Origin of the sequence: Rhodoferax sp. U11-2br (assembly GCF_018619435.1) — a bacterium.
Classification (GTDB): domain Bacteria; phylum Pseudomonadota; class Gammaproteobacteria; order Burkholderiales; family Burkholderiaceae_C; genus Rhodoferax.
In genome coordinates this window covers 56,606-256,233 of record NZ_JAHFZF010000002.1, presented here as the reverse complement: position 1 = coordinate 256,233, position 199,628 = coordinate 56,606, and the positions used below count along the sequence as shown (strand labels likewise).

Genomic DNA, 199,628 nt, shown 5'->3' with positions numbered 1-199,628 from the left:
GCAGGGGCGGGCGGGAAAAGGGCTGGCGATTGTCTGAGGGAAGCGAGTTCGAGCCAGACCCCGCCTGACACGAGCAGCGCAAGGCACCGCGCAGCGGCCCGGACGTCGGCTCGCCTTTTCTTTGGCTACTTTCATTTGGCGAAGCAAAAGAAAGTAGCTCGCCCGCCGGGGCGAGACCCGGCCAACAGCGCCGTCAGCTCCAACTGAATCAACCACCCCTTCACCCGTGAGGAACACCAAATGACCACAACCACCACCGACATCTCCACACTGCGCATCAACGGCCAGCGCCTCTGGGACTCTTTGATGGAACTCGCCAAAATCGGCGAAACCCCAAAAGGCGGCGTCTGCCGACTCACCCTCACTGACCTCGACAAACAAGGCCGTGACCTGGTCACAAAATGGGCCAGAGAAGCCGGTTTGACCGTCACCATCGACAAAATCGGCAACGGCTTCATGCGCCGCCCGGGCCGCAACAACGCGCTGCCACCCATCGTCACCGGCAGCCACATCGACACCCAGCCCACGGGCGGGAAGTTCGATGGCAACTACGGTGTGTTGGCCGGGTTGGAGGTGATGCGCACACTCAACGACCAAGGGATCGAGACCGAGGCGCCGATGGAGGTCAGCTTCTGGACCAACGAGGAAGGCTCGCGTTTTGTGCCGGTGATGATGGGCTCGGGGGTGTTCTCCAAAACCTTCACGCTGGAACACGCCTACGCAGCCAAGGACATTGACGGCAAAACGGTCGGTGAAGAACTGGCTCGCATTGGCTACATCGGTGAGCAGGAGCCCGGTGACCACCCGATTGGCGCGTTTTTCGAGACCCACATCGAACAAGGCCCGGTGCTCGAAGACAACGATGTGACGATTGGGGTGGTGCAGGGTGTGCTGGGCATCCGCTGGTTTGACTGCACCGTGACCGGCATGGAAGCGCATGCGGGCCCGACGCCGATGGCGTTGCGCAAGGACGCGATGCAGGTTGCCGCGCAGATCATGCAAGAGGTGGTGGCGACTGCGATGCGCCACCAGCCGCATGGCCGTGGCACGGTGGGCATGGTGCAGGTGTTTCCGAACAGCCGCAATGTGATCCCGGGGCGCGTCAAATTCTCCATCGACCTGCGCAACAGCACAGACGCGCTGGTGGACCAAATGGCCGATGAGGTGAAAGCCTTCGCCGCCAGCATCAGCACCAAGACCGGGCTGGACGTGAAGATTGAACTGGTCTCCAGCTACCCGGCGCAGGCCTTCCACGAGGACTGCAAAGGCGCGGTGGCCAAGGCAGCGACCAAGCTGGGTTATTCGAACATGCCGGTGGTGTCCGGCGCCGGGCATGACGCGGTCTACATGTCGCAACTCGCACCCACCGGCATGATCTTCATCCCGTGCAAGGACGGCATCAGCCACAACGAGATCGAGTCCGCAACACCTGAGCACATCAGCGCAGGCTGCAACGTGCTGTTACACGCGATGCTGGAACGCGCCGGGGTGGTATAGGTACCGTTGGAGACAGGTCAACCATCTCGTGATCTGTCTGTCATGTGCGCTGGCGAACAGCCGACGCGTTACCCGTGGTGAATACTCGGAGCCCTCTTTGTTGTCCGGGGAAACCCATGCCATGTTTGCCAACCTGCCGCGCCTCGGTGTCCGGCTTGAACCACCGGATGGCTTGAGGTGCCCTGGGATATCCGAGCCTTCTGGCACTTGCTGACACAGACCGCGCAGTCCTGGCTGGCCGACTATGCCCTCAGCATGGGTGCGGCGCTGGCCTACTATACCCTGTTTTCTCTGGCTCCTTTGTTGCTGATCGTGATCTCGGTGGCAGGCCTGGTGTTTGGTGAAGACGCGGCGCGTGGCGAAATTGCGCACCAGCTCAGCAGCTTGATGGGCGATGCGGGTGCCAAAGCCGTGCAGGATTTGCTGGCCAGTGTTGACAAACCGCTGGAAGGAACGCTTGCCACCGCGCTGGGGCTCTTGATGTTGTTTGTTGGCGCCACCTCGGTGTTTGGTGAATTGCAGGATGCGCTGGACCGCATCTGGCGTGTGGCGGCGCCGCAGCCCAGCCGGGGCTGGCTGGCCCTGGTGCAGGCACGCTTGTTGTCTTTTGGCATGATTCTGGCCATTGGTTTCTTGCTGATGGTGTCCCTGGTGGCCAGTGCGGTGCTGGGTGTCATGGGCAACTGGCTGCAACCAGTGTTTGGCGGCTGGCTGGCGCTGGCGGCGGTGGTCAATGCTTTGGGCAGTTTTTTGCTGGTAGCCGCCATGTTTGCGCTGATCTACAAGGTGATGCCGCGGGCGCAGGTTCAGTGGCGGGACGTCTGGACCGGTGCGGTGTTCACCGCCACCTTGTTCACCTTTGGCAAATTCCTGATTGGTCTGTACATCGGGCGCAGCGGAGTGATCTCGGGATTTGGAGCGGCGGGTTCGCTGGTGGTGGTGTTGCTCTGGGTCTATTACTCGGCGCAGATTTTCCTGATCGGCGCCGAATTCACCTGGGTGTATGCCAATGCCTATGGCTCGCGCCGGGCGGTCACCACACAGCCGTCCAGCCCTTGAGGTCACGACGTTTGGCTCGATGCCAGCTGCGTGTGACAGCGCACAAACAAGCGGGCGGGTGCTGGGTACCATGCGCGATTTGGTCGTTTTACCAGACAGCAAACTGCTGCAACACCCATGTCTTCCCGCCGACCGCAGAAACCACGTCCAGCTGCCGCCAAGCAGCTTGAATCGCTCACCCAGTTGATGGGCCATGCCGAGGATGTGAAAACGCTGATGGAGGAGTTCGCCGAGGGGCTGTCTTCGGTGAATCTGGTGCTCAAGCAGGAGCATAGTGCCCCCAACCGCCAGTCCAGCATTGACACCGCCATCCAGCACAGCGAGATCCTGGAGAGCAAGGTGCAAGACGCAACCGACAAGCTGGCTCTGATGAACGAGGCGCTGGAGACCGAATGGCAGTCACGCTACGACCTGGAGGAACAGCTGGCCGCCGTGATTCTGGACGAAGCCGCCGCACGCCACGCCTCTCTGCACGACCCGCTCACCGGCCTGCCCAACCGCTCCTTGTTCGAGAACCGGCTGACGCTGGGGCTGGCGCAGGCCAAACGGTATGACCGGGCGCTGGCAGTGATGTTTTTGGACCTCAATGAGTTCAAACAGATCAACGATGTGTATGGGCACGATGTGGGTGATGTGGTGTTGCAGACCATCGCGGACCGCCTCAAGGAGACCACACGCCAAGCCGACACCGTCAGCCGCCTGGGGGGTGACGAGTTTGTTTACCTGCTGGCCGAGTTTGCCGACTTGCGCGACGTGCTGCGGGTGGCGCAAAAAATCATCCAGGCCATTCAAATCCCTTGCCAGCTGGCGCAGGGAGTCCTCGTGGTTCAGGCCAGCATCGGCATTGCGATCTACCCCAAACACGGCGAATCGGCCCAGGCCCTGCTCAAGAGCGCCGACCACGCCATGTTCAAGGCCAAACGCAGCAAATCTAGCTACGCTTTCGCGGGTTAAGGCTATCCATGCCCCAACACGGCTTGGGGATATGGCGTTTGGCATGCCTGGCCGCGCTTGGTTAGCATGTGATGCGATCTAGGCGGCGCCGCTTTTGCGCAGGCAGAGTTGGCGACCAGGATACTTGCAACAGCACACGAATGGGTGACGATGAAACAGTATCTGGTGTGGATTCTGAGCAGTGCCCTTGGCGCACTGGGTGCCAACGCCCAGGTAGCCGGGGCACAGCAGCCACAACCAGACATCCTGGTCAAAGGCCTGGAACACCCTTGGGGGCTGAGCTTCATCGACACCCAGCGCCTGCTGGTCAGCGAGCGGCCCGGGCGCCTGCGGGTGGTCACGCTGCAGGGCCAGGTTGGCCCCGCCATCACCGGGCTGCCACCGATCCAGGCGGCAGGCCAAGGTGGGCTGCTGGATGTGCTGGCCGACAGCCAGTTCACCAGCAACCGCATGCTCTATTTCTGCTACACCGAGCCCGACGCCACCGGCAGACTCAACTCCACCGCGCTGGCCTCGGCCAGACTGTCGGAGGATGAGCGCCGCCTGGACAAGGTCCAGGTGCTCTTCAGCCAACAGCCCAAGCTCTCTGGCAGCGCCCATTTTGGTTGCCGGATTGTGGAAAGCCCGGACGGCAAGCTGTTCCTCACGCTCGGTGACCGTTTCCACCACATGCAGGACGCCCAGACCCTGGACAACCACCTGGGCAAGGTGGTGCGACTGAACAAAGATGGCAGCGTCCCCGCCGACAATCCGCTGGTGGGGCGTGCCGGGGTGATGCCAGAGATCTGGAGCTGGGGCCACCGCAACATGCAAGGCGCGGCCTGGGGACCGGACGGCGCCCTGTGGACCACAGAACACGGCCCGCAAGGCGGTGATGAACTCAACCGCCTGTTGCCGGGCCAGAACTACGGTTGGCCGGTCATCACCTACGGCGAGCAATACGGGGGTGGCCCGATTGGCCAGGGCATCCAGGCCAAGGCTGGCATGGTGCAGCCACTGCACCAGTGGACGCCGTCGATGGCGCCCTCTGGCTTGGCCTTTGTCACCAGCGCACAGTACGGCCCGGTCTGGCAAGGCAGCTTGCTGGTGGGCTCGTTGAAATTCCGCTACCTGGCCCGGCTGGAACTGCAGGGCGGCCAGGTGCTGCGTGAAGAGAAGCTGCTGCAACAACTCAATGAACGCATCCGCGCGGTACGCCAGGGCCCGGATGGACTGATTTATCTGTTGACCGACAGCCCCCAGGGCATGTTGTTGCGGCTCAGGCCGCGCTGAAGCCTGGCCCGCAGCGGGCGGGTTTGCGCTATCGCGATGATTTGGAAAAACGATCCCGCTGAAGGCGGGATCTTTCTACACTGATCCCCGACAGCGACGAACCCGATTGACCACGTACCCAAGGAGATGACCATGAGCACAACCCCTCCCACCCCTGTCGGCCAATGCCCTGTGATGCACGGCGGCAACACGACCACCGGCCAGTCCACCATGGCCTGGTGGCCCAATGCACTCAACCTGGACATCCTGCACCAGCACGACAGCAAGACCAACCCGATGGGCCAGGCCTTCAACTACCGCGAAGAGGTCAAAAAACTTGACGTGGCCGCCCTCAAAGCCGACCTGCGCGCCTTCATGACCGACAGTCAGGACTGGTGGCCAGCCGACTGGGGACACTACGGCGGCCTGATGATTCGTATGGCCTGGCACTCGGCCGGCTCCTACCGGACGGCGGACGGCCGGGGCGGTGGTGGCCACGGCAACCAGCGTTTTGCGCCACTGAACTCCTGGCCCGACAACGGCAACCTGGACAAGGCGCGCCGCTTGCTGTGGCCCATCAAAAAGAAATACGGCAACAAACTCAGTTGGGCTGACCTGATCCTGCTGGCGGGCACCGTGGCGTATGAATCGATGGGTTTAAAAACCTTTGGTTTTGCCTTTGGTCGCGAAGACATCTGGCACCCAGAGCAAGACACCTACTGGGGCGCCGAGAAAGAATGGCTGGCACCCAGCGGCAGCACGGGCAGCCGCTACTCGGGTGAGCGTGATCTGGAAAACCCGCTCGCCGCAGTGATGATGGGCCTGATCTACGTGAACCCTGAAGGCGTCGATGGCAACCCCGACCCGCTCAAAACCGCGAACGACATGCGTGTCACCTTTTTGCGCATGGCCATGAACGACGAGGAAACCGTGGCCCTGACCGCCGGTGGCCACACCGTAGGCAAGGCGCACGGCAATGGCAGCGCAGCCAACCTGGGCCCGGCACCCGAAGGTGCGGATGTGGATGAACAAGGCCTGGGCTGGGTCAACCACACCAGCCGTGGCATCGGTCGCGACACCGTCACCAGCGGCATCGAAGGTGCCTGGACGACCCACCCAACCCAATGGGACAACGGCTACTTCCAGATGCTGCTCAAGCACGACTGGGAACTCAAAAAGAGCCCGGCCGGGGCCTGGCAGTGGGAGCCAGTCAGCATCCGTGAAGAAGACCGGCCGGTGGATGTGGAAGACCCCAGCATTCGCCTCAACCCGATCATGACCGATGCCGACATGGCGCTCAAGATGGACCCGGCCTACCGCGTGATTTCAGAGCGCTTCGCCCAGGATCAGGCCTATTTCTCAGACGTGTTCGCCCGCGCCTGGTTCAAGCTGACCCACCGCGACATGGGCCCCAAGGCCCGTTACATCGGCCCCGATGTGCCCGCTGAAGACCTGATCTGGCAAGACCCGGTGCCCGCAGGCAGCACTGACTACGACGTGGCGGCGGTCAAAGCGAAGATCAACGCCAGCGGCCTGTCGATCAGCGAGCGGGTGGCCACCGCCTGGGACAGCGCCCGCACCTTCCGGGGTTCGGACAAACGCGGTGGCGCCAACGGTGCCCGCATCCGCCTGGCGCCGCAGAAGGACTGGCAAGGCAACGAGCCAGCGCGCCTGGCACGGGTGCTGGCGGTGCTGGAAGGCATTGCGACTGAAACCGGCGCCAGTGTGGCCGATGTGATTGTGCTGGCTGGCAACACCGGAGTCGAGCAGGCGGCCAAGGCGGCGGGCTTTGAGGTGACGGTGCCGTTTGCGCCGGGTCGGGGTGACGCCACCCATGCGCAGACCGATGTGGAGTCATTCGAGCCGCTGGAGCCGGTACACGACGGTTTTCGCAATTGGCTCAAACAGAACTTCACGGTCAAGCCGGAAGAACTGCTGTTGGACCGCAGCCAGTTGATGGGCTTGACCGCGTATGAGATGACGGCGCTGGTGGGCGGCCTGCGCGTGCTGGGCACCAACCATGGCGGCAACAAACATGGTGTGTTCACCGGCCGCGAAGGTGTGTTGACGAATGATTTCTTCGTCAACCTGACCGACATGGCCTACAGCTGGAAGCCAACTGGCCGCAACTCTTACGAGATCGTGGACCGCAAGACCGGCCAGGTGAGGTGGACCGCGACGCGGGTGGACCTGGTGTTTGGCTCCAACGCGATCCTGCGTGCTTATGCCGAGGTCTACGCGCAGGATGACAACCAAGCCAAGTTTGTGCAGGACTTCGTCGCCGCCTGGACCAAGGTCATGAACGCCGACCGTTTCGATCTGCTCTGAAAGAAACAGCGCAAGTTGCCCGGATGGCTTGCGCTGTTGTTATCGCTTCTGGCTGCTGGTTAATATGTAATTTATAGCTATTGGCTCTTGATTTATAAGGACTAGAGGCCCAAAAGCCTTGTAAAGCTATTTGGGGGCCAGCACCGCCATGGTCAGGCGGGAGACACAGCTCAGTTCACCCGCATCGTTGCGCAACTCAATCTGCCAGACCTGGGTCGTGCGGCCAATGTGTACCGGGCGTGCTGTGCCGGTGACCCAGCCGCTGGTGACACCGCGCAGGTGGTTCGCGTTGATGTCCAGCCCCACCGCCTGGTGGCCGACCGGGCAGGCGTAGTTGGCCGCCACCGAGCCCAGGGTTTCGGCCAGCACCACACTGACCCCACCGTGCAACAGGCCAAAGGGCTGGCGTGTGCGGGCATCCACCGGCACGCGGGCGCTGATGAAGTCCTCACCCACCTCCAAAAATTCAATGCCCAGGTGGCTGACTGCGGTGTTGCCGCTCAGGGCGGTGATGGCTGCGACGGAGATGGGTTGTTGCCAGAGGCGCATGTGGGGGTGAGTCAGAGAATGAAAGGCAGCGGCACTATATGTCATGTCAGGCGTGGTCAGGTCGTGGCAACGGCTACCATCCATCCCATTTTTGAACGCGCTGAGGTGGCTACAGATGATTGACGGATTGATTGCAGGCAAGTTGTTGGGAGACCCGGAGCAGCGTCTGGGCAAGGGGGAGAGTCGTTATGTGGTGGCCAAAGTGCGCGCGCAGGCCGGGGATGGTGAGCACCTGATCGTCAACGTGATTGCTTTTGAGGCGATGTGTTGCAGCGACTTGCTGCTGCTGCGTGATGGTGACTCAGTGGCCTTGTCGGGCAGCCTGACGCCCAAGGCCTGGACCGACAAACAAGGCAACGTCAAACCCGCGCTGGACCTGGTGGCGCAGCGTGTGCTGAGCGCTTACCAGACTGACGACTGAGACGCTGCCCTGTCACACAAGCATGAAAAAGCCCCGCCGCGCTGGTCTGCAGCGCGGCGGGGCTTGTTTTTGGGATGCGGTGCTTAAGCGGCGTTAGCGGCCACCGGTTTCTTCAGGGCGGCCAAAGCCAGGGCACTGACCACGGTGCCAGCCACGATGGCGATCAGGTAGGCACCCAGATGGGTCACCGCATTGGGAATCGGCAGCACAAACACACCACCGTGCGGCACGCGCAGTTCAGCACCCATCACCATCGACAAGGCACCGGCCACAGCCGAGCCAATCATCAGCGCCGGGATCACGCGCAGCGGGTCCTTGGCGGCAAAGGGAATCGCACCTTCGGTGATGAACGAGATACCCAGCACGGCGGTGGCTTTGCCAGCTTCACGTTCGTCGACGGTGAAACGGTTCTTGAACAGCACGGTGGCCAAGGCCAGCGCCAGGGGCGGTGTCATGCCGGCGGCCATCACAGCGGCCATCGGTGCATAGACTTCGCTGGCGATCAGGCCAGTGGCAAACGCGTAGGCGGCTTTGTTGACCGGGCCACCCATGTCAAAAGCCATCATCGAACCCAGCAACAGGCCCAGGAAAATCGCGTTGGTGCCTTGCAGGCCTTTGAGCCAGCCGGTGATGGCGGCCAGCGCGGTGGCAACCGGCCCACCCAGGACGTAGTACATCAACAGGCCAACGATGGCCGTGCCAACCAGGGGCAGGATCAACACCGGTTTCAGGCCATCCAGGTTGCGGCCGAGCTGGATCTTGTCGTTGAGGAACTTGACGGTGTAACCTGCCAGGAAACCGGCTGCAATCCCACCAATAAAACCGGCACCAATCGAGGCAGCGATCATGCCGCCGATCATGCCCGGTGCCAGACCGGGTCGGTCAGCAATCGAGTGCGCGATGAAGCCCGCCAAAATGGGCACCATCAATGCAAAACCGCTCTTGGCACCAATCGTGAACAGAGTCCAGGCCAGCGTGCCCTTGTTGGCATCTTCGTAGACATAAATGCCGCCCAGCGCGAAGCCCAGGGCGATCAGCAAACCACCGGCCACCACAAACGGGATCATGTAAGACACGCCGGTCATCAAATGCTTGTAGGCACCGGTGCGGCTGGCGCTTTGCTGCGCCTTGGCGGCCTTGACCTGGTCGGCGTAAGCCGGGCCAGTGGCGGCGCTGGCGACCTTGGCTTCTGCCATGGCGGTGCGAACGACCTGTGCGCCGTCCTTGATGGCGGCCTTGGTGCTGGTCTCATAAATGCGTTTGCCGGCAAAGCGGCTCATGTCGACATTGGTGTCGGCAGCAATCAGCACGATCTCGGCGTTGGCCACGTCGGCGGCGGTGAGTGTGTTTTGCGCACCGACCGAGCCCTGTGTTTCCACCTTGATGCTGTAGCTGTTGGCCTTGGCGCCGGTCTCCAGGCCTTCGGCGGCCATGAAGGTGTGGGCGATACCGGTCGGGCAGGAGGTGATGGCCACAATTTGCGGCAGGCTCGGGTCGCGTGCGGGTGCAGCGGCGGCGGCAGTTTGTGCACCTGGGTTGACCTGGCCCAGGGCATGGCGGATCACGGCCTCGGCATCACGGATGGCGGCGACGGTGCTGACTTCGAGCATGTATTTGCCCGCAAAACGTGCGGTGTCGACGCGGGTGTCGGCCGCAATGATCACCGCATCGGCGGCGGCAATGTCCTCGGCACTCAGGGTGTTGCGGGTGCCGACGGAGCCTTGTGTCTCCACACGCAAGCTGTGGCCGGTGCGGTCAGCAGCCTGTTGCAGGGCCTCGGCGGCCATGATGGTGTGAGCGATGCCGGTCGGGCAAGCGGTCACTGCGACTATTTTTGACATGGTTTGTTTCCTTGGGTCAGTGAGGGAAAGGGAGTCAGCCTGTTCAGCTGAACGAACTGATATGGACCATTTGGGCCAGTGCCCGCACGGTGTCCGGTGCGGGCAGATGGGGCCCGAGCCGCGCCAGCTTGCCGGCCGCAAACGCGGTTGCCAGGCGGGCACAGTCAGACAAGCCCAGCCCGGCAATCTGTGCTGCAACGATGCCTGCCACCATCGCGTCACCAGCACCCACGGTGCTGATCAGCTCGGTTGGAATGGGGTGCGCCAGCAGGGCCTCTTTGCGGTTGACAAACAGCGCACCGTCGCCGCCCATGGACACCACCACGGTGCCCGGTGCGTTGGGCCGGGCCAGCAGCTCACGCGCAGCTGCCACCACTGAGTCGGCGTCGGTCAGCGTTTGCCCGATCAGCTCGGAGAGTTCAGCGCGGTTGGGTTTGATGATGTCGGGCGCCGCGCCCACACCGGCGTTGAGTGCCGCGCCACTGGCATCCAGCAACACATGGGCGCCCAGGCTGTGCACATGGGTGATCAGGCGCTGGTAGGTGTCGGCCGGCCACTGGGGTGGCAAGCTGCCCGAGGCGACCACCCAGCTGCCAGGGCTGACCATGCCGTCAATACGCGCCAGCAAGCGGTCAAACAAGGCCTGGATGGCCTCGGGTTCCAGCGTTGGCCCGGGCATGTTGATGTCGGTGGTGTCCCCGCTGCGTTTGTCCACCAGCTTGGTGTTGATCCGCGTGAGGCCATCGAGGTAGAAGAAACGGTTGTCAATGCCTTTGGCATGGAACAGGGTCTCGAACTGGGCCGCGTTGTCGCGGCCGATCTGGCCGGTCACGGCGGTAGCCACACCAAAGTCAGCCAGGCAAGAGGCGACATTGATGCCCTTGCCACCCACGTCGACCTGCATGCGCACAGCGCGGTTGACCTCGCCCAGCCGCAGCTGGTCGACTTCCAGGGTGTGATCCAGCGCCGGGTTCAGCGCCACCGCGACTACGCGCGGGTGGCTGTTGTGCATGGAGGGGTTCATAAGGCACGCACCTCATCGGCGCTGCCTGCGGCCAGCGCACGTTGTGCCAGCTGTTGCATGGCGTTGAACGAGTCACCACGCAGGGTGGCTTTGACAGAAGCGATGTCCTGGGCACTCATCGAGAGCTCATCCACGCCCAGCCCAGTGAGGATGCGGGCACCCAGCGGGTCACCGGCCAGTCCGCCACAGACACCGACCCAGGTGCCGTGTTTTTTGGCAGCGGCCACGGTGCGAGCGATCAGGTCCAGCACGGCGGGGTGCAGGCTATCGGCCTGGGCGGCCAGCGCCGGATGCTGGCGATCAATCGCCAGGGTGTACTGGGTCAGGTCATTGGTGCCCACCGAGAAGAAGTCCACCAGCGGGGCAAACTTGTCAGCCATCACCGCCACCGCAGGCACCTCAACCATGATGCCGATCTTGAGTTCGGGGCCGTTGACCTGGGCGCGGGCACGTTCGCAGTGCTCGCGCAGCGCTTCGATCTCGCTGGTGTGGGTGACCATCGGGAACATGATCCGGATCGGGCCGTGGGCAGCGGCGCGGTACAGCGCGCGTAACTGGGTGTAAAGCAGATCCTGGCGGATCAACAACAGACGCGCGCCACGCACCCCCAGAAACGGGTTTTCTTCCTGTGGCAGGTTCAGGTAAGCCACTTTCTTGTCACCACCGATGTCCAGCGCACGGATGATCAGGGTGCGCCCGCCCATGGCTTCGGTCATCTCACGGTAAACACGGTACTGCTCGTCTTCGTCCGGTGCGCTGTTGCGCTCCAGGAACAGGAACTCGGTGCGCATCAAGCCCACCCCTTCGGCACCGGCTTCGATGGCGACGCTGGCCTGTTTGGCGTTGGCCACGTTGGCGGCGATCTCGATGGTGTGGCCATCGCTGGTGGTGGCGGGCAGGTAACGGCTTTCACGCAAGGTGTTGCGTGCGGCCAGCTGGCGCTCGATCACCGCGGCGGCGGCGTCCTGGTCGGTTTGTGAGACGTCCAGGTAAACCGCGCCAACGCTGCCGTCGATCACCGCGAGCTGGCCTTCCGGTGCCGCCAGCAAGGCGCTGCCGGCAGCCACCACCGCTGGCAGACCCAGGGTGCGCGCCAGGATCGCGGTGTGCGAGGTCGGGCCACCGCTGCTGATTGCCAGGCCCACCACAAAGGCCATGTCGAGCTGCAAGGTGTCAGACGGGGTCAGGTCTTCGGCCACCAGAATGCTGGGTTGTGTGAGCACCAGGCGCTGGCGCTCGATGCCCAGCATACGTGCCAGCACCCGCTCACCCACATCGCGCAGGTCCAGCGCCCGTGCGGCGAGCAACGGGTCAGCCACACCCTGGAGTTTTTCGACCCGGGTCTGTAAGGCGTTTTGCCAAGCCCAGGCGGCACCATGGCCGCGCAGGATGCTGGCCAGCGCGTCGCGCAGCAGGTCGGCATCGGCAATGAGTTCGCGGTGCGCTGCAAAAATGGCTGCCTCGGTGGCGCCAAGGCGGCTGCGGGTCTGGGCCTCCAGGGTTTCGAGTTCCTGGCTGATGGCCAGCACCGCAGCCTCTAGCGCTTCACCTTCGGCCACCACATCACCCGGGATGTCGTGCACATCAAACTGGTGGCTGACGTGCCGCACCAGGGCGCCAATCGCCAAGCCGGGGCTGGCACCAATACCGTAAATCGCCTGCGGACTGCCACCCGGCAGCCAGTCGGGGGCGCTGCGCCGAGCAGCGAGCGCGTTGCGGCGGGCACGTTCGGCATCGGCCTTTTCTTCGCTGGACAGGGAGTGCACCACGTCCAACAGGGCGTCGACCGCGCGCCGGGCGTCCGGGCCACGGGCGGCGAAACGCAGGCTGTCGCCACGTGACGCGCCCAATGACAACAAACCGGTCAGCGCCTTGGCGTCGGCAAATTCCTGGCCTTTGTAGACACGCAGTTCACAGGCAAAACGTTTGGCGGTGTCGACCCAGCGCGTGGCCGGGCGAGCATGCAGGCCATTGGGATAGTCCAGCGTCCAGACCGATTGCGCATCGTTGGGCCATTCCTGCACGGCAGCGACAGGGCTGGCGGTTTGAACCGGTTCATCAGCCAGGGTGCCCACAATCAGTTGGGCGTCGTTGGTGGCCACCAGGCTCTCGATGCTTTGTGGCCGTTGCATCAGGCGTGTGAGGCGGCGCAGCAGCACGATGTGTTCGTCCGATTTGGCGGCAATCGCCACCACCAGTTGCGCCCGGTCGCCGTCTTTCCAGCTCACGCCATCACGGAACTGCACCACCGCCACGCCGGTGTGGTGGATCAGATGCCGGTCTTCCACCATGCCGTGCGGAATTGCCACGGCCGAGCCCAGAAAGGTGTTGGCGACCTCTTCGCGTTTGAGCATGCTGTCGACATAACCGGGGTCGATATAACCCGCATCCACCAGCAGTTGCCCGGCAAGGCGCACCGCTTCGGTCTTGTTGCTGGCCTGGGCGTTCAGTTTCACGCAGGCGGTTGTCATGGTTTCCATCCGTGTCTCCTTGCAGATCAATGGCGTACTTCGAGATTTTTGCTAAATGATGTAATCGTTTACATATTCATTGTCGACCAAATCATCGGATTTCTGTGCGCTTTTTGGGCGAAAAATACTAGGGTTTACCCTAAATTTGGAGCCTTGAGGATTTGAAATGGCGCATCAGAACTGGTTCTGATGCACAATAAATGGAATCGATTACATGGTAAGTTCGGAGGCGTGATGGTCAAGATCGTGGATGTGGCAAAGCAGGCTGGGGTGTCCACAGCCTCCGTCTCCCGGGTCATTTCAGGTTTGCCCGGCGTCAGCGAAGAGACCCGTAAACGCGTCAATGCGGCGGTCAAGGCACTGGGTTACCGTCCCGATCTGGCCGCCAGGCGCCTGCGCTCCGGGCGCACCGACACGCTGGGACTGATCGTGTCGGACATTCGCAACCCCTTCTTCACCGAAATCAGCCGCGCAGTGGAAGATGTGGCCTACCAACACCGCATGCGGGTGTTGCTGTGTAATGCCGACGAAGACCCCGAAAAAGAAGCTTTTTACCTGGAGATGATGCGTGATGAAAACGTCAGCGGTGTCATTCTCTCGCCCACCTTGTCGCTGCTGACGGATTTTCGGCCACAGGATCACCCGTTTCCGATGGTGCTGGTGGACCGCTGCGAGCGCGATGTGGAAGCAGATGCGGTGATGTTGGACAACTTTGACGCCGCTTACCGCCTGACCGAGCATCTGATCACACAAGGTTACCGCCGTGTTGTGTTCTTGTATGGCTCGGTCGGCTCCACCGGTCCGCAGCGTTACCAGGGTTACTTGGCCGCCATGTCAGTGGCGGGCATCACCCCCGAGGCCGAGCCGATCATCCCGCGCAGCGAACGCGCTCGCGAGGTGGCCGAACGTATGCTGCGGCGCAGGCCCCTGCCCGACGCACTGATGGCCAGCAGTGGGCTGGTGTTGCAAGGTGTTGTTGAGGCGGTCAAGGAGGCCGGGGTAACGGTGCCCAAGGACATCGCCATCGCGGGTTTTGACGACCTGCCCTGGACCAGTCTGGTGACGCCGGACATCACCGTGATCCGCCAACCCACCAATGAAATCGGCCAGACCGCGCTGCGTTTGTTGCTGGAGCGGGTGGTGATGCCCGAGCGGGCGGTGCGCCGGGTGGTGCTGCGTGGCGAGTTGATGGTGCGCGGATCAACCCAAGCCAGGGTCTGACAGCTAGCGCATGCCATGCGACCTGACTGCGCATTGGGGTTATGATGCTTTTCGGGCTGTAGCCCTTTTATAGATTGCTCAAGCAGCTATTAACCGTGTAGCAGTTTTGATCCGCTGATTTTTTGCCTGCCTATGCCAACAGACGCCCTGCTGACCCTCAAATTACCCGAGGGTTACTCTTTTGCCGATCTCAAGCTGCGCCGCTGCGCGGACGACGCCATTGACCTGGACATGGATCTGGTCAAGCTGATCTGCGGCATCAACGGCCTGGACTTTGACAAGGTCTGCCAGGACCCCGGGCCGGTGGTGACCAGCATTCTGACGGTCTGGTACAAAAGCCACCTCGCGCAAGGTGGCCAGCCAGATGCACTGATGGAGCAGCTCCGCCAACCGCAGCGGCACTGAACTGAGCGTCTGGGCTCAGCTGTCCCAGTCTCCACCGCCGACGTCGCCGCCCGCGTCATCGTCCCACGCTGTGTCACTGATGCCGAAGTTATTGCCGCCCAGGTCGGCGTTTTCTGCCAAGGGTTCATATCGGCTGTTGTCAGGCTGAAGGGACTGCGGCACAGTGGCACTGTGATCACCCATCACCTGGCGCCCTATGGCCTCGGCCGCCATCACACCCGCACCAACGGCCAAGCCAGTCGCCACACCCCCCATGATGCGGCCACCCAAACCGGTTCCGGCTGAAGGCGGGTAACTTTGTGGGTAAGTCGATGGCGGATATGGGGTCGAGCTTGGCGAGACACCGCCGCCCAGACCCCAAGCCTGGGCACCATTGAGCCCGCCTGGCTCCACCGCTGCGGGTGCTTGCCCCCCTGGCTGGGGCACCCGGCGCTGGAAGATGAGGTAGCCGCCAAGGATCACAGCGGCGGCCAGCAGCAGCGGCAACCCCCAGGCACTGGCCGAAGGCTGTGCCGCCTGAGGCCCGGCATCAGACACCAAAGAGCTTCGCGTGGTTGGGGCCTGGTGCTTGGCTGCCAGCTGCGTGCGAAGCGCCTGGACAGACTCTGACTTGGCGAACGGTAAGCCGGGAGCCAACTGGTCTGCGGTGGCCAAGGACTCGCGCGCCAAGTCCAGTTTGCCTTGGCGCGCGTACAGCTCTGCCTGGACAAAAAAGGCCTTGGCACTGCGGGGATGTGCAATCAGCAGTTGCTGCACCATCAGCTGGGCAGCATCGAGTTTGCCGGCCTGCGCCGTGGCGTAAATCTGGCTCATCGACGGCTCAGCCTGCGCCATGGCCAACCCGGCGCCCCAAAGAGAGGCCACCAGAACCAACTTGGCGAGCACTCTGAACATAAACGGATGCATGAAGCTGCCTTTCTGATTGATACAGACCGCCGGGAAACTCACCGGCGGACATTCAGATGTTGTGCGGGGCGTTGTGTGACACCACAAAGCAAAAAAGGCCCGCAGACTGCGGGCCTCGTTGCCAGATGGGTTTTGCCCATCGCTGTTGTTGATTTACTGTGCAGCAGAAGCCTTGGCAGCGGCTTTCTTGGCGGCGTGTTTCTTGACTTTTTTCTTGGCGGGTGTGGTCACGGGTGCAGCTGCATCAGCAGGTGCGGTGGTTGCGGCCGGTGCTGCGGGTGCAGCGGTGGCTGCAGGCGTTGCGGCAAATGCCAGGCCAGAGCCCAAAACAGCGGTAGCGATGCACAGGGCGGTAATACTTGATTTCATGAGGAGTCCTTTCGAGGGCCAGTGGTTGTCTGTGACGGTTGTGTTGGCTGTCAACCAACTGGGGACAACTGTACGGACGCCAACTTAGGACGGCCTTAGGGAAAACTTAGTCCTGGCTTAGGCCAGCTCTACCCGCCTACGCACGCCCCTTGTTGGGCCACACTTGCGCCACAACCACCGCAGCAGCCAGCAGGGCCATACCGCCCAAAGCGATACCGATCCAGAACGTGACCGACTCGCCCAGAAAGGTCCAGCTCACGGTGCCACACATGGCCCGTGGCTCAAACACATTGGGCAACCATTGCTCCAGCGGCAGCCAGTCCGGGAAACCCTTGAAACGTTTGCAACTGGCGTCGCCGCCCGCAGCCACGATGCGCTCCAGGTCCAGCAGCAATACCACCCGCGACAGACTCCAGCCCAAGGCGCCCACCCAGGCGACCAAGGCCAGCAGCCGCATCGGCCAGTATCTGGGGGCCAAGGCACCGATCAGCCCGGCAAGCGCGATGCCCAGCACCCCGGCACGGATGTAAATACATTCGTTGCAGGGTTCGACGTGCAACACATGTTGTAAAAACAGGGCGATGCCATCCAGCGCCAGCGCCAGGGCAGCCAGCAGCAACCAGGAGCGGCGTTGGGTAGACAGGGTATGAAGGGATCTGAGCACGTTGTGGACCTCTGTGAATCTGCCGCAAGCAGCGCGGCAAGCCAAGAAACACAGACAGTTTAGTGGGCGGCGGTGGCGATCTCGCCTTGAGCCGCGTTCATGGCTGTGGCCTTGGCGGCATCACCCATGGCCAGACCTTCGGCGCGCACGATGCGCACGTCGGTGATGCCAAAGAAGCCAAACACCACCTTCAGGTAACTTTCCTGGTGTTCCATGGCCTGGCCACCTTCGCTGGTGGAATAGGCACCACCACGGGTGGAGGCCACGATCACCGTCTTGCCGGTGGCCAGACCGGTCGGACCTTTGTCGGTGTAGGTGAAGGTGCGGCCCGGCTGGGCCAGTCGATCAATCCAGGCCTTGAGCTGGGTCGGGATGGAGAAGTTGTAAAACGGTGCGCCCACCACAATCACATCGGCAGCCAGGAACTGGCTCACCAGCTTTTCAGACAAGGCGTTCTCGGCACGTTGTGCCTCGGTCGGCTCAGCTTGGGCCACACCTTTGATGGCCAGCGCATCAGCACCAAAATGGGCAATCGGGTTAGCGGCCACGTCGAGGTACTCAACCGTGGTGTCGGGATGCCCTTTGAGCCACTGCGCCACCACCTCGGCGGTGAGCTGGCGCGAAGCAGAGTAGGTGCCCAGGATGCTGGAGTCGATATGCAGTAATTTCATGGTGAAAGCTCGGGTTGGGTGGAAAACCCAGCACAGCGGTGCTGAGGGTTCATTGATTCTATTTTTGGCGATATGTTTTGATAACCAGCTGATTTGGGAAATACTGTTCCAAATTCGAAACAATGAACCCTTGATGGGCCTGGGTTTCCCCAGGCCTGGTGGCCAGATCGGCCACTGCTATCTCAGTGGTGGCCGTAGATCTTGCTGAAGTCGTCGCCACTGCGTTGTGCTTGTTCCAGCTCGGCCAGCACTTGGGCACGGGTCACGCTTGATGTCACAGCCTTGGCCGGGTATTGGCTGGGGTACAACTCATTGAGCAACTTGCCGGAGTCACCGTCGGCCACGATGTCACCCGTGCGTTGCGCTTCTGCCAACTCGGCCAGCACTTGGGCGCGGGTCTTGCCTTGGGTCACGGCTTTGGCTGGGTATTGGTTGGGGTACAACTCGTTGAGCAACTTGCCAGAATCACCGTTGGCCTGGATGTTGCCGGTGCGTTGGGCTTCCAGCAATTCAGCACGGACTTGGTCACGTGTTTTGGGGGCGGACAAGTCGGCAGCGAATGTATTGCCAGCCACCAAAGCAGCCAAAGAGAGGGTCAGAGCAGAGAGTGTTTTGCGGTTCATGATGAATTTCCTGAAAGAGTTTAAAAATCTCGGCAGACAATTTTTTGAGGTCTGTCCGGGTTCTTCGAAACACGGTGTTGAAGGTGTTTCGTCGATGGGATGAACTGTAAAGTTTCTGTTTAAGAAGAAAAATAGCGTCTGTGTCATCGCTGTGTTGCTATTTGCGAAATAATCAAAGCCTTGAAATTTCATCTCGAGGCACCATGGACCGATTGCTGTCAATGCGGGTTTTTCAAAAAGTCATCGACGAAGGTGGCTTTGCGGCTGCCTCACGCGCGCTCGACATCTCGCCTGCGGTGGTGACGCGCCTGGTGGCTGACCTGGAAGACCATCTGGGCACCCGTTTGTTACACCGTAGCACCCGGCGTTTGTCACTCAGCGTGGCGGGTGAAGCTTATCTGGCGCGGGTGCGCCTCATCCTGCAGGACATTGACGAAGCCGATAGCCTGGCCAGTTCACAAACACACGAGCCCGAAGGCATCTTGCGGGTGTTGGCACCACCGGTGTTGGCCACCCATGTGCTTGCGCCACTGATTGCAGATTTCAGGCAGTTACATCCGAAGATCCAACTCAACATCGAGGTGGCCTCGTTCAAGGAGCCACCGATTGAGGACTACGACATCACCTTGCTGCCCACCGAGGCGGACTTTGATGCCGACCTGATTGCCCGCAAGATTTCCGCCACTGAGGCCATCCTGGTGGCCTCACCCGCCTACATCCAGCGCAAGAATGTGCCTGTGGTTCCGCAAGACCTGGCCCACCATGAGGTGTTGCGCCTGACCATGTCGAGCCGACCACAAGGCACCTGGCGCCTGTTCAATTCGGCGCGTCAGGACGAGGCACTGGATGTGGCCGTGCAGCCCGTCCTGTGGAGCAACCACACCGACACCTTGATGCGGGCGGTGCTGGATGGCGCGGGCATCACCTCGGTGGCGGTGGACCTGGCTGCCCCCTACCTGTCGAGTGGCCAACTGATCCGGGTGCTGCGCCCCTGGATCACTGGCCGCCTGGCCATTTACGCGGCCCTGCCCAGTCGGCAGTTCCTGCCCGAGCGCACCCGTGTGTTCCTGGAGTTCTTGACCGAGCGCACACGCCGGGAAGCCAGTAGCGCTGTGTTGGCCTGCGAGGCTTGCTGATCCGCGATGACCAGCCGCCCAGCCATACCCATTTCCTCTGCCGCCAGCGCCGAGTTCTGGCGCGACCCGGCCTTACCGTATGCCGAGAGCCGCCGGGCCTGCCACAGCCGCGCCTGTTACAAACCCCACAGCCACCCGAGCTTTTCTGTGGGCGCGGTGGACCAGGGTTCGAGCCGTTTCACCGGCGCAGGCACAGGGCCCTCGGTCATCCAACCCGGCACGGTTGTGTGGGTGCCAGCCGCCCACGTCCATGCCTGCAATCCCCTGCCCAACACAGCCTGGAGTTACCAGATGCTGCATCTGGAGGCCAGCTGGCTGCAGGCCCTGTGGCAGGAATCCGGCGTGCCTCCACTGCAGACGGTGCAGCTGACCCGGGATGCCGGTGTCTACGCGCAGTTCTGCCAGCTCAATGCTGTTTTGTTTTCTGACGTCAGCGCGCCAGAGAAGGAAATCGCCCTGATCGAGTTCCTGGGTGAATGCGTCAGCCAGGGACAGCCAGCCTCGCCGCCGTCCCTGACCCAACACCGCCGCAACAAATTGCAACCCCTTCTGGCGCATGTGCAACACGAGGCGGATGCCCTGATCTCGTTGACGGAGCTGGCCAAGATGGCCGACATGAGCCGTTACCAGCTGATCCGTGCCTTTCGCCACGCCACCGGTTTGACTCCCCATGCCTACCAGCTGAACCAACGCATCAACCAGGCCCGCCATCACTTGCGTGCAGGTGAGCCGCTGGCCGACATCGCCTACCGGCTGGGCTTTGCCGACCAAGGGCATTTTCAGCGTGTGTTCAAGGCCCATGTGGGTGTGACACCTGGGCGTTACCGGGCCTAGTGTCGAGGTCAGCCCGGCACCCAAGGGTGCAATTTTCTTCAAGACAGCGGCAGCGCTGGGCGGCAGACTCCGGGGCTTTGCTCTTGAGGAAGTTGGACCATGATCCAGTCGTTTGTGATGCTTGCCCTGGCCCATTTTCTGGCCTTGTTGTCGCCCGGGCCGGATTTCTTTCTGGTGGCCCGCACCAGCGTGTCTGCTGGGTGGCGCGTGGCAACCGGGGTTTGCCTGGGCATCGCGCTGGCCAACGGGGTGTTCATCGTGGCAGCGTTTGTCGGCGTCTCCGTCTTGCAGCCGGGGAACGCGCTCTTTATGCTGCTGCAGCTGGGCGGTTGCCTGTACCTGCTGTACATGGGGGTGATGTTCATCCGCCATGCAGGTCACAGCCCGTTGCGCCAGATGGCACGCAGCACCGGGCCAACGGCCGCATCGGTCCGCCTGTGGTGGCGAGGCGCGGGCATGGGTTTTGTGTCGGGCATCCTGAACCCGAAGAATGCGCTGTTTTATGCCAGCCTGGCCACCGTGGTGGGTGCCAGCCAAAGCAGCCCGGCCCTCAAGATCGGTTACGGCCTGTGGATGTTCAGCGTGGTGCTGTTGTGGGATATTTTGATAGCAGCAGCCATAGGCAACAAAAGGGTTCTGAGCCAATTTTCCAAAACACTGCCGTGGCTGGAGCGGGTGTCGGGTGGGGTGTTGGTTGTGTTGGCGATGGGGGTGCTGGCCACGATGGTGATGGGACGGATATCAGGCTGGCACGCTTGACTGGGTTGACGCCACAAATACCAGCATACTGCAGGCACCACCTGCCGCGGCGATGCCCATGGCCAGTAGTGGCCGCCAGGCCCACAGGCCAGCCACCAGCAAAGCGCCTGTTGACAGATAACCCAGCCAGGCCACCCAGCCGACGCCTGGGCCCCAACCGTCGATGCAGACGCGTAATGAGGCGAGCAGCAACAGACCAGCTGACAGCCGCAGCGCCCAACGTAGGCGAAACGGCACGTCGCGGCGCCCTGTAAGCTGTTCATGGTGGCGGTCCATGGCCATACACAGTCCAGCCATGCCTGCGTAGGCCAAGCTCAGGGCCAGTGCGGTTGCGGGCAGCAGGTTCATGGTCTCTCTCCGGCTGGACCCAGAGAGGGGTGTACCGTACGACGCGGCTGCCCTGCCTTGCCTGTGCGCAGCAGCAGTGCGCCCCAGCCAGCCAGCAGGCCGAAGGCCATGCTGGTGAGTTCAACCCCCGCGCTTTCCCAGTCGCCGCGTGCCATTTCGGTGACAAGGTGCTCACCCGTTGTCAGCCCGTTGAGCAGTGGCAGCAGCAGGCACGCTGTCGCCAAGGTCCAGAGTTGCTCACGCCAAGCCGTGTGTGGTGGCCGTAACCATGCGTGGACGAGTGTCACCAGCCAGATGCCGAAGAAGACCCGCAATTCCCAGCTGGCGCGCTGCTCGATCATCAGCGGCAACAGCCGGTTGGCCCAGAGGTAGCCGATGCAGGCGAGCGCCAGGCCGGTGATGGCCGCGATGTTGAGCGCCTCGATGCATCGGTACACCTGCGCGGTTTGTCCGCCGAACTCGTGCAAGGACTTGTTGCGCCGCTTGACCATGAACAGCACCGCGCCCGTGCCCATCATGGCGGTACCGGCCAGGCCGCACAGGAAATACAGCCACTTCATGGGCCATCCGCCCAATCCGGCCATGTGCAGGTTGCTCATGACCTGGCTGACGAAGCTGGCGCTGCCATCGGCACTGCCCCCTGGTAGCCGCAGCTGCAGCACCCTGCCATCGGGTGCAAATGCCACCATGCCGGTGGTGTCTGACATACGCCGCACCAGATCCTCTGGATCGTTCCAGCCATAAACGCTGATGCGCATGCTGGCATCTCCCGGATGATCCACCACCACAGCACGCACCGGCTGTCCTATCAAGGCTTCAGCCTGCGCCGCGAACGGATCCAGCGCGGGTACGGGCAAAGGTCTCCCGCTACGTGGCTGCAGTCCCGGCGCGCTCAACTCAGTTGTGTAACGCAGGTGCGCTCCTGTGTCGTTGCCATAGTGCGCCCAGACACCGGCTGGCAAGTAGGTGGTCGCAGTGAAGACGATGCCGGTGTAGGCGATCATGAACTGGAACGGCAAACTCAGCACGGCCACGGCGTTGTGTGCATCCAGCCAACTGCGCTGGCCCTTTTTCGGCCGAAAGGTGAAAAAGTCTTTGAAGATGCGTTTGTGAGTGATGACACCAGAAACCAGCGCCGCCAACATCACCATGGCGGCGAAGGCCACCACCCACAGACCCAATGTGCCGCTGTGCAGGTTGTAATGAAAATCGACGAAATGCTGCCCGCCCAAGGTGCCGCGCGCAGGCAGCGCCGGGGGTGGTTCGGGTTGTGGCGCACCAGTGTTGGCAGCCAACTTGGCCTGGGCATAACGGTGCTGGTCATCGAACCAATACACCTTGAGTTCACCGCCACCTTCGGCATCGGCTGGCCAGATCTCCCACATGTCTTTGCTGGGGTGGTGTTGGGCCATGTAGTCGCTGGCGTAGGCCAGGCGCTGGGCCCGGCTGGCAACCGGGGCGGTGGCTGGCAAAGAGGCGCGGGCAGCTTCTTCTGCTTCTTCTTCGGCATGGTGTTCGGGCGACATCCAGTGGGTGATCGGCTCCTCGAAAACCGCCAACGACCCCGTCAGGAATACCGCAAACAGCAGCCATGAGAACCACAGGCCACACCAGGTATGTAGCCAGGCCATCGCCTGGCGCAAGCCGCCCGTCGCCGCCCCGGTTTCAGGCAGGTGTGTCGCCCTCATGTGGCAGTCTGCTGCAGCGCCAAGCCCAGAGCTGTCAGCAGGACAGCGGGCAACAGCAGGCCCGCAGCCACACGCCGCAAGTCGGGCTCAGTGAACACCCAAAGTGCCGCCACCAGATGCACCACAAAACCCAGCAGTGTGGCCGTCAGCACGGCCTGCGCGCGCGGCTTGGGCAACAGCGACGGCAACGCCATGGCGAAGGCCGAGGCCAACGCATAGCCGGCGAAGACCGCCAGCAGCACGCGCACGGCAAGACGTTGACCAGGTCCCCCTGTCACGGCTCGCCTCAGAACGCCATCCGTGCCGACAGGCTCAGCGTACGCGGTGCACCGGGCACCGCGTAGTTGTCACCGTTGTAAACCCAGTACTGGCGGTCAGCCAGGTTCTGGATCGCACCGGTGAAGGTCACCTCCTTGCCGCTGATGCGTGTGACGTAATTGGCGCCTGCTTCGAGCACTGTATAAGCTGCGATGTTGTAGCTGTTGGTGGTGTTCATCGCGGCTGAGCCGACGTACTTGCCGCCCAGCGACAGGCCCAGGCCAGGTACCCCGGCCACCCGCCAATCGGCGCGCAGTGCGGCCTGCACATGCGGCGTGCCGGTGGTGCGTTTGCCTTCCAGCCCCGAAGTGTTTTGGACATAGGTTGAATCCAGCAGCATCACACCACCTGCCAGCGACAGATCACGTGTCAGGCTCAGGCGGCCATTGATGTCCAGACCCTGGTAGCGTGTGATGCCGTCCTGGACGTAGTAGTTGGCGGCGTTGGTGTATTCGGCCGTGCGATCCAGCCAGAACAGTGCGGCGGAGCCGCTCCAGTTGCCGTGTTCGATTTTGTAACCCACTTCGTATTGCCGACTCGTGATCGGGCCCATCACTTCATACGCATTGGCGGTTGTCACACCGGCGGTCCCACCTTGTTCCAGCGACTCGACAGCGCTCACATAGAGCGTGGTGTCGGTGCTGGGTTTGAACAGCAGCGCGACGGTAGGCGTGAGCGGGTTGCGCTCATAACGCTTTGTTGTGGTACCCGCCTGGTTGAGGCTGACCTGGTCGAACTTGGTGTAACGTGCGCCCAGGATCAGCGACCACTTGTCGTTGAACGACAGCGTGTCACTGGCAAACAATGCCGTTTGTGTGATGACGCTGCTCTTATAAAGCGGATGATCTGCCGCACTGCCGGTGATGGCGAGAGTTGAGTCGGTGTAGATGTTGCCAGAGCCAATGTTGGCGGTGTAGCTTGACGCGCTGTCTGAGTGAGTGGTGAGTTCCTGGCGCGCTACACCAAAGGTCAGGTCATGATCGATACCGCTGGTGTGCAACTTACCTTGGACCATCGCTTGCAGCACATCGTAGTCTGAACCGAAGCGGTAGTCGCCTCGGTCGGCGGTGTAGTTGCCGTTGAGGTTGTTCACATACAGTGTGCTGTAGTTGTAGTCGATGTCCCGGCGCGTGGTGCGCCAGGAGAAATTGGCGTTCCAGTCGGGCGCGAAACGCCACTGCAGGCCAGCGGTGGCAATGCGGTCAACGGTGTTGTAGTAGCTACCCTCTGGCTGAGTGGCCAGTGTCGGGTCGACCGGCGTCGGCATGGCTTGCAGCGCACTCAGGTCAACACCCCAGAAGTTGTTGCCGCTGGACCGGCGTTTTGAATACAACACGTCGAACGTCGCCGTGAGGTCGTTGGTGAGGCGTGCGTCCATGGCCAGCGAGACCGTTGTCCGGTCCAGCTTGCCGCGATTGACATAGGTGTCGCCTTCTTCATGGGCCAGGTTAAACCGGTAGCCGAATCGTTTGTCCTCGCCGAAGCGCCCCCCCATGTCCAGGTGTTCAGACCAGAGTGAACCAGACTTGTAGCCCACGGCCACACTGGCTTGGGTTTCCTCGGTTGGTCGCTTGAGAACATAGTTGACGGTGCCGCCGGGCGCACCGAAGCCATACATGAAGCCGCTCAAGCCTTTGAGCAGATCAACCCGCTCAAACGGCTCCATCGGCATGGTGTTGCCCCAGCTGGCCACAGGCAGGCCGTCGACCTTGAAGCCGTTGCTGCTGTCCAGACCCAGACCGCGCACACTGAACGAGGCACTTTGGCCGTATTCACCACCGGTTAGCTGTGTGGAAGCGTCGTAGCGCAAGGCCTGCTCGGTGGTGGTGACCAGCCGCTCCTCCAACTCGTCGCTGCCGACCGAGCTGATGGAGAACGGCGTATCCAACACACTGCGACTACCCAATGCGCCAGAGGAGGTTTTGCTCTTGAGGCTGGTGGCCAGGCCGACAGCTTGTGAAGTGACGGTCACAGGCGCCAGAGTGGCATCGCTACCGGACGGTGGCACATCACGGCGAACCACGACCTCCGCACCTTTCACGTCCGCCACCAAACCACTGCCAGCCAGCAATTGGCCCAGTGCCTGGCGCACCGTCAGGTTGCCCAGTACCGCTGGCGCCTGTTTGCCGTCCACCAGTGCGGGGTTGACCAGCAATTGCAGCCGGGCTTGGCGGGCAAGTTGGTTGAGCGCACTACCCAAGGGCTGCGCCGAGAGCGAGAGGCTGACGATCGGTGCGGGTGCCGCAGACTGGGCAACAGCGGTGCCAGTCAGGCTGGCAAGTGCCAAGGCCATGGCCAGGGCGACAGGGGCGGGGCGAAAATGGGGGTGCACCATGTGGGTAAAGCTCCAGAAGCAGAAAAATGAGGTTCTGCTTTGGAGACGCAGCAAGTGCCTGCGTGTTGAGGTCCGACGTGAAATATTTTGCGTTGTGTGCAGCCTCACACTGGCGCCATGCTTCAGATCCGGCTGGCAACGATCTCGGTCACGCCGTCTGCGTTGTGCAGTCGGACCGGCAACACCTGTGGCAACGCCCGCTCAAAGGCGTCAAGTCGGCGCAGGTCGAAGCTGCCGCTGATACGCAACGCCGCAACCTGCGGGTCACGAACCAGCAGGCGAACATCGCTGTAACGAGCGAATTCGGCCAAGGCGACGGCCAGCGGCGTGTTGTCAAAGTTGACGCGACCCTCACGCCACAGAGCGGCTTGAACCGTGCCCTCTTGTTGCACCGGGCCGAGCCCGTTCATGGCGTTAGCCACAAGCGATTGCCCGGCCGTGAGGTCGGCCATGCTGGACTGGTGCGCGCTGGCAGGGGCCTTGCTGCTGGTCGCCACGCGCACATGGCCCTGCTCCACTACCACACCCACATCGCCTTCGTGCAAACCAGAGCGGGTGTTGCGCACCGAGAAGCGTGTACCAACAACAGTCACACGAACCGCACCGGCCAAAACGGTGAATGGGTGGTCAGGGTCTGGCTGGACAGCAAACTGTGCCTGGCCTTCGGGCAGCTTGACTTCTCGCCGATCACGGTAGTACGTGACCTCAGCACGGGTGGTCGTGTCCAGCCACAGTTGGCTGCCGTCAGGTAGGCGGATTTTTTTCTGTTGGCCTCGCACGGTGGCGTAGCTTTCTGTGAAAGTGGGCGTATCACGCCACTGCTCCCAGCCCCACCAACCCCCACTGACCATCGCGAAGGCGATGGCTGCGGCCGAAAGCTGGGGCAGCCACGCGTTCAGTGTCTCGCCAAAACGCCAGCGGCTTTGAGCCACCTTCTGCTTGACGGGTGCCGGGGGCAGTGCCGACGTGGTGGGCAGTCGCTGCCAAAGCCGCTCAAACTGCTGGAAGGCTTGGGCATGGCGGTCATCGGCCGCCAGCCAAAGCTGGAACTGCCTCTCCTCCTCCGGTGTGAGTCCATCCTGGCGGCGGACCAGCCAGTCGGCCGCTGCCGCGTCCAGCGGGTCCTGTTGCGCCATGAACGCCGAGTGTTCGTCCGCTTCGTCCGTATGCAGGCGATGGGGCGAAGAAGGCGGAGTAGGACGGTGGGGCATGGGTCGTGATGCAGGCTGTTCAAAGAGTAGACGCATGAGCGTGGCATCAGTGGATGTCACCGTCCACAAGCCACACGTCAAGCACGAGTGTGCCAGCCTTTTGCAGCATCCAATGGGGTCTAGAGCTTGCCGTTGTGGTTGCCCTGCATTTGCGCATCACATGCCTTGCAGGCCAGGACCGCCCGGATGACGTGTTGCGCCACCATGTTGCGCGAGATGCCCATCTGGTCGGCAATTTCCTGGTGCGACAGGCCGTCGAATCGGTTCAGCATAAAAGCTTCACGGCAGCGCTTGGGCAACTTGTTGATGACGTCGAGCATGGCTAGGGCTTGTTGGCGAGCGTCCAGCGCCTGCTCCGGCTGGCACATCTGCGGCGCGTGCGGATGCTCCTGTTCGCTCAGCGCGTCCAGGCTGTCGTGCAGACGCAAGGTATCGCGCCTGTGCTGGTCTGTCAGCAGGTTGCGCGCCACGCGATAGAGCAGCGCACGTGGTTCGGTCACGATCTGTGAGCGGCTGAGTGCGATCACGCGTGCGTAAGTTTCCTGCACCACATCAGCCGCAGCGTCGCGGTCCTTGAGTGCCTGGGCACAAAAGTTCAGCAGTTCTCGGTAATAGTGGATGTGCATGAGGGGCGCGCAAGGAAACATGTAAATGCGAATTACTCGCATCATATGCGATGCGACTTGTGGCTCATTGACGGCGTCATTCCTCAAACACAGGCTGATGACAAAGGGTCAATGGTGAGTGCCCGGATGCACAAGGCGCGATGAGTGTGATCAGAGGCATACTCAGAGAAAACGAACCCTTTGTTCTCAGCCACTTTTTTTTAACCATGTTCCAGTACCTCACCATTCCCGTCACCGCGTTTGATCAAAACTGTTCCCTGGTCTGGTGTGACCAGACGCAACAGGCTGCGGTGATTGACCCGGGTGGTGATCTCGATGTGATCCTGGCTGAAGTCAAGCGCCTGGGCTTGACGCTGGGCCAGATCTGGCTCACGCATGCGCACATCGACCACGCGGGCGCTGCAGGTGAGCTGGCGCAGCGCCTGGGTTTGCCGATCATCGGCCCGGGTGAGGGGGATCAGTTCTGGATCGACGGCCTGCCCAAACAAAGCCAAATGTTTGGTTTTCCACCGGCCCAGCTGTTCACGCCGACGCGCTGGCTGCACGATGGTGACACCGTCACCGTGGGCAACTGCACGCTGCAGGTGCGGCATTGCCCGGGGCACACGCCGGGGCATGTGGTGTTTTACTCACCCGAGGCCAAACGTGCGTTTGTCGGTGATGTGTTGTTTGCGGGCTCGATTGGCCGCACTGACTTTCCGCAGGGGGATCACGCCACGCTGATTGCCAGCATCAAAAACCGCTTGTGGCCGATGGGGGACGACACCGTGTTCATTCCCGGCCATGGACCCGAGAGCAGCTTTGGCCGCGAACGCCGCACCAACCCATATGTGACCGACCAATGATGCTGCGAATTAGGTAGCTATATGCCCTTATGAATAAAGGGCTAGAGGCCAATTTGACATAAAAAAAGCCCGGAGGTTCCGGGCTTTTTTGTGAGTGGCAGGTGGTGCTACATCATGCCCAGCATACGCGGGAACCAGGTCGACATCGCAGGCCAGTAAGTCACCAGGCCCAGGAAGGCCAGCATGGACAGCAGCCACGGCCACACCGCCACCGTCAGCTCGGTGATGCCCATCTTGGTGATGCCCGAGGCCACGTACAGGTTCAGGCCCACCGGCGGGTGGCACATGCCAACCTCCATGTTCACCACCATGATGATGCCAAAGTGCACCGGGTCAATGCCCAGCTTCATTGCCACCGGGAACAGGATCGGCGCGAAGATCAGCACGATGCTGGACGGCTCCATGAAGTTGCCCGCCAGCAGCAGGATCACGTTCACCGCCAGTAGGAAGGTGACCATGCCCAGGCCGTTGCCCAGCATCCAGTCGGCCAAGGCCTGCGGGATGTTTTCGTTGGTCATGATGAAGCTGAACAACACCGCGTTGGTGATGATGTAGAGCAACATGGCCGACATGTTGGCCGAGTTCAGCAGCACCTTGGACACGTCTTTCAGGCCCATGTCCTTGTAGATAAACACCGCCACGATAAACGCATACACCGCGCTGATGGCCGCCGCTTCCGTGGGCGTGAACATGCCGCTGTAGATACCGCCCATCACAATCACGATGAGCAGCAGACCCCAGACCGAGGCCTTGAAGGTGCGCCAGCGTTCACCCCAGCTGGCCTTGGCCAGGCGTGGGTAGTTGTATTTGCGGGCACGGTACCAAGTCACGCCCCCCAGCACACCGGCCAGCGCCAGCCCGGGCACCACACCGGCCATGAACAGGGCACCGACCGAGGTGTTGGTGGCCACCGAATACATCACCATCACGATGGACGGCGGAATCAGGATGCCCAACGCGCCCGAGGTGGTGATGACACCGGCACCAAAGCTTTTCGGGAACCCGGCCTTGACCATGGCTGGCAGCAGGATCGAGCCAATCGCCACCACGGTGGCCGGGCTCGAACCCGACACCGCGGCAAACAGGGCACAGCCCAGCACCCCCGACAGCCCCAGGCCGCCGTACCAGTGCCCGACCATGCTGGAGGCAAAGTTGATCATGCGCCGCGCCACACCGCCGTGGGTCAGGAAGTTGCCCGCCAGGATGAAAAACGGGATCGCCATGATCTCGAACTTCTCGATACCGGTGAACAGCTTGAGCGCCACCGACTCCAGCGGCACTTCGGTAAAGCCAAACAAGAAGGTCAGCACGGTCAGGCCGAGCGAGATCGAGATCGGCATGCCGGTGAGCATCAGCGCCAGCAGCAGGATAAAAATGATGGCAGCGTTCATTTGCGTTGGCCCTCTTCGCGGGCTTTTTGGCTGGCGGCGTGCAAGCTACCGTCCGGACGGTGATGCAGGTCACGCGGGTGCAGGTTGTCGCTCATGGCATACGGGTTGGCGTCCACGGCAATGGGTTCGTCCTCTTCCAGACCATCGACATGACCATGGTCATGGTGTGGCAACTCGCCGGTCTTGGCAAAGGTGACCAGCACCTGCAGGAAACGAAAACACATCAGGCTGGTGCCCAGAGGGATGGCGCTGTAGACCATCCAGGTCGGCCACTCCAGGTCGGGGGTGGTCGGGCCTTCAGGTACATCGGTGAGTGTCAGCCCGAGCCAGGTGTAGATGTCGTAGTGGGCGCCGTTCTCCCAGACAAAACGTGTGCCCAGCACCGCCACAATGGCGGTGAACAAGGCGCCGGCAGACAGGCCAAACATGACAAATTTGCCACGTGTGGGCTTGCTCAGCCGGTTGATCAGCACATCCACACCGACGTGGATGCCGGTGCGCACACCGTAGGCGGCGCCGAACTTGGCCATCCAGACAAACATGATGATGGTCAGCTCTTGCGCCCAGCTCATGCTGATCGACAACAACCAGTCCTGCAGGCCCGGTATGGCCAGCCCCGCAGCATAACGGTGCAGCACCGCCACAAAGATGATCAACGTGGCGCCGGCCATCAAGAAGGTCACCAGCCATTCTTCCAGGTGATCGAGGAGTTTCATGGGAGCAAACACGGCAGAAACGTCTTTATCGGGATGAACAACAGATCAACTCAGAGCGTGCTGGGGTCAAAGCCGGTGGCTTGGTAGATCTGTTGCAGGGTCTCCTTGCCAACACGATCTGCCATCTTGGTGTGTACCGGTGCCATGGCTTTTTTCAGGGCCAGGCGTTCGTCCTTGGTCGGCACATAGACCGTGGTCTTGCCGCTCTTCTTGACACCATCCAGCGACATGTCGTTTTCTTCCTGGGCAATCTTGTTGGCGTAGACCGTGGCTTCTTTCATGGCTTGTTCCAGCTCGCCGCGCACATCGGCGGGCAAACCGTCCCAGAACTTCTTGTTGACGATCACCGCGTAGCCCAGGTAACCGTGGTTGGTCAGGCTCAGGTGTTTTTGCACCTCATGCATCTTCTGGGTGTAGAAGTTGGAGATCGGGTTCTCGGTGCCATCCACCACGCCGGTCTGCAGGGCCTGGTAGACCTCCGAGAAGGCCATCACCTGGGCAATACCACCAATGGCACGGATCTCTTCTTCCAGCACCTTGGAGGACTGGATGCGGAATTTTTTGCCCTTGTAGTCAGCCACGGCCTTCAGAGGTGTGTTGGCCGAGAACGACTTGAAACCGTTGTCCCAGTAAGCCAGGCCCTTGATGCCCCGGGGTTCCAGCTTGGCCAGCAGCGCTGCGCCCACCGGTCCTTGGGTGACCTTGTGCAGGTCGGCCGTGTCATCAAAAATGAAAGGCAGGTCAAAGGCCTCGAACTCTTTGACACCCAGCGGGCCAAATTTGGCCAGCGACGGCGCCAGCATCTGCACCGAACCAATCTGCAGCGCCTCCATCTCTTCCTTGTCTTTGTACAAAGCGCTGTTGGCATACACCTCCACCTTGACCTTGCCCTTGGTCAGCTCAGCCGCCCTCTGGGCGAAAAAGACCGAGGCTTTGCCCTTGGGGGTGTCAGCCGCCACCACGTGGCTGAATTTGATGATGGTCTGGGCGCTGACGCTCATGCCGACAGCGAGCAAGGCAGCGGCGAGGATGGCTTTGAGTTTCATGTTTGTCTCCTGTTGTAAGGGATGGATTTTTTCGAGCAGACGTGAGCGTACTGGTTGCACTCAAGCGCCACAACTGTGGCCTTCAACAGCTAGGGAAAACCCCTAAGTTGCTGGCGCTCAGGCGCTGGGCTGCGCCAACGCGTCTTGCAGCGCCTGGAACCAGTCGGGCCCGATGCGCCGCGCCAGGGCCTGGTGCACCGGCTGCACGGCCTGTTGCAAGCGCGCGCGCTGGCTGGGGCTCAGGCTGTGGATGCGGGTGGTGTTGGACTGGCGTAGTGCCGCCAGGGCGGCGTTGTTCTGGGCGTCGGCAATCTGGCGTGCGTCATCCAGAGCCTCCTGCAGGGCCTGGTTGATCAGCTGGCGGTCACCCACTTGCAGGTGTTCCCAGAAACGCTGATTGGTAACCACCGCATAACCCAGGTAACCATGGTTGGTCAGGCTCAGGTCACTTTGCACCTGGTGCATGCCTTGTGTCCAGAAGTTGGAGGCCGGGTTTTCGGTGCCGTCCACCACGCCAGTAGCCAAGGCGCGGCGGGTTTCGCTGAAAGCCAGTGTCACCGGGCGTGCGCCCAGGGCCCGCATCTGGTCGGCAATCACCCGCGAGGCCTGCACCCGCATGCGCAGGCCCACAAAATCGGCCGGTGCCAGCAGGGGCCGGTTGGCACTCATCTGTTTGAAGCCGTTGTCAAAAAACCCCAGCCCCACCAGGCCCTGGCGTTTTAAGCCATTGAACAGGCGCTGGCCCAGCGCACCCAGGGTGACGCGTCGCACGTCCGATAGGTCCTCAAAGAGAAACGGCAAGTCAAACAGCTCAAACTCAGGCAGGCCAATGCGTCCGAACTTGGACAGCGAGGGCGCCACCATGTCCACCGCCCCGAGTTGCAGCGCCTGCATCTCGTCATGGTCACCGTAGAGTTGGCCATCCGGAAAAACCTGCACCGTGATGCGTCCGCCCGAGCGCGCCTCCACCAGCGCCTTGAAGCGGCTGGCGGCCCGACCCTTGGGCGTGTCTTCGGTCACCACATGGGAGAAACGCAGGGTGATGGGCGCACGTGTGTTACTCAGGCCCGCCACCGGTGCCAGCAGGCCGGTGGCCAGCGCCCCCAGCCAGTGGCGGCGCCTGGCAAGAAGGGGGTAAGAAAAGCTGGGCATGATGGCTATTATGCGCAGGCACATGCCACGTTCTGCCCCCCCCGTCGCTGACCATGCCCTGGACTTTGCCCTGCTACAGCAGTCGGTATCGCGCCAGCCTGGGCGCAACCGAAGGGCGGTGTGGTGGCTGCTCGGGCTGCTGGCGCTGCTGCTGGGTTCGGTGGTCACGCTGCTGCTGTATCTGAACAATTTTGAGGCCGAAGAGTCGGCCCGGCGCCGTGCAGCGGACGCGCAGTGGCTGGAGCAAAGTGTGCAGTTCCACTTTCGCCGCCTGGAAGATGACCTGCTTGCGCTGGCGCGCCAAGCGGCCAGCCCGACCGCCAGCGTAACGCCAGCACCGGTGCCCAAAGGGGGTTTGTTGTCGCTGGAGCCGGGGGTGTTGCTGGACCGCGGCTGGATCGCTGTCGGTCAGTCTGTGGCAGCCACGGGCGGGCCCGCGCGCTGGTTCACCGACGCTGTGGCCCACCCGGCCAACGCCCAGGCCCAGCAGACCATGCAGGCCACCACCGAAGGTTTGCGCCGCGCCGCTTTTGCCGGCGTGATGCTGCGCGCCGACGGCTCTCCGACCGATGTGGTGTGGCTGGCGGTACCGTTTTTTGACCGCGGCCAGTTTGTCGGCAACTACCTGGCGGCGGTGTCGCTGGAGCGCGCACTGGCCGCGCTGGTGCCGACCTGGTTTTCGCAAGACCACCAGGTGCGTCTGATCGTGGATGACACCTCAGCCAGCCGCTCCGGCTACCGTGTGGCGCTGAACCTGCCGGGCACCGACCTGTTTGTCCAGGTCGATCGCACCCAGGCCGAGCCAACCACCGTGCCTCGCATCTTCTTCCTGGTGGCACTGCTGTTTCTGCTGGGCATGCTGGTGGCCCTGTTTGCGCTGCGGCGTGACTTTGTCAAACGCCGCCAGGTGCAGGCCCTGCTGCAGGCCCAGGTGGCGCTGCGTACCGCGATGGAAAACTCGGTCACCACGGGTCTGCGCGCCTGGGACCTGCAGGGCCACATCTTGTATGTCAATGAGGCTTTCACACGCCTGGTTGGCTTCAGCGCCAGCGAGTTGCTGGGTTTGAAGATGCCATTCCCGTACTGGCCACCCGATCAGCATGATTTTCTGGTCCAGGTACACGAGGGCATCATCGCGCGCGGCACCTCGGGCAACGGGGTTGAGGTGCAGTTTGCCCACCGCGATGGTCACCTGATCGATGTGTTGATCCACGAATCACCGCTGACAACCGCCGACGGTGAGCAGATCGGCTGGATGAGCTCGGTGCTGGACATCAGCGAGCGCAAGCGTGCCCAGCGCATGGCCGCCCAGCAGCAGGAAAAATTGGAGGCCTCGGGCCGCCTGATTGCGGTGGGCGAGGTGGCCTCGACGCTGGCGCATGAGCTCAACCAGCCGCTGGGTGCCCTCAGCAGTTTTGCCAATGGCCTGCTCAACCGCCTGGCCGACGGCAACATCACCCTGACCGAACTGCTACCGGTGGTGCAGCGCATGGCGCGGCTGGCGGACCGGGCGGGTGGCATCATCCGGCGTGTCAATGACTTTGCCCGGCGTCGTGAACTGGTGCGCCAACGGCTTGATTTGGTGGCGTGTCTGACCCGTGTGCTGGCGGCGCGCAGCGATGGCGACGGCATGCCCGCGCAGTGGCTGGCTCCAGCGCAGCCGATGTGGGTGGAGGCCGATGAGCTGCTGCTGGAGCATCTGGTCAACAACCTGGTGGGCAACGCGCAGGACTGGGCACCACACGGCAGCAGCCCGGCCCAGGTGTGGATCGATTTGCGCCAGGACAGTGTGCTCGGTCTGGTCGCCCTGTCGGTGTCCGACACCGGGCCGGGGGTCAGCGACGAAGCGCTGTCGAGCATCTTCAACGCCTTTGTCAGCCACAAACAAGGTGGCATGGGCATGGGGCTGGCGATCTGCCGCTCCATCGTCGAGGCCCACCACGGCCGCCTGGAGGTCGGGCGCGACCCGGTGCTGGGCGGCGCCCGTTTTACCGTCTACCTGCCGCTGGCCCAAGGGCTGGCGCAGTTGCGTGAAGGAACAGCATGAAACGACCTGGATTGCACATTGTTGATGACGACCCGGACGTCCGCGACGGACTGGCCTGGCTGTTTGACTCGCGTGGTTATGCACCCACCACCTGGGACGGTGGGGCGCCTTTTCTCGACGCGTTGCGTCAACGCACCGGCGACTGGGCGGCCTCGGTGGTCTTGATGGACCTGCGCATGGCACCCTTGTCGGGCCTGGCCACCTTTGAGCAGCTCAAGCTGCTGCGCTGTCCCTGGCCGGTGCTGTTTCTGACTGGCCACGGCGATGTCAGCATGGCGGTGGCGGCGGTGAAGAACGGTGCCTGGGACTTTCTGGAAAAGCCGTTCCAGGACAACGAACTGGTCGACCGGGTGGCACAGGCGCTGGTGGCCGCCAGCGCGGTGCAGGACGATGATGCTGAGGCCAAACGCCTGCGCCAGGCGCTGGCGGTCTTGAGCCCACGCGAACGTGAGGTGCTTGACGAGCTGATCCGCGGCCACTACAACAAGACCATTGCCGAGCACCTGGGCATCACGGCGCGCACGGTGGAATTTCACCGCGCCAACATTTTCGAGAAGATGGGTGTGAGTTCAGCGATTGAGTTGGCGCACAAGCTGGGCCGCCTGCAGCCTATGGGTTCTCAGTGAATAAAGTGACAAAATGGCCTCTATCCCTTATTAATAAAGGGTGAGTAGCTATCTTTATTGATATCAAGTTGTTTTACGAATGTAACTGGCGGGGTACAAATGGCCGAGGGCTTGCGGCACAATTCAGGCACTGGACCAAAGATCAAATTTAACTGAGGACCCTTCGCATGACTAAACCTATCAAACGTATTGCCGTCTGCACAGGCGGCGGTGACGCCCCCGGCCTGAACGCCGTGATTCAATCGGTGGTGATCGCCGCCGACAACATGGGCTGGCAGTGTTATGGCATTCGCGACGGGTTCAACGGCATCATGTTCCCCGAGCGTTACCCCGAAGGCGGCGTCTACCGCCTGACCCGTGACAAGGTGCGGGGTATCGGCCACCTGGGTGGCACGATTCTGGGCACCACCAACAAGGGCAACCCGCTGCATTTTCCAGTGAACATGCCCGACGGCACGGTGCGTGAGATCGACCGCTCCGATGAGTTGCTGACTTACTTCGCCACCCACGAGATCGACGCGCTGGTGTCCATCGGAGGGGACGGCTCCCTGACCATTGCCGATGCGCTGCACCGCAAGGGGCTGCGTGTGGTGGGTGTGCCCAAAACCATTGACAACGACCTGGATAAAACATACACCACCTTCGGTTTTGACACCGCCGTGGGTTTTGCCACGGAATGTATCGACCGCCTGCACAGCACCGCTGAGAGCCACCAGCGTGTGATGGTGGTCGAGGTGATGGGCCGTTACGCCGGCTGGATTGCCCTGCACGCCGGTATTGCGGGCAACGCCCACGCGATTCTGATTCCAGAGATCCCGTTTGACCTGGACCAGGTCACAGCCAAGCTGCTGGAACGCGAGGCCGATGGCCACCTGTATTCCATCGTGGTGGTGGCCGAAGGTGCACTGGCCAAGGACGGCAAACGTGAACTGCTGGCGCCGGCCGAGGCCGGTCGCGCCGAGCGTCTGGGCGGCATTGGTGAGAACGTTGCCGAGGCTTTGGGTCGGAGCACCGGCAAGGACACCCGTGTGGTGGTGCTGGGTCACCTGTTGCGCGGCGGCAGCCCCACCGCGTTTGACCGGCTGGCAGCTCTGCGTTTTGGTGCCGCAGCGGTGCGGGCGCTGGATGCGGGCCAAACCGGCGTGATGGTGTCTCTCGGCGTCAACGGTGTGGACTACGTGACGCTGGAAGAAGTGGCTGGCCACATCCGCAACGTGCCGATGGACTGTGACTCCCTGCAAACCGGGCGTGACCTGGGCATTGCTTTCGGCGACTGAGGGTCTTTCGCACCACGGGTGCCCGAGGCACCCGGCCCGCTTGGGGTTTTCTGGTGCAGATGCGTGTTGGGTAGACCAGATTAGGGGTGTGCAACTGGGTCAATTCTTGGCCCGATTGCTGTTCAATTTCGGTACACTCTTTTTGCCATCACTGCCCTTGTTGTAGAGGGGTGTCGGCATCGGGGTTGGTCTATCAGCATGCACATCGCTCATCCTTATCGCGCAAACAAGCCTTGGCCACTTTGGCAACGGCTTGGCGTCAGCGCATCGGTCTTTCTGAGTCTGAGTTGTCCGGGCGGGGTCTGGGCGCAGGATGGGCTGGCTGCGCCTGATTGGCCCAGCATCAGCCTGCATGGTTTTGGCACCCTGGGTGCCACCCGCGCAGACACCGACAGCGCCCAGTTTGTGCGTGATCTGTCGCAACCCAATGGCGCGGGCACACGCTGGACCAGCAAGGTCGACAGCCTTCTGGGCCTGCAGGCCAATGTCCAGTTCAGCCCCAGTACCGAAGCTGTGGTGCAAGCGGTGACCCGCTACCATGCCGATTCAAGTTACCGGCCAGAACTCACCTGGGCGTTTTTGCGACACGATTTTTCCTCCGACCTTTCCTTGCGCGCCGGTCGCCTGGGCACCGAGTTCTACATGCTAGGCGACTCCCGGTTGGTGGGTTACTCCAACATCAGCGTGCGACCTGCGCCCGATTTTTACGGTTCGCTGGTGTTCTCCTACATCGATGGTGTGGACCTGAGTGCCACCCTGCCGGTGGCGTCGGGCTTGCTCACGGGCAAAGTTTTCTGGGGGCAGTCCCCGGAGAAAACGCCCTATGCACCCGGCATCCTGTGGGACCTGCATGGCTCCACCTTGATGGGTGGAAACCTGGATTACAGCGTTGGCCCCTGGCAGGTTCGCTTGAGCCATGTCCAGGTGCGCTTCAACCATGAAATGCCGGTCGACGCCTTGTTGCGGTCCATTGGCGATCCCCTGCGGGGTGTCTCCTATCTGTCCTTGGTGCCGCAAATGGCCATGGCAGATAGCCAGACAAATTTCAACTCGCTTGGGCTGGTGTATGACCAGGGGCCACTGAACGTCCAGCTGATGTTGAATCAGATCAAGCATGACGGTGCAGCCTATGCCGACACCAAAGCCGCTTATGCACTGGCTGCCTACCGCTTGGGTGCGGTAACACCTTACCTGGGCGTGTCACGAAGTTTTTCCGATCTGGAAGAACTTCCCTCCAGCGTGGTGCCAGGCGTCAATTCGCTGACCTCCTTGCTGGTAGCGCAGAGCGTTACCAACCAGCACACCTACACCTTGGGAGGCCGCTGGGATGTGCAAAAAAATCTGGCACTCAAGGCACAGGTGGACTGGGTGCATGGCCAGCCAATCTCCAAATTCCCGTTCAAAAGCGTCCAGTCTGACTGGGATGGCCGCATGACCATCTTCAGCCTGACGCTGGATTTTGTGTTCTGACCCGCCATGAAGATCTGGCGACTGACCTTATTCGTAGCGCTGTTGGGTCTGGGCGCGGTTGGCTGCGCGGAACCAGTAGTGGTGGTGAATACCGCCAGCACCATCACCCGGCTTGGCCAGGACGATGTTGTCAATATTTTCTTGGGGCGTTATCGCAGACTGCCCTCAGGTGGCACAGCCGTGCCCATTGATCAGCCTGAAAACACGGCCTTGCGTACCGAGTTTTACCGCAAGCTGGTCAACAAAGAACCCAATGAGATCAGCGCCTACTGGGCACGCCTGCTGTTTTCAGGCAAAACCTCACCACCGCTGCAGGCAGCCAATGCCAATGAGGTGATGCTTTTGTTGGCGGACCAGCCGGGCGGCATTGCCTACATTGATCGCAGCCAGGTCGACCGGCGTTTTCGTATCGTGATGGAATTCCCTCGATGAGGCAGCCCCCACGCGCACTGACGGCGGCTTGGCGTCTGCGCGGATTGTTGGTGCGCTCGACCTTGGCGGTGATCGCCACGTCCTTGCTGGCCGGCCTGATTGCCGTGGCCTACACCGCCCATGCCACCAGCCAACGTGCCCATCTGGCGTCACAGACACGTCTGGCCGAGCTGCTTGACACCATGGAGAGCACCCTGGCGGTGGCGTGTTTTGTCAAGGACCAGACGCTGGCCTACGAGCTGGCACAGGGGTTGTTGAACAACTCCGATGTGCTGGCGGTCAGCATCTCGACTGAAGAAGAGTTGCTGGCGGACAAACGCCGTGGACCATCCACCGGCAGCACCAGCGGCCCCTCACTCAAACGCCTGATCTACTCCCCCTTTGACAAGCAAAAACTGGTTGGCCGGATTGTGCTGACCCCCGATCCCAAGGTGATCAACGCCCGCATCAGTGAAGAGGTTTGGCTCGCGGCAATTCAGCTCAGCTGGCAACTGGGCATGGTGACCTTTGCGGTGGTGCTGATGATGCTGTTGTTCATCGTACGCCCGATCCAGGCCATGTCGGACCGCCTGCACCGGATGGACCCCACGGCCGGTGAGCGCCTCGCCATACCGGCCAGGCATGGCAGCACCGAAATCGGCCAGCTGGTGGTGGACATCAACGCCCTGTCGGATCGCCTGACCGGCGCCCTGGCGACCGAACGCGAGCTGCGTTTGCAGGGGGAAATCGACGAAAAGAAATTCCACACCATTTTTGACAACGCGGAGTCGGGCCTGTTCCTCATGGATGACCACGGTGACTTGTCGTCCTGGAATCCGGCTTTTGCGAGACTGTTTGGCATCAGCCAGCAGTCTTCACATGGGATGTTGCCCGCACTCAACATCAAACAGCTGCCCTGGCACAGCCCGGACCAGATGGACGGGCTGCTGCAAAGCGCGTTACGCCAGAACAATGCGGTGACCCAGGACCTGCAGGTGCAGATGCCTGGCAGTGGGCGCAGCTGGATCAATATGGTGCTGCGCTGCGTGGGTGACAAGCTGCTGCAAGGTGTGATGCACGACGTCAGCCACCTCAAGGAGTCGGAAGCCTCTGCCCGGCAACTGGCCATCACCGACCTGCTCACCGGACTGGCCAACCGTCAGGGTTTGCAAGACCGTCTGCACGCCTATGTGCAGGACTATGCTGCGTCTAAAAAAGGCGGCTTTGCGCTCTTGCTGGTGAACCTGGATGAGTTCCGGCGCATCAACGAAGGCATGGGGCTACCCGCTGGGGATGCAATCCTGCAGGCCACCACCCGCCGACTGTCGGCATGTGTCAACAGTGACGACACCCTGGCCCGTCTGAGTGCAGACAATTTCGGCATCATCTTGAACCACATCACCCAGGGTGAAGCCGTTGACCGCATTGTCAGCCGCATCGTGCAGGCGATCCGCCAGCCCTATTTTGTGGATGGTTCTCCGATCAGCCTGCATGCCAGCATTGGCGTGGCCTTGTTCCCGAGTGACGGCTTTGATGTGCCATCGCTGCTGCGCCAGGCGGAGCTGGCCATGGACAGCGCCAAATCGGCGGGCGGCGACAGCCATGTGTTCTTCAACCCGCTGCTGACCGAAGCCGCAGAACAACGCCGGCACATGGAAAGTGACCTGCGCAGTGCCATCCGCAACCATGAATTTGTGCTGTTTTACCAGCCGGTGATTGATCTGGTCACACAGCGACTGTGTGGTGCCGAGGCTCTGATCCGTTGGCGGCACCCGACCCGTGGGCTGGTCATGCCCGACAGTTTCATCCCGCTGGCCGAAAAAACCGGCTTGGTGGTCGAGATGGGCCTGCTGATGCTGGAGGTGGCCTGCCAGCAACTGGCCACCTGGCAAAACCAGGGCTTGGACTACAGCTTGTCGCTCAATGTTTCCGGCAGGCAGATCCCGGACGGGCTGCCGCCAGCCAAGCTGCAGGAGATGGCGAGGCGTTATGGCATTTCACCTTCGAAACTGGCGCTGGAGATCACCGAAGGCGTGATGCTGCACGACATCGAGAAGTCGCTGGGCTGGCTCAATGCGGTGCATGAACTGGGGTTCAAGGTCTACCTGGATGACTTTGGCACCGGTTACTCCTCACTGTCTTACCTCAAACTGTTTCCGGTGGACACCTTGAAGGTCGACAAGTCCTTTGTGCGTGACATGCAAGACGGCAGCAACGAACACACCCTGGTGGGCGCCATCATCGCCATGGGCCGCAGCCTGGGCCTGGACATCGTCGCCGAAGGGGTGGAGTTACAAAGCCATTTGACGGCGCTGCAACGCATGGGCTGCCACTATGCACAGGGTTACTATTTTTCACGGCCCGTGCCAGCTGAAGAGTTTGACGCGGTCGCCACCCGGGTCACGGCGCTATTGGCGGCACCCCAGCCCTGATGTGATCTGGACCATTCTGAACTGATGTCAACAACTTCCCCTTCCCCCGATGCGCTGCTGGTGGTGTGCCTGTGTGCCGCCTGGTGCAACGTCTGTGAACAATACCGCAGCACCTTCACCCAGGTGCAGGCCAGTGTGCAGGCGGATCACCCGCACACCCAGTTTCTCTGGCTCGACATCGAAGACGAGTCCGAGGTGCTGGACCCGCTGGATGTCGAGAACTTCCCCACCCTGCTGCTGAGCCGGGGTGCTGCGCCCCACTTTTTTGGCACGATCACGCCACAAGCTCACACCCTGGAGCGTCTGGTACGCGCGGCATTGGCAGACCCCGCTGCTAGCCCGCTGGCCGACCCGGCCGTGGCGGCCCTGGTGGCGCGTGTGGCGGCCTGGCGCCGTTAAATACCCTCACCCTCGGCCACAAACACCCGTGCCCGGCGCGGTGTCAACAGCACCGTGTCACCTTCCTGAAAACCCTGGTCGCGGTAGAGCTGGGCCGGGATATGGGCTTCGATGATGTCGCCACTGCCGGCAGCGGTGGCATCAGCCGGCACCAGCTCCAGTCGGGCTGTGGGGCCAACCACCATGGCGCGTGTCAACTTGGCCACAATACCGCGTGATGGCTGAGCCGCGTCCGGGCTGCTCACATAGGGCAACACCTCCAGATCATGCGGGCGGACATAGGCAAATGCCTTGCTGTCCTGCACCGCACTGTGCTCGGGGGTGACCAGGCGCAGACCCTGCTGGTCTTCACCAATCAGCATCTCACCCTCGTGGGCGCGGCCATGGAACAGGTTCACATCGCCCAAAAATCCGTAGACAAACGGGCTTGCCGGGTGGTCCCAGACCTCTTGCGGCGAGCCAATCTGCTCGACCTGGCCGCTGTTCATCAAAACCACCCGGTCCGCCACTTCCAGCGCCTCTTCCTGGTCGTGGGTGACAAAAATGCTGGTCACATGCAGGTCGTCATGCAGGCGGCGCAACCAGCGGCGCAATTCTTTGCGCACCTTGGCATCGAGCGCACCAAAGGGCTCGTCGAGCAGCAGCACCTGCGGCTCCACGGCCAGCGCACGCGCCAGGGCAATCCGCTGGCGTTGCCCACCCGACAGCTGGGACGGGTAACGGTCGGCCAGCCAGTCAAGCTGCACCAGGCCCAGCAGTTCGTGCACCTTGTCCTTGATCACAGCCTCTGAGGGGCGAACCGCCTTGGGCTTCATGCGCAGGCCAAAAGCCACGTTGTCGAACACACTCATGTGGCGAAATAACGCGTAATGCTGGAACACAAAACCAACGTTGCGCTCGCGCACATGTTTGTCTGTGGTGTCGTTGCCGTTGAACAGGATATGGCCCCGGTCGGCCGTTTCCAGCCCAGCAATGATGCGCAACAGCGTGGTCTTGCCGCAACCGGATGGCCCTAGCAGCGCGACCAGTTCGCCGGAGTTGATCTCAAGGGACACATCACGCAGGGCGTGAAAGTTACCAAAGTCTTTGCTGACGTTGCGGATTTCAATGCTCATGGTGATTCTCTAAAAAAGCAATGTGAGTGTGAGCTATGGGGCGATCAGGAACACCGTGGAACCGGCTCTGCCGGGCCTCAGGTGTTGCCCCTGCAAGGGGGTGGCGTAGCGACACGAAGTGCGCGAAGCCTGGGGTGTGCGTCATGTGCTGGGACGCTCAGGCGGCAAATCGGCGGCGGCTCTCTGGTCACGCTCAAACTGCCACTCGACCACCGACTTGATCAATAAAGTGAGCAATGCAAGCAAGGCCAACAGGGACGCGACGGCAAAAGCAGCCACAGACTGGTACTCGTTGTACAAAATCTCCACATGCAAGGGCAGCGTGTTGGTCTGGCCACGGATGTGGCCCGAGACCACCGACACCGCACCAAACTCACCCATGGCGCGTGCGTTACACAGGATCACACCGTAGACCAAGCCCCACTTGATGTTGGGCAGCGTCACATGCCAAAAGGTTTGCCAACCGGTGGCGCCCAGCACAATGGCTGCCTGTTCCTCGTCTGTGCCCTGCGCCTGCATCAGCGGAATCAGCTCACGCGCAATGAACGGGAAGGTGACAAACACCGTGGCCAGGATGATGCCGGGCACAGCAAACACGATCTTGATGTTGTGCTCGGCCAGCCAGGGGCCAATCCAACCCTGTGCGCCAAACATCAGCACATAGATCAGCCCTGCCACCACCGGTGACACAGAAAACGGCAGGTCGATCAAGGTGGTCAAAAACGCCTTGCCCTTGAACTCGTACTTGGCCACCGCCCAGGCAGCCGCCACACCAAACACCAGGTTCAGTGGCACCGCCACGGCGGCGGTGAGCAGGGTCAGGCGGATGGCGCTCCAGGCATCGGGTTCGCGCAACGCTTCCAGCGCGGCGGGCAGGCCTTTGCGCAAGGCTTCGGTGAACACCGCCGCCAGCGGCAGCAGCAGGAACAAAAAGACAAAACTCAGGGCCAGCGTGATCAGTGACCAGCGCACCCAGGTGGGCTCGGTGGTGCCGGCATCCGCACGGCGCAAAGTGCGCGTGCTCATGTCTTGCCTCCGGCGCGGCGGCGCTGCCAACTCTGCAGGCCGTTGATGACCAGCAACAGCACAAAGGAGATACCCAGCATCACCGTGGCCACCGCAGTGGCACCGGCGTAGTCGTATTGCTCGAGTTTGCCGATGATGATCAGCGGGGTGATCTCGGACACCATGGGCATGTTGCCGGCGATAAAAATCACCGAGCCGTATTCACCCACCGCACGCGCAAAGGCCATGGCAAAACCGGTCAACAACGCGGGGGCAATGCCCGGAAAAATCACATAACGAAAGGTCTGCAAACGTGAGGCACCGAGGCAAGTGGCGGCTTCTTCCAGCTCTTTCTCAGCATCTTCCAGCACCGGCTGCACCGTGCGCACCACAAACGGCAGGCTGATAAAAATCAGCGCAATGACCACCCCGTTGGGGTTGAACGCCAGCTGGATGCCCAGTGGCTCCAGGTACTGCCCGACCCAGCCATTACCCGCCAGCAGGGCGGTCAGCGAGATGCCCGCCACGGCCGTGGGCAGTGCAAAAGGCAGATCCACCAGCGCATCGATGATCTTTTTGCCCCAAAAGTCGTAACGCACCAGCACCCAGGCCAGCAGCAGTCCGGCAAAGACGTTGAACAGCGCTGCCAGAAACGAGGCACCAAAGGTCAGCCGGTACGAAGCCAGCACACGCGGGCTGGCCACTGCGGTCCAGAACTCGGCCCAAGTCAGGGTGAAAGTCTTGAACAACAAGGCTGACAGCGGGATCAGCACAATCAGGCTCAGGTAAAACAGCGTGTAGCCCAGCGTCAGGTTGAAGCCCGGCAGCACGCGTCTGGCCGAGCGCTTGCCCGGTCCGGCCAGCGCTTGGGGCGAGATGGGTATGGTTGCGGTGGTCATGGAGTGTCCAGTGCATGCTGATCCTGCCCGCCGCCATGTAAGCCAGGCTTGCCCGGCCAGACCGCACTTTGCGCGGACTGACCAGTGGCACAGATCAGAAAAGGCGGTTTACTTGACGGTGTAGAGCTTGTCGAACTGGCCGCCGTCGTTGAAGTGCACTTTTTGCGCTTCGGTCAACGAGCCAAAGTAGTCACTCACCGCAAACAGCTGGATCGGCTTGAAGGTGCTGCTGTACTTGGCCAGGATCTTGGGGTTGCTTGGGCGGATGCCGTGTTTGGCGGCAATTTCCTGGGCTTCATCGGAATACAGGTAATCCAGATAGGCCTTGGCCAGCTCAGCCGTACCCTTCTTGGCCACGGTGCGCTCAACCACCGCCACCGGGTTCTCAGCAATGATGCTGACCGAGGGGTGAACCGCATCGACCTTACCTACGCCGAACTCGCGGTCCACTGACACCACTTCTGACTCGAAGGTGATCAACACGTCACCAATATTGCGTTGCAAAAAGATCGTGGTCGCATCACGCCCGCCTTTGGCCAGCACCGGTACGTTTTTGAACAGCTTGCTCACAAAGTCAAAGGCCTGGGCATCGGTGCCGCCGGTTTTGCGCACATAACCCCAGGCGGCCAGGTAGGCCATGCGGCCGTTGCCACCGGTTTTGGGGTTGACCACAATCACCTTCACATCGGGTTTGACCAGATCGTTCCAATCCTTGATGCCTTTGGGGTTGCCGTTGCGTGTCAAAAACAGCATGGTTGAGGAGGTGGGGGCCGCGTTGTGCGGGAAACGTTTGGCCCAGTCCTTGGCCACGATGCCGCTGCTGGCCAGGAAATCCACGTCGGTGGTGGTGTTCATGGTGACCACGTCCGCGTCAAGCCCGTCATTCACCGCCCGCGCCTGGGCGCTGGAGCCACCATGCGACTGGTCGATCTTGACGTCCTTGCCGGTGGTCTTTTTGTAGTTGGCGACAAAAGCGGTGTTGTAGTCCTTGTAGAACTCGCGCGCCACATCGTAGGATGCGTTCAACAAGGTGGTCTGTGCAGACACAAAAGTTGTAGCTGTCAGCCCAATGGCGGCAAGGGCTAGAGTGATATTTTGCTTAAATTTCATGGATATCCTTGGCAGAAAAAGAGGTGATGTCAAAAGGCTTGCGATAGGTATCAGGCGGCTACAGCCACCGGCGGTGTCTGGCTGTCGGCCTCGATGATCAGTGACTGCAGCAGCGCCAGCCCCAGTGGCCAGGGGCCAAAGCCCGCGTCCAGGTTGATGTGGCCGGCATTTTGCAGCCGAACAAATTCACTGCCCCAGGCACGGGCATAAGCACCAGCGGTGCGCACCGGGCAGAACGGGTCGGTGTTGCTGGCCACAATGATGCTGCTGTAAGGCAGGCGCTGGTAAGGCACCGGTGCAAAGTCGGCCAACACACCACGACGCTCGGGGTCGGCCGGGGCCACCAACAGGGCGCCCTGGATGTGGGCAGCCACCTCAGGCGGCAAATGGGTGATGGCGATGCAGCCCAGGCTGTGCGCCGCAACCACCACGGGGCGGTCTTGCGCCAGGATGGTGCGGCTGATCGACGCCACCCAGGCTTCACGCGACGGCGTGAGCCAGTCGTCCTGCTGCACCCGCACCGCACCCGGCAACTGCGCTGCCCAGAGGCTTTGCCAGTGGCCGGGTGGCGAGTCTTGCCAGCCAGGGACGATGACGATCGGGACCATGATGTGCGGTGCTTGATGAAGGTTAAGAACGAAACAAGGCCGCATTGTGGTGTGGCTCAGTTCAAACACAAACGACTTAATTTCTATTTGCTTATCTGCATTCCGACATATCAAACGTCTGGTCGGCCGCTCTTTGGCAGCGTCCTCCTACAATGAACGCTCCTTCTGAACACCGCCCGCATGTCGTTTTGCACCAGACTGTTCTTTGTCTTTGTCACCCTGTTTGTGCTGGTGGCGGCGCCAGCTCGGGCGTGTGAGCAAATGCCATCAACCAACGTTTCTGCGGCGGCACACCACCCGGCTGCGATACCCGTGGCGGACTTGCAGGCAGTGGCTGGTTCAGCTGACGCTCAGGCGCCCTGCAACACTGAAACCTCCGACTGTTTCAGTTGCACCAGCTGTGCGGTGTGTGCCTGCCTGTGTGTGGGTTTGGCCAGACCTCTGAGCTGCGTTGTGGCGATCTCAAGCGCCATGGCCCTGCCGAACTGGACTGCTGAGCCGATGGCCAGCCAAGTTGCCGCGCCCGAACTCAAACCCCCTCGCGTCTGATTCTCCTGTTCTTGCTGTGACCCCCTTGCATGCTGCAGGGCGGTCGTTTCACTCGTTCACATTTGGAGAATTCATCGTGTCTATGACGCATTACATGGAGTTGCTGGCGCAAAACCAGCCCTGGAACCTGATCCTTTTTATGGCCATCCCGGTCATCCTGGCCGAAACCGTGGCCATCACCGAGCTGTACATCCTTTTCTCTCGCCAATTCCACGGCGGTGTGCGCCAGATCAATCGCAGCGCCAGCATTGTGGGCGGTGTGTATTTTTGTGGGGTGTTTGTCTACCTGATCGCCACCGCCGTGATCCCGCTGACCACCTCGGGTGGCTGGCGTGGTGCGGCAGATGTCATCGCGGTGGGGTTTTATCTGTCGGGCATCGTGCCGCTGCTGGGCCTGGCCTTGCTTGACCTGGGGCTGATCGGCAAAGGACGCACAGAGGAGGGCAAGCTCAAGTTACATGCTACCTTTGTCGCCATCTTCCTGGTGGTGGCACACGTGGCCATGATTTTTGGCATGCTGGACCCGACGCTGCTGATGCATCAGGCGCCAGCTGCGGTGCATGACATGGGCAGCATGCCCGGCATGAACCACTGACGGTCAAAAAAAGGGGTGCCGCACCCGGTGCGAGCACCCCCCATCGCGATGTCAGTGGTTCAGTGGGGTCGCGCTGCCGCCAGCTGGCGCACCACCGCCACCAGCCGGTCCACCTCGTCAAAGGTGTTGTAGAACGCCAGAGAGGGCCGTACCGTGGTCTCCAGCCCCATGCGCCGCAGAATCGGCTGGGCACAGTGGTGACCAGTTCGTACTGCGATGCCTTCCTCGTTGAGCGCCTTGCCAACCTCGGCGGTGCTGTAGCCCGCCAGCACAAACGACATCACGCTGGCCTTGTCGGCTGCGGTGCCAACCAGGCGTACGCCCGGAATGGCGCCCAGTTGTTGCATGCCGTAGACCAGTAGTTCGTGCTCGTAACGACCGATGTTCTCGATGCCGACCCGGTTGACATAGTCAATGGCGGCCCCCAGACCCACGGCGTCGGCGATGTTGCCGGTGCCCGCCTCAAACTTGTTGGGAATCGGCTGGAACACGGTTTTCTCGAACGTCACGTCGGCGATCATGTTGCCACCACCTTGCCAAGGTGGCATGTTTTCGAGCACTGAGCGTTTGCCCCACAGCGCACCAATGCCGGTTGGGCCAAACACCTTGTGTCCGGAGAACACAAAGAAGTCAGCACCAATGTCCTGCACATCCACCCGCATGTGCGACACCGATTGGGCGCCATCCACCAGGGCCACAGCACCGGCGCGGTGCGCCAAAGCCACGATCTCCTTCACCGGTACCACCGTACCCAGCGCGTTCGACACCTGGGTGACCGCCACGATTTTGGTGCGGTCGTTGAGCAGCTTCGCATACTCATCAAGTAGCACTTGTCCAGAGTCATCCACCGGGATCACACGCAGCTTGGCTCCTTTGCTTGATGCGAGTTGCTGCCACGGCACGATGTTGGCGTGGTGCTCCAAGTGGCTGACGATGATCTCGTCACCCTCACCCACATGTTGCCCGCCCCAGCTCTTGGCCACCAGGTTGATCGCTTCGGTGGTGCCGCGCACAAAAATCACCTCGTTCACATCGGGCGCGTTGATGAAGGCGCGCAACTTTTCGCGTGCGCTCTCATAAGCATCGGTAGCCCGAGCTGCCAGTTCGTGGGCAGCGCGGTGGATGTTGGAGTTCTCATGCGCGTAGAAATGCGCCAGACGATCAATCACCGACTGAGGTTTCTGAGTGGTAGCAGCGTTGTCAAACCACACCAGCTGCCGACCATTCACGCGCTCCTGCAGAATCGGGAAATCGCGCCGGATGGCATTCACGTCAAACGGGGGATGTTGCCCCGAGCCTGCTGCAGGAATAGTAGCGCCTGGTGCAGGTTTGGCAGGGGTGACATACCCATTTGGCAAGACAACCGAGTCCACAAAATAGTATTTGGGCTCAGAGCTGATCACCCCAGCCGCTGTTGGGGTGGTGGCCGGTGCTGCTGCGGGTGCGTTACTGAGTGCTGTCGCAGACGCTGGCAGCGACGGTGTCTCGGCAAAGTAGTCTGCCACCGGCGCATTGGCTGGCAGTCCACCCGCTGACGGATGGCCAAAACTGTCGCTGACAAAGTAAAACGGCGACGCGCTGGCCGCTGCCGAATGGCGAGAGGCTTCAGACGCAGATGCACCTGAGGCTTCGCGCACACCCAGCACACCACTGCCAAAACGGGGCTCGTACGCTGGCAGCTGGGTGACCACGGTGTCGGGCAGCCCATTGCCCGCCTGGGCATGGGGTAATAGCGAAGGAGCGCGGTGCGCCAGAGACAGCACCGGTGTCGGTGAGGCCGGAACCAGGTTGGTGCCGGGCACTTGTCCCTGTGGAATGGGTGTCCCTGGTACACCGGGGCCGAAACCGGCCGGGCTCACCAGGGGTGAACCCGCAGGTGCCAGATTCACCGGCGCCTGCACGCCCGGCGCCCTGGCCTGCTCACCTGGCAGCGCGCCAAACAGGGCAGACGCCATGCTGGCCAGTAAAGCCGGGTCGAACGGCGGCGCCGTGCCTGGCTGGGCCCCTGTTGGGGGGGAGAAAGCGGTCGTCATGACGGGCGCTTATTTGTAGGTGTCGGCGTAGTCGTGGTACTTGCCGACTTCCACATCGTCCAGCACCGCCAGCGCGTCCGGTGTCAGCACGGCCAGCGAGCAATACAGGGAAATCAGGTAGCTCGAAATCGCCTGATCGTTGATGCCCATGAAACGCACCGACAGTCCTGGGCTTTGTTCACCTGGCAGACCCGGCTGGAACAGGCCGATCACACCCTGGCGCTTGTCACCCACACGCAACAGCAAGATCTTGCTCTTGCCATCGGCCACTGGAATCTTGTTGGACGGGATCAGCGGAATACCGCGCCAGGTGATGAACTGCGAACCAAACAGGCTGACGGTCGGCGGCGGGGTGCCACGGCGTGTGGCTTCACGGCCAAAGGCGGCAATCGCCAGCGGGTGTGCCAGGAAGAAGGCCGGTTCTTTCCAGACCTTGGTCAGCAGTTCGTCGAGGTCGTCCGGGGTGGGCGCGCCACTCAAAGGGAAGATGCGTTGGTCATCGGTGACTTGCGACAGCAGGCCGTAATCCGGGTTGTTGATCAGTTCACTTTCCTGGTTTTCTTTGATCGTCTCGATGGTCAGGCGCAGTTGTTCCTTGATCTGGTCGTGCGGGCTGCTGTACAGGTCGGAAATGCGGGTGTGCACGTCCAGAATTGTGCTGACCGCGTTCAGGAAGAATTCGCGTGGTTTTTCGTCGTAATTGACAAAGGTGCGCGGCAACTGATTCTCAGTCTGGCGCGCGGTGCATGTCACCTTGATCGATTCCGGGTCCTTGACGGTGTTGAGGCGGAAGATGCCCGCTTCCACCGGCACCCATTGCAGCAAGTGCGTCAGCCAGCGTGGCGAAATGGTCGAGAGTTGCGCCGTGGTTTTGGTGGCGTTGGCCAGCTGCCGTGCGGCATTGTCGCCCAGCGTGGTGTGGACTTGGTTTTTGGTCATGAAAGACTCCGTGAAGTGAAAAAAGAAAAACGGGTATGGGGCAAAGTGTCGGGAGTCTGCAGCCATCCATCAACATGCTATAGACGTCAATTCGATGCCTTTGACGGCGTGTGTCTGGGCGATACGCTCGGTATGGGCCAGCAGATTGGCCAGACTCAAGCCCAGGGCCTGACTCAGTTTCTGCAGGGTCAGCAGCGACGGAATGGCCTGGCCGCGTTCGAGTTCGCCGATGTAGGAGCGGTTCAGGTTGGCACGCTCGGCCAGCACCTCCTGCGACCAACCCTGGGCTTCGCGGAGCTGGCGCACCGTAACGCCAAAACTGCTGACGATCTGTGTCATTTACCCGCCAACGGCCTCGTGTTGTGCACGTGCCTGGGTGATCACCGCGCCAGCCGGTACGTCATGGGTCACCCAGACGTTGCCGCCAATGCTGGCACCGCGCCCGATGGTGACGCGGCCCAACACCGTGGCGCCCGCGTAAATGATGACTTCGTCTTCGACAATCGGGTGGCGGTTCTGGCCCTTGATAGGTTTGCCGGCCGCATCGGTTGGGAAACTCTTGGCGCCCAGGGTCACTGCCTGGTAAATCCGCACCCGTTCACCAAGGATCGCCGTCTCGCCAATCACGACACCGGTGCCGTGGTCGATGAACAGGCCCGAACCAATCGTGGCGCCCGGGTGAATGTCGATGCCGGTTTGTGCATGCGCCAGCTCGGCCACGATACGCGCCAACAGCGGCACCCCCAACACGTAGAGCTGATGCGCCAGCCGGTGGTGGATCATGGCCAGAATACCCGGGTAACACAGCAGCACCTCGTCCACACTGCGCGCCGCCGGGTCACCATCAAAAGCGGCCAACACATCGGCGTCGAGCAGACTGCGGATTTTGGGCAAGGCCAGTGAAAAATCCTGCACCAGCTTCACCGCATCGGTCTCCATACCCAGCGCATCCTGGTACGGTTGGTGCCGCACCGCGTAATGCAGTTCCAGCCGCACCTGCGCCAACAGCGCGTGCAACACACTGTCAAGCGTGTGGCCCACAAAGAAGTCTTCACTCTCCTGGCGCAAGTCGGCTGGACCCAGGCGCATCGGAAACAACACGCCGCGTAGTCCGTCAATGATCTGCGCCAGTGCATCGCGCGAGGGCAACTCGCGCCCACCAGGCTCGGTGGAGCGTTTTTGTGATGCGCGCCAGCGTTGGCGCACGTCGGCCAGCTCTGCGACGACCTGTTTCAGCTCGAACACCGGCGGGCGGAACTCGCCTGGTCGCAGGGCAACAACGCTCATACAGCCACCGCAACAGGGCTAGGTGCTGTAGGTGCGGACACTGCGGTGGCTTCTGTCGCCAGACCTGCGGCATCAAACAGCCCCTCAAACAGGATCGAGCTCAAATAACGCTCACCGGAGTCAGGCAGAACAACCACAATCGTCTTACCAGCGTTCTCGGGCTTCTTGGCCAAGCGCACCGCCACTGCCGTTGCGGCACCACAAGAGATACCCGACAGAATGCCTTCTTCACGCGCCAGGCGGCGGGCAAACAACACGGCTTCCTCGTTGCTGACCTGCTCAATGGCATCCACCAAGGACAAGTCCAGCACATCGGGCACAAAACCAGCACCAATGCCCTGGATCTTGTGCGGGCCGGGTTTGATCTCGTCACCCGCACGGGCTTGTGTCAACACCGGGCTGGCGGTCGGCTCCACTGCCACCGAGGTGATGGGTTTACCTTGGGTTTTTTTGATGTAGCGCGAAATGCCGGTGATGGTGCCGCCCGTGCCCACGCCAGAGACCAGGATGTCGATCTGACCATGGGTGTCTTCCCAGATCTCCGGGCCGGTGGTGGCTTCGTGGATGGCCGGGTTGGCCGGGTTCTTGAACTGCTGCAGCAACACGTATTTGGGGTCGCTCGCGGCAATTTCTTCGGCCTTGGCAATCGCCCCCTTCATGCCCTTGGCACCTTCGGTAAGCACCAGTTTGGCGCCATAGGCCAGCAGCAGTTTGCGCCGCTCGATGCTCATGGTGTCGGGCATGGTCAGGGTGATCGGGATGCCGCGTGCCGCCGCCACAAACGCCAGCGCAATGCCGGTGTTGCCGCTGGTCGGTTCCACAATTTCCTTGCCGGGCCTGAGCAGACCCTTCTTTTCGGCGTCCCAGACCAGGGCGGCGCCGATGCGGCATTTGACCGAGTAGGCCGGGTTACGGCCTTCGATCTTGGCCAGCACGGTGGCGCCTGCGCCATCGGTCACCCGGTTGAGCTTGATCAGCGGTGTGCGGCCGATCGACAGAGAGTTGTCTGCAAAGAAGTTGCTCATGGTTTGTCCTTCGTGGTGGTTGGTTAATCCTGGACCCAGGGCAGGTCGTGGGCGCGCCAGCCGCCCAGACGGCCACGGTGCCGTTGTTCGTCGATCTCGCCTTCAAAACCTTCGAGCACGTTGAAGACGTTGGTGAATCCTGCTTTGGCGGCGGCCTCGGCGGCCAGGTCTGAGCGTTTGCCGCTGCGGCACAACAACAAAATGGTGGCATCCTTGGGTGCCTTGGCCTCCAGCTCGCGCACAAACCGCGGGTTGCGAGTCAAGGCGGTGCCACTGGCCCAGGCCACATGCAGGCTGCCTGGCACGTGGCCAACAAACTTGCGCTCTTCGGTGGTGCGCACATCCACCAGCACCGCCTCACCGGCTTCCACCAGGGCCCAGGCCAACTTGGGCGGGACCCCTCCGGCGTAAGGCAGGGCAGTGGCCAGGGCGACCTTTCGCACTGCATTTAATTCTTCGTTCAGAGGGGTGGCTTCGATGACATGACTCATGGGTTTTATCCTTGTATTGACGGGTTGTCGGAGTGGTTCAAATCACCTGAACTTGGTGGCTACAGGCAGTGCTTGGGACTCTAAAGACAGTCAGTCAAAACACAAACAACAGTTTTCTTAGTTCTTCATTACCAATTCATCTGATGAGGTGGGTGGTTTGGTCGCTGTGTGCTGGTCTCGATGCCGCTGGTCAAGCCAGCGTTGCAGGCCGGCCCCGAGCAGTATGGCGGGCAGCAGCCACATCGCTTCGGGGTTGGCAAAACCCAAGGAGGCCACAGCCGGTCCGGGGCAGTAGCCAGCGACACCCCAGCCCACGCCAAACAGTGCCGCACCGGTAAGCAGGCGTGCATCAATCACCGAGGTTGTCGGCAGATGAAAGTGGTCGTCCAACACCGGTGTGGCGCGCCGCAGCACCAGTCGAAACAGGATGGCCGTCAGCGTAACCGCGCCACCCAGCACCAACAGCAGGCTGGCATCCCACGCACCTGCCACGTCCAGAAACCCCAGCACCTTATTTGGATCGATCATTTGGGCGACTGCCAGCCCCACACCAAACACCGTGCCCGCAAGCAGGCTGACCAGCCCCTGCAACACTGGCTTGGCGCGGCTCATGTGCCTACCTCGAGAAGATGCCGCGTCAGATAGGTCGTGAACAAGGCCACCCCCAGAAACGTGACCGTTGCCACCAGTGAACGCAGCGATAGGCGCGCCAGCCCACAGACACCGTGGCCGCTGGTGCAGCCATTGGCGCGAGCGGTGCCAAAACCGGTGAGCAAACCCGCCAACAGCAACAGTGGCACCGGGAATCCCTGGCGCACTGGCGCTGAGGTGAGGGTCAGAGCTAGGTAGCCGGCCGTGCCAAGCACCAGCCCCAGCACAAACAGGCCACGCCAGACACGCTCAGGCAAAGAGCCCGACAGCAGCCCGAACAGGATGCCACTGACGCCAGCGATGCGGCCATTGAGCCACAGCAACAAGCTCGCTGACAGGCCAATCAGCAGGCCCCCCAGCAGCGCCGAGACCGGTGTGAAATGGTTCATGAGGTTTGCAGTAACAGAATTGACGCTCAGAACTTCCAGCCGTAAGCGATGCCGATGATGTTTTCCTTCAGGCGCACATTGGCCTCGCCGCCGCCAAAGCCGGGCGGGTTGCCCGGTGTGATGGAGCCTGAACCGTTGACCGTTTCACCCAAGCCATGGGCAAAAAATCCGGTGAGTTCACCGCCGCTCGGGCTGGTCCAGGTGGCGCCCAGCGTCACATGCCGGGTGATCACGCCTGGCGCCAGAATGTTGAAGAAGGTCTCAGACTGCGGCACCGGCTGATTGGCAAAACTCAGGCCACCCCGTAGGACCAGGTCAGAGCGCAGTTGGTGGCTCACCCCGAGCTTGAGTACCGTCACATCTTTCCAGCCAAAGCCAGGGCCGTTGGCAGCACCTAGTTGTGACTGGCCCGCAAACAGGCTGGCCGCCGAATTGCCAACGGCGCTCACTTTGCTGTAAAGAATGGTTTGCACATCAGCGGCCAGGGTCCAGGCCGGTGTGGCCTCAAACGCCAGTCCCAGCCCATAGTTCTCGGGCACATCAAAACTGCCACCATCGGCAAACAGCCCTTTGTACTTGTCGAACTTGCCGGAGATCTTGGAGGACCAGGTGGCGCCCAGTGTCAATTGCGGCGTCACTTTGCCAATCCAGCCGAGTCGCACACCCACACCGGTGCTGCTTTCCACACCCTGGTCGCTGACATTCGCTGGTGATGTTGAAAAGCCACTAAAAAGGCCGATGCCCTTGGCCTCAAAACGCTGGTAAGCCACATTCAGCGCGGCGCCAAAGGTGTGGGTGTCGTTGACCTTGTAGGCCACCGAAGGAGAAATAAACAGCTGCTCCAGGTTGACGCCTGCCGAACCCGTGGCGCCAAAACGGGCATACGGGTTCTGGCCGTAGTCGGTGTTCATGCCGCCATTGCCATACACCGCCACACCGACCGCCAGGTCGGGATTAATCTGGCGGGTGTAGCCAAAGTCCGGGATCAGGAATGTGCTGGTGTCGTTGCCGCTGTAGCTGGCGTCGGCGCCAAAGCCGTTGCCAATGATGTCTGTACTGCGCTTCGGTGCAAACACCGTCAGCCCGAAGTCATATCGGTTGCCCACCAGTGCGGTGCCCGCGGGGTTGGTGGCGGCAGCCAGGCCATCCTGCGGCAGCGCAATACCAACACCGGCCATGCCTTGAGACTTGGCGCCGTAACCGTGTGAAAAGTAGCCATTGGTGGCGTTGGCCACCAACGGCGCCGCCAGAGCCAGGCCCAAGGCCAGGGTACGAAGAGGGAGTGGAAGCGAGGTCATACGGCGAGAAACAGGTACTTGAAAAGAAGAACTGTCCCGCATCACCCGCGCCATGCCAACGAAGAATTCCGCATAAGTTAACGCGAAATGGGCACTTGCCTTCGGGTTGGGCGCCTTATTGACCTCTGGCCCTTGTGGATGCTCAACAAGTCATTATCAAAACAGGAGCATTTTCAGCATCGACCGCAGTTGCCCTGCTTATGCAGTTTTCAAACATGCATCCTCGAAATCCTTCGTTCCCTGCTGCTACAGGTCTGGCTAGCATTCGCCGGGTTTGCCGTTTCCGAGAAAAACATGCTCAGTCCCTACGATCCGCATTACGACCCGCTGGTCTCGACCAGCCCCGGCGTCGGCAGTGCCCATGCCCCCACCTATTGGACTGCCACCGCCGGTCTGCCTCCCCAAGACGATGGCCCCATTGCTTCTGACCAAGAGACCGAGGTGATCATCATCGGTGCTGGATTGACCGGCATCGCCACCGCGCTCTACCTAGCGCGTGAACACGGCATCCAGGCGCGGGTGCTGGAGGCCAACCAGACGGTCTGGGGCTGCTCCAGTCGCAACGGCGGTCAGGGTCAGAACGCCGCCGGGCGCCTGACCCGCTCCCAATGGATCACCCGTTGGGGGCTGGACGTGGCCAAACAACTCGATCACGAGGTGCGTACCGGCTATGACAACTTCTCTGACCTGACGCGTCAGATTGACTGCGACGCCTACGCTGGTGGCCACCTGTATCTGGCACACCGGCCCGAGAAACTGGCCTACCTGCGCAACGAAGCCCGTGTTCGCCGCGAGGTGTTTGGCTATGACCCCCGTTTGTTGACGGCAGAGGAGTTGCATCGTGACTACTGCGACGAGCGTGATGCGGTGGGCGCCATGCTGGAATCGCAGGGCATTGGCATTCATCCCATGAAGTTTGCTTACGGACTGATCAACCAGGCGCGCGCGCACGGCGTCAAGTTCCACCCAGCCAGTCCAGTGCAAAGCTGGTCCACAGTGGGCGACGAACAGTTGCTGCGAACGCCCGGCGGCACGGTTCGGGCAAAACGGGTGGCCGTGTGCACCGGCGGTTACACCGGGCAGGGATTGCATCCGCAGCTCACCAACAAGATCATGCCGATCCTCTCCAACTCGGTGGTGACCCGGCCCTTGACCGATGCGGAGATAGCGGCGACGAATTTTCAGACCCGCACCTTCCTGACCGACACCCGCACCTTGCGCTTTTATTACCGTCTGTTGCCCGACAAGCGCTTGCAAATTGGCAGCCGCAGCGCCATCCATGGCGCCAACGCCTCTGCACCCAAACATCTGAAATTGCTCACCGACGCCATTGCGCGCAAATTTCCGCCACTCGCAGGCATTGGCATCGACTACTCGTGGTGGGGTTGGGTCGATGTCAGCCACGACATGATGCCGCGCATCACCCAGCCTGACCCGGCCCAAACCACTTGGTATGCCCTGGGTTATGGCGGCAATGGCGTGGCTTTTTCGACTTGGGCGGGCAAACGGCTGGCCGAACGGGTGGCCGGCAAGGACGCCGGGCAGGAGGTCTTCAAGCTGCCCATCTACAACGCACCGCTACAGGCCCCGAACCTGTTCGGCGTGGTGCGCTCACCAGCGCTGGCGCCGTTTCGCCGCCTCGGGCAGCGCATCCTGTACCAGTGGTACAGCTACCGGGACGAGCGCTGACAACTCACAGGCGACCTGCCCGACACGTTTGAGGGCGTCTTCAAAGCGGGCATCCGCGAGTTGGCCGTAGTTCAGGCGCAGGCAATGACCAAAGCGTTGGTCGGCAGAGAACAGGTGACCGGGCGCGATGCTGATGCGTTGGGCCAGCAACCGACGCTGTAACACCAAGGCATCCACCTGCGGCGGCAATTCCAGCCACAAAAAGTAACCACCCTGCGGTCGGGTGACCCGTGTTCCCACCGGAAAATGCGCTGCAATCACCTTCAAGGCGACATCCTGTTGTTTGGCCAGGCTGAGCCGCAATTGCCGCAAGTGGCGCTCAAACTGGCCGCCTTGCAGGTAGTCTGCTATCGCCAGCTGCGAAGGAATCGCGCTGGACAGGGTGGTCATCAGCTTGAGACGTTGCACCTGCTTGGCAAATCGGCCAGCGGCAGCCCAGCCCACCCGATAACCTGGCGCCAGGTTTTTGGAGAATGAACTGCAGTGCAACACCAAACCGTGCTGGTCGTAGGCCTTGGCGGGCGGTGGGCGGTTCAGGCCAAAGTACAACTCGCCGTAAACGTCGTCTTCGATCAAGGGCACCTGGTGCTCTGCCAACAATTTGACCAACGCCTGTTTGCGGGGTTCGGGCATCAGACTGCCCAGCGGGTTCTGGAAGTTCGGCATGAACCAGCAGGCTTTCACCGGGTGGGCCTGCAACACAGCCTCCAGCGACGCCAAGTCGATGCCGTCGCGCGGGTGGGTGGCCACCTCGACCGCGCGCAACTTGAGCCGCTCCAGCGCTTGCAGGGCCAGATAAAACGTGGGCGACTCCACCGCCACCACGTCGCCGGGCTGGGTCACCGCCTGCAGGCACAAGGTCAAGGCCTCCATCGCACCGTTGGTGATGACCACTTCGTCCATCTTCACTGCGGTGCCGTGGCTGGCATACCGCAGGCTGATCCATCGGCGCAGGCGCTCGTTGCCCTGGGTCAGGTCTTCCACCAGACGCTCGGGCGCCAATTGCCGCATCGCGGGTGTCAGGCAACGCGCCAGTTTGTCCAGCGGGAACAGCGCCGGGCTCGGAAAGGCCGAACCCAGCGGCACCACATCGGGCTGGCGGGTGGACTCCAGCACCTCGAACACCAGATCACTGATGTTGACGGCGGTGGCGTCTGCACCGGGCGGCGCGGTGCTTGGCTCGGCCTGCAGCGGCTGGGCTTGTGTCGTGACGTAGTAGCCCGAGCGGGGACGCGCCTCGATCAAGCCCTGCGCTTCCAGCAGGTAATAGGCGGCAAACACCGTGGCCGGGCTGATCTGGCGGCTGGTGCTGGCCTGGCGCACCGACGGCAGCCGGTCACCAGGGCGCAAGGTCTGGGCCTTGATCAGCCGGGCGATGTCCTGGGCGTAGTGTTCGTAGCGTTTCATGGTGGAAACTGATATGGTTTTTTTCTTAAAAACTGAATCTACCATTTCAGATGAGTCTGCGGCATCCTTGACGTATGTCAAAAACGATCATTCCCATCCTACCCGTTGCTGACAGCGCTACCGAGGGTGGCCTGTTTGTGATGGATGCCAAAAACAAGATTTATGTACGTGCCGTCACCGGCCGGTTTGCTGCCTGGCGCTGGGCGGCGGTGTGGCTGACCCAGCTGGTGTTTTACGGCCTGCCCTGGTTGTCCTGGAACGACCGCCAAGCGGTGTTGTTTGACTTGGGGCAGCAGCGCTTCTACTTGTTTGGCCTGGCCTTGTACCCGCAAGACCTGATTTACCTGGCGGTGTTGTTGATGCTGGCGGCTTTGCTGCTGTTTTTTGTGACGGCCGTGGCCGGGCGCATCTGGTGTGGTTTCGCCTGCCCGCAAACGGTCTACACCGAGATTTTCCTGTGGGTGGAGCAGCGCCTGGAAGGCAGCCACCACGCCCGCAAACGGCTCGATGCGATGCCCTGGACACCTGAAAAGCTGGCCCGCAAGGGCGGCAAACAGGCGACTTGGCTCTTGATCAGCCTGTGGACCGGTTTCACCTTTGTCGGTTACTTCACACCAATCCAGACCCTGGGTGCGCAAGCTCTGACCCTGGCCTGGACCTCGTGGGAGCTGTTCTGGGTCGGTTTTTATGGCCTGGCCACCTATGTCAACGCGGGCTATTTGCGTGAGCAGATGTGCAAACACGCCTGCCCCTATGCCCGGTTCCAAGGTGCGATGATGGACCGCGACACCCTGGTTATCGGCTACGACACAACACGGGGTGAGGCACGCGGCGCACGTTCGCGCAGCGCCGACCCCAAGGCGCTGGGCTTGGGCGACTGCATTGACTGCACCTTGTGTGTGCAGGTCTGCCCAACCGGCATCGACATACGCGATGGTTTGCAAAGCAACTGCATTGGTTGTGCCGCCTGTATTGACGTGTGTGACACGGTCATGGGGCAAATGAATTATCCCAAGGGTTTGATCCGTTATTCGACCCAGAACGGCCTGGCCAACGGCTGGGACCAGCCGACCATGCGCAAGCGGGTGTTGCGCAAACGGGTGCTGATTTACGCAGCTTTGCTGTTGGCAGCGGTGCTGGCCTTTGTGAGCAGCGTCGCCCTGCGCAGCCCGATGCGGGTGGATGTGGTGCGTGACCGCGGTGTGATGGCCCGGGTGGTGAATGGGGGCGCGGTGGAAAACGTCTACCGCTTACATGTCATGAACGCCACCGAAGAAGTACAGCGTTACCGGGTGACTGTGCTGGGTCACCCCGATTTGTCCATGGGTGAACCGCTGGAGCTGGCATTGGGCCCGGTTGAGGCCCGCACCGTGCCCCTGAGCGTGCGCCTGCCGTTCACCGACGCCAGCAACCTGGCCGGGCAGACCTTGCCGATCCAGCTGGAGGTCACGCAGCTTGGGTCAGATGAAGAGCTGGTCAAGGTGCGCGAGAAAACCACCTTTCATGTGCCGCAGTGAGGGGTTGGCTGGTGTAAGCGATCAGTCACTGCCTTCAGGCCAGGCTGCCCAGCACGCGCGACGCCAGCTGACCCAGAGCCCGCTCCAGCGCAGAGCGGCTGGGCATTTCGACAAACAGGCAAGGTTTGCCGGTGCGTTTGCAATGCTCCTTGACGCGCCAGTAGGCGCCGTGGCTGATACAAGCCACCTGGCAAATCACCACATCGGCCGCTTGTAGCTGGTTGCCCAGGCGGCTGGCCTTGTCCTCTTCGCCGCCGTCGTGGTGCATAAAGCGTGCACCACGGTTCTCGATCACCTGGCGGTAGATGGGGATGCCTTGGGTGCGACCACCGACACACAACACGGCGCGGTCGGTCAGGTCCACAGTTGATGGGGGGCTGGTGTCGAAAGTGGCACCTTTAGCCGCCTCGGTTTCTATGGATGTGCGGTCGGGCTTACCAGGTCGCACCGCGTTGGCCTGTGCCTCGGCCTCACGCCGCAACTTTCGCATCAACAACTTTTCGTTGTGATCTGCCAGACGCTGTTTGCCCTCGGCCTGACGCTGCCGTGACAGGCTTGCAATATCTGAACCCTGAGCAGCCACGGCTTCAGATGGTGCCAGGCTGCGCGCAGCTTCGGCACGGATCAGGCGGGCTCGAAGTTGGTTGCACTCGGTCCGCAAGGCGTCCAGAGTGGCAGCCTGCTCTGCTGCCTGGGCTTGCAAGCGTTGTCGTGCAGCCGCCAACTCCTGGATCAAACACTGGTTGTGCGCCAACACCTCGTTGAGCCGGGTGATGTCAGCCCGCGCTGCCAGACCCATCTGGTGCTGCAGCATGTGCACCTGGCCTAACACTTGATTCTCCAGATCGGCAGAGCAGTGCGGGTGGGTCAACAGCGCCCAGAAATCGCCGGCCCAGTCGGAACCCAGGCTAGTGTGTGTCCAGCCTTCAGCCAGGGCCTCAGTGGTTTTGAAACGATGGGACTGTTGGATCTGCCGGGCATAACGGCGGTCCAGCTCGCGCTGGAGTTGTTCGGCCAGGGCAGATCGGCTGCGGCAGGCCTGCAGCACCAGGCTGTGCACTTCGTAGTCGGAGCAGCCATCAACGGACAGGCCGGATTTGCGCGCCAGCTTCTGCAGCTCGGGAAGGTCCAGGCAGACGCCAGTGACCGGGCAGGCGGCGCTGTGGCCCATATCCCAGAGCCTGCGCCGTCCCGAGCCAGTGACGGATTCGCAGGGAACAGCCAGTGACGTGTCTGGCAGCGTATTGCTCTGGGTCGTGCAGTCGTTTTGCATCACCTCGCTGAGCAGCACCGCAGCCGAGTGAATATGCACGCGTGACAGGCCATGGGCCTTGAGCACCTGCTCTGCCTGATGGGCCTGATTGCTGGTCAATAGGGTCATTGTGTGTCCTGCAGGAGTCAAGCAAAGGCCCATGCTAGAGACCGACGCACCCAGCCGCAACGAAGGAAATCAGCCAAGCTCAGGCGTGTATCTTTTGTGCATTTGCTTATGCCTGAAATGACGGCTTGTGCCAAGTCCGGGCGCTTACCTGCCGGTGGGCGATGTTGTCCTGCCTGTCTTCAGGCGCTCAGCGGTGCGAGCTGCGCGGGTGCGGACGCAGCTGAGTTGTCCAGACCCTGAAAAACAGCCTCCAGCCGGTCCCGCTTGGGTGGCAAACCCTGGCACTTCTTGACCGCGAAACCCGCCTGTGTCAGACCATCACGCACCCGCCGTGCGATGGTGTAGGTGGCCAGCGTGGTTCCGCGGCGGCACAAGCCTGCCACCGCCTGCAGCGTGGCCGCTGACCACATGTCGGGGTTGATGCCGGGGCTGAAACCGTCCAGGAACACCGCGTCAGCCACCACGTCCAGCCCTGGCAACACCTGCACCACATCAGCCACAGCCAGTGTCAATTGCACCCGGCCCTGGGCAAATTGAAAGTGATGTTGGCCCGGTGACAGGTTTTGCCAAACACCCGCCAGTTCGTCGGCCAGCGGTCCAACCGGCACCAGCGGCAGGGCCAGTTCACCAAGACCCGCCTCAGCCGCTTGTGCGGCACGGACCAAGTCAGCCGCAGCCACCGGATACGCCTCCACCGAGACAAAGTGCAATTGCTGGCAGCGCTGTGGGTCGGCCAACCACGCGGCCCAGGTGGCCAGAAAGTTCTGGCCCAGGCCAAAACCGGTTTCCAGAATGGTGAAGTGGTCCTGCTCATGCCAGCGCTGTGGCAATCCACACCCCCGCAAAAAAACACCCGCAGCCTGCGCCAGGCCACCGGTGCAGGAGTGGTAACGGTCCTGGAAACGCGGGCTGTAGGGACAGCCGTCTTCCAGCCAGTTGATGGATTCGGGCACGGACATACAGCAATCAATCGGGAAAAAGGCGCATGCACACACTGTAGCAAGGCCAGTAGCTGGCAAGCTGCGGTTTAACGTCGGCCTGGATGGTCTTCGCGAATCATGTCCACCGCCTTCTCGGCCAGCATCACCGCTGCCGCATGGGTGTTGCCCGACACCAGGGTGGGCATCACTGAGCAGTCCACCACGCGCAGGCCCTGAACACCGTTGACACGCAGTCGGGGGTCCACCACCGCAGTGACATCCACCCCCATGCGGCAGGTGCCCACCGGGTGGAAGATGGTGGCGCCGTGCTGGCGGCAAAAGGCCAGAATATCGGCATCTGTGTTGACGTCGGGGCCGGGTTTGACCTCGCGGTGCACCAAGGGACTAAGGGCGTTGCTGGCAGCGACAGCGCGCGCCGTCTTGACCGCAGCCACCACGGTGCGCTGGTCCAACTCGGTGCTCAGGTAGTTGGGGGAGATATCCGGTGCCTCCAGCGGGTCGGCACTACGGATGTGAATCTGACCACGTGACTCGGGGCGCAACTGGCAGACCGACAGCGTGAAGCCCGAATACGGATGCACCTGGCCGCCCGCCATGTCGGCGGACAGCGTGGCCACATGGAACTGGATGTCGGGCGTCGTCGACTCTTTGGGCAGGGCACGCATGAAACAACCACCCTGGTTGATGCCCACTGCGAGCGGGCCGCTGCGCTGCAACAACCATTGCAGACCGATTTTGAGCTTGCCGACCCATGAGTTGAGCTGGTCGTTGGTGGTGATCGGCTGGCTGCATTCAAACCCTAGCCGAATCTGCAAATGGTCTTGCAGGTTCTCGCCCACTTCAGGCGCGTCATGGATCAGCGCAATGCCGTGTTGCGCCAGCAAAGCCTTGGGGCCGATTCCTGAGACCTGCAGAAGCTGCGGTGACTGCACTGCGCCTGCGGCCAGCAACACCTCGATCGTGCAGCGAGCCTCCTTGGCCACCCCGTCCTGGCGGTAGTGCACACCCACGGCCCGCTTGCCCTCGAAGATCAGGCCAGTGCTGATGGCGTTGGTCTGAATCGTCAGGTTGCGGCGTCGGCGTGCGGGTTTCAGAAACGCGGTAGCGGTGCTGCAGCGCCAACCCCTGAAGGTGTTGAGTTGGAAATAGCCCGCGCCAGTCTGCTCAGGCCCGTTGAAGTCCTCATTGCGTGGCACCCCGAGTTCGCTGGCCCCCTGGATGAAAGCCTCGATCAGCGGGTGTTTGGCGCCGATGTCACTCACTTGGAGTGGCCCGTCAGCGCCGTGGTACTCAGAGGCTCCGCGCTGGTTGCCCTCAGAGCGGATGAAGTAAGGCAGCACATCGGCATAACTCCAGCCGGTGTTGCCCATGCTGGCCCAGCGGTCGTAGTCCTGCCGCTGGCCACGGATGTAGATCAGGCCATTGATGGCGCTGCAACCGCCCAGGGTTTTGCCACGCGGCCAGTAGATGCGCCGCCCGGCCATGCCAGGTTCGGGTGTTGTTTCAAAACGCCAGTTGTAGGTCTTGCTCCACATGGTTTTGCCGTAACCGATGGGCAGGTGCAACCACAGCGAATGGTCCGGCGGCCCGGCTTCGAGCAGCAGCACACGGGTGGCCGGGTCTTCACTCAGACGGCCCGCCAGCACGCAGCCGCTGGAGCCTGCACCCACGATGATGTAGTCAAATTCTGGGGGCATGGTGAATCAAACGAAGGCGTTGGCAAGTGGCGTCATGGTGCTATGTTAAATATAGCTATTGGCCCTCTATAAATGAGGGCTAGGGGCCAAAATGGCTTATAGACCTTGCGCTCGTGGTGCGCCAAACGCTCACACGTAGTCCTTGTACTTGTCCAGAAAACGCACTGGCTTGGACAGCGCGTCGCGGCGGAACGGATCACCCAGCTCCTGGGTCACCAGAATCTCGATCACCGTGGTTTTGCCTAGGTTCATCTGGGCGTCGATGGCTTTTTGGAGCGCGGGCCCGACGTCTTCCAGGCGGTCCACCACCACGCCTTCGGCGCCCATGGCGATGGCAATCCCGGCAAAACTTGGGTTGTCGAGTTCACCGGCGACAAAACGGCGGTTGTAGAAGTCCACCTGATTCTTCTTCTCGGCGCCCCATTGCCGGTTGTGGAACACCACCGCCGTCACCGGAATGTCGTGGCGCACGGCCGTCAAAATCTCGGACATGCTCATGCCCCAGGCACCGTCCCCCGCATAGGCCACTGCCGGGCGTTCGGGTGCCGCACGTTTGGCACCGATGATGGTCGGCAGCGCATAACCGCAGTTGCCAAAACTCATCGGCGCGAAGAAGCTGCGCGGCTCCTCAAAACGCAGGTAGCTGTTGGCCACCGAGTTGATGTTGCCGATGTCGGTGGACACCATCACGCGCGGCGGCATGGCTTTTTCCAGCTCGCGCAGCACCTGGCGCGGGTGCAACCACTGGCCGCCGTTGAAGGTGGGCTCCTTGGCGTTCTCGGCAATGATGTCCAGGCTAAATGGGTCGCGCTCGTGGGTCCAGGCATCCAGCTCTTGTTCCCAGGCGGCCTTCTCTGCTTCAATAACAGTAGCGCGTTGCTCCCGATTCGCATGGGCTACAAGTGTTTTTCCTTCCAAACGCTGCAACAGCGCCTGCGCCGTGGCCCGGGCATCACCGTGAATGCCGACGTTGATTTTCTTGACCAGCCCGAGGTTGGTGTGGTCGGCCTCGACCTGGATGATCTTGGCGTTCTTGGGCCAGTAGTCCAGCCCGTGTTGCGGTAGGGTGCCAAACGGTCCCATGCGCGAGCCCAAAGCCAACACCACGTCGGCCTGGGCAATCAGCTTCATCGCAGCCTTGGAGCCCTGGTAACCCAGCGGCCCGGCCCACAGCGGGTGGCTGGCCGGAAAGGCGTCGTTGCGCAGGTAGCCGGTGGCCACCGGCGCACCCAGATGCTCGGCCAGCGCTGTGAGTTCTTCCACCGCATTGCCCAGCACCACCCCACCCCCGGCCAGGATCACCGGGAATTTGGCGTTGGCCAGCAGCTCGGCAGCGGCATTCAGGCTGCTCTCACCCCCGGCGCCACGCTCCACCCGTTGCGGCTGCGGGATCTCGGTGGTGATCTCGCCATAGAAGTAGTCGCGCGGGATGTTGAGCTGGGTCGGGCCCAGGTCGCTCAAGGCGCGGTCAAAGCAGCGCGCGGTGTATTCGGCAATGCGTTTGGGGTTGTTCACATGGCCCTGATACTTGGTGAACTCCTGGAACATCGGCAGCTGGTTGGCCTCTTGGAAGCCACCCAGGCCCATGCCCATGGTGCCGGTCTCAGGCGTGACGATCACCACCGGGCTGTGCGCCCAGTACGCGGCGGCAATCGCGGTGACGCAGTTGCTGATGCCCGGGCCGTTCTGGCCAATTACCACACCGTGGCGGCCACTGACGCGGGCGTAGCCGTCGGCCATGTGGGCAGCACCCTGTTCATGCACGACCGACACCAAGTTGATGCCAGCGGGTTCAAAAATGTCCATGGCGTCCATGAAGGCTGAGCCCATGATGCCAAAGATGTCGGTGACGTCATTGGCCACCAGGGTTTCGACAAAGGCCTCGGACGGGGTCATTTTTTGCGGGCCGGTGGCCACGGTGCGTGCGGGAGAGGTGGGAGTGCTCATCGGGGAAGTGGTGTGTCTTGAAGGGAGGTCGGGAAGAAAAAGGGATGCAGGCCAGCAGCTGCTGGCCAAATCTCGGCACGCAGGCCGCAGCGGTGTTCAAACCGCAGGCCGGGCAGACAGTGGCTTTAGCTCTTGCCTTTCCAGGGCACCAGCACACGCTCCAGCAGCCGCATGGCGAGTGAAAAGCTGAAGGCACAAGCGGCGATGATGCCGATGCCAACAAACACCGCATCGGTGGCCAGAAAGTGCGAGGCTGACATCGTCATGTAACCAATGCCACGGGTCGAGGCAATCAGCTCGGCCGCCACCAGCGTGCCCCAGCCCACCCCCAGCGCAATGCGGATGCCGGTCAGGATCTCGGGCAGGGCCGAGGGCAGCACCACCTCGCAAAACAGCTGCCAACGGCTGGCGCCCAAAGTCAGCGCGGCGTTGACGCGTTCAATCGGCAGCGAGCGCACACCGGCCTGCGCCGACAGCACAATCGGCGCAAACATGGCCAGGGTCAGCAGGGCAATTTTGGAGGTCTCGCCAATGCCCAGCCAGATGATCATCAGCGGCAGGTAGGCCAGCGGGGGCAGCGGCCAGTAGAACTCGATGGGCGTGTCCAGAATGCCTTTGGCCCAGCGGTTCAGGCCCATCAGCAGACCCACCGGAATACCCAGGCCAACCGCAATGGCCAGGGCGCTGAGGATGCGGGTCAGGCTGGCCGACACATGTTCCCACAGCGTGGCGTTGGCATAACCGTCCTGGAAGATGGAGGTCGCGGTGGCCAGCACCTCGGCTGGAGTTGGCAGAAACAGGTGGGGCACCGAGCCAGTTTTGGCGACGAGCCACCATAACAACAGGATGGCTACACCGGTGGCGATGCTGATGCTGACCGTGGCCTGGCCGCCGATACCAAAGGAGCGCATCTCAACCAGTTTGGGTCTGAAATCGACGGGTTTGTCCTGCTCCGCCCGGTCGCCGCGCCGTGAACCCACGTGTGCGGCAGGCTTTGCTGGGCTGGGGATGTCCTGGCTGGGTTGTTTCACGTTCACAAACAGGGGGTCTGCTGCAATGTCTGTCATGACACAAGCTCCTTCTGGTCTTCCGACTGGTGGATGATGGCGCGGATGTCTTCCCGCAAGCCTGTGAACGCGACGGATGTCTTGACCGCTCGCGGGTCACCGTCACGGGCGATGGTGCGGACAAAATCCAGGTCAAACCGCGCCACGATGCGCCCTGGGCGCGGCGACATCACCACCACCTGCGTGCCCAGCACCAGCGCCTCGTCAATCGAATGGGTGATGAAAAAAATGCGTTTGCCGGTGCGTGACCAGACCGATACCAGCAACTCCTGCATCTGTTCACGCGTCATGCTGTCCAGCGCACCAAACGGCTCGTCCATCAGCAGAATGGCAGGGTCGGGTGCCAGCGCCCGGGCAATACCAACCCGCTGGCGCATGCCACCAGACAACTCGTAGGGCGCTGCATTGGCAAAGTCCTGCAGACCCACGAGTCGCAGCAGTTCCATGGCCCTATCACGGCGCTCGGTGCGCGAGATACCGGCGAATTTCAGGCCCAGAGCCACGTTGTCCAGCACCGATTTCCAGGGCAGCAAGGTGTCTTTCTGAAACACGACGCCGCGGTCGGCACCCGGCCCGATGATGGGGCGGCCATCCAGCGTGATACTGCCATGAGACAAGGGCAAAAAGCCCGCCATCGCATTGAGCAGGGTGGACTTGCCGCAGCCCGAGGTGCCCAGCGCCACCACAAAGCTGCCCTCGGGAATGTCAAGCGACACCCGGTCCAGCGCCTGCACGGCGCGGCCATCGCGGGCGGCAAAAAAAACAGTGGCCTGGTCAATTCGAAGCATGTTGTTTCCGGTTGGTATCGCAAACACGCCGCGAAGCCAGGACTGGCCCGGTGAACGCGGCGTTGACAGGAAGAAAACTGATTACTTGTGGGCAGGCAGATAAACCGGCGACACGTAAGCGGCGTAGCTGGGCAACACCTCAGAAATCTTCTTTTGCTCCTTCAGGAACAGTGCGGTGTTCTTGAGGATCTTGGCGATGCCTGAGTTTTCGCCCCCACCGAGCCAGGCTTCAGTGCTTTGCACCGGCAGCGGCAACAGCGACAGGTTCAGCAGCGCAGCGGCCTGATCTTGCGGTGTGCCGCCGAGGAATTTGGCCAGGGTCTTGGCATTGTCACTATCCGGTCCCCAGGCCGCTTTGTTGGTGACAAAGGATTGCGCATACTTGTCCGTGACAGCGGCAAACTTCTTCAGAAATTCCGGATTGGTCTTGGCAAAAGCACCGGTGGCCACCCAGGCACTGAAGGTCGGAGCGCCCTTGTCGGCCACGTCTTTGGAAGTCACCAGCACCTTGCCGTTTTTCTTCAACTCAGTCAGCGCCGGGTCCCAGACGAAACCACCGTCCAGGTCGCCCCGGTTGTAAGCGGCGACGATTTCAGGTTGCGGAATGGCGAACACCTGCACGTCTTTTTCGGTCAGGCCCTGGCTTTTGATCAAAGCCAGCAGTTGGTAGTGATCGGTCGACACGGGTGCGGCGGCCAGCTTTTTGCCCTTGAGGTCGGCCAGCGAGTTGATGCCCGAGCCGTTACGCACCACCAGGGCTTCGTCAATGCCAGAGATCGAGGTGATGTAGAACGCCTTCACATCCAGGCCGCGCGAGGTGGCTGCGGCATAAGGGCTGGAGCCGACATAACCGACCTGCACGTCACCCGATGCAATCGCGGCAAAGATGTCCGCGCCGGAGTTGAATTTGCGGAAATCGATCTGGTAGCCGGTGGTTTTGGCAAAGTCGCCATTGGCAATACCCACCTGGAACGGCAGGGCGTCGGTCTGGTAGGCAACCACAACCTTGTTGTCCGCTGCGAGTGCCAGTGAGCTCGTGACGACCATCAGCCCACCCACAACGGAGGCCAGCAGATTTTTCATCAATTTCATGTTTTTCATTCCTTCTAGGGGTTCAAAGCGATGACACACGCTCGGCAGAAAATAGTAGTTGCCGATGTGCTGGGCGCCAACGAACAAAACCACGCTTGCTTATTCGGAAATCATGTTTGTGGCTGGCGACGGCGGGTCTTACAGTCGCCCGCCATATGATCAAAGACATTCAGTGCTATCCGGAGATGGCCAATCCGCAACTCAGGCCGCGTTATTCCGGGCTGGCGAGTTTTTTTCGAACCCCCCTGGTGGACCAACTGGACGGTGTCGACATTGGTGTGATTGGTGTGCCGTTCGACGGCGGTGTGACCAACCGCACCGGTGCCCGCCATGGCCCACGTGCCGTGCGCGAGCAGACCACCCTGGTGCGGCGTTACAACCAGGCCAGCGGTGTTGGCCCGTTTGATCTGGCACGGGTGGCCGATCTGGGCGACGCCTGGCTGGAACAACCCTATGAGCTGACCGCCGCCCTCAAGGAAATCCAGGCTTTTTTTGACAAGGTGCATCAGAGCCGCGTGGTCCCGCTGTCGGTCGGGGGTGACCACTCGGTGACCCTGCCGATCCTGCGGGCACTGGCCAAGGAACGTCCACTGGGCATGGTGCACATCGATGCCCACTGCGACACCGGAGATGACTACCTGGGCTCTCGTTTTCACCACGGTGCGCCTTTTCGCCGTGCGGTCGAGGAAGGTTTGCTGGATCCCAAGCGGGTGATCCAAATCGGTATTCGCGGCTCCTTGAACCACCCTGACATGTGGCAGTTCAGCCATGACAGGGGCATGCGGGTGGTCTACATGGAAGAGTTCACCGACCGTGGCTGGCGCTGGGCCGCTGAAGAAGCGCGCCGGGTGGCAGGCAGCGGCCCCACCTATCTGTCGTTTGACGTGGATGGGTTGGACCCGGTGTTTGCGCCGGGCACTGGAACCCCCGAATCCGGTGGCCTGACCATGGTCGAGGCCCAGCGGTTGATCCGTGAACTGGCTGGGCTGGATTTTGTTGGGGGTGATGTGGTCGAGGTGTCGCCGCCGTTTGACCCTTCGGGCCTGACCGCCCAGAACGCCGCCAATGTGCTCTTTGAAATTTTGTGCGTGCTGGCGCTGGCCTTCAAGCAGCGCCAGGGAGCTGTGTGATGCCTCAGAAAAACATCCTGATCCTGATGGCGGATCAGCTCAACCCGCGCTATTTGTCGGCCTACGGTGATGTCACTGGCAAAACCCCGCACATTGACCGCTTGGCCAAAGAAGGGGTGGTGTTTGATTCAGCCTACTGCAACAGCCCGCTGTGTGCACCCTCGCGTTTTGCACTGATGACCGGGCAGTTGCCGTCAAGCATCGGCGCGTTTGACAATGCCTGCGAGTTGTCGGCCGACAAACCCACCTGGGCCCACTACCTGCGGGCGGTGGGTTACCACACCATCTTGGCCGGCAAAATGCATTTCTGCGGGCCAGACCAGTTGCACGGATTTGAAGAACGTTTGACGACCGACATTTACCCGGCAGACTTTGGCTGGACGCCAGATTGGCAGCAGCCGCACAAGCGTCTGGAGTGGTACCACAACATGAGTTCGGTCACCGATGCGGGACCATGTGTGCGCACCAACCAGCTGGATTTTGATGATGAAGTAGTGGCAGTCACCCGGCAAAAACTGTTTGACCTGGCGCGCACACGCGACGCTCGGCCGTTTTGCCTGACGGTGTCGTTGACGCATCCGCATGACCCGTTTGCCATTGCGCAAAAGTACTGGGATCTGTTCGAGGGCGTGGACATTCCAACGCCGCGTGTGACGAGGGAGCGGACTGAAGACGATCCGCAGTCGGCGCGTATTCGCGCCATGTGCGCCATGGATCAGCAGCCGGTGAGTGCTACGCAGATCCAGCGTGCCCGTCGCGCTTATTACGGTTCCATCGCGTATGTGGACGAACAGTTCGGCCTGATTCTGCAAACCCTCAAGGACATCGGGCAAGCGGATAACACCATTGTGGTGGTGATGTCCGACCATGGCGAGATGCTCGGTGAGCGTGGCCTTTGGTACAAGATGAACTTCTTTGAAGGTGGCTGCCGGGTGCCGCTGATTGTTCACTCGCCAGCAGAATTTGCGGCCAAGCGCGTGTCGCAGTCGGTGTCGCATGTCGATCTTCTGCCGACGCTGCTGGAACTCGCCGGCGCCCAACCGGCGAGTGACCCGCAACTGGCCGGGCGCAGCCTGTTGCCACATCTGCGGGGACAAGGTGGGCATGACGCGGTGATTGGCGAATACCTGGGCGAAGGTGCGCTGGCGCCGATCGTGATGATCCGGCGTGGCCCCTACAAATTTGTCCATTCGCCTGCCGACCCCGACCAGTTGTATGACCTGTCCCGTGACCCGGACGAACTGCATAACCTGGTGGCCGATCCGTCGCAAGCTACACGGCTGGTCTCGCTGCGCCAGGAAGTGGCTGAGCGCTGGGACTTGGCAGACCTACAAAGGCAAGTGTTGCGCAGCCAGCACAACCGACGGCTGATAGATGCCGCACAGAACCAGGGCCAGGCCATCAGCTGGGACTACCAGCCACATCAGGATGCCAGCCGACGCTATGTTCGTAAACACATTCCGCTAGACGACATCGAAGCCATGTCCAGGTACCCGCACGTTGTGCATTCCTGAAATAGCTTATTCGAATTCCTTCGTTCCCTTGCGCCAGGGTGCTGGCTAAAGTTACCCGAACAAGCCGTGCTGGGCGCCTCGAGTCCCCAGGTGACCAGTTCAAAACAACCTTGTATTTTTCAACCTCTCTCATTTTTAGGAGCTTACTTCTTATGCGTCTACCCGCAATCCTGACGGCCTTGCTGGCCTCGTTGATTACCTTCACCAGCGTCAGCGCCAACGCCGACCAATTGGCCGACATCAAGAAAAAAGGTGAGATCGTGTTTGGCGTGCTGGGCATTGATGAACCCAACAGTTTTGTTGACCCCAAAACCCGTGAATTTATTGGCTACGAAATTGATTTGGCAACTGACGTGGCGAAGGCGCTTGGTGTCAAACCAGTGTTCAAGCAACTGGCTGTGGCCGCACGTATTCCGGAACTGCAGCAAGGCCACGTGGATGTGTTGGCTGCATCGCTGACCCACAACAAGGAGCGTGAGTCGCAAGTCGATTTTGCGCTGACTCACTTTGTCACTGGCTCAAAGGTATTGGTCAAGAAAAGCAGCGGTATTAAAAACGTGAGTGAACTGGCTGGCAAGAAGGCGCTGACCGTCAAGGGCGGCACCCAGGGCCCGAACCTGCTGAAGGTGGTGCCAACCGCTGAGATCGTGACCTTCGAATCCACCCAACAAGCCTTCCAGGCCTTGCAACAAGGCAAGGGCACGGCCTACATCAATGATGAGGTCAGCCTGCTGGCCGACTTTGCCAAGCTGGGTGACAAGAGCAAGGACTACCAGATCCTGCCGCAAAACCTGAATGTTGAGCCTTTGGCCTTTGGCATCAAGAAGGGTGAGACCGCCGTGAAAGCGGCCGTGGATGACGCGCTGCGTGGGCTGGAAAAATCCGGCGAAGCCAACAAGGTGTTCCTGAAATGGTATGGCCCAGACTCCAAGCTCAAGCTGTTCCCCAAACGTGACTTCAAGATCGACTCGGACAAGATCGAAGGCTGATCCTGCAACTTGATTGGCATGGGCTTACCGCCTCGGTGCGGCCTGCCATGTAGCTATCCCGCAGACCTTCCTGTCGCCAGGTTTCTGGTGATCGGAAGGCTTTGTGACATTGGATCTTGATAACCGTGTTTGACCTTTCCCTCATCACTTCCGGCCCCTACCACGACATGCTGCTGGCAGGCTTGAAGCTGTCTTTGCAATTGTTGGGTGTGACTTTGTTGCTGGCGCTGACGCTGGCTTTGGTGGTAGCCATGATGCGACTCTCCGGCCTCCGAGTATTGAGTGCTGGTGCGTGGCTGTTTGTTGAGGCCATCCGTAATGTGCCCCTGTTGGCGCACATGTTGTTCTGGTACTTTGGTGCGCCGGAACTGTTGCCCGAAGCGGCGCGTGAATGGCTGTATGCCCACAACTATGAAGCTGTAGCAGCGGTTGCCGCACTGACCTTCTACACCGCTGCCTATATGTCGGAAGACGTGCGCAGTGGCCTGCGTGCCATTCCGCACGGACAGTTTGAGGCCAGCCGAGCCCTGGGCTTCGGATTTCTGCGCGGTATGCGCCTGATCATCCTCCCCCAGGCCTTGCGCGTGACTTTGCCGCCATTGATCTCGCAAACCCTCAACCTCTGGAAAGACACCAGCATCGCCACCGTGATCGGTACCGCCGAGTTGATGTACCAGGCCGCCAAGGTCGAGACTGAAACCTTCCGCAGTGTCGAGGCTTTTGTTTTCGCCACCACCTGCTACCTGACGGTTTCATTGCTCATTACCGGGCTGGCTGTCACTTACCAACATTTTTTTCCGGCCCGCGCTGTATGAGTTTTCTGGAAGTCATCGATACCTATTGGCTCTACTTCTTGGTGGGCCGGTATCCGCAGGGCCCGTTGGGCGGGCTGGCGCTCACACTGTTGCTGGCGTCGCTGGGTCTGTTATTGGCGCTGCCTCTTGGGTTGCTGCTGGGGCTGGGCCGCGTCAGCCCCTGGGCTTGGGTGCGCCTGCCAGTCACCGCGCTGGTGTATGTGGTACGCGCCACACCTTTGTTGATGGTGATTTTTTGGGCCTATTTTTTCCTGCCCAGTGTCACGGGCATCAAGACCGACCAGTTTGCCACCATGCTCATCGCCCTGGTGGTGTTTGACGCCGCCTATCTGGCTGAAATTGTGCGGGCCGGCATCCAGGGCCTGCCCAAGGGTCAGATTGAAGCGGCTCGGTCACTAGGCTTGAGCTATTTGGGTGCCATGCGCCTAGTGGTGCTGCCGCAGGCCCTGCGCCACATGTTGCCATCGCTGGTGAACCAGTTTGTCGCCACCATCAAGGAAACCTCGCTGGGCTACATCATCGGGCTGGCGGAGGTGTCGTTCATCGCCACCCAGATCAACACCTTGGTGTTCACCTTGCCGTCCCAGATTTACCTCACCTTGGGGTTGACCTATTTCATCCTCTGTTTCGGCTTGTCGCGTTTGGCCTACTGGCTGGAGCGCCGTCTGTCACAACGCGAAAAACCCCATCTTCCAGCCCAGGCTCTCACATGATCAAGTTCGAAAACGTCAACAAATGGTATGGCCACTATCAAGCCCTCGTCGATGTCAGTGAATCCGTCGACAAAGGCGAGGTGGTGGTGGTGTGTGGGCCGTCGGGCTCGGGCAAATCGACCCTGATCCGCACGCTCAACCGGCTGGAGCCCATTCACAGCGGCAACATTCACATTGAGGGCCAGGACATCCATGCCAAAGGGCTGGATGTCAACGCCTTTCGCTCCCGCATTGGTTTTGTCTTCCAGCAGTTCAACCTGTTCCCACATCTGACCGCCCTGGAAAATTGCACGCTGGCACCGATCCATCTGCGTGGTCTGAACAAGACCCAGGCACGCGAGCAGGCCCTGACTTTGCTGGAGCGGGTCGGTCTGGCGCACAAGGCGCATGCGTTTGCCACCGAACTCTCGGGCGGCCAGCAGCAGCGTGTGGCCATCGCACGGGCTCTGGCCATGGAGCCGCCGCTGATGTTGTTTGACGAGCCCACCAGCGCGCTGGACCCCGAGATGGTGGGCGAAGTACTGACGGTCATGAAAAGCCTGGCCAAGGACGGTATGACCATGGTGGTGGTGACTCACGAGATGGGCTTTGCCCGTGATGTGGCTGACCGTGTGCTGTTCATGGACATGGGCCGGGTGCTGGAGCGGGCCACACCGCATGACTTCTTTAATGCACCCGAGCACCCGCGGGCGCAGCAGTTCCTCTCTGACATCCGGTCGCCGTTTGCCACCGCCTGAGTTTTCTGACCAAGGGAGCTTGTCGCCATGCCCACAGCCACATTGACCAGCGTTCTGCCAATTCTGGACCTGAGCGACTTCACCTCGGGTGATGCCGAGCGGCAGGCCACTTTTGTCACCCGGCTGCGTGAGGCGGCGCACCACGGCGGCTTTTTCTATTTGCGTGGCTACGGCGCCAGCCCGGCACAGGTCGACGCGGTGTTGCAGGCCGCGCGTGACTTCTTTGCCCTGTCAGATGAGCAGAAACACGCTGTGCACATGGCCCAGTCGCCGCACTTTCGCGGCTACACCGCCGCTGGCGACGAGATCACCCGGGGTGAGCGCGACTGGCGCGAACAGATCGACATTGGTGCTGAACGCTCCCCTTTGCCGCAGGATGCGGCAGCACCTGCCTGGACCCGGTTGCAAGGTCCCAACCAATGGCCCGCTGGTTTGCCACATCTCAAGCCGACCCTGCTGGCCTGGCAGGACACCCTGACCGAGGCTACCAGTCATCTGCTGCATGCCCTGGCGCTGGCTTTGGGTCAGCCAGAGGACCGTTTTGATGCGGCCTTTGCCGACACACCGGTGCAGCATTTAAAAGTCATCCACTATCCCGGCCGCGCACAAGGTGAATCGCGCCAGGGCGTGGGGCCGCACAAAGACTCGGGCTGCCTGACCCTGCTGCTGCAGGACACACAGGCGGGGCTGCAGGTGTGGGAACGTGATGGCCCCGGTGTGGCACCGGGCGCTGGCCGCTGGATCGACGCACCACCACTGCCCGGCACCCTGATCATCAACCTGGGTGAGGTGCTGGAAATTTTGTCCAACGGCTACTTGCGCGCCACCATCCACCAGGTCGTCAGTCCACCCCAACATGTGGACCGGCTCTCAGTGGCCTTTTTCCTGAGCCCGCGTCTGGACGCTGAGTTGCCTGAACTGGTCTTGCCACCGGCCCAAGCCGCTCAGGCCCGGGGTGTGGACCGCGACCCACAGAACCCGCTGATTGCCCACACCGGGCGTAACCTGCTCAAGGGGCGCCTGCGCTCCCACCCGGAGGTGGCAGAGCGCTTTTATGCCGATGTGCTGGAGACGTATGGCGTCAAACGGGGTGACGCAGCCCGGGCCTATGTGTAGCCATCTGGCCTGCTAACAGAGGTTGGCGAACCGGTGGGGAGGCGTCTGTGTGGGCACTTGCCAAACGCAGTTCAACAGACGAGTTGCTACATTTTATGCAGCTCTTGAACCAATGTTTACGAGGACTCAAAGGCAATTTCTCTCTTAGTGCCGCAGAGAAGCCGCGCCCATCAGGTGTCTGCGCGGTCGGGCACAACTTGTCTTAACTCAGCGGATGGGCATGGGTGGACGCCTGCTGCCAATACGCCAGGCAGGCCTGAGCCAAAGCCTGCGTCGGGTCAATGCTGATGGTCAACAAACTTGACGACACCTGCGCCAGACCAACAGGCACTTCGGTGCAAGCCAAAATCAACTGCTGGGCGCCGCGTTCCACCAGGCGCTGCCCGGCTTGTTCCAGCAACTCACCGCCGTGGCGCAGCTGGTTCTTTTTGATGGCGTAGCAGCCTGGGGTGAACAAGTCATCGAGCTCGGCATCGGTGTTGATCAGGAACACAATGCCCTGCGCAGCCAGGCGTTCCTGGTACAGGCCAGCCTGCAGTGCGCCCCGTGTGGCGATCAGGCCCACCGGCGCGGTGCTGCCAGTGGCTCTCTGCGCAGTCAACTGGGCCAGGGTGGCATCCACAATGTGAATGAGCGGTGCTGCACTGGCCTGCGCCAGTTCGTCAAACCAAAGATGCGCCGTATTGCAGGGCACCACGATACGGGTGGCCCCAGCTGCGTTGAGCCGGGCGATGCCTTCCAGCATGGCGGGTAAGGGTGATGCACCATGGCCCGCCAGGGCGTGCTGGCGGTCTGGAATTTGTGGAACGTTCCACACGACGGTGGGTACATGGTCCTGGTCGCGGCTGACCGGGGTGGCCGCCAACAGTTTTTGCAGGAAGTCCAGCGTGGCCAAGGGCCCCATGCCGCCGAGCACACCAATCAAGGGCCGCTGCTCAGCCATGGCTCAGAAGGCTGCTTGGGGTGCCAGCACGCTGCGGTAACCAAACAGCCCCACCGCGCCGCCAGTGTGAACAAAAACAATGTTTTGACCCGGGTGGAAGTGCCCCTTGCGGATCAGGTCCAGCAGCCCGGCAAAACCTTTGCCACTGTAGACCGGGTCGAGCAGAATGCCTTCGGTGCGTGCCAGCAGTTGCACCGCCTCCAGCATGCCATCGGTCGGTACGCCGTAGCCACCACCTACATAGTCTGAGTTGGCCTGCACCGTTTCGTCCGGGAGTTTGCCACGGATCTTGAGCAGTTCCCAGGTTTGGCGCGCGAGCTTGCGCACGTTGTCTTCCTGTTTGTCCCGCGCAGCGCGTACGCTGATGCCCAGCACCGGGATGCCACTGTTGGCCCCTTGGAAACCGACCACCAGGCCAGCCTGGGTGCCGGTGCTGCCGGTGGCGTGCACCACATGGTCCACCCGCAAGCCCAAATCGTTCGACTGGGCAATGATTTCCTGGGCCGACACCACATAACCCAGTGCACCAATGGCGTTGGAGCCACCGCCTGGAATGAGGTACGGGGCTTCGCCAGCCGACTTCAGCCGTTCGCCAACGGCCACCAGTTCGTTGTTCATGTCCAGACCGGCTGGTCGGGTTTCGATCTGGGCGCCCAAGATTTGGTCGAGCAACACATTGCCGTTGTTGTAGTAGTCGGCATGGGCGCCGCTGACGCGTTCTTCGAGCAACACGGTGCTTTTCAGACCAAACTTGTTGGCCGCGGCAATGGTTTGGCGGACATGGTTGGACTGGGTGGCGCCTTGGGTCACGATGTGAGTGGCACCTTTTGCCAGTGCATCACCAATCAGAAACTCCAGCTTGCGTGTTTTGTTGCCACCCAGGGCCAAGCCGGTGTTGTCATCGCGCTTGATGTACACATTGGGCCCCTGCAACAGGCGTGTGATGTTGGGCAAAAACTCAAGTGGCGTGGGGGCCTGGGTCAGTCGAACGCGGGGAAAGCTTGCAGTGTTCATGGTGATGGGTGCTGTGCTTGTCAGCTTGTTTCAGTTTGGAGGGATTTGGCGGCCTCTTCTCGCACCACATGCAAGATGCGGCGTTTGAGTTGGCCGTAGGCGGGTTCCGCCACCAGGTCTTCGATATTGCGTGGCCGCTCAAAAGGCACATGCAACTCTTCCCGGATGCGCCCCGGTTGTGACGACATGATCAGCACCCGGTCGGCCAGGAACAGGGCCTCATCCACGTCGTGTGTCACAAACAACAGGGTGGTGCCGGTGTTTTGCCAGATCTGAGTGAGTAGCTCCTGCATGGCCAACCGGGTTTGTGCATCCAGCGCGCCAAAGGGTTCGTCCATCAACAGGATGTCCGGGTTGGGCAACCAGGCGCGTGCCAACGCAGCACGCTGGCGCATGCCACCTGAGAGCTGCCACGGGAAATGGTCGGCGTAGTCCTGCAGCCCCACTTGGCGCAACTGGCGCTCGGCCTGTGCCAGATACTGTTGGCGCGTCTGGCCCGCCATGCGTGGGCCAAAGGTGACGTTGTCAAGAACACTCAGCCACGGAAACAGGGTGGGTTGCTGAAACACCATGCCTCGGTCTGGGCCGGGGCCAGTGATCGGTTGGCCGTTGATCAGCAACTGACCCTGGTCAGGCTGTTCAAAACCTGCCAACAGGTTCAGGATGGTGGACTTGCCGCAGCCGGAGGCACCCAGCAGGCAAACAAATTCACCCTCTTGCAGCGCCAGCGAGACATCACTGAGGACCTGCTGACCTGGTTGCTTGCCGTGAGGGCTGGCAAAACGTTTGGAGACATGGGTCAGTGCAATTCTTGGCGGCTGGTTCATGACTCTTTTCCGGCCCAAGGGGCGTAACGGCGTTGCAGCTGAACCAGGGTCCAGTCAAAAACGTACCCAGCCAGGCCCAACAGCACAATGCCCAACAACACCACATCGGTTCGCAGGTAACTGCCTGCATTGATCACCATCCAGCCCAGTCCCGAGTTGGCGGCCACCATTTCTGCGGCGATCAGCGAGGTCCAGCCAATGCCCACCGACAAGCGCACACTGGTAAACAGTTCTGGCAGGGCATTGGGTAGCACCACATGGGTCAACAGCTGGCGCCGACTGGCACCCAGTGTTTGTGCGGCTCGCAGTCGGGCTTGGCTGACCGCCAGTGCAGCAGCAGCTGCACCCACCACAATGCTGAGAAAGCTGGAGATAAAAATCAGAAAAAACTTGGCGCTTTCACCAATACCAAACCAGACAATCACCAGCGGAATCAACGCAATCTTGGGCAAGGGGCGAAGAAACTGGACAAACGGGTTGAGCGCCGCCGCCAGTGCGGGTGACAAGCCCATGCCCAAGCCCAGCGGCACACCAACCAGAATGGCCACTGAGAATGCCAGCAGCGCCCGGCCCACACTGGTCAGAAAGTGTTCCCACAGCGGGGTTTGCCGGTAACCATTGGCCAACAAATCGGCGCCGGTAGCCAGGATTTCACTGGGTGGCGGCAACAACAGCGGGTCTACCCACTGCAGGCTGCCGCTGAGCTGCCAGAGCACCAGAAAAAGGACCACGGACGTCGCGCTGATCAGCGGGTATTTGAACCGCTGCAGCAGGCCCGCGCTGGCCACAGACTGCGGCCCCGACCCCGCCTGGTTTACAGGCAAGGCCAGGGCTATTTCCGCCTCAGATACCACGCCTGTGCTCACTTGCCAGACTGCGCACGTTGCAGATAGGTGGTGTTGATGAACGGCGCATAACTCTCAGGCACATCCGACTTGCGAATCTCACCAATGTCGGCCAGGAAGTTGGCCGTGTCTTTGTAGGCGCGAGTGATGCGCGAGCCGGATTTATTGGATTCGTTGCCAACAAACGCCGTGCTCAACTGCTCGGTCAGGGAGGGGTATTGCAAGCCAGACAATGTGCTGCGTGCGGTTTCCAGAGGAATGTCCAGATGGGTGGCAATCTTCTGCGCCGAGCCGTCCGGGTCTTTTTTGTACTGGTCAACCTTGTCCTGCACCACACGCAGGAACTTGACCACGATCTCGGGGTACTTGTCGGCAAATTCCTTGCGAACCACAAAGTTGTTGAACACCAGAACATCGTCTTTTTGCAGGTCACGGGTGGCAAAAATCTCCTTGCCGCCGTCAGCCTCCAACTGCTGGGTAAAGGGGCCCCAGACATAGGCGGCATCAATGTCGCTGCGTTTCCATGCAGCCACAATTTCAGCAGGTTTCAGAGCCAATGCCTTGATTTTGCTGCGTTCCACCTTGGCCAGTTTGATGGCCACTTCAAACGCGTATTGCGCTGTGGAGTTGGCCGGGAAGGCCACCGTTTTGCCTTCCAGATCTTTCAAGCTGGTGATGTTTTTGCGGGCAATCAGCCGCTCGCTGGTGGCGATGATCTCGGGCGCACCAATCACCTCAATGGGCAATTTGCGGGCGATACCGGCCGCTGCCGGGCTGGAGCCAAAGCGGGCAATGTCGATTTCTTTGGCGGCAAACAAGGTCAGGACGTCGGAGCCCGAAGCAAACGGAATCCACTTGACTTTGGTGCCGAAGGCCGCATCGAATGCGCCGTCAATCTTGCCAAGAATCCAGACCCGTGGGCCACCCGCGTAGGCGAAGCGCACTTCGGGTGGCACGGCCTGTGCCTGCGCCAGCCCGGACAAGGTGGAGAGTGCCACAACAGCGATGCCAACGAGTTGCCTGAAGCGATTTATAAGCATGAAAGAGTTCCCGATGAAGTTCAAAGAACCGTGAACTGTAGGCAGCTTGGGCGGGTATGCCAACGAAGTTAAACAGATATGGATATGAGAACTGCGGTGGTTACCGACCAAACTTTTCTTGCTATTGATGAAATAGCGACAAAGTCAATAAACACGAGGTCTCTGGCACAAAAATACACACCACCCAGTCATGAGGCAAGCGCCTGACCCGCAAACACACCTGCCTGCGCCAGGTATTTAGGTGTTAGGTGTGTGGCTGGCCAACTGGCGGGGCGCCTTAGCTGTTTTTCATACAAGCAATCGCAGTTTTCTTCGTTCACAACCCGCACGTGTGTGCACAGAATTCAGTACGGGATCGTTGTGATGCCGAAGGAGGTGTGTTGATGCAGGAACATCATGCTTTTGATGTGGACCAAGCTAACCCGTTCAGTCCACGAGAGTTGCTTTACTCGCTGGGGGTGGCGACGGTGTGGGTGGTTTTGTCTGCCACGCTGGTGCTGGTACTGACAGTGAGGTCGGTATGAGTTGGGTCGGTGACATGGTCATGCCGCAGTTGTCTGATGACGCAGATGTGCAGCGCAATCTCTTGCGCATCTTGCTGGTGACATCCAGATACTGGGGCCTGGTGCTAAAAAAACGTGATGCTGCTCGGCTGGTGCCCCGTGCCGCGCAGCATCAGCGGCCATTGGCCCGTGGCAGTGCACGGGTGTTGCGCTTCAGCGGCACCACCCCCCGCGCTGGCTTGTACTGGGCCTGGTGAACCGGCCTGAAGCGCGGTCGGATCAGATACCGCCGCCCTCAGTGAAGCTATGGAGCCCATGCGGCTCAGCCAGCGCCTTGTCGACCGCTGCCCGGGTAAGGGTCGGCGCAAAGGTTTCGATGAAACCATAGGTGAAGCCACGCAACCAGGTGCCCCGCCGTATGGCCAAACGTGTCAAATTGACTTCAAACAGATGGCGGGCGTCGAGCATGCGCAACTGGGTGTCGCGCTCCGGATCAACCGCGATCGAGGCCACGATGCCCACCCCCATGCCGAGTTCGACATAGGTTTTGATCACGTCCGCATCCATGGCGGTCAGCACAATTTCCGGATGCAGACCCGCCAGCTCAAACGCATTGTCGATATGAGAGCGCCCGGTGAAGCCCTGGTTGTAGGTGATCAGCGGGAATTTGACGAGTTGCTCCAGTGTCACCGGCTCGGTATGGGCCAGCAGCGGGTGGTCTGGCGGCACCACAATGCTGTGTGTCCAGCGGTAGCACGGCAAGGTGGCCAGCTGTGGGTACTGCGCCAGCGCTTCGGTGGCCACACCAATGTCAGCCTCACCCGAGATCAGCATCTCGGCCACCTGTTTGGGCGAACCCTGGTGCAAGTGCAGCGTGACCTGCGGGTACAAGCCCCTGAAGTCGCGCACCACATGGGGCAGCGCGTAACGGGCCTGCGAATGGGTCGCCGCCACCGTCAAGGTGCCGTCCTGGCGGGCGTGGAACTCCTGCCCGGCGCGTTTGAGGTTGGCGCTGTCGAGCAGCAACCGGTCCACAATCGGTAACAAGGCCTGGCCAGGCGCGGTCAGCCCGGTCAGGCGTTTGCCAGCGCGTACAAAGATGTCCACACCCAGCTCTTCTTCGAGCTCGCGAATCTGCCGACTCACCCCGGGTTGTGAGGTGTACAGCATGGCCGCCACTTCGGTCAGGTTAAAACCGCAGCGCACCGTTTCGCGAATGGACTTGAGTTGTTGGAAATTCATTAAACCATCCTGGCAAACGTGTCAAAAGCCCTTCGCAACCCGTGCGGGTACACACCCGCCGGGTGGGCCAGCCTCTTTTGGAAAGTGCTTGGGCGCATCACGAAGGGCTTTTCTTTTGTCTAGCTCAAACAGCGGCCAGTGCAGACTGCAGGTCGGCCAACAGGTCGTCGATGTGCTCGATACCGACCGACAGGCGCACCGCATCTTCGGGCACACCTGCCTTGGCCAGTTCCTCAGGGGACAACTGGCGGTGGGTGGTGGAGGCCGGGTGGGTGGCCAGGGATTTGGCATCGCCAATGTTGACCAGGCGGGTAAACAAGTTCAGCGCATCCAGGAACGCTGCACCGGCCTTGCGGCCTTCACCCGGTGCCGACTTGACACCAAAGGTCAGCAAGCCGGAGGCCTTGCCAGCCAGGTATTTCTGGGTCAGTGCGTGGTCGGGGTGGCTGGGCAACGCGGCGTAGCTGACCCAGGCCACTTTGGCGTGGCTCTGCAGGAACTGCGCCACCTTGAGCGTGTTGTCGTTGATGCGGTCCATCCGCAAGGCCAGGGTTTCGATGCCTTGCAGGATCAGGAACGCGTTGAACGGGGACAACGCCGCACCGGTGTTGCGCAGGGGCACCACACGGGCACGGCCGATGTAGGCCGCAGCACCCAGGGCCTCGGTGTAGACCACACCGTGGTAGCTGGCGTCGGGCTCGTTCAGGCGTTTGAAGCGGGCCTTGTGCTCGGCCCAAGGGAACTTGCCCGAGTCCACAATCGCGCCGCCAATGCTGGTGCCGTGGCCACCCAGGTACTTGGTGAGGGAATGCACCACGATGTCGGCGCCGTGTTCAAACGGGCGCAGCAGGTAAGGGCTGGCCACTGTGTTGTCCACAATCAGCGGCACACCATGGCGGTGGGCGATCTCGGCGATGGCGGCGATGTCGGTCACCGCACCTTGCGGGTTGCTGATGGACTCGATGAACACCGCCTTGGTCTTGTCGTCAAACAGGGCCTCGAAACTGGCCAGGTTGCGCGGGTCGGCAAAACGCGTGGTGATGCCCGAGAGTGGCAAGGTGTGGGCAAACAGGTTGTAGGTGCCGCCGTACAAGGCGGTGCTGGCAATGATGTTGTCACCCGCCTCGGCAATGGTCTGGATGGAATAGGTCACCGCCGCTTGACCAGAGGCCAGCGCCAGCGCCGCAATGCCGCCTTCCAGCGCGGCCAGGCGTTGTTCCAGCACATCGTTGGTGGGGTTCATGATGCGGGTGTAGATGTTGCCCGGCACCTTCAGGTCAAACAAATCGGCACCATGTTGTGCGCTGTCAAAGGCGTAGGCAGCGGTCTGATAAATCGGCACCGCCACGGCTTTGGTGGTGGGGTCAGGGGAATAACCTGCGTGGACCGATTTGGTTTCAAATTTCCAGGTGTCTGACATGTGAATCTCCTTGAGAGCTGATGGTTACGGTTAGAAAAAGGATTGCTATTTAAAGAATAGTGTCTTGCGCTTTTAAAACAAGGCGCTCAGGCACAAGTTGTCAGAAGCCCGCCAGTTGGAAAGATCGGCTCTGATGTTGTCAACACGGCGATGGTACTGACTGTAAATCGCATTCATCAAAACCAAAAATACGCATTAGTAGATTGCTAACAACAAATTCATCTTAAGGGCTTGCGGGCGAGTTGGATGAGCCTTGGGAACACAGCCGGGGGAACAGGGTGATGTGCACAGGCGTTGTGCATCGGCTGATTTTTGCCGATGTCTAGCACCCGTCTGAGGTCGACGAGTCGCCTGTCGAAGGGGGTCAGTGCCGCTCAGATCGAATAGTCAAACGACTCGATTTGCACCTGCTCCAGCGTCTCGGCCACTTCCCCTTTTCTGAGGGTGGCGGTGACCAGCTTGGCCGGAACCCCGGCTACCGTGGTGTTGGCCAGAACGTGGCGCAACACCACCGAGCCGGCCGCAACGCGGGCATTTTCACCCACCTCGATGTTGCCCAGCACCTTGGCACCGGCGCCGATCATGGCGCCCCGGCGAACCTTGGGGTGGCGGTCGCCAGACTCCTTACCGGTGCCACCCAGGGTCACGCCCTGCAACAACGAGACGTTGTCCTCGATGACGGTGGTCTCACCCACCACCAGCCCAGTGGCGTGGTCCAGAAAGACGCTGCGACCTATTCTGGCGGCCGGGTGGATGTCAGTCTGAAATACATCGGACGAGCGGCTTTGCAGGTACAGCGCAAAGTCACGCTCACCCGTGACCCACAACCAATGGGCCAGCCGGTGGGTCTGAATCGCGTGAAAACCCTTGAAATACAGGAAAGGCTCGATAAAACGTTCACAGGCCGGGTCCCGGTCCACCACGGCGGCAATGTCCGAGCGCAAGGCGTCCACGATCTCCGGGTCGTCTTCGACTGCGCGGTTGAACGCATCCACCAGCACACCCAAGCCCACAATGTCGTTGTGTAGCCGGGTCGCAATGCGGTGAAAAATGGCTGCCTCAAACGAGGGCTGGTTCAGGATCGAGTTGACAAACAGCGGCGCCAGCATGGGCGCCTTACGGTACGCCTCTCGGGCTTCGAGCCGCAGCCGCCCCCACAACATGTCGGCCAACTCGTTTTGCGCCAGGGGACTGCGCGGTGCTTGCCCTAGCACCAGGGACAGGCGGGTGGTGGGAGTGGAAAGCATAGGGTTTTGCCAGGATGTTTAAACCATTCTGGCACCGCAAAGCGTTTCCCCAAGCACGTTTTTCGCATAAGCTTAGTTGCTGCAGCGTTGTAGCCCTTACCCAAGTAGACTTCTTTATTGATAGCTACTTACCCATATAAAAAAAAAGGCCACAGCCAGATAGGACTGTGGCCCTTCGAGAAGACCTGATCAGACTGACCGGTTACGTCAGATCAAAACCCGGCCAGCACCGCACCCTTGAATTCGGTCTGGATGTACTTGCGAATCTCATCGGAATGGTAGGCCTTGACCAGCTTGGCCACCCAAGCTTTGTCCTTGTCTTGCTCACGCACGGCGATCAGGTTGACATAAGGGCTCTTGGCGCTTTCCTGTGCAATGGCGTCCTTGGCTGGGTTCAGGCCGGCGGACAGGGCGAAGTTGGTGTTGATGGCCGCAGCGTCCAAGTCGTCGAGCGAGCGGGCCAGTTGGGCGGCGTCCAGCTCCACAAATTTCAGCTTCTTCGGGTTGTCGATCACGTCCAGCGGCGTGGCTTTCAGGCCAGCTTCGGGGCGCAGCTTGATCAGGCCTTTGTCTTGCAGCACCAGCAGCACGCGCCCGCCGTTGGTCGGGTCGTTGGGGATGCCAAACTTGGCGCCATCTTTGAGGTCGGTCAGGCTCTTGACCTTTTTGGAGTACAGCCCAATCGGGTAGTTGACGGTGTAGCCAGCGCTGACCAGCTTGTAACCACGGTCTTTGACCTGCTGGTCCAGATACGGTTTGTGCTGGTAGCTGTTGGCGTCTAGGTCACCGGCAGCCAAGGCGGCGTTGGGTTGCACATAGTCGCTGAACTCGACGATCTGGATCTTCAGGCCGTCTTTTTCGGCGATCTTTTTCACCTGTTCAAAAATCTGGGCGTGGGGTCCGGCGGTGACGCCGACCTTGATCGGTTTGTCCTGCGCCAGCAGCGGGCTGCTCAGGGTGGCAGTCAATGCCAAGGCCAAAGCGGATTGGAGTAGGGTGCGTTTTTGCATGATGGGTCCTGTAAAAGTAAAAAGTGTGGGATGACTAAGTGTTTAAGAGAAATTGGCCTCTAGCCCTTATTTAATCAGGGCCAACAGCTATAAAAAACATAACGACTGCAGCAAAGGTTAGGCAGCATCGGGTCGGCCTATTTGTGGCTCAGCCGCCGCACTGCCCAGTCACCCAGGCTTTGCACGGCTTGCACAAAAACGATCAGCACCAGCACCACCGCCAGCATCACCTCGGGCAAAAAGCGTTGGTAGCCGTAACGGATGCCCAGGTCGCCCAGGCCGCCGCCGCCAATCGCACCGGCCATGGCCGAATAACCGGTCAGGCTCACCAGGGTGATGGTCAGCGCCGCCACAATGCCGGGCCAAGCCTCGGGCAGCAGCACCTTGAGCACGATCTGCCGGGTGCTGGCGCCCATCGACAAAGCGGCCTCCACCAGGCCGTGGTCCACCTCATGCAAGGCGGTTTCGATCAGCCGGGCAAAAAACGGTGCGGCGGCAATCGTCAGCGGCACCACGGCGGCCATGGTGCCAATCGACGAGCCGGTCAGCAGCCGGGTAAACGGGATGATCGCCACCAGCAAGATGATGAACGGTGTGGAGCGCACCGCGTTCACCGTGGTGCCAAGCACCCGGTTGAGCAGCGGGTTCGCCAGTACACCACCGGCTTGCGTCAGGTACAGCAAGATGCCCAGCGGCAGGCCCAGCGCCGCGCCGACTGCACCGGAGATAGCGACCATGATGATGGTCTCCCACAGCGAGGTGGCAAACAGCTCCAGCAGTTGGGGGGTAAATGTGTCAAACATGGCTCAGTTCCTTGTTGTGCACCACCACACCTGCTTGGCGCAGGTGGGCGATGGCGGCGTTGAGTTGGTCGCTGGCGCCGCGCGCGTGCACCGCGAGTGAGCCAAACAGCTGGCCCTGGATGTCATCCACCTGGCCGTGCAGGATGTTGATGTCCAGCCCAAAACGGCGGATCACGTCTGAGAGCAACGGCTTGGTTGCGTCCTCACCTGAAAACGCCAGGCGCAGCAGCTGCCCCTGGTTGGCGGGCTCGCTGCTCATCAGCTGGCGGATGCGCGTGATCACACTCTCAGGCAGCTCCTGCGGCAGGATCTCGTCAATCAGGCTGCGGGTGATGGTCTGTTGCGGGTTGGTGAACACCTCCATCACCGCGCCCTGCTCCACGATCTCACCGGCGTCAATCACCGCCACCCGGTCCGCCACCTGTTTGATCACCTGCATCTGGTGCGTGATCAGCACAATGGTCAGGCCAAAGTCACGGTTGATCTGGCGCAGCAGCGCCAGGATGGAACGCGTCGTTTCGGGGTCAAGCGCCGAGGTGGCCTCGTCACACAGCAGCACCTTGGGGTTGTTGGCCAGCGCACGGGCAATGCCCACACGTTGTTTCTGGCCACCGCTGATCTGGGCTGGGTAACGGTCGCGCAAGTCGTACAGGCCGACTAGGTCCAGCAGCTCATCCACCCGGCGCTGGATAACGTCCGGGCGCTCATGGACCAGCTGCAGTGGCAGCGCCACGTTCTCAAACACGGTGCGGCTGGAGAGCAGGTTGAAGTGCTGAAAGATCATGCCGATCTGATGCCGGGCGCTACGCAAATCGGTTTGGGACAGGGCGGTGAGGTCGGCACCGTTCACCCGCACCTGGCCCTGGGTGGGCCGGTTGAGCAGGTTGATAACGCGGATCAGCGAGCTTTTGCCCGCACCACTGCGGCCAATCACGCCAAAAATTTCACCGGCAGGCACCCGCAGGTCAATACCGCGCAGGGCGTGCACCGGCGCCGGATGGCCCGGGTAGGTGAGGTGGATGTTGTCTAGTTCAATCATGGGGTTTTGCTACGACGCAGCAGACGACGACGCCCCGATGTACTGGGCCTCTGCTGCCGTGCGTGGCGGTGTATTTCTGTGGAGTGACTTCGGAATATTCAGATCGCATGCATTACAAAAATGCGAGGGATGCGATTTTGCAGGCAGTCCATCAAAACCGGAACTATTGTTTTGTCATGTCCTTATGACTGGAAACGTATATGCGACCTTTCTTGGGCTCGCTGCAAAGGCTGATCAGATTGAAACCAGCTGGACATGGCAATGACCGGATTGGCAGCCAGCGTTGTTGCTCTGAACTCTGAAAATCCAACGTCGGTAGTGGGCAAAGTTGGGCTGCAGCGCTGAAGCCAGGCCGCGACGCAGCGCAGGGGCCGCAGGGTTATTGAGCGGCGTGAGACGTGCGCCCAGCTATCAAGGCGAACACGCGAAAGCCCAGCTCTTTTAAAACCAAAAATAATATACAAAGCACATTTAAAAACTGTTGTGTATAATTCAAGGATCAGGACAGCCATATGCCATTCCCACATGGCCAGTCTTGATGTTGCTGTCGCGAGCTTCCCGCGCTCCGTCGCTCTTTTGACCTATGAGCTTTGCCCACCAAGGCGCCCAGCTCATGCAGACCTGATCCAGGCCTGCAATTCTGATTGATCACGATTTCCAACATCTCTATCCCCATGGGCAAGTACGTCGTTTCGCCCTCGACACAGCCGACCGAATGCGGCCGCTTTCGCGCCTCGTTTGCAGTCCACCGCTCTCAGGGCAACGGCAGCTATTGCCGAGTCTTCAAGTTTGACACGACCTTTGCGTCGCGCGAGGCCGCCCGAGTGTTTGCCGTCACCCAGGGCTGGCTAGAAACCTGCTTTCCCAAGCCCCTCACGTGCTGACCATCTGCTCACAGCAGACCCCAGGCACATTTTTGATCCACAGCGGACGTCCGGTTCGCTCGCACGCATCGCGACGATGCGGCCAAATTCACAGAAAGACTTAAGCATGACCAGCAAGATCTACGTGGGCAACCTGCCCTATTCCGTCACCGATGCCAGCCTCAAAAGCAACTTCGCCGAGTTCGGTGGCGTTTCCTCGGCCAAGGTGATGATGGACCGCGACACGGGCCAATCCAAGGGCTTCGGCTTTGTGGAGATGGCCTCAGCCGAGCATGCCCAGGCGGCAATCAGCGGATTGCATGGCGTATCCGTCGATGGTCGCACCATCGTCGTTAACTCGGCCCGGCCGCGCGAGGATCGTGGCACTTCCGGTGCCCCCAATTCCACGGGCTACCGCGCATCAAATCGCACGGACGTCGGCTATGGCACGGGCGGCTACGGCGGCGGTCGCTACTAAGGCCTGCGACATCTCCTGAAAACCGGCTTTCTCAAGCCGGTTTTTTTCGCCTATGCAGCGTCGCCCTGGACAACAGGTCACCCAGGCCAACATCGCCAAGCACTGGGTCACCAACAACGGTGACTCGCCATGTCTGGGCACAGCAAACTTTTGCGGCGGCATCGGTTCTGCGACGTCGGCCTCTGTGGTCAGTGTTTTGATGTCAGGCACCGGCATGCTGATTCGCTGGTTCAGGAGTTTCAGCCCCTCATTCCAGTGCCACAGCATGCGTGCGCCAACCGGGTCGAAACCAGGGGCAAGGTGCCCCATGGCTTGTCTGATCCGTCAAGCCACCTTGCGCTCCCGCCCGCGCACCGCATGCCGATTCTCTGACCGGGCCAGACCCAAGTTCTCACGCAGCGTGCTGCCTTCGTACTCGGTGCGAAACAGTCCCCGGCGTTGCAGCTCGGGGATCACCAGGTCCACAAAATCGTCCAGGCTGCCGGGCAGCACGGGTGGCAAGATGTTGAAGCCGTCGGCCGCTTCATTTTCAAACCACGTCTGCAACTGGTCCACCACTTGCACCGGCGTGCCAACAATCGTCCAGTGCCCGCGTGCGGTGGCCACCCACTGGTAGAGCTGGCGGATGCTGAAACCGTGTTTGCGTGCAATGTCTACCATCATCTGCTGGCGGCTGACCCAGCCCACGGTTTTGGGCAGCTCGGGGAACGGGCCGTCCAGCGGGTAAGCTGACAAGTCCACGCCGCCGGACAACCCGGCCAGCAAGGCCAACCCGGCTTGGGGGTGGATCAGGTCGTTGAGTTGCTGCAACTTGGCTTGTGCCTCGGCCTCAGTGGCGGCAACGTACACCGAGACACCCGGCATGATTTTGAGCTGGTCTGCCGTGCGGCCAAACTTGGGCAAACGGCCTTTTAAATCTCGGTAAAACGCTTGCGCATCTTCCAAACTCTGCTGGGCGGTGAACACCACCTCGGCCGTGCGTGCAGCCAACTCCAGGCCGGGTTCGGACTGGCCGGCCTGCACGATCACCGGGTAACCCTGCGGCGGGCGTGAGACGTTCAACGCGCCGTCCACCTGGAAGTGTTTGCCCTTGTGGTGCGGCGGGTGCAACTTGGCGGGGTCAAAAAACTGGCCGCTGGTTTTGTCGCGGGTGAAGGCGTCGTCCTCCCAGCTGTCCCACAGCTCGGTGACCACATCTACAAACTCTTCGGCGCGGTCGTAGCGCTCGCTTGCCACCAGTTGTTTGTCGCGGCCAAAGTTGCGCGCCGTGGCATCGTCGGTGGAGGTGACCACGTTCCAGCCCGCGCGACCAGCGCTCAGGTGGTCCAGCGAGGCAAACTTTCGCGCCAGCAGGTAGGGGTCTTCGTAGGTGGTCGATGCCGTGGCAATAAAGCCGATGTTCTTCGTGACGGTGGACAGGGCGGAGAACAGCGTCACCGGCTCGAAACCGGTGCTGCGGTCGCGCCTGCCTGCTTGGTCCCCACCAAAATTGATCGACAGGCCGTCGGCCAGAAAGTAGGCATCAAACAGGCCGCGCTCGGCAGTCTGCGCCAGCCGTTTGTAGTGTTCAAAGTCAAACACGGTGTTGGATGCGGCATCTGGGTGCCGCCAGGCCGCCACGTGTTGTCCGGCACCAGGCAAAAAGGCGCCGAGTCTGAGTTTTTTGCTCACGATGAATGGCCTCTCAAAAGTGGGGTTGGCGGATCAGGGTTCAGAGCTTGGCAATCGACACCTCGGTGGACTTGACCAGCGCGACCACCTCTGAGCCAACCTTTAAATCCAGGTCTTTGACCGAGCGGGTGGTGATGACCGAGGTGACGATGCCCCAGGGGGTTTCGACATCAATTTCTGACACCACGTCGCCGGTGATGATTTCTTTGACCTTGCCGCGGAATTGGTTGCGTACATTGATGGCTTGAATGGACATGGTGTTCTCCTAAAAAAGTCCGTTAAAAAATGAAAGTGACAAGCGTGGGAGCCATGTATCTAGACCGCCCAGCGCACACCGTGTGCGGGCACGCCAGGCCAGAGCGGTTCACCGTCATTGGGATGGGTGAAAGACGTACGCTCGGGCGCGGCGGGTTTTTGCAGCACGCGGTCCAGGATGCGTTTTTCCAGCGCGGCAAAAGTTGCATCCCCCTGTGAGCGAGGTCGAGGCAGATGTATGGCCTCATCAAGCGCAATGCGCCCGTCTTCGATCAGGATCACCCGGTCAGCCAGGGCCACGGCTTCTTGCACGTCGTGTGTCACCAGCAAGGCGGTGAAGCCGCTGGCAAGCCACAGGTCTTCAATCAGGCGGTGCATCTCGATACGGGTCAGGGCATCGAGCGCGCCCAGCGGCTCGTCCAGCAGCAACAGGCGCGGGTTGTGCACCAGGGCGCGGGCCAGGGACACGCGCTGGCGCTGGCCGCCGGACAGGCGCGCAGGCCAGTCGGTGGCGCGGTCCGCCAGGCCGACCTGTTCCAGCACCTTGAGCGCGTCACCCCGGCGCTCTTTGGGCAGCCCCAGCGCCACGTTGTCGATCACGCGCTTCCATGGCAGTAGGCGTGCGTCTTGAAACATGATGCGGGTATCAACAGACAAGCCAGTGAGCGGCTGATCGTTGATGTGGATGTGCCCAGAGCTGGCCGTCTCCAGCCCGGCCACCAGCCGCAAAAGGGTGCTTTTGCCGCAGCCGCTGCGCCCAACGATGGCAATGAACTGGCCCGGCTCCACACGCAGATGCGTGTTGCGCAGCACCTCGCGCTCACCAAAACGTTTGCTCAAGGCTTGTAATACCAGCGGCTCGCCACGGCGCGCTAGGGTGTTTGCCGCCCCAATGGCCGGATGGCCTTGTTGTAGAGAGGTATTGGTCATATTGGCCTCTAGCCCTCGTTATATAAGGGCATGTAGCTATAAAAGTAATAGTTATTTGTCATGCCTGATAACCCGGATGCCAGCGCAGCCAGTAGCGCTCCAGCCCCTTGGCAAACACGTCGGCCAGCTTGCCCAGCAAAGCGTAAAGCAGGATGCCCACCAGCACGATGTCGGTCTGCAAAAACTCCCGCGCGTTCATGGTCAGGTAACCAATACCAGCCTGCGCCGAGATGGTCTCGGCCACGATCAGAATCACCCACATCAACCCGAGCGAAAACCGCAGCCCCACCAGAATGCTCGACAGCGCTCCCGGCAACACAATTTGGGTGTAGAGCTGCCAGCGGCTCAGGCCGTAGGTGCGGCCCATCTCGATCAGGCCCGGGTCCACCCCGCGGATGCCGTGAAAGGTATTGAGGTAGAGCGGGAAGAAAACCGCCGTGGCAATCAAAAACAGCTTGGCCGTCTCGTCAATGCCAAACCACAAAATCACCAGCGGAATCAGCGCCAGCGCCGGGATGTTGCGCACCATCTGGATGGTCGAATCCAGCAACGTCTCGGCCAGGCGTGATGAGCCGGTTAACAGACCCAGCAGCAACCCCAGGCCACCACCCACGGCCAGCCCCGTCAAAGCACGCCCGGCACTCACCCGCACATGGGTCCACAGTTCTCCCGAGGTAGAGAGCGTCCAGAACGCGGTGAGCACCTCCAGCGGCGCGGGTAACACGCGGGTGGAAAGCCAGCCGAGATTGGAGGCGATTTGCCACAGCGTCATCAGCACCACCGGTACCAGCCAGGGCAACAGGCGTTGCCACACGGCCTTGAGCGCCTTGGCAACTTTGTGCCAAGGGAAAGGTCTGGCCTCAAATGTTGGGCCAGACCAGGGCTGATCAGGATGCACGCTGGCAGCGTGGAACGAAATCTCGGTGTACGGGATGGTCATGGGGCCTCCGTTGACATTCAGGTGGATTTAGGCCACGCGCAATACGCTGGGCACAATGCCGTTGCCCAGCACCTCGCCCGCCGGACGCACCAGGTTCTGACCTGCAGCTGCGCCCGGGGCCTGAATGCCGATGTGCGGGAACACCAGCTCGGCAAAACGGTAGACTTCTTCCAGATGTGGGTAGCCAGAGAGCACAAAGGTGTCGGCCCCCAGCGCCTCGTATTCCTTGAGGCGACGGGCAATGGTTTCGCCGTCGCCAACCAGGGCGGTGCCCGCACCGCTGCGCGCCAGACCCACCCCGGCCCACAGGTTGGGGCTGATCTCCAGCTTGGCGCGGCTACCGCCGTGCAGCGCGCGCATGCGGCGCTGGCCTTCGGAGTCCATGCCAGACAAATTGGCCTGCGCCTTGGCAATGGTGTCGTCGTCCAAATACTTGATCAGCTCGTCGGCGGCGGCCCAAGCTAAATCGTTGGTGTCACGCGGGATCACGTGCAGGCGCACGCCAAACTTCACTTTTCGGCCCAGTTTGGCGGCGCGTTTGCGCACATCGTCAAACTTTTTTTCCACCTCGGCAGGTGGTTCACCCCAGGTCAGGTACAGCTCAACGTCTTCCGCCGCCAAGTCGTGTGCCGCGTCTGAGGAGCCGCCGAAATACAGCGGTGGGTGGGGTTGCTGCACCGGGGGAAAAAGTTGTTTGGCCTTGTTCACCTTGATGTGTTTGCCCTCATAGGTGACCTCTTCACCCGCCAACAGACGTTTCCAGACATGGATGAATTCCTTGGCGTGTTCGTAACGCTCGTCGTGGCTCAGGAAGGTGCCGTCAGCTTCCAAATCCCCGGTGTCGCCCCCAGCCACGAGGTTGACCAACAGACGGCCTTCACTCAGGCGGTCAAAGGTGGCGGCCTGGCGCGCCTGCGCCGTGGGCGAGATGGTGCTGGGGCGCAGTGCCACCAGAAATTTCAGGCGGCGTGTCACTGGGATCAGGCTGGCGGCCACGATCCACGAGTCTTCACACGAGCGCCCGGTGGGGATCAGCACCCCGCCGTAACCCAGTTCGTCAGCCGCCTGGGCGATTTGTTTCAGGTAGTGGTGGTCCACAGCGCGCGCGCCATGTTGTGTGCCGAGGTAACGGCCATCACCGTGAATGGGGAGAAACCAGAAAATGTTCATCAGGGTGTCTTTCAGAAGAGCGCTTGAGCAAATCGCTTGTTTAGGGGGTTTTGGCCAGTACAGAGGCCTTTGGTTGCCAGACGATCTGGGCCACCTCCACCCGCTTGGGGATTAACCCGAGTTTGTGGAAGCTGTCTGCCACTTGCTGCTGGGCCAACACCGTGCGGGGCGCAATCAGGCCAACCGGGGAGGATGGGCGGCGCTGCAAAAAAAGGCTGACTACACCCGCATCCAGCCCGCTGTAGCTGGAGATCAGCTTGATGGCCTCGGGGCGGTGTTGCTGCACAAACTGGTTGGCGCGGCTAAGTTCTTCAAACAGCACCGCTACCACGTCGGGGTAGTCCGTGGCAAAGGCGCGTGAGGCGAGGTAAAACGAGTTGTTGCTGGACAGGCCGGTGCCGGTGGCCAGCACCAGGGGTGCCAGGGCCAGCTCGGTGGCGGCATAAAACGGGTCCCAAATGGCCCAGGCATCAACACTTTGGCGCTCAAATGCCGCACGGGCATCGGCTGGGGCCAGGTAAATCGGCTGAATGTCGCTCCACTGCAGCCCGGCTTTTTCGACCGCCTGCACCAGCAGGTAATGGGCGCTGGAGCCTTTTTGCAGGGCGATCTTTTTGCCTTTGAGGTCGGCCAGCGTTTTGATGGGTGAGTCTTTGGCCACCAGAATCGCTGAGCTCTCCGGCTTGGCGGGTTCGGCCCCCACATAGACCAGGTCTTTGCCAGCGGCCTGCGCAAAGACGGGAGGTGAGTCGCCGGTCAGGCCAAACTCCAACGAGCCCACGGCCAGTGCCTCCAGCAGTTGCGGCCCGGCGGGAAAGTCCACCCATTTGATCTGGGCGTTGGGGAAACGCTTTTCCAGCACGGCCTGTTGTTTGAGAATGACCAGATTGACCGCTGACTTCTGGTAACCAATACGCAGCTGGGTCAACGGGTTGGTAGGCTTGCCGCTGCCTGTGGTCTGCGCCCAGACGTTGGAGGCAATCGGCGCGGACAGGCCCCACAGGCCTGCGCTGAGGGCCAGCACACGCAGTAGTCTGCGGCGCGACTCGGTGGTGGGAGCTTGTTTCATGGTGGGTCTCCTGCGTGCAGGCATCAGCTCAGGTCAACCGGTGCGGCGTGCAGCAAGTTGAGCTTCTTCGGAATCAGCTTGAGGTCAAAAAAGGTGTCGGCAATGGCTTGCTGTTCAGCCAGGATGGCGCTGGTGACTGGGGCAGTGCCATAAGCCGCACGGCTTAGGTACAGCTCGGTGATGCTCTTGTCCAGACCCAAGACGGTGGAGAGCTCGGTGGCAGCCGCCGGTTTGTTGGCGGCGATCCAGCTGTCGATGGTGTTGATCTGGCGGATGGCGATTTTCAGCACGTCCGGGTTTTTGGTCGCAAAGTCGCGTGAGCTGAAGTAGTACTGGCGGTTGTTCACCACACCTTTGGCATCCACCAACAGCTGTGCATCCAGGGTTCTTTGTGCCGAGGCCAGAAACGGGTCCCAAATGATCCAGGCATCTATCGCACCCTTCTGAAAGGCAGCACGGGCGTCAGGCGGGGGCAGGTGCACGTGTTGCACATCGCTGTATTTCAGGCCCTGTTTCTCCAGCAGCTTGGCCAGAAAATACTGCACGTTGGAGCCTTTGTTGTAGGCCACTTTTTTGCCTTTCAGGTCTGCCACGGTTTTGATGGGCGACCCTTTGGGCAAGATGATGGCTTCGAGTTGGGGGCGCGGCACCGTGGCACCGGCGTACACCAGCGGCGCACCCGCAGCCTGGGCAAAAATGGGTGGCGCTTCACCCACGTCGCCAAAGTCGATGGCGCCCACGTTGAGCGCCTCAAGCTGTACCGGCCCGGCATTGAATTCGGTCCAGGTGACGTTCACGCCCAGGGGCGCGAGTTCTTTTTCCAGCGTGCCTCGACCTTTGAGGATGGACAACCAGCCTTTTTGGTAACCAATGCGCAGGGTGCGCGTGGCTTGTTGCGCCAAGACCAGAGAGCTGCTGCCCAAAGCGGCGCTGGCCAGACCAGCGGCCAGCAGTTGGCGACGCGAAACATGATGTGGGGTGGACATGGTGAATTCCTTTGACAAAAATGGGGCAAAAGTCGCCCCTAACCGCCAACCAGCGGTCTGAAAAGGGTGAAACATCTTGGGACGGCTCAGCCCGCTGTGGACTGAGCGCAGGGGCGTTTACACGCTACATCGCACTTGCGAAAAGTGCACCGGTGCAAAACGTTTGGTGTGTACCTCGGCGGCGGGCAACACATCGCGAATCAGGGTGTCGACCGCCTCGTCAAGCCGCAGGCCGATCTCGGCACTCACCTCATACGCGCCAGATTCGGTGACAGCCACCTGTGCGTCGGTGGCATAAATGCCGGGCAGGATGTGTTTGGCACCCAGTGACTGCAACACCGGTCGCAGTGCATAGTCCAGGGCCAGCATGTGGTTGGGGCTGCCGCCAGTGGCCAACGGCAACACGGTTTTGCCCTGCAGGCCGGTTTGTGGCAACAAGTCCAGAAAGACCTTGAGCACGCCGCTGTAGGCGGCCTTGTACACCGGGGTGGCCACCACCACCACATCCGCCTTAGCCACTCGACCGACCGCTTGGCTGATGGTGGGGTGGCCAAAATCGGCCAGGATCAAAGCCTGGGGCGACAGGTCGCGGATCAACAGTTTCTCACTCTGCACACCCCGGAACTGCAGGCGCTGGGCGACGGCGTCCAGCAGCGCCGCCGAGCGCGAGCGTTCTGTGGGGCTGCCAGCAATCAATAAAACAGCCATGGGGTTTTCCTGAGACCTTGGTGTGTGACAGCGGACAGGCGGGGGGGTTTCACCTATTTTTTGGTGTAAATCTGATCAAAACTGCCGCCGTCGGCAAAATGTTCCTTGTCAGCCTTGGCCCAGCCGCCAAAAGCCTGGTCGATCGTGAACAGATTGAGTTTGGCGAACTGGTGCGCGTACTTGGCTTTGGCTTTTTCCGACACCGCCGGGCGGTAGAAATTCTTGCCTGCGATGTCCTGGCCCTCTTCGGTGTACAGGTACTCCAGGTAGGCCTGAGCCACAGCACGGGTGCCCTTCTTGTCCACGTTTTTGTCCACCACGGCCACAGCTGGCTCGGCCAGAATGCTCAAAGACGGTGCCACGATGTCAAACTTTGAGCCGAATTCCTTTTCCAGCAGGTAGGCCTCGTTCTCCCAGGCGATCAACACGTCGCCCTGGCCACGTTGGGCAAAGGTGATGGTCGATCCACGCGCGCCGGTGTCCAGAATCGGCACATTGGCAAACAGTTTGGCCACAAACTCCTTGGCCTTGGCGTCACTGCCGAACTTGCGTTTGGCGAATTCCCAGGCTGCCAGGTAGTTCCAGCGGGCGCCGCCAGATGTTTTGGGGTTGGGGGTGATCACGCTGATGCCAGGTTTGATCAGGTCATCCCAGTCCTTGATGCCCTTGGGGTTGCCCTGTCGCACCGCCAGCACGATGGTCGATGTGTAGGGTGAGGAATTGTGAGGCAACTTCTTCTGCCAGTCGGCTGCCAGCCAGCCACCGTTTTTGTTCAGCGCATCGGTGTCACCGGCCAGCGCCAGCGTGGCCACATCGGCATCCAGGCCGTCGATGATGGAGCGCGCCTGTTTGCCCGAGCCTCCGTGGGATTGTTTGATCGTCACGTCCTGGCCAGACTTGGCTTTCCAGTACTTGGCGAACGCGGCGTTGAACTCGACGTAGAGTTCACGCGTGGGGTCGTAGGAGACGTTGAGCAGGGTGACGGCTTGCTGCGCGTTGGCAGCCAGGCTGCCGGTGGCCAATACGGCAGCAGCGGCAAGATTAAAAATGCGGCGGGAAATTCGGAGCGATGGTTTCACGGTTGGGTCCTCGGAATACATTGCGTCGGTGCAATGAGGCGGATTCTGGGAGACAACCGTTCAAACAGGAACTACTGAATTCTCATTTCCTAATTACAAAATCATCTACCCTGAAGCCACCTTGACCCGAGGTGCTTGCGCCACTCAACCCAGGGCGTCGTTGACCTGCTCGTTGAATTCAGCCAGGTTGACGGCGGCATGGACTTCGCGCGGCAGGGCGTCGCGCAGACAGAACACACCCAGGATCTTGTGGCCGTCGGTGCTGACCACCGGCAGGTGCCTAAAACCGCGCTCGATCATCATCAGCACCGCGTCGGCCACCTTGGTTTCAGGGTTGACGCAGTGCGGGCTGCGGGTCATGACCTCGGCCACGGTGGTGCGGCTCGGGTCGACCGTTTTGGCCAGCACGCGGTTGATCATGTCGCGTTCCGTCACGATGCCCAGCATGGTCTTGTTGGTGTCAATCACCAGCACACTGCTGCTGTTGGTGCGCATCATCACGCAGGCCGCCGCATGTACCGTGGCCGTGGGCAAAACACTGATGACGTGGCGTTGCGCCATCGATTGGGAAACAGTGCGTTCGGGCATGGTGAGGGCTCCTTGTGACGTCTGGATGGGTAGGATGTTGAAGAGGCTGGAATATGGGGGTCTGTGTTTAGCGCAGTGCGGCGTTGATCTTGTCGAGCGCTTTCTGGCCTGGGTTGAGCTGGGCCGCGTTCAGGGTGTTGAGAGGCTGGGCCGTGGTGTTGAGGGCGGTGTGTAAATCGGTGGCCAGCGGGTCGATGTAGAGCAGGCCGGTCAGGATCTCGCCCAGGGCTGCATGGGTCTGCATGTAGCTCATGGCGGCATAACGGTCGGTCGGGTCGTAGTCGGTATGTAACTTGCGCAGGCGCAGCAGGCTGCCATCGTGTTGTTCCACCTCCACCAGCGCGCCGGGCGGGTAGTCGGCGGTGATTTCCTGGCCCGGCTCCATGAAGTCGATGCGGCTGACTGCCTCGTTGTGCTGGCGCACATAGTCGTAACTCTTGGTGCTACCGCTGTGATTGTTGAAAGTGACACAGGGGCTGATGACGTCGATGAAGGCGGCGCCACCGTGTTCCATGGCGCCTTTGATCAGCGGCACCAGCTGCGCCTTATCCCCCGAGAAACTGCGCGCCACATAGGTGGCACCGAGCTGCAGGGCAATGCCCACCAGGTCCACCGGACTTTCGCTGTTGACAACACCCTTCTTGCTCTTGGAACCCCGGTCGGCGGTGGCCGAGAACTGACCCTTGGTCAGGCCATAAACACCATTGTTTTCCACGATGTAGGCCATGCGTACACCACGGCGCATGGCATTGGCAAACTGTCCCAGGCCAATGGAGGCTGAGTCACCGTCACCCGACACGCCCAGGTACAACAACTCGCGGTTGGCCAGATTGGCGCCGGTGAGCACACTGGGCATGCGCCCGTGTACCGTGTTAAAGCCGTGCGAGGCGCCCAAAAAGTAGTCCGGCGTTTTGGAGCTGCAGCCAATGCCCGAGAGCTTGGCGACGCGGTGTGGCTCAATGTTGAGGTCCCAGCAGGCCTGGATGATGGCTGCCGAGATCGAGTCGTGGCCACAACCGGCACACAGGGTCGAGATGCGGCCCTCGTAGTCGCGCCGGGTGTAGCCGACCTGGTTGGTGTGCAGCGTGGGGTGATGCAGCCTTGGTTTCGCTATAAAGGTCATACAAGCTCCTTGGCCACGCTGTCGTGGATGGTCCGGATGATGAAGCGTGCGGTGATCGGTGTACCGTCGTAATGCAACACCCGGACCAGCTTGGCCGGGTTGATTTCCAGCTCGTTGATCAGCAGGGTGCGCATCTGGCCGTCACGGTTCTGTTCGGCCACAAACACCTTGTCATGGGCCGCAATGAACTCGGAGACCGAGTCCGGGAACGGAAAGGCGCACAGGCGCATGGCGTCCACGTAGACACCGTTGCGCTCCAGCACATCCAGCGCTTCACGCATGGCCGGGCTGGTGGAGCCGTAGTAGATGACACCCAGCCGGGTGGGCTGTTGCGCTGGTCGAAACACCGGCTGTGGCACCAGGGTGGCGGCGGTGATGAACTTGCGCAGCAGGCGCTCCATGTTGTAGATGTAGTCGGGGCCGGCTTCCGAGTACATCGCCTGTGGGTTGCGCGAGGTTCCGCGTGTGAAAAAAGCGCCCTTGCTCGGGTGGGTGCCGGGCAGGGTGCGCCAAGGGATGCCGTCGCCATCCACATCGCGGTAACGGCCAAAGGGTTTGCCCGCTTCGAGTTCTTCGGCACTCATGATCTTGCCGCGGTCATAGGCTTGGGCGTCGTCCCAGACGAAGGGTTTGCACAGGCGCTGGTTCATGCCGATGTCGAGGTCGGACATGACAAAAATGGGGGTTTGCAGGCGCTCGGCCAGGTCCAACGCGGCCGCGCTGTGGGTAAAACACTCGTGCGGGTCCTGCGGGAACAGCAACACGTGTTTGGTGTCGCCATGAGAGGCGTAGGCACAACTGAGCAGGTCAGACTGCTGGGTGCGCGTGGGCATGCCAGTGCTGGGGCCACCACGTTGTACGTTGATGATGGTCACCGGGATCTCGGCAAAGTAGGCCAGGCCGATGAACTCGGTCATCAGCGACACACCGGGGCCTGAGGTGGCGGTAAAAGCCCGTGCGCCGTTCCAGCCAGCGCCCACCACCATGCCGATCGAGGCCAGCTCGTCCTCGGCCTGCACGATGGCAAATTTGTGCTGGCCGGTCGCCGGGTCGACCCGGAACTTGCTGCAGTACTTCTGGAACGCCTCGGGCACCGAGGTGGACGGTGTGATCGGGTACCAGGCGGCCACGGTGGCACCGCCGTACACCAGGCCCAGCCCAGCGGCGCTGTTGCCGTCGGTGAAGATCTGGTCACCCACGTTGTCAGCACGTTGCACCCGGATGCCCAGCGGCGCCTGCAGGTGTTCTTTGACATAGTTGCGCCCCAGGTGCAGGGCCTGCACATTGGATTCGAGCAGGCGCTCCTTGCCCTTGTACTGTTCGGCAAAAAGTGTCTCGAAGACTTCGGCCTCCACATCCAGCAGCACCGAAAGTGCGCCCACATAAATGATGTTCTTGAACAGCTGGCGCTGGCGCGGCTCGCTGTAGGCCGCGTTGGCGATGTCGGTCAGCGGCACGCCGATGGTGAACACGTCGTCGCGGAATTTGCTGGCGGGCAGGGGGCGGGTGCTGTCGTAAAACAGGTAACCCCCGGTCTCGACCTCGGCCACATCGGCGTCCCAAGTCTGCGGGTTCATCGCCACCATCATGTCGACGCCACCACGGCGGCCGTGGTAACCCTTTTCACAGACGCGAGCTTCGTACCAGGTCGGCATGCCTTGGATGTTGCTTGGGAAGATGTTGCGCGGGCTCACCGGCACACCCATGCGCATCACCGCCTTGGCAAACAACTCGTTGGCCGAAGCCGAACCCGAGCCGTTGACGTTGGCAAACTTGATGACGAAGTCGTTGATGGCTTCAATACGTTTCATGCTGTTTCCTTGGCGGCGCTGGTCGAGGGCTTTGGCTTGCTGTCTCGACAGTGCGGCCCCGCTTGGGTGGTGTTGAGCAAAAACTTCTGCATATCCCAGGCCCCGGTAGGACAACGTTCGGCGCACAGGCCGCAGTGCAGGCAGACGTCTTCGTCCTTGACCAAAATGCGCCCGGTCTTGAGTTCGGCCGACACATACATCGCCTGAGCCGTGTGTTGTGCCGGGGCCTTGAGCCGGGTGCGTAATTCGGCTTCGTCGCCGTTGGTCGTGAAGCTGATGCAGTCCATCGGGCAGATGTCCATACAGGCGTCGCACTCGATGCAGGTGCCCCGGTTGAACACCGTCTGGACGTCGCAATTCAGGCAGCGGCTGGCTTCCTTGAAGGCGGTGGCTGCATCAAAACCCAGCTCCACCTCCAGTTTGATGCTGGACAGGGCCACGTCGGCCTTGGCCCAGGGCACGGCAAAACGTGTGTCATTGGACACATCGTTGTGGTAACTCCACTCGTGGATGCCCATTTTTTGCGACAACAGATGGGTTCGGGGTGGTGGACGGAGTGTCACGTCCTCGCCGTTGAGCAGCCGGTCAATCGACACCGCTGCCTCGTGCCCGTGGGCCACGGCGGTGATGATGTTCTTGGGGCCATAGGCCGCGTCACCGCCAAAAAACACCTTGGGCAGGGTCGACTGAAAGGTGCCTTCACCGAGCACCGGCAAACCCCATGTGTCAAAAGCGATGCCGCAGTCGGGCTCGATCCAGGGGAAGGCGTTTTCCTGGCCAATGGCCACCAGCACGGTGTCACATTCCAGCAGCACATCGGGCTCACCGGTGGGGATCAGGCTGCGCCGACCTTTGGCGTCGTACTCGGCACGCACGATCTCAAAGGTCATGCCCGTCAGCTTGCCATTCAGGTGCTCCACCGACTTGGGCACGTGGTAGTTCAGGATCGGGATGCCCTCGTGTTGCGCATCTTCCTTTTCCCAGGGCGAGGCTTTCATCTCCTCAAAGCCACTGCGCACCACCACCTTGACATCCTTGCCACCCAGGCGTCGCGCCGAGCGGCAACAGTCCATCGCGGTGTTGCCACCGCCCAGCACAATCACGCGTTCGCCCACGCTTGTGATGTGGCCAAACGAGACATTGGCCAGCCACTCGATGCCGATGTGGATATGGGCGGCGGCGTCCTGGCGGCCCGGCACATCAAGTTCGCGCCCGCGCGGTGCACCACAGCCGACAAAGACCGCGTCAAAGTTCTGCGCCAGCAAGGCCCGCATCGAGCTGACGCGTTCCCCGCCACGAAACCTCACGCCCATGTTCAGGATGTAGCCGGTTTCCTCGTCAATCACCGACTCGGGCAGACGAAAACGCGGGATTTGCGAGCGCATGAAACCACCGGCCTTGGCTTCGCTGTCAAACACGGTGACCTCGTAACCCAGCGGCGCCAGATCACGCGCCACCGTCAGTGATGACGGCCCGGCACCCACGCAGGCGATGCGTTTGCCGTTGAAAGCTGCAACCGTCGGCATGCGCGCCGAGACATCGTCCTTGTGGTCGGCGGCCACCCGTTTGAGCCGACAGATGGCCACCGGCTCGGCTTGGGTGCGGTTGTTTTCCTCGACCCGACCCCGGCGACAGGCGGGTTCACAAGGCCGGTCACAGGTGCGGCCCAGAATACCTGGGAACACGTTGGACACCCAGTTGACCATGTAGGCGTCGCTGTAGCGGCCCTGTCCAATCAGTCGGATGTATTCGGGTACCGGGGTGTGGGCCGGACAGGCCCATTGGCAATCCACGACCTTGTGGAAATAGGCCGGGTTGGAGGTGTTGGTGGCTTGCAAAGTTGTCTCCTTGCCCTGTCTGCGGGTGGGACCCCGGTCACAGGTGAGCGCATGGTACGCCAAGGTTTTTTCTGTGCTCAGACCATGTTGGGCAATCTGAAGCGACCCTGATCTAGATCAAATGACAATGGGGCGGTAAATCAGCGAAACTCAAAGCGTCGTTGCACCTACAGTCGCGTTGACCGAATCGACGATGATTTCTTTTTCAGGAGTGAGTGATGAAGCCAGTTCCCCAAGCCGATCGTTTTCAAGCGCTGGATGACTGCCACCAGCAAATCCACGAACATCTGGCCCAGCTGACCAGTGTTCTGGAACAAATTCAGGCGGGAGCGGACGAGGCACAGTACCGCGAACCAGTGCGGGTGATCGAGGCCTTTTTCTCGGCCACAGCGCGCCAGCACCATGCCGACGAAGAGAAGAATATTTTCCCCAAACTGCTGGCCAGCGACAACGCCGAGCTGGTGCAGGCGGTGCGCACGCTGCAACAAGACCACGGCTGGATCGAACAAAACTGGCTGGAGCTGGCCCCCATGTTGCGCGCCATTGCCAACGGTGAGGACTGGGTCGACATGGCCGAGTTGCAGCACAACGTCGAGGTGTTTCTGGCCCTGTTGCACGACCACATCGTGCTCGAAGAAACCCTGATCTACCCGGAAGCCAAAGGCCAGTTTGCCGATGAACTGGCGGCCCGTGAAAAGCGCCTGGCCGAACAACCGGACTTGTACAACAAATAACACGCTAGCCCTTATATAAAAAGGGCTAATAGCTACTTTTAATGTAGCAAAATCATCAGCCTGCCGCGCAGCGGCAGGCACACAATGCACCGGCCATGAGTGCTTCATGGCACCGACAACACTATCCGAGGATGTCACCCATGAAGATCAGCCCCAGCACCATTGCACATGGCATGGCCTTGCTGCAAGACCCCCTGCTCAACAAAGGCACTGCCTTCACCGAGGTCGAGCGTGATGCGCTGGGCCTGCGTGGCCTGCTGCCACCACACGTACAAACCCAGGAGGAGCAGGTCGCCCGCTTTCTGGTCAACATGCGCCGCCTGCCCAACCCGCTGGACAAGTTCATTGCGCTGAGCGGCCTGCATGACCGCAACGAGGGACTGTTCTTCCGCGTGGTGTGTGACAACCTCGACGAGATCATGCCACTGATCTACACCCCCACGGTGGGGCTGGCGTGCCAGCGTTTTGGCCACATTTTCCAGCGCCATCGGGGCCTGTTCATCAGCATCCATGACCGCGGTCGCATCAGCGAGATCCTGCGCAACTGGCCGCACAAGGCCAGCATCATTGTGGTCACCGACGGTGAACGCATTCTGGGCCTGGGTGACTTGGGCGCCAATGGCATGGGCATCCCGGTGGGCAAACTCTCGCTCTACACCGCCTGCGCGGGTGTGGACCCGGCGATCTGCCTGCCGATCACGCTCGATGTCGGCACCAACAACGAAGAGCTGCTGGCCGACCCGTATTACGTGGGCCTGCGCCGCCACCGGGTGACCGGTGAGATCTACGACGACTTTGTCGACGAGTTCATCAATGCCGCGCGCCAGGTCTTCCCGAACGTGATCATCCAGTTTGAGGACTTTGCCAACCACAACGCCTTTCGGCTGCTGGAGCAGTACCGCAACAAAATCTGCACCTTCAATGACGACATCCAGGGCACTGCTGCGGTGGCGCTGGCGGCCATGTTGTCGGCGCTGCAGGTCAAGGGCACGCAGTTGGCTGACGAGACTTTCCTGTTCCTCGGTGCCGGTGAAGCCGCCACCGGCATTGCCGACCTGCTGGTCGCGGCCATGGTGGCGAAGGGCCTGGCGCCCGAGCTGGCGCGCCAGCGCTGCTGGCTGGTGGACTCCAAAGGCCTGGTGGTGCAGTCACGCAGCGGCCTGGCCGCGCAAAAACTGCCCTACGCCCATGCGCATGCCGAAGTCGACAATTTCCTGGCGGCGGTGCAGGCGCTGCGCCCCACCGCCATCATTGGGGTGGCCGCAGTCGGTGGCGCCTTCAACACCGAGGTGTTGCAGACCATGGCCGAGATCAACCCGCAGCCGATTGTGTTTGCCCTCTCCAACCCCACCTCCAAAGCCGAATGCACCGCCGAGGAGGCCTACACCGCCACCCAAGGGCGCGCCCTGTTCGCCTGCGGCAGCCCGTTTGACCCGGTGGTCTACCAGGGCAACACCCTGGTGCCGCGCCAGGGCAACAATGCCTACATTTTTCCGGGCCTGGGCCTGGGCGCCATCAGCTGCGGGGCCAAACACATCACAGACGAGATGTTCCTGGCAGCGGCCCACACCCTGGCGGCATCGGTCACGCCTGAAGATCTGGCGCAAGGCAGCCTGCTGCCGCCGCTGACCCGTGTGCGGGAGGTCTCAGTGCAGATTGCGGTGGCGGTGGCCGAGGTGATTTTCGAGCAGGGCCTGGCGTCCAAGTCACGGCCGGAAGACCTGCCAGCGCTGGTGCGGGCGCATGTGTACGACCCGCGCTACGTCTCTTACGTTTGAGAAACCCACCCCGGTAGCGTCGGGGTGGTGAGCCAAAACCCGGTGTCAGCCGAAACCGGGGCTGTCAGGCATCCAGCGGGTTTGCCCGGGCCGCCCAGGCAGATGCAGCTGGGCAGCCGTGGCCGGCGTCTGGGCCAGCAGTTTGCCGCGTTTGAACACCTGCAGCCGGGTGGCGTGCAGGCGCAGCGCCTCCACCGGGTCACGCGCTTGTAACAGCACAAAATCGGCGTGGCAGCCGACCTCCAGCCCATAGTGTTCCAGGCCCAAAACCCGTGCGGCATTCACCGTGACCGCATCAAAACACTGGCGCATCGCGGCCTGGCTGGTCATCTGCGCCACATGCAGGCCCATGTGGGCCACTTCGAGCATGTCGCCACTGCCTAAGCTGTACCACGGGTCCATCACACAGTCGTGGCCAAACGCGACATTGATGCCTGCCGCCAGCAGCTCAGGCACACGGGTCATCCCTCGGCGTTTGGGGTAGCTGTCGTGGCGGCCTTGCAGCGTGATGTTGATCAGAGGGTTGGCCACCGCATGCAACTGCGCCTCGGCCATCAAGGCCATCAGCTTGGACACGTAGTAGTTGTCCATGCTGTGCATCGAGGTCAGGTGTGAACCGGTGACCCGGCCGTGCAAACCCAGGCGCTGGGTCTCGAAGGCCAGGGTTTCGACATGGCGCGAGAGAGGGTCGTCCGACTCGTCGCAGTGCATGTCCACACGCAGGCCACGCTCGGCAGCGAGTTCACACAAGAGCTTGACGCTCTGGGTGCCCTGTTCGTAGGTCCGCTCAAAGTGGGGAATGCCACCCACCACATCCACACCTTTGTCCAGCGCACGCTGGAGGTTGGCCAGGGCACCGGGCGCACGCAGCGCACCGTCCTGCGGGAAGGCCACCAGCTGCAGGTCGATGTAGGGTGCCACCCGACGTTTCACCTCCAGCAGCGCATCCACCGCCAGCAGGCGGTCGTCACACACATCCACATGGGTGCGGATCGCCAACAGGCCCTTGGCCACCGCCCAATCGCAGTAGGCCAGGGCGCGCTCAATCAGGGCTTCTTGCGTGAGCAGCGGTTTGAGTTCACCCCATAACGCGATGCCCTCCAGCAGCGTGCCACTCTGGTTGACCCGTGGCAGGCCGTAGCTCAGGGTGGCGTCCATGTGGAAGTGGGCATCCACAAACGGCGGGCTCAGCAGCTGGCCCTGGGCATCAACGCTGTGGTGCGCCTGGGCCTGCAGGCCAGCGGCCACCTCGACAATGCGGCCGTCTTGCACAGCCACCGACATGTGCTGGCGCCCATCGGGCAAGCTGGCGTTGTGGATCAGCAGGTCAAGCATGGGCATGATTCACTATAATTAAAGTAGCTACCAGCCCTTATATCAAAAGGGCTGGTAGCCTATTTGTTTTCTGATGTTTGGGCAGCCACTGCCGCTGGCGTGTTTTTGGGCGCCACCTCCACCCGGTTGCGGCCCTGGGCCTTGGCCCGGTACAGCGCCGAATCGGCGGCCACAAACAGGTTATCGGCGTTGTCCGCATGGTCGGGAAACACCGCTACACCAAAGCTGCAGGTGATGCCGGGCAACTGACCCAGGTCCTGCCAATGGGTGGCGGCAATTTTGGCGCGCAGCTTTTCAACCAGCACCAGCAGATCAGACTCGGCGGTGTCGACACACAGCAGCAGGAATTCGTCGCTGTCCCAGCGAAACAGGGCGTCGGTGCTGCGCACCTCGTGGCTGATGGTCTGGGCCACACGCTGCAGCACCTTGTCACCCAGGGCGTGGCCGTGTTCGTCGTTGATGCGTTTGAAGTGGTCCAGATCGAAAAAGCACATGCCCATGGGCACCGCCAGCCGACGGCACAGCTCCAGCTGCCGGTCCAACACCTGTTCACCTTCGCGGCGGTTGAGCAGCCCGGTCAGCGGGTCGTGTGAGGCCATGGCCTGCAGCGTGAGCTCCATGGTTTTTTGGTCGGTGACGTTGCGCATCATGCCCAGCATGCGAATCGGTTGGCCGTCGTCGTTGTGTTCACACACGCGGCCTCGATCATGCACCCAGACGTAGTGGCCATTGCGGTTGCGCAGGCGGTACTCGGCGTTGTAGCGGCTGCGCTGGCCATCAATGTGTTCCTGCAACACCTTGCGCACCCACAAGGCGTCCTCGGGGTGCAGGTTGGCGCTCCAGGTATCGCGGTGGGGGGTCATCTCGCTGGGGCCGTAGCCCAGCATACGCGCCAGCTGCGGGCTGAAAAACACCTCATCGGTCTGCAGGTTCCAGTCCCACAGGCCGTCTAGGGCCTCGTTGAGCGCATAACGCAGCTGGGCCTCATCACGGTGCCCGGCGCGCTCCTGGGCCTGGCGTGTACTGATGTTGCGGGCAATCGACAAAAAATACTCGCGCCCGTCCTGCCAGAAGTGGCTGGTCTTGATCTCCACCGGGACTTCCGCGCCGGACTTGTGGCGGTGATGCACCACAAACACCAGGTGCTCGACAGCACGCACCGCCTGCGCCAGACTGGCCCACTGGTCCAGGCCCATCACCTCGACATGCAACTTCAGCACCGACTGGTTGAGGATCTCGCTGCGCTCCATGCCGACGTGTTTCAACGCCACTTCATTGCAGTCCAGAACACAGGAGGTTTCGGGGTCGATCAAAAAAACGCCGTCCGGCAGGTGTTTGAACAGCGTTGCACACATCAGTCCAGGCAAAGACATGGTTCAGGCTCTCCATGGGTTTTGGGTAAAGCATTACACCTCAAATGCGCGCTGGCACGACCTGGATCGCGCGACGGGCGCCCCGCTTTTGCGTCGTCAATGGCTGCTGGACGGCGGGCCACCAGCAGGCGGTTTGGCCGGTTTCCCGAACCCTTTGGCTTTCATACAGGCCAGGGTGCATCGTCCCAGGACTGCACCTGATTGCGTCCGGACTGCTTGGCCAAGTAGAGTGCTTTGTCGGCGTTGTTGAGCAGTTGGTCAAAGGGCATGGCGTGTCCCTGCAGCGTCGCCACACCAATGCTGACGGTGAAGCTCACGCTGGCCCCGGAGTCGTTGGTTGGCACCTGTTTGTGGGCCACCGTCTGGCGCAGGGATTCGGCCACCGCGCAGGCACTGGTGAGGTTGGTCTGCGGCAGCAACACCACAAACTCCTCTCCACCCACGCGGGCGGCGGTGTCCAGGCCGGTGCGGATGCGGCCGGTGCAGGCGTCGGCCACAGCGCAGATCACCCGGTCACCCACCTGATGCCCCCAGGCATCGTTGATGTTCTTGAAGCAGTCAATGTCCACCACCAGCAGCGACAGGTCGTGTGAAAACCGCGCCGTGCGCTTGCACTCATTGGCCCCCAGCTCCATCAGCCGACGCCGGTTGGCCAGCCCGGTCAGGGAGTCGCTGGCGGCCAGCAGTTCCAGCGCGGTGTTGTACCGCTCCAGCAAGGCATTTTTCTCGGCCAATTGCTGGTTGATCTGTGCCAGCTCGTCTTCCTTGCGCTTGCGGTCGTCGATGTTGAAGGTCACCCCCACAAAACGCTGCGCCGGGCTGTGGCTGTCACGGTCCATGATCTTGCCGTAATTGGCAAACCAGAGCCAGCTGCCGTCTTTGGCACGTAACCTGAACTCAGCGCGGTACTGGGGAGTGCGGCCACACAGGTGTTCATCCAACGCAAGCTGCACGTGTGGCCGATCATCCGGGTGGATCAGCTGGAAAAACTGCTCAACATAGGTCCATTGCTCTTCCTCGGGATAACCCAGGGTCGCAATGGTTTTCATGGCTCGGCGGCTGACTTCACCAGTGAGCAAATTGTTTTCCCAGAGGTCGAGTCCGGCGGCTTCCAGCGCCAGAGCCAGCCGGTCCCGGTTGAGATCAACGTCGTCCATAGTCCAACTTGTGCATTGATGCCCCTGAACCTGATTTTTGCAGACAGATCACGCGATGGGTGATGTGTCTCAAACTGTAACAGCCAGATGCGTCACGGCGATGGGGGGTAGACCTTTTACGCTGTAGGCCCTTTGCTCCCTGATGGACAGCATTCGTGGTTATGGCTCTTACACCTGATCAGCCCTTACCGATCAAGGGTGAACAGCTATCTATTTTGGAGACCTTAGACCTGTGTCTGGGTCACCGAGCTGCGAAAACGCAGCAGCGCCGCGACAAAAAACACGCTGCCCACACCCAGCATACAGAGCATGTCGAACCAGACCTCACCGAGCCCCGCACCCCGGTACAAAATGGCCTGCGCCAGCCGCACAAAGTAGGTGGTGGGTGCGGCCAGCATCAGGTGTTGCACCAGCTCGGGCATGCTTTCACGCGGGGTGACGCCGCCCGAGAGTAATTGCAGCGGGATGATGGTCAGGATGATCAGCAGCCCCAACTGCGGCATCGAGCGCGCCAGTGTGCCCAGATAAATGCCGATGGACGCGGCGGCAAACAGGTACAGCGCGGCAGCACCCACAAACAGCGTCACAGACCCGGCAATCGGGATTTTCAGCACAAGCTGCAGCACCACCGTCATCGCAAAAATCACCCCCAGCAGCACCGCCAGGCCGTTGGCCCAGATTTTGGCCAGCATGATTTCAACAGGTGCCAGCGGCATCACCAGCAAGTGTTCGATGGTGCCGTGTTCACGCTCGCGGATCAGCGCGGCACCTACCAGGATGATGGTCAGCATGGTGACGTTGCTGATCACCTCCATCACACCGCCAAACCACTTGCCGTTCAGATTGGGGTTAAAGCGCACGCGGGTCACCAGGCTGATCGGCAGCGCCGCGCTGTCGCTACTTCCCGTCAAAAACTGCGTGATCTCGGCGCTGGCAATCGACTGGATGTAACTCGCCCCGATGAAGGACTGGCTCATGTTGGTGGCGTCGATGTTGAGCTGCACCTCGGGCTGGCGCCCAGCCACCAGATCACTCTGGAAGTGGGCCGGGATGATCAGGGTGAAGGAATACAGCCCCTTGTCCATCACCGGGTCGAGCTGGTTCAGGGCGATCTGCTGCGGCAGCTTGAAGTACGGTGGATAGAGTGCGTCTACCAACCGCCGCGACAGCGGCGACTGGTCCTCGTCCACCACCGCCACTGGCGCGTTGTGCAGCTCGGTAGAACTCGCGGTCGAGGCCACATAGATGCCACCCGAAAACGCCCAGATGATCAGCACCAGCAGCACCTTGTCAGCCACCAGGCTGCGCAGCTCTTTGATACCCAGACGGTAGATGTTGGACAGGCTGGCGAAAACGTTGTTGGTGGCCATGCTCACTTCTCCTGCTTGCGCAGCAACACCAGGCTCAGCACCGTGAGCACCGGGATGAATGCTGACAGCGCCAGAAACTGGCCCATCAGATCGCCAAACGCCAGCGCCTTGGTGAACACGCCCCGGCAAATCACCAGGAAGTAAGTCGCTGGGAAAAACTGCCCGATCCAATAACCCAGGCCTTCGAGTGAACTCACCGGCGTGGTCAAGCCAGCAAACTGCACCGTGGGCAACATGGTCAACAAGGCAGTGCCAAACAGCGCCGCAATCTGGGTATTGGTGAAGGTCGAGATCAACAGCCCCATGCCGGTGGTGGCGGTCACATACAGCAGCGCGCCAAAGCTAAGCGCCAGCACACTGCCCTTGACCGGCACGCCAAACACCACCACCGCCTGCAACAACAGCAAAAAGAAGCTGACCATCGACATCGCGATGTAAGGCAGTTGTTTGCCCACCAGAAACTCCAGCCGGGTCACCGGCGTGACATACAAGTTGGTGATCGAGCCCAGCTCTTTTTCACGCACCACACCGAGTGCCATCAAGATCGCCGGGATGAAGATCAGCAGCAACGGGATCACCGCGGGCACCATCGCAAAAATGCTCTTGAAATCCTGGTTGTAGCGGTAACGCAGCGCCAGCGTGGCAGCTTGTACCGGCGCGGTGCCGGTGGCCTCAGTGATCAGTTGAGTCACATACTGGTAATGCAGGCCTTGTACATAACCCCGGATGGTTTCACCGCGAAACGGCATGGCGCCATCGATCCAGACACCCACCTCGGGCTGGCGGCCCAGCCGCAGGTCGCGCCCAAAGCCCGCAGGCAACTCCAGCGCCAGCGACAACTCATCGCGGCGCATGCGCTCGTCGATGTCCTCGTTGCTGGTGAGTGCGGGCTGTTCGATGAAATAACGCGAGCCCGCAATGTTCTGCACATAGGCCCGGCTCTCGGGCGACTGGTCGCGGTCCAGCACTGCAAAACGCAGGCCTTCGACGTCCAGCGAAATGCCGTAACCCAGCACAAACATCAGCAGCACCGAGCCCAGCAGGGCAAAGGTCAGGCGGATCGGGTCGCGGCGCAACTCCAGGAACTCGCGGTAGGCGTAAGCCAGCAGGCGGCGCAGGCTGAAGGCCGTGTGGGGTGGGTTGACACGTGGCGTGACGGTCGCTCTGCTTTTTGTATCATCATCCCTTTGTCCCATAAGGGCTGACGTGGGTTTTTGTGCCTCAATGGCAGGTCCGACGTTTGGCGGCTGCGATGCCCCAGCAGCAGGTGCAATGCCGCTGGCTTCTTCGAGGTAGCTGATAAATGCGTCTTCGAGTGTGGCCGCGCCACGTGTTTGCCGCAGCGCCTCCGGGGTGTCGCTGGCCAACACACGCCCGGCGTGCATCAGCGAGATGCGGTCACAACGCTCGGCCTCGTTCATGAAGTGGGTCGAGATGAAGATGGTGACACCCTGGCTGCGCGACAACTCGGCCAGCAGTTCCCAGAACTGGTCACGTGCAATCGGGTCAACGCCCGATGTCGGCTCGTCCAGGATCAGCAGCTTTGGGCCATGCACCACCGCCACCGCGAGGGACAGGCGCTGGCGGATGCCCAGCGGCAGCCCGGCGGCGGGTTCATCCAGGTAGACCTCCAGCGAAAAACGCTTCACCAGCTCATCGAGGCGCGGGCCGATGGTGTCGGGCGGCAGGTTGAACAAATGGGCGTGCAAGTCCAGGTTTTGCCGCACCGTGAGTTCGCCGTAAAGCGAAAACGCCTGCGACATGTAGCCCACCTGCTTGCGGGTGGCCAGATCCCGCGCATCCACCGTTTTGCCAAACAAGGTGGCCTGGCCCTCGGTGGGTGGCAGCAAACCGGTGAGCATCTTCATGGTGGTGGTTTTGCCACAACCGTTGGAGCCCAAAAAGCCGAAGATTTCGCCGCGTTCGATGCGAAAACTCACGTCGCTCACTGCAGTGAAGTCGCCAAACCGCTGGGTCAGGTGGCTGGCCTCAATCGCAGGTGGGCCGCTGCTGGGCTGGCGCGGTGGCATCACCAGCGTATGGTGGGCCTTGCGCTGCTCAGCGGGCAAGAGGGCGATGAAGGCTTCTTCCAGCGTGGTTTTGCCGTTCTTGGCCAGCAGCTCGGCCGTGGTGCCTGTGCCCAGCACGCGCCCGTCGTCCATGGCCACCAGCCAGTCAAAACCCGCCGCTTCTTCCATGTAGGCGGTGGCCACCACCACACTCATGCCGGGGCGCCGCGCGCGGATGCTGTCGATCAGCTCCCAGAACTGGCGGCGTGACAGCGGGTCGACGCCGGTGGTGGGTTCGTCCAGAATCAGCAGGTCGGGGTCGTGAATCAATGCACAACACAGGCCAAGCTTTTGTTTCATGCCGCCCGAGAGTTTGGCCGCGGGGCGGTCGCGAAACGGTGTCAGCCCGGTGCTGGCCAGCAACTCGGTGATGCGCTTGGCGCGCTCAGCCGCGTTCTGGCCGAACAAACGACCAAAAAAATCGACGTTCTCAAACACTGACAGCGTTGGGTAGAGGTTTTTGCCCAGGCCTTGGGGCATGTAGGCAATGCGCGGCTGGGTCAGGTTGCGCTGCTGGCGGTCTGCCATGTCGGCACCCAGGGCGGTCACCTGGCCAGTTTGAATCTCGCGCGCACCGGCCAGCAGCGCCAGCAGGGTGGATTTGCCCACCCCATCGGGCCCGATCAGGCCCACCATACAGCTTGAGGGCAAGTCCAGCGTGATCTGATCGAGCGCCAGCACCTTGCCGTAGCGCTGGGTCACGCCACGCAGGCTGGCGACGCTGCTCGTGGGTGCGGGGGTGTTCACGGCGCTCTACCGCAGTTGCAAATTTTCCGGCCAGGGTGCTTGAGGGTCGGTTTGGACATAGGCCATACCGGGCATGCCGCCTTTGGTGATCTGCTCATGTTGGGCGAGCCAAGTGGCGTCCACCTTGACCTTGACACGGAACATCAGCTTTTCACGCTCGCTGCGGGTTTCAACCTCTTTGGGCGTGAACTGGGCGCGCGGCGCCACAAAGCTCACGGTGGCGGGCAGCACCTGGTTGGGCAAGGCGTCCAGCACAATGCGCGCCGGGCTGCCAATGACCACTTTGCCGGCCTCGGCAGCGGGCAAAAAGATGGTCATCGACACATCCGTCATGTTCAGCAGCGTCAGTAGCTTGGAGCCAGCCGCCAGCACCTCGCCCGGTTCAGCCAGGCGGTAGAGCACGCGCCCGGTGATTGGCGCCTTGAGGGAGGTGTCGTTGAGAGTGGCGCTCAGGCTCTCACCACGTGCCACTGCCGCCTGGGTGGCGGCTTCGGCCTCGGCCACTTGCGTGCGCGCCGCAGACAGACCGGCTAACGCGCCCTGCTGGGTGTTGTGATCGCGGTCCAGGGTGGCACCGCTGATGAAGCCTTTTTGCACCAGTTCCTGCGAGCGTTGCAGCGTGATACGCGCCAGCGCCATATCGGATTCGGCCTTGGACACACCGGCTTGCGCTGCGCGGGTGGCTTGTTGTGCCTGGCGCACCTGGGCCTGGGCGGCGCGCCACTGAGCGGCAACGTCATCGGCATCAAGGATAGCCACGGTCTGGCCCTGGGCCACTTGGTCACCTTCGTGCGGGATCAGACTGGCCAGGCGCCCACCGACCTTGGTGGCCACATCGACCTCAGTGGCTTCGAGCCGACCATTGCCAAACGCCAACCCTTGCGGCAACTCGGGCGCACGCATCTGCCAGATGGCAAAGGCACCGCCCAGGGCAGCCACCAGCACCAGCGCAATGACAATTTTTGACTTGGTGGACATGGTGCTTTGCATATGGGCTCGACGCGTGGATAGTCAAGGAGTTTCTTGACGGGGCAGAGTGAGGACAGACGCTCTGGATGCTAGACCTTGCTGGCAGACCGGACCGTGTGCCAGCACCCATTGGACGGCACAGTGCCGCAGGTTGTCAGGGCAGAGTTGAGCGTGATATATTGCCGTAGCCCTTATGATTAAAGGAATGAACGCTACGATAAGTGAAGTATTTCACCCTTTTGACGGGTCTGACATACTCGACACAAGGTGATGGCATATGCTCTGCGGGTAGCTGCAGGCAGACAGCTTGCAGGCCCGGTCTGGCAGGGTGCGCGCCTTCGCACAGGCCATGGCGGCGGGATGAAACAGCTTGTAGGGACCCTATTTGTGTGGGCAATCACGGGAAAAGTTTGACATGAGCGATGAGAACAAACAGCTGCGGGCCGCCATCGACTGCATGCACACCCCGATCTACATCAAGGATCTGGACGGGCGCTACCTCTACGCCAATGATGTGGCTTGCGCCATGCGCGGTCTGCCCCGTGATCAGGTGATTGGCAAGCGTGATGCCGATCTGTTCCCGCAAGCTGCCGCTGACATCATCAGAAGCCACGACCAGCAGGTGACCAGTAGCGGCCAGCCCGCCACCTTGGAAACCTTTTTGCCCAGCCTCGGACATGAGGGTTTTCGGTGTTATCTGAGCTTCAAACAAGCCCTGTTTGATGAGGCCGGGCACGTCAATGCGGTGGCGGGCATCGCGGTGGACATTGATGAACGCAAACGCAAAGAGGACGAACTCGAGGCCCTGAAAAACCGTTTTGCAGCCACCCTGCAGGCGATTCCTGACCTCATGTTTGAAGTGGACCTGGAAGGCCTCTACCACGCCCACCATGTGCCCCGGGAGGATTGGAGTCTGGTTGCCCCTTCCAAACTGCTCGGGCGCTCAATCCGGGAGGTGCTGCCAGCGCCAGCCGCCGACATCTGTTACCAAGCCCTGCAAGAGGCCTTGGAGAACGGCTTTTCGATCGGCCACCAATACAGACTCGATCTGGAGCGGGGACCCGAGTGGTTCGAGTTGTCGGTGGCGCAGAAAACGCCTGTTGCCGACGAGCCGCCACGTTTTATCGCGCTCTCCAGGTGCATCACAAGCCGCAAGGTGGCCGAACAAGCCTTGCAGGAAAGTGAGTCCATGTTGCGTGCCATCGTCGACAACACCCCGGTGGCCTACTGGGCACGCGACCTGGACGGGCGCTGCATCATGGAAAACGCCACCGCTGTCCAGTTTGTCGGCAGCCAGTTGGGCAAAACATTGCAAGAGTCCGGATGGCAAGAGGACGATGTGAGCGTCTGGCTGGCGCAAAACCGCCGCGCCTACGCCGGTGAGGTGGTCGAGGTCGAATACGAGTCCTATTCCCTGCTCCATGGCACCCCACGTTTTTTTCATGTGGTGCTCTCTCCAATCAAGGTCGAGGACGATATTGTTGGCATTGTGGGCTTCAGCCAGGACATCACCGAACGTAAACGCCATGAACAGCGGATCCACCAACTGGCTTTTTTTGACCCGCTGACCCAGCTGCCCAACCGACGGCTGATGTTTGACCGGCTGGAGCATGCGCTGGCCACCAGCACCCGGCATCACCGCATGGGCGCCTTGCTGATGATCGACCTGGACCACTTCAAGGAGCTCAATGACACCCATGGCCACACCACCGGCGACGGGCTGCTGGTGGAAGTGGCAGCCCGCCTGGGCCGCAGCATCCGCCAAGGTGACACCACCGCCCGCTTAGGGGGCGACGAGTTTGTGGTAATCCTCGAAGACCTCGGTGGCGCCCAGGGCAGCCCGGTGCAGGCCGCCGCCATTGCCACCAAGATCCGCGATGCCTTGAACCAGCCGTTCCATCTGGCTGCCGGCCCTCAGGGCGAAGTCATCACTTACCGTTGTTCAGCCAGCATTGGGGTGGCACTGTTTGGTGATGTGGAGACCTCGGCCACAGAGTTGCTGCGCCGTGTGGACACCGCCATGTACCAGGCCAAAGCGGCCGGGCGCAACACCTTGTGTTTTTTTGACCCGGCGATGCAGGCCGCCGCCAACGCACGCTCGGCCTTGAACGCCGACCTGCATGAGGCCCTCGGGCTGGGCCAGTTTGAACTGCACTACCAGGTGCAGATGAACGAGCAGCGCCAGCCCATCGGTGCCGAAACCCTGCTGCGTTGGCGTCACCCCCAACAAGGCATGGTGTCGCCAGCAAGTTTTATTGCACTGGCCGAAGACACCGGCCTGATTGTGCCGCTGGGCAACTGGGTGCTGGAAACCGCCTGCCGCCAGCTGGCCACCTGGTCAACCCAGCCCGAGCTGGCCCAGCTCAGTCTGGCGGTCAACGTCAGCGCACGCCAGTTCCGCCAGCTCAACTTCACCGACCAGGTGCAACAGCTCTTGGTCAGCACCGGTGCCCCGGCCAGCAAACTCAAGCTGGAGCTGACCGAAAGCACCCTGATCGAAGATGCCGATGCGGTGGTCCAGCGCATGGAGGAGCTGCAGGCCCTGGGCATCCGCTTTTCGCTGGATGATTTCGGCACGGGCTATTCTTCCCTGACTTACCTGAAGCGTTTGCCACTGACCCAGCTCAAGATTGACCAGTCGTTTGTGCGTGATCTGCTCACCGATCACAACGACGCGGCCATTGTCAAAACCATCATCACCCTGGGCAACAGCCTGGGCCTGGATGTGATTGCCGAAGGGGTGGAGACCGAGGCCCAGCTGGCTTTTCTGGCCGAACACGGCTGCCGTCAGTACCAGGGCTATCTGTTCAGCAAACCGGTGCCGGTGGCTGCGTTTGAGGACCTGCTGTTGGCCCTGAACACCCACCAGTCCCGTGAGAAAAGTTGCCAACACGGGCCCGACGCGGAGTAAACTTTCCCGACGTCTGGCTGTGACCACCACGGCGCTGCGCTTGCGTCACTAGTCATCCATCCCTCTCTGCCTGAACACCAGCGTTTGGCCCTTGCCACCGCGCACCAGAGCCGACGCATCTGATCAGGTAGCTTGCCTCGCATCTGCACTTTTTGGAGGGCAATGCCACTTATGGGCCTGAAGTTTTTTCAGTGGCGCTCACTCAAGACCCGGGTGACCGTGCTCACACTGTTGCTCTTTGTGGTCAGCATCTGGTCCCTGGCCTTGTATGCCAGCCGGATGTTGCGCACCGATATGCAACAGGTGATGGGTGAACAACAGTTCTCCACCGTGTCCGCCATCGCACGCGAAATCAATGAACACCTGAAAAATCGCCAGCAGGCACTGGAAACCATTGCCAAAGGCATCAGCCCCAAGCTTCTGGCCAAGCCATCGGCCTTGCAGGCCATGTTGCAACAGCGCCCCCTGCTGCAGCTCCTGTTCAACGGAGGTGTTTTTGTCACAGGGCTGGATGGGGTGGCGGTGGCCGATGTGCCCCACTCCGCCGGTCGGGTTGGCACCAACTACATGGACCGGGAGTCGGTGTCCATCCCACTGAGAGAAGGCAAAACGGTGATTGGCAAACCCGCCATGGGCAAGAAGCTGGGGGCACCGCTCTTCAGCATCACCGCCCCCATTCTGGCCAGTGACGGCAAACCCGTCGGGGCGCTGGTAGGCACCATCAACCTGGGTCAACCCAACTTCCTCGACCAGATCGCCCAGACCCGCTACGGCAAGACCGGCAGCTACCTGCTGATCGCCCGGCAACACCAGCTGATCATCACGGCGTCGGACAAAACCCGGGTCATGCAGCCCTCTCCAGCACCGGCACTCAATACCATGCATGACCGCTACATGCAGGGTTTTGAGGGTTACGGGGTGGCCGTCAGCTCACGCGGGGTGCTGGAACTGTCAGCCGCCAAGGCCATTCCTTCGGCCAACTGGATCGTGGTGGCCACCTTGCCTGCAAAAGAGGCTTTTGCACCGATTGATGACATGCTGCAGCGGCTGTTTCTCAACGCGGCGGTTTTGACGGCGCTGGCCGGTGTGCTGACCTGGTGGCTGATCAGCCGGCTGTTGCAGCATCAACTCGCCCCCCTGTTGTCGGCAAGCCGATCACTGCTTCACCAGACCCGCAGTGACCAGCCCGTACAGATGCTGCCGGTGCAGCGCCCGGACGAAATCGGCGAGTTGATTGGTGGCTTCAACCTGTTGCTGGAATCCTCGGCCAGGCGCGAAAAAGCCCTGGTGCAAAGCGAGGCGCGTTTCAGGCAGCTGTTTGAAAAAAACTCATCGGTGATGCTGCTGATCGAACCGGCCTCAGGCGACATCGTGGACGCCAATGCGGCGGCGCTTGACTATTACGGCTATTCGAGCCAGCAACTGGTGGGCTTGAACATCAGCGCCATCAACACCTTACCAGCGGAAGTGGTCGCCGTGCAGAGACAAAGTGTCTTGAACAGCAAACGCAATTACTTCCTTTTTTCGCACCAGTTGGCGTCCGGAGAGACACGCGACGTGGAGGTTCATTCAACACCGATCGAAACACAGGGACGCAGCTTGCTGTTTTCCATCATCTACGACGTGCATGAGCGCGTGCAGGCACAAAAGGCACTGCAGGAAAGTGAGCAGAACCTCGCTATCACCTTGCGGTCCATTGGGGACGCTGTCATCGCCACCGACCCGGCGGGCTGCATCACCCGCATGAACCCGACCGCCGAGCAGCTCACCGGTTGGCCACTGGCTGACGCGATCAACCGGCCACTGGCGGAGGTCTTCAAGATCATCAACGCTGAGACACGCCTGACGGTGCCCGACCCGGTGCAACTGGTCATGGCACTAGGCCACGTGATTGATCTGGCCAACCACACCGTGCTGCTGGCACGCGACGGACAGGAATACCAGATTGCGGACAGTGCTGCGCCGATCCGCAACGCCGCTGGCGAGATCGTGGGGGTAGTGCTGGTCTTCAGCGATGTCACCGAAAGTTACCAGGCCGAGCTGGCGCTGCGGCTCAGTGAACAAAGGTACCGCTCCCTGCTGGACCACCTGTCATCGGGCGTGGTGGTGCACAACCCCGACCGATCGATCCTCTATGCCAACGCCACGGCCGCCACGCTGTTCAGGCTGACGCAGGATCAGACAGCGAGCTGGTCCGCCCAGGCACAGGACTGGCAACTGCTGCAGGAAGACGGCACCCCCATGTCATCGCAGGACTACCCGGTCAACCGGGTGCTGGCATCGGGGGAGTCGCTCAATAACTATGTGGTGGGCGTGCACCATGTCGGTCATGCTGAGCCAAATTGGGCACTGTGCAGCGCCTTCCCGCTGCGCGATGCCGAGCAAAACCTGTTGCAGGTGGTAGTGACGTTCACCGACATCACCGATCGCAAGTTGCAGCAAAGCCAGTTGGAGCACATTGCCCATTTTGACGCCTTGACCAACCTGCCCAACCGTGTGCTGCTGGCGGACCGCCTGCAGTTGGCGATGGCACAGGCCCAGCGGCGCGGGCAACAGCTGGCGGTGGTTTTCCTGGACCTGGATGGTTTCAAGAACATCAATGACCGCCACGGACACGGCATCGGTGACCAGCTGCTGATCTCGCTGGCCAAAGCCATGAAAGACGCTCTGCGCGAGGGGGATACGCTGGCGCGCATTGGGGGTGACGAGTTTGTCGCGGTGCTCAGTGACCTGGACAACCTGGCCAACTGCGTGCCGATGTTGACCCGCTTGCTGGAGGCTGCGGCCGCACCGGTGTATCTCGGCGAGTTACTGCTGCAAGCCTCCGCCAGCCTGGGTGTCACCTTTTTCCCACAGGCCCAGGAGATTGATGCGGACCAGCTTTTGCGACAGGCCGACCAGGCCATGTACCAGGCCAAAGTGGCGGGCAAAAACCGTTACCACATCTTCGATGCAGCGCAGGACACCTCCATTCGCGGCCACCACGAGAGCCTGGAACGCATCCGCCTGGCACTGGCACAGGACGAGTTCGTCTTGTACTACCAGCCCAAGGTCAACATGCGCTGTGGTCAGGTCATTGGGGTGGAGGCGCTGATCCGCTGGCAACACCCTGAAAAGGGCCTGCTGGCACCTGCCGCGTTTTTGCCGGTGATCGAAGACCACCCGCTGGCCGTGGCGGTGGGTGAATGGGTGATTGACACCACCTTGACCCAGATCGAGCGCTGGCACGAGAGCGGGCTGGACCTGCGCCAAGTCAGCGTGAACGTGGGTGCACGCCAGTTGCAACAGGGCGATTTTGTGGAGCGCCTGCAGTTCCTGCTGGCCAAACACCCCAAGGTCAACCCGGCCAACCTGCAGATCGAGGTGCTGGAAACCAGCGCCTTGTCAGACATGGCGCTGGTCTCGCAGGTCATCGAAGACTGTGCGCGTTTTGGGGTGATGTTTGCGCTGGACGACTTTGGCACCGGCTACTCATCCCTCACCTACCTCAAGCGCCTGCATGTCAACATCCTCAAGATCGACCAGAGTTTTGTGCGTGACATGCTGGAGGACCCGGACGACCTGGCCATCCTGCAAGGTGTGATCGGCCTGGCTGCGGCCTTCAAACGCCAGGTGATTGCCGAAGGTGTCGAGACCGTGGCGCATGGCACCGCGCTGCTGCATCTGGGCTGCGAGCTGGCCCAGGGGTATGGCATTGCCCGGCCGATGCCTGCTGCGCAGTTGCAGGCCTGGGCATCAGCCTGGCAAGCCGACGCTGCCTGGGCCGAGCTGGCCTGACACACAGCACCAGGCTAGCACCTACGGATTACAAGCCTTTTAGGCTTCCAGCCCTTTTGGAATCAGGTCTGACAGCTATTCTTTTTGACAAACCCCAGGCAACCCTCAAGCCACACCACCCGTCGCGTTGTCCTGCCCCACAGGCACCTCGGGGGTGAGCACCGGGCCACGGCCGCTGAAGCGCTCCAGCGTCAGGTAGATCACCGGGGTGATGAACAGGGTGATCGCCTGCGAAAACACCAGCCCACCGACCACCGCCAGACCCAGCGGCTGGCGCAGCTCGGCCCCAGCGCCAATACCCAGCGCAATCGGCAAGGCCCCCATCAGCGCCGCCATGGTGGTCATCATGATCGGCCGGAACCGCAGGATGCAGGCCTCGCGGATCGCATGCACCGGGTCCATGCCCTGGTGGCGCTGGGCGTCCAGCGCAAAGTCGATCATCATGATGGCGTTCTTCTTCACGATACCGATCAAGAGCACGATGCCGATGGTGGCAATCAAGGTCAGGTCCTGGCCAAACAGCATCAAAGTGGCCAGCGCACCCACCGCGGCCGACGGCAGACCGGCCAGGATGGTCAGCGGGTGGATGTAGCTCTCGTACAGCACCCCCAGCAGCACATAAATCACCAGCAGCGCGGCCAGAATCAGCACCAGCTGGCTGCCTTGTGAGCTTTTGAACACCGCCGCATCACCGCCATAACTGCTGATGATCGAGGCGGGCATCTGGATCGCCTCACGCGCGGCATCAATGCCCGCGGTGGCATCGCCCAGCGCCACACCGGGGGCCAGGTTAAACGACACGGTGACCGCCTGCAGTTGCCCCACGTGGTTGATCGAGGTCGGCCCCACCGTGCGCACCACGGTGGTGAAACTCGACAGCGGCACCAGCGCACCGGTGGAGGAGCGCACATACAGCTTGGCAATCGCGCTCTCATCCTGTTTGTCCTCAGGCGTGACCTCCAGAATCACCTGGTAGGTGTCGGTCGGCAGGTAGATGGTGGAGACCTGGCGTTCCCCAAACGCGCTGTAGAGCGCGCTGCGCACCGCGTCCATCGACACACCGAGTGCGTTGGCGCGGTCGCGGTCGATCTTGAGCTGGGCCTGCAGCGCACGCAACTGCGCGTCGCTGGTCACATCGCGGAACATCGGGTCGGTGCGCAGGCGGTCCTGCAGCTTGTTGGCCCAGTCGTTGAGTTCATCGGCGCGCACACTTTGCAGGATGTACTGGAACTGCGCCTTACTCTGGCGCCCGCCGAGCTGCAGGTTCTGAGTGGGCCGGATAAAGATCTTGATGCCGGGCACCGCATTGACCTTTTTGCGCAGCCCTTCCACCACCTGTTTCATCGGTGGGCGCTGGCCCAGCGGCTTGAGGCTGATGAACATGCGACCGGTGTTTTGGGCGCCGCTGCCACCGTTGAAGGAGCTGACTGCGGCCACCGCCGGGTCTTGCCGGATGATCTCGGCCACACGCTCCTGCAGCTGCACCATCGCGGTGAACGAGGTGTCTTCACCAGCCTCGGTGCTGACCGACATCTGGCCCAGGTCCTCTTCGGGGAAAAAACCTTTGGGAATCAGCATCGCCAAGACCACCGTGGCCACGATGGTGGCGGTGGCCACACCCAGCACCAGCACCCGGTGCGCCAGCGCGCGATCCAGCCAGCGGGTGTAAAACGCCAGCATCTGGTCAAACCCCCGCTCAAACAGCCGCACCAACGCGCCAGGCGGCTTTTTGTGCGCCTCATCACTCAGGAAACGGCTGGCCAGCATCGGCACCAGGGTCAGCGAGACAAAAGCCGACACCACAATCGACAGGCCCACCACCACCGCAAACTCGTGGAACAAGAGACCAATCACCCCGGGCATGAAAAAGATCGGGATGAACACCGCAATCAGCGAGACCGAGATCGAGATGATGGTGAAACCCACCTCGCGTGCGCCGCGCAACGCAGCCTGGAACGGGTTCTCACCCCGCTCGACGTGGCGGATGATGTTCTCGAGCACCACAATCGCGTCGTCCACCACCAGGCCCACCGCCAAGGTGAGGCCCAGCAGCGAGATGTTGTCCAGGCTGTAGGACAGGCCCCACAACAGCGACACCGCACCAATCAGCGACACCGGCAAGGACAGCGCCGGGATCACCGTGGCGACAAAACGGCGCAGGAACAAAAAGATCACCAGCACCACCAGCACAATCGTGCCCAGCAGGGTCAGCGTCACATCGTGCAAGGCCTCACGCACCGACAAGGAGCGGTCATTGATGGGGGTGAGCGTCACCGACTGGGGCAGCTGCGCCTGCAAGGCCGGCAAGGCCGCACGCACCGCATCCACCACCTGCACCGTGTTGGCACCAGGCTGGCGCTGCACCGCCAGGGTGGTGGTTGGTTCACCGTTGAACGTGGCCCAGCTTTTCAGGCTTTCCAGGCTGTCTTCGACACTGGCCACGTCCTTGAGCCGCACCGGGTTGCCGCCGCGCGTGCTGACGATCAGTTCACCAAATTCGGCCGCATTTTTCAATTGCCTGTTGGCCTGCAACACCAGGGTCTGGCGCGGACCTTCCAGGGTGCCCACCGGGGTGTTGACGTTGGCCGCCTTGAGTGCCGCACTGAGTTCATCCAGACCGAGGTTGCGCGCCGCCAGCGCATCTGGCTGCACCCGCACCCGCACCGCGTAACGTTTGGCGCCAAAAATATTCACCTGCGCGACACCGGGCAAGGTCGCCAGCGTGGGGGTGATCAGATGTTCGGCATAGTCCTGTAAATCCGCCGGTGCCAGCGAGGGGGATTGCAAAGCGATCAGCAGCACCGGCGCATCGGCCGGGTTCACCTTGCGGTACGAGGGCAAGGTGGTCATTTCGACCGGCAGCGCCCGCTGCGCACGCAGCAGCGCCGCCTGCACATCCACCGCCGCCGCGTCGATGTTGCGGCTCTCGTCAAATTCGAGCGTGAGTGAGGTGCTGCCCAAGGTGCTCGTGGAGCTGATGGTGGTCAAGCCCGGCACCGTCTGAAACTGCTTTTCCAATGGCAAGGCCACCGAGATCGCCATGGTCTCGGGGCTGGCGCCCGGCAGGCTGGCACTGACACTGATCACCGGTGTGTCGTAACTGGGCAGCGCGGCAATCGGGATGCTTCTGAACGCGATGACCCCGGCCAGCACAATGGCCAGATTCAGCAACACCGTCATCACTGGACGGCGAATGAACAACTCCGACAGGTTCATGGCTGGCTCGCCGTCTTGGCCGGAGCGCTGTTGCCGCCCCCCTTGCCCTGGCCTTTGCCAGCACCCGAGGCCGCAGCAGCGGGCGCACGCACCACCACCCGGGCCTGGGGCCGCAAGTTCTGGCGGCCATCCATGGCCACGGCTTCACCGGGCTGAACACCGCTGACCGCTGCGTCTCCGCCCTCGGCATGCAAGAGCTTGACCGGGCGCGGCTGCGCCACACCGTCTTCGATCACATACACGATGGTCCCGCGCGGGCCCTGGATCAGGCTGGCCTGTGGCAACACCACCACGTCTTTGAGGGTGGTGACGGTTTGCTGCACCTCGACAAAAGCGCCCGGCCAGAGCTTGCTGGCCGGGTTGGCAAACACCGCCTTGGCCTTGACCGTGCCAGAGTTGGCGTCGACCAGGTTGTCCAGAAACTGCAGCCGCCCCTCAAAGCTGCCACCGCCGTCGGCCAGGGTGGCTGTCACCTTGGCACCACCACCCTGAAGCGCCGTCAAGGCGTTGGACAAGTCGCGTTGCGAGATGCTGAAGGCCACACCAATCGGGTCGAGCTGGGTGATGGTAACCAACGCGGTCTGGTTGGCCAGCACCGCACTGCCGGCAAACACATTGACCGCACCGGCGCGACCGCTGTTGGGGGCGGTGATCCGGCCATACGACAGCGCCACATTACTGGCCGCAATGGCAGCTTGGTCAGCCGCCACGGTGGCGATCCAGGTGTCCACCTGCGCCTGGGCGGTATCTACCGCACCCTGCGAGACAAAGTTCTGCGCCAGCAGCTGCTTGGACCGTTCCCACTGGCGCCGGGCTTCTGCCAGACTGGCCTGGTCTTTGGCCAGCTGAGCACGGGCCTTGGCGGCATTGGCCTCGTCGGTACGGGCATCCAGCGTGAACAAGAGTTGCCCGGCTTTGACAAATTGGCCTTCCTTGAAATGCACCTCACGGATGGTGCTGGTGACCTGGGAGCGCACATCCACACTGGTGAGGGGTACCACCGTGCCGGTGGCGTTGAGCTTGACCGCCATGTCACGCTGTTTGGCATGCACGATGCTCACCGACACCGGGGGCGCCGCCGCACTGGCTGCAGGTGCGGGGGGCCCTGCCGGGGCGCTGGCCGCTGCTGCTGCGGTGGCGGACGCGGGGATGGCGGCTTTGTCAGAACAGCCCACGAGGGCCAGAACAGCCAGCGCAGACAAGGCGCTGGTGGTGAGGAAAGGCGGGCGCAAAAAGTTCATAGCCCATGATAAATCAGGCTTATGTCAGGGATGTCGGGCATGTAAAGTGCCCTGCAAAGTTCTGGTAAAGATGGCGTGAGGATCAGTCCGCTGTGGACTGTTTCAAGCGTTCACTGCGCCAATAAACGTCGTCACCCGGGCTGCCATCGGGCCGGTAACGGTTGAGCACCCGCGCCAGCACAAACATCAGGTCCGACAGGCGGTTGAGGTACTGCTGTGGTGTGGGTTTGAGGGCGTCCTGGTTGGCCAGCGCCACCACCACACGTTCGGCCCGGCGCGCCACGGTGCGGCACACATGCGCTTGCGCAGCGGCACGGCTGCCTGCGGGCAAGATGAACTCCTGCAGTGTGGGCAGCTGCGCGTTGAAATGGGCCAGGGCTTCTTCAAGTGCCAGCACCGCATCGAGCTTGAGCAACTCATAACCGGGGATCGACAACTCACCGCCCAGGTTAAACAACTGGTGCTGGATGCTGACCAGCAGCTCACGCACCGCGTCTGGCATCGGCTCACACAGCAGCAGGCCGATGTGGGAGTTGAGCTCATCCACGTCACCCATGGCATGGATACGCAGGCTGTTTTTGGACACGCGGGTGTTGTCGCCCAGGCCGGTGCTGCCGTTGTCACCGGTTCGGGTGGCGATTTGAGTGAGTCTCTGGCCCATGATGGCTACCTTGCTATGATAAAAATAGCTATCGATTATCCTGGAGCAGGGCCCCAGCGGCACAGGGCCTGACCAATGGCCCTAGCGCCAGCAGTGCAAAAGCCTTACACCAGCAGCGCCAACAAACACAGCACGGCATACGGGAAGGCCACCGTCGGGCGCAGGGCGCTGCGGCCATATTCGGCCAGCAGGCCGCCCAGACCGGGGCGTTGGGCCAGCCACTGTGTATGCAGCTGAAACGCTGCGTGTGCGCCCTGCGGGCCCTGTGTGAACAGCCTCTCGATCACCAGCAGCCGCTCGGCCAGCCGGTGTTGCCAGGTTTTCAAAATGGCTTCCTGCAACCACAAAACCAACACCAGGGCCGCCGCCAGCAGCGGCTCCAGCCCGGTCATCCAGCTACCCGCCACCAGCAGCACGGCCAGCAGCTTGAGACCCAAGGCGTTGCGCTCTTGCGCTTCGTGGTGGTTTTGCAGGGTGGCCCACTCCTGGGCCAGGGCGTGTTGCATCTCCATGGGGACAAGACCTTTGACATCCGGAAAAACAGCGCCCAACGGCTGCCGTCGGATTGTCGCCCACGCCACATGCGGCGGCGATTGCCGATAATCGCCCTCCACCACGGAGACCCCATGAACGCATCCCTGACGAGCGACCACCTGCGCCCTGTTGTCCAAACCCGACCGGTACCCGGCGCCTTGATCGAAGCCCTGTCCCAGCGCTTTGGCCAACAGCTGTCACTGGCCCAGGTGGTGCGTGAACAGCACGGGCGCGACGAATCCTCTTTCAGCGTGCCACCGCCCGACGCGGTGGTGTTTGCCGAATCGGCCCAGGATGTGTGTGACGCGGTGAAGCTGGCCGCGCAATACAAGGTGCCGGTGATCCCGTTTGGCGCAGGCTCGTCGGTCGAGGGGCATCTGCTGGCGGTGCAGGGTGGCATCAGCATTGATGTGGGCCGCATGAACCAGGTGCTGGCCATCCACGCTGAGGACCTGACGGTGACGGTGCAACCCGGCGTGACGCGCAAGGCGCTGAACGAGGCCGTCAAATCCACCGGCCTGTTTTTCCCGATTGACCCCGGTGCCGACGCCAGCATCGGCGGCATGTGTGCCACCCGCGCCAGCGGCACCAACGCCGTGCGTTACGGCACCATGCGTGAGAACGTGCTGGCGCTCGACGTGGTCACCGCCAGTGGCGAGTTGATCCACACCGGCACCCGCGCCAAAAAAAGCAGCGCCGGTTACGACCTGACACGCCTGATGGTGGGCAGCGAGGGCACGCTGGGCATCCTGACCGAGATCACCCTCAAGCTCTACCCGCTGCCCGAAGCGGTGATGGCCGCCACCTGCAGCTTTGCTAGCCTGGCCGAGGCCGTCAATGCCACCATCCAGATCATCCAGATGGGGGTGCCGATTGCGCGTTGTGAGCTGCTCGATGCCGTCACCGTGCGCATGGTCAACACCCATTCCAAACTGAGCCTGCCCGAGAGTGCCTTGCTGCTGATGGAGTTCCACGGCTCACCGGCCGGGGTGCAGGAGCAGGTGGAAACCGTACAGGCGATTGCCGCCGAGTTTGGTGGCGACACCTTTGAATGGGCACACACGCCCGAAGAACGCACCCGGCTCTGGACCGCGCGGCACAACGCCTACTTTGCCGGGGTGCAGTCGCGTCCGGGCTGCAAAGTCATCTCGACCGACGCCTGTGTGCCGATCTCGCGGTTGGCCGACGCCTTGCTGGACTCGGTGCTGGAGACGCAGGCCAGCGGCATCACGTACTTCATGGTTGGCCACGTCGGTGATGGCAACTTCCACATGGGCTACCTGATCGACCCCAACAGCCCCGAGGAGCGGGCCACGGCTGAGCAGCTTAACCACCAACTGGTGCGCAGGGCGCTGGCCCTGGGTGGCACCTGCACCGGTGAACACGGTGTGGGCCTGCACAAGATGGGTTTTCTGGTGGAAGAGGCTGGCGCAGGCGCGGTGGCCATGATGCGCGCCATCAAAACCGCACTGGACCCGGACAACATCCTGAACCCGGGGAAGATTTTTGAACTATAGTTTTAAGAGCTATCAGCCCTTTGATCAAAAGGGCTAGAGGCCCATTTTCCCGTATTTTCAGAGTAACAACTCAGCCTCCTGCTCTGGCGTGGCACGGTCCAGCAGCAGATTGACCAGCATCACCGCAGCGGCCGAGCTCAGCAGCACCGGTGAGCCACTGAGCCACTGGGCCAGGCTGTGCAAGGCCTGGCCGCTGACCTGTTGCACAAAACTGGCCAGCTCCACCACATCGTCCACCTGCACCTCGTCGAGCCGGGTCGACCAGCCCGACAGTCCACCCTGCAGCCGCAGTTTGGCAAACACCCCGTTGGCCACCGCCAGCAAGGACAAAATACCCAGCGGCTGCATCAGCTGGCGAACCAATACAGAACGCTCCTCAGGGGCAGCACTTTGGTACACCTTGCCCACCAGTTTGGAGAGCATGCCCGATTGCACCGCAGGTGCGGCTTGGGTGTAGACCTCGACCAGCAGCTGGTCCGTCGGTATCTCGGGGGCTTGCGGCAAAAGGCCAGCGGTAGGGGATGGCGCAGTCATGGCGTGGCTCCTTGGGTGATCTGTGGCCAGTTTAGGCAGCGTTTGTAAGCAGCGGTTAGCGCCGTGTAAAGACCAGGTAAAGCCCGACCCGGGCGCGTGCCGTATGATCAAACGACAGCCACCTCTTTGTTTGATGAAACCTCTGATCCGACTCTTTTTCCGCAGCCTGCGCATTGCCCTGGGCCCTTTCATGCTGCTGTGGGAGCGGCTCAGCCGCCCCCAAGCTGTACAACGCGTCCCCGCACAACAGGCGCAGGTAGACCAGGACTGCCGCAGCTTGGTGCTCTACCAGTTCAAGACCTGCCCGTTTTGCCTCAAGGTGCGTCAGGAGATGCACCGGTTGGCGCTGCCCATCGAGAAGCGTGACGCCCAGCATGACGCCCGTCACAAAGCCGAGCTGGTGCAAGGTAGCGGGCGCGACCAGGTGCCCTGCCTGCAGGTCACCGATGCCAAAGGCCAGGTGCAGTGGATCCAGGACTCAGCCGTCATCATCGGCTACCTGAACCAGCGCTTTGCGGTACCCGCCTGAGTGATCAACTTGCGCTGAAACCCCCAAACCACGCACAAAAAGGGTGCCCAAGCGGGTGACAATGGCGGGATGTTGTTGGACGTCTGGACCATTCCCCTGCTACTGGCTGGCGCTGCGTTTGCGGCCGGTGTGCTCAACGCCGTGGCCGGGGGTGGCAGCTTCCTGACCCTGCCCGCGCTGGTGTTTGCGGGGGTGCCGCCGATCATGGCCAACGCCACCAGTGCACTCGCGGTAAGCCCGGGTTACCTCGGCAGCACCCTGGGTTTCCGGGACGAACTGCGCCGTGTGCCACCACGGCGCCTGCAGCGTGAAATGGCCATTGCGGCGCTGGGTGGTGTGGCCGGTGCCTGTTTGCTGCTGGTGACACCGGCCAAAGTGTTCTCGGTGATCGTGCCCTGGCTGCTGTTGTTCGCCACCGCGCTGTTTGCTGCGGGGCCGAGCCTGGCGCGGCGGGCCCAGCGCAGCACCCTTGACCTGGACCGCTGGCGCGAGCCCGGTCTGCTGCTGGTGGCCATTTACGGGGGTTATTTCAACGGTGGCCTGGGTATTTTGCTGATGGCCTTGTACGCCGTCACCGGTGAGTCCCACATCCACACCGCCAATGCGCTCAAAAACCTGAATTCGCTGGTGTTGTCCTGGTTGTCGGTGGCGGCCTTTGTGCTGGCCGGTGCGATTGCCTGGCGCGAAGGCCTGCTGATGATGGTGGCCGCCACGGTGGGCGGTTTTCTCGGGGCGCGCTGGGCCAGACGCTTGCCAGCGCAGGCGGTACGTTGGGGTGTGATCGTGACCGGTCTGGTGATGAGCCTGGTCTTTTTCACCCGCAACAGCTGATGCTGAACCAGACGATGTTTGAGATCTTCCCCTGGAACAGACACCTGGAAACAGGCATTGCCCTGATCGATGAGCAGCATCAGGTGCTGGTGCGGCTGATCAACCGGCTGGCCCAGCAACATATCCAAGGCGCCAGCGCAGTTGACCTCAACACCAGCCTGGCGGAACTGACCGACTACGCCGACAGCCATTTCCGCACCGAAGAAGGCATCTGGCGGACCACGCTTGCAGGCCATGCCGCCTTGGACGAGCATGTGCGCGAACACCAGCGTTTTGTGGCCCAGGTGGTGAAGCTGCAGGCTGCCCAGACGCCCTTGCCCGAGCTGATGGACGAGCTGTTTGCCTACCTGACCGAGTGGCTGGCAGTGCATATTCTGGAACACGACAAACACCTGGCGCAGGTGGTGCTCGGCGTCACAAACGGGCTCAGCCTGGCGCAGGCACACCAGCAGGCGCGAGCCACGAAGTCCGGGGCCACACCGGTGCTGTTGCAGGGTGTGTTGGCGATGTACCGCACGGTGTCGGCCCAGGCCTTGTCACTGATGCAGGAAAAAGTGGCCCGCCAACAGCTTGAGGGTGCGCTGAGCAGCAGCCAGCAACGCTGGCGGTATTTGCTCAACGGTCCGGCCGGGCGGGCCCAGGGGTCCATGTCGCCGCTGGAGCAGACCCTGCGCAGCGTGATCGACCATGCCCCCACCGGGCTGGTGGTAGCCGATGCCGTGACCCGCCGTTTTGTGTTTGCCAACGCCTGGTTTTGCCAGCTGCTGGGTTACCCGCTGGAGGAACTGCTGAGCTTGGATCTGGCTGACATCCATCCTGCCGAGACCTTACCGGAGATAGACGCCGACTTTGAGGCAATGCGGCAAGGCATCACCAAAGCCCCACGCGTGATCACCACGCAGCGCAAGGACGGCAGCCGCTTCATGGCCGAAATCGAGCGCCTGCCGATGACCCTGGCCGGGCGCAGCAGCATCCTGGCCATCTTCACCGATGTGACCGACCGGCATCGGGCCGAGTTGGCACTCACCGCCAGCGAAACCCATTTGCAGACCCTGGTGGACACCCTGCCCGATCAGGTCTGGCTCAAGGACGCATCCGGGGTCTACCTGTCGTGCAACCCGGCGTTTGAACGTTTTCTGGGCCTGCCCAAAAGCGCCATCATCGGCAAAACCGACCACCATCTGCTGCCCAAAGAACTCGCCGATATCTTCTGCGCCCATGACCTGGTGGCCAGCGCAGCGCTGCAGCCCCTGGTCTACGAGGAATGGGTGAACCAACCCGGCAACGGCCAGCGTGCCTTGATGGAGACCACCAAGGTGCCGCTGCGCGACACCGACGGCCAGCTGCGTGGGGTCTTGGGCGTGGCCCACGACATCACCGAACGCCAGACCATCACCGCCGCCCTGGAAGCCGAACGCCTGCAGCTGCAAAACGCGGTGGACGCCGCCCAGGCAGGCACCTGGGAATGGGACCTGCGCACCGATGTCATCCGCTTCAACGAACGCAGCTCGGCCATGCTCGGTTACCCCGGACTCAAACACCGGCAGGGCCCGTACGGCTTGTACATCTCGTGGATCCATCCGGACGACAAAACGCGCCAGCAACGCCTGATGGCCCAACACCTGAGCGGCGAGTCCCCCAGCTACGAGCTGGAGTTGCGCATGTGCCACAAAGACGGCCACTGGGTCTGGTGCCGCACCCTGGGACGGGTAATGCAGCGCGACGAGGCCGGCCAGCCGCTGCTGCTGTCGGGCATCACCATCGACATCAGTGAACAAAAGAACCACCGCGAACAGATCGACTACATCACCCACCACGACGCGCTGACCGGCCTGCCCAACCGCAAGCTGTTTGTAGAACTGCTGGCCGCCAGCATGGCCGAACACAACACACCACAGCAGTTGGCCGTGGCCTACATCGATCTGGACAACTTTGCCGCGCTGAACCTGTCTTATGGGCCCGAAATTGGCAACCAGCTGATCCTGGCGGTGAGCCACCGGCTCTCGAGCATCTTGCAAAGCCAGCAGCTGTTGGCCCACATTGGTGGTGATGAGTTCGCGGTGATGTTCAGCCATCTGGCGCAGCCCGAAGATTGCCTGCGCCTGGTGGACCAGCTGCTGGTCGTGCTGGCGCAGCCGATGCAGGTGGCAGACCAGGTGCAGACACTGTCCCTGACCGCCAGCATCGGCATCGCCCAGCTGAGCCCGAGTGACCAGATCGATGCCGAGCAGCTGCTGCGCCAAGCCAGCCAGGCGATGTACCTGGCCAAACAGGCCGGCAAAAACCGCTATCACCACTTTGACCCGGTCAAGGACGAGATCACCCGCACCCGCCTGACCCGCATCGACGAGGTCGGCCAAGCCCTGTTGCGCCGCGAGTTTGTGTTGTTTTACCAGCCCAAAGTGCGCCTGCAAACGGGTGAGGTGGTCGGTTTTGAGGCCCTGATCCGCTGGCAGCACCCCGAGCTGGGTTTGCTGCCGCCCTACGCCTTCATCGGCCTGCTAGAGCAGCACCCGATGGCGGTGAAACTGGGCGACTGGGTGATCGAAACCGCGCTGGCGCAGCTGGCAAGCTGGCAAGCCCAGGGCATCCACACCGCAGTCAGTGTCAACATCGACGCCCAGCAGCTGCTGGATCCCGAATTTGCCGACCGGCTGCAGTGGCAGCTGGACCAACAACCCAGCCTCCAGCCCCAGCAGCTGGAACTGGAGATTCTGGAAACCGGCGCTTTAGGCAACATCACCCAGGTCTCGACGCTGATCGCCCGACTTCAAGGCATGGGGCTGTCGTGTGCGCTGGACGACTTTGGCACCGGTTATTCCTCGCTGACCTTTCTGAAACAACTGACCGCACACACCCTGAAGATTGACCAGAGTTTTGTGCGCGGCATGCTCGACGATGTGGAGGACGCCTCCATCGTCAACAGCGTGCTTGGGCTAGCACGCAACTTTGACCGCATTGCCCTGGCCGAAGGCGTGGAAACCGTGGCCCATGGTTGTGCACTGATCGAGTTTGGCTGCGAATTTGGCCAAGGTTATGCGATTGCCAAACCGATGCCCGCCGCCCAGGTGCCAGGCTGGCTGGCGCAGTGGTCTGTGCCCATCAGCTGGGCCGAGTCCGAGTCGGTGGGCTCACGCGGCATCGCGATGCTGCTGGCCGAAACCGAACACCGCGCCTGGTTCAAGGAAGTGATGAGTCTGGCCACCCGTTCACAACGTCCGGCACCGGTGGTGGATGGCCCGTGCTGCCGATTCTCGGTCTGGCTGAACAAACCTAGCACCCGCCTCAAGCTCGAACAGTACCCGGGTTTTGCCCGTCTGGAGGCCTTGCACCAGACCCTGCACGAACGCTCCGACGCCCTCTACGAGCAGCGCAGCGAGCGCAACGCCCAGCAGACCGCACAGAAACTGGCCGAGATGGCCGATCTGAGCCAGCTCTTGCTGACCGAACTGCGGCAGCTGCGCCAGTTGCACAAGCTCTCACCCGACACCGGTGAACCCAGCTTCACATTCAGAACCTAGGCCACAGGGTGATGGATGAACACTCACCCAGTCTCAACATACAGCCCCGAAATACTCTGGTATTTGTAGCTTCAAGCCCTTTTAATACAAGGGCATGAAGCCATTTTGATACACCATCAGCCCGACCCTGACGCTCAGCCCGCGGGTGCAAACAGCGCTTGGATCGCCTGCGGATGTGCCGCACACAGGCCACGCTCGGTGATGAGTGCGGTGACCAGGCGCGCGGGTGTCACATCAAAGCCGGGGTTGGTGCTGGTGGCGGTGTTGCTCGGGCAGATGCGCACCGTGCTGAGGTAACCGTCGGCATGCCAGCCCGACAGGTGCGAGATTTCCTCACCCTCGCGGTTCTCGATCGGGATCTCGCGCAAACCGTCGTGCACCGTCAGGTCCAGTGTCGAGGACGGCATGGCCACATAAAACGGCACCTGGTTGTCAAACGCGGCCAGCGCTTTCAGATAGGTGCCGATCTTGTTGCACACGTCCCCTCGGGCGGTGACGCGGTCGGTGCCCACAATACACATGTCCACCAAGCCGTGCTGCATCAGGTGACCCCCAGCGTTGTCGACAATCAGGGTGTGCGGCACACCGTGCTGGCCCAGCTCCCAGGCGGTGAGGGACGCGCCCTGGTTGCGCGGTCGGGTTTCGTCGACCCAGACATGCACATCGATGCCTTCGTTGAAAGCCTGGTAAATCGGTGAGGTGGCGGTGCCCCAGTCCACCGTGGCCAGCCAGCCCGCATTGCAGTGGGTCAGGATGTTGATGCGCTGGCCCGGGCGCTGTTGTGCCAGGGTGCGGATCAAGGCCAGCCCATGTTGCCCCAGCTGCTGGTTGATGGCCACGTCTTCGTCGGCCATCTGGGCCGCCAGGGCATAGGCGGCGTCTGCGCGTTGCTCACGCGGCAGCGGCAACAAACCCGTCAGCATGCGGCTCAGGGCCCAACGCAGGTTGACGGCGGTAGGCCGGGTGGCCAGCAAGGTTTTTTTGGCACTGAACAGCCCCGCATCACTGCTGTCCTGGCGCATGGCCACCGCCATGCCATACGCGGCCACCACCCCAATCAGCGGGGCACCACGAATCCACATCTCGCGGATCGCTTGTTCGACGTCCGCCACCTCACGCAGGCAGGCGGTTTTGAGTTCGTGTGGCAAAAAACGCTGGTCAATCACACCCACACTGTGGTCGGGGTTGAGCCAAACCGTGCGCCAGGCTTGTCCTTGTACTTTCATGGAAAAGATCGTCGTGTCTATCGGGCCAGGTCCAACACCTGGTTCATGTCAATGATATGGTGGCGCTGCAGCAGCAGCGCCTCGCCCAGGCGCAGGCAGCGCAACTCGATGGCTGCCCGGGCCTGGGCGTCGGGAATGCTGGCAACCTCGGCCACCTTGGCCAGGCCCAGGGTGCGGCGGATCAGTTCGCAACCGGCAAAACCCAGTGTGTCGCTGAAGATCTGCCGCATCACACTGGTGCGAAACCACGCTAGGCTGTCCGCATCACGCGCATCCCCCATGAAACTCTGGGTCGTGGGCGCCTCATGCGCAACCCACAAGGCCAGGAACTTGTCCGAGAAACCACACCAGATGCTGGATGCCTGTGCCAGCAGCCAGTCCTGGTAGGGCGCGGGGTCTTCCCCGGCCTGCGGGCGTTGCCAGTCCTGTGCGTAGTAGGCGGTGAAGAAGTTGGCCAGCAACAGGCCCACGTCAAAACCGAAAGGGCCATAACAGGCAAATTCGGGGTCGATCACATAGGTGTCGGTCTGGTTCACCATAACCGAGCCGGTGTGCAAGTCGCCATGCAACAAGGTTTCGGCCTGGTTCATGAAGGCCCACTTCATCTGCGCGGCAGCCACCCTGAGCGCCGGGTTGTTGTGCAGCCGCTCAATCTCGGTGCGTGGCAGCGCCGGGCTGTAGGCGTTGCTGGCGTGGTCTTCAAAAGGGCAGGTGAACACCAGGTCTTCGGTGATTTTGCTCAGCTCGCTGTTGGTGGTGGCCGCCGCCGCCTGTTTTTTGGCCGCAGCACTCAGGAACAGGTCCGAGCCATGGAACAGCGTCTGCGCCAAGTAGGTGGACAGGTGCTCCGCGAGCTTCGGGTAGCGCAGGCCCTGGATCAGACCCTTGCGCAGAATCAGGTGATCACTCAGGCGCTGCATGATGATCAGCGACTGCTCACTGTCAAAGTGCAGCACCTGGGGCACATGCTGTGGGCACAAGGCGCCAAACTGCCGCAGGGCATGCGCCTCGCGGTCAGAACGGTGCCGGGTGAGTGGCCAGGACTCTCCCACCAGGCGCATGTAGGGCAAGGCCTGTTTGACCACCAGGCTGTTGCCGGGCTGGGCCAGGCTGCTCACAAAATAGACGTAGTTCAGGTTGCCGTCACCGACCTCGACGATGTCCAGCGCGTCCATGTCGCCCAACAAGGCGGTGACGGACGGCACGGTGCGCAGGTAATTCGCCAGGGTGCTTGTGTTGAGGGTCTTGAAGTCCATGGTGTGTGGTGCCAGACGTTCTTATCGCAACATGGCCGCCACGTTGCCACCGTCCACCGTGATGATATTGCCGGTGGTTTTCTTCAACTGGACCGACAGCACAAACGCATCGGCCACGTCCTGTGCGGTGACTTCCTGGCCCAGCAGGTTGCCGCCCATGTAGTCCGCCTCACTCAGGCCACGTGCCTTGGCGCGGGCGGTGATGGTCTGGTCGTTGAGCAGGCCGGAGCGGATGCGGTCGGCATTCACCGCATTGACGCGGATGCCGTCCTTGCCATGCTCCAGTGCGTATTGCCGCACCAGGGCCAGCAAAGCCGCCTTGGAGGTGCCATAGGCACCAAAATCGGGGCCGGGGTTGACCGCCTGCTTGGACACATTGAACAACAACACACCGCCCAGGCGCTGCTTTTGCAGGATGCCCACCGCCGCTTGCGCCACCAGCTGGTGAGCAAAAAAGTTCACCTCAAAACTCTGGCGCAAGGCATCCACAGGCAGATTTAGCATGCCACCGCCCAACGCCACCCCCGCGTTGGAGACCAGAATGTCGACCCCGCCAAAACGCTGCACCACCGCCGCAAAGGCCAAGCGCACCGACTCGGCATCGGTCACATCACAGTGCAAGGCCAAGGCCCAGCGTCCGATGCTCTTGGCCACGGCCTGGGCGGCAGCACCATCCACATCCAGAAGCGCTACCTCCGCCCCTTGTGCGGCAAAAGCACGCGCGGTGGCGGCACCAATACCACTGCCGGCACCGGTGACCACCACCACCCGGCCTTGCAGTGGCTTGGCCGCCGTTTTGCCCAGTTTGGCTTGCTCCAGCGACCAGTATTCGAGGTCAAACGCATCGGCGGGCGACACCGGCTCGTAGCGACCACAGGCCTGCGCCTCGGTGACCACCTCCATCCACGAGGCCATCACATCGGCGTTCACCGCCGCCTCGGCCGCGGTTTTGCCCAGCGCCACCAGACCCAGCTGCGGGATGACAATGACACGCGGCAAAGGGTCCAGCTCTGTTTTGCTGCCGCCCACGCGGGTGTTGTGTTGCTCAAAATAAGCGTGGTAGTCGCTCACAAACGTGGCCAGCCGGGCCTGGGTGTCACGGACCCAGTCGTCCAGCTGGCCCGCCAACGGGGCCTGCAGCACCAGCGGGCGGTTTTTCATACGGATCACATGGTCCGGGGTGGCCACTCCGCGCTGGGCCACCTCGGTCTGCCCCAGCCCGTTGGCAAAGTCCAGCGCCAGGGCGTCGGCACGCAGGTCCAGCAGCCAGTGCTGCGGGGCATTGGCGGGCGCGATGTTGGCCAGCGCCGCGCGCAGGTGGGGCGCCACCTCGGCCAGGCTGGCCAATGGGTCCGACACCACGGCACCGACCGGTGCCGAAGTACCCCCGCGGCTGGCCTTGCGCGCGGCAATGAAGACCTCGGCGCGGCTCACAAAGTCGATCATGCGTTCGTAGGACTGGCGGGCGCTGTCGCCAAAACTGAACAGGCCGTGTTTGGCCAGCAGCAGACCTTTGGCGTCGGGGCGGGCCTCACAGGCACGGGCCACCACCTGGGCCAGTGCAAAACCCGGCATCACATACGGGATCCAGATCAGTTCGTCGCCGTAGATCTCGTGGCACAGGGCCTCACTGTCAGGCTGGTCGGCAATCACCAGCGCGGCCACTGCGTGGGTGTGGTCGATGAATGTGTAGGGCACATAGGCATGCAGCAACGCCTCCACCGAAGGTGTGGGTGCGCTGCTGTCGAGCAGGTTGGTGCGCAAGGCGTTGACCATGTCCTCGTCAGACAAACGATCAAGCTGGCGCAGTTGGTGCAGGCTGTCCATGCGCACCGCGGGGTGACCGGCAGGCTCGATGCTGGCCAGGTCCCAGCCGCTGCCCTTGACACACAGCACCCGCACCGGCTGACCCAGCACGTCTGTCATCGTCAGCTTGACCGAGGTGTTGCCACCGCCATGCAAGACCAGTTTGGGATTGGCACCCAACAAACGCGCCGAATAGGTGCGCAAGGCCAGGGCTGCCGGCACCTGGTCTGTGGCATATTTCGCAACATAGGCCGCCGCGTCGACATCACTCCACAAACTGTTCATACAAGCTTTCAAAAAACAAGTAACATAAGTCGCTGATTTTTAACAAATGTCTCAATGACATATGTTATCAGCCCATTTCATTTGTCCGAACTGACATCCGGACCCAGCCGATCTCCCCCTCACTGGTCGCGCCACAAAGGACCCCCACATGAGTACATCCAAAACGCCCAAACCAGCCCAAAGTGGCAAAGGGGTGGCCGGTACCAATGCCCCCAACCTGGACCCGCTGTTGTCGGCCGCGTGGCTGTATTACGAAGACCAGCTGACCCAAAGCGACATTGCCGAGGTGCTCGGTGTGTCGCGCGCCTCGGTCATCAATTACCTGCACGAAGCCCGCCGCCTGGGGGTGGTCAAGATCACCCTGGACAGCGAACACTACACCGCCATGCGGCTGGCCCAGCGCCTGAGCCAGCACTATGGGCTGGAGCGTTGTATCGTCATCCCCGACGACCAGGGCCGCCGCCCGGCCGAGGTACGCCTGGGTGAGGCCGGAGCGCAGCTGTTGTCCAGCCTGGTGAAAACCGGCGACATGCTGGGTGTCTCCTGGGGCCGCACGGTGCTGGCACTGTCGCAGGCAATCTCGCCGCAACGGGTGCCCGGGCTGTCGGTGATCCAGATCACCGGCAGCATGCTGGCCACCTTCGAGTTCTCACCCGAGTTGTGCACCTCCAACATCGCCGACCGTTTTGGCGCCCGCTGTATCAACCTGCATGCGCCTGCGCTGGTGTCGCGCGCCGAGATCCGCGAGTTGCTCTACAAAGAGCCTGCGTTGATCCCGCAGCTCGAACTGCTGCAAACCTGCACCAAGATCGTCTTCGGCCTGGGCCATGTGGGGCGCGACAGCACCATTTTTGCTTCAGGCGCGGTCACCCCCGACGCGATACAACCGTATCTGGCCCAAGGTGCGGTGGGAGTGATTGCCGGGCGATATTTCAATGCGGCAGGCCAACCCATCCTCGGGCCGCTGGATGAACGCATGATTGGCCTGACGCTTGATGAGATTGACCGCATCCCGATGCGCATCTGTGTCACCGGTGGTGTGGCCAAAGCTCCCGCCATCCGTGCGGCGCTGCAGGGCCGGCACGCCACCATGCTGGTCACCGACGAACGGGCGGCACAGGCCCTGGTGGACAGCTTGTAACCCCCGGAAACTGGTTAATTTCATCGATTAGTATAGCTACTGAGCCTTATTGGTAAAGGGCCAAGAGCCATTTTCTCTCGGATCTGCCAGGGTGCACCTGGCCGGAACATCAGCTCATGTGGCGCTTTGGGGAACCACACCAAACACGTCGTTGCGCGCCGCATCGCGGATGGCAACAACCGCTGGGTGGGTCAGCTTGCGCTCGGTGGTGATCGCAAACACCTGTTCGCTGATCGCGTCAATGACACCGAGCGCATCCACTGAAAACTGCCCGCTGATGTAGTCGGCAATCGCAGAGGGGCCCACAAAAAAGCCCACACCAGCTTGTCCAAATGCCTTGAGCAGCGCGCTGTCGTCGAACTCGCCCACAATGCGCGGGTGCAGACGCTGAGACTCCAGCCATTGTTCGAGCCTCGACCTGATCGCAGCATCTTCTCCGGGCATCAGAAACGGCGCGCCATTCAGGAACTCGGGAAAGGGTTTCTGCAGATGTTGGGTCAGCGCAGGTGCGCCAAACAGGGTCATGTGGCTTTCTCCCAAAATATGGTTGAACGCTCGCACCTTGAGATTGCTTGGCATGGGGCGGTCGGCGATCACCATGTCCAGGCGCTGGATGGCCAGCTCTGCCAGCAGGGCGTCAAGCCGACCTTCCCGACACACCAGACGCACGGGCTCAGACAGGTGCAGGGCCGGTTCAACCAGGTGGTAAGCGACCGATTTGGCTACCGAATCGGCAATACCTACCTTGAAGGCGGGCGGTGCAGGTTGCTCCTGCGCGGCGCCGAGCAACTCGTCGCCCAGCGCAAAAATTTCATCGGCGTAGTGAAAGATGCGCCGACCTGCTTCGGTCAGCTCCAGCCCGCGACCCACATGGCGGAACAGCGCCACACCCAGGCTTGCCTCAAACTCGCCCAGTTGCCCACTGATGGCCTGGGGTGTCAGGTGCAACTGCTCACTGGCCCGAACGATGGCGCCTGACTTGGCGACCGCCCAGAAGTAGCGCAGGTGTTTGTAGTTGAGGTTGCTCATGACCCAAAAGCATCCAAAAAACTGATGATAAATACAAAAATATCCGATTTGTCAGATTCTTTGTGGCCGCCTAGACTGTCCTTCCACAGAAACAGCAAGCGCGTTGAACCCCGTCATGCGGTGCCTTGCAACGGATTGGTTTGGCCAGACAACAGGCTGGCCTGGAAAGTGTGAGAAATGGACATCTTCAGCCTTGAATTTGCAACCGCCCTGCTCGCCATCGTGACAATTGATCTGGTCTTGGCCGGTGACAACGCCATTGTGATTGCACTGGCCGCGCGCAATGTGCCGCGTCACCTCCAGCGCAAGGCCATGGTCTTCGGGGCCGTGGGTGCGGTCATCATCCGCAGCCTGCTGACCTTGGTTGTGGTGTGGCTGCTGCAGTTTCCAGGGCTGCTATTCCTGGGCGGTGCGATGCTGGTCTGGATTGCCCACAAGTTGCTGATGCCTGAGCCCGACAAAGGGGATCTCAGCCACATCAAGGGGGCCTCAACCTTTTGGGCTGCGATCCGAACCATCGTGGTGGCCGACCTGGTCATGGGGATGGACAACGTGCTTGGTGTTGCCGGGGCCGCGCATGGAAGTTTTGCCCTGGTGATTCTCGGTTTGCTGATCAGCATCCCGATCCTGCTCTGGGGCAGCAGCATCCTGCTGACATACATTGAACGGCATCCCTCCCTGGTGTACGTCGGTGCGGGTGTGCTGGCGTTCACGGCGGCCAAGATGATGACCTCCGAGCCGATGCTCCAGGAGGCACTGTCGGCCTACCCGTTCACCGTGCCGCTGATCTACATCACCACCATGTTTGGGGTTTTGTGGACAGGGTTTGTGGCGAACCACCATCGCCTGGAATCTCGCATCAGCGCCAGATTGGCCTGTTGGAAGAAGAGCCGACTTGAACACTTGTCATCGTCAACCCACTGCGAAGGAGAAAGCGTCATGGAGAAGATCCTTGTTCCAGTAGATGGCTCCCACAACGCGCATCACGCCGCGCAGCATGTGATCAACGCATGTCGCAAGAACGGGGCGATGGACATCCATTTACTCAACGTCCAGCATCCGTTTTCCAAGAAGGTAGGCCGTTTTGTCAGCCACAAGATTCGCGACAGTTACCACCAGACGGAGTCGGAAAAGGCGCTGAAACCGATCTGCGAGCTGCTGGATGCGGCCAACGTGCGCTACAGCATCCACATGGAAGTGGGGCAAAAGGCCGACGTGATCACGGAAACGGCGAGGCGCCTGGGCTGTGATCTGATTGTGATGGCGACCTCCCGCAAAGACTCGCTCACACGCATGCTTGAAACATCCGTGACCAACCGTGTGGTGGAGTTGACCACGGTGCCGGTCGAATTGATCCCGGGTGATGCGGTGTCAACGGCAGAGCGTTTTGCCCTGCCAGCCGGTATCGCAGGTCTGATTGGTCTGACCCTGTTGGCAATGGCCGACTAGGTGCAAAAAACCGCTTCCTGCCTGCCATCGTCTGCCCTCGGCAGTTTCACGCCCAACTTTGTGGTTCAAAGGCGTGAGCCACCCGCGACCTCGGGACGCTCGGTTATGGTTCAGTCCGGCATTCAGGAAAATTTTCACGCGATTTTAAAAATTTGAAACAGCGTTTTATCCTGCGACAATAGGCGCCTATTTATGTTGGTAGGCTCAAACTTGGAGATAAGCAGATGGAATTGCTGCAAAGTGCGGATTTCTGGATCAACCTGATCAAAATCATTTGGATCAACATCATCCTGTCAGGTGACAACGCGGTGGTGATTGCCCTGGCGGCACGTGCCGTACCGGTGGAACAACAAAAGAAGGCGGTTCTGTTTGGTGCCGGGGCAGCGGTGGTCTTGCGTGTCCTGCTGACCGTGGTTGCGGTGCAGTTGCTGAAACTGCCCTACCTGCAAATTGTGGGTGGCTTGTTGTTGCTGTGGATCGGCCTGCAGTTGCTGGGTGACGATGAACACGGTGATGACGCCGTCAAGGCCAGCGGCAGTCTGATGACGGCGATCCGCACCATCCTGATTGCCGACATCGTGATGAGCCTGGACAACGTCATTGCGGTGGCCGCCGCTGCCCAGGGCAGCACCGCGCTGCTCATTATTGGTCTGGCCATCAGCATCCCGCTGGTGGTGTTTGGCAGCACGCTGATGATCAAGCTGATGGAACGTTTCCCGATCATCGTGACCCTGGGTGCCGCGCTGATTGGCTGGGTCGGTGGTGAAACCCTGGCCAGCGACGTGGCACTCAAAGGCCTGATGGAACACAACCATTGGCTGCATTACGCCGCTGCTGCGTGTGGTGCCGCGTTGGTGATCGGCATCGGACGTACCATGCAAAAACGCAAGGCTGCACAATCACTGGCGTCCACCTGAAACCGGGTGTCGTCGGCGTCACCTGCAGTCAAAGAACCCCTGAAGGAGACAAACCATGACCACTTCCCATCTGATCGCCGTCGATGGCTCAGAACCATCGACACGTGCGGTGAAACAGGCCATCGTGGATGCCACGAGCCTCAAAGAGTGCCCGCACATTTACCTGGTGAATGTGCAGCCCGCGCTGCCCTCAAACGTGACACGCTTCATCGATGACAAAACGGTCGATGATTTCCAGCGTGAAACTGGGGAGCAGGCGCTGGCACTGGCCAAGGCCAAACTGACCACCGCCGGCCTGGCTTTTTCTTCCCACATCCTGGTCGGTGAGGCAGCTCCCACCATTGTCGAATTCGCCCAGGAAAAACACTGCAGCCAGATCATCATGGGCGCCCATGGTTTTGGCAGCGTGGTGGGCCTGTTCATGGGCTCGGTCACCGTCAAGGTGGTACACCTCTCGCCGGTGCCGGTGCTGCTGGTCAAATAAACGGCTGCTTGTAGAGCCACACCGGGCGCCCGTCCGGCGCCCGCAAAAAGGCCTGGGGCTGCAAAGCCAGGGCCTCAAACTCCAGACTCACCAGCCAGGCGTCTGGCTTCAACTCGGCCAAAGCCTTGGTCACCGCACGCGGCATGCTCTCGGGCCGCTGGAACAGGTACACCAGGTCATAAGCTGACCAATCGGCCTGCCAGATGTCGCCCTGGCGCACACGGGCCCACGGACAGCGTAGCGCACACAGACCCCGTAGCGGCCAACTCCATTCAATGCCATGAAGCTGCGCCTGTGGGTAGGCCACACGCAGCGCCTTGAGGCCATCACCCAAACCACAACCCGCATCCAGAACCATAGCACCCTGCCCAAGAGGTGCATGGGCTGCAAGGTCTTTTAAGGCAAAAATCGGGGTTGGAAACAGCGGCGCGTCCCGCCAGGCGTTAAGGGGGTAAATCAACAACAGCAGCAGCAGCGGCAGCAACCAGGCCCAGGCTGGCAGGCTCACCGAGCCGGACACCAGCAGCAGCAGCGGGAAACCCAGGCCAATCATCAGGCGCCGCCACCAGCTGCTGCCCAGCAGGCTGGCGACCACGCCCAGACCACAGGCGCTGCCCAGGGCCAGCAAGGGGCTCAGGCCGCTGCGTAAAAGGCTTGTGAACAGCCCCCAGGCGGCCAGCCAGGTCAGGACCGCAGGCAGGGGCCAGAGGCGGGACAGGCGGCTCATGGCAACAGGGCTCCCGAATCACACATCGGCGTGGTCAAGCAAGCCAGCTGGTGCTCACATCACAGCTTCTGCAGTTTCTCGATCAGCCCATTGAGCTCGTCAAGCGAGCCAAAAGAGATGCTGAGTTCACCCATCTCTTCCATCCGCCCTGCCCGTTTGACACGTTTTTTCACACGCACTTCAACCTCGGCCATCAGCAGGTCGGACAGTTCTTCTTCCACGCGTTTTAAATCGCGTGACTTTTCTTTTTTGGGCTTGCTGGCCACCAGCGAGAACTCGGCGCCGAGTTTTTTGACCAGGCTTTCGGCCTCACGCACCGACATTTTTTTGGTGGCGATCTGGCTGGCAGCGGTGATCTGCATGGCCTTGTCCAGGCTCAACAAGGCGCGGGCGTGGCCCATCTCGACGTCACCGGCCATCAGCATGGTCTGCACCGGCTCGGCCAGGTTCAGCAGGCGCAGCAGGTTGCTGGCGGCGCTGCGTGAGCGGCCCACCGCCTGTGCCGCAGTTTCGTGCGTCAGGCCAAATTCCTTGATCAGGCGCTGCAACCCTTGCGCTTCTTCGAGCGGGTTGAGGTCTTCACGCTGCATGTTCTCGATCAGCGCCATGGCGGCGGCGGCTTCGTTCGGCACGTCGCGCACCAGCACCGGCACACTCTCCAGCCCAGCCAGTTTGGCGGCGCGGAACCGCCGCTCACCGGCAATGATCTCGTACACCGGGCGCCCGGCGCCGCCTTGCATGTCGGGCGCAATCTGGCTGCGTTTGAGCTGCGCATCGGCATCACTGAGGCGGCGCACCAGGATCGGCTGCATGATGCCTTGCGCCTTGATCGACTCGGCCAGCTCATACAACGCGCCTTCGTCCATGCGGGTGCGTGGCTGGTATTGGCCGGGCACCATGTCGCTGAGCAAGAGGGTGGACGGCTGACCACTGTTGGCAGCCGCCGAAGATACGCCGTCCGTGCCGAGCAGTTCGTCGACCGTTGGACCGAGCAAGGCTTCCAGCCCGCGTCCCAGGCCTTTGGGTTTTTTGGTGACCATGTGTGTCCCTTTTTAAATGTTTGTCAATTCTTGCAACAGGGCCTGCCCGGCCGACCAGGCACCCAGGCCGGATTCGGCATTGATGTGACCGCGTGCGCCAATGTTGACCAGGCGGGAACCCCAGGCCTTGGCAAACTGGGTGGACCGCTCTGGGCTGCAATACGGGTCGTCGCTGCTGGCCACCAGGGTGCTGGCAAATGGCAAGGTTTTCAGCACCAGCGGCGACCAGCTGCTCAGCACCGGGCGCAATTCTTCACACTCGGCATCACCAGGCGCCACCAGCAGCGCGGCCTTCACCAGCCGGGTGTGGCTGGAGTGCGCCGCCCACGCTGCCACCAACTGGCAGCCCAGGCTGTGCGCCACCAGCACGGCCGGGCCGTCGAGCGACAACAACACCTCTTCCAGGCGGCCCATCCAGTCACCCCGCAGCGGGCGCATCCAGTCGTGCTGCTCCACCCGGGTGTAGCCAAACTGGGCCTGCCACAGGCTTTGCCAGTGCGCTGGGCCAGAGTTCTGCCAACCTGGCAGGATGAGGATGTTCTCAGGTTTCATCATGTCTGTTTTGATAGCTGTTAGCCCAGGTTCTGATTGGGCTAACAGCCCATTTGCCTACATTTTTTTGATGCGTTGCACCATCTCGGTGGCGAAGCTCACAAAGGCCAAAGCACCCTTGCTCGACGGGTCGAACACCACACCGGGCACACCGTAGCTGGGTGCCTCGGCCAGACGCACATTGCGGGGAATCACGGTGTCAAACACCTTGTCTCCAAAACGCGCCTTGAGCTGGTCGCTCACCTGCTGCTGCAAGGTGATGCGCGGGTCAAACATCACACGCAACAGGCCGATGATGGCCAGGTCTTTGTTCAGGTTGGCATGCACCTGCTTGATGGTGTTGACCAGGTCGGCCAGGCCTTCGAGTGCAAAATATTCACACTGCATCGGCACAATCACCCCGTTGGCACAACACAGGCCGTTGAGGGTGAGCATCGACAGGCTCGGCGGACAGTCGATCAGCACAAAATCGTAATCGCCGTCAACCTCGGCCAGCGCGGTCTTCAGGCGTTTCTCGCGCCGCTCCAGGCTGACCATCTCGACCTCGGCCCCGGCCAGCTCCCGGTTGGCCGCCAGGATGTCATAACCACAACCCGCCTCGGCCAACTTGTCGCTTTGCACTCGCGCCTCACGCACCGAGGCGGACTCCAGCAGCACATCGTAGACACTGAGCGCGAGCTTGCGTTTGTCCACACCCGAGCCCATGGTGGCATTGCCCTGTGGGTCCAGGTCCACCATCAACACACGCTGGCCGACCTTGGCCAGACCTGCGGCCAGATTGACGGTGGTGGTGGTCTTGCCAACGCCACCCTTTTGGTTGGCAATGCAGAAGATTTTGGCCATAGAAACAAACTCAGGGTAAAAAGGAATCCAACAAGATCATGGTTTCACGTGAAACAGCGACGACCCAAACTAGCGCGACACCGCCAGCTTGATACCAAAACCAACAAGAAACAGCCCAGCCACCTTTTCAAGCACACGCGAGATCATCGGGTTGGCACGAACCTTCTCAGCCAGGAAATGGGTCAACAAGGTCGAAGTCAAACCGTAACCCAAGGTGAGCGCCGCGATGGTGGCAGCCATAACAGCGTAGGTTAGCAGCCCCTGCTGGTGTACCGGGTCGACAAACAGCGGGAAAAACGCCATGTAAAACAAAATGGCTTTGGGGTTGAGCAAGGTGATCATCAACGCCTGCTGCAGGAAATGGTGTGGTTTGATGCTCAGCACCGGCGCCGCACCCGGCTTGGCCAGCAGCATCTTGAACCCCAGCCAGGCCAGGTAGGCGGCACCCAGCCACTGCACCGCGTGGAAGGCGTCCGGGTAGGCCGCCAGCAAGGCAGCGACACCAGCCACTGCCGACCACATCAAGACCTGATCACCCAGGATGACCCCCAACGTGGCCGCCAGACCACCCCGAATGCCACCCTTGCTGGTGGAGGTGATCAGCGCCAAATTGCCCGGCCCTGGCACCAGCAGGAAGACCAGAACGGTGACAACAAAGGTGGTGTAGTCGGTGATGCCGAGCATGGGAGTATGTGAACAGGGGGAGGCTGAGAGTTTACGTTGGAATGATTGCGGTCAGAAAGCCCCGCCCTCATCTGTTGTTGGCTTACCCGCAGCGGATTCGGGGTGGATACCGCCGTTCGTGTCCCCCGGCCTGCGGCCTCCTCCTTAACCTCACTTTGGTACCCACCCCAACTCCACCGCTAGCGCTGAATTTATCCCCTGACAGGAATGCCACGATCATCCCGAATCAGTTGAGTGATGCGTTTTGCGTAGGTTAAGGAGGAGGCCGAAGGCCGGGGGACACGAAGCAAAGCGCGTCGCCCGGCTGATTCCTTCGAGGCATAAAAGGACTCAAGCGATCAACGCAGGCCGCATCCAGACAATACACCGCTCCGCGCCCAGCCCCGGCACCTCCAATTGTTCCACGTGAAACACAGACACAGCGGAAGGCAAGGCCGCCATCTCCTCTGCCGGGTGTTTGCCCTTCATCGCCATCCAGATACCCTGCTCTGCCAAGGCCTGGGTCGACCAGTTGGTGAAGTCCAGCAGCGAAGCAAACGCGCGTGAACTGACTACCTGGTATTTGTCGGTCAAACTCTCAACACGTGCATGCACACCACGCAAATTGGACAACTTCAGGGTGACCGCCACCTGCTGGATAAATGCGGCTTTTTTGGCCACCGTATCAACGCAGTGCACCGTGATATCGGGGCAGCAGATGGCAATCACCACACCAGGCAAACCGGCGCCTGAACCCACATCCAGCAATTTGAACGAGGACGTTGCATCAGTGAGCTGATGCTGCAAAGGCTTGATCACCGCCAAGCTGTCCAGCAGATGATGCGTCAACATCTCCGCCGGGTCGCGCACCGCAGTCAGGTTGTAGACCTTGGTCCATTTCTGGATCAGACCCAGGTAGTCCAGCAAGCGCCCCACTTGTTCGTCGGTGAGTACCAAGCCCAGTTCAGCCAGACCCTGGCGCAGCGGTATCTCCAGCGTGTTCATTGAGCCACCTCGCTGTTGACCTCCGGCGCCGACACAACGGGCGTCCCTGCACGCCGGTCGTCGGGTGTCACAAAACCCTTGAACTTGGTTTTCTTCAAATGGATGGTCAGCAAGGAAATGGTGGCCGGCGTGATGCCCGACAGGCGCGAGGCCTGGCCCAGTGTTTCCGGCTTGTGGCGGTTGAGCTTTTGGCGCGCCTCAATGCTCAGTGCAGACACCTGCATGTAGTCCAAATCCTGTGGCAGCTTGAGATTTTCGTAGTGGGTGGCGCGTTGTACATCGTCCTTCTGGCGGTCAATGTAGCCGGAGTATTTGCTGGCAATTTCCACCTGCTCGATCACCGTGGCGGCCAATATGGAAGCTTCATCCTGCTGGTCTGTTTCACGTGAAACATCGGAAGCCAGCTCGGTCGAAGCGTATTTGCCACCATCCAGAGACATCAGTGACGCGTAGCTCACACCCGGGCGGCGCAGCAACTCAGCCAAGTTGTACTCGTGCTCCAGTGCCTTACCCAACACACGCTCGGCTTCGGCCGCCTCCAGGTTTTTGGGACTGACCCAGATCGAACGCAGACGCTCTGTTTCACGTGAAACAGCATCACGTTTGCGGCTGAATGCATCCCAGCGCACATCATCGACCAGACCGAGTTGGCGGCCCACTTCGGTCAGCCGTGCATCGGCATTGTCTTCACGCAACTGCAGCCGGAACTCGGCCCGACTGGTGAACATGCGATATGGCTCGGTCACACCCTTGGTGATCAGATCGTCCACCATCACACCCAGGTAGGCTTCATCACGTGCAGGCACCCAAATGTCTGCCTGGTACTCGATGCGGCCTGCGGCGCTGCTTAAACCGTCACCACCACCGAGGGCACGCGCCTGCAGTGCAGCATTGATGCCCGCAAACAGACCTTGTGCCGCAGCCTCTTCATAACCGGTGGTGCCGTTGATCTGGCCGGCAAAAAACAGCCCGTTGATGACCCGTGTCTCGAAACTGCTTTTGAGCTGTTGCGGGTCAAAGTAGTCATATTCAATCGCGTAGCCGGGACGCAAGATGTGGGCGTTCTCCAGGCCCACCATGCTGCGCACCAAGTCGTACTGAATGTCAAACGGCAGGCTGGTGCTGATGCCGTTGGGGTAGTACTCGTGGGTGGTCAGGCCCTCGGGCTCCAGAAAAATCTGGTGGCTGTCCTTGTCGGCAAAACGGTTGATCTTGTCTTCGACACTCGGGCAATAACGCGGGCCCACCCCTTCAATCTTGCCGGTGAACATCGGGCTGCGATCAAACCCGCTGCGGATGATCTCGTGGGTGCGTTCGTTGGTGTGGGTGATCCAGCACGGCATCTGCTGCGGGTGTTGTTCTGCCCGGCCCAGGAAACTGAAGACCGGCATCACCGGGCTCATGCCGCCTGGCATGCCGTCGCCAGGCTGTTCGGTACAGCGGCTGAAGTCGATGGAGCGGCCATCAATGCGTGGTGGCGTGCCGGTTTTCAGGCGGCCTTGCGGCAGCTTGAGTTCTTTGAGCCGTGCGCTCAAACTCACCGCCGGTGGGTCACCGGCACGCCCGGCGGCATAGTTGTTCAGCCCGACATGGATCTTGCCATCGAGAAAAGTGCCCGCCGTCAGAACCACCGTGCTGGCACGAAAACGGATGCCAACCTGGGTCACCGCACCCAACACCCGGTCACCCTCCACCATCAGGTCATCCACCGCCTGCTGGAACAGCCACAGATTGGGCTGGTTCTCCAGGCGCTTGCGGATGGCTGCTTTGTACAAAATACGGTCGGCCTGGGCACGGGTGGCACGCACTGCCGGGCCTTTGCTGGAGTTCAGAATCCGGAACTGCACCCCACTCTCGTCGGTGGCTGCGGCCATGGCGCCACCGAGGGCGTCCACCTCTTTGACCAGATGGCCTTTGCCGATGCCACCAATCGAAGGGTTGCAGCTCATCTGGCCCAGCGTCTCGATGTTGTGGGTCAGCAGCAGCGTCTTGCAGCCCATGCGGGCGGCTGCCAACGCGGCCTCGGTGCCGGCATGGCCGCCACCGACGACGATCACGTCAAAGTGTTGGGGATAAAGCATGGTGTTTCCATCGAATGGGCGGGAAAAAAAACGGCGCTCGCCCGGCGCCTGTGTACAACTGCGGCAATTTTACCGAAGCCCCCTAAAACCACGTCTCTCGGGCTGTTTCGTCAGCAAAGTCAAACATGTTCAGGCGCACAATAGGTCTTGGCAGTTTCAGCAACATTCTTTTGAAACAGGACAATCCATGGCATCCGGAAAAATTCTCGTCGCCCAAGGTGGCGGCCCCACAGCAGTCATCAACCAATCCCTGGTCGGCGTTGCGCTTGAAGCACGACGTTTTGGCCAGATCGAACACATCTACGGCGCGCGCCACGGCGTGCGCGGCATCGTCGACGAAAACTTTGTCGACCTGACCCAAGAGACCAGCCACAACCTGGAACTGGTGGCCAACACCCCGTCGAGCGCCCTGGGCTCCACCCGTGACAAACCCGACGCCGCCTACTGCCACGAGATCTTCAAGGTATTGCAGGCGCACCAGATCGAGCATTTTTTCTACATTGGTGGCAACGACTCGAGTGACACGGTGCGCATCGTCAGCGAAGAGGCACAAGCCGCCAACTACCCGCTGCGCACCATCCACATCCCCAAAACCATTGACAACGACCTGGTCGGCAGCGACCACACGCCCGGTTTCCCGTCTGCCGCACGTTTTGTGGCGCAGGCTTTTGCCGGTGCCAATCTGGACAACGCCGCCTTGCCCGGCGTCTATGTGGGTGTGGTCATGGGACGCCACGCCGGTTTCCTGACCGCAGCCTCGGCTCTGGGTAAAAAATTCCCGGACGATGGCCCGCACTTAATCTACCTGCCCGAGCGCACCTTTGCTTTGGAGAAATTCCTCGCCGATGTGAAAGTGGCCTACGAGCGTTTTGGCCGTTGTGTGATTGCGGTCTCAGAGGGCATCCACGACGCCTCCGGCACACCCATCGTCACCTTGCTGGCCAAAAAAATCGAGCACGATGCCCACGGCAATGTGCAGCTCTCAGGCAATGGCGCGCTGGCCGATCTGTTGTGTGAAGAGATCAAGTCCAAGCTCAACATCACACGGGTGCGTGGTGACACCTTTGGCTACATGCAGCGCTCGTTCATCGGTTGTGTCTCGGACGTGGACCAGCGCGAGGCGCGCGAGGTCGGCGAAAAGGCGGTGCAATTTGCCATGTGGGGCGACCGTGATGGCTCGGTGGCCATCAAACGCACCGGCTTTTATTCGGTCGACTACGAACTGCTGCCACTGGCCAGCGTGGCTGGCAAAACACGCACCATGGAAGACGAGTTCATCACCGCCAGCGGCACCGATGTGACCGACGCCTTCCGTATGTACCTGCGCCCGCTGCTGGGCTCCAAAATGCCCGACGCCTTCCGGCTGCGGCACAACCCGATCGCCAAGGTCTTACATCGTTAAATCGTGCTCTAGCCCTTATGAAATAAGGGCTAGTAGCTACTGTTTTTACGATCACGTGCAGTGAATGAACCCAGACGCCCCGGCGTCTGGCCAGGCCCGCCACCCCACCCCCTGGCTGTTCCAGTGCACGATATCAGGGCTTCCCTGGCGCTTGCTGCGTTCGGGACAGGCGGGCGGGTTAGCATCGCTGCACCGCTGTTGTTGCCATGGTGTGGCGTTGGCAACCTCCTTTTTTTTGGAACACCGCATGAAACTCTATTACTCGGCCGGCGCATGTTCGTTGGCAACCCATATTGCGATGAAGGAAACCGGGCTGGCTTTTGAAGCCGTGTCCGCACCCACCAAAACCCACCGTCTGGAAGACGGAACCGACTACTACAGCATCAACCCGCTGGGTTATGTGCCGCTGCTGGTGCTCGACGATGGCAAGCAGTTACACGAGGTCGCCGTGATCCTGCAATACCTGGCCGATCTGGTGCCAGAACGGCAGCTGGCACCTGCCAACGGCACGTTTGAGCGCTACAAGCTGCAGGAATGGCTCAACTTCATTGCCACCGAGTTGCACAAAGGCTTCTCCCCGCTGTTCACACCCCATATGCCAGACGAGGCCAAAGAGCTGGCCAAAACCCGCTTGAACGCCCGCCTACAATGGGTTGACGGTGAACTGAATGGCAAAAACTACCTGATGGGAGAGGTGTTCACCGTCGCTGATGCCTATCTTTTTGTGGTGCAAAGTTGGGGCAAGTACGTGGGCGTTGATGTGTCAGCCCTGGTCAACTTGAGTGCTTTTGCGACCCGGGTAGCGGCTCGTCCGGCTGTGCAAGCGGCTATGCGGGCCGAAGCTTTGTTGAAGTAGGCCGCAGCGCCATCACGCACTCTCTGATTCAAGGTCTGTTCATGATTTTCGATAAAACCAGCACACGCCCACTTAACACATCCTTGACTTCAGCTGCCACCGTTCCCCAAGTCCCTGTTGTGGTACCCGACTATCTCGAAAAAACCTACTGGTGGGCCTACACCCATCCCAACGCGGTGCGGGTGTTTGAGCGCCAGTGGCTGGTGAACCTGATTCTGTGGGGCAACTTTTCGCGCCTGCGTGATCTGGCGCTGCAGGACATGGGCCAGGTCATCACCGGCCAGGTGTTGCAGGTGGCCTGCGTGTATGGCAACCTGACCGAACACATCGTGCGCCGACTCGACCCGCAGGCCCACCTGAGTGTGATCGATGTGGCGCCGGTTCAGATCAAGAACCTGCACCAGAAACTGCGTGACAAACGCCAGGTCAGCATCCTGCAACAGGACGCCTCGAACATGGGGTTTGTGGATGCCAGCCAGGACACCACGCTGGTGTTTTTCCTCCTGCATGAAATGCCGGTGGAGGTGCGCCGCCAGACCATCAGCGAGGCGCTGCGTGTGACCAAACCGGGCGGCAAGATCATCTTTGTGGATTACCACAAGCCGGTGGCCAGCAGCCCGTTTCGTTACATCATGGTGCCGATCCTGACCACACTGGAGCCATTTGCCATGGACTTGTGGCAGCACGAGATCACCGAATGGCTGCCCCCTGCAGACTGCTACAGCCACATCGACAAACACACTTACTTCGGTGGCCTGTACCAAAAGGTGGTCATCACCCGCTGAAGCCGTCTGCGGTCCCGAGCACAGGGCGGGCCATAAGATAATTCGAGCCATTTGTTGCTGGCACGCTCTTGAATACCTCACCTACCCTGACATTTTCCAAACTTGGCTGTACCAAGGGTGGGCGTCAGCTTTTCAGGGATGTGGATCACACCCTGCAAGCGGGCCACTGGCTGTATGTCACCGGCGCCAACGGTGTGGGCAAAACCAGTTTGTTGCGCATGGTCTGTGGTCTGGCACCGGTGGAATCCGGTCAGATCCTCTGGAACAACACCTTAATCAGCGCGCAGCGTGACAGTTACCGGCAAGACCTGTGTTACCTGGGCCACCTCAACGCGCTGCAGGAATCGATGTCGGTCCAGGAAAACCTGGTGTTCACCTCGGCGTTGGCTGGGGTGGCCCTGGACGCGCAACAGGCCAAGTCGGTCCTGGCACGGTTTGGCCTGCACGGGCGTGCACAACAACTGGTGCGACACCTCTCCCAGGGACAAAAGCGCCGTGTGGCCTTGTCGCGGCTGGCACTCAGCTCGGCCAAGCTGTGGGTGCTGGACGAGCCCTATGTGGCGATGGACGAAGCCGGCATCCAGATGTTGTCAGACCTGATTGCTTGTCATCTGGACCAGGGTGGTCTGGCGGTGTTGACCAGCCACCAACGGGTGCCAGTTGGCACACACAGCCCGCAGATTTTGGAATTGACCGCGTCATGACCCACACCCCCTCCCCACTGGGCGCTGCCTCGGTCATGCTGGCCCTGATCCGGCGCGAAATCGCCTTGGGCCTGCGGCAAAAGGGCGAGGTGTTGACACCCCTGGTGTTTTTCATGGTGATTGCCAGCCTGTTCCCGCTGGGGGTGGGTGCCGAGTCGAGTTTGCTGCTGCGCATGGCCCCCGGTGTGTTGTGGGTCAGTGCACTGCTGGCGGCGATGCTGTCGTTACAACGTATGTTCGCCACCGACTACGCCGACGGTTCACTCGAGCAAATGGTGTTGTCCCCCACTCCGCTGGGCTTGCTGGTGCTGGCCAAGGCGCTCGCACATTTTCTGCTGTCGGGTGTGCCGCTGGTGCTGATGGCGCCGGTGCTGGGCCTGCAGTTTGGACTGGACGGCCGGGCGCTGGGCATTTTGATGCTGAGCCTGCTGCTGGGCACACCCACCTTGAGCCTGATTGGCAGCATTGGTGCTGCGCTGACCTTGGGCGTACGCGGTGCAGGGGTTTTGTTGTCCCTGCTGATTCTGCCGCTTTATATTCCCGTGCTGATCTTTGGTGCCGGAGCGGTCGAAGCGGATGCTGCCGGCCTGGGATTTGGCGGGCACCTGTCGCTGCTGTCCGCCTTGCTGGTGCTGTCTCTCTTTTTTTCACCCATGGCCACTGCCGCTGCCCTGAGGATTTCTCTGGAATGAAAACACGCGTTGTTCACTGGTTCAAGTTTGCCTCGCCACAAAGTTTTTATGTGCTGGCGGGCAAGATGTGGCCCTGGTTTGCCGGCCTGGCGACGGTGCTGGCCGTGGTCGGTTTGTGGATCTCTTTTTTTGTGGCCCCCGTGGATGCCCAACAGGGCCAAGGTTACCGCATCATCTTTGTCCATGTGCCAGCCTCACAGCTGTCGATGCTGATCTACCTGGTGATGGCCGCCTGGGCTGGCTTGGGGCTGGCTTTCAACACCCGCCTGTCAGGCATGATGGCCTGTGCACTGGCTCCCACGGGCGCACTGTTTGCCTTTTTGTCACTCATCACCGGGGCCTTGTGGGGCAAACCGATGTGGGGCACCTGGTGGGTCTGGGACGCACGCCTGACCTCCGAGCTGATCCTGCTGTTTCTCTACCTCGGTTTCATGGCCTTACACGCCAGCATTGACGACCCACGCCGGGCCGACAAGGCCAGTGCGGTGCTGGCTCTGGTGGGTGCGGTCAATGTGCCCATCATTTATTTTTCGGTCAAATGGTGGAACACCCTGCACCAAGGTGCTTCGGTGTCGCTCAAAGGCAGTTCCATGGCCAGCACCATGCTGAGCGGCATGTTGATCATGGTGCTGGCGTTCTGGATGTACGCCATCGCCATCGCCCTGCTTCGGGTGCGCAACATCATTTTGGATCGTGAACGTCATACGGAATGGGTGAAACATGCAGTGGCATAGCTGGGCAGAATTCTGGGAGATGGGTGGTTACGGTCTCTACGTCTGGGGCAGTTTTGGCATCACCGCGCTGGTGGTCCTTGGGGAGATCTGGCAACTGCGTGCACAACGCCGGGCCTTGTTACGAAACCTTTTGAACGAAACCAGCTCTCACGACGACCACCATTCGTCCGCACCCTCATGAAACCACGTCATAAACGCGCCGCCCTCATTGCCGGTGGCCTCGCCGCCATTGGGCTGGCCGCCTACTTTGTGCTCAATGCCTTTGAGAGCAACCTGGTGTTTTTCTTCACCCCGAGCCAGATCGCCTCTGGCGAGGCACCCAAAGAACGCACCTTCCGCGTCGGTGGCATGGTCAAGGAAGGTTCCCTCAAGCGCGACAACCTGACCGTGAGTTTTGTGGTGACCGACACCGCCAAAGAGGTGAGCGTATCCTACACCGGCATCCTGCCCGACCTGTTCAAGGAAGGCAAAGGCGTTGTGGCCCAGGGCAAACTCGACGGCAGCGGGCACTTCACCGCCTCTGAGGTGTTGGCCAAACACGATGAAAACTACATGCCCCCCGAAGCTCAGCATGCCATGGACCAGGCACAACTGAACAAGGCCGCCAGCTCCCTCAAGTAGGTCTGGCCCACCGCCACTTAACAAAAAACACGCCATGATTCCAGAAATTGGACATTTTTCGCTGATCCTGGCCATGCTGGTCGCTTGTTTCCTGGGGGTGTTGAGCATCGCCGGTGGGCAGCAAGGCCGCGCCGACTGGATGGCTATGGCGCGCCCGGGTGCCCAGGTTTTGTGCCTGCTGGCAGCGTTTTCTTTTGGCTGTCTGACCTACGCGTTCTACACCAACGATTTTTCGGTGATGTATGTCGCGCAGCACTCCAACTCTAAACTACCAGACATGTACCGGATTGCCGCCGTCTGGGGTGGCCATGAGGGCTCACTGCTGCTGTGGCTGCTGATGTTGTGCGGCTGGATGATGGCGATATCGCTGTTTTCACGCCAGCTGCCCGATGTGATGGTGTCGCGTGTGCTGGGGGTGATGGCCCTGATTGCGGCTGGCTTTTTGATGTTCATGCTGTTCACCTCCAACCCGTTTTTGCGGCTGGTGGACATCCCGGCCGACGGTCGTGACCTCAATCCCTTGCTGCAAGACCCGGGTCTGGTGTTTCACCCACCCATGCTCTACATGGGATATGTCGGTATGTCGGTGCCCTTTGCCTTCTCGATTGCCGCCTTGCTCAATGGTCGCCTGGATGCCGCCTGGGCGCGCTGGACCCGGCCCTGGGCCACCGCCGCCTGGATCTGTCTGACCATTGGCATTGCCTTGGGTTCATGGTGGGCCTATTACGAACTGGGTTGGGGTGGCTGGTGGTTCTGGGACCCGGTGGAAAACGCATCGTTTTTGCCCTGGCTGATCGGCACCGCACTGATCCACTCACTGGCAGTTACCGAAAAGCGTGGTCTGTTCAGAAGCTGGACCATCATGCTGTCACTGATTGCTTTCTCCCTGAGCCTGCTCGGTACCTTCCTGGTGCGCTCGGGTGTACTGACCTCGGTGCATGCCTTTGCGTCCGATCCCAAACGCGGGGTGTTCATCTTGTTGTTCCTAGCATTGGTGGTGGGCAGTTCACTGGTTCTGTTTGCCACGCGTTCCGGCAAAGTGCGCTCGGGTGGTTCCTTTGCCCTGTTGTCACGCGAAACCCTTCTGCTGCTCAACAATGTGTTGCTGAGCACCGCAGCAGCCGCAGTCTTGCTGGGTACGGTCTACCCCTTGATCATTGATGCGCTCAACCTGGGCAAACTCTCTGTGGGACCACCCTATTTCAACAGCGTGTTTGCGCCCATCATGCTGCCGGTGCTGTTCTTGATGGTGATTGGCTCCTTTGCCCGTTGGAAGACTGACACAGTCAGCAACCTGCTCAAAAAACTCAGCCCGGTGGCGCTGGTGTCGATGTTGCTGGGTTGCAGCGCGCCGTTTTTGGCGGGGTCCTGGTCAGCACTGGTGGCGCTGGCACTGTCGCTGGCCTTCTGGATTGTTCTGGGGTCCTGTGTGCAAATCTACCGTCAACTCAAAGACACACTGCACTGGAGGTCGACACCCATGTCTTTCTGGGGCATGCATGTAGCGCACATGGGTATCGCGGTATGTGTGGTTGGCATCACCATGGTCAAGGGTTATGAAACCGAAAAAGACGTGCGCATGGCCGTCGGTGACACGGTCGAAGTGGGTGGCTACACCTTCCGCCTGACGGGCATCAGCCAAAAAGCAGGCCCCAACTACAACGCCGATGTCGGCACGGTGGAGCTGATCAAGAACAGCCGAGTGCTCAAGACCCTTCACCCTGAAAAACGCAGCTATTTTTCATCCACCATGCCAATGACCGAAGCCGCCATCGACAGCGGTCTCACACGCGATGTGTATGTGTCCCTGGGTGAAAAACTCGACAGCAGCGGCCCACCCGCCTGGGCAGTACGTGTGTATCACAAGCCTTTTGTGCCCTGGATCTGGGTCGGCTGCCTCTTGATGGCGCTCGGTGGTGCCATCGCGGTGATGGACAAACGCTACCGCCGCAAGCTCGTGAGCACATGGACAGGGACTGAGGTGAAAGGTGCCACGGCATGAAAAAGGCCTATATCCCATTGGGTATTTTTGTTGTTTTGCTGGTGTTCCTCGGTATTGGCCTCACGCTTGACCCGCGTGAAATTCCCTCCCCCTTGATTGGCAAACCCGCACCCGAGTTCTCTGCCCCGGTGCTGGACAACCCGGCTTTGCAGATCACCAAACAAGACATGTTGGGCAAGGTCTGGTTGCTCAACACCTGGGCCTCCTGGTGTGTGGCCTGTCGCGAGGAACATCCGCTGCTGCTGGAGTTTTCCAAGACCAAGACCATTCCCATCGTTGGGCTGGACTACAAAGACAAGGACCAGGATGGCCAGAAGTGGCTGGCCCGTTTTGGCAACCCGTATGACGTGGTGATAGCAGACCGGGATGGCCGCATCGGCATCAACTTTGGTGTGTATGGTGTGCCTGAGAGCTTTTTGATCGACAAAGCCGGTGTCATTCGTTACAAGCAAATCGGCCCATTCACACCGGATGCCTTGCAAAACAAACTGCTGCCTTTGATCAGGGAACTACAACAATGAAAGTCTGGTTTGCTTTGATTCTTTGCTGGCAACTGCTGGCACCAGCCTATGCCAACGAAGCCGTCCCCTTGGCAGACGACCCGGTGGTGGAGCAACGCCTGATCACCATTGCAGAAGAACTGCGTTGCCTGGTGTGCCAGAACGAGTCCCTGGCGGGCTCCCGCGCCGAGCTGGCCAATGATTTACGTCGCGAGGTCCGTAGCCTGATCACTGCCGGCAAATCGGACGCTGAAATCAAGGAGTTCCTGGTCAGCCGTTATGGTGACTTTGTGCTTTACAAACCCCCTGTCAAACCCAGTACCTGGCTGTTGTGGTTTGGCCCTTTGTTGTTGTTGCTGGGCGCGGTCTGGCTGCTGATCCGCACCATCCGCCAAACCCAGAACAATGCCAACACCGAGGTGCTTGACGATACCAAGCGTGCCAGGGCACAAGCCCTCTTACAAGAGACTGAAACTTCAAAATGAGCGTTTTTATTGGTATCGCAGCGCTCATGACGCTGCTGGTGGTGGCTTGGCTGATTTATCCCTTGCTGCGTCCATCACAACACCGTGGTGTTTCTGCCGAGCGCTTGAACATTGACATCCACCGCGACCAGCTCAAGGCACTAGAGGCTGACCTGGAACGTGGTGTCATCAGCCAACAAGACTTTGAAGCAAGCCGCGACGAGTTGCAACTGCGTTTGCTCGACGACACGGAAAGCCACGAATCTCGCCAGCCCAATCACAGCAACAGCTTCTGGAGTGCCAAACGCATCGCCTGGCTCATGGGTTTGGCCACACCGGCGCTGGCCATCGGCATCTACATAGAACTGGGCGCACCCACCGCCATCGACAGGGTGGCGCCCACCGCAGTGGATGACAAGCAAGTCAAACAAATGGTCGACACCCTGGCCGCCAAACTGCAGGCTAACCCGGACAACCCTAAAGGCTGGGCCATGCTGGCGCGCTCCTACAAAGTGCTGGGCCGGCTAGAAGAGGCCAAAGCGGCTTTTGAGAAGGCGGGCGACTATGTGCACACAGATCCAGATGTGTTGCTGGACTACGCAGCCTTGCTTGGCATCCTCAACGGCAGCAAGCTGGAGGGCCAAGCCGCACAGATGATCAACGAGGTGCTCACACTCAGCCCGAACCATCCCAACGGCCTGATGTTGTCGGGCATCAGCGCCTACCAACGGGCAGACTACGCAACGGCCGTCAAACAATGGGAGAAATTGCTCGGTCTGCTGGACCCCAACTCAGCTGACGCACAACAGATCCAGGCCAATATCGACGACGCACGAGCCCAGGGCAAGTTGCCATCTGCAGACAGCAGCAAACTGCCACCTGTACCCGCCGGCGCAGCCAATGGCAGCACCACACCCGAGATGATCAATCAGATGGTGGAGCGGCTCGCCAGTCGCCTCAAAGACAATCCCAATGACTACCCTGGCTGGGCCCGGCTGGCCAACGCCTACAAGGTCCAGGGCAGGCTCGATGAGGCAGTCCAGGCCTTTGGCAAGACCGGCCCGCTGCTGGAAACCGATGCCAACCTGATCACCCAGTATGCCGACCTGTTGGCCACACGCGCTAAAGGTGATTTCAAGGGTCAACCACTGGCACTGGTCAACAAAGCCCTGCGTATCGATCCAAAGCAGCCCAATGCCCTCATGATGGCAGCACAAGCCGCTTACCAGGCGGCTGACTACGGCACTGCCATCCGCCACTGGGAAACCGTGCTGACGGTGCTGCCTGGCGGCTCACAAGAGAGCCAACTCGTGCGCAGCGAGATCACCGATGCCAAAACCAAGCTGGCAGCACGCAGCAAACCCTGACGCTTTTTTCAACCAACTGCCACCAACCAGATCCGGGCGATGCCCGCATCTGGTTTTTTTTCGTCCAAAAACGCTCAACAGCCCTATGCCAAGGTGTCAAACGCGACTTGGATAAAGCTGTGAATAGTTTGTCTTGAAAAAATGACTTATCCACACAAAAATTTTTGAACTGGAGTTGTCCAGTTTCCGGGCGCAGTTGCAAGGCATGCACATGCACAGGAATTGGAATGCTGTAAGTCTATGTTTTGTATGAATTAAATGATCTTATCCACGGAAGGAGGCAAAGCTTATCTACTAATACTATTTTGTATTTCAATATTTATATAAAGACAAGGCTGAAGTTTTGCCCCCCGTTTTTGACATCGGAAAAAGATGGAGGGTCGGCTCATGAAACGCCTCAAAGCCAATGCCAGTGACGCCCCTCGCTGGGCGCGCTTGGCCGACAACTACAAGGTTCTGGACAAGCTGGCTGAGGCTGTAAAAGCTATTTCGTTGCCGGAATCAGACGCCAATGTGATCCCCCAGTTTGTCGACCTGTTGGTCACACCCACCCATGGTGATATGAAGGTCCATGTCGTGCACAACGAGATCACCGACGCCAGAACCAAGCTGGCGGCACACAGCTAATCCTGACTGTTTTTTTCACCAAACGGCCACAAACAGATCGCCGCTATGCCCGAATCTGGTTTTTCATTCCAAACGGCTCAACAGCTCTGAGACAAAGCTGTAACAGGTGACTTGGATAAGTCTGTGAATAATGTGTCTTGAAAAAAATACTTATCCACAAAAAAATTGAAAAAGTGAAGTTGTTCAGTTTTCGGTAGCAGATGCAAGACAGGTACGTGCACAGGAATTGTTGTTCATTAAGTCTTTGTTTTATATAAGTAAATAGGACTTATCCACGGAGAAGAGCAAAGCTTATCTTCTACTACTATTTGATATTCCAAGATTTGGATAAAGACAAGGCCAAAGTTTTGACAACGTTTACTGCATTCAGAGAAATTTCAAAGAAGCTTGTGCATAAAGTGAAATATCCTTGGTCTGCCCGCCTTTTTTTGGGGTGCAATCAAGTAACATTTGGGCCTGGCTTGATGACGCCGTCCCCGACAAGGTATTTGTCTTACTCCAATCTCTGCGCTTTACCCGTTTCGCCCCAACACCTGTGACTGACTCCTTCGAAATCAAAAGCGCCCAGCTCCCGCTGATGTCGCTGGTCACCAAAACGCCCGATTTGCAAACCGTGGCGGCTGAATTGCTCAAGCGTTATGGGCCTGCCAGCGACAACGCCGATTTTTTTGACCAGGACGCGGTGGTCATTGACTGCGCCAAACACCAGGTGGAAGTGGACAAGCAGGGTCTGTCGGCTCTGATCACATCCCTGCAGAGTTGTCGCCTGAAGCCTGTGGCATTTTGTGGTCATCCGAGCAACAACAACGAAGCGGCAATGGCCTTGGGCCTGGTGATCGCGGCGCCGGAAGTGGCCCGCAGCAAACCCGCAGCTGATGCCAAAAAAGTGGTTGCAGCACCGAACGAGGTGGTCAGGGAAGTGGTGACCGAAGTCATCCGTGAAGTGGTGCGTGAGGTGCCTGTGGCCGGACCTGGCACCCTGGTGATTGACAAACCGGTGCGCTCAGGGCAAAAAGTGTACGCCCGTGGTGCGGATCTGGTGGTGCTGGCCATGGTCAACCAGGGTGGTGAAATTGTGGCGGACGGCCACATCCATGTGTATGCCCCCCTGCGTGGCAAAGCCATGGCCGGTGCCAGTGGCAACGTCAACGCCCGTATTTTCTCGACCTGCCTGGAGCCAGAACTCATTTCGATTGCCGGGGTTTACCGCACCAGCGAAAATCCGCTGGCGCCAGATATCCAGGGCAAGGCAGCGCAAGTGCGGCTGAGTGATGATGGCCAGGAAAAACTGCTGTTTGAATCCCTGAAATCCTGACGACGTCGCCAATAAGCGACCTCCGAATTCCTGTTTGAAAGATTGTGTAGTTATGACAAAAATCATTGTGGTGACCTCTGGCAAAGGTGGCGTTGGTAAAACCACGACCAGCGCCAGTTTTGCAACCGGCCTGGCACTGCGTGGTCACAAAACAGCGGTGATCGACTTTGACGTGGGCCTGCGTAATCTGGACCTGATCATGGGTTGTGAACGCCGTGTGGTGTATGACCTGATCAACGTCATCCATGGTGAAGCCAACCTGAACCAGGCGCTGATCAAGGACAAACAGTGTGACAACCTCTACGTGCTGGCCGCCTCACAAACCCGAGACAAAGATGCGTTGACACAAGAGGGTGTTGGCAAGGTGCTGGCCGACCTGACCGCCATGGACTTTGATTTCATCGTCTGTGATTCACCTGCCGGCATTGAAACCGGGGCGTTGATGGCCATGCATTTCGCCGACGAAGCGCTGGTGGTGACCAACCCCGAAGTGTCTTCGGTGCGCGACTCGGACCGCATCCTGGGCATGTTGTCCAGCAAAACCAAACGTGGCATGGCGGGTGAAGAACCTATCAAGGAACACCTGCTGATCACCCGCTACAACCCGGCGCGGGTTAACCAGGGTCAGATGCTGTCTTTGCAAGACATCCAGGACATTTTGCGCATCAAACTCATTGGGGTGATTCCCGAGAGTGAAAGTGTGTTGCAGGCATCCAATCAAGGTGTGCCAGCGGTGCACCTGAACGGCAGCGATGTCTCGGAAGCCTACAAGGACGTGGTGTCGCGTTTCCTGGGTGAAGACAAACCCATGCGTTTCACCGACGCACCCAAGCAAGGCCTGTTGCAACGCCTGTTCGGGAGCAAATAAAGCATGTCTTTTTTCTCATTTTTTCTCGGTGAAAAAACAAAGACAGCCAGTGTGGCCAAGGAGCGCCTGCAGATCATCCTGGCCCACGAGCGCAGCGGCCGCAGCCCGGCCACGCCCGACTATCTGCCTGACTTGCAGCGTGAACTGATTGCGGTGATCAGCAAATACGTCAGGATCAATCAGGATGACATCAAGGTCAACCTGGAGCGCCAGGACAATCTGGAAGTGCTCGAAGTCAAGATCGAGCTGCCAGACAAACGCTGACAGGAAGTTTGCTGCTCAAGCCTGCTGGTTGAGCAGTGAACCTTTTTGAAACCGGTCCATCTCTTTTGAAATACGCAAGGCCACCTCAGAGGGCACTTGCCACAGTACCTCTTTGGTGACGTTGTTGGTCAGCGTCAGCAGCTGTTTGCCACTCTCCTGGTCAACAGAAAACTGCAGTTCTTTGGCCGCTACCGGCACCTTGCTTTGCATGTCACTCACCAATTGATTCAACTCAGCGGGGCTGGGCGTGGTGTTGCTGGCCCCAATGTTCTGGTTGTTTTTGATTGGCTGCTTGGCTGGTGCTGAGGTGTTCACAGTGCCTGCAGCAGGTACAACTGTGTTGTTCACTGGCGTTTTGATCGCCGTTGGGCTTGGACCTGAGGGCGTCAGGCCCGCTGCAGTTCCTGTCACGGCGAAAGTACCCATGGCTGAAATCCTTGTCAGTCGCTCTGGAGTGTGATTGCCCGATCAGGCCTTCACACTCAGGTTGATGCCTGTGAGTTGCCCCAGGGCATTGGTGAATGCCTGTGATGTGCTGGCCGGTTTGGACGTGCTGTCCTCAGCCGGTGGCGGTGTTGCCTTGTCAACCCGTTTGGCGTCTGTCGCCTCCAACGGGTTGGTTTTTTGCGGAGCTTGAACAGGGGTACTTGAGGAGATAGAGATGGACATGGAAAGTGGCCTTTCTACAAAAAGACGCTGAAATGACTCGCACCTGCGACACAAGAAACTAGGCAACTCTGTGAAAAGAGTTCTACCTGATCACCTTATCGGCGCGGTTTTTGAGAACTTAAATGTAAAAGCCCACTTTTTTTCAAGATTTTTGATGTTGGCCGCCAGCCGCCAAGACCAGCCCTCAAGCAAATGGTCGACCCACGTCGTTGAATGTTACAAAAAGACGAGCTACCAGCCCTTTATCAATAAGGGCTGGAGGCCAGTTTTCTTTATAAACCCGGGCGCCAGCGTTTGAGCAGCAAGGCGTTGCCCATGACACTGACCGAGCTCAGCGCCATGGCGGCACCGGCCATCACTGGGTTCAACACACCAAACGCCGCCAGCGGAATGCCCACCACGTTGTAGACAAAGGCCCAGAACAGGTTCTGCCGGATTTTGGCCACGGTGCGTCGGGAAATGTCCAGCGCGCCAGCCACCAGCGCCAGATCACCGCGCATCAGGGTGATGCCGGCCGCATGCATGGCCACATCGGTGCCACCGCCCGCATTGGCCATGGCCATGCCGACATCGGCAGCGGCCAGCGCCGGGGCGTCGTTGATGCCGTCACCCACCATCACCACGGTCTGGCCACCTTTCTTCAAGGCGCTGACGTGGGCTGCCTTGTCACCCGGCAACACATCGCTAATGACTTCGTCTGGCGTCAAACCCACGCGCCTCGCCATGGCCTGCGCCGCCACCTGCTGGTCACCTGAGAGCATCAGTACCCGGATGCCACGCGCACGCAGACTTGAGATGGCCGGGGCGGCACTGGGCTTGGGCTCGTCACCAAACGCCATCAAGGCCAACACCTGCACACCATCTGGGCCGCGAAGGGCCAGGGCGGCGAGCGTGGCGCCCGCGCCTTGCAGGCGGGCTACGGCCTCGTCCAGCGCGGCCAACTGGCCGCCCAGCGAACCGATCCACGCCAGGTTGCCAATCACAAAATCCTGGCCGTCCACCGTGCCTTGCAGCCCTTTGCCGGGGGTGGAGACCACCTGGGTGACCTCGGGCAAGCTGATGTGTTTGTCTGCCGCTGCGGCCACCACCGCACGCGCCAGTGGGTGGCTGCTGCCGTTCTGAATGCCAGCGGCCACGGCCAGCCAGCGCGCTTCATCCTGCCCAGGCAACACCACAAAGTCGGTCAGACGCGCCTGGCCCACGGTCAGGGTACCGGTTTTGTCAAACACCACCACCTGCGCTTTGTGCGCCAGTTCCAGCGCCTGGGCGTCTTTGATCAAAATGCCGTGCTGCGCCGCGACACCGGTGCCCGCCATGATCGCCACCGGTGTGGCCAGGCCCAGCGCGCAGGGGCAGGCAATCACCAACACCGTCACCGCGTTGATCAAGGCCACATCAAAAGTGTGACCGGTGAACCACCAGCCCAGCAGCGTGGCCAGCGCCAATACCAGCACCACCGGCACAAACACCGCGCTGACCTGGTCCACCAGCCGCTGGATCGGCGCTTTGCCAGCCTGAGCGTCTTCCACCAGCCGGATGATGTTGGCCAGCACCGTGTCCACGCCCACCGCCTTGACCGTGATCACCAGCCGCCCATCGCCATTGAGCGTGCCGCCGGTGATCGGATCGCTCTCCTTCTTAGCCACCGGTAACGGTTCACCGGTGAGCATCGATTCATCGACCTGGCTCTGCCCTTCCAACACCAGGCCATCCACGGCAAAACGTTCACCGGGGCGCACCACCAGCCGGTCACCGGCCAGCACCTCGTCCACCGGCACATCCACCTCACCGTCCAGCCCCAGCAGGTGGGCCACGTCGGGGCGCAGCGCGTGCAAGGCGCGGATGGCCGAGGTGGTTTGCCGCTTGGCGCGTGCCTCCAGCCATTTGCCCAGCAGCACCAGCGTGATCACCACCGCCGACGCTTCGAAATACAGGTGCGGCATCTCATCCGCAGGTGACTGCAGCCACAACCACACCGACAGCGCCCAACCCGCCGTGGTGCCCAGCGACACCAGCAAATCCATGTTGCCGCTGCGCGCCAGCAGCGCATGCCAACCCGCCTTGTAAAAACGTGCACCCAGCACAAATTGCACCGGTGTGGCCAGCACAAACTGCAGCCAGGCGGGCAGCATCCAGTGCTGGCCGAGCAGGTCACCGAGCATCGGCAACATCAGCGGCACAGACAAGGCCAGGCCCAGCGCCACCGGGCCAAAACCGGCCCAAGCCGAGGCAGACGGTGCGTCAATCGCCGCGTTAGCCGCCACCGGCTCATACCCAGCATCACGGATGGCGCGTTTGAGCCGCGCCTCAATCTGCTCAGACGGTGCCACCATCACCCGCGCCGACTCGGTGGCCAGGTTCACCGCCACTTCGGTCACACCGGGCACTTTTTTCAGGGCACGTTCGGCCCGGGCCACACACGAGGCACAAGTCATGCCGTGGATGCCAAGGTCAATACGCAGGGGGGGAAGGCCAGAAGTCGGGGTGGTCATGGGGGTGCGAGGCTCGAAACAGAGGGAACAGGGTCCACAATAAGTCTTTTGTGATCACCCTATTTTCAGAGGTTTCAAATGAAGTACAGCTTTCACGTCGAAGGAATGACCTGCGAACACTGCGAAAAAGCCGTGGTACGTGCGGTGCGCCAACTGGACCACAACGCCCAGGTGGTGGCCGACCGTCTGCAGAAAAAGGTAGAGGTCGAGTCCACCGCCAGCGCACAAGACATCAGCCAGGCCATTGTCGAAGAAGGTTACCAGGTGGTGGCATAAGCCATGAACACGGTGTGTGACTGGCCAATGGCGCAGGTCATCAGCCTGTACCCCTCACTCAAGGACGTCCAGCCCGGTCTGGCCGAACTGCAAAGCAGCCTGCCACCGATGGTGGTACCCGCCCACACCGAGTTGTTCAGTGAAAACGCCGCCTGCCAGGGTTTTCCGCTGGTGATTGAGGGCGAGATCAAGGTCTCACGCCACTCGGACGATGGCCGCTCGCTGGAGTTATACCGGGTGGTGCCGGGCGAGTTGTGCCTGGTGTCCAGCGCCAGTTTGTTTCGCAGCCAACCCCTGGCCGCCTGTGGCATCACCACCCGGCCCAGTACGTTTTTACTGATCCGCCCGGAGCTGTTCAAACGCTGGATCGAGACACCGGCTTTTCGCAACGATGTGCTTGGCTTGTTTGCCGAACGCATGGCCGACCTGACCGCGCTGGTGGACGCGGTGGCTTTTCACCGGCTGGACCGGCGCCTGGCCGCAGCGTTACTCGGGCGCGGCCAGCACCTGAGCCTCACGCACCAGGCCCTGGCCGATGAACTGGGCACGGTGCGCGAGATGGTGACCCGCCTGCTGCGCCGTTTTGAGCGTGACGGCTGGGTGGTGCTGGGTCGCGAGCAGATCAGCATCCTCAACAGCGCGGCCTTGCGGGCACTGGCCAGCTAAATAGGACGGACCGATTCAGCCGCAGTGCCGGTATCCAATGACGCATGGTTTGAACTGGCCGCAGCTGCTGCATTGGCTCGTGCCGTATGCAGTTTTTTGTAGCTGTCGATCAAGCGGTGGTGCCGCTCAAGACCCTCTAGCTTGATGCTGGTGGGCGTCAGGCCGAAGAAGCGTACGCTGCCGTCTACGGACCCCAACACCGCGTCCATCCGCTGCTTGCCAAACATGCGGCGGAAATTGACGATGTAATCGTCCAGCTCCAGGTCGTCGTCAAGTTGCACTTCCAGCACCACGTTCAAGGCTTGGTAGAACAGACCTCGCTCGCGCGAGTTGTCGTTGTACTGCAGGAAGGCGCCCACCAAATCATGTGCCTCCTCCAGCTGCTGCAAGGCGAGATGAATCAGCAGCTTGAGCTCCAGAACGGTTAGCTGGCCCCAGGTCGTGTTCTCGTCAAACTCGATGCCAATCAGCGTGGCGATGTCGGAATAGTCGTCCAGCTCGCTGTTGTCCAGCCGCTCCAGCAGCGCTTCTAGGCTGGCGTCATCCAGGTCGTGCAGGTTCAGGATGTCTTCGCGGAACAAGAGCGCTTTGTTGGTGTTGTCCCAGATCAGATCTTCGACCGGGTACACCTCCGAATAACCGGGCACCAGAATTCGGCAGGCGGTGGCGCCCAGCTGGTCATACACCGCGGTGTAGACCTCTTTACCCATGGCTTCCAGAATGCCGAACAAGGTCGCGGCTTCCTCGGCATTGGCGTTCTCGCCCTGGCCGGAGAAATCCCATTCAACAAAATCGAAGTCCGGTTTGGCGCTGAAAAAGCGCCACGACACCACACCGCTCGAGTCGATGAAATGCTCCACAAAGTTGTTGGGCTCGGTCACCGCGTTGCTGGTGAAGGTGGGCTGGGGCAAATCGTTCAGGCCTTCAAAACTGCGCCCCTGCAACAACTCCGTCAGGCTGCGCTCCAGCGCCACCTCCAGGCTGGGGTGTGCGCCAAACGAGGCAAACACACCGCTTGTGCGCGGGTTCATCAACGTAACGCACATCACCGGGTACACCCCACCCAGCGACGCGTCTTTGACCAGCACCGGAAAGCCCTGCTCTTCCAACGCTTGGATGCCTGCCAGAATGCCGGGGTATTTGGCCAACACCTCGGGCGGCACATCCGGCAAGGTCATTTCACCTTCCAGAATTTCGCGTTTAACCGCCCGCTCAAAAATTTCGGACAGGCATTGCACCTGGGCCTCGGCCAGGGTGTTGCCAGCACTCATGCCGTTGCTGACGAACAGATTTTCGATCAGGTTGGACGGGAAATACACCACCGCACCGTCGGACTGCCGCACAAAGGGCAGTGAACAGATGCCGCGCTGCACATTGCCTGAGTTGGTGTCGATCAGGTGTGAGCCACGCAATTCACCATCGGGGTTGTAAATCTGCAGACAGTGGTCGTCCAGAATGCCGACGGGCAACGCATCTTTGCGGCCAGGCTTGAACCAGCGCTCGTTAGGGTAGTGCACAAACGCGGCGTTGGCGATGTCTTCGCCCCAGAACGACCCTGCGTAGAAGTGGTTGTTGTTCAGGCGCTCGATGTATTCGCCCAAGGCTGACGCCAACGCACTTTCCTTGCTTGCCCCCTTGCCATTGGTAAAACACATCGGCGAGTGCGCATCGCGGATATGCAGCGACCACACATTGGGAACCAGGTTGCGCCAGGAAGCGATTTCAATCTTGATGCCCAGGTTGGCCAGCACCCCCGACATGTTGGCGATGGTTTGCTCCAAGGGCAGGTCCTTGCCCGCAATAAAGGTCTGGGTGTCAGAGCCCGGCTTCAAGGTCAGCAAGGACTGCGCATCGGCGTCCAGGTTGTCGACCTCTTCAATCACAAATTCGGGCCCGGTTTGCACCACTTTTTTGACCGTGCAACGTTCGATGGAACGCAAAATGCCCAGCCGGTCCTTGTCGGAAATATCCGCTGGCAACTCAACCTGAATCTTGAACGTCTGCTGGTAGCGGTTTTCCGGATCCACGATGTTGTTCTGCGACAGGCGGATGTTCTCGGTGGGGATGTTGCGCGTGTCGCAGTACAACTTCACGAAGTAAGCCGCACACAGGGCCGATGAGGCCAGAAAATAATCGAACGGCCCCGGCGCCGAGCCATCACCTTTGTAACGAATCGGCTGATCGGCGATGACCGTGAAGTCATCGAACTTGGCCTCAAGACGAAGCTTGTCGAGAAAGTTGACCTTAATTTCCATGGAGGAATTCCAAAAATAGTGCTCAGGATGATGATGGATCCGGCCTTGTGAAGGGTGAAGCCCTCGTGGCGAGGGCCGCTCGGACCACGGGCGAAACGGACTGCGCGGAAATCTGCCGGTCTCTGCAATAACGCGACATCAACCACTGTTCCAAGGTTTTTGCGCCCTTGCTTGCGTTGCAGCCAATGCAGCAAAGTGCGATATTGTCGCGCGTGACAATTTTCGCATCGTTGACGATATGTTCCCACGAGCGCTGTTCGCGTCGCACCTTCGACACCTGCGCGAATGAAACACCGCAATAAACGCAGCACCGGTCGCGTTCAAGCACTTCGTTTTCAAGCCAGGCGGGAATGTTCCACTTGTTCATGGTCTGAAGGTAGCAGATACCGGTATCACCCCATGCTCCAGCAGAGGGGATCGGACATCTGCCGCTCACTGCAATAGCGCGCCGCTTACCAAAGCGCCAAGGTCCACGCTGCCTTGTGTTGAATTGACCATCGCAGCCAATCCCTTGGGTGACCTGAGTCACAGACCTTAGGTAGGGCGCACGCGTGTAATTGACACATCGTCCCTCCCCTGGGCTGTGTTTTTTTACCAAGGAGTTGTCATGAAAACCAATGTTGGCGGTATCGACCGCATTCTGCGTATTGTTTTGGGTCTGGTGTTGATTGGCCTGACGCTGACCGGCACCATTGGTGTCTGGGGCTGGATTGGTGTGGTGCCGCTGGCCACCGGCTTCATGAGTTTTTGCCCGCTGTACACGATGATCGGCATGAATACCTGCCCGAAGAAGTGATACTTTGAACCCGTCTGCAGCGGGTTTCATCTCATAAGACAAGCCTGCCGAGGTCAGCATCCGGCAGGCTTTTTATATACTTTTAATAGCTATATGCCCTTATTGGATAAGGGACAGAGTCTGATTATTCATATAAATCCTGGGTACTTCCTCATTGGTCAGCGGGATCGCCCACACCCTCTGGACGCCGCCGAGCCGCACCCAAGTGCCGCCGCTCAATCCATAACAAGTTGGTGGATGTGTATGTGGGCATGTCAGTCGTCATCTTGGTGGCCCTTGCGCCCGCTGCCACCTTCTCGGCCACCTTTGATGTCGTGTTTGTTGCCGCTGCGGTGGCATTCGACGCAGTTCTCATACTTGCTGATGCCCTCCTTGATGTGCTCGCGGCGGATGTTGTCGGGCGTGTGTTCGTGGCAGCCGTAACAGGTGGAGCGGCTGTAGTCGTTGCGCACATGGCAGGTGGCACATGGGGCGTTGTGGTCGCGGTCCAGCACAAAAAACTTGTTGTGGTCAAAGGTGGCCGGTGTCCATTGGGTCTGGCTGTGGCATTGCAGGCAGTTGCCGGAGACCTGTTTGTGCAGCATATCGGTTGGCGCCTTGTGGCAGCTCTGGCATTGTTCCAGCGTGACCTTTTTGAGCAGGCTGTGGTCAAACTGGCGCTGGCGGGCAAAACGTTTCACCCCGGCGTGGTCGCTGTGGCAGGCCACACAGTCCTGGCTTTGGAGTTCCTGGTGGAACGCTGTGCTGGTGCTGGGCTTAACCAAGGCCACACCCAGGGTGCTGAGCCGGCCAATGTCGGCCGGTTTGTGGCAGGTGGCGCACTTCTCTGAATTGGCGCCGGTGAAGCTGGTGTGGCAGGCAAAACAATCTCCCTCCAACGCTTTGTGGCCGGGAATGAGTTTGCCGGGGCCCACCATCAGGTTGGGGTAAATGAAAGTCAACGCGGCCAATATGACCAAGTTGACGGCCAGGATGATCTTCACCAGCTTGCTCATACCCAGCCCCAGAACATAAACACGCTGAGGATGTGGCCTAGCGCAATCACAGTGAACACGATGTAGATGGGGATGTGCACCTTGCGCCACTGGTTCATGATGTAGAGCGTCACTGCGTCCCAAAACACCGCTTGTTCCACCTCGGGTTTGGACAAACCACGCAGCTGGAACTGCTCACGCTGGTTCTGCACATGGGCCCGCGCCCGTTTGAGCAGCATCTTGCCGACCAGCCCACTGACCACATTGATGCTCATCGCCACCGTGGCCAGCCAGGGCAGGATGGCGTTGAAATGCACCCCGGCGTGGATCAGGATCATCAGCGAGCCTAGCCAGGCGCTGAACTCGTGCATCTTGAGCAGGATGCTCGGGTCACCTGATGTCACATATTTGCGTTTGCGCAGCGAGTAATACAGCGAAAAAATGATCAGCAAGGTGCCCAGAATGCCCAGGTACCGCCCGACCCAGACCAGGTTGAGCCAGTGCAACACATAGTCGCCCGAGAGAGTGGCCGCCGCCAGCAATCCCAGCAGCACAAAAAAAGGCAACACATGGTCGCGCCACAGGGATGGGTTCATTTACAGCTCCAGCACAACGTCGGTTTTGGGGGTGCAGACACACAGCAGGCAGGTACCCGGCTCAGGGTCATAGTCGGGGGCCTGTTGGTAACCCACCTCACCCGAGCGGATGGTGGTCTGGCAGCTGCCACAGCTGCCAGCGCGGCAGCCAGAGTTCACCGCAATGCCCTGGCTTTCGGCCAGGTCCAGCAAGCTGGTGCCACCCGCAGGCCAGGTCAGTTGTTGGCTTGACTTGGCAAAGTTGACTGTCACCGCCGTTTCAGCGCTTTGTGCGGGCGTGGCTAAGCTGGCTTGTTGCGCCGCACTTTTGCGTTTGACAGAGGCCGGGCCAAAGGCCTCGAAGTGGATGCGCGAATCGGGCACGCCCCAGTCCTCCAACGCTGGCACCATGCTCTCCAGCATCGGTGTCGGGCCACACAGGTAGTAGTGGTAGGGCTTGAGTGGCAACAACTGGCGCAGCAGGTCAATGGTGATGCGGCCATGGCGCTGGTAGGGGCTGCCCAAGTCCGTCTTTTTGTCGGTGTCACTGAAGCAGATAAACAGGTGAAAGTTGGGGTGCATGTCTGCCAGCGCTTCCAAGTGCGCCTGTGCCATCAGCTCCTGGGCGTGCCGTGCGCCGTAAAACAGCCAGACTTCGCGCCCCGGTTGTTCAGAGAAACACCAGTTCACCATGCTCAGCATCGGCGTGATGCCAATGCCGCCTGCGAGCAGCACCACCGGCGCATCGCTGCGGTCCATATAAAAGTGACCGGCAGGTGCGCGTACCTGCAGCACACTGCCCAGCTGCACCTGGTCATGGAAGTAGTTCGATGAACGCCCGGGTGGATGGGTGCTGTTCAAGGACGCCGGTGCGCGTTTGATCGACACGCGGTAGCCGTTGGCCCGGGGCCCGTCCGACAGTGAATAACAGCGCGTGATGGATTCGGTGCCGCCCGCTGGTGAGTCCATCTCGAGTCGGAAGGTCAGGTATTGGCCTGGCAAAAACGGTGGTACAGCCTGCCCGTCTTGGGGTTCCAGATGAAACGAGCAGATGTCGCCCACGGCGTTTTCAATGACTTTGTGGGTGACCTTGAAAGCGCGCCAGCCAGACCAGGCAGGCGCAGGCGTGTTGACCGGCGCCAACGCAGGGCTGGGCTCGGCAGGTAGCCCGCCTTGGGCCACCGAGATGCGCAGCGCGTCATAGGTCTGCCAATGGCGCCAGAAGCCGATGGACAGGTAGATGGAGAGTTGCAACAGGATGGCGCCGACGATCCACAACAGCAAATAGAGCGAGGTCATGTGATGGCACCTCGGGCCCAGCGGGCGCTTAGCTCAGATTTCAGAATCACTTGGGTCACCTTCTTCTTGTCGAAGTGACCACAGCGTAGGTTCACCACCTTAAATAACTCTTAACGTGTCCACATACCGGGGATCACCACCAGGTGCGACGTTAAGAGGACCTTAAGCTGTGCCTGCGACCATCAGGCCGACCCAAGAAAAATCACACCATGATGTCTTACCTACCCACCCGTTTATTGACCCCGACACGCCTGTTGTGGGCATCCATCACCGTGGCTGTGACCACCATCCTCTTGAAAACCGGGGCTTGGTATGTCACAGACTCCGTGGGCTTGCTGTCCGACGCGATGGAGTCGTTTGTCAATCTGGCCAGTGCCATTTTTGCGCTGATGATGGTCACCATTGCGCAGCGCCCGGCTGACGAGGAACACCCCTATGGCCACCACAAGGCAGAGTACTTTTCGTCCGGCTTCGAGGGTGTTTTGATTGTGGGAGTGGCCTTTGGCATCATCTCGGCGGCAGCGTCCAGGCTGTTCACACCACAACCACTGCAAGATTTGGGTTGGGGTCTGGCTTTGTCGGTGCTCAGCTCGGCGCTGAACGGTTTGCTGGCCTGGGTGATGTTCAGCGCCGCCAAAGCACACCGATCGATTGCACTGGAGGCCGATGCCAGACACCTGGTTACCGATGTCTGGACTTCGGCAGGTGTGGTGCTGGGCCTGGCGGGTGTGGCCCTGACCGGCTGGCTCTGGCTGGACGCGTTGGCGGCCATCGGGGTGGCGTTGAACATTCTGTGGGAAGGTGGCCACCTGGTGTGGCGTTCAGCCCAAGGTTTGATGGATGAGGCGGTTGAGTCCGAGGTGTTGCAGAACATTCAGGCCACGATGACGTCGTTTGACCAGCAAACCATCCGTTTTGACCATGTCATCACGCGCCGCTCGGGTCAACGTCGTTTTGTGGATTTGCACATGCACATGCCATCGCACTGGACACTGGGGCGTGCCGCTGCTGTCAGGAACGAGCTGGAGCAGGCGCTGATGTGCGCCGTGCCCGGCTTACGCGCCACCATCCAACTGTTGCCCACCGATGTGGAGGCGCATGTTGATGACGTCAAAGAGCTGCCCGCTGCCCGTTTGCTCGGGGAACCCACATGACACATTCGCCAACATTGAATGGTCGATGCGCAGTCAGAAATTACGATTTTGATAGCTGTATGCCCTTTTTGGATAAGGGCTAGAGGTCAATTTTCCATATATGGCGTGAACGGACCAGCGCTTCGGACTGGGGGCACTGACCCCCTCAAAGCACGGGCTAAGCCTCTTTATTGCGGGGCGGGTCGCATCACCCACACCACCACAAACGCCCCACCCAAGGCCGCCGTCACTATCCCGATGGGCAGCTCCTGGGGTGCCAGCAGGGTGCGGCAGAGCAAATCGCTGGCCAGCAGCAACACCGCCCCACCCAGTGCCGAGACGGCCAGCAGGCGCCCGTGCAGCGCTCCACACAGGGCGCGCGCCAGATGCGGCACCATCAGCCCGACAAAACCAATCACCCCGCTCAGCGCCACAAAACAGGCGGTGGCGACGGCGGCCACCGCAAACACCTGCATGCGCAGCCGCCTGGGTGCCAGGCCCAGGCTGTGGGCGGTGTCGTCCCCGGCCAGCAGGGCGTCCAGGGCATGGCGTTGTGTGGTGGCAAACACCAGCAGCAGTACCAGGCCCAACACGGCCAGCGCCAGGTTGTCCCAGCGTGCCAGGCCCAGGCCGCCCAGTGTCCAGAACAGGACCGAGTGGGCGGCGCGCTGGTCACCGGCAAACACCAGGTAGTGGGTGATGGCGCCAAACACAAAAGACGTGGCCAGCCCGCCCAGGATCAGCTTTTCCGGGCCACTGGCGACACTTCGGTTGACCATGGCCAGCACTGTCACAGCCGACACCAGGCCACCCGCCAGCGCGGCCAGCGGCAGGGTCCAGATGCCCAGCAGCTCACCCGTGGTGGTGATGACCGCCACCGCACCGGCGCTGGCGCCGGAGGACAGGCCAAATAAAAACGGGTCGGCCAGGTCGTTGCGGCTCACGGTTTGCAGCAGCACACCTACCACCGCCAGCCCGGCACCGACCAGCATGGCCAGCAGCACCCGGGGCACACGCAGGTCCCACACAATGCGCTGCAGCGTGAGCCCAACCTCAGGCAGCTGCAGGTCGGGCGCCCAGCGTCCGGCCAAGGCGCTCAGGATCTGTGGCAGGGGCAACGGGGTGCTGCCTTTGGCCACGCTGGTCAGGGCCAGCACCAACAGCAGGGCCAGACCGGCGGCGAGTAGGCCCAGAAAGGCGCGCTGTGACATCACTGGCCTGGGGCCGCCATGGCTTTGGCGATTTTCTCGATCGCCTCAATATTGGCCGGGCCAGGGGTCAGCTCGGCATAACGCAGCGCCACATAGCGTTTGTTCTTGACCGCGTCGGTCTCTTTCATGGCCGGGTGTGACTGCAGGAACTGCAGCAGTTTGGTCACGCCGTTGCCGTCCTGGTAGTCCAGCAGCACCAGAAACTGCGGGTTGCGCGCCGCCACGGTTTCCCACGAGGTGGTGCCCCAGCTGGTGTCCAGGTCGGCCATGATGTTGCGCCCGCCTGCGGCATCAATCATTGCGGTGGGGATGGCGTATTTGCCCGCGGTGAAAGGTTTGTCCTCCCCCGAGTCATAGAGGAAAACGCGGGTGTTCTTGCTGGCGCTGGCCGGGGTCAGCTTGGCCAGGCGGGTTTTCCACTGGGCCACGGTGGTTTTGGCCTGGGCCTCTTTGCCGAAAATGGTGCCAAGTTTGATGAAGTCGGTGTAGAGCAGATCCATGCTGGCGGCCGGGCGTTGTTTGTTGACATGGATACAACTCTCGCTGAGCACCAGGGTTTTGATGTTGTATTTGGCCAGGGTGGTAGGGGTGACCTCACCACCGACTTTCATGCCGTAGTTCCAGCCGGCAAAAAAGAAGTCGGGGTTGACCGACAGCACGTTCTCCAGCGTGGGGTACTTGGGCGCGATTTCGGGGATGTTGCCCAGCGCAGCCTTGAACTCCGGGCCGGTTTTGTACCAGCCGGTGATGCCGCTGACACCGACCATCTGCGGGTTCAGGTGCAGGGCCAGCGCCATCTCGGTCATGTTCAGGTCATGGATCAGCGCCCGTTTGGGCGGTGCGGCAAAGGTCAGCGGCTCGCCGCAGCTGTCCACCGTGACAGGAAAGGTCTGGGCCGCACACAGCGTGCTGCTGAGCGCCAAGGCCAAGGTGCAAAGAAGGTGTTTCATCGGAACGTCTTTCTAGTGGTTAAAAAAAGGTTGGGCTGAGGTGTCAGACGAGCCACCAACGGGCGCCTGGCTGTCCATCACCAGGATCGGCTCGCGGGTGACCGGGTGCGGCAGGTAAAACGCGTTCACACCAAACACCTGTTGCAGGCGCTGTGGGCTCAGGGCCTGGCTGGGCACGTCACAGACCACCAGCTCAGCCTGCTGCAACACGATCACCCGATGCGCCCACTGGGGCACCAGGGCCAGGTCGTGCAACACCGCCACCACGCTGATGCCCAGTGAGGCCACACCCTGCAACAGGTCCAAGGTGGCGCGCGGGTCGAGGTGGTTGGTGGGTTCGTCAAGCAGCAGCAGCCGTGGCGCTTGCGCCAGGGCGCGTGCCAGGTGGGCCCGCTGGCGCTCGCCGCCGGAGAGCTGTGACAGAGGCCGTTGGCGCAATGTTTGCAGACGGCAGCGGCTGAGCACGGTTTCGACCGTTTGCTGAACTTGTGCCTGCGTCCAATGGGTGCGGTGTGGCAGACAGCCCAGCGTCACATAGTCTTGCACCCGCAATCGGCCATCGGTCTGGTCGCTCTGGCCAAGCATGGCAATCTGGCGCGCCCGCTGCGGCAGGCTGAGCTGCGCGAGGTTCTGACCGTCGAGCCAGACGCTGCCGCTGCTGGCGGTCAAGGTGCCAGCCAGCAGTTTGAGCAAGGTGGATTTGCCCGCACCGTTGGGCCCCACAATGGCCACATGCTCCCCCGCTGCCAGCTGCAGTGACAGGGGTTTGACCAGCCACTTGCCTGAACCGGTGTGGTAGCCCAGGGACTGAAGTACCACCGACACGCCGGGCACGGGGGGGCTGTTTGCCCGCTCGGCCATCGTCTGCTGCCTATCCATGTGTTTGTGTCACAACAAGAAAGTGGCGCCAGGACACAAGTCGTGACGCACACCTGAAAAAGGGAAAACCGCGTTGACAGGGGTGCAGGGTAGGTCCAGACCCCCAATTAACGCAATTAAGTTGCGTTAATGTAGCAGCATCCAACCCCAACCTGCCCTGACCGGGTCAGCACAAGGCTCATTCCCAGGCCAGCGCCCCTCCGGTCTGGTACTCGGTGACCCGGGTCTCGAAGAAGTTTTTCTCCTTGCGCAGATTGGCCTGCTCGTCGAGCCAGGGCAACACGTTCGCGGCACCGGGGAACGGTTCGGTCACACCGAGTTGACGTGCGCGTCTGTTGGCGATGAAGCGGAACTGCTGCACATGCAGCTCGGCGTTGTAGCCCAGGATTGGGTCACGCAGGATGTAGCTGGCGTAGGCCTGCTCTGTGGCCTCAGCCTCGTCCCACAGCTCACGCAGCGCCGCCGGGTCGAGCGTGAGCTCTTCCTCCTTGAGCAGCTCACGGATCACGCGGATGCCAAAGGCGCAGTGCATCACCTCGTCACGCATGATGTACTGCAGCTGCTCGGCTGTGCCCTTCATCAGGCCACGCCGCTGCAGAGCAAAGATCGGGCTGAAGCCGTTGTAGAACCAGCAGCCCTCAAAAATCACCGCAAAGAAGAAGTAGGACAGCGCAAACTCGTGCAGGTTGGCGCGGTCGCTGAGGTCAAAGTCCGAACGCATCACGCGCTCGAGCCGCCGGTTGGCCAGCGCGATCTTGCCGTGGATCTCGGGCACCACGCGGTAGCGGTTGTAGATCTCCTGCTGGTCCAGGCCGATGCTTTCGATGCAATGCTGGTAGGTCCAGGTGTGCAGGGCTTCCTCGTAAACCTGGCGCGCCTGGTAGATCTGTAATTCGGGTGCGCTCATCTTCTCCATCACGGCCAGGCCGATGTTGCGCATGGCCAGGATGTCCGAGGTGGTCAGATAAGCCAACACGTTCTCGAACACATGGCGCTCAGGCTGGCTGAGTTTGTGGTGGTAGTCGTGCACGTCCTGCGACATGCTGATTTCCAGCGGGGTCCAGTGGTTGCGGTTGGCCTTGAGGAAATACTCCCAAGCCCAGTTGTATTTGAAGGGCGCCAGCTGGTTGATGTCGGCCTTGCCGTTGACGATGCGTTTGTCGGCGGCGTTGATCGGGGCCAGGGTGGCAGACAGGGGGTGCGTGCCACGACTCGGTGCTGGTTGGCCGGAGTCGGCCATCACAGTTGACGACGCGGTTGGGGCGGGCTGATCCCAGTCGTTGAAATGTTGGGTGCTCATTGGCAGGCCTCACAGTCGGGGTTGTCGATGCTGCAGAACTTGGCTTCGCTTTCGGGCGCAGCCTCGTCGCGGCCACCGGCTTTTTCGGCCTGGCTGGCGCCCAGGGTGCGCAGGTAATAGGTGGTTTTGAGGCCACGCTTCCAGGCCAGCTTGTAGATGTCGTCAAGCTTTTTGCCCGAGGGTGTGGCCAGATACAGGTTGAGTGACTGTGCCTGGTCGATCCACTTCTGGCGCCGGGCAGCGGCCTCGATCAGCCACACCGGGTCGATCTCGAAGGCGGTGGCATAACGCGCCTTGAGTTCGTCCGGCACACGTTCAATCGGCCCGAGTGAACCATCAAAGTACTTGAGGTCAGCCACCATCACCTCGTCCCACAGGCCGATATCTTTGAGGTCGCGCACCAGCGCCTCGTTGACCACGGTGAATTCACCCGACAGGTTGGACTTGACGTACAGGTTCTGATAGGTCGGCTCGATGCTGGCCGAGACACCCACAATGTTGGAGATGGTGGCCGTCGGTGCAATGGCCACGCAGTTGGAGTTGCGCATGCCGTGGCGGGCAATCTGATCCCTGAGTGCGGCCCAGTCCAGGCGGGCGTTGCGGTCCACCTCCAGATGCCCGCCCCGCCCTTCTTCCAGCAAACGGATCGAGTCCAGCGGCAAGATGCCCTGGTCCCACAGGCTGCCGGTGAAGCTCGAATAACGGCCTCGTTCACGCGCCAGTTCACTCGACGCCCAATAGGCCTGGTAACAGACGGCTTCCATCGTCCGGTCGGCAAACTCGACCGCTTCGGCTGAGGCATAGGGCAGGCCCAGCACATACAGGCAATCGGCAAAACCCATGATGCCCAGGCCCACCGGGCGGTGCCGCAGGTTGGCGTTGCGTGCTTTGGGTGTGGCGTAGAAGTTGATATCCACCACGTTGTCGAGCATGCGCAAGGCGGTGTTCACGGTGCGGGCCAGTTTGTCCTGGTCCAGCTGACCGTCTTTCAAGTGCGCCAGCAGATTGACCGAACCGAGGTTGCACACCGCAGTTTCCGAGTCCGAGGTGTTCAAGGTGATTTCGGTGCACAGGTTGCTCGAATGCACCACACCCACGTGCTGTTGTGGTGAGCGCAGGTTGCAGGCGTCCTTGAAGGTGATCCAGGGGTGGCCTGTTTCGAACAACATCGTCAACATCTTGCGCCACAGCTGCACCGCCGGGACTTGTTTGTGCAGCTTGATCTGTCCGGCGGCAGCCTGCGCCTCGTAGGCCAGATACGCGGTCTCGAAAGCCGTCCCAAACTTTTCATGCAAATCGGGCACGTCGACTGGTGAGAACAGTGTCCAGTTGCCGTTGTTGATGACGCGTTTCATGAACAGGTCGGGAATCCAGTTGGCGGTGTTCATGTCGTGTGTGCGGCGGCGCTCGTCGCCGGTGTTTTTGCGCAGGTCCAGGAACTCCTCGATGTCCAGATGCCAGGTCTCCAGATAGGCACATACCGCGCCCTTGCGTTTGCCGCCCTGGTTCACGGCCACCGCCGTATCGTTGACCACTTTCAGGAACGGAATGACGCCCTGGCTCTGGCCGTTGGTGCCCTTGATGCGGCTACCCAACGCACGCACTGGGGTCCAGTCGTTGCCCAGGCCGCCTGCGTATTTCTGCAGCAGGGCGTTTTCCTTGATGCTCTGGTAGATGCCTTCGAGATCGTCGGCCACCGTGGTCAGGTAACAGGACGACAGTTGTGAATGCAGCGTGCCGCTGTTGAACAGGGTCGGTGTGGAACACATGAAGTCGAAGCTGGAGATCAGGTCGTAGAACGCGATGGCACGTGCTTCGCGGTCGATCTCGTTCAGGGCCAGGCCCATCGCCACCCGCATGAAGAAGATCTGCGGCAACTCAATGCGCCGCCCCTCGATGTGCAGGAAATAACGGTCGTACAAGGTCTGCAGGCCGAGGTAGCCAAACAACAGGTCGCGCTCGGGTTTCAAGGCGGCTGCCAGGCGTGGCAGGTCAAAGGTGGCCAGACGCGGGTCGAGCAAATCGGCAGCGATGCCTTGTTGGATGAAATCTCCGAGATAGTCTGCCTGCACATTGGCCAGTTCATCGAGTGTCACCGGGCGGCCCAGCACCTCGCGGCCCAGGCTAGCCAGCAGCAGCCGGGCGGTGACCTGGTTGTAGGCGGGTTCGCGTTCGATCAGCATCCGCGCTGCCAGGATCAGCGCCTGGTAGACGTCGGCCAAGGGCACACCGTCGTAGAGGTTCTTCAGGGCGTGTTCGTAGATGGCTTGAGCCGACACCAGTTCACCCAATCCGGCGCAGGCGGCTTCGCAGTTTTTCAGCAGCAGCGTCTGGTCCAGCGGCTTGCGCACCCCACCGTCCAGCACATGCAATGCCAGCTGTTGACTGATCTGGGTTCGGCTGGCCGCCCGTTCGGCGGTGCGGCGTTCGCGGTACAACACATAGGCCCGCGCCACGTCATGTTCACCTGAACGCATCAGCGCCAGTTCGACCTGGTCCTGGATGTCTTCGATGTGCAAGGTGCCGCCATCGGGCGAGCGCCGGGTCAGGGCTTGGACCACGGTCTGGGTCAGGCGGGCCACCACTTCGCGCACCCGCGAGGACACCGCGCTGTGGCTGCCTTCAACGGCGAGAAACGCCTTGGTCAGTGCCAGGGCGATCTTGTCGGCATCAAAAGCGACCACGGTGCCGTTGCGCCGGATGACCTGAAAGGACGCAGCTGCAGCGAAGTGTGTGGCCGCCGAGACGGGGTGAGGACTGGACGGGACAGGGGATAACACGGTAACTCTCCACATGGGGGGGCGAAGAGTCACGAAGGTGGCGTTTGAACGGACCGCATCCGCCGCGCCGGAAAGCCAGCCAGCAACAGCTGGACAACATGCCGCAACGGGGAACAAACACGCAACAACCTCTCGTCAGGGACACCCCGCCCCAGAAACATCAAAAAGGACATATTGAGGCAGGTCTCCTGGCTCTCGGTTCATCGCGTTTCACCCGCCTTCCCGGACGCATCCAGTGGCATGGTGTGGCGAAACGCTCGCCGATCACAGTTGCGGGGGCAGCTCCGGCATTCAGGTCAACAACCTGGCACCGGATTCCCTTTTGATCCCCTCTCGGGGAACCTTCAATAGTGTGGAGTCTAGCGTATAAATGTCACCAAACTGATCAAGAAACGCTAAATGTAGTGGTTGGAAACGCCAACAGGCGCTCTGTCGGCATCACCAAGTCTCAGGCCACCGGCATCTCGCCGCCCAGTGCCTCCAGCACATCGGGCAGCATTTTTTGCAGCTCACCGGTCGAGATGGCAACGTCGCCGTCAAAGTCATCGTCTTTTTTGTGGTTGGCGCTGCTCGACTCAAACACACCGTCCAGGAACGCGATCTTCTTCAGTTGCAAACCTTCGGTCAGCATGAAGGAGACACGTTCGTTCCAGGTCATGGCCAGGCGCGTGGGCATTTTGCCTTCGCGGATGTGTTGTTGAACCTCTTCGGTATCGAGCCGGTGGCGGGCGTAACGCACCACTGCTTTGGACTCGTCGGCGGCCTTGAGCTCACATTCGCGGTCGACGCTGAAACCTGCCGGGGCGTCCAGGCTCAGCAGCCACTCGGACATCGCCGCCACGGGCGAGACCTGGGTGGTGATCATCGTCACCGCAAAACCGGGCAGTGCCTGCACCAGCAGGGTCACCACCTCGTCGGCGCGGGCCTGGCTGGCAGCGTCGATCACCAGCAGGTGGTTGTCGCGGTCGATCCAGACCAGCACACTGGACTGCTTGGTGAACGCCATCGGCATCAGCTCCAGGCGGATGTCGTCCTTGAGGTCGCGGATTTCTTTCTTGCCGGGTTTACGCCCCGTACTGGCCTCGATCTGTGCCACCCGCTCCTGCGCCTTGCGGTTGATCACCGAGGCGGGCAGGGCACGGGTCTCGACCATCAGCTTGACGATCCATTGGCCAGCCACGGCTTCCAGCAAGGGGCCGTTGGCCTGGCCGCGCGGCTCAATCCAGCCGATGGACTTCTCCTGGCTGGCGCCGCACTCGACATAACGCCCGGCCTGCAGGCTGGCTTCGACCTGCTCGGCGCTGCTGCTCCAGGTGGCGTCAAGGCGGTACATGATGATATTTTTGAACACTGAAAATCCCTTTGTTCTGGAAAACTGAATTGGCTAACCCGCAATCATCCCATCAAATCCGGGGCCCAAGGTTCATGCAACTTTACATAGCTTGTTGCAGGTGATATCGCTGGCTTACATGCGACGCAGATACTTCTTTTCACGCCGATGCCGCTTTCAGGTCAGAGGCTTAACCCAAAGGAAGTCATCATGAAAACGAATCTCAAACTCTCCCTGATTGCCGGTTTGCTGGCAGTGACCGGTGCGGTTTACGCCCAAGGCCCGATGGGTGGCCAGTGTGACCCGGCCATGGGTCCTGGTATAGGCATGCGGCATGACCGCATGGGCAAGATGGACCCGGCCCGTATGCAGGCCATGATGGAAAAACGCGACGCCGTGCTCAAGGCTCAACTCAAACTCACCCCGGCCCAGGAAGGCGCCTGGAAGACTTTTGTGGATGCCAGAAAGCCCGCCGCCTCTGCTGCCAACCTGCAACGCCCTGACCCGGTCGAGATGGCCAAGCTGACCACGCCTGAGCGCCTGGACAAGATGAAAACCCTGCGTGAGGAACATCAGAAGGCCATGACCGCCGCCATGACCAAACACGACGAAGCCACCCGGGCGTTTTATACCGCGCTGACACCGGAGCAGCAAAAGGTGTTTGACGCGGTGGCCCTGCCAGGCCATGGACACGGTGACCGCAAGGGCTTCCGCCCGGCACCCGCTGCCAAACCCTGAGCTTGGTGACCGACGGGTTTGCAGCCCGGTCTGAGAGACCACCGCGAGCGGCATGTGTCATGAGCACGTGCCGCTCGCGGTCTTTCTGGGTGGGCAAGGGCTTGCGGGCAGGCTTATGGCAACATGCTGCATTGGCCAGACAGCGCCGGACTTCAGTGACCCATACCATGCCCCATCACCCTTTCCCCAGCCAAACCACAGCGCCCCAGGCGGGTGTGATGTGCCAACCCGGCAACATGATCGCCACTGACCACCGGGAGACACGCTGATGTGGGGCTTCACCGAAGAACAGATCAGCAACTTTGGCATGACCTTTGGCATCGGTGCCTTCATCCTCTACATGCTGTTCATCATTGGCCAGCTGGCCTGGGAGTCCAAGGCCGGCAAGTTTGGCACCTTTGTGATGTTTCTCGGGCTGGCCTTTGGTTTTGTGGGGTTTGCCGCGAAGTACCTGATCCAGTACTTCATGGACATCAAATAAGGGCTTAACCGAAGGGCTTGATGCCAATCAGCAGGCCGTGTAGCCAGAACGCAAACACCAGCCAGGCGACCACACCCACCACCACGGTGATCAGGGTCGCGCTCAGCTTGGTGACTGGGGCCGAGGTTGGCGGGTTGCGCCGGTCACGTTGGCGTGCGGAGATGAAGTCCGCCACCGCCCAGGCCAGAAAACTGCCAAACAACACCAGGTGCCCGAGGTTGCCATTGGCCATCAGATGCGCCACGGCCCACAGTTTCACACCGGCCACCATCGGGTGGTAAACCCGCGCCTTGATGGCGTTGCCCGGCACATAGGCTGCGGCCAGCAAAATGAAGCCAAACAGGTTCAATAGCGAGGCCGCGTGGCGCATGCCCATGGGCGGAATCCAGATCCACACGGGCTCGTTGCGCACCAGGCCGAAGCCATAAATCACCAACAGCAGGCCAGCCAGGGACAACACGGCATAGACCCCACGCCAGGCATCCGCTCCCCATTTTTGTTGCTGGCGTGTGCGCCAGTCGTCGGCATAGATGCGCACCGAGTGCACACCCAAAAACAAAATCAAACCCGCGATCAGGATCAACATGGCCATGGTTCAGTCCTTAAAAAAATGGGGGTCAGGCGCCAAGCACCCGGTTTTTGCCGGCACGTTTGGCCAAGTACATGGCTTGGTCGGCGCGTTTGATAGCCTGTGGTCCGGTTTCTCCGTGCGCCAGTTGCGCCACACCGGCGCTGAAGGTGATCAGCACCTTCTCGGTACCGGCCAGGAAAAAACGTTTGGTGAGTTCGCGCTGTAGCCGTGTCATGGCCTCAATGCCTTTGTCCAGCGGCGTGTCGGGCAGCAGGATGACAAATTCTTCACCACCGTAACGGGCCAGGGTGTCTTGTGGGCGCATCACCTCACGTGTCACGCTGGCCAGGTGGGTCAGTGCGGCATCACCCGCGCCATGACCCAGGGTGTCGTTGAGTTTTTTGAAATTGTCGATGTCGAGCAGTGCCATGCACAAAGGGGTGTCCTGCCGCTTGACCTTGGCCACTTCACGTGTCACCGCTTCTTCGAGGCCCTGGCGGTTGAGTGCGCCGGTGAGGGGGTCGTGGCGCGCCTGCGCGCTGACACGGTCAAGCTCCTGGTGCAATTTGCTGATTTCGGCCTCGGTGGCTTCGGCACGCTGCTTCATGGTCTGTAGCTCGTCGCGCGCGGCCTGGCTGTCCTTGGCCATGGTGCGGGTGGCGGCCACCATTTCCTTGAGCACGGGCGCAATGTCGGTGATGCTGCGGGCCTGCTCAATGAGCTTGGCGCTCTCCTCCAGCTGGCTGTGAAAACCGGTGGTGGACTGTGACATGGCGGCCAGCCGTTCGATGAAGGTGGCCAGCATCTGGCGCATCTCTTCCTGCGCCTGGACCGCCAGGCTTTTGGCTTCGGTTTGTTTGAAGATCACGTCTTTGAGGCGGGCCTCCACATCGTCCAGGCGGCGCAGCGTCAGCGGTGGCACACAGGCGGCTTTCACCGCGTCCACCTGACCCTTGAGCCAGCTGTCGTCCAGGCTCAGATGGCTGATGTTGTCGATGACCAGGTGCAGCAGCTTGAGCAGCACCGTCTTGATCTCGGCCTGGTCTTCGGCGGCAAAGGACAGGCGGTGGCTGTATTGCCCAATCGCCTGTTTGACCGCCACCACATCAGCTCCGGGGTCACGCAAGGACTTGAGCAGTGTCTGGGTCTGCTCCGCAAAACGGTCATCGTCTTGACCCAGTGCGGGCAACGCGAACTCGATCAAACGCGCGATCTGGCCCAGAAAATCGGCCGTCAGTGCTGGGGCGCTGACACTGGCGGGGGCTGGGGTGACTTCAATGCCCATGGGCACAGGCAGCGTGGACGCGCCTGTCGACACACCACCCGGCGCCTTGGCTGGCTCAGGTGCCGGGGGGCTGAAACCGCCATAGGCCATCAGCGCATTTTTGACCCCGTCCCAGTTGAGCTGGTTGATGGCCGATTCGAGCAAGCCCCGCTGTTTTTGCTGGCCTGGCGTCTTGGTGGGCAAGGCCAGCGCAATGTCGCGCAGGCGGTCAGCCGGAAACGGCGGCTCCAGCGGCAGCTGCGCGATTTCGCTGTAGATCTTCTGGTAGTTCAGGGGGGTGGGCGCCAGCTTGCGCAAGCTCAGCTGCTTGAGCGTTTCCCGTGCAACCTCGAACGGTGTTTTCTCAGCCATGGCATCCTAACTATAAATTCAGTAGCTATTAGCCCTTATTTAATAAGGGCTAGAAGCATAAAATACTTTGAACGGCACAACAAGATGCCGCATGGCGATCTTAGGTAGCAAAGACCGGGATGTCTTTGTGGGACATCAACACAGCGCATGGCCGCCCATCTTCTGTCAATTTTAGTTGTCATGCTGTTTACCAGAACGGGGTGTTTGGCACACCCTAAACTAGAACCCACGCCCGCTTTGATGAAATGGCCATCCGCTCATGACACGACAGATCAACAAGGACACCATCGTTTGTATGTCTCTGGCCGCACGCCCGAGCAACTTTGGCACCCGCTTCCACAATTTTCTCTACGAGGCGCTGGACCTGGACTACCTCTACAAGGCCTTCACCACCACCGATCTGGCCGCCGCCATCGGTGGGGTGCGTGCGCTCGGTATTCGCGGCTGCGCGGTCTCGATGCCCTTCAAAGAGGCTTGCATTCCGATGGTGGATGAGCTCGACGCCTCGGCCAAAGCCATCGACTCCGTCAACACCCTTGTCAACACAGCGGGCCACCTCAAGGCCTACAACACCGATTACATCGCCATCACCAAACTGCTGGCTCAGCACCAGGTGCCCACGGATCTGGTGTTTGCGCTGCGCGGTAGCGGTGGCATGGCCAAGGCCGTGGCCTGCGCCCTGAAAGACGCGGGTTTTAAGAACGGCTTCATTGTGGCCAGAAACGAGGTGGCCGGGCGGCAGTTGGCCGATTTGTATGGGTTTGCTTGGCGGCCCGACATGGCGCAGGTGCAGGCCCAGTTGCTGATCAATGTCACACCCATTGGCATGACCGGTGGTGCGGAGGTGTCCTCCCTGGCCTTTGCCGAGGCGGCGATTGAAAGCGCCCACATGGTGTTTGATGTGGTGGCCCTGCCCGCAGACACGCCTCTGATCCGTTACGCCCAGGCCCAAGGCAAACCCGTCATCACCGGTGCCGAGGTGTTCGCCATTCAGGCGGTGGAGCAGTTTGTGCTGTACACCGGGATACGGCCGAGTGAGGCCCTGTTCCAGCAAGCGGCCGCCTTCGCCCGTGGCTGAGTGGCTGGGCCGGCCCAGCGGGCGCAGGCCATAACCCCGCAGCCCCACAAAAGCTAAGCGGCACGTAAACTCGCCCGCCTGTTCGCGCAGGGAACGCAGGGTGGCCAAGCAGTGATTGCGCCAACTTGAACCTGCCTCCGGTGACCGTTGTCAGTGGGTACGCTTGGCACAACACATCCGAGGCGTCCTCCTTTGGCCCCATCACTTTCGACCTGACAAGCATGACACCTCTACGCGGCACCGACCGCAGCAAACTGATGGCACTGGTCTGCCTGCTTCTGTGCTGTGGCTTCCTGGCCACCACGCTGATCAGCTACTTTTCCTCGCGTGGCGCCATTCGTTCCGCGATCATTGATACCGAACTGCCGCTGACCTCGGACAACGTCTATTCTGAAATCCAGCGCGATCTGGTGCGCCCGGTACTGATCTCCTCCATGATGTCGCGTGACACCTTTTTGCGCGACTGGATCATTGACGGTGAGGGCGACGTCCGGCAGATGACGCGTTACCTCAAGGAGGTGATGTCGCACTACGGCGCTTTCACCGCTTTTTTTGTCTCCGACGCCAGCAAAACCTACTACCACGCCGACGGTGTCCTGAAACACGTGGCACCCGAGGAGCCGCGCGACGCCTGGTATTTCCGGCTGCGCCAGATGAAAGAGCCCTACGAGATCAATGTCGACCCCGACCTGGCCAACCGTGACAAGCTCACCATCTTCATCAACTACCGGGTGCTGGACTACCAGGGCCAGTACATCGGTGCCACCGGTGTGGGGCTGACGGTGGACGCGGTGGTTGCCATCATTCAGGACTACCAACGGCGTTTTGGCCGCACCATCTACTTTGCCAACAGCGACGGCGACATTGTGCTGGCCGGGCGCAGCAAGGAAGGTGGCGAGCAAAGGCGCAACATCCGCGACATCCCGGGCGTGCGGGATCTGGCCGACACCATCCTGGCCAGCAAGGGCGGCAGCTTCGAGTACGAGAGTGCTGACATTCACCACTTTGTCAATGTGCGCTACATCCCCGAGCTCAAATGGCGGCTGTTTGTGGTGAAAGACGACAAACTGGCGGCCTCCAATGTGCAACGTGCGCTCTACTTCAACCTGCTGGTCTGTGCCTGCGTCACGCTGTTGGTGCTGACGCTGCTCTACATCAGCTTCAACCGCTACAACAAGGCGCTCGAACAGATGGCCGCCACCGACAGCCTGACAGGGCTGGCCAACCGGCATGCCCTCGAACTGCTGCTGGAGCAGGCGATGCGCGAGGCCACACGGCAAAACTCCCCGCTGACCGCCATCCTGTTTGACATCGACCATTTCAAGGCGCTCAACGACAGCCTGGGCCACCTGGCCGGTGACCGCGTGTTGCGACATCTGGGTCAGCTGTTACAAGCCAACCTGCGCACCTCCGACATCGCCTGCCGTTGGGGGGGAGAAGAGTTTTTGATTGTGCTCAAGGACACCCCCATGGCGGTGGCGCTGCGGATTGCCGAGACCCTGCGCCTGCGTATTACAGAGATGCCAGCTGCCCCCAAAGAAGCCATCAGCATCAGTGCCGGGGTGGTGGTGTGGCAGCTTGGTGAGTCGATCACCGCCTTGTTGGAGCGTGCCGACGTGCAGCTCTACCGCGCCAAAGCGGCGGGTCGCAACACCGTCTGCAGCGACACCACGGTCACCGCCAGTTGAGCGCTGGGCTGGCGCATTACCGCTGAGACGCCCGGCGGCAAGCGCGGGCCCAAACCACGGACGGCCTGCACAGGTGGCTGAATCGGCCATTTTTGGTGATAATTCGCGTATGTTCGAATTTGTGAGACTTTTCTGCAACACGAACATCTTCAAACTTATTAAGCAGCCACCAAACTGCAGGAAGAGACACCATGGCTGAGCATCTGGCCGACCATCGCCAAGAATTGATCATGTCGGTAATTTCGGCCCGAGGTGAGTGCCGAACCAAACAGCTGGCAGCGCAGTTCCAGTCGTCCGAAATGACCCTGCGCCGTGACCTGGCCGAGCTGGAGAAGCGTGGCCTGCTGCGCCGGGTCCACGGCGGCGCGGTACTGCTCAACCGGGATGTGGACTTTGTCCAGCGCCGGGACCTTGGCCAGGCGCAAAAGCAGTGGGTCGGGCGAGCGGCCACACGTTTGCTCAAAAGTGGCCAGACGGTGTATCTGGATGCGGGCACCACCGCCTGCGAAATGGCCCGCGCCATTGCCCAGGGCCTGCCCGAGGTCAGTGATCTGTCGATCGTGACCCACGGCATCAGCATCGCCGGTGAGCTGGCGGGCCGCACGCCGTATCAGCTTCAGCTCATTGGCGGCGACATCTACCAGAACGCATTGAGTACGGTGGGCCCCGTGGCCCTGGCACAAATTGCCAAGCTCAACATCGACGTGTTTTTCCTGGCGCCGGGCGCGGTCGACAGCCATGCTGGCTGGACCAACTCCAACCTGATCGAGGCCACGGTCAAGCGCGCGGTGGTGGCGCGCAGCAAGACGGTGGTGTCCATCTGTGACAGCGCCAAATGGGGGCAAGAGTCTTTTGCCACCATCGTGCCTCTCGAAGGCGTCAGCCGCTGGGTGGTGGACCGCGGCCTGCCGCCTGACGGCGTGGCAGCAGCCAAGGCCGCCGGCATCACCCTCTGTTACGCCGAAGGTTTGTGACACGGAGCCCTTGGCCCAAAGCACCTCAAAAACTATTTTCAAATGTTCGTATGTGTTCGTTAATGTGTGTAAAATGACCACACTCAAACTAATAACACAGACCAAACAAACAGAGTGAGGTAGGTGTTGTTGGCTCATGCAAGGCCTTGTTCATCCATCGGTATGCCAAGATTACTTGCGCGTTTTTGAGAAAACCCTCGCGCTGTCCGACGTGTTTTGGGGGTGGCAGCGAGTGACTAACTTCAGTTTTGGAGAATCAAGATGGCTGTGACGAACAAGGAAGAACTCTACGCACTGGTGGCGCGGGTCAAGAAGGCGCAAGCACTGTTTGCGACTTTCACGCAGGAAAAAGTGGATGCCATTTTCCGCAACGCAGCGCTGGCTGCCACCGACGCGCGGATCCCGCTGGCCAAGCTCGCTGTGCAGGAAACCGGCATGGGTGTGCTCGAAGACAAGGTGATCAAAAACCACTTCTCGTCAGAGTACATCTACAACAAGTACAAGGATGAGAAGACCTGCGGCATCCTGTCTGAAGACGACAACTTCGGCACCATCACCATCGCCGAGCCCATCGGCATCCTGTGCGGCATCGTCCCCACCACTAACCCCACCTCCACCGCTATCTTCAAGGCGCTGATCGCGCTCAAGACCCGCAACGGCATCATCTTCTCGCCCCACCCACGTGCACGCAGGTCCACCTGTGAAGCCGCTCGTCTGGTGTTGGAGGCTGCTGTGGCGGCTGGTGCACCGGCCGACATCATTGGCTGGATCGACGAACCCACCGTGGACTTGTCCAACGAGCTGATGCGCCACCCAGACATCAACCTGATCCTGGCCACCGGCGGCCCGGCCATGGTTCGTGCTGCTTATTCCTCCGGCAAACCCGCCATTGGTGTGGGTGCGGGCAACACCCCGGCCGTGATTGATGAGACCGCTGACATCAAACGTGCTGTGGCCTCCATCCTGATGTCCAAGACCTTCGACAACGGCGTGGTCTGTGCGTCTGAGCAGTCGGTCATCATTGTGGAACAGGCCTACCAGGCGGTGCGTGAACGTTTTGCCAAACATGGCGGCTACATCCTGAACGCTGAAGAAGCCGAAGCTGTGCGCAAGGTCATCCTCAAAAATGGCTCACTCAACAGCGCGATCGTGGGCCAATCGGCCATCGTGATTGCAACCATGGCCGGGATTTCTGTGCCGGGTTTCACCAAGGTGTTGATCGGTGAAGTGACCGATGTGTCAACCAATGAAGCCTTTGCCCACGAAAAACTGTCGCCCATGCTGGCCATGTATAAGGCCACAGATTTTGTTGATGCTTGCAGCAAAGCAGCAGCCTTGGTGGCCATGGGTGGCATTGGCCACACCTCCTCGCTCTACACCGATCAAGACTTGCAGGGTGACCGCATCGCCTACTTTGGCGACAAGATGAAGACCGCCCGTATCCTCATCAACACACCGTCCTCACACGGTGGTATTGGTGACCTCTACAACTTCAACCTCGCACCGTCCTTGACCCTGGGCTGTGGCTCTTGGGGTGGCAACTCGATTTCCGAGAACGTCGGACCCAAGCACCTGATCAACAAGAAAACCGTCGCCAAGAGGGCCGAGAACATGTTGTGGCACAAACTCCCCAAATCCATTTACTTCCGCCGCGGCTGCCTGCCGATTGCCCTGGAAGACCTGTCAGACCGCAAGCGTTGCCTGATCGTGACCGACCGCTATCTTTTTGAGAACGGTTATGTGGATGACACCGTGCGCATCCTCAAGAAACAAGGCCTGGAAGTGGAAGTTTTCCACGAAGTAGCAGCTGACCCGACCCTGGCGGTGGTGCGCAAGTGCCTGTCAATGGCCAACGCCTTCCAGCCTGACGTGATCCTGGCGCTGGGTGGTGGCTCACCTATGGACGCGGCCAAGATCATGTGGGTGATGTACGAACATCCGGAAGTCCAGTTTGAAGACCTGGCGCTGCGTTTCATGGACATCCGCAAACGCATCTACAAGTTCCCCAAGATGGGCCTCAAGGCCATGATGGTCGCGGTGCCAACCACCTCCGGCACCGGCTCCGAAGTGACCCCGTTTGCCGTGGTGACCGACGAAGTGACCGGTGTGAAGTACCCGATTGCCGACTACGAACTCACACCCAACATCGCCATCGTGGACGCCAACCTGGTCATGAACATGCCCAAGTCACTCACCGCTGTGGGTGGTATCGACGCGGTGACCCATGCGCTGGAAGCCTATGTCTCGGTGATGGCCAACGAGTACTCTGATGCGCAAGCCTTGCAGGCCCTCAAGCTGCTCAAGGACTACCTGCCAGCCTCGTTCATCAACGGTGCCAACGATCCGAAAGCGCGTGAACAGGTCCACAACGCGTCGTGTATCGCTGGTATTGCGTTTGCCAATGCCTTCCTGGGTGTGTGCCACTCGATGGCGCACAAGCTGGGTGCCGAGTTCCATCTTGCCCACGGCCTGGCCAACGCGCTGCTGATCTCGAACGTCATCCGTTACAACGCCGCTGACATCCCGACCAAACAAACCGCCTTCAGCCAGTACGACCGGCCCAAGGGTGTGGAGCGTTATGCCCAGATTGCCAAACACCTTGGCTTGGAAGCCACCAGTGACCACGACCACGTTGAGAAACTGGTGGAGTGGGTCGATGGCCTGAAGAAGGTGCTGGGCATTCCTGCATCCATCCAGGCCGCCGGTGTCAACGAAGCCGAATTCCTGGCCAAGGTGGACAGCCTGGCAGAAGCCGCGTTTGACGACCAGTGCACCGGCGCCAACCCGCGCTTCCCGCTGATCAGCGAACTCAAGGAACTGCTGATCCACAGCTACTATGGCAACGCTTATCACGAGGTGTATGAGTCTGAGGCGGAATAAGCAAGACTTCAGCGCAAGCGAAGCGCCCTGACCGAGAACTCCCCTCGCCTGCCAAGGCGCGGGGAGTCTTGCGTTGTGTACCCCGCTTGTTTTTTTAACCCGATGGCCAGCGATAAACTGGCCTGGCCCGGGATGCGTCGCAAAATCGAGGCATCCACCGAACTTTTACTTCAGAATCCACCATGCTTCAAAAATTTTCTGCCTTCCCCGGCGTGCCCGGCCCCGTTGTTGTCATCGTCATGGACGGTTACGGCATCCCCAAACTCGAAGTGGGCAGCGCCATCGCCGCTGCCAACAAGCCCACCCTGGACCGCCTGTTCGCTGAATGCTCCCACATCAGCCTGCGCGCCCACGGCACCGCTGTGGGCATGCCGTCCGATGACGACATGGGCAACTCCGAAGTTGGCCACAACGCCATCGGCGCCGGACAGGTCTACAGCCAGGGCGCTGCGTTGGTGGCCAACGCCATTGCCGACGGCTCGATCTGGCAAGGTGAAGCCTGGCAGCAGATCGTGGCTGGCGCCAAGGCGGGCCGGGGTGTGGTGCACTTCATTGGTTTGTTCTCGGATGGCAATGTGCATAGCCACATCGACCATCTGAAGGCCATGGTGGCCCAGGCCAAGCTGGAGGGTGTCAAGACCGTGCGTGTTCACGCCTTGATCGACGGACGCGACGTGCCCGAAACCAGCGCGCTCGACTATGTGGTGCCGTTTGAAGCCTTTCTGGCCGAACTCAGCACCGATGGTTTTGACGCCCGCATTGCCTCTGGTGGTGGCCGCCAGAACATCACCATGGACCGCTACGACGCCAACTGGCCGATGGTCGAAAAGGGCTGGAAAACCCATGTGTTGGGCCAGGGCCCGCAGTTTGCCAACGCCACCGCCGCCGTGAATGGCCTGCGCGCCAGCTACCCCGGCACCATCGACCAGGATTTGCCGGAGTTTGTCATTGCCGAGAACGGCCAGCCCATTGGCACCATCGAAGACGGTGACTCGGTGGTGTTTTACAACTTCCGTGGCGACCGCGCCATTGAAATCACCCGTGCTTTTGTTGAGCAAGAGTTCAGCCGCTTTGACCGCGTGCGCACACCCAAGGTGACCTATGCCGGCATGCTGCAGTACGACGGCGACCTGAAACTGCCCGAGCGTTTTCTGGTGACCCCGCCCGCCATCCGCGACACCTCGGGCGAATGGTTCAGCCAGGCTGGCCTAGCCCAGTTTGCCTGTTCCGAAACCCAGAAGTTTGGCCACGTCACCTACTTCTGGAACGGCAACCGCTCCAACAAGTTTGAGGGCGAAACCTGGCAAGAAGTGCCCAGCGACGTGGTGCCGTTTGAGCAGCGTCCGTGGATGAAGTCGGCCGAAATCGCCGACGCCATGATTGCCGCCATCCAAAGCGGCCAGTACAAGCTGCTGCGCTGCAACTTTGCCAACGGCGACATGGTCGGCCACACCGGCAACTTCCGCGCCGCCACCATGGCTGTCGAAGCCGTTGACCTGGCCCTGGCGCGCCTGCTGCCGGTCATTGAAGCCGCTGGCGGCGTGGCGCTGATCACCGCCGACCACGGCAACGCCGACGAGATGTACGAGCTGGACAAAAAGACCAAGCAGCCATCCTTGAACAAGGACGGCTCTTACAAGGCCAAAACCGCCCACACCTTGAACCCGGTGCCGCTGATCCTGTTTGACAAGGTCACCGGCGGCAAACTGGCGCTGAACCAAACCCCGACGGCCGGTCTGTCCAACATTGCCGCCACCGTCGCCAACCTGGCGGGTCTGGAAAAACACGCCAAGTGGGACGAGAGCCTGCTGCAGGTGAAGTGATCCAACAGCCCGCCCAAGCGGCAGGCTGTTGAGCAGGCCGTCCGGTCGGACGGCTGCTCGGGCCAAGAAAGAAGCGCCAGGCCCAGCCAGGCCGGGCTGCCTGAGTGGCAAAATCGTCCACTGAACCACCGCTGAGAATCCCCAGTGGGTGACCGCAACCAATCAGGGACGATTCGGCGGCATGGACAAAAAATCACTCTCCGAGAGCGACATTTGCGACAAGTTCGTGCGTCCGGCTTTGGTCGCTGCTGGCTGGCACACGCTGGACCAGATCTACGCGCAATACCCCTTGCGCGACGGCCGCGTGGTGGTGCGTGGCAAAACCGCCCGTCGCGACCAAAACACCGTGCTGCGCGCCGACTACGCGCTGTTTTTCAAAGCCAATATCCCGCTGGCTGTGGTTGAGGTCAAACAAGCCCGGCTATCCGTCAATGCGGGCATGCAGCAGGCCATCCAGTACGCCCAGTTGCTCGACGTGCCATTCAGTTTTGCCAGCAATGGCGAGGGTTTTGTCTTTCGTGACGCCACCTGTGCCACCGGCGTGCCGGAGCAAACCATTGGCCTGGACGAATTTCCCAGCCCGCAAGAACTGTGGCGCCGCTACTGCGCCTGGAAAGGCTGGGCACCTGCGGTACAGCGTGTGGCCGAAACCCCGTACGCCCCTGCCAAGGTACCGCGTTATTACCAGCTGACGGCCATCAACCGCACGGTCGAAGCCATTGCCGCCGGGCAGCACCGGGTGCTGCTGGTCATGGCCACCGGCACCGGCAAAACCTACACCGCGTTCCAGATCATCCACCGGCTCTGGAAGTCCGATTGGCGTGCCGACAAGGCCAAGGGCCAAAAGCGCATCCTGTTCCTGGCCGACCGCAACATCCTGGTTGACCAGACCATGGTCAACGACTTCCGGCCCTTCAAGGGCGCCATGGCCAAACTCAGCCCCAATGCCAAGGGCATCGAGCGGGTCGATGCGCAAGGTCAGGTCTCCATCGAAGACCTGGAGTTGGCAGTCAACAAGAGCACCAAAGAAGTCAACAAGTCATACGAGATTTACCTCTCGCTGTACCAAGCCGTCAGCGGCACGGATGAAGACAGCAACATCTACAAACAGTTCTCGCCAGACTTTTTCGATCTGATCGTGGTGGACGAATGCCACCGCGGTAGCGCCGCCGAAGACTCGGCCTGGCGCGAAATCCTCTCCTATTTCAGCAGCGCCACGCAGATTGGCCTGACCGCCACACCCAAGGAAACCAAAGACATCTCCAACAGCGACTACTTTGGTGAGCCGATCTACACCTACAGCCTCAAACAAGGCATTGAGGACGGGTACCTGGCGCCCTACAAGGTCATCCGTGTGGACCTGGACAAAGACACCTTTGGCTGGCGCCCCACGGATGGCATGACAGACAAACTCGGCCACCTGATCGAAGACCGCATCTACACCGGCCCCGACATGAACCGCAAGCTGGTGCTCGAAAAACGCGACGAAGTGGTGGCGACCAAGATCACCGAATACCTCCGCGCCACCGACCGTTACGCCAAAACCATCGTCTTTTGTGAAGACATCGACCACGCCGCGCGCATGCGCCAGGCGCTGAGCAATGCCAATGCCGACCTTTGCGCTACACAGCCCAACTACGTGGTGCAGATCACCGGCGACAACCCGCAGGGCAAAGCCCAGCTCGACAACTTCATCGACCCCGAGAAGCTTTACCCAGTGATCGCCACCACCTCGCGCCTGATGAGCACTGGTGTCGATGCCCAAACCTGCAAACTCATTGTGCTGGACCAGAACATCCAGTCCATGACCCTGTTCAAGCAGATCATTGGCCGGGGCACCCGCCTGCGTGAGGATTTGGGCAAAACCTGGTTCACCATCCTCGACTTCAAACGCGCTACCGACAACTTTGCCGACCCCGCCTTTGACGGTGAGCCGGTGCAGATTTACGAGCCTCAGGCCGGTGACCCCATCAACCCGCCCGAGCCTGCTGCCCCCGCGCTGCCCGCAGAAGGTGTTGACCCGGCTGGGGCGCCTGCGCCCAACGACCCGCTGGGTCCCTTTGCCCCCGGCGGCACGGACGAACCCAAAAAATACATCGTGGGCGGTATGGTCACGGTGGCCGTGGCGCGTGAGCGGGTGCAATACCTCAACGCCCAGGGCAAACTCATCACCGAGAGCCTGCGCGACTACACCCGCATCAACCTGGCCAAGCGGTTTGACTCACTCGACCAGTTCCTGCAAGCCTGGACTGACGCCGAACGCAAAGCCGCCCTGATCTCCGAGCTGGAAAACCAAGGTGTGCTGATCGACGCGCTGGCCGAAGAACTGGCCAGCAGCGGCTTGACCAACCTCGACCCGTTTGACCTGTTACTCCACGTGGCCTACAACCAGCCGCCGATCACCCGGCGCGAGCGGGCCAGCCGCGTCAAAAAGCGCAACCTGTTCACCCAATACGGCCCGGTGGCGCGCAAGGTGCTGGACGCCCTGCTCGACAAATACGCCGACGAAGGCATCACCACCATCGAGAGCAACGACGTGTTCAAGGTCCAACCCTTCACCCAGATGGGCAGCGCCAGCGAACTCATCCGCAGCTTTGGTGGGCGCGCCCAATACCTGGGCGCCCTGGCGACGCTGGAGCAGGCGCTGTACACCACCGGTCAGCCACCGGCATGAGCGCCCAGAGACCTGTCAAAATACTATTGCTTTGGTAGCTATCAACCCTTGTGATAAAAGGGCTGGAGCCCGATTTTCCATATAAAACCACAACAACCCATGTCCAACCTCTCCAGCGTCATCAAATCCATCCAGGACGTGATGCGCCAAGACAGCGGCGTCGACGGCGACGCGCAACGTATCTCGCAACTCACCTGGCTCTTGTTCCTCAAAGTGTTTGACGCGCTCGAAGAAGAGCTTGAACTCACCCGCGACCACTACCAAAGCCCCATCCCCGAATCCATGCGCTGGCGCAACTGGGCGCAGGACGCCGAGGGCATGACCGGCGACGTGCTGCTGAGCTTTGTCAACAACGAACTCTTTGGCACCCTGAAAAGCCTGAGTGGTGACGCCCGGCGCAACCCGCGTGGTTACGTGGTGCGCGGTGTGTTTGAAGACGCCTACAACTACATGAAAAGCGGCCACCTGCTGCGCCAGGTTATCAACAAGCTCAACGCCATCAACTTCAACCGCCAGGCCGAGCGCCACCAGTTCAACGACCTGTACGAAAAAATCCTCAAAGACCTGCAAAGCGCCGGTAACGCGGGCGAGTTCTACACCCCGCGCGCCGTCACCCAGTTCATGGTCGACATGGTCAACCCGCGCCTGGGTGAGAAGGTGCTTGACCCCGCCACCGGCACCGGCGGCTTTCTGGTCTGCGCCATTGAACACCTGCGCCAGCAAGTTCACAACACCGAGCAAGAAGCCACGCTGCAGATAAGCATCACCGGTGTCGAGAAAAAGCAGCTGCCCCACATGCTGTGTGTTACCAACCTGATGCTGCACGGCATCGAGGTGCCCAGCCTCATCCAGCACGGCAACACCCTGGCGCGCCCGCTGCGTGAAGTCACCCAGGCCGACCGCGTGGACGTGGTGCTGACCAACCCGCCCTTTGGCGGTGTCGAAGAGCCGGGCATCGAGCAAGGCTTTCCGGCCGATGTGCGCACCAAAGAAACCGCGGATTTGTTCCTGGTGCTGATCAAACACATCCTCAAAACCCATGGCCGCGCCGCGCTGGTGCTGCCCGACGGCACCCTGTTTGGTGAAGGTGTCAAAACCCGCATCAAGGAGCAGCTTCTCCAAGAATGCAACTTGCACACCATCGTGCGCCTGCCCAACGGCGTGTTTGCGCCCTACACCGGCATCAAGACCAATCTGCTGTTTTTCACCAAAGGCACTCCCACCAAAGAAGTCTGGTACTACGAGCACCCGTACCCGGCGGGGGTCAAGACCTACAACAAGACCAAACCCATCCGTATCGAAGAGTTTGATGCCGAGAAAGCCTGGTGGGGCACAGAGGCAGACGGTTTTGCCGCCAGGCAAGAAAACGAACGCGCCTGGAAGGTCAGCATCGACCAGATCAAAGCGACCAACTACAACCTGGACCAGAAAAACCCGCACGCGGTGGACGTGGTCAGCCACGACCCGGCGCAGCTGCTGGCCGACTACAGCCGCCTGCAAGCCGAGGCCCAGGCCCTGCGCGACGAGTTGCGCAATATTTTAGCAAAATCACTCTCTAGCCCTTATTGAATATGGGCATGTTGCTATCAAATCTGGATTTTCTGGCCACCGCCCCGGGCGGTGTGTCGCGGCTGCGTGAGCTGATCCTGACGCTGGCGGTGCAGGGCAAACTGGTGCCGCAAGACCTGAATGAC

General features: G+C 60.9%; 178 protein-coding genes, 3 pseudogenes and 1 riboswitch (1 of these 182 cut by a window edge). Of the genes and pseudogenes, 78 read left to right on the top strand and 103 right to left on the bottom strand.

What is annotated here, in order from left to right:
* The first annotated feature begins 240 nt into the window (after positions 1-240).
* The 5 genes from KKO72_RS02460 to katG all read left to right on the top strand — a co-directional run bounded on the left by KKO72_RS02460 (position 241) and on the right by katG (position 7,089).
* A complete protein-coding gene (locus tag KKO72_RS02460; RefSeq protein ID WP_214935112.1) occupies positions 241-1,497 on the top strand; it encodes a Zn-dependent hydrolase in 1,257 nt (418 codons plus the stop codon).
* A 207-nt stretch (positions 1,498-1,704) separates the two neighbouring features.
* Positions 1,705-2,556, top strand: a complete 852-nt coding sequence (locus KKO72_RS02455) for a YihY/virulence factor BrkB family protein (RefSeq protein ID WP_256445058.1) — start codon at positions 1,705-1,707, stop codon at positions 2,554-2,556.
* Between the two features lie 117 nt (positions 2,557-2,673).
* Positions 2,674-3,510 (top strand): GGDEF domain-containing protein, encoded by an 837-nt coding sequence (locus KKO72_RS02450; protein WP_214935107.1) that lies wholly within the window; start codon positions 2,674-2,676, stop codon positions 3,508-3,510.
* A gap of 150 nt (positions 3,511-3,660) precedes the next feature.
* Complete coding sequence (locus tag KKO72_RS02445; RefSeq protein WP_214935105.1) at positions 3,661-4,782, top strand: PQQ-dependent sugar dehydrogenase; 1,122 nt, start codon at positions 3,661-3,663, stop codon at positions 4,780-4,782.
* A gap of 132 nt (positions 4,783-4,914) precedes the next feature.
* Positions 4,915-7,089 carry a catalase/peroxidase HPI gene (gene katG / locus KKO72_RS02440; RefSeq protein WP_371736801.1) on the top strand — a complete coding sequence of 725 codons (2,175 nt, stop codon included), beginning with the start codon at positions 4,915-4,917 and terminating at the stop codon, positions 7,087-7,089.
* 126 nt (positions 7,090-7,215) lie between these two features.
* Here the strand turns inward: katG and KKO72_RS02435 are convergent, their stop codons facing one another.
* Positions 7,216-7,638: a hotdog fold thioesterase gene (locus KKO72_RS02435; RefSeq protein WP_214935102.1), complete on the bottom strand. Its 423-nt coding sequence runs from the start codon at positions 7,636-7,638 to the stop codon at positions 7,216-7,218.
* A 115-nt stretch (positions 7,639-7,753) separates the two neighbouring features.
* Between KKO72_RS02435 and KKO72_RS02430 the strand changes: the two genes are divergently transcribed.
* Positions 7,754-8,059, top strand: coding sequence for a single-stranded DNA-binding protein (locus KKO72_RS02430; protein WP_214935100.1), 306 nt, complete (start codon positions 7,754-7,756; stop codon positions 8,057-8,059).
* 83 nt (positions 8,060-8,142) lie between these two features.
* Here the strand turns inward: KKO72_RS02430 and KKO72_RS02425 are convergent, their stop codons facing one another.
* The 3 genes from KKO72_RS02425 to ptsP are packed head-to-tail and all read right to left on the bottom strand — an operon-like array spanning position 8,143 to position 13,404.
* On the bottom strand, positions 8,143-9,900 hold the full coding sequence (locus KKO72_RS02425; RefSeq protein ID WP_214935098.1) for a PTS fructose-like transporter subunit IIB: 1,758 nt from the start codon (positions 9,898-9,900) through the stop codon (positions 8,143-8,145).
* A 43-nt stretch (positions 9,901-9,943) separates the two neighbouring features.
* The gene (gene pfkB / locus KKO72_RS02420) at positions 9,944-10,924 is read right to left on the bottom strand and encodes a 1-phosphofructokinase (RefSeq protein ID WP_251140400.1); all 981 of its coding nucleotides are present in this window, start codon (positions 10,922-10,924) and stop codon (positions 9,944-9,946) included.
* Positions 10,921-13,404 (bottom strand): phosphoenolpyruvate--protein phosphotransferase, encoded by a 2,484-nt coding sequence (gene ptsP / locus KKO72_RS02415; RefSeq protein ID WP_214935096.1) that lies wholly within the window; start codon positions 13,402-13,404, stop codon positions 10,921-10,923. The genes pfkB and ptsP overlap by 4 nt, the downstream gene beginning before the upstream one ends.
* Before the next feature lie 180 nt (positions 13,405-13,584).
* On the opposite strand from ptsP, the gene KKO72_RS02410 reads away from it, so the two are divergent.
* Both KKO72_RS02410 and KKO72_RS02405 read left to right on the top strand, forming a co-directional pair.
* Positions 13,585-14,616 carry a LacI family DNA-binding transcriptional regulator gene (locus KKO72_RS02410; protein ID WP_251140399.1) on the top strand — a complete coding sequence of 344 codons (1,032 nt, stop codon included), beginning with the start codon at positions 13,585-13,587 and terminating at the stop codon, positions 14,614-14,616.
* A gap of 132 nt (positions 14,617-14,748) precedes the next feature.
* Entirely contained in the window at positions 14,749-15,021 is a 273-nt protein-coding gene (locus KKO72_RS02405; RefSeq protein ID WP_078365033.1) for a hypothetical protein, read from the top strand.
* A gap of 15 nt (positions 15,022-15,036) precedes the next feature.
* Here the strand turns inward: KKO72_RS02405 and KKO72_RS02400 are convergent, their stop codons facing one another.
* The 5 genes from KKO72_RS02400 to KKO72_RS02380 all read right to left on the bottom strand — a co-directional run bounded on the left by KKO72_RS02400 (position 15,037) and on the right by KKO72_RS02380 (position 18,254).
* Complete coding sequence (locus KKO72_RS02400) at positions 15,037-15,915, bottom strand: lipopolysaccharide assembly protein LapB (protein ID WP_214935094.1); 879 nt, start codon at positions 15,913-15,915, stop codon at positions 15,037-15,039.
* Positions 15,916-16,080: 165 nt separating this feature from the next.
* Entirely contained in the window at positions 16,081-16,296 is a 216-nt protein-coding gene (locus KKO72_RS02395) for a hypothetical protein (protein WP_214935093.1), read from the bottom strand.
* Positions 16,297-16,432: 136 nt separating this feature from the next.
* Positions 16,433-16,960: a disulfide bond formation protein B gene (locus KKO72_RS02390; protein WP_214935091.1), complete on the bottom strand. Its 528-nt coding sequence runs from the start codon at positions 16,958-16,960 to the stop codon at positions 16,433-16,435.
* A gap of 59 nt (positions 16,961-17,019) precedes the next feature.
* Complete coding sequence (locus KKO72_RS02385) at positions 17,020-17,631, bottom strand: FMN-dependent NADH-azoreductase (protein WP_214935089.1); 612 nt, start codon at positions 17,629-17,631, stop codon at positions 17,020-17,022.
* A gap of 182 nt (positions 17,632-17,813) precedes the next feature.
* A complete protein-coding gene (locus tag KKO72_RS02380) occupies positions 17,814-18,254 on the bottom strand; it encodes a DUF4148 domain-containing protein (RefSeq protein WP_214935087.1) in 441 nt (146 codons plus the stop codon).
* A gap of 203 nt (positions 18,255-18,457) precedes the next feature.
* Between KKO72_RS02380 and KKO72_RS02375 the strand changes: the two genes are divergently transcribed.
* The 3 genes from KKO72_RS02375 to KKO72_RS02365 all read left to right on the top strand — a co-directional run bounded on the left by KKO72_RS02375 (position 18,458) and on the right by KKO72_RS02365 (position 20,983).
* Positions 18,458-19,390 (top strand): LysR family transcriptional regulator, encoded by a 933-nt coding sequence (locus tag KKO72_RS02375; protein WP_214935085.1) that lies wholly within the window; start codon positions 18,458-18,460, stop codon positions 19,388-19,390.
* A gap of 6 nt (positions 19,391-19,396) precedes the next feature.
* Complete coding sequence (locus KKO72_RS02370) at positions 19,397-20,224, top strand: AraC family transcriptional regulator (protein WP_214935083.1); 828 nt, start codon at positions 19,397-19,399, stop codon at positions 20,222-20,224.
* Between the two features lie 99 nt (positions 20,225-20,323).
* Positions 20,324-20,983 carry a LysE family translocator gene (locus KKO72_RS02365; protein WP_251140398.1) on the top strand — a complete coding sequence of 220 codons (660 nt, stop codon included), beginning with the start codon at positions 20,324-20,326 and terminating at the stop codon, positions 20,981-20,983.
* Here KKO72_RS02365 and KKO72_RS02360 read toward each other — a convergent pair.
* The 6 genes from KKO72_RS02360 to KKO72_RS02335 all read right to left on the bottom strand — a co-directional run bounded on the left by KKO72_RS02360 (position 20,966) and on the right by KKO72_RS02335 (position 27,509).
* Complete coding sequence (locus KKO72_RS02360) at positions 20,966-21,331, bottom strand: DUF3325 domain-containing protein (RefSeq protein ID WP_214935081.1); 366 nt, start codon at positions 21,329-21,331, stop codon at positions 20,966-20,968. The genes KKO72_RS02365 and KKO72_RS02360 overlap by 18 nt on opposite strands.
* Positions 21,328-23,019 carry a PepSY domain-containing protein gene (locus KKO72_RS02355; protein WP_214935079.1) on the bottom strand — a complete coding sequence of 564 codons (1,692 nt, stop codon included), beginning with the start codon at positions 23,017-23,019 and terminating at the stop codon, positions 21,328-21,330. The genes KKO72_RS02360 and KKO72_RS02355 overlap by 4 nt, the downstream gene beginning before the upstream one ends.
* Complete coding sequence (locus KKO72_RS02350; RefSeq protein WP_214935077.1) at positions 23,016-23,297, bottom strand: hypothetical protein; 282 nt, start codon at positions 23,295-23,297, stop codon at positions 23,016-23,018. The genes KKO72_RS02355 and KKO72_RS02350 overlap by 4 nt, the downstream gene beginning before the upstream one ends.
* Positions 23,298-23,305: 8 nt before the next feature.
* The gene (locus tag KKO72_RS02345) at positions 23,306-25,672 is read right to left on the bottom strand and encodes a TonB-dependent receptor (protein ID WP_214935076.1); all 2,367 of its coding nucleotides are present in this window, start codon (positions 25,670-25,672) and stop codon (positions 23,306-23,308) included.
* A 122-nt stretch (positions 25,673-25,794) separates the two neighbouring features.
* Positions 25,795-26,883 carry a FecR domain-containing protein gene (locus KKO72_RS02340; RefSeq protein ID WP_214935074.1) on the bottom strand — a complete coding sequence of 363 codons (1,089 nt, stop codon included), beginning with the start codon at positions 26,881-26,883 and terminating at the stop codon, positions 25,795-25,797.
* 119 nt (positions 26,884-27,002) lie between these two features.
* Positions 27,003-27,509, bottom strand: coding sequence for a sigma-70 family RNA polymerase sigma factor (locus tag KKO72_RS02335; RefSeq protein WP_214935072.1), 507 nt, complete (start codon positions 27,507-27,509; stop codon positions 27,003-27,005).
* A 206-nt stretch (positions 27,510-27,715) separates the two neighbouring features.
* On the opposite strand from KKO72_RS02335, the gene KKO72_RS02330 reads away from it, so the two are divergent.
* Positions 27,716-28,354 (top strand): MBL fold metallo-hydrolase, encoded by a 639-nt coding sequence (locus KKO72_RS02330; protein WP_214935070.1) that lies wholly within the window; start codon positions 27,716-27,718, stop codon positions 28,352-28,354.
* 107 nt (positions 28,355-28,461) lie between these two features.
* Here the strand turns inward: KKO72_RS02330 and KKO72_RS02325 are convergent, their stop codons facing one another.
* The 4 genes from KKO72_RS02325 to KKO72_RS02310 all read right to left on the bottom strand — a co-directional run bounded on the left by KKO72_RS02325 (position 28,462) and on the right by KKO72_RS02310 (position 32,659).
* Positions 28,462-29,745, bottom strand: coding sequence for a TRAP transporter large permease (locus KKO72_RS02325; RefSeq protein WP_214935068.1), 1,284 nt, complete (start codon positions 29,743-29,745; stop codon positions 28,462-28,464).
* Positions 29,742-30,461 carry a TRAP transporter small permease gene (locus tag KKO72_RS02320; protein ID WP_214935065.1) on the bottom strand — a complete coding sequence of 240 codons (720 nt, stop codon included), beginning with the start codon at positions 30,459-30,461 and terminating at the stop codon, positions 29,742-29,744. Before KKO72_RS02320 ends, KKO72_RS02325 begins: the two co-directional genes overlap by 4 nt.
* Before the next feature lie 50 nt (positions 30,462-30,511).
* Positions 30,512-31,507 carry a TRAP transporter substrate-binding protein gene (locus KKO72_RS02315; RefSeq protein WP_214935063.1) on the bottom strand — a complete coding sequence of 332 codons (996 nt, stop codon included), beginning with the start codon at positions 31,505-31,507 and terminating at the stop codon, positions 30,512-30,514.
* A 117-nt stretch (positions 31,508-31,624) separates the two neighbouring features.
* A complete protein-coding gene (locus KKO72_RS02310; protein ID WP_214935061.1) occupies positions 31,625-32,659 on the bottom strand; it encodes a DctP family TRAP transporter solute-binding subunit in 1,035 nt (344 codons plus the stop codon).
* Between the two features lie 22 nt (positions 32,660-32,681).
* Here KKO72_RS02310 and KKO72_RS02305 point away from each other — a divergent pair, with 22 nt between their 5' ends.
* From KKO72_RS02305 to KKO72_RS02275, 7 genes are all read left to right on the top strand, one after another.
* A complete protein-coding gene (locus KKO72_RS02305; protein WP_214935059.1) occupies positions 32,682-34,706 on the top strand; it encodes a nitrogen regulation protein NR(II) in 2,025 nt (674 codons plus the stop codon).
* Entirely contained in the window at positions 34,703-35,332 is a 630-nt protein-coding gene (locus tag KKO72_RS02300) for a response regulator transcription factor (protein ID WP_214935058.1), read from the top strand. The genes KKO72_RS02305 and KKO72_RS02300 overlap by 4 nt, the downstream gene beginning before the upstream one ends.
* Positions 35,333-35,499: 167 nt before the next feature.
* Entirely contained in the window at positions 35,500-36,609 is a 1,110-nt protein-coding gene (locus KKO72_RS02295) for a 6-phosphofructokinase (RefSeq protein WP_214935056.1), read from the top strand.
* Positions 36,610-36,807: 198 nt separating this feature from the next.
* Positions 36,808-38,079: a hypothetical protein gene (locus KKO72_RS02290; protein ID WP_214935054.1), complete on the top strand. Its 1,272-nt coding sequence runs from the start codon at positions 36,808-36,810 to the stop codon at positions 38,077-38,079.
* Positions 38,080-38,085: 6 nt separating this feature from the next.
* Positions 38,086-38,511 (top strand): phosphate ABC transporter substrate-binding protein, encoded by a 426-nt coding sequence (locus KKO72_RS02285; protein WP_214935053.1) that lies wholly within the window; start codon positions 38,086-38,088, stop codon positions 38,509-38,511.
* Positions 38,508-40,922, top strand: coding sequence for a bifunctional diguanylate cyclase/phosphodiesterase (locus KKO72_RS02280; RefSeq protein WP_214935051.1), 2,415 nt, complete (start codon positions 38,508-38,510; stop codon positions 40,920-40,922). Before KKO72_RS02285 ends, KKO72_RS02280 begins: the two co-directional genes overlap by 4 nt.
* A gap of 24 nt (positions 40,923-40,946) precedes the next feature.
* Positions 40,947-41,321: a thioredoxin domain-containing protein gene (locus KKO72_RS02275; RefSeq protein ID WP_214935049.1), complete on the top strand. Its 375-nt coding sequence runs from the start codon at positions 40,947-40,949 to the stop codon at positions 41,319-41,321.
* Here KKO72_RS02275 and KKO72_RS02270 read toward each other — a convergent pair.
* The 5 genes from KKO72_RS02270 to KKO72_RS02250 form a co-directional block, all read right to left on the bottom strand.
* Entirely contained in the window at positions 41,318-42,436 is a 1,119-nt protein-coding gene (locus KKO72_RS02270; protein ID WP_214935047.1) for a sulfate/molybdate ABC transporter ATP-binding protein, read from the bottom strand. The two genes, KKO72_RS02275 and KKO72_RS02270, sit on opposite strands and share 4 nt — an antisense overlap.
* Positions 42,437-42,577: 141 nt before the next feature.
* Entirely contained in the window at positions 42,578-43,462 is an 885-nt protein-coding gene (cysW, locus tag KKO72_RS02265; RefSeq protein WP_214935045.1) for a sulfate ABC transporter permease subunit CysW, read from the bottom strand.
* Positions 43,459-44,340, bottom strand: a complete 882-nt coding sequence (cysT, locus tag KKO72_RS02260; protein WP_214935043.1) for a sulfate ABC transporter permease subunit CysT — start codon at positions 44,338-44,340, stop codon at positions 43,459-43,461. Before cysT ends, cysW begins: the two co-directional genes overlap by 4 nt.
* 108 nt (positions 44,341-44,448) lie before the next feature.
* Positions 44,449-45,450: a sulfate ABC transporter substrate-binding protein gene (locus tag KKO72_RS02255; protein ID WP_214935041.1), complete on the bottom strand. Its 1,002-nt coding sequence runs from the start codon at positions 45,448-45,450 to the stop codon at positions 44,449-44,451.
* A gap of 50 nt (positions 45,451-45,500) precedes the next feature.
* Complete coding sequence (locus KKO72_RS02250) at positions 45,501-46,058, bottom strand: alpha/beta hydrolase (RefSeq protein WP_214935039.1); 558 nt, start codon at positions 46,056-46,058, stop codon at positions 45,501-45,503.
* A 180-nt stretch (positions 46,059-46,238) separates the two neighbouring features.
* Between KKO72_RS02250 and KKO72_RS02245 the strand changes: the two genes are divergently transcribed.
* Together KKO72_RS02245 and KKO72_RS02240 are read left to right on the top strand one after the other, a co-directional pair.
* Positions 46,239-46,607, top strand: a complete 369-nt coding sequence (locus KKO72_RS02245) for a hypothetical protein (protein ID WP_214935037.1) — start codon at positions 46,239-46,241, stop codon at positions 46,605-46,607.
* An 82-nt stretch (positions 46,608-46,689) separates the two neighbouring features.
* A complete protein-coding gene (locus KKO72_RS02240) occupies positions 46,690-47,202 on the top strand; it encodes a DUF6803 family protein (protein ID WP_371736803.1) in 513 nt (170 codons plus the stop codon).
* Between the two features lie 59 nt (positions 47,203-47,261).
* Here KKO72_RS02240 and KKO72_RS02235 read toward each other — a convergent pair whose 3' ends face one another.
* From KKO72_RS02235 to KKO72_RS02195, 9 genes are all read right to left on the bottom strand, one after another.
* A complete protein-coding gene (locus KKO72_RS02235; RefSeq protein ID WP_214935141.1) occupies positions 47,262-49,157 on the bottom strand; it encodes a family 2A encapsulin nanocompartment cargo protein cysteine desulfurase in 1,896 nt (631 codons plus the stop codon).
* 87 nt (positions 49,158-49,244) lie between these two features.
* Positions 49,245-50,174 (bottom strand): family 2A encapsulin nanocompartment shell protein, encoded by a 930-nt coding sequence (locus tag KKO72_RS02230; protein WP_214935033.1) that lies wholly within the window; start codon positions 50,172-50,174, stop codon positions 49,245-49,247.
* A gap of 69 nt (positions 50,175-50,243) precedes the next feature.
* Positions 50,244-50,513 (bottom strand): helix-turn-helix domain-containing protein, encoded by a 270-nt coding sequence (locus KKO72_RS02225; protein ID WP_214935031.1) that lies wholly within the window; start codon positions 50,511-50,513, stop codon positions 50,244-50,246.
* Positions 50,514-51,461: a serine O-acetyltransferase EpsC gene (epsC, locus tag KKO72_RS02220; protein ID WP_214935029.1), complete on the bottom strand. Its 948-nt coding sequence runs from the start codon at positions 51,459-51,461 to the stop codon at positions 50,514-50,516.
* Positions 51,458-52,486 (bottom strand): cysteine synthase A, encoded by a 1,029-nt coding sequence (gene cysK / locus KKO72_RS02215; RefSeq protein WP_214935027.1) that lies wholly within the window; start codon positions 52,484-52,486, stop codon positions 51,458-51,460. The genes epsC and cysK overlap by 4 nt, the downstream gene beginning before the upstream one ends.
* Positions 52,487-52,509: 23 nt before the next feature.
* Positions 52,510-52,977, bottom strand: coding sequence for a rhodanese-like domain-containing protein (locus KKO72_RS02210; protein WP_214935025.1), 468 nt, complete (start codon positions 52,975-52,977; stop codon positions 52,510-52,512).
* A gap of 117 nt (positions 52,978-53,094) precedes the next feature.
* Positions 53,095-53,589, bottom strand: a complete 495-nt coding sequence (locus KKO72_RS02205) for a YeeE/YedE family protein (RefSeq protein ID WP_214935023.1) — start codon at positions 53,587-53,589, stop codon at positions 53,095-53,097.
* On the bottom strand, positions 53,586-54,017 hold the full coding sequence (locus KKO72_RS02200) for a YeeE/YedE family protein (RefSeq protein WP_214935021.1): 432 nt from the start codon (positions 54,015-54,017) through the stop codon (positions 53,586-53,588). Before KKO72_RS02200 ends, KKO72_RS02205 begins: the two co-directional genes overlap by 4 nt.
* Positions 54,018-54,043: 26 nt before the next feature.
* Positions 54,044-55,315, bottom strand: coding sequence for an OmpP1/FadL family transporter (locus tag KKO72_RS02195; RefSeq protein WP_214935019.1), 1,272 nt, complete (start codon positions 55,313-55,315; stop codon positions 54,044-54,046).
* Positions 55,316-55,609: 294 nt separating this feature from the next.
* Here KKO72_RS02195 and KKO72_RS02190 point away from each other — a divergent pair, with 294 nt between their 5' ends.
* Positions 55,610-57,004 (top strand): FAD-binding oxidoreductase, encoded by a 1,395-nt coding sequence (locus tag KKO72_RS02190; RefSeq protein WP_214935017.1) that lies wholly within the window; start codon positions 55,610-55,612, stop codon positions 57,002-57,004.
* On the opposite strand, the gene KKO72_RS02185 is transcribed toward KKO72_RS02190, so the two are convergent.
* Positions 56,927-58,411: a PLP-dependent aminotransferase family protein gene (locus KKO72_RS02185; RefSeq protein ID WP_214935015.1), complete on the bottom strand. Its 1,485-nt coding sequence runs from the start codon at positions 58,409-58,411 to the stop codon at positions 56,927-56,929. The two genes, KKO72_RS02190 and KKO72_RS02185, sit on opposite strands and share 78 nt — an antisense overlap.
* Positions 58,412-58,485: 74 nt before the next feature.
* Here KKO72_RS02185 and ccoG point away from each other — a divergent pair, with 74 nt between their 5' ends.
* On the top strand, positions 58,486-59,928 hold the full coding sequence (gene ccoG, locus KKO72_RS02180; protein ID WP_214935013.1) for a cytochrome c oxidase accessory protein CcoG: 1,443 nt from the start codon (positions 58,486-58,488) through the stop codon (positions 59,926-59,928).
* Positions 59,929-59,962: 34 nt separating this feature from the next.
* Here ccoG and KKO72_RS02175 read toward each other — a convergent pair whose 3' ends face one another.
* The 7 genes from KKO72_RS02175 to tauA all read right to left on the bottom strand — a co-directional run bounded on the left by KKO72_RS02175 (position 59,963) and on the right by tauA (position 68,841).
* A complete protein-coding gene (locus tag KKO72_RS02175) occupies positions 59,963-61,309 on the bottom strand; it encodes a DUF2325 domain-containing protein (protein WP_214935011.1) in 1,347 nt (448 codons plus the stop codon).
* Between the two features lie 179 nt (positions 61,310-61,488).
* Complete coding sequence (gene mnmD, locus KKO72_RS02170; RefSeq protein ID WP_214935010.1) at positions 61,489-62,268, bottom strand: tRNA (5-methylaminomethyl-2-thiouridine)(34)-methyltransferase MnmD; 780 nt, start codon at positions 62,266-62,268, stop codon at positions 61,489-61,491.
* A 68-nt stretch (positions 62,269-62,336) separates the two neighbouring features.
* Positions 62,337-63,947, bottom strand: coding sequence for a GMC family oxidoreductase (locus tag KKO72_RS02165; RefSeq protein WP_214935008.1), 1,611 nt, complete (start codon positions 63,945-63,947; stop codon positions 62,337-62,339).
* Between the two features lie 129 nt (positions 63,948-64,076).
* Positions 64,077-65,894, bottom strand: a complete 1,818-nt coding sequence (gene xsc / locus KKO72_RS02160) for a sulfoacetaldehyde acetyltransferase (protein ID WP_214935005.1) — start codon at positions 65,892-65,894, stop codon at positions 64,077-64,079.
* Positions 65,895-66,019: 125 nt separating this feature from the next.
* The gene (locus KKO72_RS02155; RefSeq protein ID WP_251140397.1) at positions 66,020-66,961 is read right to left on the bottom strand and encodes an ABC transporter permease subunit; all 942 of its coding nucleotides are present in this window, start codon (positions 66,959-66,961) and stop codon (positions 66,020-66,022) included.
* Complete coding sequence (locus tag KKO72_RS02150) at positions 66,958-67,749, bottom strand: taurine ABC transporter ATP-binding protein (protein ID WP_214935003.1); 792 nt, start codon at positions 67,747-67,749, stop codon at positions 66,958-66,960. Before KKO72_RS02150 ends, KKO72_RS02155 begins: the two co-directional genes overlap by 4 nt.
* 81 nt (positions 67,750-67,830) lie before the next feature.
* The gene (gene tauA / locus KKO72_RS02145) at positions 67,831-68,841 is read right to left on the bottom strand and encodes a taurine ABC transporter substrate-binding protein (protein ID WP_214935001.1); all 1,011 of its coding nucleotides are present in this window, start codon (positions 68,839-68,841) and stop codon (positions 67,831-67,833) included.
* Positions 68,842-68,996: 155 nt separating this feature from the next.
* Here tauA and speB point away from each other — a divergent pair, with 155 nt between their 5' ends.
* From speB to KKO72_RS02110, 7 genes are all read left to right on the top strand, one after another.
* A complete protein-coding gene (gene speB, locus KKO72_RS02140; protein WP_214934999.1) occupies positions 68,997-69,971 on the top strand; it encodes an agmatinase in 975 nt (324 codons plus the stop codon).
* Positions 69,971-71,485, top strand: a complete 1,515-nt coding sequence (gene betC / locus KKO72_RS02135) for a choline-sulfatase (protein WP_214934997.1) — start codon at positions 69,971-69,973, stop codon at positions 71,483-71,485. Before speB ends, betC begins: the two co-directional genes overlap by 1 nt.
* 152 nt (positions 71,486-71,637) lie before the next feature.
* Positions 71,638-72,474, top strand: coding sequence for a transporter substrate-binding domain-containing protein (locus KKO72_RS02130; RefSeq protein ID WP_214934995.1), 837 nt, complete (start codon positions 71,638-71,640; stop codon positions 72,472-72,474).
* 119 nt (positions 72,475-72,593) lie between these two features.
* Positions 72,594-73,289 (top strand): amino acid ABC transporter permease, encoded by a 696-nt coding sequence (locus tag KKO72_RS02125; protein WP_214935137.1) that lies wholly within the window; start codon positions 72,594-72,596, stop codon positions 73,287-73,289.
* On the top strand, positions 73,286-74,002 hold the full coding sequence (locus KKO72_RS02120) for an amino acid ABC transporter permease (protein ID WP_214934993.1): 717 nt from the start codon (positions 73,286-73,288) through the stop codon (positions 74,000-74,002). The genes KKO72_RS02125 and KKO72_RS02120 overlap by 4 nt, the downstream gene beginning before the upstream one ends.
* Positions 73,999-74,739, top strand: coding sequence for an amino acid ABC transporter ATP-binding protein (locus KKO72_RS02115; protein ID WP_214934991.1), 741 nt, complete (start codon positions 73,999-74,001; stop codon positions 74,737-74,739). The genes KKO72_RS02120 and KKO72_RS02115 overlap by 4 nt, the downstream gene beginning before the upstream one ends.
* 27 nt (positions 74,740-74,766) lie before the next feature.
* Complete coding sequence (locus KKO72_RS02110) at positions 74,767-75,855, top strand: isopenicillin N synthase family oxygenase (protein ID WP_214934989.1); 1,089 nt, start codon at positions 74,767-74,769, stop codon at positions 75,853-75,855.
* Positions 75,856-76,057: 202 nt separating this feature from the next.
* Here KKO72_RS02110 and KKO72_RS02105 read toward each other — a convergent pair whose 3' ends face one another.
* From KKO72_RS02105 to KKO72_RS02085, 5 genes are read right to left on the bottom strand one after another with little or no spacing between them, the layout of a single operon-like run.
* Positions 76,058-76,798 carry an aspartate/glutamate racemase family protein gene (locus tag KKO72_RS02105; protein WP_214934986.1) on the bottom strand — a complete coding sequence of 247 codons (741 nt, stop codon included), beginning with the start codon at positions 76,796-76,798 and terminating at the stop codon, positions 76,058-76,060.
* A gap of 3 nt (positions 76,799-76,801) precedes the next feature.
* Positions 76,802-77,812 (bottom strand): D-cysteine desulfhydrase, encoded by a 1,011-nt coding sequence (locus tag KKO72_RS02100; protein ID WP_214934984.1) that lies wholly within the window; start codon positions 77,810-77,812, stop codon positions 76,802-76,804.
* Between the two features lie 20 nt (positions 77,813-77,832).
* Complete coding sequence (locus KKO72_RS02095; protein ID WP_214934982.1) at positions 77,833-78,639, bottom strand: ABC transporter ATP-binding protein; 807 nt, start codon at positions 78,637-78,639, stop codon at positions 77,833-77,835.
* On the bottom strand, positions 78,636-79,463 hold the full coding sequence (locus KKO72_RS02090) for an ABC transporter permease (RefSeq protein WP_251140396.1): 828 nt from the start codon (positions 79,461-79,463) through the stop codon (positions 78,636-78,638). Before KKO72_RS02090 ends, KKO72_RS02095 begins: the two co-directional genes overlap by 4 nt.
* 38 nt (positions 79,464-79,501) lie before the next feature.
* The gene (locus KKO72_RS02085) at positions 79,502-80,524 is read right to left on the bottom strand and encodes a glycine betaine ABC transporter substrate-binding protein (protein ID WP_214934979.1); all 1,023 of its coding nucleotides are present in this window, start codon (positions 80,522-80,524) and stop codon (positions 79,502-79,504) included.
* A 383-nt stretch (positions 80,525-80,907) separates the two neighbouring features.
* On the opposite strand from KKO72_RS02085, the gene KKO72_RS02080 reads away from it, so the two are divergent.
* Positions 80,908-81,048 (top strand): hypothetical protein, encoded by a 141-nt coding sequence (locus KKO72_RS02080; protein WP_214934977.1) that lies wholly within the window; start codon positions 80,908-80,910, stop codon positions 81,046-81,048.
* Complete coding sequence (locus KKO72_RS02075) at positions 81,045-81,284, top strand: hypothetical protein (RefSeq protein ID WP_214934975.1); 240 nt, start codon at positions 81,045-81,047, stop codon at positions 81,282-81,284. The genes KKO72_RS02080 and KKO72_RS02075 overlap by 4 nt, the downstream gene beginning before the upstream one ends.
* A gap of 22 nt (positions 81,285-81,306) precedes the next feature.
* Here the strand turns inward: KKO72_RS02075 and KKO72_RS02070 are convergent, their stop codons facing one another.
* The 6 genes from KKO72_RS02070 to KKO72_RS02045 form a co-directional block, all read right to left on the bottom strand.
* Entirely contained in the window at positions 81,307-82,269 is a 963-nt protein-coding gene (locus KKO72_RS02070) for a CysB family HTH-type transcriptional regulator (protein WP_214934972.1), read from the bottom strand.
* Between the two features lie 124 nt (positions 82,270-82,393).
* Positions 82,394-83,689: an O-acetylhomoserine aminocarboxypropyltransferase/cysteine synthase family protein gene (locus tag KKO72_RS02065; protein WP_214934969.1), complete on the bottom strand. Its 1,296-nt coding sequence runs from the start codon at positions 83,687-83,689 to the stop codon at positions 82,394-82,396.
* Between the two features lie 374 nt (positions 83,690-84,063).
* Positions 84,064-84,936 carry a serine O-acetyltransferase gene (cysE, locus tag KKO72_RS02060; RefSeq protein WP_214934966.1) on the bottom strand — a complete coding sequence of 291 codons (873 nt, stop codon included), beginning with the start codon at positions 84,934-84,936 and terminating at the stop codon, positions 84,064-84,066.
* Positions 84,937-85,148: 212 nt separating this feature from the next.
* On the bottom strand, positions 85,149-85,946 hold the full coding sequence (locus KKO72_RS02055; protein ID WP_214934963.1) for a MetQ/NlpA family ABC transporter substrate-binding protein: 798 nt from the start codon (positions 85,944-85,946) through the stop codon (positions 85,149-85,151).
* 137 nt (positions 85,947-86,083) lie between these two features.
* Entirely contained in the window at positions 86,084-86,749 is a 666-nt protein-coding gene (locus tag KKO72_RS02050) for a methionine ABC transporter permease (RefSeq protein ID WP_214934960.1), read from the bottom strand.
* Positions 86,742-87,788 (bottom strand): methionine ABC transporter ATP-binding protein, encoded by a 1,047-nt coding sequence (locus tag KKO72_RS02045; protein ID WP_214934958.1) that lies wholly within the window; start codon positions 87,786-87,788, stop codon positions 86,742-86,744. The genes KKO72_RS02050 and KKO72_RS02045 overlap by 8 nt, the downstream gene beginning before the upstream one ends.
* 674 nt (positions 87,789-88,462) lie before the next feature.
* Here KKO72_RS02045 and KKO72_RS02040 point away from each other — a divergent pair.
* Positions 88,463-88,672, top strand: coding sequence for a hypothetical protein (locus tag KKO72_RS02040; protein WP_214934956.1), 210 nt, complete (start codon positions 88,463-88,465; stop codon positions 88,670-88,672).
* Between the two features lie 106 nt (positions 88,673-88,778).
* Positions 88,779-89,129, top strand: coding sequence for an RNA-binding protein (locus tag KKO72_RS02035; protein WP_214934954.1), 351 nt, complete (start codon positions 88,779-88,781; stop codon positions 89,127-89,129).
* 324 nt (positions 89,130-89,453) lie between these two features.
* Here the strand turns inward: KKO72_RS02035 and KKO72_RS02030 are convergent, their stop codons facing one another.
* Positions 89,454-90,800: an LLM class flavin-dependent oxidoreductase gene (locus KKO72_RS02030; protein WP_214934952.1), complete on the bottom strand. Its 1,347-nt coding sequence runs from the start codon at positions 90,798-90,800 to the stop codon at positions 89,454-89,456.
* 40 nt (positions 90,801-90,840) lie between these two features.
* Positions 90,841-91,056: a molybdopterin-binding protein gene (locus KKO72_RS02025; RefSeq protein WP_214934950.1), complete on the bottom strand. Its 216-nt coding sequence runs from the start codon at positions 91,054-91,056 to the stop codon at positions 90,841-90,843.
* A gap of 233 nt (positions 91,057-91,289) precedes the next feature.
* Here KKO72_RS02025 and KKO72_RS21340 point away from each other — a divergent pair.
* Positions 91,290-91,550 (top strand): annotated as a pseudogene (locus tag KKO72_RS21340) (acetylxylan esterase); the annotation flags it as partial.
* On the opposite strand, the pseudogene KKO72_RS21335 reads toward KKO72_RS21340, so the two are convergent.
* The 11 genes and pseudogenes from KKO72_RS21335 to KKO72_RS01970 all read right to left on the bottom strand — a co-directional run.
* Positions 91,476-91,985, bottom strand: a pseudogene (locus KKO72_RS21335) (ATP-binding cassette domain-containing protein); the annotation flags it as partial. The pseudogenes KKO72_RS21340 and KKO72_RS21335 overlap by 75 nt on opposite strands.
* Positions 91,986-92,043: 58 nt before the next feature.
* Entirely contained in the window at positions 92,044-92,925 is an 882-nt protein-coding gene (gene ssuC / locus KKO72_RS02015; protein ID WP_214934948.1) for an aliphatic sulfonate ABC transporter permease SsuC, read from the bottom strand.
* Positions 92,926-92,952: 27 nt separating this feature from the next.
* Entirely contained in the window at positions 92,953-94,095 is a 1,143-nt protein-coding gene (gene ssuD / locus KKO72_RS02010; RefSeq protein ID WP_214934946.1) for an FMNH2-dependent alkanesulfonate monooxygenase, read from the bottom strand.
* A gap of 40 nt (positions 94,096-94,135) precedes the next feature.
* Complete coding sequence (locus tag KKO72_RS02005; protein ID WP_214934944.1) at positions 94,136-95,164, bottom strand: sulfonate ABC transporter substrate-binding protein; 1,029 nt, start codon at positions 95,162-95,164, stop codon at positions 94,136-94,138.
* A 23-nt stretch (positions 95,165-95,187) separates the two neighbouring features.
* Entirely contained in the window at positions 95,188-96,150 is a 963-nt protein-coding gene (locus KKO72_RS02000) for a sulfonate ABC transporter substrate-binding protein (RefSeq protein ID WP_214934942.1), read from the bottom strand.
* Positions 96,151-96,267: 117 nt separating this feature from the next.
* On the bottom strand, positions 96,268-96,858 hold the full coding sequence (gene ssuE / locus KKO72_RS01995; protein ID WP_214934941.1) for an NADPH-dependent FMN reductase: 591 nt from the start codon (positions 96,856-96,858) through the stop codon (positions 96,268-96,270).
* 53 nt (positions 96,859-96,911) lie between these two features.
* A complete protein-coding gene (locus tag KKO72_RS01990) occupies positions 96,912-97,907 on the bottom strand; it encodes a sulfate ABC transporter substrate-binding protein (protein ID WP_214935132.1) in 996 nt (331 codons plus the stop codon).
* 174 nt (positions 97,908-98,081) lie between these two features.
* Complete coding sequence (locus KKO72_RS01985; protein WP_180125408.1) at positions 98,082-98,525, bottom strand: cyclic nucleotide-binding/CBS domain-containing protein; 444 nt, start codon at positions 98,523-98,525, stop codon at positions 98,082-98,084.
* A 67-nt stretch (positions 98,526-98,592) separates the two neighbouring features.
* Entirely contained in the window at positions 98,593-99,648 is a 1,056-nt protein-coding gene (locus KKO72_RS01980) for a 2-oxoacid:ferredoxin oxidoreductase subunit beta (RefSeq protein ID WP_214934939.1), read from the bottom strand.
* Positions 99,645-101,459: a 2-oxoacid:acceptor oxidoreductase subunit alpha gene (locus KKO72_RS01975; RefSeq protein WP_214934938.1), complete on the bottom strand. Its 1,815-nt coding sequence runs from the start codon at positions 101,457-101,459 to the stop codon at positions 99,645-99,647. Before KKO72_RS01975 ends, KKO72_RS01980 begins: the two co-directional genes overlap by 4 nt.
* A complete protein-coding gene (locus KKO72_RS01970) occupies positions 101,456-103,297 on the bottom strand; it encodes an FAD-dependent oxidoreductase (protein ID WP_214934936.1) in 1,842 nt (613 codons plus the stop codon). Before KKO72_RS01970 ends, KKO72_RS01975 begins: the two co-directional genes overlap by 4 nt.
* 218 nt (positions 103,298-103,515) lie before the next feature.
* Here KKO72_RS01970 and KKO72_RS01965 point away from each other — a divergent pair, with 218 nt between their 5' ends.
* Both KKO72_RS01965 and KKO72_RS01960 read left to right on the top strand, forming a co-directional pair.
* Positions 103,516-104,031, top strand: a complete 516-nt coding sequence (locus tag KKO72_RS01965; RefSeq protein WP_078364995.1) for a hemerythrin domain-containing protein — start codon at positions 103,516-103,518, stop codon at positions 104,029-104,031.
* A 140-nt stretch (positions 104,032-104,171) separates the two neighbouring features.
* Complete coding sequence (locus KKO72_RS01960) at positions 104,172-105,809, top strand: NAD-dependent malic enzyme (protein ID WP_214934934.1); 1,638 nt, start codon at positions 104,172-104,174, stop codon at positions 105,807-105,809.
* A gap of 45 nt (positions 105,810-105,854) precedes the next feature.
* Here KKO72_RS01960 and KKO72_RS01955 read toward each other — a convergent pair whose 3' ends face one another.
* The 6 genes from KKO72_RS01955 to KKO72_RS01930 form a co-directional block, all read right to left on the bottom strand.
* Positions 105,855-107,144: an amidohydrolase family protein gene (locus tag KKO72_RS01955; protein ID WP_214935130.1), complete on the bottom strand. Its 1,290-nt coding sequence runs from the start codon at positions 107,142-107,144 to the stop codon at positions 105,855-105,857.
* A 59-nt stretch (positions 107,145-107,203) separates the two neighbouring features.
* Entirely contained in the window at positions 107,204-108,517 is a 1,314-nt protein-coding gene (locus tag KKO72_RS01950; RefSeq protein WP_214934932.1) for a diguanylate cyclase, read from the bottom strand.
* 161 nt (positions 108,518-108,678) lie between these two features.
* The gene (locus KKO72_RS01945) at positions 108,679-109,674 is read right to left on the bottom strand and encodes a sensor domain-containing diguanylate cyclase (protein ID WP_214934930.1); all 996 of its coding nucleotides are present in this window, start codon (positions 109,672-109,674) and stop codon (positions 108,679-108,681) included.
* A 224-nt stretch (positions 109,675-109,898) separates the two neighbouring features.
* Positions 109,899-111,044 carry an ABC transporter permease gene (locus KKO72_RS01940; RefSeq protein WP_214934928.1) on the bottom strand — a complete coding sequence of 382 codons (1,146 nt, stop codon included), beginning with the start codon at positions 111,042-111,044 and terminating at the stop codon, positions 109,899-109,901.
* A 2-nt stretch (positions 111,045-111,046) separates the two neighbouring features.
* Positions 111,047-113,860 (bottom strand): ribosome-associated ATPase/putative transporter RbbA, encoded by a 2,814-nt coding sequence (gene rbbA, locus KKO72_RS01935; RefSeq protein ID WP_214934926.1) that lies wholly within the window; start codon positions 113,858-113,860, stop codon positions 111,047-111,049.
* 6 nt (positions 113,861-113,866) lie between these two features.
* Positions 113,867-114,838 carry an HlyD family secretion protein gene (locus tag KKO72_RS01930; protein WP_251140394.1) on the bottom strand — a complete coding sequence of 324 codons (972 nt, stop codon included), beginning with the start codon at positions 114,836-114,838 and terminating at the stop codon, positions 113,867-113,869.
* 406 nt (positions 114,839-115,244) lie between these two features.
* Here KKO72_RS01930 and KKO72_RS01925 point away from each other — a divergent pair, with 406 nt between their 5' ends.
* Together KKO72_RS01925 and KKO72_RS01920 are read left to right on the top strand one after the other, a co-directional pair.
* The gene (locus KKO72_RS01925) at positions 115,245-117,740 is read left to right on the top strand and encodes an EAL domain-containing protein (protein WP_214934922.1); all 2,496 of its coding nucleotides are present in this window, start codon (positions 115,245-115,247) and stop codon (positions 117,738-117,740) included.
* 171 nt (positions 117,741-117,911) lie between these two features.
* The gene (locus KKO72_RS01920; protein ID WP_214934920.1) at positions 117,912-121,517 is read left to right on the top strand and encodes an EAL domain-containing protein; all 3,606 of its coding nucleotides are present in this window, start codon (positions 117,912-117,914) and stop codon (positions 121,515-121,517) included.
* A 105-nt stretch (positions 121,518-121,622) separates the two neighbouring features.
* Here KKO72_RS01920 and KKO72_RS01915 read toward each other — a convergent pair whose 3' ends face one another.
* The 4 genes from KKO72_RS01915 to KKO72_RS01900 all read right to left on the bottom strand — a co-directional run bounded on the left by KKO72_RS01915 (position 121,623) and on the right by KKO72_RS01900 (position 127,147).
* A complete protein-coding gene (locus tag KKO72_RS01915; protein WP_214934918.1) occupies positions 121,623-124,733 on the bottom strand; it encodes an efflux RND transporter permease subunit in 3,111 nt (1,036 codons plus the stop codon).
* On the bottom strand, positions 124,730-125,974 hold the full coding sequence (locus KKO72_RS01910) for an efflux RND transporter periplasmic adaptor subunit (protein WP_214934917.1): 1,245 nt from the start codon (positions 125,972-125,974) through the stop codon (positions 124,730-124,732). Before KKO72_RS01910 ends, KKO72_RS01915 begins: the two co-directional genes overlap by 4 nt.
* Positions 125,975-126,056: 82 nt before the next feature.
* Complete coding sequence (locus tag KKO72_RS01905; RefSeq protein WP_214934915.1) at positions 126,057-126,635, bottom strand: cob(I)yrinic acid a,c-diamide adenosyltransferase; 579 nt, start codon at positions 126,633-126,635, stop codon at positions 126,057-126,059.
* 104 nt (positions 126,636-126,739) lie between these two features.
* Positions 126,740-127,147: a hypothetical protein gene (locus tag KKO72_RS01900; RefSeq protein ID WP_214934913.1), complete on the bottom strand. Its 408-nt coding sequence runs from the start codon at positions 127,145-127,147 to the stop codon at positions 126,740-126,742.
* 114 nt (positions 127,148-127,261) lie between these two features.
* Between KKO72_RS01900 and KKO72_RS01895 the strand changes: the two genes are divergently transcribed.
* Positions 127,262-128,686 (top strand): FAD-binding oxidoreductase, encoded by a 1,425-nt coding sequence (locus tag KKO72_RS01895; RefSeq protein WP_214934911.1) that lies wholly within the window; start codon positions 127,262-127,264, stop codon positions 128,684-128,686.
* A 57-nt stretch (positions 128,687-128,743) separates the two neighbouring features.
* On the opposite strand, the gene KKO72_RS01890 is transcribed toward KKO72_RS01895, so the two are convergent.
* Entirely contained in the window at positions 128,744-129,220 is a 477-nt protein-coding gene (locus KKO72_RS01890) for a hypothetical protein (RefSeq protein WP_214934909.1), read from the bottom strand.
* Between the two features lie 133 nt (positions 129,221-129,353).
* On the opposite strand from KKO72_RS01890, the gene KKO72_RS01885 reads away from it, so the two are divergent.
* The 3 genes from KKO72_RS01885 (at position 129,354) to KKO72_RS01875 (ending at position 134,101) form a co-directional block, all read left to right on the top strand.
* Entirely contained in the window at positions 129,354-129,749 is a 396-nt protein-coding gene (locus KKO72_RS01885; protein ID WP_214934907.1) for a glutathione S-transferase N-terminal domain-containing protein, read from the top strand.
* 69 nt (positions 129,750-129,818) lie between these two features.
* Positions 129,819-130,580 (top strand): sulfite exporter TauE/SafE family protein, encoded by a 762-nt coding sequence (locus KKO72_RS01880; RefSeq protein WP_214934905.1) that lies wholly within the window; start codon positions 129,819-129,821, stop codon positions 130,578-130,580.
* Positions 130,580-134,101, top strand: coding sequence for a bacteriohemerythrin (locus tag KKO72_RS01875; RefSeq protein ID WP_214934904.1), 3,522 nt, complete (start codon positions 130,580-130,582; stop codon positions 134,099-134,101). Before KKO72_RS01880 ends, KKO72_RS01875 begins: the two co-directional genes overlap by 1 nt.
* A gap of 134 nt (positions 134,102-134,235) precedes the next feature.
* Here KKO72_RS01875 and mtnA read toward each other — a convergent pair whose 3' ends face one another.
* Genes mtnA through KKO72_RS01860 form a run of 3 tightly spaced genes read right to left on the bottom strand, consistent with a single transcriptional unit; the run spans position 134,236 to position 138,674 of the window.
* Positions 134,236-135,327, bottom strand: a complete 1,092-nt coding sequence (gene mtnA / locus KKO72_RS01870; RefSeq protein WP_214934902.1) for an S-methyl-5-thioribose-1-phosphate isomerase — start codon at positions 135,325-135,327, stop codon at positions 134,236-134,238.
* Positions 135,328-135,344: 17 nt separating this feature from the next.
* The gene (gene mtnK, locus KKO72_RS01865) at positions 135,345-136,583 is read right to left on the bottom strand and encodes an S-methyl-5-thioribose kinase (protein WP_214934900.1); all 1,239 of its coding nucleotides are present in this window, start codon (positions 136,581-136,583) and stop codon (positions 135,345-135,347) included.
* Between the two features lie 21 nt (positions 136,584-136,604).
* Entirely contained in the window at positions 136,605-138,674 is a 2,070-nt protein-coding gene (locus tag KKO72_RS01860; RefSeq protein WP_214934898.1) for a bifunctional aldolase/short-chain dehydrogenase, read from the bottom strand.
* 148 nt (positions 138,675-138,822) lie between these two features.
* On the opposite strand from KKO72_RS01860, the gene KKO72_RS01855 reads away from it, so the two are divergent.
* The gene (locus KKO72_RS01855) at positions 138,823-139,815 is read left to right on the top strand and encodes a sugar-binding transcriptional regulator (RefSeq protein WP_214934897.1); all 993 of its coding nucleotides are present in this window, start codon (positions 138,823-138,825) and stop codon (positions 139,813-139,815) included.
* Between the two features lie 114 nt (positions 139,816-139,929).
* On the opposite strand, the gene nhaR is transcribed toward KKO72_RS01855, so the two are convergent.
* Positions 139,930-140,844 (bottom strand): transcriptional activator NhaR, encoded by a 915-nt coding sequence (gene nhaR, locus KKO72_RS01850; protein ID WP_214934895.1) that lies wholly within the window; start codon positions 140,842-140,844, stop codon positions 139,930-139,932.
* 177 nt (positions 140,845-141,021) lie between these two features.
* Here nhaR and KKO72_RS01845 point away from each other — a divergent pair.
* The 4 genes and pseudogenes from KKO72_RS01845 to KKO72_RS01830 form a co-directional block, all read left to right on the top strand.
* Positions 141,022-141,690 (top strand): annotated as a pseudogene (locus tag KKO72_RS01845) (TerC family protein); the annotation flags it as partial.
* A 93-nt stretch (positions 141,691-141,783) separates the two neighbouring features.
* Positions 141,784-142,293, top strand: a complete 510-nt coding sequence (locus tag KKO72_RS01840) for a universal stress protein (protein WP_214935128.1) — start codon at positions 141,784-141,786, stop codon at positions 142,291-142,293.
* Between the two features lie 224 nt (positions 142,294-142,517).
* Entirely contained in the window at positions 142,518-143,210 is a 693-nt protein-coding gene (locus tag KKO72_RS01835) for a YjbE family putative metal transport protein (protein WP_214934893.1), read from the top strand.
* A 55-nt stretch (positions 143,211-143,265) separates the two neighbouring features.
* Positions 143,266-143,694 carry a universal stress protein gene (locus KKO72_RS01830; RefSeq protein ID WP_214934891.1) on the top strand — a complete coding sequence of 143 codons (429 nt, stop codon included), beginning with the start codon at positions 143,266-143,268 and terminating at the stop codon, positions 143,692-143,694.
* Here the strand turns inward: KKO72_RS01830 and KKO72_RS01825 are convergent.
* From KKO72_RS01825 to mnmG, 7 genes are all read right to left on the bottom strand, one after another.
* A complete protein-coding gene (locus KKO72_RS01825; RefSeq protein WP_214934889.1) occupies positions 143,687-144,421 on the bottom strand; it encodes a trans-aconitate 2-methyltransferase in 735 nt (244 codons plus the stop codon). The two genes, KKO72_RS01830 and KKO72_RS01825, sit on opposite strands and share 8 nt — an antisense overlap.
* 59 nt (positions 144,422-144,480) lie before the next feature.
* On the bottom strand, positions 144,481-145,461 hold the full coding sequence (locus KKO72_RS01820) for a ParB/RepB/Spo0J family partition protein (protein ID WP_214934887.1): 981 nt from the start codon (positions 145,459-145,461) through the stop codon (positions 144,481-144,483).
* 12 nt (positions 145,462-145,473) lie between these two features.
* The gene (locus KKO72_RS01815; protein ID WP_214935126.1) at positions 145,474-146,013 is read right to left on the bottom strand and encodes an alpha/beta hydrolase; all 540 of its coding nucleotides are present in this window, start codon (positions 146,011-146,013) and stop codon (positions 145,474-145,476) included.
* A 57-nt stretch (positions 146,014-146,070) separates the two neighbouring features.
* A complete protein-coding gene (locus KKO72_RS01810) occupies positions 146,071-146,856 on the bottom strand; it encodes a ParA family protein (RefSeq protein ID WP_214934885.1) in 786 nt (261 codons plus the stop codon).
* 69 nt (positions 146,857-146,925) lie between these two features.
* A complete protein-coding gene (locus KKO72_RS01805) occupies positions 146,926-147,540 on the bottom strand; it encodes a LysE family transporter (protein WP_214934883.1) in 615 nt (204 codons plus the stop codon).
* Positions 147,541-147,870: 330 nt separating this feature from the next.
* A complete protein-coding gene (gene rsmG, locus KKO72_RS01800; RefSeq protein ID WP_214934881.1) occupies positions 147,871-148,524 on the bottom strand; it encodes a 16S rRNA (guanine(527)-N(7))-methyltransferase RsmG in 654 nt (217 codons plus the stop codon).
* Entirely contained in the window at positions 148,521-150,605 is a 2,085-nt protein-coding gene (gene mnmG, locus KKO72_RS01795) for a tRNA uridine-5-carboxymethylaminomethyl(34) synthesis enzyme MnmG (RefSeq protein WP_214934879.1), read from the bottom strand. The genes rsmG and mnmG overlap by 4 nt, the downstream gene beginning before the upstream one ends.
* A 187-nt stretch (positions 150,606-150,792) precedes the next feature.
* Here mnmG and KKO72_RS01790 point away from each other — a divergent pair, with 187 nt between their 5' ends.
* The 16 genes from KKO72_RS01790 (at position 150,793) to minE (ending at position 163,806) form a co-directional block, all read left to right on the top strand.
* Positions 150,793-152,007 carry a 6-phosphofructokinase gene (locus KKO72_RS01790; protein WP_214934877.1) on the top strand — a complete coding sequence of 405 codons (1,215 nt, stop codon included), beginning with the start codon at positions 150,793-150,795 and terminating at the stop codon, positions 152,005-152,007.
* A gap of 247 nt (positions 152,008-152,254) precedes the next feature.
* Positions 152,255-152,863 (top strand): glutathione transferase GstA, encoded by a 609-nt coding sequence (gene gstA, locus KKO72_RS01785; protein WP_214934875.1) that lies wholly within the window; start codon positions 152,255-152,257, stop codon positions 152,861-152,863.
* A gap of 83 nt (positions 152,864-152,946) precedes the next feature.
* Positions 152,947-153,648, top strand: coding sequence for a rhodoquinone biosynthesis methyltransferase RquA (gene rquA / locus KKO72_RS01780; protein WP_251140393.1), 702 nt, complete (start codon positions 152,947-152,949; stop codon positions 153,646-153,648).
* 68 nt (positions 153,649-153,716) lie between these two features.
* The gene (ccmA, locus tag KKO72_RS01775) at positions 153,717-154,352 is read left to right on the top strand and encodes a cytochrome c biogenesis heme-transporting ATPase CcmA (protein WP_214934871.1); all 636 of its coding nucleotides are present in this window, start codon (positions 153,717-153,719) and stop codon (positions 154,350-154,352) included.
* Entirely contained in the window at positions 154,349-155,044 is a 696-nt protein-coding gene (gene ccmB / locus KKO72_RS01770; protein WP_078364961.1) for a heme exporter protein CcmB, read from the top strand. The genes ccmA and ccmB overlap by 4 nt, the downstream gene beginning before the upstream one ends.
* Positions 155,041-155,778 (top strand): heme ABC transporter permease CcmC, encoded by a 738-nt coding sequence (gene ccmC, locus KKO72_RS01765; RefSeq protein WP_078364960.1) that lies wholly within the window; start codon positions 155,041-155,043, stop codon positions 155,776-155,778. Before ccmB ends, ccmC begins: the two co-directional genes overlap by 4 nt.
* Complete coding sequence (ccmD, locus tag KKO72_RS01760) at positions 155,765-155,959, top strand: heme exporter protein CcmD (protein WP_214934869.1); 195 nt, start codon at positions 155,765-155,767, stop codon at positions 155,957-155,959. Before ccmC ends, ccmD begins: the two co-directional genes overlap by 14 nt.
* Positions 155,956-156,399 carry a cytochrome c maturation protein CcmE gene (gene ccmE, locus KKO72_RS01755; protein ID WP_214934867.1) on the top strand — a complete coding sequence of 148 codons (444 nt, stop codon included), beginning with the start codon at positions 155,956-155,958 and terminating at the stop codon, positions 156,397-156,399. Before ccmD ends, ccmE begins: the two co-directional genes overlap by 4 nt.
* 34 nt (positions 156,400-156,433) lie before the next feature.
* Positions 156,434-158,401, top strand: a complete 1,968-nt coding sequence (locus tag KKO72_RS01750) for a heme lyase CcmF/NrfE family subunit (protein WP_214934865.1) — start codon at positions 156,434-156,436, stop codon at positions 158,399-158,401.
* Positions 158,398-158,922 carry a DsbE family thiol:disulfide interchange protein gene (locus KKO72_RS01745; RefSeq protein ID WP_214934863.1) on the top strand — a complete coding sequence of 175 codons (525 nt, stop codon included), beginning with the start codon at positions 158,398-158,400 and terminating at the stop codon, positions 158,920-158,922. Before KKO72_RS01750 ends, KKO72_RS01745 begins: the two co-directional genes overlap by 4 nt.
* On the top strand, positions 158,919-159,386 hold the full coding sequence (locus KKO72_RS01740; RefSeq protein WP_214934861.1) for a cytochrome c-type biogenesis protein: 468 nt from the start codon (positions 158,919-158,921) through the stop codon (positions 159,384-159,386). The genes KKO72_RS01745 and KKO72_RS01740 overlap by 4 nt, the downstream gene beginning before the upstream one ends.
* On the top strand, positions 159,383-160,732 hold the full coding sequence (gene ccmI, locus KKO72_RS01735; protein ID WP_214934859.1) for a c-type cytochrome biogenesis protein CcmI: 1,350 nt from the start codon (positions 159,383-159,385) through the stop codon (positions 160,730-160,732). The genes KKO72_RS01740 and ccmI overlap by 4 nt, the downstream gene beginning before the upstream one ends.
* Positions 160,733-161,119: 387 nt before the next feature.
* The gene (locus tag KKO72_RS01730; RefSeq protein ID WP_214934857.1) at positions 161,120-161,359 is read left to right on the top strand and encodes a hypothetical protein; all 240 of its coding nucleotides are present in this window, start codon (positions 161,120-161,122) and stop codon (positions 161,357-161,359) included.
* Positions 161,360-161,894: 535 nt separating this feature from the next.
* Complete coding sequence (minC, locus tag KKO72_RS01725; RefSeq protein WP_371736799.1) at positions 161,895-162,674, top strand: septum site-determining protein MinC; 780 nt, start codon at positions 161,895-161,897, stop codon at positions 162,672-162,674.
* 52 nt (positions 162,675-162,726) lie between these two features.
* Entirely contained in the window at positions 162,727-163,542 is an 816-nt protein-coding gene (gene minD / locus KKO72_RS01720; RefSeq protein WP_078364952.1) for a septum site-determining protein MinD, read from the top strand.
* Between the two features lie 3 nt (positions 163,543-163,545).
* Positions 163,546-163,806: a cell division topological specificity factor MinE gene (minE, locus tag KKO72_RS01715; RefSeq protein WP_078364951.1), complete on the top strand. Its 261-nt coding sequence runs from the start codon at positions 163,546-163,548 to the stop codon at positions 163,804-163,806.
* A 15-nt stretch (positions 163,807-163,821) separates the two neighbouring features.
* Here the strand turns inward: minE and KKO72_RS01710 are convergent, their stop codons facing one another.
* From KKO72_RS01710 to KKO72_RS01700, 3 genes are all read right to left on the bottom strand, one after another.
* Positions 163,822-164,121 carry a flagellar protein FlaG gene (locus KKO72_RS01710; protein ID WP_214934855.1) on the bottom strand — a complete coding sequence of 100 codons (300 nt, stop codon included), beginning with the start codon at positions 164,119-164,121 and terminating at the stop codon, positions 163,822-163,824.
* Between the two features lie 153 nt (positions 164,122-164,274).
* Positions 164,275-164,475 carry a hypothetical protein gene (locus KKO72_RS01705; protein ID WP_214934853.1) on the bottom strand — a complete coding sequence of 67 codons (201 nt, stop codon included), beginning with the start codon at positions 164,473-164,475 and terminating at the stop codon, positions 164,275-164,277.
* 272 nt (positions 164,476-164,747) lie between these two features.
* A complete protein-coding gene (locus tag KKO72_RS01700) occupies positions 164,748-166,967 on the bottom strand; it encodes a cation-translocating P-type ATPase (protein ID WP_251140391.1) in 2,220 nt (739 codons plus the stop codon).
* 78 nt (positions 166,968-167,045) lie between these two features.
* Here KKO72_RS01700 and KKO72_RS01695 point away from each other — a divergent pair, with 78 nt between their 5' ends.
* On the top strand, positions 167,046-167,243 hold the full coding sequence (locus KKO72_RS01695; RefSeq protein WP_214934851.1) for a heavy-metal-associated domain-containing protein: 198 nt from the start codon (positions 167,046-167,048) through the stop codon (positions 167,241-167,243).
* 3 nt (positions 167,244-167,246) lie between these two features.
* Positions 167,247-167,909 carry a Crp/Fnr family transcriptional regulator gene (locus KKO72_RS01690; RefSeq protein ID WP_214934849.1) on the top strand — a complete coding sequence of 221 codons (663 nt, stop codon included), beginning with the start codon at positions 167,247-167,249 and terminating at the stop codon, positions 167,907-167,909.
* Here KKO72_RS01690 and KKO72_RS01685 read toward each other — a convergent pair.
* The gene (locus tag KKO72_RS01685) at positions 167,906-170,164 is read right to left on the bottom strand and encodes an OsmC domain/YcaO domain-containing protein (protein ID WP_214934847.1); all 2,259 of its coding nucleotides are present in this window, start codon (positions 170,162-170,164) and stop codon (positions 167,906-167,908) included. The genes KKO72_RS01690 and KKO72_RS01685 overlap by 4 nt on opposite strands.
* Before the next feature lie 22 nt (positions 170,165-170,186).
* Positions 170,187-170,531: a hypothetical protein gene (locus KKO72_RS01680; protein ID WP_214934845.1), complete on the bottom strand. Its 345-nt coding sequence runs from the start codon at positions 170,529-170,531 to the stop codon at positions 170,187-170,189.
* Positions 170,532-170,771: 240 nt separating this feature from the next.
* Here KKO72_RS01680 and KKO72_RS01675 point away from each other — a divergent pair, with 240 nt between their 5' ends.
* Positions 170,772-170,960, top strand: a complete 189-nt coding sequence (locus KKO72_RS01675) for a DUF2892 domain-containing protein (RefSeq protein ID WP_180126027.1) — start codon at positions 170,772-170,774, stop codon at positions 170,958-170,960.
* 254 nt (positions 170,961-171,214) lie between these two features.
* Here KKO72_RS01675 and KKO72_RS01670 read toward each other — a convergent pair whose 3' ends face one another.
* The 3 genes from KKO72_RS01670 to KKO72_RS01660 are packed head-to-tail and all read right to left on the bottom strand — an operon-like array spanning position 171,215 to position 173,808.
* The gene (locus KKO72_RS01670; protein WP_214934843.1) at positions 171,215-171,955 is read right to left on the bottom strand and encodes a cytochrome c3 family protein; all 741 of its coding nucleotides are present in this window, start codon (positions 171,953-171,955) and stop codon (positions 171,215-171,217) included.
* Positions 171,952-172,530 (bottom strand): hypothetical protein, encoded by a 579-nt coding sequence (locus KKO72_RS01665; RefSeq protein WP_214934841.1) that lies wholly within the window; start codon positions 172,528-172,530, stop codon positions 171,952-171,954. Before KKO72_RS01665 ends, KKO72_RS01670 begins: the two co-directional genes overlap by 4 nt.
* Positions 172,531-173,808, bottom strand: a complete 1,278-nt coding sequence (locus tag KKO72_RS01660; RefSeq protein ID WP_214934839.1) for a 2Fe-2S iron-sulfur cluster-binding protein — start codon at positions 173,806-173,808, stop codon at positions 172,531-172,533.
* Positions 173,809-174,020: 212 nt separating this feature from the next.
* On the opposite strand from KKO72_RS01660, the gene KKO72_RS01655 reads away from it, so the two are divergent.
* Positions 174,021-174,962, top strand: a complete 942-nt coding sequence (locus KKO72_RS01655; RefSeq protein WP_214935120.1) for a cation diffusion facilitator family transporter — start codon at positions 174,021-174,023, stop codon at positions 174,960-174,962.
* Positions 174,963-175,129: 167 nt separating this feature from the next.
* Here KKO72_RS01655 and KKO72_RS01650 read toward each other — a convergent pair whose 3' ends face one another.
* From KKO72_RS01650 to KKO72_RS01625, 6 genes are all read right to left on the bottom strand, one after another.
* Positions 175,130-176,152, bottom strand: coding sequence for an iron ABC transporter permease (locus tag KKO72_RS01650; RefSeq protein ID WP_214934837.1), 1,023 nt, complete (start codon positions 176,150-176,152; stop codon positions 175,130-175,132).
* Complete coding sequence (locus KKO72_RS01645; protein ID WP_214934835.1) at positions 176,152-177,102, bottom strand: ABC transporter substrate-binding protein; 951 nt, start codon at positions 177,100-177,102, stop codon at positions 176,152-176,154. The genes KKO72_RS01650 and KKO72_RS01645 overlap by 1 nt, the downstream gene beginning before the upstream one ends.
* A gap of 12 nt (positions 177,103-177,114) precedes the next feature.
* A complete protein-coding gene (locus KKO72_RS01640) occupies positions 177,115-177,981 on the bottom strand; it encodes an ABC transporter ATP-binding protein (RefSeq protein WP_214934833.1) in 867 nt (288 codons plus the stop codon).
* A 178-nt stretch (positions 177,982-178,159) separates the two neighbouring features.
* On the bottom strand, positions 178,160-179,281 hold the full coding sequence (locus KKO72_RS01635) for a ribonucleotide-diphosphate reductase subunit beta (RefSeq protein WP_214934831.1): 1,122 nt from the start codon (positions 179,279-179,281) through the stop codon (positions 178,160-178,162).
* Positions 179,278-182,076 carry a ribonucleoside-diphosphate reductase subunit alpha gene (locus KKO72_RS01630; protein WP_214934829.1) on the bottom strand — a complete coding sequence of 933 codons (2,799 nt, stop codon included), beginning with the start codon at positions 182,074-182,076 and terminating at the stop codon, positions 179,278-179,280. The genes KKO72_RS01635 and KKO72_RS01630 overlap by 4 nt, the downstream gene beginning before the upstream one ends.
* Before the next feature lie 145 nt (positions 182,077-182,221).
* Positions 182,222-182,422: riboswitch (cobalamin riboswitch) on the bottom strand.
* An 87-nt stretch (positions 182,423-182,509) separates the two neighbouring features.
* Positions 182,510-183,412, bottom strand: a complete 903-nt coding sequence (locus KKO72_RS01625; RefSeq protein WP_214934827.1) for a recombination-associated protein RdgC — start codon at positions 183,410-183,412, stop codon at positions 182,510-182,512.
* 189 nt (positions 183,413-183,601) lie between these two features.
* Here KKO72_RS01625 and KKO72_RS01620 point away from each other — a divergent pair, with 189 nt between their 5' ends.
* Together KKO72_RS01620 and KKO72_RS01615 are read left to right on the top strand one after the other, a co-directional pair.
* Positions 183,602-184,129: a Spy/CpxP family protein refolding chaperone gene (locus tag KKO72_RS01620; RefSeq protein WP_214934825.1), complete on the top strand. Its 528-nt coding sequence runs from the start codon at positions 183,602-183,604 to the stop codon at positions 184,127-184,129.
* 268 nt (positions 184,130-184,397) lie between these two features.
* The gene (locus tag KKO72_RS01615) at positions 184,398-184,610 is read left to right on the top strand and encodes a DUF2788 domain-containing protein (RefSeq protein ID WP_180126019.1); all 213 of its coding nucleotides are present in this window, start codon (positions 184,398-184,400) and stop codon (positions 184,608-184,610) included.
* Positions 184,611-184,614: 4 nt separating this feature from the next.
* Here the strand turns inward: KKO72_RS01615 and KKO72_RS01610 are convergent, their stop codons facing one another.
* Together KKO72_RS01610 and KKO72_RS01605 are read right to left on the bottom strand one after the other, a co-directional pair.
* Positions 184,615-185,202, bottom strand: a complete 588-nt coding sequence (locus KKO72_RS01610; RefSeq protein WP_371736798.1) for an NnrU family protein — start codon at positions 185,200-185,202, stop codon at positions 184,615-184,617.
* Positions 185,203-185,227: 25 nt separating this feature from the next.
* Positions 185,228-186,817 carry a diguanylate cyclase gene (locus KKO72_RS01605; protein WP_214934823.1) on the bottom strand — a complete coding sequence of 530 codons (1,590 nt, stop codon included), beginning with the start codon at positions 186,815-186,817 and terminating at the stop codon, positions 185,228-185,230.
* 259 nt (positions 186,818-187,076) lie between these two features.
* Between KKO72_RS01605 and KKO72_RS01600 the strand changes: the two genes are divergently transcribed.
* The 8 genes from KKO72_RS01600 to KKO72_RS01565 form a co-directional block, all read left to right on the top strand.
* Positions 187,077-187,895, top strand: a complete 819-nt coding sequence (locus KKO72_RS01600; RefSeq protein WP_214934821.1) for a shikimate 5-dehydrogenase — start codon at positions 187,077-187,079, stop codon at positions 187,893-187,895.
* 221 nt (positions 187,896-188,116) lie between these two features.
* On the top strand, positions 188,117-189,583 hold the full coding sequence (locus tag KKO72_RS01595; protein WP_214934819.1) for a sensor domain-containing diguanylate cyclase: 1,467 nt from the start codon (positions 188,117-188,119) through the stop codon (positions 189,581-189,583).
* A gap of 191 nt (positions 189,584-189,774) precedes the next feature.
* On the top strand, positions 189,775-190,557 hold the full coding sequence (locus KKO72_RS01590; RefSeq protein ID WP_214934817.1) for a DeoR/GlpR family DNA-binding transcription regulator: 783 nt from the start codon (positions 189,775-189,777) through the stop codon (positions 190,555-190,557).
* A 261-nt stretch (positions 190,558-190,818) separates the two neighbouring features.
* Complete coding sequence (gene adhE, locus KKO72_RS01585; RefSeq protein ID WP_214934815.1) at positions 190,819-193,437, top strand: bifunctional acetaldehyde-CoA/alcohol dehydrogenase; 2,619 nt, start codon at positions 190,819-190,821, stop codon at positions 193,435-193,437.
* A gap of 182 nt (positions 193,438-193,619) precedes the next feature.
* The gene (gene gpmI / locus KKO72_RS01580; protein ID WP_214934813.1) at positions 193,620-195,260 is read left to right on the top strand and encodes a 2,3-bisphosphoglycerate-independent phosphoglycerate mutase; all 1,641 of its coding nucleotides are present in this window, start codon (positions 193,620-193,622) and stop codon (positions 195,258-195,260) included.
* Positions 195,261-195,441: 181 nt separating this feature from the next.
* A complete protein-coding gene (gene hsdR, locus KKO72_RS01575; RefSeq protein WP_214934811.1) occupies positions 195,442-197,934 on the top strand; it encodes an EcoAI/FtnUII family type I restriction enzme subunit R in 2,493 nt (830 codons plus the stop codon).
* A 99-nt stretch (positions 197,935-198,033) separates the two neighbouring features.
* Positions 198,034-199,503, top strand: coding sequence for a class I SAM-dependent DNA methyltransferase (locus KKO72_RS01570; protein WP_214934809.1), 1,470 nt, complete (start codon positions 198,034-198,036; stop codon positions 199,501-199,503).
* Between the two features lie 8 nt (positions 199,504-199,511).
* Positions 199,512-199,628, top strand: partial view of a restriction endonuclease subunit S gene (locus KKO72_RS01565; RefSeq protein ID WP_214934807.1) — the 5' end (the start) only. The gene runs 1,581 nt beyond the window's last position; the window shows 117 of its 1,698 coding nt (coding positions 1-117); its start codon is at positions 199,512-199,514; its stop codon lies off the right edge, out of view.

What these genes read in the sequence shown, in the direction of transcription:
- KKO72_RS02460 (WP_214935112.1), top strand. Translation starts at nt 241, where the DNA reads ATGACCACAACCACCACCGACATCTCCACACTGCGCATCAACGGCCAG.
- KKO72_RS02450 (WP_214935107.1), top strand. Translation starts at nt 2,674, where the DNA reads ATGTCTTCCCGCCGACCGCAGAAACCACGTCCAGCTGCCGCCAAGCAG.
- KKO72_RS02445 (WP_214935105.1), top strand. Translation starts at nt 3,661, where the DNA reads ATGAAACAGTATCTGGTGTGGATTCTGAGCAGTGCCCTTGGCGCACTG.
- katG (WP_371736801.1), top strand. Translation starts at nt 4,915, where the DNA reads ATGAGCACAACCCCTCCCACCCCTGTCGGCCAATGCCCTGTGATGCAC.
- KKO72_RS02435 (WP_214935102.1), bottom strand. Translation starts at nt 7,638, where the DNA reads ATGCGCCTCTGGCAACAACCCATCTCCGTCGCAGCCATCACCGCCCTG.
- KKO72_RS02430 (WP_214935100.1), top strand. Translation starts at nt 7,754, where the DNA reads ATGATTGACGGATTGATTGCAGGCAAGTTGTTGGGAGACCCGGAGCAG.
- KKO72_RS02425 (WP_214935098.1), bottom strand. Translation starts at nt 9,900, where the DNA reads ATGTCAAAAATAGTCGCAGTGACCGCTTGCCCGACCGGCATCGCTCAC.
- pfkB (WP_251140400.1), bottom strand. Translation starts at nt 10,924, where the DNA reads ATGAACCCCTCCATGCACAACAGCCACCCGCGCGTAGTCGCGGTGGCG.
- ptsP (WP_214935096.1), bottom strand. Translation starts at nt 13,404, where the DNA reads ATGGAAACCATGACAACCGCCTGCGTGAAACTGAACGCCCAGGCCAGC.
- KKO72_RS02410 (WP_251140399.1), top strand. Translation starts at nt 13,585, where the DNA reads ATGCACAATAAATGGAATCGATTACATGGTAAGTTCGGAGGCGTGATG.
- KKO72_RS02405 (WP_078365033.1), top strand. Translation starts at nt 14,749, where the DNA reads ATGCCAACAGACGCCCTGCTGACCCTCAAATTACCCGAGGGTTACTCT.
- KKO72_RS02400 (WP_214935094.1), bottom strand. Translation starts at nt 15,915, where the DNA reads ATGTTCAGAGTGCTCGCCAAGTTGGTTCTGGTGGCCTCTCTTTGGGGC.
- KKO72_RS02395 (WP_214935093.1), bottom strand. Translation starts at nt 16,296, where the DNA reads ATGAAATCAAGTATTACCGCCCTGTGCATCGCTACCGCTGTTTTGGGC.
- KKO72_RS02385 (WP_214935089.1), bottom strand. Translation starts at nt 17,631, where the DNA reads ATGAAATTACTGCATATCGACTCCAGCATCCTGGGCACCTACTCTGCT.
- KKO72_RS02380 (WP_214935087.1), bottom strand. Translation starts at nt 18,254, where the DNA reads ATGAACCGCAAAACACTCTCTGCTCTGACCCTCTCTTTGGCTGCTTTG.
- KKO72_RS02375 (WP_214935085.1), top strand. Translation starts at nt 18,458, where the DNA reads ATGGACCGATTGCTGTCAATGCGGGTTTTTCAAAAAGTCATCGACGAA.
- KKO72_RS02370 (WP_214935083.1), top strand. Translation starts at nt 19,397, where the DNA reads ATGACCAGCCGCCCAGCCATACCCATTTCCTCTGCCGCCAGCGCCGAG.
- KKO72_RS02365 (WP_251140398.1), top strand. Translation starts at nt 20,324, where the DNA reads ATGATCCAGTCGTTTGTGATGCTTGCCCTGGCCCATTTTCTGGCCTTG.
- KKO72_RS02360 (WP_214935081.1), bottom strand. Translation starts at nt 21,331, where the DNA reads ATGAACCTGCTGCCCGCAACCGCACTGGCCCTGAGCTTGGCCTACGCA.
- KKO72_RS02355 (WP_214935079.1), bottom strand. Translation starts at nt 23,019, where the DNA reads ATGAGGGCGACACACCTGCCTGAAACCGGGGCGGCGACGGGCGGCTTG.
- KKO72_RS02345 (WP_214935076.1), bottom strand. Translation starts at nt 25,672, where the DNA reads ATGGTGCACCCCCATTTTCGCCCCGCCCCTGTCGCCCTGGCCATGGCC.
- KKO72_RS02340 (WP_214935074.1), bottom strand. Translation starts at nt 26,883, where the DNA reads ATGCCCCACCGTCCTACTCCGCCTTCTTCGCCCCATCGCCTGCATACG.
- KKO72_RS02335 (WP_214935072.1), bottom strand. Translation starts at nt 27,509, where the DNA reads ATGCACATCCACTATTACCGAGAACTGCTGAACTTTTGTGCCCAGGCA.
- KKO72_RS02330 (WP_214935070.1), top strand. Translation starts at nt 27,716, where the DNA reads ATGTTCCAGTACCTCACCATTCCCGTCACCGCGTTTGATCAAAACTGT.
- KKO72_RS02325 (WP_214935068.1), bottom strand. Translation starts at nt 29,745, where the DNA reads ATGAACGCTGCCATCATTTTTATCCTGCTGCTGGCGCTGATGCTCACC.
- KKO72_RS02320 (WP_214935065.1), bottom strand. Translation starts at nt 30,461, where the DNA reads ATGAAACTCCTCGATCACCTGGAAGAATGGCTGGTGACCTTCTTGATG.
- KKO72_RS02315 (WP_214935063.1), bottom strand. Translation starts at nt 31,507, where the DNA reads ATGAAACTCAAAGCCATCCTCGCCGCTGCCTTGCTCGCTGTCGGCATG.
- KKO72_RS02310 (WP_214935061.1), bottom strand. Translation starts at nt 32,659, where the DNA reads ATGCCCAGCTTTTCTTACCCCCTTCTTGCCAGGCGCCGCCACTGGCTG.
- KKO72_RS02305 (WP_214935059.1), top strand. Translation starts at nt 32,682, where the DNA reads ATGCCACGTTCTGCCCCCCCCGTCGCTGACCATGCCCTGGACTTTGCC.
- KKO72_RS02300 (WP_214935058.1), top strand. Translation starts at nt 34,703, where the DNA reads ATGAAACGACCTGGATTGCACATTGTTGATGACGACCCGGACGTCCGC.
- KKO72_RS02295 (WP_214935056.1), top strand. Translation starts at nt 35,500, where the DNA reads ATGACTAAACCTATCAAACGTATTGCCGTCTGCACAGGCGGCGGTGAC.
- KKO72_RS02290 (WP_214935054.1), top strand. Translation starts at nt 36,808, where the DNA reads ATGCACATCGCTCATCCTTATCGCGCAAACAAGCCTTGGCCACTTTGG.
- KKO72_RS02285 (WP_214935053.1), top strand. Translation starts at nt 38,086, where the DNA reads ATGAAGATCTGGCGACTGACCTTATTCGTAGCGCTGTTGGGTCTGGGC.
- KKO72_RS02280 (WP_214935051.1), top strand. Translation starts at nt 38,508, where the DNA reads ATGAGGCAGCCCCCACGCGCACTGACGGCGGCTTGGCGTCTGCGCGGA.
- KKO72_RS02275 (WP_214935049.1), top strand. Translation starts at nt 40,947, where the DNA reads ATGTCAACAACTTCCCCTTCCCCCGATGCGCTGCTGGTGGTGTGCCTG.
- KKO72_RS02270 (WP_214935047.1), bottom strand. Translation starts at nt 42,436, where the DNA reads ATGAGCATTGAAATCCGCAACGTCAGCAAAGACTTTGGTAACTTTCAC.
- cysW (WP_214935045.1), bottom strand. Translation starts at nt 43,462, where the DNA reads ATGAGCACGCGCACTTTGCGCCGTGCGGATGCCGGCACCACCGAGCCC.
- cysT (WP_214935043.1), bottom strand. Translation starts at nt 44,340, where the DNA reads ATGACCACCGCAACCATACCCATCTCGCCCCAAGCGCTGGCCGGACCG.
- KKO72_RS02255 (WP_214935041.1), bottom strand. Translation starts at nt 45,450, where the DNA reads ATGAAATTTAAGCAAAATATCACTCTAGCCCTTGCCGCCATTGGGCTG.
- KKO72_RS02250 (WP_214935039.1), bottom strand. Translation starts at nt 46,058, where the DNA reads ATGGTCCCGATCGTCATCGTCCCTGGCTGGCAAGACTCGCCACCCGGC.
- KKO72_RS02245 (WP_214935037.1), top strand. Translation starts at nt 46,239, where the DNA reads ATGTCGTTTTGCACCAGACTGTTCTTTGTCTTTGTCACCCTGTTTGTG.
- KKO72_RS02240 (WP_371736803.1), top strand. Translation starts at nt 46,690, where the DNA reads ATGACGCATTACATGGAGTTGCTGGCGCAAAACCAGCCCTGGAACCTG.
- KKO72_RS02235 (WP_214935141.1), bottom strand. Translation starts at nt 49,157, where the DNA reads ATGGCGTCTGCCCTGTTTGGCGCGCTGCCAGGTGAGCAGGCCAGGGCG.
- KKO72_RS02230 (WP_214935033.1), bottom strand. Translation starts at nt 50,174, where the DNA reads ATGACCAAAAACCAAGTCCACACCACGCTGGGCGACAATGCCGCACGG.
- KKO72_RS02225 (WP_214935031.1), bottom strand. Translation starts at nt 50,513, where the DNA reads ATGACACAGATCGTCAGCAGTTTTGGCGTTACGGTGCGCCAGCTCCGC.
- epsC (WP_214935029.1), bottom strand. Translation starts at nt 51,461, where the DNA reads ATGAGCGTTGTTGCCCTGCGACCAGGCGAGTTCCGCCCGCCGGTGTTC.
- cysK (WP_214935027.1), bottom strand. Translation starts at nt 52,486, where the DNA reads ATGAGCAACTTCTTTGCAGACAACTCTCTGTCGATCGGCCGCACACCG.
- KKO72_RS02210 (WP_214935025.1), bottom strand. Translation starts at nt 52,977, where the DNA reads ATGAGTCATGTCATCGAAGCCACCCCTCTGAACGAAGAATTAAATGCA.
- KKO72_RS02205 (WP_214935023.1), bottom strand. Translation starts at nt 53,589, where the DNA reads ATGAGCCGCGCCAAGCCAGTGTTGCAGGGGCTGGTCAGCCTGCTTGCG.
- KKO72_RS02200 (WP_214935021.1), bottom strand. Translation starts at nt 54,017, where the DNA reads ATGAACCATTTCACACCGGTCTCGGCGCTGCTGGGGGGCCTGCTGATT.
- KKO72_RS02195 (WP_214935019.1), bottom strand. Translation starts at nt 55,315, where the DNA reads ATGACCTCGCTTCCACTCCCTCTTCGTACCCTGGCCTTGGGCCTGGCT.
- KKO72_RS02190 (WP_214935017.1), top strand. Translation starts at nt 55,610, where the DNA reads ATGCTCAGTCCCTACGATCCGCATTACGACCCGCTGGTCTCGACCAGC.
- KKO72_RS02185 (WP_214935015.1), bottom strand. Translation starts at nt 58,411, where the DNA reads ATGAAACGCTACGAACACTACGCCCAGGACATCGCCCGGCTGATCAAG.
- ccoG (WP_214935013.1), top strand. Translation starts at nt 58,486, where the DNA reads ATGTCAAAAACGATCATTCCCATCCTACCCGTTGCTGACAGCGCTACC.
- KKO72_RS02175 (WP_214935011.1), bottom strand. Translation starts at nt 61,309, where the DNA reads ATGACCCTATTGACCAGCAATCAGGCCCATCAGGCAGAGCAGGTGCTC.
- mnmD (WP_214935010.1), bottom strand. Translation starts at nt 62,268, where the DNA reads ATGTCCGTGCCCGAATCCATCAACTGGCTGGAAGACGGCTGTCCCTAC.
- KKO72_RS02165 (WP_214935008.1), bottom strand. Translation starts at nt 63,947, where the DNA reads ATGCCCCCAGAATTTGACTACATCATCGTGGGTGCAGGCTCCAGCGGC.
- xsc (WP_214935005.1), bottom strand. Translation starts at nt 65,894, where the DNA reads ATGAGCACTCCCACCTCTCCCGCACGCACCGTGGCCACCGGCCCGCAA.
- KKO72_RS02155 (WP_251140397.1), bottom strand. Translation starts at nt 66,961, where the DNA reads ATGACAGACATTGCAGCAGACCCCCTGTTTGTGAACGTGAAACAACCC.
- KKO72_RS02150 (WP_214935003.1), bottom strand. Translation starts at nt 67,749, where the DNA reads ATGCTTCGAATTGACCAGGCCACTGTTTTTTTTGCCGCCCGCGATGGC.
- tauA (WP_214935001.1), bottom strand. Translation starts at nt 68,841, where the DNA reads ATGAAATTGATGAAAAATCTGCTGGCCTCCGTTGTGGGTGGGCTGATG.
- speB (WP_214934999.1), top strand. Translation starts at nt 68,997, where the DNA reads ATGATCAAAGACATTCAGTGCTATCCGGAGATGGCCAATCCGCAACTC.
- betC (WP_214934997.1), top strand. Translation starts at nt 69,971, where the DNA reads ATGCCTCAGAAAAACATCCTGATCCTGATGGCGGATCAGCTCAACCCG.
- KKO72_RS02130 (WP_214934995.1), top strand. Translation starts at nt 71,638, where the DNA reads ATGCGTCTACCCGCAATCCTGACGGCCTTGCTGGCCTCGTTGATTACC.
- KKO72_RS02120 (WP_214934993.1), top strand. Translation starts at nt 73,286, where the DNA reads ATGAGTTTTCTGGAAGTCATCGATACCTATTGGCTCTACTTCTTGGTG.
- KKO72_RS02115 (WP_214934991.1), top strand. Translation starts at nt 73,999, where the DNA reads ATGATCAAGTTCGAAAACGTCAACAAATGGTATGGCCACTATCAAGCC.
- KKO72_RS02110 (WP_214934989.1), top strand. Translation starts at nt 74,767, where the DNA reads ATGCCCACAGCCACATTGACCAGCGTTCTGCCAATTCTGGACCTGAGC.
- KKO72_RS02105 (WP_214934986.1), bottom strand. Translation starts at nt 76,798, where the DNA reads ATGGCTGAGCAGCGGCCCTTGATTGGTGTGCTCGGCGGCATGGGGCCC.
- KKO72_RS02100 (WP_214934984.1), bottom strand. Translation starts at nt 77,812, where the DNA reads ATGAACACTGCAAGCTTTCCCCGCGTTCGACTGACCCAGGCCCCCACG.
- KKO72_RS02095 (WP_214934982.1), bottom strand. Translation starts at nt 78,639, where the DNA reads ATGAACCAGCCGCCAAGAATTGCACTGACCCATGTCTCCAAACGTTTT.
- KKO72_RS02085 (WP_214934979.1), bottom strand. Translation starts at nt 80,524, where the DNA reads ATGCTTATAAATCGCTTCAGGCAACTCGTTGGCATCGCTGTTGTGGCA.
- KKO72_RS02080 (WP_214934977.1), top strand. Translation starts at nt 80,908, where the DNA reads ATGCAGGAACATCATGCTTTTGATGTGGACCAAGCTAACCCGTTCAGT.
- KKO72_RS02075 (WP_214934975.1), top strand. Translation starts at nt 81,045, where the DNA reads ATGAGTTGGGTCGGTGACATGGTCATGCCGCAGTTGTCTGATGACGCA.
- KKO72_RS02070 (WP_214934972.1), bottom strand. Translation starts at nt 82,269, where the DNA reads ATGAATTTCCAACAACTCAAGTCCATTCGCGAAACGGTGCGCTGCGGT.
- KKO72_RS02065 (WP_214934969.1), bottom strand. Translation starts at nt 83,689, where the DNA reads ATGTCAGACACCTGGAAATTTGAAACCAAATCGGTCCACGCAGGTTAT.
- cysE (WP_214934966.1), bottom strand. Translation starts at nt 84,936, where the DNA reads ATGCTTTCCACTCCCACCACCCGCCTGTCCCTGGTGCTAGGGCAAGCA.
- KKO72_RS02055 (WP_214934963.1), bottom strand. Translation starts at nt 85,946, where the DNA reads ATGCAAAAACGCACCCTACTCCAATCCGCTTTGGCCTTGGCATTGACT.
- KKO72_RS02050 (WP_214934960.1), bottom strand. Translation starts at nt 86,749, where the DNA reads ATGTTTGACACATTTACCCCCCAACTGCTGGAGCTGTTTGCCACCTCG.
- KKO72_RS02045 (WP_214934958.1), bottom strand. Translation starts at nt 87,788, where the DNA reads ATGATTGAACTAGACAACATCCACCTCACCTACCCGGGCCATCCGGCG.
- KKO72_RS02040 (WP_214934956.1), top strand. Translation starts at nt 88,463, where the DNA reads ATGGGCAAGTACGTCGTTTCGCCCTCGACACAGCCGACCGAATGCGGC.
- KKO72_RS02035 (WP_214934954.1), top strand. Translation starts at nt 88,779, where the DNA reads ATGACCAGCAAGATCTACGTGGGCAACCTGCCCTATTCCGTCACCGAT.
- KKO72_RS02025 (WP_214934950.1), bottom strand. Translation starts at nt 91,056, where the DNA reads ATGTCCATTCAAGCCATCAATGTACGCAACCAATTCCGCGGCAAGGTC.
- ssuC (WP_214934948.1), bottom strand. Translation starts at nt 92,925, where the DNA reads ATGACCATCCCGTACACCGAGATTTCGTTCCACGCTGCCAGCGTGCAT.
- ssuD (WP_214934946.1), bottom strand. Translation starts at nt 94,095, where the DNA reads ATGAACATTTTCTGGTTTCTCCCCATTCACGGTGATGGCCGTTACCTC.
- KKO72_RS02005 (WP_214934944.1), bottom strand. Translation starts at nt 95,164, where the DNA reads ATGAAACAAGCTCCCACCACCGAGTCGCGCCGCAGACTACTGCGTGTG.
- KKO72_RS02000 (WP_214934942.1), bottom strand. Translation starts at nt 96,150, where the DNA reads ATGTCCACCCCACATCATGTTTCGCGTCGCCAACTGCTGGCCGCTGGT.
- ssuE (WP_214934941.1), bottom strand. Translation starts at nt 96,858, where the DNA reads ATGGCTGTTTTATTGATTGCTGGCAGCCCCACAGAACGCTCGCGCTCG.
- KKO72_RS01985 (WP_180125408.1), bottom strand. Translation starts at nt 98,525, where the DNA reads ATGCCCGAACGCACTGTTTCCCAATCGATGGCGCAACGCCACGTCATC.
- KKO72_RS01980 (WP_214934939.1), bottom strand. Translation starts at nt 99,648, where the DNA reads ATGACCTTTATAGCGAAACCAAGGCTGCATCACCCCACGCTGCACACC.
- KKO72_RS01975 (WP_214934938.1), bottom strand. Translation starts at nt 101,459, where the DNA reads ATGAAACGTATTGAAGCCATCAACGACTTCGTCATCAAGTTTGCCAAC.
- KKO72_RS01965 (WP_078364995.1), top strand. Translation starts at nt 103,516, where the DNA reads ATGAAGCCAGTTCCCCAAGCCGATCGTTTTCAAGCGCTGGATGACTGC.
- KKO72_RS01960 (WP_214934934.1), top strand. Translation starts at nt 104,172, where the DNA reads ATGAAGATCAGCCCCAGCACCATTGCACATGGCATGGCCTTGCTGCAA.
- KKO72_RS01955 (WP_214935130.1), bottom strand. Translation starts at nt 107,144, where the DNA reads ATGCTTGACCTGCTGATCCACAACGCCAGCTTGCCCGATGGGCGCCAG.
- KKO72_RS01950 (WP_214934932.1), bottom strand. Translation starts at nt 108,517, where the DNA reads ATGTCTTTGCCTGGACTGATGTGTGCAACGCTGTTCAAACACCTGCCG.
- KKO72_RS01945 (WP_214934930.1), bottom strand. Translation starts at nt 109,674, where the DNA reads ATGGACGACGTTGATCTCAACCGGGACCGGCTGGCTCTGGCGCTGGAA.
- KKO72_RS01940 (WP_214934928.1), bottom strand. Translation starts at nt 111,044, where the DNA reads ATGGCCACCAACAACGTTTTCGCCAGCCTGTCCAACATCTACCGTCTG.
- KKO72_RS01930 (WP_251140394.1), bottom strand. Translation starts at nt 114,838, where the DNA reads ATGTCCACCAAGTCAAAAATTGTCATTGCGCTGGTGCTGGTGGCTGCC.
- KKO72_RS01925 (WP_214934922.1), top strand. Translation starts at nt 115,245, where the DNA reads ATGAGCGATGAGAACAAACAGCTGCGGGCCGCCATCGACTGCATGCAC.
- KKO72_RS01920 (WP_214934920.1), top strand. Translation starts at nt 117,912, where the DNA reads ATGGGCCTGAAGTTTTTTCAGTGGCGCTCACTCAAGACCCGGGTGACC.
- KKO72_RS01915 (WP_214934918.1), bottom strand. Translation starts at nt 124,733, where the DNA reads ATGAACCTGTCGGAGTTGTTCATTCGCCGTCCAGTGATGACGGTGTTG.
- KKO72_RS01910 (WP_214934917.1), bottom strand. Translation starts at nt 125,974, where the DNA reads ATGAACTTTTTGCGCCCGCCTTTCCTCACCACCAGCGCCTTGTCTGCG.
- KKO72_RS01905 (WP_214934915.1), bottom strand. Translation starts at nt 126,635, where the DNA reads ATGGGCCAGAGACTCACTCAAATCGCCACCCGAACCGGTGACAACGGC.
- KKO72_RS01900 (WP_214934913.1), bottom strand. Translation starts at nt 127,147, where the DNA reads ATGGAGATGCAACACGCCCTGGCCCAGGAGTGGGCCACCCTGCAAAAC.
- KKO72_RS01895 (WP_214934911.1), top strand. Translation starts at nt 127,262, where the DNA reads ATGAACGCATCCCTGACGAGCGACCACCTGCGCCCTGTTGTCCAAACC.
- KKO72_RS01890 (WP_214934909.1), bottom strand. Translation starts at nt 129,220, where the DNA reads ATGACTGCGCCATCCCCTACCGCTGGCCTTTTGCCGCAAGCCCCCGAG.
- KKO72_RS01885 (WP_214934907.1), top strand. Translation starts at nt 129,354, where the DNA reads ATGAAACCTCTGATCCGACTCTTTTTCCGCAGCCTGCGCATTGCCCTG.
- KKO72_RS01880 (WP_214934905.1), top strand. Translation starts at nt 129,819, where the DNA reads ATGTTGTTGGACGTCTGGACCATTCCCCTGCTACTGGCTGGCGCTGCG.
- KKO72_RS01875 (WP_214934904.1), top strand. Translation starts at nt 130,580, where the DNA reads ATGCTGAACCAGACGATGTTTGAGATCTTCCCCTGGAACAGACACCTG.
- mtnA (WP_214934902.1), bottom strand. Translation starts at nt 135,327, where the DNA reads ATGAAAGTACAAGGACAAGCCTGGCGCACGGTTTGGCTCAACCCCGAC.
- mtnK (WP_214934900.1), bottom strand. Translation starts at nt 136,583, where the DNA reads ATGGACTTCAAGACCCTCAACACAAGCACCCTGGCGAATTACCTGCGC.
- KKO72_RS01860 (WP_214934898.1), bottom strand. Translation starts at nt 138,674, where the DNA reads ATGAACAGTTTGTGGAGTGATGTCGACGCGGCGGCCTATGTTGCGAAA.
- KKO72_RS01855 (WP_214934897.1), top strand. Translation starts at nt 138,823, where the DNA reads ATGAGTACATCCAAAACGCCCAAACCAGCCCAAAGTGGCAAAGGGGTG.
- nhaR (WP_214934895.1), bottom strand. Translation starts at nt 140,844, where the DNA reads ATGAGCAACCTCAACTACAAACACCTGCGCTACTTCTGGGCGGTCGCC.
- KKO72_RS01840 (WP_214935128.1), top strand. Translation starts at nt 141,784, where the DNA reads ATGGAGAAGATCCTTGTTCCAGTAGATGGCTCCCACAACGCGCATCAC.
- KKO72_RS01835 (WP_214934893.1), top strand. Translation starts at nt 142,518, where the DNA reads ATGGAATTGCTGCAAAGTGCGGATTTCTGGATCAACCTGATCAAAATC.
- KKO72_RS01830 (WP_214934891.1), top strand. Translation starts at nt 143,266, where the DNA reads ATGACCACTTCCCATCTGATCGCCGTCGATGGCTCAGAACCATCGACA.
- KKO72_RS01825 (WP_214934889.1), bottom strand. Translation starts at nt 144,421, where the DNA reads ATGAGCCGCCTGTCCCGCCTCTGGCCCCTGCCTGCGGTCCTGACCTGG.
- KKO72_RS01820 (WP_214934887.1), bottom strand. Translation starts at nt 145,461, where the DNA reads ATGGTCACCAAAAAACCCAAAGGCCTGGGACGCGGGCTGGAAGCCTTG.
- KKO72_RS01815 (WP_214935126.1), bottom strand. Translation starts at nt 146,013, where the DNA reads ATGAAACCTGAGAACATCCTCATCCTGCCAGGTTGGCAGAACTCTGGC.
- KKO72_RS01810 (WP_214934885.1), bottom strand. Translation starts at nt 146,856, where the DNA reads ATGGCCAAAATCTTCTGCATTGCCAACCAAAAGGGTGGCGTTGGCAAG.
- KKO72_RS01805 (WP_214934883.1), bottom strand. Translation starts at nt 147,540, where the DNA reads ATGCTCGGCATCACCGACTACACCACCTTTGTTGTCACCGTTCTGGTC.
- rsmG (WP_214934881.1), bottom strand. Translation starts at nt 148,524, where the DNA reads ATGAACACGCTGGAGATACCGCTGCGCCAGGGTCTGGCTGAACTGGGC.
- mnmG (WP_214934879.1), bottom strand. Translation starts at nt 150,605, where the DNA reads ATGCTTTATCCCCAACACTTTGACGTGATCGTCGTCGGTGGCGGCCAT.
- KKO72_RS01790 (WP_214934877.1), top strand. Translation starts at nt 150,793, where the DNA reads ATGGCATCCGGAAAAATTCTCGTCGCCCAAGGTGGCGGCCCCACAGCA.
- gstA (WP_214934875.1), top strand. Translation starts at nt 152,255, where the DNA reads ATGAAACTCTATTACTCGGCCGGCGCATGTTCGTTGGCAACCCATATT.
- ccmB (WP_078364961.1), top strand. Translation starts at nt 154,349, where the DNA reads ATGACCCACACCCCCTCCCCACTGGGCGCTGCCTCGGTCATGCTGGCC.
- ccmC (WP_078364960.1), top strand. Translation starts at nt 155,041, where the DNA reads ATGAAAACACGCGTTGTTCACTGGTTCAAGTTTGCCTCGCCACAAAGT.
- ccmD (WP_214934869.1), top strand. Translation starts at nt 155,765, where the DNA reads ATGCAGTGGCATAGCTGGGCAGAATTCTGGGAGATGGGTGGTTACGGT.
- ccmE (WP_214934867.1), top strand. Translation starts at nt 155,956, where the DNA reads ATGAAACCACGTCATAAACGCGCCGCCCTCATTGCCGGTGGCCTCGCC.
- KKO72_RS01750 (WP_214934865.1), top strand. Translation starts at nt 156,434, where the DNA reads ATGATTCCAGAAATTGGACATTTTTCGCTGATCCTGGCCATGCTGGTC.
- KKO72_RS01745 (WP_214934863.1), top strand. Translation starts at nt 158,398, where the DNA reads ATGAAAAAGGCCTATATCCCATTGGGTATTTTTGTTGTTTTGCTGGTG.
- KKO72_RS01740 (WP_214934861.1), top strand. Translation starts at nt 158,919, where the DNA reads ATGAAAGTCTGGTTTGCTTTGATTCTTTGCTGGCAACTGCTGGCACCA.
- ccmI (WP_214934859.1), top strand. Translation starts at nt 159,383, where the DNA reads ATGAGCGTTTTTATTGGTATCGCAGCGCTCATGACGCTGCTGGTGGTG.
- KKO72_RS01730 (WP_214934857.1), top strand. Translation starts at nt 161,120, where the DNA reads ATGAAACGCCTCAAAGCCAATGCCAGTGACGCCCCTCGCTGGGCGCGC.
- minD (WP_078364952.1), top strand. Translation starts at nt 162,727, where the DNA reads ATGACAAAAATCATTGTGGTGACCTCTGGCAAAGGTGGCGTTGGTAAA.
- minE (WP_078364951.1), top strand. Translation starts at nt 163,546, where the DNA reads ATGTCTTTTTTCTCATTTTTTCTCGGTGAAAAAACAAAGACAGCCAGT.
- KKO72_RS01705 (WP_214934853.1), bottom strand. Translation starts at nt 164,475, where the DNA reads ATGTCCATCTCTATCTCCTCAAGTACCCCTGTTCAAGCTCCGCAAAAA.
- KKO72_RS01700 (WP_251140391.1), bottom strand. Translation starts at nt 166,967, where the DNA reads ATGACCACCCCGACTTCTGGCCTTCCCCCCCTGCGTATTGACCTTGGC.
- KKO72_RS01695 (WP_214934851.1), top strand. Translation starts at nt 167,046, where the DNA reads ATGAAGTACAGCTTTCACGTCGAAGGAATGACCTGCGAACACTGCGAA.
- KKO72_RS01690 (WP_214934849.1), top strand. Translation starts at nt 167,247, where the DNA reads ATGAACACGGTGTGTGACTGGCCAATGGCGCAGGTCATCAGCCTGTAC.
- KKO72_RS01685 (WP_214934847.1), bottom strand. Translation starts at nt 170,164, where the DNA reads ATGGAAATTAAGGTCAACTTTCTCGACAAGCTTCGTCTTGAGGCCAAG.
- KKO72_RS01680 (WP_214934845.1), bottom strand. Translation starts at nt 170,531, where the DNA reads ATGAACAAGTGGAACATTCCCGCCTGGCTTGAAAACGAAGTGCTTGAA.
- KKO72_RS01675 (WP_180126027.1), top strand. Translation starts at nt 170,772, where the DNA reads ATGAAAACCAATGTTGGCGGTATCGACCGCATTCTGCGTATTGTTTTG.
- KKO72_RS01670 (WP_214934843.1), bottom strand. Translation starts at nt 171,955, where the DNA reads ATGAGCAAGCTGGTGAAGATCATCCTGGCCGTCAACTTGGTCATATTG.
- KKO72_RS01665 (WP_214934841.1), bottom strand. Translation starts at nt 172,530, where the DNA reads ATGAACCCATCCCTGTGGCGCGACCATGTGTTGCCTTTTTTTGTGCTG.
- KKO72_RS01660 (WP_214934839.1), bottom strand. Translation starts at nt 173,808, where the DNA reads ATGACCTCGCTCTATTTGCTGTTGTGGATCGTCGGCGCCATCCTGTTG.
- KKO72_RS01655 (WP_214935120.1), top strand. Translation starts at nt 174,021, where the DNA reads ATGTCTTACCTACCCACCCGTTTATTGACCCCGACACGCCTGTTGTGG.
- KKO72_RS01650 (WP_214934837.1), bottom strand. Translation starts at nt 176,152, where the DNA reads ATGTCACAGCGCGCCTTTCTGGGCCTACTCGCCGCCGGTCTGGCCCTG.
- KKO72_RS01645 (WP_214934835.1), bottom strand. Translation starts at nt 177,102, where the DNA reads ATGAAACACCTTCTTTGCACCTTGGCCTTGGCGCTCAGCAGCACGCTG.
- KKO72_RS01640 (WP_214934833.1), bottom strand. Translation starts at nt 177,981, where the DNA reads ATGGATAGGCAGCAGACGATGGCCGAGCGGGCAAACAGCCCCCCCGTG.
- KKO72_RS01635 (WP_214934831.1), bottom strand. Translation starts at nt 179,281, where the DNA reads ATGAGCACCCAACATTTCAACGACTGGGATCAGCCCGCCCCAACCGCG.
- KKO72_RS01630 (WP_214934829.1), bottom strand. Translation starts at nt 182,076, where the DNA reads ATGTGGAGAGTTACCGTGTTATCCCCTGTCCCGTCCAGTCCTCACCCC.
- KKO72_RS01620 (WP_214934825.1), top strand. Translation starts at nt 183,602, where the DNA reads ATGAAAACGAATCTCAAACTCTCCCTGATTGCCGGTTTGCTGGCAGTG.
- KKO72_RS01615 (WP_180126019.1), top strand. Translation starts at nt 184,398, where the DNA reads ATGTGGGGCTTCACCGAAGAACAGATCAGCAACTTTGGCATGACCTTT.
- KKO72_RS01610 (WP_371736798.1), bottom strand. Translation starts at nt 185,202, where the DNA reads ATGGCCATGTTGATCCTGATCGCGGGTTTGATTTTGTTTTTGGGTGTG.
- KKO72_RS01605 (WP_214934823.1), bottom strand. Translation starts at nt 186,817, where the DNA reads ATGGCTGAGAAAACACCGTTCGAGGTTGCACGGGAAACGCTCAAGCAG.
- KKO72_RS01600 (WP_214934821.1), top strand. Translation starts at nt 187,077, where the DNA reads ATGACACGACAGATCAACAAGGACACCATCGTTTGTATGTCTCTGGCC.
- KKO72_RS01595 (WP_214934819.1), top strand. Translation starts at nt 188,117, where the DNA reads ATGACACCTCTACGCGGCACCGACCGCAGCAAACTGATGGCACTGGTC.
- KKO72_RS01590 (WP_214934817.1), top strand. Translation starts at nt 189,775, where the DNA reads ATGGCTGAGCATCTGGCCGACCATCGCCAAGAATTGATCATGTCGGTA.
- adhE (WP_214934815.1), top strand. Translation starts at nt 190,819, where the DNA reads ATGGCTGTGACGAACAAGGAAGAACTCTACGCACTGGTGGCGCGGGTC.
- gpmI (WP_214934813.1), top strand. Translation starts at nt 193,620, where the DNA reads ATGCTTCAAAAATTTTCTGCCTTCCCCGGCGTGCCCGGCCCCGTTGTT.
- hsdR (WP_214934811.1), top strand. Translation starts at nt 195,442, where the DNA reads ATGGACAAAAAATCACTCTCCGAGAGCGACATTTGCGACAAGTTCGTG.
- KKO72_RS01570 (WP_214934809.1), top strand. Translation starts at nt 198,034, where the DNA reads ATGTCCAACCTCTCCAGCGTCATCAAATCCATCCAGGACGTGATGCGC.